The sequence below is a fragment of the Symmachiella macrocystis genome (genome assembly GCF_007860075.1).
GTDB lineage: Bacteria > Planctomycetota > Planctomycetia > Planctomycetales > Planctomycetaceae > Symmachiella > Symmachiella macrocystis.
Genome location: NZ_SJPP01000001.1, coordinates 1,839,980 through 2,070,665, shown reverse-complemented (window position 1 = coordinate 2,070,665; position 230,686 = coordinate 1,839,980). Strand labels below are relative to the sequence as shown.

The following is a 230,686-nucleotide window of genomic DNA, read 5'->3' as shown; positions in this document are numbered from 1 at the left end:
GTTTTCCGTTCACTGGATCAATTGCATGCAATTCGTTGAGCCGATGAATAACCAATAAGCTATTGTCAGGAGACAACCAGCCGCCTCCGTAGTCGCTCAGCACACGCAGCGGTTCCCGTAATCGTAAGTCGTTCCGCTGAAATCGCTTCCGACCCCGTAACCATAGTGAAACGTTGTATTCCCCATGCGGGGCGAAGTACCGCTCCAAGATCCGCCCGGCCCGTTGTAATTCCACGAGTGAGTTCCACTGGAATGATTTCTCCACGATGTTTGCGGCCCCCCGTAACGATAGCTGTACCGAAAAGGTTCGCCTGCTTGGACATCCATGCCGCTCAGCGTAAACAACGTAGCCGCCGACAGAAGAGTCTTCATCTCCGGTCTCCTTTCAAGAAATAATGCGCGACTTTGACAGGTTCCCGGGACCACGCAAGATGTGTCCACGAATGCCAGAACGACAAACACCCTGAATTTTCGGCAGCGATTCACACATACCAAGGGACATCGCTAACGGTCGAAAATCCATCTTACGGCTGACGTGGGACGGATCATGTCCAACCTGAAAAGAGTTTTTACGAGATTTACGGTTTTCGAGTCCCAATTCACGAAGCTGGCCATCGCTGAATGCAAGAATTTGCATCATCGCAGTCAGGACACACGTAGAGAGTCTCCACTAGAAATCCGCGTGAGTTTCGGGCACCTCTGGCGTGCATCAGAACACGGAAGGTGGCTTGAGACAACTCCACGTACCACTCCCAGTTGAGAATCACAATTCGGTCGTTTTAAGGCGTGTGTCATGCGCGATAATTTCTTGACACACGCTGACTTTCCACAATGTCGGGTTCTGCTCGACAAAACCCGGAAGTGCACGGTCGGCCGACAATACAGCGGTGGGCTGGTTCTGCAACGCACTATGTGGTCGGTGATCGTTGTAATCAAGTCGCGAACAGCTGCTGGCGGTATTGTTCTTCGTTAGTAAACCGCGATGCCAGCCGCCAAAGGACCGTTCGGCGTATCTGTGATCAGCAGATCAACCATCATGTAGAGATCGATCTCGCCATTCGTATAGAGCTTGGAGTCACCAAATTCACAGCGGATTTCACCGAGATAGCTCTTGGCGGTGACGGATTCGGGATCGAACAGATTGTTTCCGTCCTCCCACGATCGCTGCCAGCGCGGCAGCGTGGTTTCGGCTAGTTCTCCGTCTCGCCAGACTTTATTGACTCCCGGAATCTCTGGCAACTCGTCTTCTTCTTGAGCGTCCTCGCGCGCTTGTTGAAATGTTGTAGTGGCATATTTGGCAACACGATCTCGCAGCGAAGGAACAAAGTGTTTCTCAACAAGATCAAATTGCTGATTCAAAATCGCATGTGGAAGTCCACCAAAATGCTGGGCAAGGTCAGATTTATCGGAAAATCGTTCTTCATGCGCTTTTCGATCGGCTGCTTCGATTTCGGCCAATTCTTTGCCTGAAATCTTCTCTGGCCCTTTGATTCCAACCGGCTTGATTCCCAATGGACACTTGCGAGGGACCCGCAATTCGGTTGCCAGGAAGATCTCGTCTTCGAGCTTAGATTCCCTCTGCCGAGGTCCAACTGGTTGAAGTTGAATCACAAACGCAACCATTTCTTGATCTTCGTCATATTCTTTTTCGTCCTGGCTCAGTTCCTCGCCATCGATGTCTGCAAATTCTGCCAACCAGTCCGGCATTCGTTTGGTCGCCGATCGAGTTTCGCGGTAATAGGGAATGAATCCGTTCCATTCCGGAAGGCGCGTGATCCGCAAACCGTTGATGAACGGCAGATGATGATACACGGTGACGAGATACTCACCCTTGGGAACGTCAATGATTTCATAGAACTCGTCATCAAGTTGTTCACTGATGTAGGAACTCCCCCCTGCGACGACCAGTCGTTTATCGGACAGATCAAGCCTCCTCGAGCCTCGGCCAATCCACTCCGCTTTTTCCTTCGAGGATAAATCCCCTAAAACAACGCGAGCGACGAATCCGTCATCCTGATCGAGTTCCACGGCAATCAACTCGCGGTCGGATACTGCTTGCTGAAGCCCCTCACGATTATCAACGAAATGATCACGCAATTTCGCGTTCGAAACGAACAGCGCGCAGGACTCGTTGTAAATGTCGACATCTATTCGGGGTGTTTTCTTCGATAGTTTTGCCATCTCTCTCGCTCCGCCTAGTGCCGTATTTTGCCAGATAACGGTGAACTTCAGTCGCCGCAGTCCACGCCTTCCCGTCCACAATTTACAGCGACATTCATGCATAGACAAGAGGCGCGCCGTTGCGTGTCGCGCTGATGAACGAAACAGTTTCGCGATAGTAGAGCGACTGTGGGCGTGAATTTCACGAAATCGATTGGGTGCGCCCGCTACCAGCGCGTCAGCGTCGCCCGTTCCAATGTGAGCACGACTTTGCCGTCTTGGAATAAAGTGACCGTTCCCGTTGACTGGCTGACGGTCACTGCAACTGCATCCGTTTCCGCCGTGATCGCAGCTGCTGCTTGGTGGCGAGCGCCTAGCCCCCCGGGGAGATCGAGAACGCGGGACGTTGGGTTTAAATACGTGCCAACACTCCAAATCGTTCCGTCGGCCTGCACGATAAACGCTCCATCGAGCGTAGCAAATTCCTTGACAGTTTCCGCCAGGCTGGGGTCCAAGATATTTCGTAACCGGCGGGCAAATCCATGAAACGGATTGAGCACCAACTGTTGTGTATGCTTGAGGACACGCCGTGAGTCGCCAATCACAAACATGGCGCCGAGCGGATGGGCTTCGCGACCTTCCGCTGCCAGTTCAATGGCCAAGGACAGGACGCGCAAAATGACCGAGGCAGAAATACTGGTCGTAGCACGCTGTTCTTTCATAGAGAAGACAGCACTGAAGTGAATCGCGGGCCGCGTTACGGTGATGCTGTCCAAGGTCTGTCCGCGTGGTCCCGTAATGCAGACAACATCGCTTTCATGGTCCAACACTCCGTGGGCGGCCGCCAACAACAATCCCAGATTCGCCCGGTCCATCCGAGAAAGGCTGTTATGTGGACTGTCAAAGAGGTGTGTGTTGTCCCTTTTGATGACGACGTCATTGCTGCTCTTGGAAGTGATAATGAGCAGGCGTCCTTTCCAGCACGCCAATGGCTCCCACGGGATGCTGTCGTAACGATCTAGTGCGAGAAGGAGTGCCTGAGCTGACAAGGACTCTGCCAATCCGACCGCGTGCTGCACGATGGCGACGCTCATCAGCGGCAGTTCAGCCTTCGGCAATAGTGCTGGCCGACTTTGCCTGCATCTTTCTGCAAGTAGTCCCCTTATGTCATCAGCGGCTTTCGCACAGATCAAGGACCGTCGAAACCCCTCATCGTTCAACAACTCGGCCACCACAGCGAGCACTTCCAAGTGACGTACGTGATCGCCCTGTCCCACCAACACCAGCACAATCAAATGGAGCTTATCACCTGTTGCTCGGTAAGCGACTCCCTCTCGGCTTCGCCCGAACACGACACAATGATCCCCTTCCCAATCGATGATCGCATGCGGCATGGCCAAATCACCGGAGATAATGGTTTGTGCAGTCGCCTCTCGTTCTTCGATGGCATTCATCACAACATCTGGCAAAAATGAATGTTCTTGCCAATTGATAGAGTCGACCAATTCACGGATCGCCTCCAACCTGCTCGGTGCGGCCAATTCGACGACGGAGATTGAGTTGACGAGTTCTTCGATTTCCATTCCATTGTCCCCAGCTATACCAGTCCATTCTGTTAGCGCGGTTCACATCCTGGCCCACGCCAAAGCATCTCTATTCTCACTTTGAGTCACGTTATCAATTTATCGGAAACGTCTCGCCATCATCAATGGTTGGCAGAGTTGCAGTAATCACGAGGGGCTGCGGTAACTAAATACGAGGCGTTTGATTGCGAATGGGGTGGTTGGTTATCAAAATAGGCACTTGAGCACTGTCGCCCTGTGGTACTTCTCCAGGATGCCATTTCATGATCGAAATTCGTCCCGCCACAACTACAGACGCGTCGGCGATTGCCCACGTGCACATTGAAAGCTGGCGGACGACTTACCGCGGCATTATCGCAGATGAGTATCTGGACGCGATGGCAGCGGAGACTCGGGTTGACAGCTGGCTAGAGCTTCTCAAACACGCTGATCAAACAACTTTCGTCGCACTCGATGCACACAAGAATGTTGTCGGTTTCGCCAACGCCGGTCCCGAACGCATGGGCCGCACCGATTTCTGCGGGGAGCTGTATGCAATCTATTTGCTACCAGATGCACGTGGTCGTCAGACAGGAAGGCGTTTGGTCGCGGAGACAGTTAATTGGCTGCGAGATCGCAACCTCGACTCACTCATCGTGTGGGTGTTACGAGACAATCCGTATCGCGCATTTTATGAAACCCTAAGTGGAAAGCAGGTCGACGAAAAGGAGATTCATATCGCCGGTCAAGGCCTCATCGAGGTTGCCTACGGCTGGGAAGACAGCAAAGCCCTTACCGGCATAAGCTCGTAATTCTGCGTCTAGGCTAGCGGGACTTATGTAAGGGGTTCCAACGAAAAAGAGCTGGGGGTCCGGTTTCGTATTTGGCGGCCCGAAAAAGACCCACCCCCCTCCGTTTTTTTGCCACCTCTCCGCACCGGCGACACCGATCAGTCGGAGTCGACAACTCACGGACGGCACACTCCAATTGACCATCGATCCGCTGACACCCCATCCTGGACTGGATCCGACCATGACTCGGATCGCCACGATTCGGCCCCCAAAATGGCCATCGACTTCGGTGAACGGGTTGGTTCATTCTTGCCGAAATCGTGTCACTTCCGTTGCCAGGCCTGCATTCGATTGCTGTAAGATATCACTATTCGTTGATAGTGACCCAATGTCGGCATCCGAGGTCCGAAATGCCCAAAGCTACCCGCAAGCGAAAAACAACTACCTACATGCACGCCACCAAGAGCAAAAAACTCCCACTGGAGGTCCTGTCAGCCGACGAAGTCCGCGCTTTGATCCAGTCCTGTTCCAACCGAGCACCCACTGGCATCCGCAACCGGGCCATTATGGCCAGCAGTAGTCGCCACACGGAACTACCACGGAAGTCGTCGGTTGCAGTACCCACCTTAACGGCTTGGTAGATGATCCTCTGTGTACCCGGCGCAGCATCCAATGCCATTTGCAGCTCAATTGCTCCGCTCTTGCTGATGGATTCCAGCAAATTCAAAATACGAGGACTACCAACGCTCAGAGGAAGCTTCAAGCAATCACCATTCGTGCGAAGCCACTCTGCGATATGCTGTTCGTAAAGGCGACTGTTGGTGAGAGTGCCGTACTTACCAAGGAAAATCTCCTATCCGTCGATGCAAATGCGGGCTTGGCCAGTAGGCTTGTGAAGTGAGTACTTGGGAGTGGTTCTTTTCGGCATGCTGCTGCTCTATTGTGGTAGTGAAAGTGGTAGTAACCAGTTTCACGCCTAACGGACCACAATTCAGTGGCAATGTAACATGCTGGCTGATAAGGACTTAGGGAAGTGCCCCCACAAGGACTTGAACCTTGAACCTACTGATTAAGAGTTAAGGCAAGGGGCGTCACGCACAAGCAAGCGTAACCACACACAATAAAACACTGCGATATGAGCCGTTCCGCAAGGGCGGCTTTCTTAGTGCGCATAGCCAAACATAAAGCTACGTTCTATTGCTACTTGCGTAGCTACTTTTTGATTTTAGCTACCGCCGCAGAAAAAACCAAAAATTGTCCAAAATTGTTTCATGCAGGTTTCGCATAGGTTTCGATTTGGTTTCGATTTGGTTTCATCCTGGTTTCGCGCAACTCGTGTTATTTGCGGTTCCCTAACGCTGGAGAACGCGCTTGAAACTCTCGAAATTTGGGTTTTAATGCCTTCCGTTGCCAGTCATCTACACAATTAAACAAATGGAACCACGAGGCATGGCCACAACCACGGAAAACAAATTGACGGGCGCCGACAAAGAGTGGGGCTATCGGTTTGGTGTCAATGGATTGATGTCGGTTGACGAGGCTTGTGCGTTTCTTGGTGGCATACATGGCGAGACGCTGAAGAGAAAATCAAACGATGGCTTGGTGCGTCGCGGACGCCATCCGAATGGGCGCACTTTGGCCTACTGTCGGCGAAGTGTCATTGAGTACATCGCACAGATGGAAGTCTAAGCCAGGGCGAAACTCGCCCCGCTAAACAAAAAATCGAGTTTTTTCCGCGTGGAAAATGCGCGCATAGGGTGTCGACGTGAAAACGAAAAATGAAATTTAGGCAGCCGGTCAAGGTGGGTTTTTGGTTGAGTTTTGTTCTGTTGTTGCCTGTCGTGGGATACCCGCGGCGATCTGGCACGGTTTGGGTTTGACGCGGAGTTCATCCCGGCCAAAACGCTACGCGTTTCGGCCTCCTTTCCTCCGCGCCAAAACCAAACCTAACGGAGTAGGAAACCGCGGCCGCGGATGGGCGTGAGGGACCATTGGTGAAGCGTTGCGGCCGCGGTGAACTACTCAGAATCAAAAAGGGGAAACAATGAGCGGAATGGCACAGGTGATCAATCCGGCGGCGGCGTCGATATTGGCTGAGGCGGAGTTGCTGACGGCGAAGAATCGGCAAGAGGCTTACGGCGACTATCGGGAGCAATCGCGGGACGTTGCGGCGGTCTGGTCGGTCCTGACGGGTGTTGCAATTACTCCGCGGATGGTGCCGTTGATGATGGCGGCGTTAAAGCTGGTGCGGGAATCTGGAAAGCCTAAACGAGACAACCGGGTTGATGCGTGCGGCTATCTGCATCTCCTGGACCAACTGCCGGAGGACTGAACAACGGGCGGCGTGTGGCCGTCTGTAACGGAGTGCGGATTTCATGGAGGAAAAACGATGCTGATACTTGCACGGAAAATCGGGGAAGTGATCGAGATAGGCGGCGGTGCTGAGGATGTCGTGATTCGGGCTGGCGATCCGTTGCGGCTAGTCGTTGTGGCGCAAATGGGTTCCGTGGTCAAGCTTGGTTTTGACGGCACCAGCGAAATGCCAATCTACCGCGGCGAGATTGCAAGGAAGGCGCGGGCCGCGAAGGATGCGGCGCATGGAGGCGAGATCAAGGACGGGGCCGCATGACGCGGCGGCGCAGGGATGCGCCTTTTTCGTTTGATGTGCGGATTTATTTAACTGGGCGAAAGGATTTGAGGTATGGCGAGAGTTACGTATGCGCAGAAACGAGCGCTCGAAACCAGGATGGTCAACGACCGTGCGCAGTTGCTCGAAAACTGCTGGACGCTGAAGAAAACGGCGGAGCACTATTCCGCGGAGATGGAAGTCGAATTTGCGACATCGACAATTCGCGACGTGTTGGAATCGCTCGGAATGTGGGAAGTGAAACGGAAATTGCCTGCGGCGAATCCGACTGATGTCCTGGATGTGCAGGCGGAACTTGTGGAGCTTTCTAATCGCATTGAAAACATTGCTATCTGCGAAGCCGTTGACGCGAGGTCCGTGGCGGAGATTGAAAGCACGCTGCATTCCCTGGGCGGCCAGGTGTCGGCGGCCGTTTCGCGGGTTGGCGGGTTTGAAAGACGTCTTGCTGGCGTGGTGGCTGATGTGGTGCGGCTGGAGCGGCGGGTTGACGTAATAGAGGAAGGATGTGGAGATGGCGGACGAAAAACGGACGGAGTTAGAGCCGAAGTCGGCGGAGGAAGCGGAGCAAAGTTTGAGGAACTTCCGGCCTGAAGCGGATCCGGATCGGTGTGGCGGTTGTCGGTGCATCATCAGGGCCGGACATGCGATGTGTCCGGGCTGCATGTTGGCCATAGAAATGGATTTGGAGCGATAGAAAGCATGGGCGAAGAAAAGGAAACGGCGGCTGTCGTGCCGGTTGATGAACAAGGGCGGCCGAAGCCGGGGATATATTCGGACGTGGATTTTCCCGAATACCGATCATGGGATTGCGTTAATAACTCGACGCTTGGCGAGTGCCGGCGGTCGGCAATGCACTACAAAGCGGCGTTGTCGAAAGTGCGGAAGGAAACGGATGCGTTGCGATTCGGTACGTTGGCGCATCACGGGCGACTTGAACCGATGGTCGTGGCCGAAAAGTATATTGTGATGCCTGACCTGACCGGCGGAATCACGAAGGCGGACGGCAAGACTCCGCCCGATAAGCCGAAGTCGACCAAAGCATACAAGGAGCGCGTTGCGGAATTCGAGCGGGTTAACGAAGGCAAAATTATCGTCCCGCAAGACGAGTTTGACAAAATGCTTTCGCTCGTTACCGCGTTGACGCATGACGAGCTAGCCGCGAAGTGGCTGCAGGCGGAAGGGCCAGCGGAATTGTCGATCGTCTGGGATGATCCATTGACGGGGCTGAGGTGCAAGGGTCGCGTTGACAAGATTCCGAAATTGAAAATAGTCCTGGACGGCGTGGAGTTCCACATGTTCGTCGATTTGAAGTCGACTCGGGACGCCAGCTATCACGGGTTTCGGAAATCCATTCTTAACTTCGGCTACGCGCGGGCGGGTGCGTTCTATGCCGATGGCCTGCAAGCCCTGACCGGCGTTCCGTGGGTTGAGGGCATCGTTGCTGTTGAGTCTGAATCTCCGTTTGGGGTGGCCTCTGCGCCGCTGGGCTTGCGGTCGATGGAGGCAGGCCGCCGGGAATATCAACAGGCGCTGCAGTTAATTGCGGCGGGTCGGGAACATGGACACTGGCCGGGCTATGAAAATCCGGAAGTGTGGGAAATGCCCGATTTCGCATTGGGCGACGATAAAGCGGACGCGGTGGAGCTGTCCGTTGGTGGTCAACTGGTTTCTATCTGAGGAGCGGTCTGTTGCATATCGACACGATGTTTCCGGCGCCATACCTGCGGGCGGCGGAGTTACAAGGGCAGGAACCGGGGTTGACCATAAGCGGCGTGGCAATCGAGAAAGTCGCACAGAATGAGGAAAAGCCGGTCCTGCATTTCCAAGAAGGCTGCAAGGGCCTTGTTTTAAACAAGACGAACGCCAAAACGCTGGCCGCTGCCTACGGGCCTGATACTGCGGGATGGGGCGAGAGGCCTATCGTTCTGTTTGTTACGCAAACGCAACGGCCAAGCGGGGAACCGTGCGAAGGGATTCGGTTGCGTGTTCCTGTGGCTGCGCCTCCCGCTGCTGCGTTGCCGGCTGGAGCTGGCGTGATGCTGGGCGGGCAATTGCCTGGGCAGGCCGCAGCGTTGCCCAGGGGCGTTCCTGTTGCTCCTGCTGGGCCTCCTGCGGGCGCCGTGCCTGCGTTCCCTGATGGAATCCCGTTTTAGCGCGTTCGCAAAGTGTCCGCGGGGTGTCCGCGATGTGTCCGGGGTAATGCTAGGGAGGGCGGAAAAATGGCGGGCGATTGGGTCAAAATGCGGGGCAGCCTGCTGACCGATCTTAAAGTTGCGGCGATGGCGCGGCATCTTGAGTTTGATCGATCGTTTCAGGATTGGTTTGTTGCGGACAACAGGATTGCGTGTGACGAGACAGTAACGGAGGTCTGTAACACGCGCGTTACGGTGAGCGTTACGGTCAGCGCGCTGTTGGTGGTCTGGTCGAGCGTCAACGTGGTTGTAAAGGACGACAACTTCGTTCCCGGCGTAAGCATATTAGACCTGGACACGATTAGCGGCGTCCCAGGATTTGGCTCTGCCATGTCGTCTGTAGGGTGGGTGATTGAGAGTCAAGATCCCGGCGGCCTAATTTTCCCTAACTTCAATGAGTACAACGTTCCTGTGAAAGAGCGGGCGCTAACAAATGCTGAGAGACAAGCGGTATATCGGGAGCGAAAAAAGGGGCAAGAGGAGCAAAGCGGCGGCGGGACTGGTAACGGAAAACGTAACGAAACTGTTACGAAAAGTGACGAAAATCACGTAACGAAAAGTAACGAAAGTAACGACATAAGAGAAGATAAGATAAGAGAAGATATACAACTACCTAACGGTAGTTGTTTGTCGGAGCAAAACTCCGACATGCCAGCGGAGATGGCGGACCTTGGAGCCTTTGCCGTCAAGGCTGGTGGCGTGGGGTGGTTTCTCGGCCAGTCGCAGGTTGATGAGTGGGCGAATCTGTTTCCGTCTGTGGACGTTGAGGCGGAGTGTCGCAAGGCCCGTGCGTGGCTGGAGGTAAACCCCAAACGTCGCAAGACGTCCAGGGGCATGCCGGCGTTCTTGCTGAGTTGGATCAAGAGGTCCGACGCGGATCTGAAGGCGAGTCGAGGCAGTGGCCTGCTGGATGGCGTGCGTGCGTTCGCGGAGGGTGTCCAATGACGCGGGGCGACTTCGCGCGAGTTTACGCGCATCTCGTGGCCGCTGTTGGGCGGCCGGCATCGAAAGAGCAGGCGGAAGCGTGGTTCTTTGCGATGGAGGATCTGACAGCGGGTCAATTCGCGGCCGGTGTGCGTCGCTGGATGCAAGAGATTGATTCCGGCTTTCCGTCGATCGCAGCCGTGCGTTCAATGGCTATCGAATCAACTGAAGGCGTGCTGCCGGACGCGGCCGCGGCGTGGCAATCGGTTCTGACCGCGATGTCACGTTATGGCTATTACAAAATCGCAGAGGGCGTGGCGTCGTTGGATCAATTGACGCTCTGTGCCCTCGGTGGGTCTGGCGGTTTTCGCCGGCTGTGTGATTGCCAAAGCGATCAGTTGCCTGTGATCGCGGCACAGTTTCGGCGGGCTTATGAATCGCGGGCCGTTGTGGCGGAGAGGCAGCGGAAGTTATCGGCCGACGTTCGGCCAGTGTCGGCCATAGAGGTCCGGCAACGTCGTATTGAATCGCCAGCCGCGGCGTTGGCGAAGCGTTTAACCTGTGCGGAGGACATGGAAAATGACAGTCGTCGGTGAAGTGGTTGCGGTCGATGATTTGATGACCGATGAGGAGCGTGAGCAAATGCAGGCCGCGGCGGAGCGGTTGGAAAACGGTGACGAGCCGCCAACGGGGCTTTATGCGGATGATGAGGCGGTGGCGGTGGCCTCGGCCGAATACGCGGACGCGGATCGGGCGGAGCATCTGCGGGCAATCATGGAGGCGGAGGAGCGCGTAGACAATGCCGAATCGGATTGGCTGGACTGCAAGGAAGAAACCAAAGCGGCCAAGTCGGAAATGGATGCGGCGGTGGCGAAGCTGCGGGCGGTGATACGGGGGGCGGGTGCGCCTCAACTGCCATTCCCTGCCGGTGATGAGCCGGCGGAAGCGGTAGCGGAGGATGAGGTGGAGGCGTTCGCGGACGATGCAAAGCCGCTTCACGATGAGGGCGCCGAATTTAAGCTCGAATGGCTCGAAACGGCGCATCTACGCAAGCTGACCGGCAACAAGAAAATTCTGGGAATGACGATGCGGCTGATGGCTACGGTGTCGCAGCTCTGCGGCGGGCAGATGGTGGGAACTTTGGAGCAATGGATTGCCGAGACGGAAAATTGGGAGGACGTGTTAGCAAGTCGCAAGGGCTTTAGTGCGGACTGGGTGGCGCGGTTGGTGGATTCACTGGCGGCGTTTCGCTCGATTCGGCCGGTGCCGGTGGCTGGCGATGCGCCGACTGTGTTCGACGTAGGGGGGTGATAATTGGGCGTCTGTTTTCGCGTGCCGTGGCCACCAACGGTCAATCACTATTGGGGGAATCGTGTGATTGTCCGGGCGGGCCGCAAGCCGTTTGTGTCAACGTTTATCAAGGCTGAGGGCGTTGCATACCGGAAGGCGGTAGCGGCCGCGATCCGTGAGCGATTCGGTGAACGTTTGCGGCCAACTGCGGCGCGGGTTTCCGTGAGTGTTGAGGCCGTTGCGCCGGATCGGCGGGAGCGGGATTTATCAAACCTGTTGAAAGCGTTTGAGGACGCGCTGACGCATTGCGGCGTTTGGTTGGATGATTTCCAAGTGGATTGGGTGAGCGTGGAGCGCGGGGCTGTGGTGGCGCCGGGTTGGTTGGATGTGGAGTTGCGGCGGATTGTTCCACGGGAGGTATGAGCGAATGCGTTTTGTGTGTGAAGTGTTGCGGGTGGTCGTGCTGGTGTTGTTCGTGCCGGCGGCGTTGTGGGTGGCCGGCTGTATGTGGCTGTCGGCCGGTTTGGACTGGCTAGAGGGGAGGCGTTGATGGCGGTACGGGTACGGCGGGCGTGGCGGAAGAATGCGCCGTGGGAAGGGAGTGCGGCGGAATGGTCGGCGCATCTGGAGGCGATCGCCGATCGTGATCCGTTGGAATGGACGGCCGCGGATGATGCGTCGCTAAGGCGTGCGCTGGCGTTCGTTAGTTCGCGTGAGTCGGGCAGGGTATCGGACGCGGAGGGGTTTCGGTTGCTGCATGCGGCGGACGTGGCGGCCGATGTGTTGGCGACGTTTTGCGGTTTGGCTGAGCGGGACTTGGCGGCCACCGGTGGCCGGCAGATACGGGAAGTCTGGGCCGTGGTGCGGGAGGTGCGGCGGAACGTGCGGGAGCTGGTGGTAACTGAATAAAACATCGAAATGAAAAAACCGCCGACGCATAACGCCGACGGTTGGAAGTTCTCTGACAATTTGTTTCACGCAGCTTGTTGCCGTTTGCGTCGCCAGCCGTAGGCGAGCAGTGAGACGCAAGTGATACCGAGGAGTCCGGCGTAAGTGGAGGGTTCGGGGACGGGGGCAAATCCGCCGGTTGGAGAAACGGCGAGATCTCCTTGACCGAGGATTGTGGTTCTATTGGCGACCAACGTGGTTGTACTCGTATTGGGATCAAACCGATAGATCCCACTGTTGGGATGCTCTCCTGAATTAGAGAGTAATAAGTAGAGATCGCCATTGCTGTCGAATGCCAAATCATCGATGCCGGCGTTGAAATTGTTAAATGCGTGACCCGCAAATGTTGTATTACCATCGGCATCAAACGATTGAAGAAAGGCGCTGCTATCTAATGTCGTCGGGCTTACAGCAAATCCGCCGGTTGGAGAAACGGCGAGATCTCCTTGACCGAGGATTGTGGTTCTATTGGCGACCAACGTGGTTGTACTCGTATTGGGATCAAACCGATAGATCCCACTGTTGGGATGCTCTCCTGAATTAGAGAGTAATAAGTAGAGATCGCCATTGCTGTCGAATGCCAAATCATCGATGCCGGCGTTGAAATTGTTAAATGCGTGACCCGCAAATGTTGTATTACCATCGGCATCAAACGATTGAAGAAAGGCGTTGCCATCTAATGTCGTCGGGCTTACAGCAAATTCCCCATTGGCCACTGATGTAAATAAAAACATGAGACTGAATACTGCAAATCTCCCACACGCCGCGGATACGAACTCGCCACCGACTGCGATTTGACTTATGCGTTTCATTTCTTGTCTCCAGTTTTCCCTGTTGAATCTGCTAACGATTGTTGGGTCAGGCGACGGCAGTTGCGTTACGGGCCGAGCCCCCATAACAATGCGAAAAAAACGGCTGTGCTAGGTCACGAATTCGCGGATTTTTCCGATTTTTCCGAAAATAACTTCCACCAAACTACCGTCCCGAAACCGCAATTCAAGTAAATCCTGCGAGAAAAACGCAATCTAGGCTAATCCCCCAGTCAACCAGGGAAAAAGGTGGCCATTCTTATCAGTGGCTGTTTATTTGTGATGCAATACCCCCGAAGACGCCGCGGGACTTGGCGGCCTCCGTCGGCTGGAAAATCCGGGAGGTGTGGGCCGTGGTGCGGGAGGTGCGGCGAAATGTGGCGGCGCCGGAGCTGGTGGGGGTGCAAAAGGTACTCCGGCGGGCGTCTTGATTCCTCTGGGCAGAGGGAACAGTCGTAAATGCCAATTAAGTTTGTTTGTTTGCTCGGAAATATTCGGCCGCGGTCCGGCAATCGGGACGTTCCCGACGGTGTTTGCCGCGGCGACGCATGCGACGAATTTAGGGCAATCCGCGAAGTGGGCGGCGCGGTGAGGATCTGCATTTTTCGAACATGGGGCAATGGTCGCTTATTGTGTGCCGTCTGGGGTTTACGTGGCTGTTGCATCTCGTAGTATCGGCGTGGGCGGGCATTGCAATTCAGGACGGACTGCGGATTGACTCCGGCCTCAATGGGCAAGGTTGAGCGGGCGGAGAATGCGGGCGGTGATGGCACGGAGCCGGTAGCGGAGGTCGAGCCGGAGAAATCGGTTGACGATCGACGGGCGCGAATTGGTTGACGGACTTTCGCCGGCGGAGCTGGCGGAGTTGGTGCAAAACGCGGAGCCGGGGGAACTGGCGAAAATTGAGGCGGCGTTGGTTGAGGGCGAAAACAAGCCTCAACCGGCGGCGTCTGTTTCTGCGCGCCGCAAGGGCAAGGGCTGGACGGGATACGATCGCACCAAAGCAGACGCGGCAAAGCGTTCCGCGGACAACAGCCGGGCCGGTCGCGATATCGGAGAGCTGCCGGCTGTGGTTGATCCCCAGCGGCGGGCGGCCGCGGCGCGTTCGTTTCGTGTCTACCTGGAGGTTTACTTTCCGGATCTGTTTTACATGGGCTGGAGCGCGGACCATCTGCGCGTGATCTCCAAAATTGAGCGGGCGGTTTTGGAGGGCGGGCTGTTCGCAATGGCGATGCCGCGGGGCAGCGGTAAAACGTCGCTGGCTGAGTGTGCTTGCCTGTGGGCGATGTCCTACGGCTGGCGGGAGTTCGTGGCGCTGATCGGTGCCGACGAAAAGCATGCGGCCGATATGCTCGCCTCAATCAAGGTGGAACTTGAAACCAACGAAAACCTTCTGGCCGATTTTCCGGAGGTCTGCTATCCAATTCGCATGCTGGAGGGCATCGCGCATCGGTGCCGTGGTCAATTGCATCTTGGCCGGCGGACGCAAATGCAATGGACGGCGCGGGAGATTGTCTTGCCGACGATCGCGGATTCGGCGGCCTCCGGCGCGGTGGTCAAGGTGGCCGGCCTGACGGGTGGAATCCGCGGCATGAAATTTAAGCGGGCCGACGGTCGCGCTGTCCGTCCTTCGCTGGTGGTGTTGGACGATCCGCAAACGGACGAATCCGCAAAGTCTCCCAGCCAATGCCGGACGCGGGAGGAAATCGTTGCAGGTGCCGTTTTGGGGCTGGCGGGGCCGGGTAATAAAATCTCGGGCGTGATGCCGTGCACGGTGATCCGAGAGGGCGACTTGGCCGATGCAATGCTCGATACTCAAAAGCGGCCGGAGTGGCAAGGGGAGCGCACCAAACTTGTCTACGCGTTCCCTGAAAACGAAAAGCTTTGGGAGCAATACGAGAAAATCCGAGCCGATGGTTTGCGTGCTGGCGACGGCGGCGCCGCGGGGACGGAGTTCTACCGGGCGAATCGTGAAGCGATGGACGCGGGGTCAAAAGTCGCTTGGGAAGAACGGTTTTTGCCAGGTGAGCTGTCGGCGATTCAATCGGCGATGAATCTCAAAATAGATAACGAGGCGGCATTCTTTGCGGAGTATCAAAACGAGCCTCTGCCGACTGACGACGTTGACGACGAACTTTTGAGCGAAGATGAAATCTGCCGGCGGATCAACCGGGGTAAACGTGGCGCTGTGCCGGCGTGGGCGTCGCGGCTGTCGGTATTCGTCGATGTCCACAAAAAACTTTTGTATTGGATGGTCTGCGCGTGGGGCAACGATTTCACCGGGGCGGTGATTGACTACGGCGCCTATCCGGACCAAAAGCGGGCGCGGTTCACTCTGCGGGAATCAAAGGTTGCAATGAGCCACAAGGCGCCGGGCGCCGGGATGGAAGGCGCGATCTATGCCGGGCTAGAGGTTACGGTTGATGATCTGCTGGGCCGGGAATGGGCCGGTGCCGATGGGGCAGCGTTGCGGCCGGACATCTGCCTCATAGATGCGAACTGGGGGCAATCCACCGACGTTATCAAGATGTTCTGCCGGCAATCCCATTATGCCGGGCAGTTGTGGCCGTCGCATGGTAAGGGCGTGACGGCGAGCATGAAACCGCTAGGCGAATGGCGTAACGAGCCGGGGGATTTAGCGGGCCTGAACTGGCGAGCGCCGACGATCCGCGGCAAGCGGGGGGCGGTGCGGCATGTGATGTTTGATGCCAACTTTTGGAAATCATTCCTCAATGCGCGGTTGTCGACGTCGATGGGTGATCCGGGTGCGCTTACGCTGTTCGGCAATAAGCCGGAGCGGCATGCGTTATTGGCGGATCATCTTACCGCGGAGTATCGGATACGGACGGAGGGCCGCGGCCGGCGGGTGGACGAATGGAAGGTCAAGCCGGGTCGGGCTGATAACCATTGGCTCGATTGCGGGGTTGGATGCGCGGTGGGTGCGTCCATGTTGGGCGTGGAGTTGATGAAACAAGTCGGCAGCGGAGCCGGCAAGGCGGAGCCGCGCAAACGCAAGCGGCGGCGGGTTTCTTATCTTTAGAGCGGGAGGCGGAAAAGTGGCACGGAAAAAAGGGTCAAAGCATCGGGAATACGCGCGGGCCTCAGGTGAGCTGACGCGCTGTCCGCGGTGCAAGTCGACGGAGCGCGGACAGTATGCAAAGCGAGTGGAAAAGCAATTCAGGGGAAAAGATCCCTCCGGCAATGCGTGTACGCATATTGTTTGGCGGCGGGTTCAATGCAAAGCGTGTGGGCAGTGGCGGATTGACAAGCATTATGAAAACCGATCCTCCGCGGATGCGGCGGCGGGCTCAGTTTAGGAAAACGGCCGGGATTCGGATAGTTAATCGCAAAACGGCATTGCGTGCTGCGGGTTTGTGTTGTCGTTGCTGATATAAGGGCGTCGGTTTTGCGGGGATACCTGCTCAACCTCTTTCGCGGAAGCCGTGCGGGGCCGCACCCCTGCACGGCTTTTTTCTTTGGTGGGCACTATGGCGGATAACTCGGCGGCAATCGCGGAGATATTGGGCATTCTCCGGAGTGGTCAAAAGAAAATCACGGTTGACGGGATGACGGTAGAGCACGATTTCGCGGAACTGCGGCGGCAATTGCGGGCCTTGATGGCGGCGGACGATTTCCAAGGCGGCCGCCGGCCAGCTGCGGTTCGTATCAAAATACCGGGGGTATGATGGCGGGCGAAAATCGGAAAATGTTGCAGCGTGCCGGCCGTTTCTTGTTTGGATACGACGCGGCCGCGGATCGTGGGCGGCGTGCGACTCCTGCCGGCGCTTTGCGTTCGGAGGATGCCGTTTTGAAAGCCGGCGACCGTCGCAAAGTCCAAAGCGTATCGCGCGAAGTGCAGCGCAATTTTACCATTGCATCGTGGGCGGTGCGTCGTCATCTGGACTACGTATCAACGTTCAGCTTTCAGCCGCGGACGGGCAACGATGCCGTTGACGCGCGGCTGGCGGAGTTGGTGGACTGGTGGGGGCGTCCTGACAATTTCGAAGTCGGCGGCCGGCATGGGCTGCAACGTTGGACGCGGCTATTGGAGGCGCGGCGGACGGTAGACGGTGACGTCTTTGCGATGCAATTGTCAGACGGTCGACTGCAAGCGATTGAAGGTGATCGGGTACGTGATCCGGGCGACAAGCACAAGCGCAACGGGTCATCCGTCGTCCAAGGCGTGGAAGTCGACAAGGCCGGACGGTCGCGGGCGTTTTATGTGCATAGTCGCGGGCAAGGCGGCAACGGTTTTGAATTTGATCGGCGCGTATTGGCTTCGCGCATGGTTCAGCATGGGTTTTTCGATAGGTTCGATCAGGTTCGCGGCATCTCACCTGTAACGGCCTCCCTCAATACGTATCGGGACGTTTACGAGGGTTTCGATTACGCACTGGCAAAAGCGAAAATAGCGCAGATGTTCGGGCTGGTGTTGTATCGCGACGCGTTGGATTCTCCGGCGCCGGTGACATCGACGGCGGAGACCGATGCGGACGGAGACGGGGAGGCGGAAACGTCCAGCGGTTATGAAATCGATTTCGGCCGCGGGCCGGTCATGCTCGATCTTGATCCGGGGGATAAGGCGGAGTTTCTGGAGAATAAAACCCCAGCTCCGGAGTTTGTTGCGTTTACGCAAGTGATGATTGCGGTCGCGATTAAATCCCTGGATTTGCCTTATTCGTTTTTCGATGAGTCGCACAGCAATTACAGCGGGTCGCGGCAAGCGCTCCTCCAATACGAGATGAGCGCGGCAATCAAGCGCGGCGATTTACAGATGATTCTTGACCGACTGTTGGCTTGGCGGGTGCGTCTGTGGATTGCCGACGGTGTTTTAGAACTGCCGGCCGGGTGGCTGGCAAGCGATCTGCGGTGGGAGTGGATGGCGGCCGGGTTGCCGTGGGTTGATCCCCTCAAGGAAGCAAACGCGGACATTGCCGCGGTCAATGCGGGGCTGAAAACGCGGACGGAGGTATTGCGGCGGCGGGGCCGGGACTTCCGCGCGACGGTCGATGAGTTGGCCGCGGAAAACAAGTATCTAAAAACGGCCGGCGTGGGGCTGGCGCCGGTGTCGGTCGCTGTGGATCTGGGGAGCAAAGACGATGACGAAGAATAAAAACAACGTTGTGCCGGCCGCTGCAATGCGATTTGGCGGTCCTTGTGATTTGGTCATCGGCGAGCAAGTTGACGGCGGCAAGACAACTCCGGTTGAGTTGCTGGCGCGCACCTCTGAGCCTGTCGACCATTACTACTGGGGCCGGGTGGTGCATGATTTCGCCGGCATGAAATTGAGCAAGCCTCAACTGCTGTTGGACTGGTGCCACTATTCCGATGAGGTGCTGGGGTTTCTCGATCGGTTTGAAGTGCGGCCGGAGGGCCTGTATTGCTCCGGCGAGATTGTGCCGTACCTGGACCGCGACAAGGCAACGGAAATCGTCTTCAAGTCGGCGGCCGGCGTTCCTTATGAGTCGTCTATCAATTTCAACGGGTCGGGCATCAAAGTTGAGGAAATAGGGCCGGGTGAGTCGGTGCAAGTCAATGGGCGGGAGTTTGTGGGGCCGGGTGCGGTAATCCGTGAATGGCCTTTGCGTGGCGTGGCAATTTGTCCGTATGGAGCCGATCAAAATACGGCGGCGGAGTTCGCCGACGGTGGCGCGGACGTGTTGATTGAATATCTCGAAAATGATGGGGGGCCGATTGTGGCAAAAGAGAATGAGACGGCGGGCGCGGTTGAGGATGAAACGGTAACGGAGCCGGAGACGGATGCTTCGTCTGGCGGCGACGTTAAGGAGGTTACGGGCGAATTTGCCGGCGGTGACGTGGGTGATGTTACGGGCGAAGTTGCTCCGGCTGTTGTGCCGGCCGCGGCCGGTGAACTGTCGACGGAGGGCGGGCGATTCCTGGAAGCGTTCGGCGATCGTGGCGGCGTGTGGTTCGCTCAGGGCCTTAGTTTTGATGCAGCGCAGGCGAAGTATTTCGGAGAGATGCGGGCTGAAAATGAAAAGCTGACGAAACGCTTGGCGGCTTTGGATCGTGGCGAGTCGACTCCGGCGGAGTTTGCGGCCCCGGCATCGGATGCGGCCGGCGACGAAACGGAAAAACCGGGCTTGGTGCGGCTGCGGAAATAGGGCGGGCGGACGGCGGCGGGCGAATGGGGGCGGGCGGTTTCCCTGCATGTTGAATTTCAAAACAACGCGCAGGGGTGATAAGCGATGGCTGATGATTTGATGACATTGGCGGAGATGATCGTTATTAACGATCAGAATCTAGCCGATATTAACGTTTCGGATTTGCTCAACCGGGCGCCGCTGTTGGCGCGGTTGCATTCGGTGTTGGCTTCCAATGGGACGGTCCACAAGTACGTTAAGGAAACCGGGGCGCCGGTTGTTGGTTTCCGTTCGGTCAATGACGGTCGGGAGCATGACGTTTCCGAAGATACGCTTGTGACGGCAACTCTTGAGATCCTTGACGCTACGTTTAAGGTTGATAAGTCGCTGGCTGACATTTACCAAAAGGGCGCTGAGGCGTTTCTTAACCGTGAGGCGTTGCGCCATCTCCGGGCGGCGTTCTTCGCGTATGAGAAACAGTTGCTCAACGGTACGGTCGGCGGAGACTCCGGCGGTTTTGTTGGCTTCGCCAATGCGGCAACGATGCTTCACAAAGATTCGGCAATGGTCGTGGATGCAACGGGCACTACCGCGAACAAAGGGTCAAGCCTGTGGGCGATTCGATCGACTGCGGATGAGTCGGATGTCTGCGCCGTCATGGGTGAGGATGGCAATATTCGAATTGCCGATACCGAAGTTGTCGAAGTTGCCGGCAGTACGGGAACCTATCCGGCCTATTACACTCCCATTTCGGGGTGGGCTGGTTTGCAAATTGGCAGCGCGTACAGCGTGGGCCGTATCGTCAACCTGACGGCGCAAGCCGACAAGGGATTGACTGACGAATTGATCTATGAATTGCTGAGCAAGTTTCCCTCAGACCGTCAGCCGAATTTGCTGGTTACTTCGCGGCAGTCCGTGTTCCAACTGCGGGACAGTCGGACTGCAACGAATGCGACTGGGGCGCCTGCACCAATCCCAACGGAGGTTGAGGGCATCCCGTTGTTTTCTTCGGAGTCCGTGGGCATCACTGATGCGATTGTAGCCGCGGCGTAGGCGGTTTCTCTTTTAGAGGGTGGGGGGTGATCTGTTGTCTACGCTGGAACGTGCCGCGCGCATACTTGCCAAAGCGATCAACCGAAGTTCGGGCGAGCGCGTGGAGTATGTGCGCGACGCGTCCAGTGTGTTGGTATCGGCTGTACCGGGTTCGACCGGTTACGAGCATAATCAAACCAACGGTATCACGTTACGCGTCAAGGTTCGGGATTTTCTGATAACGGCGGCCGATTTGGTGATCGGCGAAACGTTGATTCTGCCGGAGCGTGGCGATGTGGTGCGGCATACGGTCTGCGATGAGGTGTTGATATTTGAGGTGTTGGATATGGGGGGCGGTTCACATTACGTGCCGTCTGATCCGTGGGGAACAATCTTGCGGGTTCATTGCAAGCAAACGGGGACGGAGGCAGTGGAGTGAGCGCGGTTTATGTCGACGCGGCGGAAAGCTTTAAGGATGTGATCAACGGTCTAACGCTGTCGATGACGTTTGCGGCTACGCGTGAATACGTGCCGACGCGCGACGTGTGCGATGTGAAGGGCTTGACGGTAATTGTCGTGCCGGCAACGGCGGAGGGCGGAGCCGCGGCGCGTGCTCGGGCGGAATGGGATGTTGCCGTTGATGTGGGCATACAGAAAAAAGTCAGTGAGGATTCAGGCGCGGAGGTGGATGCGCTGGCGGCCTTCTCGCAAGAAATAGCGGACGCAATGGCAATCAATCCGTTGCCGATCGGGGCATCGTTCCAGGGAGTCAAGTGGCTGGCAATTTACGTGCCGGAGCATCTCCGCGAGTCGCGGGTTTTTACGAGCGTGATGCGATTTGAATACAAGCTGTGGAAGGCGCGCGGGTGATCGGTTTCAAGTTACGCGGCCGGCCGGTGCAAATGTTCAATCCGCGGGCGGTTGTGTCTCCCAAAGAGCGGGCGACGCGTCACGTATTGTCGCGGTTCGGTTCGTTTGTGCGGCGGACGGCGCGGAGTTCAATCCGCAAGCGTAAGCGGGTGAGCGGTTCGGGTGATCCGCCGTCAAGCCATGAGGGCGGGTTGCGGCGGCTGTTGTTATTCGCATTCGACATGGCAGCGCAATCGGTGGTGGTGGGGCCGTTGTTGTATCGGTCGGGTGTGGCGGAGTTGTTGGAGGAAGGCGGGCAGGCGGTGCGGCGCGGCAAGCGGGTGTCATACGAGCCGCGGCCGTTCATGGGGCCGGCTTATCAGGAAAATTTGCCAAAGGTTCCAAGCCTGTGGCGTGATTCAATCAAATAGGGGGCGGAGATTTGAGTTATACGGTAATCGGCCTTGACTGCAAGTTGTACTACAACTCGGCAACGTGGGCCTCCCCAACGTGGGTTGAGATTGATATCGCAATGGATGTCAAAATAGCGCTGGCGGATAGCGAGGGAGAAGTTTTGACGCGTGAATCGATCTGGAAATTGTTCCTCAAGGGCGGGCGAGAATTGGCCTTGGAATGGGACATGCTGGCCGACCATGAGCATGGCGCCTATACGGCGCTGCGCGATGCATTCTTGGATCGAACCACGATTGAACTCCTCGCGCTCGATGGTGCAAGCGGCGTGGCTGACAATGAGGGTCCGCGGGCAGATTTCCATATCTTCACGTTTGAGCGCACGGAGTCGCGGGAGGATGCGGCGACGTTGGCGATGTCTGCCAAGCCGACGCGAACGGCAAACACTCCGGTCTGGTACACGACTACGGCCTAGTGGCCGTGTAGGGCGGCGGCCGGCGGTGGGCCGGCTGGGTGCGGTTTCCTTTTGGTTTAATGGAGGTTTGAGCGGATGGCACGGAAAAAGGCGGAGCAAGTGAAGGCGGATCTACTCAAAGGTATTTCGCGCGTGGGCAATGCAAAATTTGTGGCGGTGTTGCGCGACGATGTGGAGCTGATCGCGCCGGGTTCGGTCAAGGAGCTGGAAGAATCCGGCCGCGGATCGGGCAAGAAATATCTTGATGTTGAGGTTGAGTTGTGGCGTGAGGTGCTGCAAGGCAAAAAGGCGCTGCTGGCTAAGTAGCGGCGGCGGTTGTGTGGTTCTCTGGGCGGTGCGGTGCTTGGGCTTGTATGGAATTAAGCCGGAGCGGAAACGGTGTCAAAGTTTACGGATAACGCGGGGCGTGAGTGGGTCTTTACGATTACGGTCGATGACGTGCGGCGCGTGCGGAAAAAGCTGGAGGTGGACTTGCTGGATGTGGACGTATTTCCGCAACTGGCGAGCGATCCGATTTTGCTGGCGGATGTGCTGTTTGTGTTGTGTCTGCCTCAGGCGGACGCGGACGGTATCACGGACGAGGATTTCGGCCGGGGCCTGGGCGGAGACGCTATCGATGAGGCTACGGAGGCTGTGCTTGATGCGCTGGTAAATTTTTCCCGGTCAGCGAAGCGGGCGACGCTTCGGAAAGTGATCGACAAGCAAAAGGCGCTGGAGGCGCGGGGGCTGGAAGCGGCGGAGACGTATCTAGCGAGCGGGCAGGCGGAAAAGGAAATGGACGCGGCAATCAAAAAAGCTGGTCTGTAGTTTACGAGCTGGCTGGCGTTGTCGGTGTCAATCCGGGGCCGTATTCGTTGCGTGAGCTGGCATGGATGGCGGAGGGCCGGCAGCGTGCGACGTGGGACGCGGTGGCCTCGGTGTTGTGCCTGCTGGTGAATATCAACCGTGATCCGAAGTCTAAGCCGCACAAAGTTACGGAATTTCATCCATACGCGCAGGCGAAGAAAAAGCCGGCTGCGGTAATTGAGAAAATGTCGCTAAAGGATTGCAAGGGTGCATTCCAGGCGGCCGGATTCAAATAGGGGGCATGATGGGGAATTTTCGGTTGATCGGCGGTGATATTCGATTGCCGGCTGAAAGCGTGGTCAATGAAACGGTCGCGGCGGCAACGAAAATCGACGCGGACAAATTGCAACACTTGTACAAGGCGGGGACGTCGTTTGGGCTGGCTATCGGCGCGACGCCAGCCGCGGTGGAGCGCATAGTATTTGTGGCTTCCGGCGCGGCGACGATCCGCGGGTTTCACGCGCTCTTAAATGATACGGGCACGAATACGGACGTTGATTTTGATTTGAAAGTCAATGGCGCCTCGGTGTTGTCGTCTGTTGTGACTCTCACCGATGCCGACGGGGACCGATCCGTCAGCGATGGCGCGTTGTCCTCTGCCGCGCTGGTGGCTGGCGATGTGGTTTCCATTGAGTTGGCAGTGACGACGACAACCGGCGCACAGGGTCCGTTTGCGTGGGTGGAAATCGAAGAAAACGCGGCATAATCCGCGGGGGTGATACGTGGCAGGCTCAAGGGGCATTCGTGCTGGTCGTGCGTTCTTGGAATTGTTCGCGGACGATACAAAGCTGGCTAAGGGTTTGAAGCGTGCGCAGCAGCGGTTGACGGCGTTCGGTGCCGGCGTGTCGAAGATTGGCGCGGGGATTACTGCACTGGGCGCGGGGTTGGCTGCGCCGTTGTTGGGTGCTGCTAAGTTGTTCGCGTCGACTGGCGACCAGCTCGACAAAATGCGGCAACGTACCGGACTCAGTGCGAAGACAATCAGCCAACTAGGTTTCGCCGCGGAGCAAAGCGGCGCGAGCATCGACCAAATGGATAGGTCATTAGCGGCGATGGCGCGTTTCTCAGTGATGGTCGAGCGTGATTTGAGTACGGCAACGGATGTTCTGGATATGCTGGGCGTCTCCGTGGCTGACTTTAAGGCGTTGAATCCAGAGGGCAAGTTTAAGTTGCTGGCTGAGGGTATTTCCAACGTCGAAGATCCGACGGTACGCGCGGGGCTGGCGCTCAATGTTTTCGGCCGGAGTGGTCGGGAGTTGCTACCGATGCTCAACGGCGGGGCGGCTGGTATCGAAAAATTGCAGAAAGAGGCGGAGGCGCTGGGCATTACGATGTCCGAAGATGATGCGACCAGTGCGGCGGAGCTGACGGATGCAATGAATCGACTGCGGCGGCAGTTCGGGGCGATCGTGACGCAAGTAGGTTCTGCGCTGGCTCCGGCCTTGGTTGCTATGCAATCAAAAATTGCGCCGATCGTCACGAAGGTTATTAACTGGGTCAAGGAAAATAAAAACCTAATTGTCGGCGTGTTCAAGCTGGCGGTGGCGGCCGTGGCAATAGGAACGGCGATTGCGGGTATTGGCGGAGCGTTCGCGTTAGCCGGTGCGGCTGTCGGCGGCGTGGTTACTGTCATGTCGGCGATCGGTTCCGTGCTGGGCGTGCTGTTGTCTCCGATTGGCCTTGTGGCGGCCGCGGTGATTGGCCTGGGGGTCTATTGGGTCAAGATGTCCGAAAGCGGCGGGCAGGCGCTAGCGTGGCTGATGGGCAAGTTCGGCGAACTCAAGGCGCGAGCTCTCGGCGCGTTTGAAGGAATCCGGGACGCGATCGCCGGCGGTGATATGAAATTGGCCGCGAAAGTGATGTGGCTGTATTTGAAATCGGAATTCGTCGCGGGCCTGAATGTGATCAAAGAAAAGTGGGCCGAGTTCAAGTCATTTTTTGTGGAGACGTGGGAGGCGGCTGTTTTCGCTATGTCGTCCATGATGCTTGACGCGTGGTCCGTGCTGGAATCGGGATGGGTGCATACGGTCGATTTCCTCTATGACGCGTGGGCCGTGATGGCAAACGGCGTATTGAAGGCGTGGAACAACTCCGCCGGCTATATTGAAAAGTCTTGGATTCGGCTCAAAGGTCTTTTTGACGAGGGTATCAATGTTGATGCTCAGATTGCGGCGATTGACGCGGTAACGGCCGGAGATAACGCGGCGATTGATAACGCGCAGAATGAGGCGGTTTTCAAGCGCGATCAAGACCGACAAGCGAAGTTGGCGCAGATTGAAGCGGACCGGGCCGGGGCACAAGCGGAGCTAAAAAGCGAAGCGGAGCGACAAGCGGCGGAGCGGGCCGCGGGGTTTGCGGCGGAGATGGAAGCGAACGAAAAGGCGCTGGCGGATGCTCGTGCGGAGTTTGAGGCGGCTAAGGGCGAGGCGAAGAAAAAGGCGGATGCTGCTGGCATAACGATTAAAGACATTCCGGGACTAGACGAAGCGGTGTCGGCGGGCAGTGGTCTTAAGGATGGCAAGGTGTCGACGAAAGGAACGTTTAGCGCGTTCGCGGCGGCTGGCCTGGGCGGATCGTCAACAGCGGATCGGACGGCCAAAGCGACCGAAGAAACGGCAAAACATACCAAAGCAATGGCGAAGCGTGCGGCCGCCGGGTTGAAATTCGGATAAGGGCGGGCGTTCAAAATGGCTGAGTTGGTTCCGCGGTGGGAAGGGATCGACATAATCGACGGGGAAAGCGCCTCGGCGGTTGTGCCGTATTACGTGTTCGGTGCTGATAGCGATGTGGACGCATACAACGCGCTCTTTAATTATGCGCCGTTAATCTTCGTCAACTTGATTGTGAAAACGAGGCATCTCGGCGAGCGGATCGACTCGACGACGTGGGAGGGTGAGGTTACGTACGGCGTGCCGGAGGCGTCGGAGGGCGACGGCGTGGACTACACGTTCGATACCGGCGGCGGTACTGCGCATCTCACACAATCCCTGGAAACGCTGGGCAGCTATGCGGCGCCGGGCTATTCGGCTCCGGATTTCGGCGGGGCGATTGGCGTTACTCCGGATGGCGTTAACGGTGTTGACGTTGCCGTGCCTGTGTACCATTTCAGCGAAACGCATCGGTTTCCGCCGTCTGCCGTTACGGAGGATTACAAAAATACGCTGGCCGATCTGACGGGTTGCCAAAATTCCACAACATTTCGCGGACGCGAGCGAGGGGAGGTGCATTTTGAAGGCGCGGCGGGATCACAACGCGGGCAGGAAGATTACGAAATAGCTTTCAAGTTCGCAGTGAGTCCCAACGCGACGAATTTGACGGTGGGTCCAGTGACGGGCATTGATAAAGGCGGCTGGGATTATCTATGGGTTCGCTATATCGACAAAGAGGATGCGTCCTCAAAGTCGCTGATTAAATATCCAGCCGCGGTGTATGTCGAACGGGTCAAAGAGTTCGCCGAGTTTGCCGGCCTGGGGATTGGTTGATGGGCGATAAATTTAAGAAAGCGCAGGCCGGGGCGAATCTGAATATTCCAGCAGCGGCGTACAACGAATTCGTGGACGCGTCGCAGTGGGTCCGGCAGCGTCGGCAGGATTTGAACGTCAACCGACAGCCTGGGTTTGCGCAGGCTGGAATAATCAAAATCAAGAATTCAAGCGGCGCGGCGCGTGAGCGGTTTGACATCTTGGGTATTGATGGGCCGTTGTTCACGGAGACGGAAAACGCGGAATCGTTCTATGGGCCGATGTTGCTTGATGGTTCATCACCAACGGACGCGGATCATACCGGGAATTTTGTCGTACTGCTTGAACCGTTGGACGTGGGCGAAATCGGCCGCGCGGTGATTTCCGGCGTGGTGCCGGTGCGGCTGTTCGTTGCGGAGGGATCTGACGAGAGTGGCAAACAGTATGCGGACGTGAACAACAGCGATGCAACGCGGCTGGAGTTGCTGGAGACGGGCGGCGCGTTCGTGCTGTGGCGTGACACCGTGGACGATGACGGGGAAGGGGAGGTGTCGGCGTATGTCCGAATATCCAACCAGGGCGGCGCGGCCTCGTGCGATCCGAAGAATGCAAAAATTGACGTTTACGTATTGGGTTCGCCTACGGGCGGAACGTTTGACGTTGATTTTACGGTAAACGACGAAACGGAAACGATGACGTTTGACTATGACGCAACGGCGGCCGAAGTTGAAACGGAGTTGGAGACGCACAGCGAAATAAGTTCCGGCGATGTCGATGTGACGGGCGGGGATTTTCCGGATGCCACAATACGCATTGAGTTTGAGGGTGACTTGGCTGGCACTGACATAGCGGTGCCGTTGCCGGATTGGTCATCCCTAACCGGCGGCGCCGGCGTGGGGGTGATCTGCGCGTTAGCGCAGAAGGGGATTGCATGAGCTGCTGTTGTGATTGGATTTGGCAAATGGTCTATAGCGGCGAAAGCCGCGACGAGGGCATTACGAATCCGACCGGCTGCCTAGCGGCTCTCGCTACGGCGGCCGGCCGTACTGACCCATTCCCGACGGTTCTTTATCTTGAGGATAACTATGGCCACGTCATGGAATTCACTTGGGACGGGTCCAAATGGGTTTACCCGGGGGGCGTAACCACCATAGAGGGTCCGGTCAGAGCGTGTACGGCGAATTCTTCAGAGATTTATATCAGTTGTTATTCGGCTACTAATATCAATGGCCTTCAGCCGGTGGACGTTCCGGCGCCCGAATACTTTTTTATCGGCGGTGTCGGCACGACTCTCCGTGTGGCAAACGGATATTCGTACGATCCGATTGACATTACGTTTGACGCAATCGTTCGGAAGATCGTGGCGGCCGCTGTAGCGTGCAATCCTAGTAATGTTGCCCCTAATGGGTTTACGCCTGTTGAGTTGCGGCTTTACGAATAGGCCGGAAACGCAAAAACAATTCTCAAAGCGGATAGTCATTTGCAAAACGCGCGTTGATAAGCTGGCTGGCAACGCTGGCCGTGGTATCTAAGCCCCAGAAAGGGGCGCGGATATGAAACGTGCGGATATGGTTGCGATAGAGCGGCAATTAGCGGTGGGGTACTGCGGGCCAAAATGGCGGCCTGTGATTGAAAGCCTGTTGGCGGAGGTCGTGCGGTTGCGGCCGGAGCTGCGGGGCCGTGTCTCGATGGATGAGGCGGAGTCGACGCTATGGGCTGCGTACTGGGACGATCCAACGGAGGAAAAGCGGAATCGATTGGTTGAGTTGTACGTTCCGCGCGTTCCGGTCCTCGTGCGAAGTCTCATAGGTCGCGGGTTGCTGTTTGAATCCTCCGCGGTGGGTGCCGGCGATTATGAGGGGACGGCATACGAAAAGCTCATTGAGTGCGTGGAGCTGTGGGCCGGTGGCGGAGAATTTTGGCGGTATGCTGCGCAGCGTTTGCGCTGGCGGCTGGTCAATCTGTCCGTTAAGTCGAAGCCGGCCGGCGGTTACTTGGCCGATGCCTGGGACGTGGCGACCAGCGAAGCGGCAAGCGGCCTTGATGAGCTGGATACGTGGCGCGAATTCTGCCGCGGTTTCAATAAGCGGAAAACGCTGTTTTTCGCGTTGATGTCGATGGGCGGAAAGGTCCGTGAGTCTGGGCGGGAGCTGGGCGTTTCAACGTATCAGGCCGAAAGGTGGTATCGCGCGGAGCGTGACGCGCGGTCTGTCATCAAAAACTAGTGCGTTTCCGGATTGTTTCCGGGAATCTTCGCGCGTTGTTTGGCGGGTGCGTGGGGGGCGTGTGGTATAGCTGCGGCCTGGCTGTGTCTGTTGTTGGTTCCTTTGATGTGGTGGGGGTTTGAGATGTCGCAAAACGAATTGATCGCAATTTTCAAGCGGGCCGGTTATGCCGGCATCGTGGCGGTGCTGGCTTACTTGGTGAATGCGTTCGGCCTGCCGGTTGATCCGGAGTCTTTGAACGTTGTCGGGTCTGTCTCTGACGACGTGGTTACGTCTGTTGCCGATAAGGCAACGGCGAAAACGGCAATCTCTTTGCCGGTGCTGTTGTTCGTGCTGGATATAGGCGTGCAGTTTTTCAAAAACTGGCTAGCAAAGCGGAAGTAAAACGCGGCGGCGGTTGTGTTGGCGGTGGTGTTTGTGTGGTCAATGAACGGGGGCGGATATGAGGGCGGGAATCTGGGGCGCTGTGTTGTCCTTGTCGGTCGTTTTGTTCGGCTGGGTGATGATGCGGGCTGAGTCTGTGAGTGCTGTGATTGTGGGGCCGACGGAGGGCAGTGCCGGGGATATCTTGATATTGGATGCGTCCGGCTCAGTGGGTGATTGTTTCGCGTGGCAAGTTTCTCCGGAGCTGCCGGGGGAAATGCCGACGATTGAAATTGTAGACGGCGGCCGGCGGTGCGTGGTCTGTTCTGTGACCGGGCGCTATACGGTGTTCTTGGCGGTCAGTAACGCGGCCGGTGTTTCCCTGGCTCGGTGGACTGTCGACGTGTTGGACGATACGGGGCCGCCGGTTCCACCCGGGCCGTCCCCTCCGGTGCCTGTTCCGCCGTCTCCTCCAGGTCCGGCGCCGGATCGGTTCGGGATTGCGCGGGTGGCCTACGATGCTGCTCAGTTGGTGCAATCGCCAAACCGGGCGGCGGAGTCTGCGGCGATTGCTTCCGGGTTGGAAGGCGTGGCGGCCGCGATTGCGGCGGGGACGTTGCGCGGTGATCAAGAAATCCTTGATGCTGTTCTGTCCTCAAACAACCAGGCGCTAGGTGCATCGGTTCCGTTGTGGGTCGGCTGGGGGCAGACCATCGGCGAGCGTCTGCGGACAATTTATATGTCGGGCATGCTCAAGGGGCCTGGTGATTGGGCTGCGCTGGCCTTGGAAGTTGCCGGCGGAATGAAGGCGGTGAAATAGTGGACGATTGCAAAAAACGGCGGCGGTTTACCTGGCCTTGGCGGGTGGCGATTGTTGCCGCGGTTGTGATGTCCGGTTTTGGCCTGGCCTTTTCGTTGCAAGGGCCGGGCGTGACTCCGGAGGCGGAGCGTTACGGTTGGGCCGGTCCGGAGGCGGTGGCGGAGGCGGCCGGCATCGTCAAAGGTATGCCGGAGTTTATGATTGCCGGGGCCGATGGCGATAACGAAACGTCTGACGTGCGGCTGTGGAAGTTTTCAAAAGCGGTCAACGGTGGCGAGCATTTTCCCAACGTGCCGCAACAGGTCGGTGATTGCGTGAGCTGGGGCGCTGCAAACGCTGTGAACTATTTGCAGGCTGTCCAATTGGCGCGCGGTCCGCCGGCGGAGTTCCACCCGGCATACCCTCCATATATCTACGGCGTTTCGCGCGTCCTGGTCGGGAATGGTCGGCTAGGGAATAGTGATGGTTCCGTTGGTGCGTGGGCCGCGGAGGGCTTGCGGAAATACGGGGTTTTGCGTTCTGATTTTGAAGGCGTACCGGGCTATTCTGGCAGCGTGGCGCGCAAGTGGGGGCGTAGGCCGGGGCCGCCGGACGAATTTGTCCGGGAGGGGCAGCGGTTCCCGGTGGAGACGGTGGCGGCCGTGCATTCGGCCGATGACGTGCGCGACTCGGTTTGCAACGGCTATCCGGTGACGATTGCCTCAAACTGGGGCGGACGGCATGACCGGGGCTTGAGCAATAAACACGGGCGCATCGTGTTTAAGCGGTCCGGGTCGTGGAATCATCAAATGTGCATTGTTGGGTATGACGGCAGCGGATCGGAGCCGTTGTTTTATGTCCTCAATAGCTGGGGGCCTTCGATTCATCCGGCGCCGATTGATGGGGAGCCGCCGGGCGGGTTTTGGATCCGCGCGGGTGATGTCGACTATATCACGAGGCAGGGAGACTCCTTTGCGTTTTCTGGATTCCGCGGGTTTCCGGCAAGGGAGTTAGACTTTCATATTGTGGGGGCTGATCGATGAGGCGGGGTTTTCTCGGTGTGGTTTTGGCGTTGTGTCTGTGTGTGTTTTATGTCTGCGGTTCTGCGCTGGCAGGTGAGCTGTGTTTTCAGATGGTCGGCCGGCCTCCGGTCGTTTCTTCGCATGCGTTGCGGTTCGATGTCGTGGGGCCGAAAACGGGCGTTCCTGATAGAGCGGAGCAATCAAGGGCTGTTACTCAGTCGCGGCGGTTGCTGGCCTTTACGGCGTCCTGGTGCGGTCCGTGCAAGGCGTGGGTGTCGACGCAAGGCGAGCGCATGAAAAGGGCAGAATGGCGTATTGCCTATAACGATCCGGGCGCGCATGTGGAATTGATCGACGTAGATAAGCGGCCGGATATTGTGAGGCGTTACGGTGTCCAGGCGTTGCCTTGTTTTATCGCGGTCGATTCTTCCGGTAATGAACTGGGCCGCCTCAACGGCGCTGCATCTGCGGAGCAACTGGCGGAACTGCAAAGGGCTAAGCCGGCGGCCGGCGTAATGGCGGACGTTCGCAGGTAGAGGCAAGGGGCTGTTGTGGCTGAAATTGCGATCAAGGTTGACGATTTCGACGGATACCTAGACGGGGATACCTTACAAGGTTTTTCCCGCCTGGGTATCCGTCGCGTTCATGCAGAAAACATTTGCGGCGTCGGCAAGATGCGGCGGACGCGTGAGGGCCTTTTGCCGACTAACTGTCTTCTTAGGAAATATATGCAGCGGGTCCGGCAGTATCGTTTTGAGCGGGTTTCCGCGGGTGTGGTTCTGCGGAAGGATCTGCGAAGCCGCGGCCGTGACAATGCCGAAGAAATGCCTATGGATGTACGGCAGTATTTGCGGCGGCGCCTCCGCAAAGCTGACAATCTGATTTTCGGTCTCACTGGGCGCGAGTTCTGGTACGGCGGAAGTTGGGATTTTAGCCATAGTGCTTTTGATGGCGTGTGGGGTGATATCGAAACCGATAGCAATGAGCGCGAGGCGGATCATACGGAGTGGCCGTTTACTCCGGCCGATAAGCGGGAGCATTTGGTTGTAACGGTCGACGATATGTCGGAGCCGGAGCGGGTGGAGCTGCAGGCGCCTCAGTTGGGCGCAAAGGGCCAAGTGATATCCAAGCGATGCAATTTCGTCCGTATAGCTGACGATCTCGGCTTGACTGGTCAAGAGGTTGACGACGTGCGGAATAAAACGCGCGAGGTCGACATAAGACGGCAACGGCAATTCACGCGCGCAACGTTCCTGAGGGTTCGTCAATAATGGCTGACGTTATCAAGAGCATCGGAACGGACGGGCGCGACTACTCAACCGTTACGCTGTGGAATGCGGCCGGCGGAGCGGCAACGGCGGCCGATCATGCAATCGGCGAGTTATACAATGACTCGGCTTTCGATGAGGTTGCGGTCATTGATAGCGGCGTTCCGGCCACAATAACGATACGGGCGGCCGATGGTCACGAGCATGACGGGACGGCCGGAACTGGCGTGCGTTTTATGCGGTCTGCGGATGATTCCGCGCGGATCATGCTGGACCGGGAAAATTGCCATTGCATCGGCATTGAGTTTGACGGCAACGGTTACAAGACGACGACCAATTACTCACCGATGCAAATAGGGCGGCATACAAATACACTCTACGCTCAATCCTTCCAGCGCTGCATCGCGCATCATCACGATTCGAGCCTAAACGGCGCGGTGTTTAGTGGTCCGTCAGACCGGCAATCAACGTTCATTCGTTGCATGGCATGGCGTTTTACATACGCGGTCAGTACCGGTGCAGCGTGCGCCATGTTCTCAAGCGGTGATGATAAAGTTGGCGTCTTTGCCTGCACAGCGTACCACATGACCCGCTCAGGCGGGCACGGTGACGCGATTCTATACAATATCCATCCAACGTTAGGGAGCTGTCAAAATAGTATCGGGCTGGGCTGTTATACGGGCGGTTCGCATTCCGGGTCTGTGTATGAGTTCACGCCAACCGCAACGGATGATCCGGACCGTGATTATAACATGGATTCGGACGGGACGGCGCCGGGGACCAATAGCGTTACGGGCGTTACGATTGCGGATCAATTCGTTTCGATCGTGGACGGCAGCGAAGATTTACATTTAGTTTCTGACGCGGATGCGGTGGGGGCTGGTGCGGATCTCTTAACAACTCCGCCGGGCGTGCAGTACGATATCGACGGCTATGATGTCGATGATGCCGGTGATACTTGGGACATTGGCGCGGATCAATACGTTTCGGCCGGCGGGGCGGATGTTGTAGTTGAGCCGGACGCGGTGGGCGCTGCGTTCGGCGCGGGCGCTCCCTCATTGGGGATCGTTTCGAAGCCGGCCGGCGTGGGCGCTGTGATCGGCGCGGGCGTTCCTTCCGCGGGCGTCGCGATTAAGCCGGCGGCGGCCGGCGCGGTGATCGGTGCCGGTGTTCCTTCCGCGGGCGTCGCGGTCAAGCCGGCGGCGGTTGGTGCTGCGTTCGGTGTCGGTGCTGCATCGGCGGTGATTGTGGCAAAGCCGGCCTCAACTGGGGCGGAGTGGGCCGCGGGTGATCCTGACTTGTCCGGAGCTGGTTTCGTATCGGCCGTTGGCGCGGAGTTCGGCGCTGGTGATCCGTCGTTGTCGATTAAGGCAAAGCTGTCGGCGGCCGGTGTTGCGTTCGGCGTGGGTGATCCGACGGCGACGATTGAAGCAAAGCCAGCGGCGGTGGGTGCAGTCTGGGGCGTGGGTGCCGTTGGTCAGGGTGGTGGCGTAACTGCTCCAGCTGCAGGCGCGGAGTGGGGCGTTGGTGATCCGGTGTTGTCCGGTCCGTCAGCGGTGCGGCTGACGATACCGCGGCGCGTGCGTGGCGGCCGGCGTGGTGCTGTTGAGATGCGCGGGGCTGGGGTGGTGCCGCGAAAAGTATACGGGACGCGGGCGGCCGCTGTGGCGCTCCGCGGTGTTCATTAATATAGATGGGGGCGGCTGATGGCGAGCGTGGTATATCTGGAGTTCAAGCGGGCAATGGCGGAGGCGGAGATTGATTTTCCGAACGATACATTTCACCTAGTTGCGGTGATGACCGACACGACGGTTGACACTGAAAATAACGGCATGGATTTTGTCGGAGATTTTACCGATCTCGATGAGTTCGACGGGGCGAATTACGAACGGAAAACGTTGTCCGGCGTGGCGGTCGCAAAGGATGCGGCCAACGGTCGGCTAGAAATCGATTGGGCCGATGTGACATACACGGCGCTCGGTGTCGGCACGCGGGGTATTGCCGGGTTCCTGTTGATGAAATTTGTCACGAATGATGCGGCCTCGATTCCGGTTGCGTTTATCGAAAAGCCGGGGACACCGGACGGAAACGATTTCCTAGTCCAGTGGCATGCAACGGACAAGGTGCTTTACTTCTAATCCGCGGCGGGCGGTTGTTCGAATCGGGGGGCGGAACTGTGGCGGGTGAGTACGCTAACGTTGAGGAAATCTTGCACCATGTTCACGTGGGGGATACTCGCGCGCCGTTGTTGGTGCGCTTGTATCCCGAAAAGGGCGGCACGCCAATTGACCTATCGGGCCTAACTGTGGAATTCTATATGGTGAATTCCGCCGGCGTGGCTGTCGTGGAACAATCCGATACGGGCGTGACGGTGACGGATGCTGAGAACGGGTTGGTTTCCAAGGAGTTTATCGCGGCGGATGTGGATACGGCCGGGCGATTCTTTGGATACTTTGTCGCGATAGACGGGGAGGGTAAAGAGGAGACATTTCCGGTCGATGGACGGCGGTTGGTCGTGAAAGTTTACGCAGATTGACGTGGGGCGGTAGAAATACAACGCAGCCAGCGGTTCGCAACGGCAGTTTTTTGGGAAAGTTTTAGAATTCGTCCCGCAGAAATGTCGTTTCCGCGCGCAAAACCTGATTTACCAGTGGGCGGGGTGTGCCTGCTAATGGCTTCGCTCGCGAGCGGCTCGGATTGGGGCAGATCCGGGCCGCTTTTGTTGCTTTACGGACGCCGGCAATGCTACGCTGGAGCAATGAAAACCCGCACCATCATCATCGCAACGGTGGCCGCGTTCGTGGGTTATTTGGCTGCGGATGGTTTTCTGGGCAACAATTATGTCTACGAACCCGGCCGGTGAGAGAACCATTTCAAATTAGGGCACGACCTGATTTTGATTCTAATTGAATGGTTCGCCATTTTATGGGAAACTTGGCGCTACTAGTTTGCAGCTCGCCCCAATACCGTGGAGATTTCGATGCAAAAAGGAAAGTTCATATCTGGACTTGGATTCGTCAATGCTGCTGTCTTTGTGATGTTGTTTATTTTTCTGCCCCGGAACAATGAAATCGTTTATCTCTCCTGGGACTGGGCCTCCTTCTACATCAACACAGTCAATTGGAATCTCTTGTTTGGTATTCTCATCGCAAGTCTTTTGGTTTCTGTCGGCGCTTATTTTCTCGTGGATAGCCTTCAGGCCAAACCTCAGGAAGACACCTAAGCTTCACATTGTGGTCCTTCTTTTTTGCTCCCTCTCGCACAAATCACCAAGCGAGATCTGGCATAAACTAGTGGTGTCCTGGCTTGAAATTAGCGCAATGAAGACCCGAACCATCATCATCGTCGCGGTGGCCGTGTTTGTGCTGTACCTCGCAGGGTACGGGCCTGCGTATCGAGCTTGGGCATTCGGCAACACACCAGAACCAATCCACAGGATAATTAAAATCACTTACACGCCGCTGTGGTGGCTGTGCGATCGCTCGGAAACGGTTCGCGAGTGCGTGGATGGGTATGCGGCTTGGTGGTGTGAGGTGCGGTGAGAGGATTCCCCATTCTGCCCCAGAGGTGACCCATGACGACCGACAAGCCGAAATGGTGGTAGAGTTGGATTCTGTGCGCGCTCGTCGCGTTGCTGCTGATGGTCGGGCCGTATGTGGGCGAGGACCGCAAGTGATCGCTGCCCAATCTCCGGGGGCTAGGTTACGCTCTTCACCAGGAGGAGCAACCGCGTCCTTGAAGATTCAGACGACTTTCTAGGATTGTCAATCTCTTGTTTTCAGGCAAGCGAAACATGGTGGAAAGTCTGCAACGGTCGTTCGACCGTCTCTGGACAATGGCACTTTGCTATAGTTCTTTTCTAGCAGCTCGTTTTTCTGGCGGCGTTGTTCTTGCGTAGCCTTGATTTTGGCCAATAGTCGCTCTGAGAATTCGTAACCTGCTTGCTGGTCGTCGTTGCGCAAATGCACGAGCTGGTCAATTGATCTCCAATTGCGCCCGGTGTAAATGCCAACAGCGAAGATCGCGGCCGCCGCGAGGATTAAGGTGGTACGGGCAGTTATGGTGAGATAGTTTTGACGTACATTCATCTGGGATCACTCCTGAAAAATGAGCACTGGGAGTGTTGTTCTAGAATTGGAATTTGTTGCCGGTATTATGTTCAACAGCTTTGGGTTCCAATTAGCATGATCCCGCCTGCTTGCGGTTTTGTCTAAATAGAGCACAATATTTTTTCTGCCAAGTCTTGTCAGGCCAGTTCTTTTCCTTGGTTTTCTTTCCGCCTTGAGGTAGCACGCGTACAAATCACCCACCAACATCCGAACTCGGATCGTTTAAGCAATCGACGCTAACGTAACCACGCCGTGCCTCTGATGTTTCGTCTGTCGATCTCCAGGATTTGATCTCTGCGAAAACTACTTCAGGAAGCGTCCTTTCTCCAACGTGCAGAACTTTTTAGGCCACGTGCGCCATCGATTCGTCACCTACTTGCTTCATAAAAGCATTTCAAACTGGGACACTGCCGAGAGTGCCAGGGTCATATTTTGACCACGAACTGCAGCCGCGATATGATGTCGGGATGAAAACACGGACCACCATCATCCTCGCTGTTGCCGTGCTCGTGCTGTACCTCACAGCCTACGGGCCTGCGTATCAAGCCTGGGCATTCAGCAGCACACCGGAATCAATCCGCACGACGATCGAAGTTACTTACGCGCCGCTGTGGTGGGCTTGTGACCGGTCGAAAACGGTTCGAGAGTCTGTAGACGGTTACGCTGCCTGGTGGTGCGAGGTGCGGTGATGGCTATGCTTAGCACACAAGGGTAGGATGATAATTGAGCCTGACGATTTGCATCAAACTTAAAGAATATAAGAAATGCCCATCCCGTATCACCGAAGTTTGAAGAAACGTATTTTTACATCATCTTTAACTTATGACATTCCAATTACTGTCGGTGCAACCGTCGCCGCTATTGCAGGAGCGTCCAAGCTTTGGAAGGATGAACGCATTTCTGCATATTGGTTGATAGCAGCTGCAGTCGTTGTCTTTGTTTCAACGATATCTAAACATATCGCGAAACACGTAACGGAAGAGGAGAAACACTCGATTCACCCCCTTGAAGGCTGCCTTGAAACCCTGCGAGCAGTATTGTTAGGAGACGATGTTGACGAGAATATTGAATTGAGATTGTGTATCCACCGGATTGAAAAAAAGGAGTTGGTTCAACTTACCGAATACTGTGGCACCAATTGCTCGAATAAGGTTGGTAGGAGGATCTCAGTCCGTGCTGGAATCACGGGGAAAGCGATACGCACCGGACAATTCCAAGTGTCGAACAGGAAAGAAGTCGATCAGAGGGCTCACCTGGACGACATGGTCAAGAATTTTGGTTTTTCTCGATCAGAGGCAGAACGGATGAAACCGGACCGAGAATCCTGGGCAGCCATGCCAATAGGAGACCCTGTTGAGGCGGTGTTATTTCTCGATACACGTAGTAGGGGGTTTTTCGGGAATAGCAACTCAAATCGAAGAAAAGCCATCATGAGTGCGAGCATGGGCATTGCCGAGTTCACAAGACGCCGCTATCGTTAATGAAGGCGGGATTTGACATCCAAGGTGATTAAAAAAACCAAACGGGAGAATTCAAATGTCAAACGAACAAGAAAAACAGACCAGCCAAAACAATCAACCATCGATACATTCAATTGTTGCCACAGTCACAGAGACGGCGACTACGGTCACTGAATCCTGTGAAATCCCTTCTCAGATAAAGGCCGCGATCCAGCGAAGCCTCGAAGGCAAAAAAGGCAAGTAGTAGGTCGAATTGTTGACAAAATTCTAGCCGTTGGCGTAATGCGCCGACGGTTTTTTATGCGCATGAAAAACCTACCGGGGTAGGCGGGTAAGGCTTCACCATTACGGCAACGTGTTGAATTTCAGTGCAGGAGCGGTTAGGTTGGGGGGGTTGCCCGCGAAATCCCGAAGTAGGTGGTTTCGGCAAAGAATGGCGGTCGGGGAATGTGCGATGGGCAGCCAGGGCTAAGTTGGAGCGGGAAGGAAATCGAGATGGGTAAACAGCAGTTGTCGGGTATCGATGAAATTGCTGTGCTTTGGCAGCAGATCACCGAGAAACTCGACACGGACATTGTGTTGTACTCGGGACCAGTCTTACCTTCCGAATCCATACAGCTTAATGAGGTTGTCCGAGGAAACGAATGTCGCACAAATGTCATACTGGTGTTAAGCACCTTTGGCGGAGTGGCGGACTGCGCTTTCAGGATAGCTCGATGCCTACAGGAATGCTACAAGGCCGGACACGTGACGGTCTTTGTGCCGAGTTTTTGTAAGTCGGCAGGCACGCTCGTGGCTATTGGAGCGGACGAGATCATTATGTCTGACGATGCAGAATTTGGGCCTCTTGACGCCCAGATCTTGCATCGAGACGTTGTGGAACGGACTTCCGGCCTAACGCATTCGCAATCACTGGAAACTCTTTGCAATGAGGCATCCCGCTCATTTGAAAAAATCTTCTTGCACTTGCGTCAACAAACAGGAATTGCCAGTGACACGGCCGCAACCGTGTCTGGTGGGCTTGTTGCGGGGCTGTACCAGCCTATCTTTGGCAAACTGGACCCCATGGTCCTCGGTGAACACGAGAGGGCAATGAGGGTCGCCAAGGAGTACGGGGAACGCCTCTCGAAAGGCAAGAGCCTGATTCGGTCGCGAGGAGTAAAACGACTTATCTCCGAATATCCCTCTCACAACTTCGTGATCGATCGCACTGAAGCAAAAGACATATTCCGGAATTTGCGATCCCCAAATACAATAGAATCTCGATTTGTCAAGCTTTTATCTCCTGTGCTAATCGAGGGTCTATTCGACGATGAATCGGATTCTGTAATAGAGTTGCTTGATTTATCCGATGTTTTGAGTAGTATTCCAATCGAAACACAAACCCAATATTGGAGTGAGCATCACAATGGAGACCCGCAAAACAGTGGCGGCGAACCAGGAACAACAGAACGAGATGAGCACGGAAGTCGAACACAAGAAGGCGAAGCAGAGAGAGCAACTCAAGCGCCTGAAACGACTTCTGGGTCCGAGGGGTCTACGCAGGAATAAGTTCCGGTCGCTACGAAGTTACTTTTAATAGATCCCAAATCTCAAATATATTTATTACCGCCTGCAATTCACTTTGCGGGCGGTTTTTTCGTTGGTGCGATGTGAGTTTAACCAGGTATCCACCGGAAAAACCCTGATAAACTTTTCCGATTTTGCGCTTGAAACATATGTGTACTTGTGTTCAGATATGCACAGTCTCGTCAACCACTGATCCGGCAGGCCCGGCCGCTTTGCGATCCGCTGTAGGTGATCGCGATTTGCTCTCAAAGCGAAGTCGATTCTTTTCCTCAATGTCCCGTTTCCGCGCAACCGCTGCGCCTACCTACAGGAGACCAACCATGTCCAAACGCATCATCAGATTCATTCGCCGATTCCACAACATCCACGGAGTTCCGCCAACGGTTGGCGAGATTTCACAGGCGTGTGTCATGCAGCCGAAAAGCGTCTGGGATGAACTGTGGCGACTCCAGAACCGTGGTCGCGTACGATTTGACCCGAATGTGCCGCGGTCCGTGCGCGTGCTTCCTGTGCGGCCTGTGCTGGAGTACCTTGGTACCGTTCGTTAGATCGTCACCGCAAAAACGGAAAACAACTCATGGATTGGATCGCCGGCTTCCTGACACTGATTAGCATGGAAATGATCGCGCGCCACAAGTGGCAGGGCTGGGCCGTTGGTCTCGTGAACCAAGTGACTTGGCTCGTGCTGATCTTTAACCGCGAATTGTGGGGATTGCTGCCGCTGAACGTTGTGCTGACGTGGCGGTTTAGCGTGGCGTTGATGAAGTGGCGGGAAGCTGCGAAGGAAGGCTGAAGTTGAATTTATCCGGCAATCGCCGGGGCTACCTCTGGGCCAAGTCAGAGGCCGTGTTCGACGCACGTAAGTCGCCGGCGACTTGCAGCAAGCCAATTTGCTGTCTCGGCTGAGTAGCTCCATCCTTGAGACACTTTCCGTTTTGGCCATTCTCTTCCATTTGCCCGCGCGCAACCGCTGAGCACATTCGAGGAGAATTTTCCACAATTCTCATAAATATCTCGAATTCCGTGTCGTTTTTGCGCCCCAATCCTGATTCCCATTATGGGAGTAGTCTGCGCCCATTTTCTGCCAGCTGCTCAAGCTCAAGAAATTTGATCTGGGCGAGCATGAACACAAGTGTGTTATGCCTGCTTTGCTCGCCAGGCGCGCGGGCGGTAACCTATATGGGTTGCCGCCCGCCTCGTATTCTCCCCCTGCGCTTCTTGTCTTTCTCCAAGACTTATGTCTCTCTGTGCGCAACCCATCCGTTAAAGGTGAAGGGCAGTGCAACAGCACAACGGCCCGCGCGTGAGATTCCCCGCGGAAGGAACACAGGGTATGAAGCTGCTAGACATCGAACTCATCAAGACACCGCGGTATCAAGAGTGGCTCGAAAAGGTGAAGACCGAAGACCCGGGGGTTTGGCGCGAGCACGTCGAAGCGAACGAGCGGAGCATTGCGGAGGCGGAGGTACTCACGAAGCAACGAGCGCGGAACGAGCACCTCGATTGAGCCGAACGCAGTTGACAGTTGATATCAACGCTGGGTATCGTGAGCCATTCAAAAAAAGCGGGACGCCGTGGTGCGCTAACACCGACGACGTCCCTAACCAGTCCCCTTGCGTTAACAAGGTTGTGGCTATGAGCGTTCATCGGCGTTACAGCTTGCGCCGTTCGTTGTATCTTTCCTCCGCTTCGCAACCGCGACAATCCGCGTCACCGGACCGCGAGTGCGATGTCCCCCGCTGCCAAAATCCCCGGCCCCCGCCTTAGGCTCTCTGCGCTTTGGGTTCATTCGTGTAGCGCACGAAAAAAGCCGTTGCTGAAAGTTTGGCGACCAAAGCAACGGCTTGATTCAGAAACCCGGCATGAGCGAGGTTGTTTGTATGCGCCCAACCTAAACGATGAGGTTGCGCCATGTCAAGCAAAAACTCCGTGCCGGGAAGTTTGTGTTACCACGGCAACGGGGTTTAGTTTGAGACCTGGACACCCGCTGCCCTTCACCAGCACGGAGGGCGTTATGGATTTTATGCAATGGGAGTCGAATTGCGACAGGCTGTTTCGACCAGACAACAAAAAATTGCCCGATTCGGGAACTTATTGCGAGGATTACTGGGCCGACAAATTTGAGGTGTCCGTGACCTGCCTCAATGAATGGCTCGACGAATGCGACGTGCCGTACATGCGGGCGCCTGGGCGGAAGAAGTGGGTTGACGCGCAGACGCTTTACAAACACCTTGGCATGGTCACTATTGCAGACAAGAAAAATGAAAAGCGAACGGCCAAAAAGGCAACAAAGAAAAAAGCAACGCGGAAACGGTGAGGGTTCGGTTTTCAAGGATGGTACGAAGTGGAGGGCGATGATCACCGTCTATGACGCTAACGGCGAACTGCGGCGGCGGTCCAAGGTGGCAAAATCGAAAGCCGATGCAAACGTGTTTCTTCGCGAGTTGCAACACGATTTGGCAGCGGGAGTTGGTTTGCCGGCGGATTCGATGAACGTGGCCCAATACATGAGATTGTGGCTGTCCGACGTTATCCAGGGTGAGAGGGCGGAGAACACTTACGAAAGCTATCGTTTGTCGATCAAGAATCACATTATCCCCCGCATCGGCCGATTGAAGCTGTCCGCCCTGACCTCTCGAAATGTGCTCTCGATGCTGGCAGCGATGAAACGCGACGAGGTGGGCGGCAAAACACGGCAGTACGCCCACACTGTTTTGAAAACGGCACTTGGTCGGGCTGTTGCGATGGGGGAGATCGGCAAGAATCCTGTGGATGGCGTGCCACGTCCACAGTACCAGCCGGAAGAGATCCACCCGTTCACGCAACAACAGATGCGAGCGATTATCAAAGAATCCGAAGGGTGTAGGCTGGGGTCTGCAGTACTTCTGGCATTTGCGACCGGGATGCGACAAGGGGAGATTTTCGGTTTGCCTTGGAGTTCCATCGACTTCAAAATGAGCCGATTGGACGTGAAGCAGCAGTTAATCGAACCCCGTGGAATGCGTAAGCTAACCGAACGCCTAAAAACGCCAACCAGCCGCCGCACTATCGAGTTACCAGCCTCAATCATTGCTAGAATGAATCAGCATCGAGCGGCCTCTCTCAAGGAGGGATTGCAAGAATTGGTATTTGTGGACACTGCGGGGGGGCTGATCCGCAAAAGCAATTTTCGGCGCTACGTATGGGTGAGGCTGCTAAAGGACTGTGGCATTGAATACCGCGGCTTTCACCACATCCGCCACACCTACGCCACGTTGCAACTGACGGCGGGGGTTCCCGCTCATATCGTTGCTGACGTAATGGGCCACAAGGACGCGAGCACGCTGCTGAAAGTCTATGCCCACGTCCTGGAAGGCGTGCAGTCGATGGCTTCAGATTCGATTGCCAAACTGCTGGGATAATTGTTTACCGCAACGCTATAGCTACTTTTGGTCGCCTGCCAACGAAAACCGCCGCTCTCGAATAGCGGCGGAAGCCCTATGAATTAAGTGGTTTTTGTGAAGTGCCCCCACAAGGACTTGAACCTTGAACCTACTGATTAAGAGTCAGTTGCTCTGCCAATTGAGCTATAGGGGCTTGTGTTGTAACGTTTTGATTTGATTGGGCTTATGGTGCGGTTTGTTCCGGGGGGATGTTGCCGGACATCGCCCAAGCTGCCGTCATCGAAATCTGGCTGAAGCAAGTTCGGAGTTTAACCGAAATCGTCACCAAATTGCCAGTGACAAATTGCTCGTGAGCAGACCACCAACAACTCGGGGCTTCTCTCCCTTCGAGGTTAAGATCAGGCGTACGGTTCAAATTAGACTGTTGTTCCAGCCGAGAGGTTCACGGTTTCTTTTCCAATCGTCCGGTATACCGCTGGGACCAACCCTCAATGCGATAATTCCGCCGATGATGGCACATGTTGTATCCATATCGCCGCCGACTCGGGCTGCCGTCCACATTGCCTCGCAGTAGTCATCTAATGATGCCGCTGCCATCCAAATACAAAACGGCACCGTGTCCTGAGTACTGATTTCATGCCCGCAGCCAACTTGCGAGGCAATCGTGAAGGCCCACGTATCGAGAGGATAGGATGCTGTCCATTCCAGGCGGCGACGAACTTCGCTTTGATCAATCTTGGAGATGACCCAAGGAATCAAGGCTTCCGCTGGCTCGGATTGGCAGCGCCACGCCCAGCCTGCCGCCAAGGCGATGGCAATCGCACCGACCTGAGCCTCCGGGTTCGCATGAGTCACTTCCGCCGAGAGTGCAGCTTGCTCAATGGTCATTTCAATATTATCTGCGAACCAGGCCCCAAGCGGCGACACTCGCATCGCCGCACCGTTTCCATAAGAGCCGCTTCCCCCAAACATCTGTTGGCTCAGCGTCTTCCAGCTTTCGCCTTGCGCAACATTCTCCAGCAAATGTCGAGCACCGGCTCCGTATCCACGATTTGGTTCCGATTGAAATCGTTCAGCGAATCGCTGCGCAAGAAAATCTTGATCAACGCATTTGCACTCACGGAGTGTTTCCATCAGGGCAAGTGCCATTTCCGTGTCGTCCGTGTAGTTCCACGGTGGTGCTGGTGGGTTGTGGCGATTCGCCTCGGCGGCAACATGTGGCGAGAAGAATTGCTGGCCAAATGCGTCCCCAATCGAAAGTCCGTCCAGTGACAAGCACGCTCTGTCCCATCGATCGTTTGACATTTTCAAAACCTCAAGTCAGGAGTCGGTATGCATCACCTATGGTATACAACAAAACCGCACTGAGTACCTGTCCCGTGAGTGCTAGGATCAATTTAGTTCCTAAAAGGAGTGGTGCCGGTTTACGCCGTCAAAAGCAGCCTTTCTTGTTGTTTTGGGAATAGTTCGAGGGACACCGGTTCGCAGGAAAAGTTCGCCATGCTCGTCTTGGGGACGATTGAAGAACGAACCGTTGGGGCAGATTTGGTGTCAGGGGCATGGTAACCTGATGTCTCGGTAGTCGTGATTCCGCTGAGAACTGCCGGCCAGAGAACGATTCGCATTCCTGCAAGTTCGATAAAGTGACCACGTGCTCTTATCAATCACCACGACTCGACATCCTGCGGCTGATCTGGGTGATTTATCGATACGAGAACACCGTGCGATTTTTGCCGGTGGGGCTTGGGGATGATATGGTGGGATCTCCGACGCAGATGGGGGGAGAACGTGGCTAAACGGCGTGCAATGGATGACGAGACGATCAACTGGGGACGTGCGGCTGCAATTTTCGGCGTCCATCAGCCGGTGCAGCGTTGAATGATTTGTTGGTGCAGGTGCGGTTCAAGCATAGGGCGTGACAGAAATGTTCGAACGGATTTCGATTGAACTCACGAACAAATGCTCCAAAGGCTGTTCGTTCTGCTACAACGACAGCGGCCCAGGCGGAGCTACGCTCTGGCAAGCGGACGAGGTCGTCGCTTTTGTCAAAGACTGCGCCGGTCACGGTGTGAAAGCCGTGTCGTTTGGTGGTGGCGAACCCCTTGAGTTCGATGGTATCTTCGAAATCCTGAAACGTCTGGATGGCGTGCTCTTTCGGTCGATCACGACCAATGGCCTGCTTCTCGATCAGGGGCAGTTGCGCCCCTTGGTGAACGCCAGCCCAGATAAGGTACACGTCTCCTTACATTTTCCCCAAAATCGGGCAGAGGTCGCACGCGTCGTGCGGCACGTGCAGTTGTTGAAAGAAAATGGAATCAGAACCGGGGCCAATCTGCTGGTTGCAAAATCCCAGCTCGACGCTGCGAAGCGGGCAGCGGAATCGCTTACAGCAGTCGGGCTGGCGGACGAGGAAATTGTTTATCTTCCCATGCGCGGTTTTGACACACCGACGCCGGAGGAGATAGCCAGCGTTGCTGCAAGCCCGCAGTTTCAATCAATGACGTGCTTGCCGGAATGTGGCGCAAGCCAGCGATTTTGTTCCGTGCGTTGGGACAAAACGGTCGCTTGGTGTTCTTACACGGAATCCCGCAGCATTTTAAATGAATTGACGTATGACGGACTTTGTCAGGCAATGCACGGTATCGGTTTGAAACCCTGTGACAAGTCCCTGGTGGAGCTATCGTTTGACGACGAATGCCGCCCAGACATTGAACCGTCGTCACACTTCACGTTTTACGCCTCACTGTCCAAGCCGGTGGATTATCCTGCCGCCCACAGCATGGACACGGAGTGGTTTGCCACGGACAAGAACGGCCATGTCGCATTTCTGAATTCCAGACAACCAGGAGCCGTTCCCAAGGTTTTTATCGAAGCGTTTGGTTCTCAGTATTCGTTCTATGACTTTGAGGAGCACTTGTTGGACCCGGCAACGGGTAATCAGGTGCAGTTTAATCTGGTGGACTTTTTCGAGGCGGGGCCGGGATATTTTTTCTGTATCGACAGGTTCAATGATCCACCTAATATGACACTTGAAGAGAGCGGATTTGCCTTATCATCTCTCAGTAAAGAAGGGCATGAAGAACTTCCGCATGGAAAGCGAAGAATGGTCACTGGCCTCTTTAACTGGAACGAAGAATACTTTCACAACACTTCGGCTTCCAGCAATTATGGATATCACCAATCACGCATAGATGCGATTTGCTGGCTCAAGGACGTGTCCGTGATGGAGCGACTCCCGAGCGATTCCATGCTGCTTCCCGTCGCAGGGCATACGGTTGCGTGGGTCTATGAAACACCCCGTGAATCAATGCGCGCATTATACGAAGAAGGACTAGTGCTCTCGCTGTTACGTGAAGATTTTTACCCCAGCCCGCACCGATTTGGTTTCTATACGTATGCCAACGATGACTATTCTGGCGGCCCGTACGATCAAAGAAAACTCCCTCAAAACCCAGTCCACATCGATCAATTGGCTGGCAAAACACGGGAAGTGTGCAGCCACGTGCATTTTGCATCCGTGGATTTCAGTCAAATGCCAAGATTCCAGCCAGCAGAATATTTCCCATGCGCCGTCACCTATGGTAAATGGGTCGATCTGGAAGGGAATGCTCACTCGTATGACTGATCAAATACCCATGCATCATGCCACACGGCTAGGAAGCTCGCGATGACATTTTGGCCATTTCGAAAAAAGCAGGTTGAAACGCTTTCGCTGGACGAATTGCGCGCTCGGCTCATTACTGTGGCATCCGAATCGAAACGAAGGCGACAAAAATGGTGTCAATTGTACAAGGATCAAGTCGTTGCCAACGTAGACGCACTCTGCAAGATCCCCGAAGAGCTGGCAAGTGACCCTGCTTCGATTAACAACTACGTACAAGCAATAAGTGAGGTGGCCCAATGCCTTGCGACACATTGCCAGACACCTGAGTTATGGGAGAAGCTGTGTGGTACCTCTGAGGACAATCCGATTCTCCAGTGGAATCAGTGGCTGGATCAGCTTCCTGAACGAATGGAGCGGTTAGAATATGACGAATTGATAACCGAAGCGAAATCAAATCTTGAACGTGCAGAAAGCTTAGGTGGACCTGCCGCCCGTCAATATGAAACCTTCATGTTGGGGCGTTTGGGGGAACTCCTGTTTCACTCCGGCAAAGTGCTGGAGGCTGTTGAGCCTTTCGAGGCTGCCCTCGCGCGTTGCAAAAATTCCGATGATATTGAAGGTGAATTGAGCTACCTCAATTATTTGTTGGAAGCTCATCGATATTTGGGAGATTCAAAACAAGCAGTCTCAACCGCCGAAAAACTGCTCAAACTCCAATCACAGTTGGGACATGACACCAACGAGATCGAGAAACGAATCCAATTGCTTCAAGAGGGTGAACCGTTGTGCCGCATCGTTTGCGTGCATGATGGCAACACCTATGAAATGGATGAAATCACCAGCATTAAAGAAGGTCGGTTTGGTTTTCAGTTTGTGCGAAACCGAATGGCATTACAAATGGCTTCCACAATCGTGCAACAGGGAAATGAACTTGCAACAAATGGGCAACTTGCTGATGCATTGGAGAAATACCAACAAGCTTCCGAGGTCGATCCGTATAACCCTGATCCGTTGTATCAAAGTGGGATGTGTTTGTTGGAATTATGGGCGTTTGCGCAAGCCAAGAATACATTCGAGGAAGTCGAACAACTGGCACCGGGTTGGTTTCGCTGTCGAAGTGACATCTGGCTTGCGGAAGCGCTTGATCAAGGAACCGTCACAGTCGAGGAATTCCAATTGTTGCGTGCTTTGGATGATGGCGGATTAAATCCAAAGGAGGCTTTGGCCATCGCCAAGAAAGCAATAGACACCTATCCCGAGTTTGCTGCATTTCACTTGATTCGCGGCGATCTTCTCAGCCGAAGTGGCAATACGAACAACGCCATCGATTGTTACCGGGCAGGTCTAAAGCTTACATCCGAGCCTGATTTAGAAAGCCGATTATTGTGTTCTCTTGCTAGTGCATTGCCAAAAGGTGCACCCGAGAGATCGGCATTGATCGAGCGGGCACTTGGTCTCAAGGGTAACCTTACCGCCCAAGCGACAGCACGACTGATTGGCTTGCAGTAAGCGATAGTGAACCCCTTTTCGCAATTGCAATCCGTAACCCAAACTCTCCCTTGCCGTTCTTATCGGCCATAGCGGTGCGGGCAAGACCACCTTCGCACACAAACGCATTCTGCCGACTGAGTTCTGATCGACATCGCTGCTAGCTGTTGGCAATCGCATCGTGAGCTAAGGCGTGATTCCCTCACTCCGGCAATCGCGCAATAAAACCATCCAGTTCGCGGCGAAACTCCGCAGGTAACGCATCGTTGTGGTTTCCGCCGGGGATTGAGACGAATTGTTTGGGGTGGTTGGCTGCCTCGAACAGGTTGCACCCAATCTCGTAGGGAACCACCCGGTCGGCGTCGCCGTGACATTGCAGCAACGGGCCTTCGTAATTCCCGATTTTTGACTGCGAATCTAAGCGATTGCGCATCAGGGATCGCACCGGCAGCACGGGAAACGAGCGGGCACCGACGTCGGGCAGCGAGGTGAACGTGCTGACCAGAATCAGCCCCCGCGCTCCATCCTCAGCAGCCAGGTCGACGGCGACGCCGCCTCCCAGTGATCGACCCATCAACACGATCTCTTCAGGCGCGATTCCTTCGCGCTGGGCGAGTAAGTCCCGGGCGGCGCGAGCGTCTTGTAGAATTCCCGCTTCGTTGGGAACTCCTTCGCTACGACCGTAGCCGCGATAGTCGAAAATCATCACCGACAGATCGTGCGCATCATGCAATTCACGAATCGTCGCAGCGCGGTGGCTGAGGTTGCCAGCGTTGCCATGCGCATACAACACCACAGCCCGCGGCTCGGGATGCGGCAGGTACCAGCCATGCAAACTCGTTCCGTCGGCCGATTCAAACCATACATCTTCGACGCCTAGTCCTTCGGGTGTCCAATCCCCATCAGGATACGGAATCGGAGCGAAGACCAGCGAATTCTCAAGTGCTGCCAAGGGGGACTGCAATCCGCGGCCGGGCGAGTAGCAGCCGCTGAGAATTGAGATGGCCGAAAGTACGGACAATCGGTAGGCCAACCAAACCACATTCATGCGCGGCCTCCTGCCGAGTCATGTGACGGTGACGAAATACTGAAGGGGGGTATGAGAGAGAGTGAACGCACGTGTGTATCGCAACCGCCGAAATCTGTCAACGGCGCTTAGGTTTTAAGAAAGACCGTCTGACTGCAATGATCGCGACTGCGCCCGACTATGGTGGGGTTTTTGCGGAAATGATTTTTCCATCCTGGGTGAAAATTGCCACGGCAAGAGCGACGGATGCAGGTGCATGTTTAACACGTTAATTGAAAACAGGCTGACGATTTCAGCGGGCGGACGTTCACGTTTCCTTCACCCACATTCAGCCCACAATTGAAACCCGTCTGGCCAACCGGTAAAGTCAATACTAGGTCCAGCGCGCGGCCTCCCCATTTTTTATTGATCTCCAACCTCCAACCCTCACGCCTGTCCCCTCAAGCCTCGAGCCTACTCCCCAGCTAAGGATCCTCCCAGAATGAAATCTCTCGTTACCAGCAGCGCCGCATTGTTAATTTTGGGCTTGGCAGCGCTCTATTCGGCGACCGGTGCCACGCAACCGGCGCAGGAGTCCGCAGAACCCGAATTGCAAATCGCCGTCGAGGCCAAGAACCCGTGGACCGATCTGCAATTGAACAACGACCCCAAGAACTTTCAATTTGCGATCGTCACAGACCGGACCGGCGGGCATCGTCCGGGAGTCTTTAGAGGGGCAATCGACAAGTTGAATCTGCTGCAGCCTGAATTTGTGGTTTCCGTCGGTGACTTGATCGAGGGAGGTACAGAGGATCCCGGACGGTGGGCACTGGAGTGGTCGGAATTTCAAAGCAATGTGGAGCGGTTAGACATGCCGTTCTTTTACTTGCCCGGCAACCACGACATCAGCAACATGCCGATGTTCGAGGAATGGAATCGCAAATTCGGCCGGTCCTATTATAGTTTTCGCTACCACGACGTACTGTTTCTCTGCCTCAATAGCGAAGACCCGCCGCGCAAGGGATCATTTCACTTCAGCCAGGACCAACAAGAGTGGGCTCAAGCGGTGCTTGCTGAAAACAAAGATGCCCGCTGGACCATCGTGCTGTTGCATAAGCCGACATGGACCTACGTCAATGCCGATTTAGAGGCCAGCGGTTGGGCGCCGATCGAAGACGCATTGGGCGATCGACCCTATACGGTGTTTTCCGGACACAAACACAATTATGCGAAATCGGTTCGTCGAGGACGTGATTATTACATGTTGGCCACCACTGGTGGCGGTTCGAATCTCAGCGGCAAGGACCAAGGCCGCTTCGATCATGTGGTGTGGGTCACGATGAAAGACGATGGCCCGGTGATCTCAAACTTGATGCTGGATGGCATCGATCACAAAAATATCCGCACTGTTCCCGACGTCCGTAAAGGAAAATAACCGACGGCTCACGTCCGCCTCGTGTTTTTGTTCCATGTTTTACCTTCCCCACAGCCATGGTTTGGGCGTGGGGTCACGATAACGAAAATAAACTTTAATGCCCGATCCTTCCCCCAAACTGCTCCACGGACAAACTGCGTTAATCACCGGTGGCGGACGTGGCTTAGGCCGTGCGTTCGCCGAGCAACTCGCCTCTCTGGGTTGTGCTGTCGGTATTCACGGCATGCGCGAACATGGTCCGGCGGAATATGGCGAGGGGACCACGCTGACCGATACCGCAGCCGCCGTCGGGGAGACACATGGCGTGCGGTCGCTGTCCGTGTTGGGCGATTTGACCCAAGAAGCCGATGTCGCTCGTGTCGTCGAAACCGTATCGCAACAGCTGGGGACGATTGATATTCTCGTGCACAACGCCGGCGGGGATATCGCTGCTGCCGGCGGCAAACCCAATCCCAATGACGCCGTTGAAATCAAAAGCATCGATGTCCGTTCGGTCATCGATCGCAATTTGTTGTCCACGATTTTGATCAACCAACAGGTTTCGAAGCTCATGATCCCCCGCAAAAGTGGGCGGATAGTGAATATCAGTTCCATCGCCGCCTTTCGCGGATCCGACAGCGGCGCGATTTATGCGACTGCCAAAGCGGCCCAAGTTGAATATACCCGCTGTCTGGCGGTTCAATTGCGTCCGCACAACATCACCGTCAACAGCATTGCCCCGGGCGACACGCGGACGGGACGGTTTTTAGGCACCCGCGAGGTCGACGAAAACCGCTTGGTCACCGAGGGAACATTAGAGCGAATCGCGCTGGTCGATGAAGTCGCCCGCGTGGTCGAGTTTTTCGCCGGACCGTTGGGAGACTTCGTCTCCGGTCAGGTACTCCGCGTCGACGGCGGTACCCAATGCTGGCCCGCTTAACACGCGTGTTGTGCACGGGGGCAGGATCAACTTCCAAGCGTAGGAAAAAGAAGCCTCACGCAAAGGCGCTAAGGGCGCTAAGAAGGTACCGGGGCCGACCGATTCAAGAATGATGCCTGCGTGGTCGGGAAATCATTTTTGAAAGAGAATGGTTTCGGCCGATTCGACGCGATCCAATGCCCAGCAAATTGACGCCGCATAATTCTTTGCAAGCTTTGCGGCTTTGCGTGAGGCTTTTTCCTCCAACGGCCCTGCCAATCGCAGAAGCCGCGGCCAGCAAAAGTCTTTGCAGCGAATGGTGCACCACAACGCACCCAGCACTCTCTGGCCACTCGCCACTCTTTCCCTACGTCGTTGCCTTACGCTTTTCCGACCATTTCATTAGGAACAACAAGACCGGACTGGCGACGAATATCGAGCTATAGGTACCCACGATCACGCCGACAACCAAACAGAAGGCGAAGCCGTGAATCCCTTCGCCACCGACGGCATACAGAATGATGACCACGATCAACGTTGTTAGCGAGGTGAGTAAAGTCCGCGCGAGCGTTTGATTCAAACTGGTATTCACCATCGTTTCGTCGAGTGACGGGTTTTTGCCGCGGACTTCACGGATACGGTCGAAGACCACGATCGTGTCGTTGAGTGAATAGCCTACGATCGTCAACAACGCGGCGATCATTGGCAGATTGATTTTAAAGTCTTCAAAGCCCAATATCCCTGGGACGATGCTGTTGATGTACGATGCCAAGGCGACCAGGCCGACTACGCACAACACGTCGTGCACCAACGCTGCCACAGCGGCGAACCCGAAGGTGATGCGTTGGAAGCGAATCCAAATATAGGCGATGACCGCGATCAGGCTGGCACCGATGGCGTATAGTGCGTTGAACTTGGCGTCGGAAGCAACGCGGCCTTCAAAGCGTTGCACGCCTGAAAACGCGGGGTTTTCCGCCATATCCGACTGTACTTTTTTCAATGCATCGTCCAGGTCGGCCTGTGATAATGCGCTATCGGCGATCAATTTGATCTTTTCAAAGCGTTGTACTTCATTCTCGGACCCTATCGGCTCAAATCCCTTCACCACGTCGTAGGCAAACAACGAGGCTTCGTCAGTGAACTTAGGATTGCCCTCTTCATCGACCAGTTGTTCGCTCAATTTGCGGGTAATGGTATCAAAGGTCAAGCCATTAAATGATTCGTTGTCGCTGCTGAATGATAACACCACCGCGTGACGCTCCGGTTGATTCGCGTTTTCTTCAGCAGGCGTTTCTTCAGTCTCTGTCTCAACAACTTCAGCTACTACCGGTTCGATCGTTCCAAAATCCATTTTGTCGCGCGTTAACTGACCAGGGAATGCTTCATTGATCGCCTGTTCCACCTCTTTTTCACCGACATTCGGCAGGTTCGTTGCTGTGGAACGTACTTTGAAGGCAAGGCCTTCGTCCTCACCGTCCGCGCCCGGCAATGACTCCAATGTGATGCCGCTCTCGTTGAACTTGGCTAAGAACATCTCCCCCAACTGGTTCTTCGTGTCCTGGTAGTTGTGTTTCTCCGTAAAGCGGAAACTGACCATCGTTCCGCCGCGGAAATCGATGTCGTAATTCTCTTCGCCCCGACTCCAAAAGGCCACCATACCGATGGCGATCAATACCAGTGAAACCACCGCGGCAATATACCGCTTGTTAATGAAATTCCAATGGGTCGCGCCGATGACTCGCCGCATTTTCAATTCCGTCATCCAGCGTTTGCGTTCCAGGATGTCGAAGAACAACCGGCCAATATACAGGGCGGCGAACATGCTCATCACGATCCCGATAAACAGCGTGACAGCGAAGCCCTTCACCTGATCGGTACCGATGAAATATAGAATCACAGCTGTGATCAATGTCGTGACGTTGGCGTCGACGATCGTGGTAAACGCACGCGAAAAACCATTGTGAATCGCCATCCGCAAACTGGAGCCGCGCCCCAATTCCTCACGAATCCGCTCAAAGATCAAAACGTTGGCATCGACCGCCATACCGATGGTTAATACCAAACCGGCCAAACCGGGCAAGGTGAACGACGCCTTGATGAAGGCCATCGTGCCGACGATCAGCACCATATTGATCAGTAAGGCCAAATCGGCAATCACGCCCGCATAGCGACCGTAAAACCCTAACATGAAAATCAACACAGCAAACGATGCCAACATTAAGGCGGTCTTGCCTTGTTGAATCGTCGCTTCTCCCAGCAACGCACCGATCGTGTATTCTTGGATCGGAGCTTTTTCCAGCGGAACGGGCAATGCCCCCGCGTTGAGCACGTTGACCAGGTTTTGCACTTCTTCTTGCGTGAAATTCCCCGTAATAGTACCCCGCGCGCCGATTTCGGTAATAATCGCCGGCGCGGATTGCACTAAATCATCCAGGAGAATCGACAACTGATACTGGAATCCATCCTCTAACGGTTTGTATTCCCGCGTCAACCGCCGAAAGAGTCGAGCTCCGTCGCTGTTGAACAAAAAGCCCACCGCCGGACTGCCGTCTTCACCCAATTCCGGCGAAGCACTGCGGAGATATTGGCCCGTGACGTGCTTGGATTCGTCTTCATCGACGACGACCAACAGTTCCTCAAAGCCATCCGGTTTCCCTACGATTTGCCGAGTCACGGCACTGGAATAACTTGGGTCGGGTTCGCCGTTCGGAAGCGGTTTGATCGGATGCCAGCGTGCAATCACCTTGCCTTCGCGGTTTCGCACGATGGCCGAAGGCGAACTTTGCGCTTTGTTAATGATCGTCTGATGCTTTGGATTGCGGGGTGTGGCCACAATCGCGAATTCCAAACTTCCCAGTTTGGTCATCTTGTACTTGTAGTCTTCAACCGTTTGCTTGTCGGCGCCGGGGATGATGACCTCCACCCGGTCAGCTCCGACTTGACGTACAACTACGTCTTTGGTGCCATCGGGATTGATCCGCTTGATTATCGCGCCAACCATCTTACTCATCAAATCCCCAGAGACATCGACCTTGCTCTTCTTTGCAGCTTCGACGTCCAGGGCATACACCAAGTTGGAGCCGCCCGCTAAGTCGATACCCGGTTTGAGCGCAGACCACGGGCTGTTTCCCGCGTAGATCTGATACAAAAATGGGCTGCAAGCGAGCGTGATCGCACACAGAATCCAGCCGATCTTACTGGCCAGATCCCGCAGTTTCAGCGCACTGGCAATCAGGTGTCCCAGAATAAACGGGAGGCCGAAGCACAGAAACAAAACCAACACGATCTTCGCGAACTGCATCATCGCGCTGTCGCCGGTTGTGGCGCCGGTGGTGACTTCTTCGGCGGCAAAAAGTAGATACATGAATTAACGTCCCGGAGCTTGATCCGTGATTCAAACAGTGTCATCAAACAGACGCCGGTGCAAACAATTTCAACCGGTCGCCGCGTTTCAGCCGCTCAACTTTTCTCTGCTTCGGTTTCCGCCGTGACCACCTGTTGGATGCTCGAACGGCGAAACCGCATGCGTGTATTTTCGTCGACCTTAACGGTCACTTCGTCACTGTCGGGCGAAATTGCGGCAATCGTGCCGATGATCCCGCCAATCGTGACCACTTTATCGTTCTTCTTCAGCGAATCGAGCAGCGATTGCCGCTTCGACTGTTCCCGCTTTTGCGGGCGAATCATCATGAAATAAAACAGCACGCCAATCGCGACCAACGGCAACCACCAGTACGGGTTTTGCTGTTCAGCATCCGCAGCTGGTGCGTCTTCCGCCTTCTGGGCAAAAAACGCCGCTGTTGTCATCCAATAAATCATCGTTATTCACTTCCGCCGAGGCCTGCAAAACATCCTGGTGTCAAAGACTGCCCGTCCGCGTCTCGCATCGGGGCGATCATAGCGCGCGTCATGCGATGCGCCCAAACCGGTCTCCGCAAGTGCGAAGTGACGGTTCCAACATGTGGTCACGTGAACAGTTCGCCACACACTTGCCGCGGCGATTTACGCAACTTCTACCCGCTATAACGGATAGAACGCCCGGTTTTAGAGTCTTTTCGCGGGAAAAGCAACGCTGTGGCACGGACGCCCCACGGCAATTGCCCAAAACTCGCGATTCCGGAGCGGCACCGCCAATTTGGGCGGCATCTTAGAATCATTGGCCCCAGGCGGCAAGATGAACATGACGAAACTCTTTGGCCCGGTTTTCAGCGATCGCCACACGCAGATCCCGCAGCAACCGTTGGTAAAAGGCGATGTTGTGCCAAGATAACAAGATCGGCCCCAACATCTCCCGCGCGATGAACAAATGCCGCAAATATGCGCGGCTGTAGCGCGTGCAGACCGGACAGTCACAGGCCGGGTCGAGCGGTCCAGGATCACGCTGATGCTTCAAATTCCGCATTTTCACAGGCCCGGCACTCGTAAACGCCATCGCATTGCGGCCGTTGCGGGTCGGCATCACGCAGTCAAATAGATCAACGCCGCGCAACACCGCTTCGAGCAGATCTCTGGGCGTCCCCACTCCCATCAGGTACCGCGGGCGGTCCGTCGGCAGCAACGGAACCGTGCCATCGAGCGTTTGGTACATTTCCCGCGGCGACTCCCCCACACTCAGCCCCCCCACCGCATATCCGGGAAAATCCAGCGGCAACAGCCCCGCAGCCGATTCCTCGCGCAGCCCCAGGTCGGTCCCTCCTTGCACGATTCCAAACAACGCTTGGTCATCGCGGGTTTGAGCCTCACGACACCGCGCCGCCCACCGCGTGGTTCGCGTCACGGCCTCTAACATTCGCTCGCGGGGCACATCGTGCGGCGGGCATTCGTCGAGGCACATAATACAGTCGGCCCCCAGCTTTTCTTGGATGTCAATCGCCCGTTGCGGCGTCAATTCCAACAAACTGCCGTCAATATGCGACCGGAAAGCGACCCCATCATCGTCGAGTTTGGCCAATTTTGCCAAACTGAAGACCTGAAACCCGCCGCTATCGGTAAGGATCGGCCCGTCCCACTGCATGAAACCATGCAGGCCCCCCATCTCGGCCACCACATCTGCCCCTGGCCGCAGCGCGAGATGATAGGTATTCGACAACACCATCTGCGCCCCGGCCTCACGCAGTTGATCGACCGTCAGCCCCTTTACAGTCGCCAACGTCCCCACCGGCATAAACGCGGGCGTGTTGACGACGCCATGCGGCGTACTCCACCGCCCGGCACGCGCGGAGGTCGATTCGTCGGTATGGTCCAAGTGAAATTGAAAATGCTGCGACATGTATCCGCTTTATAAAAGACGACAAAAAGCGACCACGTCGCAACCAATCAAGACGTACCTCGCCTTGCCATATTAGCCCTGAGCTCCGCAAGTTGGGGAGCACACAGCGATATTAAATGCCCTCAGCTAATTCATTGAGCATCCCTGTGTACCACAAAACGATGCGCAGGATCAGAAAAATAATCAATGCCGCCACCGACATCCAGACTGCGATGCCGGCCGTCGCGGCCATTTTCTTCATTGCTCGCCTCGCTTGATCCTCAAGTTCCGGACTGAGTCGATGTAATTCCTCTGGTACGGTTCCGGATGCCTCAGCCACCTGGACGATATGAATGTATTCGTCGGTAAAGAGTTCGGTATTCTCGAGCGCGCGGCCCAGATCATCTCCCGCCATCACATCACCAATCACCGCCGGTGCGGCGCTAGCGAATGCCTGATTGCCTGTGGCTTTGAAGCTCGCCTCCAACGAGGGGCCGATGGGCATACCGGCATCTTGCGTGAGATAAAATCCCCAAGAAAACCGGGCGGTGGCAAATGATTGCAGGCACTTTCCGAGGACGGGAATCCTCAAAAATAATCGATGCAGCCCTCGCTGTTGTCCCAAGCCACGTGTCAGTAACTGGTAGAGAAAGACAAGCGCAAACATGGATCCAAATGCATATCCCAACCACGTCAAGGCTCCGCTTGCACCGGAGAGGCCAAAACCAAGAGGGTCGAGGGGCTTGCCGGAAACGGGATCGGGACTCCCAATCATTCCCAGCACCAAGATCAACAACGCCACTACAAAAATTGCCGCGAACAACTGGAACAACGGCCAGGCCACCCAGCCCATAAACTCGCGGCGCAGGCGGAGGTTTTTTTCGTAGTGATCCGCCAGCTCCTTGAGCACTTCCGGCATATTGCCGGTACTCTCGGCGACATGAATCATATCCACAAACAACACCGGGAAATATCCCCCCTGTTGTTTGAGAGCCCCGGTCAGATCGTCGCCGCTACGCAAATCGTCAGCGACCTCGCCCAACCGGCGGCGGCACGCGGCGTTGCCGCTTTTTTTGGCGACGATATCCACCGCGCGAATCAGATCGACCCCCGACCGCAACATCGTACTGAGGGAGCGACTGATATTGGACAGCGTCTTTTTAGGAATGCGCGGACTGAACACGATGCGGCCCTCTCGGTGGCGATGGTAACGGAACGCACGCGTCTGCCGTCCAGTGGCCATCACAGCCGGACGGCAAGTCCGCTAGTGCCGCTGCGTGAGAGCGGCCCGAGCACCACTATTATTGTGCGAGCAATTCCTCGACCAGTTGATTGACTTGTTCGTAGGTAAACGCCTCATCCGATTTAGTGATGCTGTCATTGTCAAAACGTTTTTTCAATTCGCCGTCGCGGCCATACACAAAGACCGCCGGAATCGCGCCCAATTCAACAGAGTCGAACCATTCGGTCGCTTCTTGATTGAGTTGATAGTTTTGCAACGTCGAATTCATCTTCGTCAAAAATTTGAGCACCCGTTCACGATAATATTCCGGCGGCTTACCCGGAATCCCGTCGTAATCCACGCTCATGGAAAGGCAAACCACGTCCCCATCGGCGTAATTATTGTGCAGGGCGACCAGATTCGGAAACTCTTTCATGCACGGTCCGCACGAGGTCGACCACGCATCCAGGACGACAACCTTGCCTTTGTTCTCCGCAATGATCGCCTGAATCTGCTCCCAGCTTACCGCTGTCAGCTCAATATCGCCCGCCGGCGCGGCCGCTTTGTCTTCTGCAGCCGGTTCGTCCGTTTTTCCCTCGACCGGCACATCGACCGGGTCGGTAGGCGGATTGACCGTGACATCGTTGTTCTCGTCACCCGGCTTGCCGCATCCGGCGAATACGACGCAAAAACAACAGACTCCGACGAACAGCAAGCATCCCTTGGCCATTATCTCAAATCTCCCGATTTCCCTGTTTCAATACCCACGTCACGCGTCTTGAAGCGACTTGTCGTCTTGTTTTCGCAGGCATCATTCCTGGCAGAGGGGCCTACGATCGAATTTTCCAATTCTCATTGTAACAAACAAGCACCGCTTGGGGAGTAGGACGGACTGCAGGAGGTCAAAATCGGATCCGCTTTCTCTCCCAGTTGTTCAAACCCACCGGCGCGTCTTTCTGGGACTGCTCTGCAAGTTTCCAGAACAAGCCTCACTAGGTTTAGGAACGGGTTCTACATATCTCCTATTGGCGATCAACGCCCGATCGATTAAGACACTCCGTTTTTTTATCAATCTGATGATATCTCCCGAGGCTTCCCAAGACCACCGGAGATGCGGCGAAATCCCCAAAGCAGGATTGGGAACGACACGATGAAAATTCGAAATCCGTATTTAATGAGGCTCGGCGCCTGGGTGTCGGCACTGATCATTAAAGCGCTCTTCCGCACGGTGACGGTGCGGTGCCACAACGATCTTCCTGAAACCGACCCGCGGAATGCGGAGTGTGACCGCTTTTATTTGCATTGCTTGTGGCATGAGTCGATCGCCATGCCGGTCGGGATTTGCACGATCAAGAACATGGCCGGACTTGTCAGCCGGCATCAGGATGGCGGCATCTTGGCCCTGACCATGAAACGCTTCCACATCCGTGCCATCCGAGGATCGAGCAGCAAGGGAGGCACGCGCGCACTCAAAGAGTTGTTAACAGCGACCGAAAGTTGGCACATCACAATCACTCCCGACGGTCCCCGCGGACCGCGGCGCGCGGTGAAAGAAGGCATCATCTATTTAGCCTCGCAATCGGGAAACCCCATCGTCTGTTGGGCGTTCTCCAGCAAAAATGCGTGGGTCGTCCGCGGAAGTTGGACGGATCTCGTCGTCCCCAAACCATTCAGCACGGTCGAGGCCTTCGTTGCCCCCCCGGTGGTCGTTCCGCCCGGATTGGACCGCGACGGTATCGAAACCTACCGCCAACGCGTGCAACAGGTCATGGAACAATTGGACGAAAAAGTCGCCCGCGCCACAAACGCCGCTCCCGTCGCACCTCAACTGCGACGCGCTGCGTGATGCTTCGGCGCCCCGCTTTTTCCCGGAAAATTTGCGGATGAGGGGGCGGAGGGCTCCAGATTGCGGTATCGTGGAGCATGTGATTCCGCACGAATCACATGGATCGTCCCGCACAACAACCGACGGGACGTGTGATTTCCCCGCCTGAGGTCCACTCCCATGATTCGCTTCGCTGACTCCAAATATTGTTTCTTGCTCTGCGCCGGCTTGGCCGTTTCCGCAATCGCTTCGACCGCTGTGGCAGAGGAACACTTTCCGCAGTTTAAGCAGTCGCTTGGCGAACGCGACCGGACCGTCAAGGTTGTTTGTTTCGGCGACAGTGTAACGGGGATCTATTACCACACCGGTGGTCGGCGGGCGTATACGAAGTTTGTGCAGCTCGCTCTCGAAAAAACTAAACCTCGCGCGACCGTCCAAGCCATCAACGCCGGTATCAGCGGACACACCACGCGCGATGCGTTGGCCCGCATCGAAACCGACGTCCTCGCCCACAAACCCGATCTGGTAACGGTGATGTTCGGGCTCAACGACATGACCCGCGTGCCGCTCAATGAATACCGCGACAACCTCACCAAGATCATCGAAATGTGCCGCGCCGCCGGCGCCGAGGTCTTGTTGTGCACGCCGAATTCGGTCTACGACACCAAGTCCCGCCCGGAAGCAAAGTTGGAAAAATACGTCGCCGCCGTCCACCAGGTCGCGCAGGCCCAGCAAGTCGAAGTCGCCGATTGTTATGCAGCGTATCAGTCACTCCGCTCGCGCGACGAATTCGCGTGGGCGACTTTAATGAGCGACGAAATTCACCCCAACTTGGACGGACACAAACTGATCGCCGAAGAAATCGTGCAAGCCATCCTCGGCCGCCGCATTCTGCTCAAGGATATTCCCGTTTCGACGCCTCCCATTCCCTGGACACGTGGCAAGCTGCAGAAAAAACAGCCGATCCATATCCTGGCTATGCCCCCTTTCGATGCGCAAATCAAAGTCGCCATCCGCCGCATTTATCCCAACGCGGACATCAAAGTCACTACATGGGAAACCGCCGGAAAGTCACTCAGCGATATCGAGGAACAAGCCAAAACCGTCCGCAAAATGGCGCCCGACTTGGTCGTGATCGCCGTTCCGATCGAAACCACCTCATCGTCGCGGGAACAATACGTCCGTACCTACAGTTGGATCTTGAATTACGCACTCAGTTTCGGCCTGCGTACCTGGGATGTGATTGCCATCGATCCGGCGCTCGCCAGTGAGCCCAGCAGTCCGGAACAACGCACCCGTGCCCGGTTGGTGCAACAACTCATCCGCGCCCAGGACTTGCCGTTCGTGAAACGCCCAGCGGACAATTCCACTCCGGCCGGCGATGTCCTCAAACAATGGATCGCCGAACAACTCGGCAAGCCCAACACGCGGTAGGGCCTTTCCCGTAAGCTGCCAAGTGCGCTCCGGCGAATCACGGACTTGATTCTAATGGCGGCTCATCGCGGCAGACTTCGGCGGAGAAATTGCCCGGGCGATAAACGTCGGTCACGGTGAAGCGGTAACCGCGCCAATGGCAACTGTCGCCCGTTTCGGGGACCCGTTCCAATTCATCGTTCAACAGTCCCGCGACAGTATGCGTTCCCTCGTCCGACGGCTCAAAATCCAAATCGAGCCGCGCGCAGAGATACCGCAACGTTGTAATCCCATCGACGCGGTATCGTCCCGGTTCGATCTCCACAACCGGTTCCCGGCGTAACAACCGTTTAGCGCGGCTGGGTTGTGCGCGGAGCATGGTGTCGAGAATGTCCTCGTAGGTCACGATGCCGATCGTCGCTCCGTACTCGTTGGTCACCTCTGCCACATTGCAATACTGCGAGCGCAGCAATTGCAGCGTCACCGCCAATGACGCGCACCACGGAACGACCACCACCTCTTCGGCGCTTTGTTCCAGGTTCTTTTTGGGCAGCGCCGAAAAATTCAAAATCGGAACCGCGCCCTCTATCGATTCGCCTCCCGGCTCGATCAACAGCACATAACCACTCGGCGGGATTTTTCCACCCAAATCGGACAAAGCGACCGGCGGTTCAAATGTCAAATAACTGCCACGGGGACGCATCACTTCTTCGGTGGGGATCTCCGACAAGTCCAGCAGATTGTGCAACAGTTGCCGTTCCTGCCGAATGAGATCTTCACTCATCTCGGTCGTCTCCACGGCTCGCTCTAAGTCGTCGGTATCTAAATAGGGCTCTGCTGTGAATTTGGGCCACAGCGTCCGACGGACTAAGATCGTGACCGACCTCAACAGGGGGGCGACCGGATCAAGTACCCGCACCGCCGCAGCCAATGGAAAACTGACCCAGGACGACAACGACTTGCGAATCGCGATCGCCAAACTTTTCGGTAGGACCTCACCGAAGACAATGATGGCGACGAGGCTGCCAAAACCAAACAGCCCGCCCGCAGCGGTGTGCCCCTCGGTTTCCAATTTGCGCGTGACCAGAATACTGACAGTGAAGTACGTCAGATTGGTCACGAGATTCCAGAACAGAATGGCCGTCAACAGTCGGTCCGGGTTCCGCAGCAGTGCGGCAGCCATCCGCTCGCGGGGCTTGCCGACGTGAAACGCGCGCAGTTCATCACGCGAGAGATAAAACAGTGCGGTCTCGCTGGCCGAGAAAAAACCGGATGCGACCGTCAGCGCCGCCATGGCGAGCGTGCCGGGAAGCCAAATTTCAGTAGCATCCAGAAAGCTGCTCATTGTCGTTTCGGTGTTGAGGCCTTCGTTTCGTATCGCACAGCGACAGCGCGTCGTTGCCGCCGATTGTTTATACACGAATACTCAACAAAACCTTAGTGCGCCGGCACCTTTTTCATAGTGCGCTGCTCCAACTAACTATCCGTAGACGATCGCCCTAATGCGACGTCGAATTCGCTGACCGCCGGGACGAGCATGGCCATCGTTGTGAATCCATACGTCACCGCCACAGCGATCAACACGCCCAAGGTGTTGTCCAGTAAGAACCCGGTGATGGCATAGAACGTTAAAAATGGCAACGAAAGCGCCGCCATAGTGAGCGCCGGTGAGGGGTTTTTGTACGTCAGTGAACCCCACAACCCGAGGCTGCCCCCTAAGATGAACACCAGGAAACTGGGCAACTGCAGCAGGAAGGAGGAGCGTGATTCGATGATCAACATCAGGCAAATGAAGATGCCCAAAAACAGAAAGAACATCGTCCCCAAACTATTGGCAATCGCCGTCCGCGAACTGTCGTACGTGATCCCCGCATGCAAACCCAGCATAGCCGAAAATGCCGCCAAGCAGAGGAATCCCAGGATCAGATACGTAACGTTCTCTATCGAAAGCACGCCGGTCGCGGCAAAGTACACAGCCATGATCAACGGGGGCAGGATGATTTCCTTGGTGTTGTAAAAAATCCCGCCCAGTTTTCCGTAGATGAATTCCTTCGCCGTAATGTTGGTGACCAACAGCAACTCCAGCGTTTTCAAATCCCGCTCGGTCGTCAGCGATGTCACGGCTTGCGCGTTGATCAATAATAAGCCGAGTAATCCAATCACCACGAATGCAAAGCCGCTCATGGAAATCATGCCCAGCACCAACGTTCCGTCAGAAACTGGATTGGCGACAATAAACGCCATCGCCGCCGCAAAGATCGCCAGATAGGCTGCTTTGATCGCAAAGATTTTGCGGCCGTAGGCCTTCGTCCTCATCTCGCGCCAGATCACCGGATTCGTCCAGACTGTGCGGACTTTGCCCTTACCGGTTGATGTATCAATGTCATCTTCCTTGGGAGCCACAAACAAATTCCGCGAGGGGTTCCAGACCCGCAAACGCAGAATCGCGACCCCATTCAACACGATCGCCAATCCCAGCAGCGCCAAAATATTGGCCACGGGAAACACCTCGCCCGAGGGTCCCAATGGATTGAGAACCTGCATCATCGCCCGAAACGGATTGAGCAGGCCGATCCAGTAACCGGCCACCGGTCCGGCGAAGAGCGCGCCGGCTTCGACGGCACCGATAAACAGCACCGTGCCTAGGACGCTGACCGCTAATGTTTGAAATGTTTTCTCGCGCCACAGGGCGACCAACGCCCCCCAACTCCCCGAAGCCAATGCTGTGACCGTGCAAATCGCGAGAGACGCCCCGATTTGTGCTAGTGAGACCCCGCCAAACGCATACGTCAGCGCAAACACAGGCACCGACACAGCCAGCAGCACGCCCACCAGCAGCAAGCTGGAGAACAATTTGCCCAACACCAACTCACGGTTCTTCAGATCGGTCATCAACAGCAGAATCAGCGTTTGGCGGTCTTTTTCCTGCGCCACGTTTCCGGCAGAAAACAGCAGGGCAAAAAACAAAACCAGCACTAGTTGCACCAGCGAGAAAATCTGAAACAACAATCCGCCAAATCGAGCCACTTCGCCAACGGTCTGCGCCGACTGCCAACCAAATGTGGCTTGGCTGGTGGTATACATCAGTACAAACATACCAGCCACATAGCCTGCACGCATGACGTAATGCTTCAGCTGTCGCGGCGACGTGATCGCCTCGCGATTAAAAATTGGGCCAGCTAACAAGGTGAACTCCAGCGGGGCAGGGTGGATAGGTCGTTTTGACGTGTGACAATTCGGTGGACAAACGCGCACTGCCGGCTACTACGCCAGCCGAACAAAACATGATGGCGCCCGTTGTCGATTTCCCGTGACGATCCACGGATTTCGTCGTCCGCAGCTAAGAAAACTGATCGATTTGCGAATGACACCTCGGATCAGTCAGTTTTTTGTCCATCAGGTGGCATTCGTATCATCCAGTATAAAGAAGACGCTTTGCCGCCGCCAACCGCCTCCTCGTGACGAAGAGCGGAATTCTCCAAATGTGTACCGGTTAACAGGATCACACTGCGAACTGGCGAAAACCATGGCGATGTCTGCGGCAACAGCACCTGAGAGGAAGAAACCCCATGGCAACCAACGACTGGGAAAACCGAGATTCCGGACCTGTCGAATTTTTGACCGTGACCGACGACGACAAGCTGTGGGCTTTGCTAGCGCATCTCAGCGGATTATTGGTCCTGGTCGCCGCACCGGCCAACGTGATCGCGCCATTGATCCTATTTGTGCTCTACAAGGACAAGAACCGCTATGTGGCCTTTCACGCCCTGCAATCGCTGTACTTTCAACTCGCGCTAATTGTCATCGGGGTGCTGGCCGGAATTCTTGCATTCATTACGTTGGGTATTGGATTGATCGTCGCCATTCCGGTGATCCTAGGATTGGCGGTTGCCGGGATCGTTTATCCTATCATCGTCGGCTTGCACGCCCACCGGGGCGAGATGTATGAGTACGTCTTTGTGGGCGAGTTGGCCCGAAAACACATGGACTTGTACTAGGCCCGCGCACAACTCACCTGACCGATTGCCGTTACCAACTACGCTGCGTGGCGAATTCGGTGATCTCTTCCAATAACCGTTTGGAAACCGAATCAGGCAGTTCCGCCAATTGTTGACGCGCGGTCTGCGCGAACTCATTGGCCTGGGCGAACGCGTATTCGATGGCGTCGCTGCCGGCGACGAACTTTTGCAGCTTGTCACGGTTGGCCTCAGTCGGATCGGCCAACAACCGGCGGATTTCCGTGGCATCTTCGGGTGTCGATTGGTCCAGCAGGCGGATCAACGGCAGCGTGAGCTTTTGCTTTTTCAAATCCGAACCGAGCGACTTCCCGGTTTCACCCTCGTTGCCCAACACGTCCAAGAGGTCATCGGCGATTTGAAAGGCGATGCCCAGGCAGCGGCCGTATTCCCGCATCGCCGCCGTGGTGGCTTCTCCCGCATCGGCGAAATGGGCACCTAATTGGCAACAGACAGCGCACAACTCAGCCGTCTTACCTTCGATGATCTCCAGGTATTGGGCTTCGGTCAGATCCTGGTTTCCCCGCTCATGAATCTGTGCCAATTCCCCTTCGCAGACCAGATTCGTGGAGTGGCCAATCAACCGGCAGGCGAGGGTGCTTTCCAACCCACTGGCCAAATGAAAGGCGTGGGTGAACAAATAGTCCCCCAGCAGCACGCTAGTTTCGTTGTTCCAGCGGGAATTGATCGTCGCAACGTGCCGACGGATTTCCGCATCGTCCAGCACATCGTCATGCACCAACGTCGCCGTATGAATCATTTCCACCACAGCGGAGAGCACCAAATGGTCGTGCGTCACCGTTCCGCAAGCCTTAGCGGAAAGCAGCAGCAAGATCGGCCGCAACCGCTTGCCGCGGAAGCGGGTCATGTGCCCGAGCACGTCGTTGACAAACGGGTGCCAACTCTTGAGCTCTTCGGCAAAGATCTGTTCGACACGTACCAAATCGTCGCCGAACAGCTCATCGATTTGCCCCAGCAAACCGGACGCTCCCGTTGATCCTGCGACTACGTCTTTCATGTCACTCCGCCTCGTCTTGAGTGTTTCTGTTCCATGCGTGTCTAAAGGCGTGGGCCAATCGGCGAGCCGGGAGACATTTTTAGCATGTGAATTCATTCTCGCAGGTAATGCCCGCTTTTTCCGCCCGCTTTTTCGAGCAATTCAATCTCGCCGATCGTCATTCCCCGATCGACTGCTTTACACATATCATAAATCGTCAGCGCCGCCACACTGACCGCCGTCATCGCTTCCATCTCCACACCGGTTCGGCCTTGAACGCGTGCGACCGCGATAATTCGCACCAAATCGTCGCCGGGAGTTTCGAATTCCACTTCCACCGCATCCAATCCGAGTGGATGGCAGAGCGGAATCAAATCGGCCGTCTTTTTGGCCGCCATAATTCCCGCCAATCGGGCGACCTCTAATACGTCTCCTTTGGACAACTTGCGATCGACAATCAGTTGCCGTGTCGCAGACTGCATCCGTACCGTTCCCGCCGCGCGGGCCATCCGTGCCGTGACCGGTTTTTCGCTGACGTCCACCATGCGACTGGCGCCGTCCTCGTTAAAATGCGTCAATTCGGCCATCACCACACCCGTTTGCCGGAGCCAATCACCGTAACCGTCCACTGCCGATTCTGCGCTGCTAGTTTACGAATGTATCGAAAATAGCGGTGTGGGAATCGACTTGCAACCCGGTGATGCCCCAGCTATCCCGTGGCGCCACATCACTTGGTTTTTCCCGCCTGCTCCCGAAATAACCGTACGCAACCTTATGCATTAACGCCGTCTGACAAAGAAAATGGCGAGAAATGACTCTAGAGCACCTCTGCAACCTGCAGGCAAGCATCGGAAGCTTGTATACCCTCCGGTTTTGATGGTTATGTGCATTGTCGGGTCGCAACACCGAATCGCCCGCCACGATGCCGGGGAAACCCGATCAACTATTTACTGACCCAGTTACGGATTCAATTCTTGCATCGGGTAATCCGGGGGTTTAAGATAGATAAAAGAAGTTGTTTGCCCCCCGGTGGGGATGGCGCATCATAGAATTGTCACTCGACCGGACCCCAATAGTCCCACACGCACTCCCCGGTCTGATTAACAGCCCAGGTGGATTTGGAAGATAGGTATAGCCGTGAACAAAATGACCTTAGTGGGAGTCTCGCTCGTTGCCGCAATTCCGGCCTTCGTCGTGGCAGCTCTGATGGTGATTGCCTTCCTCAATTACACCGGACAAGCCAGCGGGATGATGATGACCGTCGTAGGTTTGACATTGCTCGCTTCGTCAGCCTTGGCGTTAATGCCGGTGGGCATCTTTGTCTTTCACGGACGTCAGCGTGGTGTTGCTAAGCCCGCCAAAGTGGCGCCGATCAGCGAAGATATTCCCGTCACCGCAATGACGGGTGAATTTGATGTCTCCGGCGAAGTGGACGAAGCCAGCAGCGAATTCGAAATGAGCACCGGCGAATTTGAAGCCGACGAATTTGACGACTCGGAATTCATCGAAATCGACGATGATGACGAAGACGAAAAATTCTAAAAAACGCTCGCTGCGATACGTCCCGCGCCGTAGCTGTTCCTGAGGCAGCCAGTTCAACTGCTGGCGCTGCGATAGCTCATTAATGCGCGGTGAAACACCGCCCGCGAGACGAACAGCCCCACTATCGTGGATAATACCATCACGGCTGTCAGCCAGGACGGGTTGAGTGTTTTGTCCAGAATCACGTGCGCGGGAACTGTGACCACCAACAGGATCGGCAGCAGATACGAGAACACGCTCTGCAGCGCCAAGCCGAATCCCGAACTGCCATCGTAAATGCTGCGGGGATACCGCGCGAAGATCGTGACGTAAAACCAAAAGTCATACAGCCCCTGATTGCGGCCAAACCAAATGCTCGTGCTGGCTAGTGTGATCATCAAGCTATAGAAAAACGTCACGCCTAGTCCGATCAACAGCAGATACATGACCACCTGCATCACGGTGATACGCGAAAAGGCGTCCAGTTGTGCCAACGAATAGCCCAACAGCGACAACGCGAATACCAAGTCCGTCAACCGCGCCAAATCGAGCTTTTCAAACGAAATCAAAAACTGCGTATCGATTGGCTTGAGCAGCGCGAAATCCAAATTGCCCGTGCGGATCAGCTCGCTAAAGTTCGCGCAGTTGGGCATGAAGATCGATTCGATCAACTTGTTGATCAGCATTCCGGTCGCCATGAAGGCGAAAAATTCGTAGCGACTCCAACCGTTGATCTCTTTGACATTGCCGTAAATGATGTTGAACAAAATCAATTGAGCGGAAAACCACAGCGCGTTGGAAACCACGGTGATGAGAAAATTGCCGCGAAATTGCATCTCGCGCACGAGCGAATTCCGGGCAAAAATCCGGAGCACTCGATAGTAATGCGGTGTCGCCATGTCGCTGTCTTTCCTCAACCTCAATGCCGCCGTTGAGACGGCCTACTGAATCACGCAGCCACTCAGTTTGTGTAGTCCACACCCGGCTCACCGGCGACGATTTTACCAATCACTTGGCTGTTCATATCTTGCCCGGTCAGCGCCTGCTGGATCGCAGCGACGTTTTCCGGCGGAACAATCACCACATAGCCGATCCCCATGTTGAACACGCGAAACATTTCGTCCCGGTCGATATTTCCCAATTGTTGCAGCCAAGCGAATTCCGGCAGCGGCTGCCAACTGCCCCGGTCAATTTCTGCTCGGCAACCGTCGGGAAGAATGCGGGCCACGTTCTCCTGCAACCCACCGCCGGTATTATGTGCCATGCCATGCACCATGAGCGATTGTTTCAAAACCGCTTGAATCGCCGAGACGTACAGCCGCGTCGGTTTCAGCAACACCTCGCCGACAGTTGCTCCCAATTCGGGGATCGTATCGTCGATCGACAGCCCAGCTCCCTCGAAGACGACCTTGCGGATCAAACTGTAGCCGTTCGAGTGAAACCCACTGGAATCAAGTCCAAGAATCACGTCGCCCGGCTGGATGCTCTGCCCGTCAATCGTGCGGTTTCGTTCCACAACCCCGACCGAAAAGCCCGCCATGTCGAAATCCCCGGCGGCATACAGATCGGGCATAATGGCCGTTTCTCCCCCCAGTAGCGCCGATCCCGTTTCGACACACGCGTCGCTCACCCCGGAGACCAACTCGGCAATCAATTCAGGTTCATCTTTGCCCAGTGCGAGGTAATCCAGGAAAAACAGCGGCTCCGCTCCCAGGCAGAGGCAATCATTCACGCACATCGCCACTAAGTCGATGCCGATCGTGTCGAATTTTTTCGCCTGAATGGCGACTTTGATTTTGGTCCCCACGCCATCCGTCCCGGAGACCAACACCGGGTCTTCGTACGGTTGTCCGGGACGATTCAGCCCAAACAGCCCGGCGAATCCCCCCGGCAAATCCAGCACCCGTGGCGTCCGCGTCCGTTGCATCATTTTTGGCAGACGGGCCATGGCTTGCTGGTACAACTCCAGGTCAACACCGGCATCTTTATAAGTCGCTGCGGCCATTTTTGGCGATCCACGCTAGGGAATTGGCGGACGAAAACAGGGAATGGCCGCATAATAGCAAACAGTCTGGTGCTTGGCACTCCATCGATACCCAGATTGGCCTGACCAACGATGGATTCGATTTGCTACAATGACCGGACCAGAAATTGCGGGAACGGCTCTTGAACTACCGGGGAGGCAAAACAATATGGGAGAATCTTTGCAATTGCCGCACGATCTGCAGGATCTGGTCAATGAAGAATTAGCCACCGGACGTTACGCGTCCTCGGAAGATGTCCTCAAGGCGGCTGTTCAATTGCTCAGAGAACAAGATCGCTGTTTCGAGGAGTTCCGCGTTGAAGTCCAGTCCCGCATGAAAAGCCTGGAGAATGGTAACGCCATCAAGCTTGAAGATGAGTCCGCATTGAGTGGATTTTTCGATGACATCCGCAGCAGAGGACGGCAGCGACGCTCGATGGACAAGGATGGTTAATGGCCACGTTCCGAATTTCGCCGGAAGCCTGTTCGGATCTTGACCAGATCTGGGACTACATCGGCACAGAAAACGATAATCCCAGCGCCGCCGATGCATTGATGGAGAAGTTCGAAAAGCAATTCATCTTGCTTGCCCCACATGTGCACTTGGGAACGGCACGCGACGACCTCGCCTGCAATTTGAGAATGTTTCCTGTGCAAAAATATGTCGTTCTGTATTGCCCAACAGAATCTGGTATTGATGTCGTGCAGGTCGTCCATTCCGCGCGAGACATTCAATCCGTTTTTCGCGACTTTCCGAACGCCCCTTAACGCATTCTTGGCTATTGAAATTATAAGTTCAATTAACCTCACTCGCCAAATCAAAAAAACTCCCGCGCCGGACGTTCGTCCGGGCGGGAGTTTGTGCTGACCGTAATTCGAATTCGTGATCGCTCACGAAGGATGATCAACTGTCGTAGTACAACGCGAATTCGTGCGGGTGAGGACGCAAGCGGAATTCGTCGATTTCGTTCTCCCGCTTGTAGCTGATCCAGGTTTCGATCAGATCTTCTGTGAAGACATCCCCTTTGGTGAGGAATTCGCTGTCCGCTTCCAAGGAGTTCAGGGCCTCTTCAAGCGATGCCGGCGTTTTGTTGGTTTCCGCCAACTCTTCCGGTGTCATTCCATAAATGTCGCGATCGAGCGGATCGCCCGGATCGATCTTGTTTTGGATTCCGTCGATCAGGGCCATCATCATAGCGGTATACATGATGTATCCGTTGGCCGTCGGGTCGGGACAGCGGAATTCCAACCGCTTGGCCTTCGGGTTGGAGGAATACATCGGAATCCGAATGGCTGCCGAGCGGTTCCGCTGCGACATCGCCAACGTCACCGGAGCTTCGAAGCCCGGCACCAACCGCTTGTAAGAGTTGGTCGTCGGAGCGGCAAAGGCCAGGACAGCCCGGCCATGTTTCAGCAGGCCGCCAATCGCGTGCAAGGCCGTTTCGCTCAAGCCGGCGTAACCGTCGCCCGCCATGAGTGATTGGCCATCTTTCCACAACGACATGTGGGTATGCATACCCGAGCCATTGTCATCGAAGACCGGTTTGGGCATGAACGTCACCGTCTTGCCATGGTTTTTGGCAACGTTGCGGATGACATACTTAAACCACATGAACTGGTCCGCCATTTTCAGCAGATCGCAGAATTCCATGTCGATTTCACATTGGCCGCCGGTTCCCACTTCGTGGTGATGGGCTTCCACAACAATGCCCAATTCCCGCATCGCATACACCATCTCGCCACGCAGGTCGTGATAGCTGTCGGTCGGGCTGACCGGGAAATACCCGCCTTTGTAACTCGGCTTGTACCCCAAGTTAGGCTCTTCGATCCGCGAGGTATTCCAAGCACCTTCGACCGAGTCGATTTCATAGAAGCCGTGGTTTTGCGCTTGATCGTAACGGACTTCGTCGAAGATGAAGAATTCAGGTTCCGGACCAACAAAACAGGTGTCGGCGATCCCGGTTTGCTTCAGGTAGTCAATCCCTTTGCGAGCGATGCTCCGCGGATCACGGGCGTATTCTTCTCTGGTGATCGGATCGACAATATTCGCGATGACGCTCACGGTTGGCCGGGCAAAAAACGGGTCCAACTTGGCTGTTGCGGCATCGGGGATGGCCAGCATGTCGGATTGATTAATGGCCTTCCAGCCGCGAATCGATGAGCCGTCAAAGCCCACGCCGTCTTCAAACGTTCCCTCACTCCAGGTGTCGACGGGATAAGAGCAGTGCTGCCAAGTGCCCAGCAGGTCGGTGAATTTCAGGTCCACCATTTCCGCGCCGTGCTCTTTAGCAAATTCAAAGAACTCTTTGGGGGTCATCGCTTTGGTTCTCCTTCAGTGTTTCTTCCAGTATGTTATCCAAAAATATCCAGGGACGCAGATCGCAACTCTTCACGGATCGTAAAAATAGTCACCAGCGCACACAGTAGGCCGCCCTCCGATGGCCGCAATCAATCCACCGTCAGGCCGCGATAATTTCGCCGGTGATTCACGGCGATTTTGAAAATAACCGCGAATTGACAGCGATTAAAAAACCGAAAATGTATCAGTCGGAATACAACAAAGATGCGCGGTAATTGCGCAGGAAATGCATGCCAATTCGGCGGCGCTGCTGGGGTTCCCCAGTTTTACCGCAGATTTTGTAAGCTTTAGCTGCAGCCTCAGCAAGAGTGCAACCAGCGTGCCAATTCTTACTTGCCGCACGAAACGGGGACGTTTCGGGCCGCACGATCACCAGCGCGGGTTTGCCACAACAGAAACTCTCTCGTCAACTCGCCTGTTCCAGCGAAGTCGCCCATCATAACCAGGCAACTGACGGAATGAAACCGAAGGCACCCCACCTCAACCCAATCCCCGCCTCAGGCTTCCCGGCAGCAGCCGGGAAACCCAAAGGTGAGGATGGCGGTTAAATGGCTTCTTCGCCGACTTCGCCTGTGCGAATCCGTACGATTTCGGAGAGGTCGGTGACAAAGATTTTGCCGTCGCCGATTTCTCCTGTGCGTGCATTCTCCAAAATGGATTCCACCGTTTTGGTGCAATCGTCGTCGATGACAACGACTTCTAGTTTGACTTTGGGCAGGAAATCAACGGTGTATTCCGCACCGCGATACATCTCCTTGTGCCCACGTTGCCGTCCAAATCCGCGGACTTCCGTAACGGTCATGCCATGGATTTCGATGGCGCTCAATGCGTTTTTGACGTCTTCTAGTTTGTAATGCCGAATAATGGCTTCGATTTTTTTCATGATTCGCCTGTGGTTTGAATTCTCGTGGGTATGCAGCAATGGAAATGCCAACCGGCTAGCGGTGGAGATGGGGACGCGACGTTGCCATCGCGCCCCATCTCACCGATCCGCGTCCTGCGACACGTCCAATCCATTTCAAGGTCACTATCGGGTACTTGGCTGGCTATGACATTCCAACCGATTTGGTCGTAGAAAAGTGACTTTCCCAAATCGTTCAGCCAAGAATTCCCAACGCTTAGTGGTCGGCGGTATAAGCGGCCATGCCGTGTTCGACCATGTCCAACCCCGCCACCTCTTCATCAGCATCGACACGCAACATGCCGACGGCTTTCAAGCCAAGGAATAACGGCAGCATCGTGAAAAATGCCCAGGCGGGAATCGCGGCCGAACCGATGATTTGTGTCACCAGATTGGTGTCAGCCCCGAAGATGCCGGTGGCGACGCCGCCCCAAACTCCACAAACACCATGTACCGGGAAAGCACCCACGGGGTCATCGATTTTCAACTTGTCGAGTGCGATGATGGCCATCACAACCAGGACGCCGGCAATAGCACCAATAATGATGCTTTCAACGTTGGTGACACGATCACAGTTGGCCGTGATGCCAACCAAACCGGCCAATACACCGTTAAGCGCCATCGATAGGTCCGGCTTCTTGAACATCACCCAACTGAGCATCATGGCGGCGAATCCACCGGCGGCCGCTGCGAGCATGGTGTTGAGAGCAATTAACATCGTGGCCATTGTGTTGTCGGTGCCGGTGAATGCCAATTGGCTACCGGGGTTGAAACCAAACCAGCCCACCCACAGGATGAATACGCCCAATGTTGCGATGGCCAAGTTGTGACCCGGCATCGGGACCGACTTGCCTTCCGCTGTGTAGCGGCCGATCCGCGGCCCCAATACCAACGCTCCGGCCAATCCTGCAAATCCTCCGACCGCATGGACGACGATCGAGCCCGCAAAATCTTGGAAGTCCATGGCTTGTAGCCAACCACCGCCCCATTTCCACATACCACTGACGGGATAAATGAAACCTGTCAAAACGGCACTGTACACGAGATACGCGGAGAACTTCATACGACCAGCAACAGCACCGGAGACGATTGTCGCAGCGGTTGCAGCAAACGCAACTTGGAACAGAAAGTCAACTTGTGGATCCAATGCGCCGGGCGCCGCGGTCACGCGATCACTGCCCTCGGCAACGCCAATTCCCGCAAATCCAAAATAGCCCCCGGCATAACTTTCACCGGGATACATCAATCCATAGCCGACCAAGAAAAATAACAGACAACCGATGCATAGGTCCATTAAGTTCTTAAACAGAATATTGACGGTGTTCTTACTTGCATTGAAACCAGCTTCGACCATCGCGAATCCAGGCTGCATCAGGATGACCAAGACGGCCGACAAAAACAGCACGATATTGTCGACCGCAAACGACAGTTCATCATTGGAAATGACGACGACTTCTTCCGCGGGGGCTTCCTCCCCTTCAGCTGCAGGAGCTTCCTCGCCTTCAGCGGGTGCAGCAGCGGCTGGTTCCGCCGGAGCGGCATCATCCTGAAATGCCATGAGTGGACGAGCAGGGATCGCCACACAGAGAAAGATGGCGGTTGCCAAGGTTATTGCAGTACGCATGTCACAGGTTCCTCTTTCCAAAAAAGCCTAATCGGACGGTACGGATCGGTAGCGCAGAATGAAACTGGGGCGCACTTCCCCCACACAGGAAATCAGCCGCGAGAGTGAGATTGGATCGGCCTGAACTGCCAAGTCGCTCCCTGAGGTGCAATTTTCAGAGCAGCGCCGCTTGTCAGATGAGCCACGTCGTATGGACTCGGTTTACTGGAAACTCAATCGCCATGATGTATGGCCTCAGAAACGACAACGTCGTTCGAATACGAGACTCCCGCAGTGGCCACAACTAGCCGGCTTGAACGAATTGCAACTTCCGTGCCTAACCGAAAGGCTTCCTGTGCGGTTTGCTTGCAATCCTTTGCCAGGAAAGTGATTGCGCTCACTGTTGTTTCTCATAATACATCTGAAAAGGCAGCGGCAATCAAATGCGTGCAAGGAAGCGCGACAGTGAATGCACGCGAGTTGAGCATGTACGCGCATTGAGAGCAGCAGTGGAGTGCTTCTTAGTCTTCGGCTGGCCGCTCTCGCTCTCGTCCGCCAATTCGAACGGCGATATCAAAAACAGCCGCTCGCCGAAAAATCGGCGAGCGGCTGGGGAGACGCTTTCAGGTTGTTGACAAACTTGGGCTAATGCCAACCTGACTTAGAAGGTCAGGATCGCATCGACGCCGAAGATGTCTTGCGTGTACTCACCGTGCGGGAACCAATCGTGGCGGTATTCCGGACGGACGATCAAGTTGGCGATCGGTTTGTAGTTCACACCGAAGGTGGCTTCGTAGTAGGAGTGTTGTCCACCAGCGACTTGGGATTGTCCACCGTGATCGAATCCGGCGTCCGAGCTCCACCATTCCACCCGCGAACCAAGTTTGACTTCGTCGTTGACGGTGTAGAACAGGTATTGGTTGATACCGTATTCATCATTTTGTCCAGCACCGGTGTCAAACGAGACCAAGTCGCTTTGCAGAACGTAGTTCCACTTTTCGGTGATATTCACATCCAACACAATACTGTGCGAATAGCCATCACCACGTTGGCCCATGTTGCCAGCCGTCAAGATGTAGGTCAACGTGGCGTCGTCGGTCAGTCCCAATGCGGCACCACCGAGGAAGCTACTGCCGCCATCGAATTGATCGAAGCCGGTGTCCCATCCCAACGTCCAACCACCGTACAGGGTCACATCGTCGCTGGCTTTGTAGGTAGCCAACGCACCGGTGTGAGTGAACGGTTCACTGTTGTACATGGTGTAGGCATGGCTGAAGAAGAAGTTCCCGGTCGCGGGGACGACTTCATAACCGACCAACGTGAAAAAGTGACCGAATTTCACTGACAAGTCGCCATTGGCGATTTCACCGTAAGCCTGCGGCATCGCCCAACCATAGATACCATGGTCCCAGCCATTCTCGTAATCCCACCGACCGGGATTATTACCGAAGGCTTGGGTGTCGTAGGAATCGGTACCGTACATCAAGTCGGCCCGTGCACCCCAGTCCCAACCGTTGGAACCGTCGGCGACTTTTTCAGCGTAGATCCAGCTTTGGTGGTTGTTGAATCGGTCCGGGATGTCGTTGAACATTCCGGTTGATTCGCTGGTGTAACCCCATTGGGTCCATCCACCAATATCGAACCCACCAACGGGCTCGGAGAAGAGTTTCCAGGGGTCGTTGGATTCTTCGCAACCACAGCCGTTGTCGCAACCATTGTCGCAACTGGGCGCTTCACAAGCACAGCCACCTTGGCCGTAATAGTGGTTGGCGAATTCACCGGCATCGGCGCCTTGGGGGGCGAGGAATCCGATACCGCCAATGAGAAGCGTGGCAGCTAATGCTTTCCCACGCGACATAACTTCGAAGATGTTTTGCAGAATGTCCGGCATCGGATCCTCCGTGCACGCACCACTCCTTATGAGGAGTGACTTGTTAGAAAATTGAGCGGGCTGGTGATTTGCGCTTTGTCCCGGTTGGGACATGTGGTCTATTATCGCGAACGTACTTGCCAGCTGCTCGGTAAGGGTGGTCAATTCGTTCTAAGCGATGCGCGTAGCGCAATTCGCATATCCGAGCTATCGGGATGAATGTCAAAACTGAATCAACGCCCCAACCCCGCCCCGGATTTTCGTTAATACATGAAAAACCGCTGCGCGCATAAAACCCTTCGCAAACTGCCTAGTGTCCTGTGCGCTTTCGATGCAAAAACCATTATTGATGCGAACGAATCGTGCAAACCGCAATTTCGCGTGATGATCACTCTGAGTTCGCCTATTCGATGGGCAGAGTGCGCAATCTGTCAACGAAAAAAAATCTCGAAAATTTCTAATGAGATAGGCATTGTGAGATGAAAAAGTTGCGAGGGCTGCGTGTTGTTGGGCGCAGAGATACGCCTCTCTCGTGTGTTGGCAGCGGCTCGCCTCGCCATGATTAGACCGTGATGAGCGACTTCATTTCGCGGACCGCTTCTTCGAATCCGACCATCAACGCGCGGGCCACAATGCTGTGACCGATGTTGAGTTCGCTCACACCGTCGATTTCGGCAATCGGGCTAACATTGCGATAAGTCAATCCATGCCCCATATGCACGAGCAAGTCGTGATCAATTCCCAAGTTGGTGGCCGTCACGAGTTGCTCGAACTCCCGTTCGCGTGCCAGGGCATTGACCGCATCGGCGTATCGACCGGTATGCAGCTCCACGGCATCGACTTGCAAGGACGTTGCCGTCTCAATCTGCCGTTCATCCGGGTCGATGAACAGACTGACTTCGATACCGGCTGCTTTGAGTTGCTCGGCGCAGGTTTTGATCTTTGCGGCATTGGCAACAACGTCCAATCCCCCCTCGGTGGTGATCTCTTCCCGCTTTTCCGGAACCAGCGTCACCTGATCCGGTTTCACACTGAGGGCGATGACAGTCATTTCCTCTTCGGCCGCCATCTCCAGATTCATTTTGACTTGCACCGTTTGCCGCATCACCTGCAGGTCGCGGTCTTGAATGTGGCGACGGTCTTCCCGTAGATGCAGCGTAATGCCGTCCGCGCCACCCAATTCGGCCAAAACGGCCGCCCACACAGGATCGGGTTCAATGGTGCGGCGGGCTTGGCGGACAGTAGCAACATGGTCGATATTGACACCCAGGGCAGGCATAGCGGGACTCTCGTTCCATTTTCTGTATGGAGAAGAAATACGTGGAGCAGGATTCGCTCCACGGCGATTGCATGATTGACACGCGTATTGTGGCTGAGGTTCTCCTAGAGTTCCAGTGGGGGCGACCACGTCTCCCTGCGCGACCCTAATTGCGGCCGAACGGTCCGCTGGTCAGTCCGGACAGCCAAGAGCAGCAATACATCGGGCGCGGCACGGATGATTCCATGGCGAATTGCCACTGCGCGTCGGGATGGCTGGCTTGCGCCGAACCTAAGAGGATTTCCACTAAGGTCTCTTGGTTGTCATAGGTGATCACTCGCACGTCGTCCGGCTCGCGGTCGATGCGGATCAGCAATTCGTCCAGCGCGGCTTCTTCGTAACCGATTTTATCAATCAGCTTGTTCTTGAGGGCGTCGTCGGCGGTAAAGACTTCGCCAGTTGCCAGTTTTCGGACCGCTTCTAGATTGAGTTCCACGCGGTTATCAGCGATCACATTGATAAAGCGGTCGAACGCCTGGTCAATGATGTTATTCCAAACCGTCTGTTCAGCCGGAGTCAATTCACGAAACGGGCTGAGTGCGTCCTTAAATGGTCCCGTTTTGATCGGTGTCGATTCCACGCCCAATTTCTCCGCCAGGCCGATCATTTGCATGCGAGGAATAATCACCCCGATCGACCCGGTCCAGGTGGTCGGCTCGGCAAAAATCTTGCCCTGTTCTCCGGCCCCCATGGCGACATACAGACCGCCCGAGGCCGCCATGCTCTTCATGTGTGCCACGACCGGTTTGGTTTCACGTAACTCGACGAGACGATGATAAATTTCATGGCTGTCCGCAACGGCGCCTCCCGGACTGTTGATCGACAGAAGTACGGCTTTCACATCCTTGTCGTCCTTGGCCTGCTGGATACGTCTCAAAATCCGTTGCGTGTTGGGGGCCATGATCACCCCTTGCACCTTGATCACAGCAATTTTGTCGGTGGCAACCTTGCTGCCGGAATGAAAGTGTTCGATCGGGTCGTTGCCGTCGGTGAAGTAGGACTTGTAGCGCTCGTAGAAATAAAAATTCAGCGCAATCGATACAAGCAGCGCTACGAAAACGAGCCTGAGCAACCAACGGCGACGTTTGGGGGGGCGGTGAGTTTCAGCGTTGGCCATAAGGGGCATGCTCCGTTAAACCGAATCCAGAGTGTTCAATGTCTCAACCATCACGAGAAAGCAAAATCAGCACGGTAGGACGACGCTGTGTTCAGCATTCGGCGTGATCATACCAAACCGGTGCAGATTGCACCTTAGTCGAACCAACCTTTGCGGTGGAACCACAACAACAAGGTTGCCACGGTCAATCCCATGCCCACCACCACGATCGGATAGCCATATTGAGAATTTAGCGCTGGCATGTTGGGAAAGTTCATTCCATAAAACCCGGCGATAAATCCCAGCGGAATGAAAATCGTGGCAATGATCGTCAAGGTCTTCATGACTTCATTCGTGCGGTTGCTGATCGCCGTCAGGTGAAAGTCACGGAGGTCGGAACAGGTTTCGCGGTAGGTGTCGATGGCATCGCCCAGCTGGATTGTGTGATCATAACAATCGCGCAGGTAGACTCGTGATTCGTCCTTAATCAGCGAATGCCCGTCACGCAGCAGCGCATTGACCGCTTCGCGATGTGGGCGCAGCGCTCGGCGGAGTTCTAGAAGTTCACTTCGCAGCATATGGATCGAATGGATCGACGTACTCCCGTCACTGTTCATCAGCGCATCGTCCATGGCGTCGAGTCGTTCGCCGTAGGACTCGACCACGGGAAAATAGTGGTCGATGATCGTGTCCAGCAGCGCGTAAGCCAAATAGTCGGTGCCGCCATACCGCAGGCGGCCGCTCGTTTTGCGAATGCGGTCGCGGACCGGGTCGAGGCAATCGCTAGGTTCATCCTCCTGAAAGGTGAGCACGAACTTGGGGCCGACGAATATACTGATCTGCTTGGTTTTCAGCTTTTCCGCTAGGTGGACCATGCGGGCCACGATGAACAGATGGTCGTCGTAATCCTCGACTTTGGCGCGCTGATGTACATTGACGACGTCTTCTAAGGCGAGTTTGTGCAAACCGAACATTTCGCCTATCCGATTGATCACCTCGACATTCGCGAGTCCATCGACATTGATCCATGTAACGGTATAGGTTTCCGATAGTTCCTTCAGCCCATCCAATGAATCAACCGTTTCATCGACGAGGTCGCCGTTGGCAAAGGCCATCACGCTAACGGATTGTGTGGTGCAGGGTGTTTGTGTAATGACTGTCCCCGGTGCCGCACCGGGCAACGACCCGCGGTTGAACCGTTTTGCCTTAGGTTTTTTATGATGTCGATGTTTCATCGGCGGCTGACCTTCCTAATGCTGTGTTCTGCGGGGATTGGTCGCCCAATCGGCCGGGCACCGAGTGGTTGATGGGACGCAGTTGCCAGTCGTGATGCGCACGGGTCATTCTTTGAATGGTTGCTGGTGGGAAAACCGTGTGGCTCAATCGGTCTGCCATCATGGATGACCGTCAGTCGGTTTTTCAAATCTGGGGAGCATGTGTGGTGCACGATTCGGTGGTCCGATTTTCTCATGCCATGATTCGATGGCTAATTCGGGCTAAACCGAATACCATAAGAGACTAAACAAGCCAAGGCTAGTTAAAATACAGCAGAGAGAAACTTGCGACGAATGAACTGGAAATGGCCACATTTCGGTTTCCCTCGGCGATGGTTGTGCTGTTCAAATATGTCTGCATGGACCGTTGCCTGCCCCGCATTCTTTCTGTTCTGGTCCGCTGAGGACATCGTCAAATATTAGTAACGAGGGCACCGGTGGCATTGTCTCTGTTTTGGCAACCGCCGAATCGATTTGAAGCTGCACGGACAATGCGAGTAGCACCCAATTCCAATACGAACTTCTGATCAACGAACTTGTGATCAACGAATTAGGCATTTCCCCCCCCTTCTACCGTTTCCTCTACAAGCGGGGACGATCAAAACCAATACCTGGATTTTGGCAAGGTAGTCAGTATGGCGAAACAGTCAAAACCCGAACTTCGCGTCATTGGTTGGCGCGAATGGGTCGGGCTACCGGATTTGGGCATCAAAAAGATCAAGGCCAAAGTCGACACAGGCGCGCGGTCGTCTTCTTTGCATGCGTTTGATTTGCACGAATTTGAAAAAGAGGGTGTGAAATGGGTCCGTTTCAAAATTCACCCTCTGCAGCGCACTGCTAAGCGGACTATAGAAGCAACCGCGGAGATTCTCGAATATCGCACAGTGCGGAGCTCCAGCGGGGCAGCCCAACTACGGCCGATGATTGTCACACAGGTGGAATTACTGGGCATCCGTTGGCCGGTGGAATTGACGCTCGCTAATCGCGATGAAATGGGGTTCCGCATGTTGTTAGGGCGTGAAGCATTTCGGCGACGCTTTCTGGTGGATGCGGGCAACTCCTACTTCGGCGGTCAGCCCAAGCGAAAAAAGAAACTGAAATCGAAGTCGAAATTGAAACAGCAGTCGGCTGTGAACCACACGACATCGGAGAAAAAATGAAACTCGGGATCCTCTCCTGTAATTTGAAATGCTACAGCACGCGCCGTTTACGCGAGGCGGCTGAGCAACGCGGACATAAAGTCAAAGTTCTTAACACCACGAAATTTGCCATCGACTTGGCCGAAGGGGATCCCGATCTCTTTTTTCGGCAAAAACAGCTTTCGCATTACGATGCGGTCTTACCACGGATCGGCGCATCGATTACATATTTCGGCACGGCGGTCGTCCGGCAATTCGAACAGATGGACATCTTTAGCGCGAATTCGTCGGCCGGGATTTCCAACTCTCGCGACAAATTGCGCAGCATGCAAATCCTGAGTCGGCATCATATCGGCATGCCGCAAACGACGTTTGTGCGCGATAAGAAGGACGTGCTGCCGGCCATTGAACGAATCGGCGGCGCGCCGGTGGTCATCAAACTGTTGGAGGGAACACAGGGGATCGGCGTGCTGCTGGCTGAAACCGTCAAGTCGGCCGAAGCGATTATCGAACTGCTGCAAAGCCAACGACAAAATGTGTTGGTGCAAAAGTTCGTCGCCGAAAGCAAAGGCCGCGACATTCGCGCGTTTGTCGTGGGCGACCGGGTTGTCGCAGCGATGCGCCGCGTCGCGCAAGGGCAGGAATTTCGCAGCAACGTCCATCGTGGTGGGGTCACCGAGTCGGTGCAACTCGATGAGACCTATTGCGAAACCGCCGTGCGGGCCGCTCAGATCTTGGGACTCCGCGTCGCCGGTGTCGATATGCTGGAAGGCAAGAATGGACCGCAGATCATGGAGGTCAATTCGTCCCCCGGTTTAGAAGGCATCGAACGCTGTACGCAGCTGGATATCGCCGGAGCCATCATTGATTACATCGCCGCCCAAGTAGATTTTCCCGAGATCGATCTACGACAGCGACTGACGGTCAGTCGCGGGTATGGCGTGACTGAAATTCACGTTCCCGAAGGGTCGGATTACATTGGAAAAACGGTAAGCGAATCGGGACTGCGCGATAAGGATATCAATGTACTCACGCTTCATCGGGGCACGACTGTCATCCCCAACCCGCGCTCCGATCGCTGTTTAGAAGCGGGTGACCGGTTGTTGTGCTTTGGCAAGTTGGAGTTGATGCGCGACCTCATTCCGCGCAAGACAAACCGCAAACGTCGGCAGAAGGTGCGCGTGTTACCAGAACTTCCGGTTGCCGAAGAAGTACAGGGCGCAGCGGATGGAGTCGAAACCACATCCACGAAGGCAGAAAAAGATTAATGCCGATATGAAGAAACCCCGTGTTCGAAAGCCAATTGACGATTGGAACGGCGAGTCCATTCCCTTCGGCGCCTCCCGCGACGTCAAGCTGACTGTTAGCGAAAGCTACAGCAGCATGTCCGTCCGGATTCCAATTCACATTCGCCGCGCCAAACAAGACGGTCCGGTGGTGTTTGTCACAGCGGCGCTGCATGGCGATGAAATCAACGGCACAGGGGCCGTTCGGCAATTGATCCAAGATCCCGATTTCGAACTGCTTCGCGGCTCTATAATTTTCGTGCCGGTCTTGAACTTGCTCGCCTTCGACCGGCATTCCCGGTATCTTCCCGACCGTCGTGACTTGAATCGTTCCTTTCCCGGCAGCGAATCGGGCAGCCTTGCCGGGCGCATGGCCCGCACGATTTTCGAGGAAATCGTCTCCCGTTGCGATTACGGAATCGACCTGCATACTGCGTCCGTCCGCCGCACCAACTATCCCAACGTGCGGGGCGATTTGTCCGATCCTGAAGTGCGGCGGCTGGCTGTGGCATTCGGTTCGGAAATCATTATGAATGGCGTTGGACCACCAGGGGCATTTCGCCGCGAAGCCTGCCTGGCTGGTTGCCCCTCGATCATCATGGAAGGTGGGGAGGTCTGGAAGGTCGAACCGGGAATCGTTGAGTCTGCAGTTCGGGGCATCAAAAACGTGTTGCACAATTTGGAAATGATCGACGGCGAACCCGTCAGTCCCGATTACCAAGTAATTGTAGAGAAATCCAAATGGATCCGGGCTGAACGCGGCGGCTTTTTACAATTCCACGTGAAACCGGGCGACATCATCGCCGAAGGCCAACCGTTGGCAACGAATACGACACTGTTGGGCCGCGAGCGGAGCATGCTCCATGCGCCGTTCGACTCCGTGGTCATCGGAATGACCACCTTACCCGCCACAAGTCCCGGTGAGCCGGTCTGCAATCTCGGCAAGCTCCCCAAAGGGACGAAACCTTCGAAAATGCGCCGCATGCGCCGCGAGGAAGATGGCCTGGAAGAACAAGTCGTCGAAGAACTTTCCTCCAATGTGCTCGTTGTTGAGCCGGGAAAACCGAACAAAAAAGGCTGACCGGGCGCACCAGACGGGAAAATCACAAAAAACGACACGCAACTGAGCGGTTTCGTTGATTGTTCGCGTACAATGATCGTGTCCTGACCGGTCAGAGCGGCATTGGATTGACCTTGCTTGCCGTTGGGCGAAAGGGACTCTACATTTGATAAATGCGCCGCCGTTACCCATTTTACCAGGAGCCGTTGGTACTCATGAATTGTGCTCATTGGAATTGCCGAGCAACCAGGATTGTAGCCGTTATTATTGCGGCGATCCTGGTCGGGACATTCTGCGCTCCAGTCCGAGCGGCAGAGGGGGCGCATCCGGATGCCAAACGGGCCTTTGGGTATCTCGCGCAAATCTGCCGCATCGGTCCACGGATCAGCGGCTCGCGGGGCATGATGCGGCAACAGCAGTTGATTGGCAAACACTTTGCCGCATTCGATTGCGAGGTGAAGTATCAGCCGTTTGATGTCCGGCATCCGCTGACCGGCAATCCCGTGCGGATGAATAACATCATCATCTCCTGGAATCCGCAGGTCAAAGAACGCGTGCTCTTGGGGTGTCATTACGATACCCGCCCGCTGCCGGATCGTGATCGTGATGCCAATCAACGTCAGCAAGGAGTGTTTTTGGGTGCAAACGATGGCGCCAGTGGAGTGGCGTTGTTCATGGAATTAGCACATCACATGAAAAATCTCCCCGCGACATGCGGTGTCGATTTCGTGATTTTCGACGGCGAGGAATTGGTCTACGGAAATCGCGGTGAATACTTTCTGGGATCGACGTACTTCGCCGAAAACTATCGCGACCATCCCGTCGAAGAGCGTTATACCGCAGGAGTTTTGGTCGACATGGTGGCCGATCGGAATCTGCGTATTTATGTCGAGAAGAATAGCCTCAAATATGCCCCAAACGTGACAAAAAGCATCTGGAAGTCAGCGGAGCAGGTGGGAGTCGACGAATTTGTGCCCCGTGCCAAACACGAGGTTCGCGACGATCATCTCCCGCTGAACGAAATCGCCAAAATCCCGACGTGCGACATCATCGACTTCGATTACCCATATTGGCATACCACGCGGGACGTTCCCAACTCCTGCTCCGGTAAGAGCCTGGCGAAGGTTGCCAAAGTCTTGTTACATTGGCTACGGACCTATCCGGTTGCCCAACCGCCGGCCAAATAACGCTCATAATACAAATGCGGGTCCCGCAGGCACTATCGCGATCATTCGGCGTCGCATCCAAATTCTCAAACGTAACGACCAATAACAACGATGCCCCCGAACGACCAGATTTTTATGGGAACGGCGATCGTGTTGAGTTGCGCTGCCGGCTTATATCACCACCGCTGGTTCTTGGAGCAGACTCCCAAAGGGCAACGCTTGATCCGTCGTTTTGGCGAGACAGGGGGAGCCTGGGTGTTGCGGGGACTGTTGATTTTTGGCATCGTCCTGGGAGGATTGTTGGCGGTGGGAGTGATTCATCCTGTCCAGTGGGATTAGAAACACCTGGAATTCGTCGATTGGGACGTGATTCGCAACAGTTTTCATGATATGCGGTTGCGGCGATTCCCGGCGTGCCGGTTGGGTTGGGCTGACGGTATTCTGCTGACTCAACTCAGGTAGGGGCTAGCCTTGAGACGTATGGACCATTACAGTTAAACATATACACGTGGCTCGGAATCAACGACTGGAATCGACGCAGAGCCGAGTTACTCATGGCCGCGAACTTTAAAGAGTTCGTTCGAGGAGAAATATTCGTATGAAGGTTGTTCCCTTGGGAGACAAGGTGGTTGTCAAACGGTTGGATGCCGAAGCAATCACCAGCGGTGGTATCGTTTTGCCGGACAGTGCGCAACAGAAACCGGCGGAGGGCCGCATTCTCAGTGTGGGAGACGGAGTTCTATTGAAAAATGGGAGCCGCGCCGACCCGCAGGTCAGCGAAGGAGACCGTGTGATGTTTTCCAGCTATGCCGGTACGGAGGTTTCCGTCGACGGGCAAGAGCTATTGATCATGAATGAATCAGACATCCTGGCCGTGATTTCCTAATCGCGTTCAAGGGGATGTGATTTTCGCTATCAAGTCGCTCAGTCAAGAAAATGAGGCCGATTGTGAAGCTCAACACATACGTTTCAGCCGTTTTGGTCGCCTGCGCTGTTTTGTTGGTACCATTTGTCACGATGGCAACCGCCGTCGCCGCCGAGGAGGGTCCTGCTGCCAAAATGGTCGGCCCCCAACTCGACGCACTGAAAAAATCACGCGCACAGGCCGCGGAATTCCTCCGCGCCAGTCAGGCAAATGATGGCAGTTGGACCTCGCCGATGGCAACAGGCATTACTGCAATGGTCACAACGTCGCTATTACGCAGCGACGTGCCGGCCGATGATCCGATGGTCGCCAAAGCACTGAAAAATTTGGAAGGTTTCATTCAAAAGGATGGCGGAATCTATTTCGATCAGTCGAACCACCGCAATTATGAAACCAGCATCTGCGTATTAGCATTTGATGCAGCCAATGCCGATGGACGCTATGACAAGACGTTGGCCGGAGCCGCAAAATTCCTCCGCGGTCTGCAATGGGACGAAGACGAAGGCTTAACGAAATCGGACGATGGCTTTGGTGGCGCCGGTTACGGCAGCCACGAACGGCCGGACCTATCGAACACGCAGTTTTTTATGGAAGCATTAAAAACCACTGGCGCCGGCGAAGATGATCCCAACATCCAAAAAGCGTTGCTGTTTGTTTCGCGGTGCCAGAATCTGGAGTCGCAATACAACACAACGAAGTTTGCATCGAAGGTCAATGACGGCGGTTTTTATTACACAATTGCCGCCGGTGGCAGTTCGCAAGCGGGCGTCGATCCCAACGGGGGACTGCGTTCTTACGGCAGCATGACCTACGCCGGGCTCAAGAGCATGGTGTACGCCGGGTTGGATGCGGAAGACAAACGCGTCAAAGCCGCGCTGCAATGGATTACAGACCACTATACGGTCTCCGAAAACCCCGGCATGAAACAAATGGGCGTGTACTATTACTACCACACGTTCGCCAAGACGCTTGACGTTCTAGATCTGCAGATGCTGGAAGACAAAGATGGCGGCAAGCATGATTGGCGTAAGGAGTTGGCCGAGATATTGATGCAACGGCAACTCGAAAACGGGAGTTGGTTGAATTCCACGCCGCGGTGGTACGAAGGGGACCCGAATCTGGCGACCGCTTATTCGCTGTTGGCTTTAAGCTATTGCCAGCCTCAGCCGGTCAAGTAGGCGGTTGCAGAGCACGGGACCGATTTTCGTCATGCGCATTGTTGAATTGATCGCCCGTCACGTTCGCATTCCGCTGAAAAAGAAGATCGAACACGCCTCGCACGTTCGTAGCGAAAACGACACGCTCGTCGTCAGCTGCCGTCTCGATGACGGCAGTATCGGTTGGGGCGAAGGACTACCGCGCCCCTATGTCACCGGCGAAACGATCGAAACAGCCCTGAGCCAATTCTCGGAGACGGACTGGCGGTCGCAACTCGCGGATGATTTCGACAGCCTCGCCGACGTGGTTCCACTCTGCGAGCGGATGAAATTGGCCGGCAGCTCCGCCAGCGGGCAACGCGATTGCTTCGGGCATTCGGTCCGCTGCGCGGTCGAGTTGAGCATCCTCGACGCAGTCGGCCGCGCGACGGAGACTCCATTGTCGAAAGTTACTGCGCTGGTTCCCGAAGCGATGCCGATCCGCGAAGCGCGCGACGAGGTCCGCTATAGCGGCGTGATCACCGCGATGGGGGGGATTAAAAAAACAATTCGGGCGGCCGCCATGCGCCTGTACGGTTTTCCCGACATCAAATTGAAAGTCGGCATGGACGGAGCCAACGACCCGGCTGCCGTCGCCTTGATGCGGCGCGTGTTTGGACCGGACCGCGATCTACGAATCGATGCCAACGAAGCCTGGACCTGTGAAAATCTAGAGGACAAACTACGACCGTTGTTGCCGTATGGTATTAGCAGTGTCGAGCAACCCGTCCCACACGCCGCCGTCGACGGTCTGGCTGAGATCCGCCCACGAATCGATGTGCCGATCATGTTGGACGAATCGCTGTGCGGTTTAGACGACGGACACCGCGCTATCGAACGGGGCACCTGCGATCTGTTCAACCTGCGCCTCTCCAAGTGTGGCGGTTATATCAACTCCATAAAATTGGCGGCGTTGGCCCACAACGCGGGGCTGGGGTATCAATTGGGATGCCAAGTGGGAGAAACCGGAATCCTCTCCGCTGCCGGAAGGCATTTTGCGGCTTCAATTGGCGGTATTCGTTGGGTCGAAGGGAGTTACGACCGCCACCTCGTCAAGGAACGGCTGACTGTCGAAGACCTGACTTTCAAAAGCGGGGGCCGCGCCCCGGCGCTCATCGGGGCAGGATTGGGCGTGAATATTGACCACGCGGCCGTAGAGCGCGTGACATTGCGCGAGGAACATCGTCCAATAGGGTGAATAGGAAATGACCCTGCCGACAAGTTCCAAAATCAGGCAGGCGATTCCTACGTTTTCCCATCACAACCCGGCATCGCTGGGTGGGAAAATATCGATTGCACAGTCCCTTCCCCCCCTAAACGAATCGTCTCATGCCACAAACACGCAAAACGGCCGCTGAGTGGGTGGCGATTCAGGCAAATCCCAAAGCGGGGTCCGGCGCCCAGCGCGAACAGGTCGGTCTGCTTGTTGACTCATTGCGCGAACAGGGGCTGCGGCCACTGCTGTTTAAAAACCGCGACCGCCTTAGCCGTGTTTTGACAAACCCGAAGCTAAAAAGCCGTTTGCGGTGCATCGTCGCGGCTGGCGGGGATGGGACGGTGGGCGACGTTCTGCATCGATATCCCGGGTGTCCGATCTCGATTTTACCGCTGGGCACCGAGAATTTGCTGGCCCGCTACCTGGGAATCCCTCGCTGCGGACGCTCCGTCGGGGAGATTATCGCCGCCGGTCATGTGCGCATTGTGGACTTGGCCAGCGTGGGCGAGCGGCGTTTTTCCTTGATGGCCAGCATCGGTTTCGACGCGGATGTGGTGCATCGGCTGGACGCAATTCGTACGGGGCACGTTCGGCGGGCAAGTTATCTCAAACCAATTTGGGATTCTTTACGTAGTTACCAATATCCCGATTTGCGAATCCGACTCGACGACGATCCGCAAACGTATACGGCGAAACTGGTAATGGTTGTTAACATCAATGCGTATGCCTTAGGAATCCAACCGGCTCAGTCGGCTCGTGACGACGATGGAAAGCTGGAGGTGCTATTTTTTGAGCGTGGCTCGACGTTCCAAATGTTGCGGTACTTTTATAAGGTAATGCGAGGTACACATGAGTCGTTGGCGGACATACGCACAGTGCGGGCAACGCGGATTCATGTGGAATCCGACGTCGCAGTTCCGGTACAAATCGACGGTGATCCAGCCGGAATGACCCCGGTGGATATTCGCGTCTTGCCTGCGGCAGCTCAATTCATGGCTCCCTCCGAGCATGACGAAAGTCACGACTAAAAATCATTGCTACGAAACAGGAACGACCCATGCCGGAGAATCCGGTTACTATCGGCAACTACACTTGCGGCGGAGACAATCCGTTGGTGTTCATCGCCGGTCCTTGCGTGATTGAGTCGGAAGAGTCAACCTTGGCGATCGCTGTCCGTTTAGCGGAAATCGCCGCGGAACTGAATATTCCGCTGATCTTCAAAGCGAGCTTTGACAAAGCCAACCGCACCAGTCTCGAAAGTTTTCGCGGGCCCGGTTTGGAGGAAGGCTTGGCGATCTTGTCCCGCATCGCCGCCACGACCGGACTGCCCGTCACGACCGACATTCATACGGCCCAACAAGCGGAGCCGGCTGCCGAAGTATGCGCGATTCTACAAATCCCCGCATTTTTGGCGCGCCAAACCGACTTAGTCGTCGCCGCGGCACAAGCCACTGCTCGCCACGGCGGCGTTGTGAATATCAAGAAACCCCAATTCGTAGCCCCCGAGGACATGCTCCACGCTGTTAAGAAATGTGAGGCGGCCGGCAATGGTCGTATTATGCTGACCGAGCGGGGAACGACGTTTGGCTATGGCCGGTTGGTGAACGACATGCGGTCGGTTCCGATTATGCAATCACTGGGAACGCCGGTGATTTATGATGCGACGCACAGCGTGCAATTACCGGGAGGAAGTACGACGGGTGGACAGCGGGAAATGGTTCCACCCCTGGCCCGCGCTGCTGTGGCCGCTGGCTGTGACGGTCTCTTTTTCGAAACACATCCCGATCCTGATCGAGCGCTCAGCGACGGACCGAACATGGTTCCTCTGAGCGAAGTCTCCCAATTTCTCGGCCCGCTATTGCGCATTCGTGAGGTCGTCACGGCCAATCCGCCGCTCAAATCTTAACCCCTCGATGTGGTGCGGGTTGTTCTTCATTGATCGTTGTCTCTTTATCTGTCATTCTCAATGTATGGTCACTTCAATGGTTGATTACGACGTCGTTTCCGGAGAAAAAACGGTGCACACTACCCGCCGCCCATTTCATGTTGTCGCACTGCTACTGGCCGGATTGTGTGTGCTTGGCTGCGGTGGTGGCAAGCAGGCTACGCCGGGATCGAATACGTCGGCAGCGACCGGTGACGGCGAAAACGAAGTCACCAATGAATTGTTGTTTAGCGCCGTTTCGCAATTAGACGTCGAGAGTTTAGGAATCAGCACCGATCCCGAGTCGGCCATCTCGTTGATCAATCAAGCCTTTGTGCTTTCCACGGAAGAAATGGGTGAAATCACTGAGGCCGCGAGCAATTCTTGGAGCGGATTGCTCACCGAAGCAGAACGAAACTTCGCCGCCGGTCAGGAATTCACCACGCGCGATGGCCTCCACATGTGGGATGCTTTGTTGTCGCGGGATCTGGCTTATGTTGCCTCCGGCAGTGGCGAGACGGAACTTGAGCAAGCGAATGCTCTGTTCAAATTTGTGGTCCGCAATTTGACGTTGGCGGATCGCCACCCCAGTGACTTGCCACTCACGCTACAAGAAATCTGGATGTCTGGTCATGCGACCGCCGCCGATCGCGCCTGGGCATTTGGTTCGTTGTTGAGGCAACTTGATATCGATAGCGTGGTGCTGACAACGGCGGATGGGGACGATGCGGCGACGCAACCGTTTCTCGTGGGCGTGTTGTTGGATGGCAAGGTGTATTTGTACGATCCGCGACTGGGACTGGCGATTCCAGCTGCCGATGGAAACGGTACCGCCACATTGAGGGAAGTGCTCGCCGAGCCTGAGTTGTTGTCCGCACTCTCTGTCAGCGAAGATCGTCCCTATCCCCTCACAGCGGAACAGCTCAAAACGGCACGCGTGATGTTGATCGGTGATTCCGCCTATTGGGCGTTACGGATGCGAGCATTAGAAAAGGCATTCATCGGTAACGATCGCGTCCGGTTGTACGACGGACTGCAGGATGATGCCGATCAGCCGGGGCTCATCAATCGTGTTGTTCAAGCCGGTGGGGATGTGTGGGATCGAGAGTCGGTCTCCGTGTGGGATTATCCCGAAAGCCAATTGGCCGGCCACGCATCGATGTCACTTTCTCAGCAGGACGCTCTACGGACTGTCAAAGATTCATGGAAAGCGGGTTGGCAGGAGGAAGGTGATGATTTCTCTCGCCAAGATGGGTTCACGTCCTCCAGTCAATTCGCTGCTCGGTTGCTGCAGCTGACGGGGGATTATGAGGCGGCGATCAAATTGTACGTCCAAATCGGCAAGACCAATCGCGACTTTCAAAAACTGCAAAGTGGTCAAGTGGTCCCCCAGCTGTTTCCGCAAGAATCCGCAGGAGTTGGTTTTGACGAAGGAGACCAGGCGGAAAAGATACGGAAATTGGAAAATACCAAAAGGTTCGCAGATTTCGAGAATCGGCCTGCGGCTGTAAAAGAGGCAACATTAAAGGGATTGGAGCAATACCACGCAACTAAAATTCGCCAATATCGGAGTGCCGCGAACGACGCTTCCTATTGGGTGGGGCTTTGCCAGTTCGAGTTGGATAAAATCCCCGCTTCGAAGAATACGTTTGAGCTGTATTTGAAGAGCTATCCTGCGGGGAGTTGGACCACCGCAAGCCGATACGGGATTGCCCTCGGACAGGCCGCCCAAGGAGACTACGCCGCCGCCGCCGAAACCCTGGCTGCCACACCGGAATCCGATCCGGCGTATGATGGCCATCAAGTCCAAAGCCGACTTTGGAAACAACGCGCAGAGGCCGCTATTGATTCCGAGAAATAGCCGTTAGGACCGTCGATAAGCACGCCAATTAAACCGCCAAGTTCATTTCACCAAACTGCCGCGCCGTTGGGCACGAGGACTCTGCTATGCTCCGTCGTTTATTTGTATTGGCCATCGCAATTGTCCCCTTGCTCTCCACAATCAGCATTGCAGCGGAGTCGTTGCCGAAGAAGCCGAACATTGTCTTCATCATGGCGGACGATCTTGGTTATGGCGAATTGAGTTGTTATGGGCAGCAAATTCTGCGGACGCCGAACATCGACCGTTTGGCCGCCGAAGGGTTGAAATTTACTGATGTCTATGCCGGCAGCACTGTCTGTGCTCCTTCACGCTGTGTGTTGATGACCGGCCTACATACGGGGCATTGCCGCGTCCGCGGAAATCAACGCGTGCCGTTGCTCCCCGACGATGTCACCGTCGCCGAAGTGCTCCGCGATGCGGGATACGTCACCGGCATGTTTGGCAAATGGGGTTTGGGCGAACCGGGAACCACAGGCCTGCCCACTCGTCAAGGATTTGAGCATTGGTTCGGCTATCTGAACCAAGGCAACGCACATAACTATTATCCCGAATACTTGTGGGACAACGAACAACAATTTCCTTTGGTCGGAAATGTCGCCGAGAAAGGTGTCGCCAGCAAAAAGGCGATTTATTCGCACGACATCGTCACGGATCGCGCACTGGGGTTCCTTGAAGGCGTCGGGGACAAACCGTTTTTTCTGTATGTCCCGTTCACATTGCCGCACGTGAACAACGAGTTACGGCGCGCGACCGGTGATGGCATGGAGGTCCCCAACTACGGTCCGTATGCGAATGAAGACTGGCCCAACCCTGAAAAAGGGCGGGCGATGATGATCCATATGCTGGATCGCGACGTGGGACGCATCATGGATAAAATTCGCAAACTCGGTCTCGATGAGAACACGCTCGTGTTTTTCACCAGCGACAACGGTGCACAACAGGAAGGTGGCTCGAAGCTCGAATTCTTCAATAGTTCCGGTCCGCTCCGCGGCTTCAAACGGGATCTTTACGAGGGCGGAATTCGCGTACCAATGATCGCCCGCTGGCCGGGAGTGATCGAAGCCGGGACTGTGAGTGATTTGCCCTGGGCGTTTTGGGATTTTCTGCCGACAGCCGCCGAACTAGCCGGCGCCGCTGCACCACAAGGGCTCGACGGCCTTTCCGTAGTGCCCACACTGGTCGGCGAAGATCGTGCCGGACATCCACAACAGCAGCACGGCGAGATGTATTGGGAGTTCCACGAACGGGGCAGCAAACAAGCGGTCCGCCGCGGCAAATACAAAGCCGTGCGACTATCACCCGAATTGCCGCTCGAATTGTATAACCTCGAAACGGATCTGGGCGAAACCAACAACATCGCCGACGCACATCCCGAATTGGTGGCAGAGCTCGAAGATTACCTCACCAGCGCACGCAGCGAATCGGAACACTGGCCACTCAGAAAACGCCAACGCCGCCGAAAATAGAATGAGTCGCAACGCACCCTAACTATCAAACTCCCTCTCCCTCTGGGAGAGGGCCGGGGTGAGGGGTTTAACATAACGAGCGATTCTCCGTACCACCCCAACGGCCATATCCCTTGTAGCACCGACGGTTCATCGGGGAAGGGCAACGGAATGGCAGATCCGTTTTCCCGATTTGTAAAACGGCCAGTCTGCAACGAAAGCTGCGTCGCGATGCTCACTGACACCCCTGGTGTGCTATGCAGCGGCGGGACGGATGGCGGGGATGGTGTCGGGGGCATTCAGAGCGTCGGGGTTCGCCTTTAGGTAGTCGATCAACTCCAGCGACGAGACGACTTGCGTGCCGGGCGTTTCGCTGACGACTTCCAACATGCCTTGGAAATTTGCGATCGCCTCTTCGTCCACACCCACCGCTTCGGTAGCCTCGAGCCACGTGGCGTCGAATTTCAGGAAGGACCAGGAATGCAGGAAGATCGTTGTGCACAACACACCCGCCGCCATCGCTTCCTGTAGGTGCCAACGAAACGTTTCCGGTGTTCGCCAATTGACGTCTAACTTTCGCGGCGTTCCTTTGACGTCGTGATACACCGAGACTGGAACCTCGTAGACGCCGTCATATTTGCGGACCGCATTGTTGCAGTACGATGCATCGATCATGCACTGCTTGTGCCCCAGCAGCGATGAAAAATCGGCTTCGATCCCGATGTCCCGCATCGCACGAAACGACGCCGGCGAAACGCGATAACCGCCGGCGCGATAGGCGCGTGTCGGCTGGCCGGTGAACTCCGCCAAGTAGTCCGACGCCTCTCCCAACCAACTCCGCACCCCTTCGTCCGTCCAATAATAATCGAAGCGGTCTTGATAGTCGGGAATGTGCAACTCCGGATGCGAGTGCAGCGCGCAGTCGTGACCACGGCGCAAGACTTCCTGACAAACTTCCCGAATCGGCTCCTTGCCATAGGACCGTACTGTCAAAGTGTCCGTGAAAAAGATAGCGGGAAAACCAAACGCATCCGCCATGTCCATGATCATCGGAATGCCATATTCGCGGCCTTGATAACGCCCCCAAAACAACCGATCCACCGGCGCTTCGGGACTCCGTTCGCGACGCGCTTCGTTGTCGATAGTGATTACAACAAAGTGCGGGTGCTGCTTCTGCGTTCGATTGCCCGTCAGCAACGACGTAGCGGATTTCAGACGATTCAACAGTGGAGAAAACACGGCGTCACCGACCCTTTGTTTAGAAAAATAAAGTCTTAGCCACGGATTAACACGGATGGGACACGGATGACAACAAAAAGGAAAATAGGTGCTTGAATGGCATGAAACACAGCACTGTTCGCCAATAGATAGAATTTGGTTTTTGCCACAGGCTGCGGAGGACACGGTCTTTTTATTTCCGTGTTTCATCCGTGTGAATCCGTGGCTAAAAAACCTACCAATCGTTATCCGTCGCATAGCCCAGTTCGATCAACAAATCGCCTGCTTTGTCTTTGAAAATTTGTTTGTCTTCGTCGGTCATGTCGCGCTGCCAGCGGGCCAGGGCTTTGTGGGAGATTGGTTCGACGGCGTCGGCGGAGACTGGCATGGCTGTGAAATCGCGGGTCGTGCTTTCCAGCTCGTGATAGCGCAATACGCGGTCGTCCCATTCTTCGCCGAGGAACTCCACGACCTTGCGCATGGTTTGTTCGGGCTGTTGCACTAGGTCTTCGTAGTGCACTTCGTAGTAACCTGCTTGGCCGCGGGCAGCGAGGCCTTTGCGGGTGTAGTTGACCCAAGAAGTAATGCAGTTTTCGATCGGTTTCCAGGTGTCGAGTTCGATCGTGCGGCCGTTTTCGTATTTGAATTTCGGGTGCGTCCGCAAGGAGCAAACCACGTCGCGACCGTCGCGGATAATGTGGATGAATCGCGCGTTGGGGAAGTGCTCGAAGATGTAGGGGATGTAATAAATGTTCGGCGGCGCTTTATCACCCCAAATCGGTTTGTCCTCTCGCTGCGCCAATCCGCGCATGAACCGTTCGATGAAGTGCGCTTGATCCTGCGAGGTCGCCAACAATTCGTCGACGTACTCCCGCGTGACGCCAAAGTTATTGACCAGCCGCTGCGGATCAGGCGTCTCTACAAAAATTCGCGAACCTTGGCCGACGGCAAATTTCGGATGGCTGTCGAGCATTACGCGAAACAGCGACGAGCCACTGCGGGAACAACAGCCAATCACAATTCCGGCATCCTGTGAGATATAGCTGCCGTATTGGTCGGTTTTGGGATCCAAACGGGTGGCCGGCGGCACGGCGGAGGTGGCGGGCATCGGTCACGCATCCTTGCGTTAGGAAGGGCATTATTCAATGAGATACCGGCGTATCTCAATTGGACTGGCGTTGTACGTCGGTCGGTGAATTGTGTCAAGATGAGGTCTTAGGAGGCGTGAGGCTTGAGGGGACAGGCGTGAGAAAAAAGGGAGTGGCCGGTGGCTAGTGGCCAGAACGAAGACCGCATGCCGACGGAATTGCCGGGCACAGCTGTGTCGTCCTCAAGCCTGTCCCCTCATTTCAAGTATCACCCATTCTACCGAGAATACCCCGGCAATCCCTATAGGCCCTCTTATGCGAATGCCGATAACCATGAACGTCACGGATTCGATTTTTGTACCAGCGTTCGGTTGCCGTCAGGGGAGAGCCGCCATGACAGGGAAGTTGCAAGCCGCAGTTGCGGCAGTGTTTATGATCACTTTGGGAGGCTGCCAAGCCGTTCCCAAAGCGGGTGATGTTGAAGACAAAGTGATCCGTGGCCAGGAGGAATCCTACTACGGTGAAACTCACGGTACGTATTATCAAGATAACTATAGCAACGTCGGTTCCGCCTGCGATGGCGACGGGTCCGATGTCAATTGTGGACTCTTGGGCGTCGCTAAAGGCTTTTGTTGTGAGTCTTGGGCGCTGTTCAACGTCATGTTTGCCTATCGTTGGGAAGGGGAATACCCCGACGGCCCGCTACATGGTTGGCGCGGTTCGTGGTGCGGCCCGTTCGGCGAAGGCAGTGCCGACACGACGCAATCCCCTTGCATCCCGCCAGGGGCCGGGGCCTATTAAACGATTGCCAACGTTGCGACATGATTATTGAAGCCAAAGATGGCTGGGGACGGTTTATTCCGCCCCAGCCATTTTTGGCATATCGGGCGGGTAATCACGGGGCCTTCTGTTGTACAGAGGCTGACGCGGCCTACGCGGAGTGACCCCCGAATGATTCTGCTTTCGGGGTGGGTAGCCGTCAGAGCGTATCACTCTGTTCCGCGATAATACCTAAAGACTTCTTGCCAACGTAATCGGTCGCGCGATTTTTCTTGGTGCTGCGCGAAAGCGAGCATTTATTCGCGTTTAGGACGACGAAGTCCACGCGGTTCATCGAGGAGCGGCATTTCCTCAAGCCAGTTCCCTCCAGCCACTCCCATCCGGTTTGCCCCACTGTTCCCCCAGGGGGCAATCGTCTAAAATGCCAACCTAAACCTCATGACACACACCGTCCCGCTGACCGGGCTATTTGCAGGAACTCGGAACCGATATGTATCGAATCACCCAACAAATCGATTTTTGTTATGGCCACCGTCTGCTGAATTATGCCGGCAAATGCCGTAACCTCCATGGCCATAATGGACGGGTGCAGATTTCCCTGGAGGCAGCCGAACTGGACAATCGAGGGATGTTGATCGACTTCACGGACATCAAAAAGTCCATCGCCACCTGGATCGATTCGGAGCTGGACCACCGCATGATACTGCATGAGGATGACCCGGCACTCTCCATGCTCCTGGAATTGAACGAACCGGTCTACGTGATTTCCTACAATCCGACAGCAGAGAATATCGCGCGGCTGATCTACGAATTCGCGAATTCCGAAAAACTACCGGTCCGAGAAGTCACCTTGTGGGAGACTCCCAAATCGTCAGCCACCTACGGCGAATGGTCGAGTCCTAGTCATTGAGCGAGGGGAGGCCTCTGGGATCCCTCGCACAAGCGATTGTCGCCAGGGGCGGATTGCGCGCACGGTGAGATTCCATCAGCGCATAAAGAAAGCCCCTGGAAAGCGGAAAGACAAAGGGCTTGGTTGAGTATTCTCAGGCGGTAGGCTAAATCGCGGTGTGGGTCGGTTGCGACTTAGGGGACCCTATTGCATACCAAGTTTTGTCTCTAATCCACGCTTTCACAAGGGGCTAGGCTGGGTATCGTGAGCAGAGGGCTTCTTGATTGGTTTGGTACAAGAGGCCATGCTGAAATATCTTGTTTAAACTTCCGTAACTGTGATTTCTAATATGCAACGTGCGTGCCAAACACCCGTTCGTCACCAGCATGACGTTTTGTTTTTGGCGAAATTGTTCAAAACCTCGCTGGAATTGCGATCTGGGCGCTGAAAACTCAAAGCCGGTTCATAGTTTGTATCTGCTTGTTTTCAATGGAGTTAGATCTCTTCGGTTCCATGTGTACGACTCCAGATTCAAGATACGTTTGAATTTGCCCCACCATTCGGGTAATAATAGTGTCATTGGTTCGGCGCTCGCTTCGGCGCCGATGTCCACGGGTGTTCGACACCTTTTTTCGGCGCTATTCGGCGCTCTGGATAGGTAAAATGGCGAGATATGACGGGCTGAAACCGGCGCGACGATGGCCTCTGGTCCTTGCCGGGATCGCCGTACTGGTCTACTCGATTATCGTCCTTGGTTTTGTCAGCCAAAGTCGCGATCTCGGGCTGCGCTGTCTGATGCCCAACGAAGAGGACTTGGTCGCAGCTGGTGTTCACCCCGAGAATGAGGTCGGTGTCCGCATCGACCGCGTCTTCGACGTGACCACCGATGGAGACCGTCCGCAAGAGGGGAGCCGATTATTGAGTATTGGTGGGCAACCCGTGCGGACCTTTACTGAGTTCACACAAGCAATCGCCAATTTACGTTCGACGCCAACCCCAGTGGGGTCGTTCGTGCCCCAGACCAGTGACTCCGAAGAGCACGCCGGGCCGATCGTCGAGAAACTACCCTCGCATGAACGCTGGATTGAAGTCGAGTTCTTCAAAGAGGATGGCGACCCCAGTGACCCGTATTCTCCATTTCTCCAAGAAAAACGATTGCCGCTTGGGGCGTTGAGTTTATCGCTGGTGTGGTTCACGTTGCACTTGGGAATCTTCGTTGTGGGGGCGATGGCGTATTGGAAACGTCCGTTCGATGCAGCGGCTCGAATGTTCTTTGCGATGTGCATCGTCACCGTCGTCGCATTTGTCGGTGGATATCACTGGTGGGTGATCGCCGCGCGGTTGTGGTTGAACATTCCCTTTGCCATCTGCGCCATGCTGGTGCCGGTGGTCACTCTGCACTTTTTCCTGGTCTTTCCGCACCGCAAACCCTGGTTTGCCCGCCATCCGCGGACAATTCTTGCATCGATCTACGCGCTGCCTCTCGCTGCGACGACCGGCATGGTGGCGCTGTTGTGTTATTCGGCTTGGCAACACGCCCATACCGACGCATACTCGTTAGGGGACTTGCTATACACGCTTTCCTACGTCCAAAAATCGATCTACGGATACTTGGCCGTCGCCACTGTCTTTTTTGTCGCCACGTTATACGCGCTGTACGACAGCTACCAAACGACTAAGAACACCGCCGAACACGATCAGGTGAAGTGGATCTTGTGGGCAGCAGCCGCATCGACGTTGCCCGTTGGCTATACGCTGCTGTTAGCCCTTAATGACCGGGTCGAATTCGCTGTGGGCCATGCGCGATTCCCGATGTTCATTGCCAGTTTGCTATTCATGATGGCCTATGCCGTGGGGATCATCCGCTACAAACTGATGCTGGTCGACCAGGTGTTCAGCCGCGGCACGTTGTACTTCGTGCTCAGCTTCGGTGTGTTGATTGTCTATAGTTTGGCAATCACCCTCAGCAGTCTGCTGGGCATGATGCAGGACATGCAGTTCTTGCATCAGGTGATTTCGGTCACACCGGTTGTGTTGGTGGCGGTCATTCTGCTGGGGTGGATTCGTGATCGTGTGCAGCAGACATTGGATCGCAGCTTTTATCGCGAAAAGTACCAACTCGACAAGGTCATGCAGGGGATGAATCAGGCAGTCGCCCACCTGGGGGATCATCTCGGCGACCCGGCGACACTGGGTCAGCAGATGTTGACCTCCTGCCAAGAGGTGCTGCACATCAACCAAGCCGCCATCTATTTGCGGTCGGGGCCGAACGAAGACTTCAACTTAATTGCCGTCCAAGGCGACATGTCGCCTCCCGCGCGGTTGGCAAACGATCCAGAACTCGCAATCCCGCTTTTAGAAAACGCGAGTTTGCAGCGAACATCGCTCGGCGGACGCGGCCCCCGGTCTAAGGTACAGACGATCCTGCGCGAATTGGATGTCGACCTGATTCATCGGCTGGAGATGGAAGGGGAATTGGCGGGGTTCGTGTTGCTGGGGCGGAAACGAGACGACAGCTCCTACACGGCTGAGGATCTGACCTTCCTCACCGCGTTGGGGCAGATCATGACTTTGCACAGCTCTAAGGTGCACGATGAAATAACGCGGTTGAACCAGGAACTCTCACTAAAAACGGAGCGGGTTGCCGAACAACAGCGGCAAATTTCGATTCTACAATCGGAAATTATGGGAAGCCGCGATCCGCAGAAGCTCACCATTCAAGGTGGCTTCCGCAACGAATTGATCCGCGGCAACAGCAAGGCCATCCGCGAATTGTTAGACACGGTTCAAAAGGTCTCGCACAGCGAATCGTCCGTACTCATTCGAGGTGAGAGCGGAACGGGCAAGGAGTTACTGGCCCAAACATTGCACATGAACAGCCCGCGGCACGAAGGGCCGATGGTGCGCGTGCATTGTGCGGCGCTCTCCCCCAGCCTGCTGGAAAGCGAACTGTTCGGCCACACCAAAGGGGCTTTTACCGGCGCACACCGGGACAAAGAAGGCCGCTTTGAAATGGCCAATGGCGGCACGTTGTTTCTGGATGAAATCGGCGACATCTCCTTGGAAACACAGGTCAAATTGTTGCGCGTGCTGCAGGAACGCTCCTTCGAGCCGGTGGGTGGGACGCGGACAATTCAGGTCGATGTACGGCTGGTGACGGCGACGCACCAGGACCTTGAAAGCCTGATCCTGCAAGGCCGTTTTCGCGAGGACCTGTATTATCGGTTGAACGTCATCAGCATGACGTTGCCGCCATTGCGTGATCGTGTCGACGACATTTTTGAATTGGCCCGACATTTCTTGGGCCGCGCTGCACAACGCATCGGTAAACCGATTTCGCACTTGGATGACGAAACGGTCGACATCCTCAAGCAGTATCCCTGGCCGGGGAATATCCGTGAGCTGGAAAATGTGATCGAACGTGCGGTTGTGCTGGCCGATGACGAGGTGATCACACCCGGCGATCTGCCGCGGGAAATCTTGTTCCCCAATCCATCACAATTGCAACTAGGCAGCCAAAGGCGGCACACCACCGGCGGACAAGAGCCGGTCGCGGGTGGGGAAACGGAGAAAGTCCCCGTCGCGGTGCCTGCCGCAGTGGGAGACAACGGCGCAAACGAAGAACAACAACTCCGCGATGCTTTGTCGCGTTGTGGAGGAAACAAAGCCCGCGCTGCACGACTGTTGGGGATGCCCCGCAGCACGTACTACAGCCGGCTAAAGAAGTACCGCATTACGTAACGCGAACGCTCAGTCTCCACAACCAGGTGGACGAACTGCCGCAGGCATCGGGTTCACCTCGGAGCAGGTTCGCATCGCCGACTTAATCGCGTTGCCGTGAAATGCTGGCGCGTGAGGGGCTGATGTGCGGCTTCAGCGAGACTGGGCTTGCTGCCGGTGGCGCTGGTTCGGCGCGAACGATTGTTGGCATCGACTTGCGCACTTGACGTTCGATGAACGTACCTAGCGGCCCGGCCAACAATGCGGGAAGCAATATCACATCGGCGACCAGCGCCATGCCGATCAGCGACGCCATTAGCCAGCCGAAGCGACTGATCAACAACAACTCCGCTGGGTACAACACAATCAGTCCCAAACTGGTGACAATGCTGGTTTGAAACATCGCCGGTCCACAATGCTCCAATGCTTGTGCGATGGATTGCTTGCGGGTGAGATTTTCAAAAATACCGGTGCGGAACCACGTCAGCAGGTGCACGGTTCCATCGACTGCGATCCCCAGTGCCACCGAAGCGGTGATCATGGTGCCAATGTCCACCGGAATGCGAAACCACGAAATCATGCCGAAGACCATACCGATGGGCAGCACATTCGGCAGCATGGCGAAAAATCCCGCCAGCGGATGCCGCAGCACGACCATCAACACGCAACCGATCATTGCAAACGCTAGCCCGAAACTGGTGATCAGGCTGTTTAGAACTTCTTGTTGGGTTTCTAAAAACAGCGGCACCATGCCGGTGACGACATGTCCCGCGGTTGGCTCCAGCCGTAATGCTTCGGCGCTGATCTGGTCCATCTGGGCCATCAAATCGCCGTAATCCACATCAGTGAGCACGGCGACCTGCGCCGTGATTTTCCACAGCTCATCCCCTGGTTCGCTAAAGTCGGTTTTCTCTTCAGCGACGACCAGTAAGGCTTGCGCTTGGTGGTTTTTGTCCTCTTTGACACGCGTCTCCATGGCCCGCGCGGCGGTTTGTTCCCGCAGGCGTGCTAATCGGGAGGCGTCCTCGGGTAATGGTTCGGGTGTTGGCAAAAAGTCCGCCAACGACATGGTTCCGCTGACATCCGACAATTGCGAGATTTTCGCCTGTAAGTCACGCACCAGTTTGGCGCGCTCAGCGAAGTTTGGTCCGCCCCGTTTCACGTCAGCAAATTTGGCAACGATTTGGACCGGCACCACCCCAGAGAGGTTATTTTCTAAAAACGCATAGTCCTGATAAACCCGCGATGTCTCCGGGAAATACTTGATCACCTTGGTTTCGGTGCGGAAGTAAGCCAAGCCAGAAGTTGTCGCCACGCATGCCACAAGAAAAACACAGGTCACGATTGTGCTATGTTCTGTGATCCAATTTGCCAAATTTCGCCAGTAAAGATGCTCGGTTTCTTCGACCTTGGGCTGTTTGGGCGGCCACAATTGCAGTAGCGAGGGTAGGGCATATAAAACCATGACCAGTGAAATGATCATGCCGGCCGCTGAGTACAAACCAAAATCACGCACGGGCGTAAGATGGCTGGTCGCCAGTGACAACAGCCCGATGACCGTTGTGAAGCTAGCGAGCATGCATGGCTTGCGGGCCATTTCGACGGCTTCCACGACAGCCGTTCGCATATCGCGCGCCGCCGCATGTTTCCAATAATTGCCGACATGAATGCTGCCCGAAATCGTCAGCATCAACAGTAAAGATGGCATCACAATCAACACCATATTCATGCTCCCCCCTGTTACGGGGACCAAGGCTACGGTGACGAGGGGCGTCAAATACGAAACGGCCAGGACCATCAGTCCCAAACGAAAGCTGCGCATCATATAAAACGTGAGCAACAGCCCAACTAAACCCGAGAGCAGCATCACCGAGCGATGGTGTAACATCCACATCGGAAAATTCGTGTTCCACGACGACTTGATCACCGCCTGGTTGAGTGCCGAAGCTGCCACGGCGCCGCCGGAAAGATGCAATGTGTCCGGGGCAATCCCGACCTCCTCAGCGGCGGCACGAATGCTACGGATGGCCTCTCCTTTGTCGGCCATCCCGGCTTCATTGATATAAATGACGACCGCCACCGGCGCGCCCGGGTAAAAGAACGCATCCTCTACGATCGGTTCTGTGGGTTGATCCCCGTCAGTATCCTCGAATCGAAGGTCGAGGATCGCATCCTGAAAGGCGATTGTTGCTGGTATACCGGGTTTCATGCCGGGCCAACTCACCCGTAGATCGTGCTCCGAAGCGAGCACTTCGTCCAGTTTTTCTTCGTCGGTGGCGTCTTCGTTGTCGGTGAGCAGCTTGTCCTGAATTTTGTCCAGGACTTCGACTTCTAAACCAAGCTTTGATTTCGACCACTCGGCGATTTTCGCGCGCGCCGCCTTTTCGCGGTGCTTGCCGGTTTCAGACAGGACCAGCCGCAGTTTGCCGGCGCTGATTAACACGCCCGAAAGTCGTTCCAGCGACTCATCGCGCGTCACATCGTTTTGTTCCATCCGGTCCAGCAATTCCAGTGGTGTGCGGACCTTTGAAATGAACGGCAGCCCGCCTCGTCGGCGTCCGTTGGAGTCGGCCTTACCTTGCAGTTTCTCGGCGAATTCTTCCAGCCGGGGATCGCCAATCTGGCTGTCATCCCAGGACGCCAAGACCGCGTCTTCGTGCGGGAACTGCTTCTCCAGCCAGCGGAACTTGCGGGCCTGCAGATTGTTTGGCTCCAGCCAATCACCGACGTTGTTTTCCAGTTCGACGTCGCGGAGACCCAGTACAGCGATGGGAGCAATAAATGCCATGCCCACCACGACCCACAGGGCCAGCCCTAACCCGCCGGGACCACGCCTCTCGAAAAAATGCCTCATACGGTAACTTTCGCGGCGGGGAAATCGACGGCCCGCCGAGGGAATTCTTAGGGGTTATTCTTCAAAGTTCGAGGGGTTTGCACCTCTCGAACGCACATGAACGATCGGTCTCAATGCGAATGTTGCGCCACGCATTAGGTGGAGAAATGAGTACCAAAGCGACCGACGATTGCCACAATGATCGGACATTCTAGCACTTTCTGCAATTTTCGGGAAAGGCCGGGTTGCTAATACTACGGCAAGTTCTGCAGCAACGCCCACTCGAACTGACGAAAAGGAGGTTCGGGGAAAATGGGAGGATTACGTGCTGCGCCGCCCCTGTCTGATCCAGCATCAACCGCCAATATCTCGCGGTAACGATTGAGGTTTCCCAGCGGGCGCGGTAAGAAATATCTCAAAACCGAAACACAATTAGCGACTCTTGTAAAGTTTCCGGCGCACATGGCCGGACATTCCTCGGAAAGGACGGCTCCCTGATGCCCATCGGCTTTGGACTCGTAGGGTGCGGCATGATTGCCTCGTTTCATGCCCGTGCAATTGAAGATTTACGTGGCGCCAAAATAGTGGCGCTGTTCGATTCGTTCCCAGCTTCGGCGGAGCGGTTGGCCAAATCGATTCCCGGCGTCGCCGTGTACAGCGATTATGGCGAATTCCTGAAGCATCCCGGTTTAGACATCGTCAACGTTTGCACCCCCAGTGGGGCCCACATGGAGGTTGCCGTCAAAGCGGCCAACGCCAAAAAGCACGTTGTCGTCGAAAAACCGCTGGAAATCACGCTCAAACGCTGTGACAAAATCATCGAGGCCTGCAAGAAAAACAAGGTCAAACTGGCCACGATCCTGCCCTCACGATTTAGTGGGGCGAATATGGCGCTCAAAAAAGCGATCGATAGCGGTCGGTTTGGCAAATTGACGTTGGGAGACACCTACGTCAAATGGTGGCGTAGCCAAGAGTACTACGACAGTGGCGGATGGCGGGGGACTTGGGCACTCGATGGCGGGGGGGCCTATATGAATCAGGCGATTCACAATGTGGATTTGCTGTACTGGCTCATGGGAGACGTCGCGGAGGTCTCGGGAATCACCGACCGGTTGGCGCACGAGCGGATCGAAGTCGAGGATACGGGTGTCGCGACGGTCCGCTTCAAAAACGGCGCATTGGGTGTTTTGGAAGCGACGACGAGCGCCTATCCCGGTTTGCTGAAAAAGACGGAAATCCACGGCACGACCGGCACGGCGATCGTAGAGCAAGATGACATTTTGCTCTGGGATTTCGCGAAATCGACCAAGAAAGACGACACGATTCGCGAAACATTCGCCAAGAAAGCAGGCAGTACCGGGGGCGCCAGCGACCCGTCGGCGATTTCCTATGCCGGCCATTTGGCGCAATTGAAAGACTTCATCAAGGCGATCAAAACCAACAGCACCCCCGTGATTGATGGTCGCGAAGGCCGTAAAAGCGTGGAAATTATTCTGGCGATCTACAAATCCTCGCACACCGGTCGCCGCGTGCAATTGCCGCTGAAAAGCGACCCCCGCCTCCCGCGCTGATGTTACAGAAAGTGCGTCATTGATCGTTGGTGCCCCCCGGCAAAGCCGGGGGCTGAGAGAAAAATTTTCACATGCAACCATCCATCAGCCCCCGGCTTTGCCGGGGGGTAACGCACATATTGTTTTCACCCTACCACCGCCACATGCATCGATCAACATCCGGCCGGGGTTGACGCAAATTGCCGCAACGGCGACACTTCCGCTGCATACGACAGCAGTAGTCAAGGAGTGACGCACGATGCAGCGGCGATGGCGATACGTGGCGGAGTACGCGGTTTTTCGCACCTTTGTGGGCATGGTCGATGCCATGCCCGCGCGGGCCGCGGCGCGCGTGGCGGAAATGGCCAGCAATGCCTTCTTCCGCTTTTTGCCGCGCAAGCTGACCCGCTATCAGGTGGCGCGGGAGAATCTTCAAAATGCCTTCGGCGAGGAGATTAACGACGCGCAGGCCGACGACATCATCCGCCGAATGTGGGCGCATCTGTTTCGCATGGTTGTGGAGATGATTCAACTCCGCCGCAAGCTCCGCGTGGAGAACTGCAAACAGGTGCTGCGGTTTCATCAAAAAGAAGAGGTCGTGCAAGCGCTCTACAGCGACCGTCCGGTACTATTCTTGAGCGGGCATTTTGGCAACTGGGAAATCGGCATCAGTTGTTTTGGTGTGTTCGGTTTTGAAATGAACATCGTCGCCCGCGATCTGGATAACCCATATCTCGACAAATGGTTTCGCAAGTTCCGCGAACAGACCGGCCATCACACGATCTCCAAAAAAGGGGGATTCGATAAGATGGCCGTCGAACTGGCCGCCGGCGGCACGATTGCGCTGTTGGGTGATCAGGATGCGGGACGTCGCGGCGTCTTTGTCGATTTCTTCGGCCGCCCCGCCTCGACCCACCGCGCAATTGCTCTGATGGCGCTACAATACGATGCGCTGATTTGTGTGGGCTATTCGCGCCGCTTGGAAGACCGCTTCGGCGACGGATTGCCGTTGCACTATGAAGTGGGCTGCGAAGAGGTGATCGACCCGCGCACCATCGACGCTGAGGATGAGGTGGCTGAAATCACCCGCCGCTACAGCGCCGCCTTGGAACGGGCAATTCGTAAATCGCCTGAACAATACTTCTGGGTCCATCGTCGCTGGAAAAGCATTCCCGGGCAGAAACGAAAACGCAAACAACAACCGCTGAAAAAAGCGGGTTGATTCAGGGTGCCGCTGCCGCCGGTTGTGCCGCTTGCTGCTCGATCTGTTCATACAACCGAGCCAATTCCAACAGTCGCTCTTCGAGCAGTCCGTCGTATTCTTCTGCCGCGAGCGTTGGTTTTTTATCACGCAGTTCATGCAATTGTAGTTCCAGGTCGTTTCTTTGGTGGCGAAGTTCATCGGGGATGCTTCGTTCCAACTCACTGCGGATCAGGTGGAATTGATGCGCGCGCCGTCCGTCGACCGCTTGGGCGGACTCGGCTTTTTGTGCGGCCCGGACTCCTTGGAACCATTCCGCTGCAGCGCCTAGCCCGTCGCCGTTATCGTCCAACAGCGCATGTTCGGTCGCCAAGCGGCCTTGTTGTTTGTACTCCGCCTCGGTGTTGTGGGAAGCCGCCAAAAACGCTTCCAGCAACGAGGTCTGTCCATCTTTGTCGATGTCGGCTTGCGGATCGGTGATCGCCTGTGAAAAGAAACCGCCAAAGCGGCAGTAGTTCTGTTCGCTCCCCGATTTTGTGGCGGTCACCACCATTCGTCCGGGAGCCGAGAGCGCATTGATGAACGGCCCGCTGCACGATGCGCAATTGATAATCGCAGTCGGTCGTTGCACCGCTTCGAGCCAATTTTTTAATTCCGTCGCCGAGACGTCCGGTCCCTGTAGGTTGAATTTCGCTGCGCGGCCGTCGAACGTGCCGTGCCCGATCAATACGATCCACAGATCGCCTTGCGTCTGCTCTGCTTCTTTCACGATGATTTCTTGGAGGGCGTCACGATCATCGCCGTTGCTATGCTCGTCGTTGCCAATCAACGTGAATCGCGCATCGGCTTGCTGGGCCGCGGTCTGCCAACGTTCGCTCCAAGTTGCAAATTCGCCGGCATATTCGCTCGTCCCGGGGGCGCCGATAACGACCACGACCGCGGTTTGATCGAGAGCGACCGGGTCTTGGCCGACGATCATCAATAACATCAATGGCAACAAATTCACGGCAGTCCTCGAAAACGTCTCAGGCCCCATTCGCCGATAAAGCAGCACAGCGCGAATAAAAACACGCTGGACTGATGCCACAGAGGATAGGTGTAGCGTTCGGTCACCGGCGCCGATTTTTTGGGTAAATCGCGGACAAACTGGTCGAGCTCATCCGGCTCAACAACTTGGCCGCCGGTCGCTGTGGCTATACGCTCTAATTCCGGCCGGTTCCACGTCAGTTTGTGAAATTCTTCGACGGCCGGTTGATAAACCCACCCCGTCGCAGCCCGGCCCGTTTCGCTGCCCGCCGCGTTGGTGACTTGCACATTCACGCGGTAAGTGCCCGGATCGCGGGGGGCATAGTCGATGGTGAACAAGCCCGCCTCGGTGAGTGACGGTTCGGCATCGAGCGTGATCGCCTCGCCTTGGTTCGGCTGGACCGCGACTTTGACGGTGGCATTATCCAACGGTTGAAAATCCTTATTCCTTGCGCGGACGGCAATGCGGACCGCACGTTGGTCATCTGATTCGATGCTCGCCTCGACCGGTGCCGGAACATCGGCCACCATCCACCGGACCATTTGTCGCATCGCTCGTGCTTGGTCGTTCTTGGCGGGGTCGTCCCGCCGTAATGCCCACCGCCACAGGTCGCCGACAGCCAGTGCGGCGGTTTTTCCGCGACCAAATTGTTGGGCAACCAGCGCCGGAAACTGAGTGCCGCGCGCATCGGTTGCATGCGCTAACACCGTGGCCCCCGGTTTGATGCCGGTTAGTGGATTGAGGGTCTGAAAGTCCGGCATGTCTCGTAGGCGGATTTTTTCGTCCTGTTCGTTTCCGCGCAACCGAATCCAGGGTTGCAACCAACCATCGCGTGACAGCGACAATCGCAACCGCCCGGCGGGTAACATGGGCGGTTCACGGTCGAGATAGACCGGAAGCAATTCCCGTAGCGGTGTTCGCGCGTAACCACCACGACGGAAGGATTCCTGTCCCCCCAGCATCAACAGGCTGCCACCGCGGCGACTGACGAATTCGTTCAAGAGCGCCATTTGATCGCGCGTGAAGAACTCGGCGTCGACGTCATCTAGAATGATCGCGTCATAGACGAACAACTGTGCGGCGATTTTGGGAAACCCCTCTCGTAACTCAGTGGCATCCTCAGTTTCGATCCGCACAAAGACCGGTTGGTCGTATTGCTCTTTTTCCTCTGGGTCTTTCTCGTCAAAACCACGAAACAGTGGATTCGAAGCATCAACGACATTATCGCGCCATTTGAATTTCGCTTCGCGCTTGGCAATGCGAATCAATCCGGTCAGTTTGACAGATGGGTCGTCGTCCAATGCACGGCGAAGAAATTTGAATTCCCAATTTGGGCGGCCGGTGACGTACAGCACGCGTTGCGGGCGACTGCCGCGGTCGATGGTCAATGTTCGTTCGTTGTTGGCTAGGGTCGCTTCGGCGGTGGTCGAGGGATCGTCGAATTGTTCGGCTTCAACGACGCGTAAGCGATAGAACTCCACCCCGCGATGCGGAGCGGCGAATTGTAGGCGAAAGGCCAACGTGGCCGCAGTATCGTCCACAGCCAACGTCTGTTCCGCTACGCGTTTTCCGGAGGGATCGAGGATCTCGGCCGTTACGGTTTCGCCGACGTCGCCCAGAGTGTTGATTTCGGCTTTGACGGAAATAGGTGCATCTTCAAACGGCGAACGGCTGACGGCGACGGTTCGAATGGCGATGTCGCGCACGCCGGCGGTTTCTGGCCAAACCACCGGGTAAATCGGGGGCACTTTTTTCAGGTTCGGAAACTTCGCAGTGATATCGGTCGCGTTGCCGTCGCTGAATAGCAAGATCCCCGCGAGCGGCCGGTCTTGGAATCGCTCCGTGATTGTTGTGATCGCATTTCCCAGTTGGGACACATCTCTGTCGAAGGGAATCTCTTGATAGTCCGGTACGGTTTGTAGTGAGGCGGCGAATTGGTAGCGACGCAATTCAAAATCTTGTGCAAGTCGCGTCTGCCAGTCGGACTCGGCCAGCACTTGTTGTAGTTGTCTGTCCCGGCCACCGATGGTGAGACTTTGGCTATTATCGACAGCGATGGCAAACAGATTCGCACCGGGGCGGGCCCGCACGCCGCTATAAAGCGGCTCGATGAGGCAAGCGGCCAAGGCCAACAATCCACATGCCTTCAGTGTGGCGGCGCACAGGTTTACCCAACGAGCTCTCTTGTCGCGGCGATAGGAATAGACCACGACGAAGAGCGCAGCGGCAGCCAGTACGGCGGCGGGGATGATCCACCGTTGGTTGCCGATCAACAGATTGGCAAACAGAGTCATTGGCCGCTCCCCAGGCGTTCGTAATAACGGCGGACGATTTCGCGGTATTGCGGGGGAACGGGATCGCGATCGATGGGGACTAATGCGTCGGGTGATTCCCGTTTGGCGATTTCTTCTCTGAGTCGGTCTTGCAGTTCCAACAGCGGTTGGGCGACCATCGATTCGACGAGTGACCAGTTCGGTTCCTTGGAGTGGCGGCGGAATTCGGCGCGCATACTCCGCGCCCGGTCACGGACGGTGGCGACCTGTTCACGCAGGGCAGGGTCTTCGACCATTTCTTCGACATCGCGCAAACGGTCCGACCACTGGAGAAAATCATCGCCGGTAATCGGTCCGCCCGGTCCGCCGCCGGTGGAGGATTGGCTGCTCTGTTGTGGGCTTCCCGGCGTAGGTTGCGAGACGGATTGTTGTGGTGCGCGATCGCGCAAACTGCGACGCTGGTTTTGACCGCGACCACCGCCAGCGGGCGATTGACTGGACGGCGAATCGGAATTCTCTCCCGGTTGTGCGCCACCGGGTTGTTGTCCGCTCGGCTGTTGTCCTTGCGCTGGTTGTTGCCCTTGGCCCGGTTGTTTTCCCGGTCGGTTGCCCGGTTGTTGGCCCCCTTGTTGCTGACCTGGGGGCAATTGCTCGGATTTTTGTTGCTGTTGTGCTCCCTGGGGACTTTGTCCTTGTTGTGGATCGGCTTGGGCGATTTCGTTGTTGAGTTGCTCCGTCAATTCAGCCAGTTCCTGCTTAGCTCGCTTAAGGGCTTCGGTTTCGTTGCCCAGTACGCTTTCCGCTGCATGTTCGACACTCGATTTGAGTTCGTCGATGGAATCTCGGGCGATGCGTTCCGCTTGGGCGGCCCGTTCCGCGGAACCGCGCTCGAGTAGCTGCCGCGTGGCATCCAGTGCGCGGCCTGGTTGTTTTTGCTGGGTTTTGCGGAGTGTGTCATAGAGTTGTTTGGACAATAACGGTTCGCTGTCTTCGGCTGCTTGTGAGACATCGCGCACTTGTCGCAATACGTTGTCGAGTTGCTGTTGTTGCTGCTTGAGTTTCTCGGCCAGTTGATCCTTTTGTCGTACATCACGGAGCGATTTTGTCTTGTCTTCCTGCAACGCTTTTAGCTCGTCGGCGACTTGTTGTTGTTCCTCAGCCAACTCGCGGGCCGCGTCGCGCATGTTTTGCATGTCGTCGGCGAAGGCGCCGGCTGATTTTTTGCGGAAGTCGTCTCGTAACTGCTGCAATTGCCGCTGGGCACGGGTGCCGGCATTGAGTGCTTGGGATAGCTGTCCCTGCTCCAGCGCTTCGGAGGAACGGTGCATGTTTTCGCGGGTTTGGTTGACCTGTTCCTGTGCCTGTTGTGCTTCGGCTTGTTGTGGTTGCGGGGATTGCTGCATGCGGTCCCGCAATTCGTCGGCGTCGCGGAGGATTTCACGTTGATCCTCGCGAAGCCGTTTGAGCCGCCGCTCCAATTCGCGGCGCTCCGCTTCATCCTTGGCCGCTTGCAGCGCGCTTTGCAGTTCCTGAATTCGCTCGTTGAGATCATTTTGCCGCTGTGCCAATTCTCGCAATCGATTGACCAATTGATTAGTTTCGCGCTTTGCATCGGTGGTTTGTGATTGAGCGGTGCTTTGATTTTGGTAGCGGTTTTCGTTGTCGGCCAGTTCGAGTTGTTGCAACTGTTGTTGTGATCGCCCGCCGCCGCCACCGCCTTGTTGGCCTTTGGTGACTTCGTGCTCTCGTGCCCGTAATTTCAACAGCGCCTGATAAGCAGCGCGCTCCGCTGCGTACGCGGTGAGTAACGATGGCTCGGCGGTATCGGAGGAGACCCCGTTCAACCGGTCGACGGCTGTCGTCATGTGTGTTTGGGCGATCGCGGCTGCTTGCTGTGATTCGTTGTCGGTCAGCTTGGCAATCACTTCCGACAATTTTTCGAGCAGCTGAGCCTGGGACTGTGTGATGATCTGCAACTGTTCGTCAAACAATTTCGCTGCGACAATATCCGCTGCGTTACGACGGATTTTCCAGGTGGCCGTCACAATGTCTTTTTGCAGTTTGATCAGGTCGCCAATTTTTTCTCCCTGTCCACTCGCACCACCAGGGGGGCCGCCGCCTCCGCCGGGGGGAGACTGCCCTTGCCGGAAGATTTCCTCAAAGTGTCGCACCTCGGCGAAATACATATCGCTTTCCGTGCGGCGAATTTGTCCGTCGGGATCAACATCATCGGCCCACAGGTAATAGGACATTAACTGATCGGGCTGCGCGCCCAGTTCCTCGAAACGAAGCTGTTGAGAAATCTGTTGCGTCGCCCCCGCTTGGTTGTCCAGCTTGAGAATCTGCGGCTGTGCATCGCCGATCGTATAAGCCACGCCATGCGCGACCACGCCGAAATCGTCGTTGATCGTGCCGGTGATTAACATCTCTTCCAACGGTGAAACGCGCTGATCACGGCTGGGAAACGTGAGTTGGATATCCGGTCGGCGGTTGGGAAGTACCTTAAGAGAAATCAGCGGCGGCCGTTTGTTTTTCCGTCCCTCGGCATCGGTGAGTTGCAGCGTATAGTTGCGAGATTCTCGCATGGGCAACGTTGCCACGTATCCGTGCGGATCATCAACCGTCATGCTGAGCGGCACGTTCTGTCCGTCGTCGCTGAGTAACACAGCCTGGGCGACCGATTTGTTGAGCGCGAAGGAGAGCGTCACCGTACTCAACTCGACAGCTGTCACTTGTCGCACATCTTCGGCGATTTCTGGTTCCTGATTTGTGTAGCTGGGGAATTCAATCCGCGCATCGGCCTGCAGCAATCGCGGGTATTCGAAGACTGTGACTTGGAATTCCTCAGTCCGCTGTCCGTCATACTCGACTGTATAGGTCAGATCGCTCTCCACAATTCCTATGCGCGCCCCGAATAGTGGGTCGTCCAAGCTTTTCTGCATTGGCAGTGTTTGCGCAGCGTCGGTTTCGGTTTTTGTTGTGGCGCTTGTGGCGAGCAAATTGACATCCACCGGCATCCGCGCGCCGAAGCGTGCGGTGATTACCAATCCGGTCCCTCGCTCGACTTCGACACTGCCGGGATCGACTTGGATTTCGAAGTCGGCCAGCGACGAATTCGTCGTTGCGACCTCGTCGAAAATCACCGCTTGGGCAGTGCGAGGATTGACGCTCCACAGCCAAATTGTGACCCCCAGCATCATGATCAACGACGCGACATGCGCATACTGCGCGCGATGGATTTTGGTGTCCGGCACGACGTCGCGCCAGTCGTGCAGCCGCGCGTGGTCTAAGGCTTGTTGAATCACCGTTTGCTGCAAGTACCCCATCCTGCCAGGTTGTGAATCGCGTTGTTCAACAGCCGTGAGCAATAAGGAATTCAGATCGGGATGTTGTGCTTCAATGCGCCGGGCCAACCATTGTGCGTCGTGTAGGCGACTTCGCGATACCAAGTACGTCAGAAACCCGACCGACAGCGCAGCTAAGAGGTACAGCGGCATCGTGTACGAAGTAGAATATCCGGCAACGGCGGAGATGCCCCACACAACGAATGCTACCACAGAAACGGCCAGCCAGTAGAGAGCCAATAGCCGCCACGTGTTGTGACGGCGATAGCGGTCTCCGACATTCTGCAATAAATAATCGAGATGCAATTCAGTCATGACTCGGCTCAAAAATGCGAGAAGGTGACATCATCAAGCAACAGGCGCAGCGGCCCGTGCCGTACGACCTGCCCACCAGGTTTCGAGGATCAACACAACCAGGGCTGCCAAAACCAACCAATGCCACAGTTTTTGACGGCTTTCCAATTCACGGTTTTTCAGTTGCCGTTGTTGTTGTTCTTGTTGGGCCAGTTCCGCGGCGGTTGGCGTGCTTTGTAACACCAGCCCCAACTGTTCTAATTGTTCAACCGGCAACGCAGCGGTTTTGCTTTCTTGCGGAGGTAGATTGACCGCGAACGCCTGCGACCGGTCGCCGCGTTGAAACCGATAGATCCCCGGCGTATCGGTCGCGTCGGTGCTGCGGCCGTTGAATGCCAGTTGCGTCTGCACCGCATCGGGCGCTGTCAGCACAATCTCGCCTTCGCCGCCGCCCCCTTCATCCAATGTGCAGACGACCGCGTCGCCGACATAATACGATGGCAATTCCGCGGAGATTCCCGCACTGCGTTCCAAAATCGCATTGAGCAGCGGCGCGAACTTTGAGGAGAGCGCTAATTGGCTATCCTCGGGATGCCAACCGGAGGTGAACAACAACAACCGGCCTTTCCCGACGGGTACCTCGACCAGCGCCACTGCGCCATCATCGAAACGGGCCAAGATCTCTGCGCCGGGGAGTGCCGCTTCATCGATCCGGCGATGTTTCCAAAAACGAATCTTGGTGAAGTCGCTAAAGCGCGATTCGGAAAACGAGGCGAATAGCGAATGGTCGAACTGGATGTCCTCCAGCATCGCATAAGTGCTGGTGTCGGCTTCGGTCGCGGCAATCGTTTGTCCGCCGATCAACTGCGATAACGCTTCGGCCGCCGCTGCTGATGGCAGACTATACAGTACCGTGCCGCCGTTGCTAAGAAGATGTTGCAAAGTCGCGATCTGCTCCGCCGTCGGTTGGGCGGTCACGACGGCCAAGGCAATGTCGCCGGGCGCAGCTACGAATTCCGTTTCGTCAGGCGCAATGATTTCTACATGCCGCGCGGGTGTCTCGGCCAAAGCCCGTTCTAGAAAGTAACGTGGTTTTTGCGGGTCCTCACCCGTGTCGTCACCTAAGTACCAGATCTTCATCTCGGCCAGTTTTGCAGCAACGTGATAGGCGACGTTGTCGAATTCCTGGTCGTCCCCGGTCAGTTTTAGCGAGGCGGCTTCGACCTCTGCGGGGCGCGGCGGTGCTTGCACGATACGGCTTTGCCCGGCGGGAACATACACGTCGATGCGTGCGTTGTCTGATGTGGGTTTTTCGTCCGATTCTGCAGCGGTCTCGACCCAGCCGATTTGGAATCGATCGCGCTGGGAGTCAGCGGCATTGTCGATGCGGACGCGGACGGTGCCGGCATCGCGGGTATGCCGATCTTCCGGTCCCGGCGCGACAATTTGTAAACCGGCATTGGTGGTTGCTGCCGGTGTGAATGACGCGATGGAGACCTGGATTTCCACCGGCCAGCGATGGGCTCGCAGTCCAGTCAAACGGCTTCCCTGTTGTAAATCGGAAATCACGATTATTCGTTTGGTTGCGGCGGTGGGATCAGACTCCGCGGCGGCATCGCGCGATAGTAAGTCCGATGCGGCCGTCAGCGCCGCATCAAGATGAGTCGCCCGCCAACTCGGTTTGAGGTCGTCCAATGTGCTGCGAATCATTTGCCGGCGACTGCCGTTGGATGTGTTGTCCCATTCCGAAAACGTGATGAGCGGGCGAATGTGTGAGTCAAAGGCGACCAATGCGACTTGATCGTTTGCGGCGCACTGATCGACTTCCGTCAGTACCCGCTGAACGGCTTGATCCCAAAGCCCATCGCGGCGCATGCTGGCACTGGAATCGACCAGCAGTACGACCCGTTGGCCAGTCTGTTGCGCAACCGGCGCGTGACTGGTATTTCGGAAAAATGGCCGAGCGAAGGCCAGCGCCAACAAGCAAATCGCTAGTCCACGCAGAAACAACAACCACAGATTTTCCAACCGACTCCGCCGCGTGACCCGTAGCGGAGAAGGGGAGAGAAACATCAACGAGCTGAACACCACGCGCTCGCGCGGAGTACGCCGCACGAGGTGAAATAAAATCGGGAGCGAGACGGCCAAGATGCCCGCGGCATAGAGGGGAGCCAGGAAACTCATACGCCCCTCCTGGAAACTCGCCGCCCGCGACGCCTTCGCGCCTGCAAGAAATCATGCAGTGCTCCGTCCAGCGGTTGGTCTGTTGTCAGCGGAAAGTATTCGATTCCCAACTTGTCACATGTTGCCCGCACGGATTGATTGTGCGCTTCCAGTTTTTCGAGATACCCGGCGCGGACCTGTTGGGGATCAACATATAAGTCGCGTCCTGTTTCCAAGTCCTCAAACAGCAGCGATTCCTCGAAGTCGAAACTCGTCTCGGCTGGATCGAGAATTTGAAACAGAATCACATCCTGCCCTCGTGACCTGAGCGTCCCCAACGCGGTCTCTAAACCGTCCAGCTCTGCCAAACAATCGGACAGGATCACCACGACTCCCCGACGGCTGACGTACTCCGCGAACTGCCGCAGCGGCTCGGCAACGTCTGTCCCGCGACCGGCCGAGGGGCGCTCGAGCGCCAACATCAGCCGCCGCAATTGTCCGGGGCGATAATGCGGCGGTAAGATATCGTCGAGGCGTTCATCAAAACGGACCAGTCCGACCGCGTCGTGTTGCAGTGACAAGAAATAGGCCAACGTTCCAGCCAAGGTGGCCGCATAGTCCGCTTTGGTATATCCCAAGCTGCCGTAACTCATTGACCGGCTGCTATCGACCGCCAGGTGGCAGCGGAGGTTGGTTTCATCTTCGAAGCGTTTGATGTAGTGCCGGTCGCTGCGGGCGTAGAGTTTCCAGTCGAGATATCGCGGGTCGTCGCCCGGACTGTATTGGCGATATTCGGAGAACTCGACGGAAAAACCGTGATAGGGACTACGGTGCAACCCATGCATGAAACCTTGCACGACGATCTTGGCTCGCAGTTCCAACGCCTTGATCCGCATCAACGATCCGGGATCGAGAATATCGTCGCTGCGGCGCGCGGCCGGCGTCAAGTTGGCGGCGGGCTGAGTCATCGCGCAGCAGGCCTTTCCACGGTTTCCAATAACTGCTCAATGACCGATTCCACAGTCACCCCTTCGGCTTCCGCACGGTAGTTGACCAAAATTCGGTGCCGCATCGTTGGGTGCACGAGGGCGCGAATATCGTCTTCACTCACATGAGCGCGCTCGCTCAATAAGGCCCGCGCCTTGGCGCCGAGCACGAGGTTTTGTGCCGCTCGTAGCCCTGCACCCCAGCTGACCCATTCGTTGACAAACCCCGGCGCCTCGGTCGTATTGGGGCGAGATGCGGCCGCTAAGCGCACAGCGTAACGAACGACATCCTCGGCCACGGGGACTTGACGTACGATCGCGTGAAATTGCTGCACATCCTGGCCCGTGTAGAGTGCTTGAATTTTTTCCGCAGCCACCGACGTTGTACGGGTGACGACGGCCACCTCGTCATCTTCGGGAAGGTAATCGATCACGATGTTGAACATGAAGCGGTCCAACTGCGCTTCGGGAAGCGGATAGGTCCCTTCCATTTCGATTGGATTTTGCGTCGCCAACACAAAAAACGGTTCTTCCAAGCGGTATTTCACCCCGGCAGCAGTGACTTGATGCTCTTGCATCGCCTCCAACAGCGCGGCCTGTGTTTTGGGCGGGGTGCGGTTGATTTCATCGGCCAGAAGCACATTGGCAAAAATCGGTCCTTTGACAAATTGCAACGTGCGGTGCCCATGCGCATCCTCTTCTAGAATCTCGGTTCCGGTGATATCCGCCGGCATCAAGTCGGGCGTGAATTGAATGCGCTGGAATTTTAAATCAAACACCTGCGCGATCGAATTGACCAGCAATGTCTTGGCCAGTCCCGGCGCGCCGGTGATCAGACAATGTCCACCGGCGAACAGCCCGTACAAGAGTTGGTCGATGACCTCCTGCTGCCCGATGATGGTTTTGGACAACTCATTCTGGATCAAGCCCCGCGCCGCATGGACCCGTTCCACGATTTGTTGCTGCGTTTCAAAATTCTCAGCCGCCGTCGCCAATTCCACAATCGCTCCCCTTTAGTTTGTCCTCGAGCCGGTCACCTCAAGCCTCATCGCTTCAATGCGTCATCGCATAAAACACGATGTTGATTCCCAGCGGATAGGCTTTCTTTTCAGAAAATTCGTGGAAGTACCATTCGTTTTCCCCTTCGCGTTCCCAACCGTCGCCCAGATCGGTGTTGTGGCAAATGAATGCCATCATGCGGCCATTGTCATCGAGGATTGCCTTGTAGTGCACTTGCCGCGAGTCCTCGCCGCGCTCCCAGGTGATCCCCCGATCACGACCCCATTCGGCGGCATGAATGCTCGGGACCTGCGGGCGTTCTTTGAGGTCGTACACGCAATGAAATATGGGATGCTCTAATGGAACCTCCACAGGTTCGCGATTGGGGAAGACTCGTTTGATTTCACGATAGAAGTTGTCCCATTCGCGATAGCCCCAAAAATCGTCGACCATCAAAAAACCGCCGTTGAGGAGATACCGCCGCAGCGCCACGACCTCGGCTTCCTCGAAAAACAAGTTGCCTGGTTCGATCATGTAGAGGAACGGATAGTCGAATAGTTCCTCATCGGTCAGCTGCAAGATCTTGCCGTTGGGATCGACTTTTAATGAGGTCAACTGCTGTAAGCGGAAGGAGAAGTTTAAGTCGCTGTCGGGGTAGTCGGTCCGCCATTTGCCTCTCCGGCCGTACGATCCGTACCGGACGCGGGCGAAAGTGAACACGTCACTTTGAAATTGCTTGTCGATTTGCCATTCCGGCACACCGCCGCGTCCTCTGGGGTGGCGATCGCGTGAAAAGCGGTGGCGACGTTGAGCATGTGAAATCTGCGCCAAACAAATCGCGATCAGGGCGACTGTGATCAGGATCGGCAAACGTCGTGACATGACCACTCCTCGACGAATAGCGGCTGTGGAACTAGTTGGCTTTCGTCTCTATTGGTTCGACAGATTTTTGCGGTTCGGCGGTTTTCTGTTGGCGGTGGATTTGCAGTAGCAGGCGATGCGCTTCCCGAAAGCGGGGCGCCTCTTCCAGCGTCCGAAACAAATGGTTTTTCGCTGATAGGGGATCGTTTTTGTGCAACAAGCGTGCCAATTGGTAGTGCGCGTCGATGGCCACATGGGGATCAAGCTCCAAAACGGCTTGATAAGCAGCGACCGCCGCTGCGGGTTTCCCAAGTTCACGGCACGCCCTCGCCCAGGCATTATACGCACGGGGCAACAGCGGGTTGACCGAAATAATTCGATTTGCGTTGATTTCAACAGCTTTCCAGTTCTGGCGTTCAACCGCCAGCGTCAACAATCGCAGGTAGACTGGCAGCGCATCGGGACTGCGCGCTGCTAGTTTTTCCAACACCGTCGTCTCTGGATCCGTTTCCCCCAATTGGCGATGGGCGGTTGCCAACAGCACGTATGCGTTTTGACTGGAAATATCTTCGGGAAGCAATTCCAACAGCTTCTGCAAAGGCTGTTTCGCGGACTCCCATTGCTCAGCCGCTAACAGTGCTTTCGCATGTTCGGTGAGTACCGCAATGTTTTTGGAATTCAACGGGTCGTCGGCGTCCGCCTCGATGATGCCGGTCTCATCGCGGCGCGGTTCCGTCCAGTCGACATCCGGGCCCAGCGCCAGCGCGCGTTGTTGGGCGAACTTGGCGAAATCCTTTTCTAATTTTGCCAAGCCATCGGTGCGACGTTCCAATGCCACATTGACCGGCACTCCCGCTCCCAAGTCGTGCAGGATCAGTTTCAACGTGTTCAGCCCATGTTTCTCAATCAGGTGCTCGACAACCAAGGACGATTGAAAATAGGCAAACTGCAAGTGCATGCCGCTGGGCGGGGACATAAAGGCACTGCTCAATTGACTGACCGGCGTCAACTTATCGGCCAAGATCCATTTTCGATATTGAGGCGTCATCGATTGCCCCCAGCGACCGTCCGCTTGACGTTCTTCGTAGACCGAAATGCCTTCACTGAGCCAACGGGGCATTTTGTTATTGGTGAGATTTAACGTCACCGTGTGACAGAATTCGTGCCACAAGACCGATTCCCAATTCGTGGGGTTTCCCGCCTGGGAAGCGGGGCTGTTGGCCGTAATCACATTGCCAAAGCAGACCCCCAGATACCCCGCGCCTCCCGGCATGCCGAACGTGCGGACGGCGAAGTCCGACTGGTCGGGAAAGATTTCCACAACCACCGGAGCGGACAATTGCAGATCATATTTTTCACACAACGTTTGTTTCGCACGCTGCAACAACTGAAGCACCCGCGGCCCATAGACGGCCGCTTCGCGGGCATCCATCCTCACGATGAAATCGTCATCTTCCAAAGTGCGGAACTTGGCCAGGTTTTCCTGCAGCGTGATGAGATTGAAACTGACCACGTCGTAGCCGTCGCGTTTGAAACCGGCCTGAGCCAATTGCCAACCCTCTTCTTCTTTGCCCAGACGCAGCAGATCTTGCGCGAGTTGAATCGTGGCGGGTGCGAAGTCGGCATCCTGTTCCAGTGCGCGGCGTTGATACGCAGCGCCTTCGCGAAAGCGGTAGTTCCGCGACAATTTTTTGCCTATCAAATAATCCACACTTGGCTCGTTGACGGCGCGACCGCGTGCGGCGGCGCGAAATGCTTGCTCGCCTTTGGGGTCGGCGGCATAATGCGCCAACACCGCGCGGTAGGCCCACGCCTGACTTTGGCGGGGATTGATTTTCAACACAGAGCGAATGGCCGCTTCCGCGTCGTCGTAGCGTTCCGCATCGATCAAACGGTCGATTGTAAACAGCAAACTCGGTACGTGCCGTGGATTGATTTCTAATGCGCGATCCAGCGCCTGTTGCGCGGCTTGGGAATCACTGGAAGCCAGTGCCCGCGCCAAACCGAATTGGACGTCGGGGTCGTCGGGGAACTGTTTGACCGCTGCGCGAAATTCTTCGGCAGCGAGCGCATCGTCATGTTTCTCCAGCGCCAGCTTGCCGATCGCCACATAGGCGTCGGGCCGGTTGGGATTTTCTTTTTTGGCGCGGTCGTAAAAATTGAGCAGGACATCGCGCGGCTCCGCTTCCAGTTGCAACAAGGCATCGCCGCAAGCCACCAGATTGGCCGTGTCCGTGTATCGCCAAGGAAAGCGGAGGATCAGTCGCCGAATTTCGGCAAGTTCCGCTTGCGCTTGCTCCTCCTGCCCCGCTTTGTGAAACATCTGCCGCGACATGAGCCGTAGGCGGATGCTCCAGGGATAACGTTTTAGCGAGGCCGTGGTGGCGGCGCGTGCCTCCTCATGACGGCCGAGCATCAGTTGCGATTTGACATGCAGGACCGGCCAATCTTCACCGTAACGACGCGCGTCGAGTGCCTGTTGTGTGACCGTGATACACTGTTGGTACCGCCCGGTTTGAAACAGCTCGCGGGTATCGTCCAATTCGGTTGCGCCGGCAACAGAACCAGTATAGACGATGATTGCAGTGACCAAACCGGTGAACCGCAGCCAGTCGCATCGGGGACGTGTACAGGGATGGGTCAATTGCGGGGAACACGGCATGGGGCCCCTTCCTCGGTGACAGCGCTGTTCGCCGAACCCGGACATGAGTTTCAAAAACCCGCTGCTGCTTGTCGTCGCCTTCGACGCTTAAGGCACACAGCCAGGCAATGGCAGATTTTCAATCCCACCGAACGGCATCCGCGCAAGCGGCCAACCGTGTCCTGCGGCAGGGCCTTTTCACTGACAGCAAGTCCCTCAATGTTGCATTCGCAACCGTAGCTGAATTTTGAGATAGACGCAAGAACAATAACCGCAACCACATCCGCCCGCTGGTGCCCCAAGATCACGAAACGGGGCGACGATTTGCACGCGCCGCACGGCGTCGGCTACAATCAAGACCAGCTACCGGCAACATGTTGTTGCCAAAGAGGCAGCAATTCGTGGAACGGGACCTTCCCCCTCGCCAACAGCAAAACAGATTTCTATGTCATTTGACGATTTCGGAGTAGAACGCCGCTTTCACGAAGCGTGGGATGCCATACGCATCGCCCGCCCGGTCAGCTTTTCGCTGTTCACATTTGGCGAAACCGAATTGCCGTATTATTTGGTCTGTCATCCCCAGTCCGAAGGAGCGACCGTCAAAATCACCGAAGGGGAGATCAAAGTCACGCGGCCGATGTTGATCACACCGGATAACATGGATGCGGAGTTTCGGAATTTTTTCGAGAGTCAAGAAGAACACGAAATGGTTCAATTCTTGATGAAGCGAACCGTGATCCCGCAGTTAAAATTCGACAACACCAGCCACAGCAGCGATATTCGTAGTGACAGCGTCGAAGAGGCAGTCGCCCTGCTTAATCGCAAGCTCGATGCCGAAGAGCAAGAACGGGTCGCCGTGCTGACCGCCCCCCCAGAGTTAGCCGGCATCGCCTTGCTGCGGTATGCCCTAGAACGGGTGATCGAAAGCCAACCGCACAACGTCCAAGAACTCCGCGAACGCGGCTTCCTGCCGTAGTCGGTCAGTGCACCTAATACTTCGTTGTGCGGCCTTCTTCGGTCCACAGTGAGAGTTCGTCCATCAACGAGCGCATTTCGGGATGTTGACGGATGGCGCCGATGACGGCGTATTTCTGTAAGCTACGGCGACGGATCTCTCGTTCCAGCATGGGGCGGATTTCCTGGCGGAACATATTTTGGTGACGATAGCGAATCCAGCAATAGCCCCCCATCAAGGCCATCATCACCAGTCCGATGTCAAAAAAAGCTCCCGCCCAGCCAATGCCGGTGATCACGTGCAGGGCGACGCAGCCCCAGAAGCAACTGATCAGGCAGACCCAGAGCGGCAGCGTGCTTTGCATGCTCAGACGTTCGCTGGCTTGGATCAATCGCCCATAGAATTCCGGATCAGTGATGCCTTCTCGGCCCGTCTCCTGGGCAAAAGGTTCGCAGACCAATTCGCCGTCGCGGCGCGAGACTAACATCGCCTCCCCTTCGTCGGGAAGATAATCGGCCAAATATTCAAGATCTTCAAAGGGCGTATTCATCGCGACCCTCGTATCAGAATCAATAATGATGGCAACCGCGTTTCGCAACGTTTACTCTACTAGAAACGGGAAACGACTTCCATGATTTTTTCTAAATCGTTTTCTACGGCAACGGGCGAATTGGCGTGGACCGCCTCATTCACGCCGCTGGGGCGTAACAGCCGATCAAAATCGTCCGATTTTCCGCTGTGATACGCCACCGTGACGTTGGGATCCTTCAATTGGTGTCCGGTCAAAATACACACCACGCGATCGCTCGCCGCAATCACTCCTTCTTCGCGGAGTTGCTTCACCCCGGCCACACTGGCTCCGCTGGCCGGTTCACAACCAAAGCCGCCGGCGCCGACTTGGGCTTTGCCGTCTAAAATTTCTTGGTCGCCCACCTCGCGAACGACACCGTCACACGCATCTAGCGCCCGCAGGGCTTTGTTCAAATTGACCGGCCGATTGATTTCGATGGCCGAGGCCAATGTCGCAGCGCGGCGCCCGCCCGCCTCCATCGCCACAAAATAATCCTCACGCACGGTGGCGTCGGGGCGTCCATGGTTCCACCGCAAACCGTCGCGTTCGTACAATTCGTGCAACGTATTCGCCCCCGCCGCATTGATCACCGCTAGTCGCGGCAAGCGGTTGATCAGTCCCAATTCCTTCAGCTCCAGCAAGGCTTTGCCGAAGGCGCTGGTGTTGCCCAGATTTCCCCCGGGCACCACGATCCAATCGGGCGGCTCCCAAGCGAGCGATTCGAGAATGCGAAAGATGATCGCCTTTTGACCTTCCAGCCGAAACGGGTTGAGGCTGTTGCACAGATAGATCCCTGCTTGCGAACACACCTCGCGGACCCGCTGCATCGCATCGTCGAAATCCCCTTCGAGTTGAATCGTCTTGGCATTGTAATCCAGCGCCTGCGACAATTTTCCATAGGCGATTTTGCCGCTGCCGATAAACACCAACACCCGCAACAGCCCGGTGCAACTCCCAAAGATGGCCAACGACGCGCTCGTGTTGCCGGTCGAAGCACAGGCGGCCTGCGTCGCTCCCACCATGTGGGCATGCGTTACCGCGGCCGTCATGCCGTTGTCCTTAAAGCTGCCCGAGGGATTCAAACCTTCGTATTGCAAAAACAGACTGCTGTCATTCATGCCGCAATAACGGGCGACGGAATTCGACTGCTGCAGGATCGTTTGCCCTTCGCCGATAGTGACGATTTTGTCCTCCGGAGCAAACGGCAGCAACTCCCGAAACCGCCAGACGCCGCTGAAATCGAGCGGATTGCGTCGCGTACTCCATCGCCCTTCAAACTCCCGCAACGACCCCGGCACCGCCACACGGTCCCAGTCATACCGCACATCCAACAGGCTCCCACACGTCGGGCAGCCGGTATGCACTTCGTCCACAGAAAACGTCGCCCCACAGTCGGGCGCAATGCAACATTGGTAGGCAATCTCAGTCGAATGGGCGGAAATCGGTCTGTCTCCGGGCAAGGGTCAAACGGTCAAAAACGGCAGTTCTACCTGTATTGTCGACGGCGGAGCAGGAATTGACAACTCAAAAACCGGAAAGGTTCGGCGGCGGGGCAATGGCGGAGCTTTCCTGCAATCATTAAATGAAAAATCGCGCGCAGAGACGCCATGCCGCAGAGAAAAGAGAAGAGAAGCCACGAAAGGAGTTTCTCAACTTGGCTTTGCGGCTTGGCGTCTCTGCGCGCGGTTTCTTTTTTTCGTCATTTCGGCATTGCTCCCCATCGCTTTGCAATGCTTTTCGGAACACGCTAGGCTGAGATGTCATTGCGTTTTTTTGCCAAATCCGTCCTATCAAATTGACGAGCAACTCACCGTGCATACCTCCCTGACCTGTGCTGCGTGCGGCTTGGATCATGCGGTTGATCAACTTCAGAATCTGTGTACCGCTTGCGGCAAACCGTTGTTGGCTGGGTATGATCTGGCGGCGCTGCGCGAGTCGTTTACGCCTGACGCCGTTCGCCGCCGTGCGACGCGGTCGATGTGGCGGTTTGCTGATGTGTTGCCGGTTGATGATGTCAGCGACGCTGTTTCATTGGGCGAGGGGCAGACGCCGCTGTTGCGACTGGAACGCCGCGGCGCGTTTGCGGAGTTTGAGAATCTGTTCGTCAAGGACGAAGCATTTAACCCCACCGGCAGCTTCAAAGCCCGTGGCATGGCGGCGGCGGTGACGCGGGCCGTCGCGCTGGGGGCCAAGGTGGTTGCGCTTCCCTCTGCCGGAAACGCTGCTGGGGCGGCGACGTATTATGCGAATCGCGCCGGGATTGAATGCTATCTGTTCATGCCCGAAGACACGCCGCCGGCGAACATTATCGAAAGTGTTGTGGGCGGAGCGAATGTGTTTTTGGTGAATGGGTTGATCAGCGATTGTGGCAAGTTGGTCAAACAAGGCTGCGAGCAATTCGGGTGGTTCGATCTTTCGACACTCAAAGAGCCGTTTCGTATCGAAGGCAAAAAGACGATGGGTTACGAACTTGCCTTCGACATGGCCGATGCCGCTCAAGCCACACAACTGCAATTGCCGGACGTGATTTTTTATCCCACCGGCGGCGGCACGGGTTTGATTGGGATGTGGAAGGCGTTTGACGAAATGCAACAACTGGGTTGGATCGGTCCGGAGCGACCGCGGATGGTGGTGGTCCAAGCAGAGAACTGCGCCCCGGTCGTCCGCGCGTTTGAGCAGGGAGCCGACCATGCGGAGATGTTCGCCAATGCGTCAACAGTCGCCTCGGGCTTACGGGTCCCGGCAGCGGTCGGCGATTTCATCATGCTCCGCGTCCTCCGCGAATCAAACGGCACAGCCCTGACCATCAGCGACGCCGACCTGCTCGACGGCGTAAGAGAATTCGCCACCCAACAAGGAATCTACGCCTGCCCCGAAGGGGGAGCGGTCTGGAAAGCAGCGCAACACCTCTTAAAAACCGGCTGGCTAAAACCGGACGAAAAAATCGTGCTCTTCAACACCGGCAGCGGGTTAAAATACAACCACCTCTTCCCGGTCGGAGATTTACCGGTGTTGGATCATACCGATCCGAATTGTTTGGATTGTGTTGGGGGGTGATTTGGGGTGTCGCGGCGGGGCTGTTCGCCAACAATGGTCGATATGCCCATCGCTGGAGGGTGAACCGAAATACCCGGGCTCGGCATCAATCAGAATCGCCTTGGTATGCGCCCGCCGAGTAAGTAAGTTCGTAGCCGTGAGAATAGATTTCGATCAGGTTACCAAAGGGGTCTTCGCAGTAAACCATCCGGTAGGGCTTTTCACCGGGATAATACTCGCGGACGGGCATTCTCTGCTTGCCTCCATTCTCGACGATTCTCTTTGCGAGCCCCTCCACATCGGGGTCTTGGACACAAAAGTGGAACACCCCTGTTTTCCAGTATTCAAAATTATTCTCAGGCTTTTGTGCATTCTCAAACTCGAATAACTCAATGCCGATTCTATCACCGGTGGCTAAGTGCGCAATTCGAAATCGGCCCCAACCTTCGCCGAACACATCATCGCACATCACACCAATAGCGGAATCATCTGACACAACTTCAGTGGCGGGCATGATGACGTACCACCCTAACGTATTGGTATAGAAATCGATGGCCTGGTCTAAATCCGTCACAGAAATACCGATGTGCGAAAATGTTCGAGGAAATGTCATGTCGGTTCTTTCAGCTCAGGCTTGGAACAGTAATATCATCGCAGGTTTTACCTGGAGACCTCAGTAAGCCACCGTCGACTCTCCCTCATTTTACTGGTAAGTTTCCCAGCCATACAACCAAGCAGGCAGTTGCGTTATCGTGCGGCGTTAGATGCACGAACCACTTCAACGCGATTCGCTTCTTGCCCCGGGTGGCATCGACTTGGACTGTTTGGGTCGATTTGAAGTCGCGAAATTGAAACGACTATTGTGTTGAACCGACCAAGTGATATCTTCGAGAAACCGTTCCTTTCCCAACGCAACTTGTTGCCGGTCATTACCTACTCGAGTCCCACGTAATCGCATTCCGAAGAGCACCGCGCCTTAGCCCAAAGGCGGTTTTTCCGTGAAAGCGGCGACTGAGGAGATGCCCATTTTCGGCAAAGTTGTCCCCGCGGCCCAGGAACTGGCGGGATGAGTTTTTGATTCTTGAAAGCCTCGGCAATCAACTGTTGTCCGAGGTAAGCCCGTCCCAGAAGGACGGCTCGTTCCCGTTCCGCGAAACCGCGCCTTCCTATGAAAGGTGAGGCGCACGTGGCAAACTATCAATGGACCTCTGGATAGGTCGTCCAAGCAGCGACTTTGGGCCAGTCTGGGGTCGGTTAAAGTGTCCTATTTTGGCACATGAGGCGGAGTGCCCATAATTCCTCAACGTTCATCGTGAAGATGGGCGGTATGTGAATTGAGTTCAGCTCCATTTATGGAGTTACCAAAATGTTGGCTGATGTCTCGCTAGCGCGGATTTTGTTTGCTTTGCTCGATCATCTGCTTAGCCCGCAAAAACGTGTCTATGGGAATTGCGGGATCGGATGCGTTATGGAGGTGGGGTTGTTCGCCGGAGTCGACGTAAAAAAAGACTTCGGTATCAGGTCGACTACAGACTGGGCAGATTGAGACGCGGACGACCTGCATCTCACTGTCCAAATAGACGGCATCCGCATGAGAACCACTGTGCTGCTTCATATTGTTGCGAACGTGCGTCCGCCGGGCGGCAGCGCGTGCGCGATTTATTGCTGGAGAGACGCCAACAAGAATTGCCACAACCAAAACGGCAGTGAGCCAGGTCTCAATCGCCGTGAGCTGCCATAGTGCGGAGTGCCGAATCGGTACACGAGCGAGAATGGCCAATCCATAAATGAGCACGGAAATAACAGCGCCGACAAAAGCGCAGAAGGGGGTCGGAACCACCATGGCTTGGAAAAGACCGATGGGGATCAGGATGGCAGATAGAATCCCACCGATGAATGTGCCGATCACAACGCGTCGAAGAATCATGGAATTGTATTAGCTTTTTCAGCTGACCCAAGATTGTCTGGATGAAAAGTTGTTGCGAAGGAAGGATCACGCCCTTCATTTGGGACAAAAGACCTGCTCTGATTATCTGTTTTCGGTTCTGCGCATGCAAGAAGATTCTGCTGCGAGCCGATAGTCTGGCGCATTTAAAGCCAAGAGAGCCGGCGTACTTTGCAGCAGGGGCATCTTGCGGTGTAGCGAAACATTGTGATAATTGAAGGCACGCGGTATTTATTGTCACGGGTTCTTTCCAGCGATCGGAAGTGCCGAATGTCGGTTATTGCCAATTTGACGGCGGACGACTCAGCGGAGAAATCGCAACGACCGTGGCGCGTCTGCACCACCATTGTTGCTTTTGGTTTAACAATTTGGTTTCTCATCGCTATGAACGTCGGTGGGAGTAATATTGCGATCAGCTCGACGAGCTATGGATTTCCGCTGACATTTGTTCGAGTCTATCAGCTAGGTCCAGTCATTCCGCTCAACATGGTGCTTGCGCATGAGTCGATTCTGTCCCAGTTCTTTATGCGTGCCCTCGTTTTCAACGTCGTTCTTGCGATCGTCACGGTCGCAGCTGTTACGTTCTCCCTGCATCGGTTGTCTGCGACATGGACTGCGGGAGAACACGTTGCCTTCTATGCGCTCAGCGTAGCGATCTGCTTTCCTTTGCTCGTCGATGTCCCCAGCTCGATTGCATGGCTGTTTCTGCTTGCCTATCTATTAGCGATTCCGTTCGCGTTTTTCTGCTTTACGGCATACGCGGTTCATTGTGGGGCAATGCGTTTGTTGGGGAATCGTCTCAGTTGGCTGGGTTTTCTTTGTGTGGCGTGCTCATTCGTGGGGTTTTACTATTGGACGGACCGCAATGACATGTACATCGACCCCGATTCGGAGGACGCTGCAGCCTTAATTGAACATTTTTCCAGTGACGATCCTCGTTTACGGCTACTCGCGATTCGAGCAATCAAACGTCTCCCTGCAGGTGACGACTCCATCGTCGAGCCGGTATTGGATTTGATTTCGGATGAGGACTATCTTGTTCGATCAGAGGCGGTTTCCGTTGTCACCCAACTCGGGACAGATTCTGTCCAGTCTGTCCCGGCACTTGTGGAGGTACTACATGACGACGACGTTGGCTCATTAGCAGCCCATGCGTTGGGAGAATTTGGACCCGCCGCCAACGCCGCGGTTCCCGCTCTTCGCAATGAACTCCAAACAGCGAAGGGATATGAAACACTCAGTATTTGCAAAGCCCTTTGGTTGATCGATGGAAAAGCGTCCGTTGTAATACCTCCGCTGATTGAACTACTTGAAGATGATTTCGGTCCCATCCGACGAGACGCTGCCGAAATTCTTGGCCAGATTGGCCCTGCTGCGAAGGCAGCAGTACCAACCCTGGTTGGAATGGTGCAGTATTCGCCACCACCCCAAGAGGATCCTCCACTAGTTCCATCAGCAGATGTTTCCGGCGGCGAGCCGATTGCTGTGGCAATGACCGATCAAGAGTTTTATCCCCAAATACGTGCAGCTGCGGCCGAAGCTCTCAAGAAGATTGACGCTCAAGCCGCAACACGTGCGGGTGTGGAGTAGGAGAATACCGCTGCTCAAATGCCTCCCTTCGGAGCATACAAAAGGTCTCGCAAGTGCCAAAACATTCAGCAGTGACTTTGCGCGAGGTTTTTTCTGTTTGCGAGTTACTCACCCTCACTAAAACGGTCCGTCTCAACACTCCCCCCGACGCTTCGCTTCACCCTCCGAACCGCCCTCACCGAACAGGGATTGCTCGAAAATCGGGTTTGTCTCATAATACCGGCGCGCAGCTGCGCTCAGGTTGCGCGGCTGCACCGATTCACGCCTACTCCCCCCTCATCTGCAACAGGAGACTGCGATGCCAATTTTTAAGGACAATGCCGAATCGATCGGGCGGACGCCGCTCGTTAAAATCAATCGGCTGACTGAAGGACTCGATGCGACGATTCTGGCCAAGATCGAAGGCCGCAATCCCGCTTATAGCGTCAAATGCCGGATCGGGGCGGCTATGATCTGGGACGCCGAAAAATCGGGCAAACTCAAACCGGGGATGAAAGTCGTCGAACCGACCAGCGGCAATACCGGGATCGCACTGGCGTATGTCTGCGCCGCCAAGGGCTATCCGCTCACCTTGACGATGCCCGAAACGATGTCGATCGAACGTCGCATGATGCTCAAGTCGTTCGGTGCGGAGTTGATCCTCACGCCCGGTCCTGAAGGGATGAACGGTGCGATTAACAAAGCGACGGAAATCGCCGAGAGTCCTGAATACTACATGCCGCAGCAATTCAAAAACCCGGCCAACCCCGAAATCCACTTTAAGACCACCGGCCCGGAAATCTGGGATGATACCGAAGGCAACATTGACATCTTCGTCGCCGGCGTGGGAACGGGGGGCACGATCACCGGCGTGACGCGCTACCTCAAAAATGAGAAAAAGCATCCGGTCAAATCGATCGCCGTGGAACCCACCCACAGCCCGATCCTCTCTGGCGGCAAGCCGGGGCCGCACAAGATCCAAGGCATCGGTGCCGGATTTGTTCCCGATATTTTGGATGTGTCACTGATCGACGAAGTCGTGCAGGTCACCAACGAAGAGTCGTTTGAAACCGCGCGGCGAATTGCCCGTGAAGAGGGAATCACCTGTGGCATCAGCTGTGGAGCCGCCATGGCCGCCGCACTGAAAGTCGCCGCTCAGCCCGAAAGCGCCGGAAAAACGATCGTCGTTGTGTTGCCTGACTCGGGTGAACGGTATTTGTCGACGCCGCTGTTTACCGAATCGTAACTCGGCACCTCACTCCACAACTGCTACGGCCTCGCGAGAAAAGTCGCGGGGCCGTTTTTTTGTCGGTCGGTTTTCGGTGGGGTACGTGTAGGCGGAAATTGTTTCTGTTATACTCGGAGGCACTTTTCCGGCTTTCACCCCTTAGAAACACTGAACCATCCGATGAAATTTGAAACGCGTTGCGTCCATACGGGCGTCTATAAAGACGAAGCTTACAACAGCGCCACCACGCCGATTTATCCCACCTCCACGTTCGTCTGGGACGCCATCGACAAGAACCGCGGCTATGACTACACGCGTAGCGGAAATCCCACGCGGCGGGCCTTGGAAGAGAATATCACCTCGCTGGAAGGGGGCATCGATTGCCGCTGTGTGGCGACCGGCATGGCGGCCATTACTACGGCGCTACAACTCTTCAAGCCGGGCGATCATATTATTTCCGGCGATGATATTTATGGCGGCACGTTTCGATTGTTTCACAATGTGCTGTCTGAGCGGGGGCTGGAATTTACGTTCGTGAAGATGACCGACCTCGATGCGGTACGCGCGGCCGTGCGACCGGAAACCAAATGCATTTGGATCGAAACTCCCAGCAATCCTCTGATGAACATCATCGACATGGCGGCCGTGGCGGAGATCGCCAAGCAGGCCGGCGCAATTTCCATTGCCGACAACACGTTCATGTCTCCCTACTTTCAGCGGCCGTTTGAATTCGGTGTCGATATCATCGTGCACTCGATGACCAAGTATCTCAACGGTCATTCCGATGTCGTCGGCGGTTGTGTCGTGACGCGCGATGAGCAACAGGCGGAGCGGGTCAACTATCTACAAAACGCGATGGGCATGGGCTGTTCGCCGTTTGATGCTTGGCTGGTGTTGCGGGGGATTAAAACCCTCGCGCCGCGGATGCAGGCGCATCAGCGCGGCGCTACCGCATTGGCGGAAATGCTGCATGAGCATCCGGCGATCGAGCGGGTCTATTACCCCGGCTTGCCGTCGCATCCCGGTCACGAATTGGCCAAAAAACAAATGACCGGCTTCGGCGGCATGCTCAGCGTCGACGTCAAAGGAGGCCGCACGGTCGCCGAACGGTTGGTGACGAAGACCGAATTGTTCTTGTTGGCCGAATCATTGGGCGGAACGGAATCGTTGATCGAATATCCAGCGGAAATGAGCCACGCCTCCATGACGCCCGCAGCTCGACTGGCCGCCGGAATTAGCGAAAACACGGTACGGATTTCCGTAGGGATCGAACACCCGGATGATCTCATTGCGGATATGCGACAAGCGTTGGACGGTTAGTTCGCGTTTCAATTGTAGGCTTCGAAAGGGGGTGCCTTCATGACCTCGCGAAGTTTCAAATTTTACTGGATAGATGATGAAGGCACTCCAAGCCTGATTCCCAGCAAGGGCTGGATCGACCTTCATACAATTACCCTGGCTACGGACATTCAAATTCCGATTCCCTGGATCCTCCGTACCAGGGCATCTAAGACTGTACTCTCGATTTGTACAGTGAACGAAGAAGCAAAACCGGTTTGGCTGACGATCAAGACATCTGGTGCCCTTCACTTAAACGCAGCACTTGGTCGCTTGCGTAGTGCAGTTTGGGCTGAAGAGCATTTGAAACGGCTTGAGGAACGAGGGTTAGGTGACTTGTTTCACCATGTCACCTGCCCCAATTGCCAATCCATCATTGATCTGACCGGCAAGCCAGAGACTCCGCAGGTTAGCTGCCAGTTTTGCAATACGATCTCTACCATAACCACGCATTCCGATAACGGCGACGAATTTGAACCGCAAGTTGATCGCAATTATTGCTTGTGCGACAAGTGCGGCAAATACAGCAATCCCAAGGAGTTGGGCCTCTTCAATTTTTATTTTTTGGTAGTGGTCATCGGGTACCGGTACCGCAAGATTTGGATGTGTCCGTGCTGTGCTCGAGAAGACGCTTTGTTCAATTTTTTGGCCAACCTACCTTTTCTCTTGGGAATTCCTCCGTCCCTGAGGGAATTGTGCCGGTGTTATTTCCCGCATGAAGACATCAAATTGTTTAAAGGTCTGGATCGCGCGAACCGTCGGGCTTGGAAAGGCGACTTGGACGGGGCCATCGCCGGATACCAAAAAATATTATTCCGTAGGCCAATTTCCGCGGGAATACGTTACAACATCGGTTTGGCGTTACGGACGCAAGAGCGAATCGCCGACGCCGTACAAATGTATGAGTCGGTATTAGAGGATTGTTCCAACTTCCGCCCCGCTGCCGTGGCGTTGATGACGTGTTATCATGAACTCAATGAATCCAAAAAACTGGCAGCATTGAAGGCCCAATGGAGCGGTGGGGATGACGGACCAGCGATCGATTCAGAAGTCAACTGAGATCCGAGAATTCCACGATTGTTAAAGAATGGCCTATCGCCCGTGGGGATCGAACATCTGGATGATCTCATTGCGGATCTGCGACAAGCATTAACAGACTGATTGGGCAAACCACATCCAACGTCCCTGGGGAGAGCTCGCATGACACCGCTGAAATTCAGTTTTCACTGGATCGACGAAAACGGAAATGCAAAGGGCTTTTTGGCGAAGAAGGGTGTTCTCGATGCTGAAATGCTGAAGTTGGATGATACAGATATCCCGATCATCGTGATTCTCGAAGCGGAGGTGCGGAGCAATTTGTTGATTCTGTCGGTCCTGACCGATGAGGATCAATCTGCTCATTTAGGGATTCAGACGTCCAAGGCTAAACAATTAAAAACGGAATTGGGGCGACTACGTAGCTCGGCCTGGGCGAAGGCGCATCGCGAAAGTCTGGAAGACAAAGGGCTGGGACATACGTTTCATCACGCAACGTGTCCGAATTGCGCAGCCGTCGTGAATTTGACGGACATGGCGACGACACCGCAAATCAGTTGCCAATTTTGCGATACGCTATCAACGATCGCCCCCCCACCGAACGACGAGGGAGAAGTCCAACCCAGTTGTGACCGCGACTATCGGCTGTGCGACGAGTGCGGCATGTATAGTAAGCCGCGGCAGTTCACGATTTTCTACTTCTACTTTTTGCTCGTGGTTTATGGATTTCAGTCGAGCAAGACGTGGCGCTGTCCCGGATGTATGCGCGGTGAAGCGTGGAAGATGTTGTTTGGAAACCTGATTTTTATCTTGGGTATTCCGGTTGCGCTTGTGCAGTTGTTCCGTTCGTATGGCGGAACCGATGTGGGAGGGCCGTTCCCGGGACTGGACCGCGCCAACTTGCGTGCCCGCAAAGGGGATTTGGAAGGAGCTGTCACCGCCTACCGCGAAATCCTCAATCGCCATCCGATTTCAGCCGGTGTGAAATACAACATCGGCTTGGCGCTATTGGCGCAAGATCGCCAGGGCGATGCGGTGAAGCTATTCGAATCTTCGCTAGCAGACTGTGCTAACTATCAACCAGCCGCTGTGATGCTGGCTCACTGCTATGAACAACTGGGTGAATCGGATAAGCTGGCGGCGTTGAAGTCGCAATGGGAAGCCTCTGAGGAAAACGATGACGACAACGCAGTCGTCGAAGCGACCGCAAAGAATGATCAGCCGGCGGCATTGGAATGATCGGCGACCAGACACCGGGATGTACCGCATGAAAATCGCAAAAATCGAAACCTACCCCGTCCAGATTCCTCTCAAACCCCAGCGGCGCATGAAGTCGTCACTCGGGCAGCACATTGTGTCGCCCTACTTGATCGTTAAGGTCGTGACGGACACCGGTCTCGAAGGGGTTGGCGAAGCGACTGTTATGCCGCGGTGGAGTGGAGAAACGGTGTGGAGCGCCGAAGCGCTCGTCAAACATATTCTGGCGCCGCAAGTGATTGGCCGCGACCCGGAGGATATTCCCGGACTGGCGCAAGCAATGGATCGCGCGGCGCAACACAACTGGTTTACAAAATCCGCGATTGAAATGGCCTGTTGGGACATCAACGGCAAAGCGGCCGGCAAGCCGGTCTATGAATTGCTTGGGGGAGCGGTGCGGCCGTTGACGTTTCGCTGTCGGTTTTCGTTGGGGGCGTATGAACCGGATCGTGCGCGACGGCGGGCGGAGGAACTTATTGCTGAAGGCTTTGAGACCATTAAAGTCAAAGTCGGCGGAGATCCGGCGGCCGATATCGAACGGGTGCGAATTGTCCGCGAAGTCGCCGGTCCGCAGCGCGATATTGTGATCGACGCCAACTGCGGTTGGGATGCTGAGACGGCAATCTCGGCCTGCCACGAGATGCGGGACCTGAATATCGATGTGTTTGAGCAACCCACTCCCGATGGCGACTACGCCGCCTTGGCCCGTGTCCGCCGTAAAATCGAACCCGAAGTGATGGCCGACGACATTTGCTTCAACATGATTCACGCCCAAGAGTTGGTCCGCAACGATTGTTGCGATGTGATCAGCCTGTATCCCGGCAAGCAGGGGGGCATTCAAAAGTGCGTCGATATTATTGAATTCGCCGAAGAAAACGGCGTCGCCTGCAGCATCGGTTCCAACTTAGAATGGGACATTGCCACCGCCGCCATGGGGCATGTGATTGTCGCCTGCCAAAACATGCAGGTCGAGAAATACCCCGGCGACGTACTGGGGCCCGACTATCACCAAGTCCGCATCGCCAAGAACCCCATCCAAATCGAAGGCCCGCTGGTCACCATCACCGATGCACCCGGCTTGGGTATCGATGTCGATTGGGATATTGTCGAACAACACCGCATGTAACGATCGCTCGCGCGGCGCTCGTCATTCTGCCCCTATGGAACGCACTACTTCGGGGTTATTGCCCTCCCAACGGAGCGCGGGGTTCGAGGTATCTCAACCGTTTTTGAATGCCGATGTTCACGCTCTGATAGCGAGTCGACAATTTGCCGGAATTGAACAATTCCGCTCGAATATTTTCGATGTCGTCCATCCCGATTGCATCGGTAAAGATCGGCAGCAAATATTGTTTACCCAACTTCGAGAGTTGGAACCGCTTTGCGTCGTAAAATGCCGGGTGCACTTGTCGGGCGTGGATGAGTTGCCATTTGTCGCGCAGGATATTGGCTTCGATCGAATCCAACTGAAAGCCGTGTTCGCTGGACCATTGCAAAGTCGCCACGCAGTTGTTGCGTCCCTCTGCCAACAGTTCGATCGCTTTGCCTCCCAGTTGTGAACCGTAAAACCGGTCAAACGAGATCGGCCGACCGCCCCGCTGGGTATGACCGAGTTTCCGAGTAAAGATCGCCGACGCAGCCGTTTCATGCCGCTGTCGGGCGGTGAAGAATTCGTTCCCCATCGATTCGTCGAGCATATCTTTCAGGTGTTCGGCCGCTCCACTGAACAGCACATTGCCCGCGGGGTCAAATGTCTTCTTCTTAGCTCCCAGTGGTTGGCCGTCCGCATCGCGGACTCCTTCCCCAATGACAATCACTACATGTTTCTGCAGGTCGTATAATTCGCGGACTCGTTGCGTCAATCGTTCAAACTCGATCGGAAACTCCGGCATCAATACGATGTCCGGTTGTCCATAAGCCGAACCGAGTGCGATGAAGCCCGAGTCGCGGCCCATGACTTCGACAATCGCAATCCGGCGATGTCCTTCGGCCGTGGTGCGGATCCGTTCAATCCCTCCGGCGGCGACATACACGGCTGTGGCATACCCCGGGGTGACGTAGTTAATCATCTCGTCGAGATTGAGGTCAGGATGGCCTTGTTTTTTTTCGTAGCGGAATTTTCCGGGAGTCTCGGTCTCAACGCGCGTCCATTCATTCGGCTCGTCAAGATAGTTCAGCCCCAAATCGTTATCGATGGTTTTCGGGGCCAGCACGCAAGGAAACCGCTCTGACAGTGGTTGCATGCCATTGAGCGTGCCGTCGCCACCAATACAGATTAAGCCGTCAACTCCCAGTCGCTGCAAACGACTTGCGACGAGGTCGACCGACTCCTTGTCAGCGGGATCGACATAAGCTCGCGAAGCCCCCAAAATTGTCCCTCCTAAGCACGGGTCCAACTCCGGAATGGTGCTTAACAGCGGATTCAGCACCAAATGTGGAACGTGGGTACTGAGCACGCCGTAAAAACCGCGGATAATTCCTACGACTTCGATTTTCAGTGCGTTAGCCCGCTCCACCGCTCCATAGATCGTGGCGTTCAGCGCCGGAGTATCTCCCCCGGCCGTTAGGATGGCGATGCGTTTCATTGGCACTTCTCCCCGTTGTCAATTCGTCGTTATTGCAGAAATCGAAAGGCCTTGAGTCTAGACGCAAGACGAGATATACCACGCGGAGCGAAATGAGGGCAGGGTAAAACCTTGCAAATTTTTCGGATGGATTTTTGATTGAGGAAACGAATCATGAAACAGATGACAACGTGCCTGCTTTCCGCAGTCGTAGGAGGACTCTTGGCTGTCTAATTGTTGCGAGCACCGATGGCTCCTGCCTGAAAGCGCCAGTTTGCGCGGGCTGCATGCGAACTTTCCGCCAAGACTCAAATAGAAAGCAGGGTCCGGTGGGGAGTGGTCCGGTGGCGAGAAACCGGTGGGGAATGGTCGGTGGCCAGAAGACAAACGGCGTTCGGTTACCAAACCTTCAAGCCTGTCCCCTCACGCCTCACTCCCCCGCGGCCATTGACAGCGGGCGTACGGGATGTGAAAGTGTGCAAAGTCTGCCGGTTGGGTAAAACTGGTGGTTGTCTCGTTCGTCCGTCGCCGGAAAGTCAACTCGTGAAGTATCGCCCTTATCTGCTCCGCTCACTGTGGGTCGGCGCTGTTTTGTTGCTGTTGTTTCTTGTTGTGCTGTTCGTCTGGCTGGCACTGAGCAGCTTGGGCGATACCGGCGGTGCGCAAGCTGCCAAAGCGATTACGTTGTCGCTGGCGATCTGTCTGGGGTTTGATCTCATTGGCCTGATCGTCCTGCTCACTCTCGCGGAACTGGAGCGGACCAAGCCCAACGAACCCGCCGACGAGGGGGATTAGTCGCCCTGCGGTTCAGCTGGAGTTGCATCACCATCGACCCAAGAATGGGCGGCGAAGATCAACACCGCCACGGCGACTCCCCAACCGACCGCCATCCCGATTCCACCGGGTGTGCCTTTGAGGAACAGCGCTGGATAGACATCAGCCGCCACGTGAACCAATACAGCAGCGACCAAGCTTCCTGTCAACTCGCGGGAAAAACCCAGGATCAATCCGGCGTTGGTTGTAAAAAACAGTGCCGGCCAATCCAGCGCGAAACGATCGCGCAGTGGGTTAAAGGGATTCAACCAATGCGCAATCCCAAAGAGCAGGGCGGTTGCTAAGAGTCCAAAGCCGAAACGGACCCGGCCGATGTGGAATCGCCGCGCAAAAACGCGATTCCATTCCGCCTGGAAAAAACCACGAAACAATAGTTCTTCACCAAAACCAACAAACAGGACTTGAAACACGATCGTGCTTATCCAATAACCCGCAATCCGGCTTTGAAGTGCCAATTGACCGAAGACCCCTTCCAGCAACAATGGGAGCAGAGCCAAAGTCGCTCCACTGCACAACCCAATGAGCACGCCCCGCTTCCAGCCGTGACCTGTCAGACCGTATTCGGCCCAACGGCGTTTCAAAGTGAGCGACGCCCCGATGGCGACGGCGATCATGAGGACGTGCGCCGCGTAATTCCAATACAGCAACTCTGTTTGCCAACGTGCAAAGGATGACACGTCGATCCATTTCACACACACTACAATCGCTGCAAATACGACCAATAGCGCAACAGCATGCGCGATGCGTCGCGGGGCGGATGCGAGCGCGGGGTTATCGGGCGTGCGCTGCATGATGGCCCTTTACAATGTGCTTGGAAGGGAACTTCCTCAACGTCAATCCCATGCCAACGGTTGTTGCCAACTCGCTTTCAGGTCCCGCCACGGCGTGTCAATCGCGCCATAACCTCGGATGCCGCGGAACATGACATTGGGACCATTGTTGACAATGCCGATTTCTGTCAACGGTAGACCCTCGAAAATCGACTCCAATTGCTTCTGGCTATCGGGCGGGACTTCAATCACGAACCGCGTATTGCTTTCAGAAAACAACAGCACGATGTCGTCGTCGCAGCGTCCCGCTTCGCCCAATGCGGCCAACCAAATTTCCGCTCCCAATTCGCCGGCGAAACTCATCTCCGCAACCGCCGCCGCTAAGCCCCCTTCGCTGAGGTCGTGACAACTGCGGATCAGCCCCGTATGAATGGCCTGATGCAGGGCTTGGAAAATTTTGGGAGCCATGTCCGTATCCACCTGCGGAACTGCCCCACCGGTGATGTCGTTGACGAGGCAATAGTGGCTGCCCCCCAGTTCGTTTTTCGTCGCGCCGACTTGGTACAACACGTTGTCCGCTTGTTTGAGGTCCATGCTGACCGACTTACGGACGTCGTCGGTTTGCCCCAACGCGCTGATCAGCAGCGTGCTGGGAATCGCCACCGTTTGTTTGTCGCCTGCTTCGTCAACGAAGGAGAATTCGTTGTACAAGCTATCTTTGCCGCTGATAAACGGCGTGCCGTAAGCAACGGCCACGTCGTAACAAGCCAGTGCTGCTCGGACCAAGCTGCCCAGGGTTTCTGGCTTGTCAGTATTGCCCCAACAGAAATTATCCAGCACGGCGATCTTAGTCGGATCAGCACCGACGGCGACACAATTCCGCACCGCTTCGTCAATCGCCGACGCCGCCATCCAGTAAGGATCAATGTCGCCGTAATGCGGATTCAACCCACAGGAAATCACCAAGCCTCGCTGGGATTGCAGGTCGGGGCGCACCACAGCTGCGTCCGACGGTCCATCGTTTTGCACGCCAACGAGCGGTTTGATCACGCTGCCTGCTTGCACTTCGTGGTCGTACTGTCGAATCACCCATTCTTTGCTGCAAACATTCAGCGAGCCGAGAATCTGTTTCAGGTCGCTGTTGTAGTCGACCTTAATGGGCAAGTCCTTGGTGCTGGAACTTGCCGGGACAAAAGTCGCTTCACGGATCACCGGCGGGCGGCCGTTGTGGAGGAAGTCCATCGACAAATCCGCCACCTGCTCGCCATCGTATTTGAGCACCAAGCGACCGGTGTCTTGGAATTCGCCGATGGCTGTCGCTTCGACTCCTTCAGCGGCGCACAGGTCATGGAACTTTTGCCAATTCTCCGGCGGCACAGACAGCACCATCCGCTCTTGCGCTTCGGAAATCCAAATCTCGGTGTAAGACAGACCCGTGTATTTCAGCGGGGCTTTGTCCAACCAAACCTCAGCTCCCAACTCCTCACCCATTTCACCAACCGCGCTACTAAAGCCGCCGGCGCCACAATCTGTGATGGCCGTATATAGGCCTTGATCGCGCGCATCAAGAATCACATCGGCCACCATTTTCTCGGTGATGGGATTCCCAATCTGCACGGCTCCACCGGACAGCGTTTCGCTATGTTCGGTCAATTCCGCGGAAGAAAATGTCGCGCCATGAATTCCGTCGCGACCTGTGCGTCCCCCAACAGAGACAATCAAATCTCCCGGATAGACCTGTTTGTCCTCTTTGCCGACCGGAATCATCGCTACGTTGCCGCAATAGACGAGCGGATTGCCGAGGTAACGTTCGTCGAAATAAACGGCGCCGTTGACCGTCGGAATACCCATGCGGTTGCCATAATCTCGCACCCCGGCGACCACTCCCTGCGCGACTGCCTTGGGATGCAACACACCCGGCGGGAGATCGTCATAGGATACATCCGGCGGTGCGAAACAAAACACGTCGGTGTTGCAGATCGGTTTGGCACCCAGTCCCGTTCCCAACGGATCGCGAATCACGCCGCCGATCCCAGTATTGGCACCGCCGTACGGTTCCAGCGCCGAGGGATGGTTGTGTGTTTCAACTTTGAAGCAGACATGTTGCTCGTCGTCGAAGGTAATGATACCGGCGTTGTCCTTAAACACGCTGATGCACCAATCATCATCTCCCAAGTCTTCGCGGATTTTTACCGTCGCCGCGAAGATTGTCTCCTTGAGCATATTCTCGAACAACCGCTCCGTCTTGCCGTCGTTGTAACGGACGCGGCCGCCGAGCGTCTTGTGCGAACAATGTTCGCTCCACGTTTGGGCGACGGTTTCCAACTCGACGTCGGTCGCGTCACGGTCCAATTCACGGAAGTGTGCTTGGATTGTCTGCATTTCCGTCAGATTCAGATACAACTGGCCTTCGCGGCTCAACCGTTCAAGGTCGTCATCCGACATGGTGCGGATTGGGACAGTGATCAAATCGAATTGATACTCGCTGCCGATCCCCAAATTTTCCATCCGCAGCGCGCCGGCGATGACTTGTTCGATGGCGTCGTTGGCCAGAATTTTTTCTGAGACGCGCGTCACTTCTGCATCGTCTGCGTTCTCGTTCAGCCAATACTTGCGGCAGGTCCGGACGGCCTCCGTATCAAACCCCAGTCCCGACATCGCTTTTTGGGCGCTGTTGGCGATATTGTCGGTCACGCCCGGCTTGTAGAGCACGTTGAGCAACTTCGCGCCGCCGCACATCGTCCCGTCAGCCCCATCCAGCCGATGCACGCGGAAAGTTTCCACGACCGTATCGGCCAACAACGACTCGGCAACGCGGTTCACATTGTCGGCGTCGAGTTCACCTTGAATCAAAAACGAGCGTGCGGTGCGCACGTCGCTGACCGAGGCGGCTCCGAGCACGCGGCATTCTTGCAGGACCCGGTTGCCTTCACGATCCACCTGGCCGTCGGCCGGTTCAATTTCTACTTCCCAAAGCATCGTCATTTTGCCGTCGATTCCTAATTGGTTCACATCCCTGTCGCACGTCGCGATATTCGATCCCACGCCCGATTCAGCCCCTAACATAGTGGCCGCCGCAACCGGTGGGAAGCAATCCCCCCTCACCCGGCTCAATTTTGTAGCCAATGCCGAATCGCCGTTTCCCCAACCCCTGTTATTCCAGCGATTCCCGTTTCTCGCGGGCAGCGCGGAGGGATTCGACCAATGTTTCGGGATCGTCCCGCTCAATGGCGCCGCGCAATTCTCGCAGTTGCGTCTCGAACTGGTCCAATCCGGCCAACATGGCTGTTTTGTTGCCTTGGAAGATAGCAGCCCACAACTGTTCATCGCCGGCGGCAATTCGGGTTGTGTCGCGAAACCCGCTGGAGGTAAACGGACGGGTTTCGTCGCGGAGCGTTGCCGCCAAGGCCGCTGCGACGAAGTGGGGCACGTGGCTCGTTTCGGCAAGAATGTTGTCATGCTCCTCCGGCGACATTTCGATCACCGTCATTCCAACCTGCCGCCAGAACTCGCTCACTTGGGCGACCGCAACCGGATCGCTGTCGTCGTGCGGCGTGACGACGCAGATGCGGTCTTGATAAAGGTCGGCATTGGCGTGTTCGAAACCTTGTTTCTCAGAGCCTGCCAATGGATGCGCACCGACAAAATGCACATCGGCTGGCATTGCCCCGGTGACAGCGGCGCAGATCGCCCCTTTCGTGCTCCCACCATCGGTCATCAACGTGCCGGGACGGCAATGCGCCGCAGCTTCGCGCACTCCGGTGACGATCTTGTCCACGGGGGTACAAAACACAATCAAGTCCGACTCGGCAGCGGCCGCGGATAGATCAACAACACTGTCGTCGATCAATCCAGCCTGTTGCGCCGATTGTAGTCGCGGCAAGTTGCGGCCGACGCCGATGATCCGAGCGGCCAACTGTCGTTGCTGAACGGCAGCCGCTAGAGACCCGCCGATGAGGCCAACGCCCACGATGCAAATCGTATCGAAGCGGCCAGTTGATTTGAGGGAGGATTGGGGCATAACGGATGCATTCTAGATGTCGCGGCTACGGAATTCCACTGCCGATTCATTCCCAGTTGGCACAGGCCAACCAAGTCGCTCGGTTGTTTTCCGGGGTTTATGATGGCGAAACGGCCCGAAATTCAATAAGATCGAGCGTTCATCTCAAGGCGGCGCCGATCCGAAAGCCGGCGGTGCCGCTGAAGCATTCGGTCGCCTGACGTTTGGAGGGCATCGCGATTTGCCTTCTGCGTGGGGCGTCCATTTTTTGGAAGCCACGTCCCCGGAGAAGCAGAGAGCATCTATGTCCAATCATCAAGTCGCAGATCTTCGCAATGTTGCACTCGTGGGCCACGGAGCTGTCGGGAAAACGACACTGGCCGATCTGATGTTGTTCAAAGCCGGCGTCGGGAAGCGGGCCGGCTCCGTCGACGACGGTTCGAGCGTATTGGACATCGACGAAGAAGAAAAGCATTGCAAGCACTCGGTCTCCTCAGGCATGGTCCATTTTGATCACGCTGGTAAACGGATTAACGTGTTTGACACGCCGGGATACCCCGACTTCATTGGTCAGGCAATCGGCGTACTGCAAGCTGTCGAAACCGCTCTCATTGTGGTCAGCGCCGGCTCCGGCGTGCAGGTCAATACGCGGCGGATGTTCAACGAAGCGGGTAAAGCCGGTCTGGCGCGCGCGGTTGTGATTAATAAAATGGATTCCGAAAATATCCAATTCGAGGAACTCCTCGACGGCATTCAGCAGATGTTCGGTGCGCAATGCGTCCCGCTGAACCTGCCGGTCGGATTAGGCCATGATTTTAGCGGCGTGGTCAGTACGCTGTCTGTGCCGAGTGAAGTCCCGGCCGGGACCGTGATGGATCCAGCGGAAATCAATCAGCAAGTGATGGACGCCATTGTCGAAGCCGACGAGGCGTTGATGGAACGGTTTCTGGAAGGCGAGAAACTCGCCCCCGAGGAAATCGGCGCCGGCCTGACCAAAGCCATTGCCGCTGGCACGTTGATTCCCGTCTATTGCGTCAGTGCCAAAAGCGACATCGGTGTGAGTGAATTGATGGACGGTCTCGCCGCCTCGGCGCTGCCCCCCACAGCCATCACCCGCACGGCGCGCAATGCCGACGGCGAGGAAGTCCCGCTGACCGTTTCTGCGGACGGCCCTTTTGTCGCGCGGGTCTTTAAAACACGCATCGACCCGTTTATCTCCAAGATGAGCTATCTCAAGATCTACTCCGGGTCGCTGCACAAGGATACGTCGGTGCATAGCAACAGCTTGGACAAGACGCTCAAAATCGGCCATCTGTTAGATGTCCAAGGAGGCCAACAAGAGGCCGTCGACTCTGCTGCGGCCGGCGATATCGTTGTTGTTTCTAAAATGGACGACCTGCACGTCGGCGATACGCTCAATGACGGCAAATCCGGGTTGTCGATGCCTCCCATCAAATTCCCCACGCCAATGATCGAATTGGCGGCGGAGCCCAAAAGCCGTTCCGACCAACAGAAGATTTCCGGCGCTCTGCAAAAGGTCGACGAAGAGGACCAAACGTTCCTGCTCCGCCGCGATTCCCAAACCAAGGAGTTGGTGATCCAAGGCATGAGCGAACTGCATTTGCAGATCGTGTTGGAACGGTTGCTCGTACGCGACAAAGTGGAAGTCGTGACGCACCAACCGAAAATCCCTTATCGTGAAACCGTCAACGGCGAGGCCGAAGGCCACTATCGGCACAAAAAACAATCGGGCGGTTCCGGCCAATTCGGCGAAGTGCACTGCCGTGTCTCCCCCTGTCCGCACGATATCGACCCCGAAGAATACTTCAATAAAACGCGGTTCGTCCACATGCGGGAATATCATTACGATCCCGATTTGAACTTTGCGTTCGTCGACCGCATCACCGGCGGTTCCATTCCCAACCAATTCATCCCCGCCGTCGAAAAGGGAGTCCGGGAACGGATGGAGCGGGGCGTGCTGGCCGGATATCAAGTACAGGATGTCGTCGTGGAGTTGTTCTTCGGCAAAGACCATCCCGTGGACAGCAACGAAACGGCCTTCAAAATGGCCGGCAGCCTTTGCTTTCGCAACCTGTTCCAAGAGGCCAAACCCTCGCTATTGGAACCGATTGTGCATGTCGAAATCACCATTCCCGACGAAAATCTGGGCGATATCACTAGCGACCTCAATGGCCGCCGCGGCCGCGTCGAAGGCATGGACACCGCCCCGGGCGGGTACCAAGTGATCATCGCCCATGCCCCGCTGTCAGAAATGATGACCTACGCCCGCACGCTCTCCAGCATGACCAGCGGGCAAGGCTCCTTCACCATGGAACTAAGCCACTACGACATGGTCCCCCCCAACGAACAAGCCAAAATCATCGCCGCCGCGAAGAAGGGAGATGACGAGGACGAGTGATGCGCGGAGTTCCACCGACAAACACGGTTGGACAAGCGAGCAGTAATTCGTGGGCGAAATACTCGCCGATTCGAACGACGTCCGCACACGACGTTTGCTGAGAAGCCCCACACATTCTCTCTAGTTGTTCACGCGCACCCATCGTCATACCCCGAGGCCCCAAATGTTAAACAAGCTACGCGTTGGTGTCATTGTTTCTATTATTTTTACAACGCTCATTTTCTTATATCCATTAGATTTTCCGACAGAGTTACCCAAAACTAAGATGCCCACCGTTCAACAAGCGATTTCTGTCGCCATTGTTGTTATTTTGGTTTTGTCGCTTCTATTTGTATTTATCCATTCGATTGAAATCTTCAAATGGAACCCCAATTGGAGAGATGATCTAAACTACGAGATTCGAAACAATAAAATTGTCGAACTGCGAATCCCTATAATTCGAATGTTGATACTTAAAAAACTGGCCAAGTCGAGAGATTTCGGATCAGCAATCTATGCACTCGAACGAATTGGAACGAGATCCGCAAAAAAAACAATTGCTAGGTGTTTTAAAAACAAAATAAATAGCAGCGAAGCGAGTCGCGCGTTGTGTCACTTCAAAGACCCTTCCTTGATTGTCCCACTTGTTTTAGATCAATCATGTCTCGCGGACAAAGAACTAATGGAAAGCGCCGCCGAAATCTTGGGAGAGTGCGAAGGCGAACAAGCGATGCATGCATTGGTTCGACTATCGAAGGAATATTCCAAAAATGAAATAATAGTCAAGGCGTTATGCAGCTACGACGACCCTAAAGCGCTCAGAGCAGTAGCAGTGTCCGTATCATCCGAGTTTGATAATGACACATTCGAAGCAATTCTGGATATGTTTATCAGAAACAACTATGGTTCACATTTCGACAAATTAGCAAGTGAGTGTCTGAAAAAATCCAATCAGGTATGTATCACAAGCACAAATGAAAAGTTGGTCAAGCTTGGAAAAGAAAACGCCGTCGCCCTAATATTCGAACAATTTGTGTTAAGGGCCTTAAAGGGGGAATGTAAAACCACCAAGTTTACAGAGTGGCCCTACCCACTAAAAGAACACAATTTAAAGGATGTCGCACCCAATGGTGTTTATCCGTATCCGTTCCTCGTGGATTGTCTTAAGGAATTTTCGACGACACTTGACGATAGCACTTTGGCAGAAATGGCACAAATGGCTGACATCAATGTCACGATCACGGATGTTTGCAAAGAGTATCACCCCACTTCAGACATGCCTTGGGTGATAGGCGAACATAAGTATGAACACAAATGTACATTTCACTGTACAGAGATGCGCGAACTGGCAAAGAAAGAACTGGATCTTCGCACTAAAGGTAATGCTGGGGTATTAAGACTGACATCCGTTATTAAAGACCAATGGATATCGGACAATGCGGAAAAGAATTGGGAAGTAAGCAAGCAGGCGGAAGCCAAAGAAGTAAATAATGAAACACACGCTACGGCGGAAGATGTTCCGGTTATTGGTGACGATGAAATCGCCACGATTGTTGCAGCGATCGGAGGAATATGGCTTGAAGGATTGCGATCGATTAGTTTCGGGCTATCACAAACCACGGATGTTGAATTGGAAAGCATTAAAGGATTTGCTGGTTTGCAACAACTCAACCTCTTTGGCACCCAGATTACAGACGTAGGACTGGAGCACCTCAAAGGGATGACTAGCTTACAAAAACTTGAGCTGGGTTACACCAAGATATCCGATGCAGGTCTGGAACACTTAAAAGAAATTTCCAAGCTGAGTATGTTGGATCTTCGGGGCACTCAGATTACTGGCACAGGTCTAGAACATCTCAAAGGACTTACCTGCTTACACGAACTTGATCTCAGTAAAACCAAGATATCTGATGGAAGACTTAAGAACATTAAGGCACTTTCGAATCTTCAAGTCCTTTCCCTCAAAGAAACACAAATCGGGAATGTCGGCTTGGAATGTATTAAACGCTGCACCAATTTAAAACGGCTCACACTTGACAAGACGCAAGTAAATAATTTTGGAATGATTAATCTCCGTGGCCTCGTCAACCTGGAATTGCTTTCGCTGAATGGCACGGATATCAGTGATTTGAGTCTGCCTTTCATCACAGCAATGCCAAACCTTCGCGAACTGGGTATAGGCGGTACGCGATTCACAAATGCCGGTATATCTGAACTGCGGGAAGCACTACCTAGGTGTAGTGTAGTGTGAGTATATTTAATTCAAATAATTACCACCAATTGGTGGAATTTAGTGAGCACTTCTCGGAGCGATGATATGTCAGACAACCCCGTCGAGCCGGATCCCGTCTCCGTCCCCGATCAGCCGCAACCGCAAAGCGTTTCGGCGACGCGCGCCTCTTACAATTTGTTTTCCGACACTGTGATCGGTGTGAACACGCGGAAGAGTGACAACAAATTCCAGGCCATCTTTATTGGCATTTCGATTCTGGTGTTGGCAGCGGTCGGCAGCTTGATTGCAGTGTGGAACACAGAGTGGGAAATGCCCTGGTATGCTGGCGCGTTGCTCGGCGCATTCGCCGGGTTAGTGTTCGGAACATTTGCCAGCGGCATCTTCTTGATGTTCTATCGAGCCTGGCGGCACATCCAAGGGAAACACGATTAGCCGGCACCCGCACGCAACGCTCAATCGTCGTCCGCATCAGCCAGCTTGGTATCCCAGCCGACCACTTGTTCCGAGAATTCCAGCATGCTGATTGTGATCTTTGGCAGCGTGACGGGTGTGACCGGAGCGTCGAGGTCGAAGTGGTCTGGCTGTTCCATCTTGGCGACCTCGTTCTCCAAACTGTACAACCAGGGCGGAATGTCCATTGCCGAACCGGTTGTGCTTTCCAAGTAGTCGTCGACCTTTTCGCTCAGCGTTTCAAACGACGCCGAGGGCGTTTGCAGCCGCGCTGCTTCGATCGCTTCGGGCACCAGCGCCAAAATTCGGTCCAACGTGAGCGGCTTGATGAACCGTTCGTTCAACCGGTCTCGCAAACTCGGCAGTTTGATGCTGCACGCGCGCTCCAGCCGCGCCAGGTTCCGCAAAAATGTCTCCGAAAGCGTTTCGGTTTTAATGCGGAACACGTCCTGCCAAATCTCCGCCGCTTCGATCGCGCCCTCACGGGCCAGCGCTTCGTGCACAATCGCCACCGGCGTCAGATCCCACGCCTTGCGGTCGTAATCGGCCTCCAACCGCAGGAACGCCAACAACTGGTAAATGTTTTCGCCGTAGTCCGATTGCGTGGTCGTGCTGTTGTATTCGATAAAGCGTTCGTATTTGTCCTGCAAACAGCGGAGGATGATTTCCAAGCAATCGGCTGCGTCTTCTCGATCCAATTCGCCGCTGGAAAGATCCTCCACCAATCGCATTGGATTCAACGGATCGTCGTCCTCTTCCAGCATGTCCAGGTACGATTCAACCCCTTGACGCAAGATCGCCCGAATGCCCCCCAAGGTCAGATTGCCGCCGTAAAACAGATCCTGACCATATCGGCGGATGAACCATTTGACTTCGGACCAAGCCACGCGGTCGTTCAGCGCTTCGACGGTGGAAATCCGCATCGTGCTGCTGTGGTCCAGCCACAGTTCCAGATAGTATTCGCCGATTTCACCAACCGATTGAATCAACTGTTCGTCGGTGAATTTTCCGTTTTCCCAATCTTCGGAACTCCGGATCACACAACTCAGCGAATTCCGCAAGGCGGTTGAAAACAATCCGGCGAATTCCGTGACCGTCACACCGGCGCGGTTGCTGCGGCGTTCCATCAATTGCGCTGTCTTTAGCGTATGCCACGTCTCGCGCAACAAACCCAGTCGCGGCAACTGCTCCAACAGAAATTGAATCGCTGATTGCAATGTCCGCACGCGGGCGATCGCCAGCGGATCTCCTCCCTCGTGCAGCGGCACGTACAACAACGGTCGCCGCGAGATCGCTTTGAGGAATGGCGGCAACAACGCTTGCGTCTGCGCGACGTCGGAACGAAAAATGGCGCGGTACAACGGAACGGCCGATTGCTCCCAACCTTTCAAGACTGCTGCCGACGGTTTGTCCGGCAAACAGCTCAACAACGTCCGCGAGGAGTCGCCGCATTTGCTGAAGACAATGATCAACATCCGCAACAACTCGATCTTCATCTGCGACTGGCGGTCGAATTCGATCAACGATTCCTGATCGCCCATCGGCAGGTCCGATTCCATGTCGGAAACCGATTCGATGAGCACTTTCAGGCCCTTGAGTAGCGCCGTGTCATGTTGCCGCCAATGCAGGATCGTCTCGCCCAACGTCGCAGCAAAATCAGCCGCATCGTCGGCGGTGGGTGACATGGCGGACGACATGTTCGCCGCTGCAATTTGCCGCAGATGCGACAGATTGGCCAGAAAGACCAACCGGTCACGCAGTCCCGAACTGAGCGAATCGAATTCGCTGTCCCGCGAGAAAAGATCGTCGTCGACCGTGTCGCCGCTGCGGCCGTCGCGGGCGCTTTCTTTGAACGTCACGTCCTCATAAGCCGCCTCGAAGAGGTTCGCTTCGTCGTCGTCCTCGTCGTCACCTTCGATGTCCTCAAGTTCCTCGTCGTCGAGCAGCATGTCCTGTTCGCCGGCCATTGCTTCGTTAAACGAGGGGACGGACCAATATGCGCCAGCGTTGGCTTCGAGGTAATCGAAGAACTTTTGAATCTTTGGCCAAGCGCGGCGGCTGGTCGCGGCGGGGTCTTCGTCTTCGAGGGGCGTGAGCACCATTTCCAACCACCGTCCCGCCAAAATGTGAAACGAGTAGTTCCCCGATTCGAGCGAAACGGTTTCCCCTTCGCTGAGCCACTGAATCAGCAGCCCCATCGATGCGACAATATCCCCTTTGTCCAATAAGGCCGAGACGACCAGCGCGTATGACTTGGGGGAATGAAAGCGTTCGACCTGCTGCCGCCAAAATGCAATGTCTCCCGCCGATTCGCCAGCGGTCCGCCATTCGGCCAGCATCTCCGCCACGTGCGACGCCGACTGCCAACTTTCTTGTCCCGAGACGGGTGGCAAGTCGGCCACGGCTGTCGTGGCGTAGCGATCCCATTCGTCGGCCAAGTTGTGAAACTCCGTCGAGATCTTATCCAACGTCTCCCGGTCCCCGGCAGCGGCCGCCTCGCTCATCAAACGTGCGAACAAGCTGAAGACGCGGTCTACCAGATCGATCAACACATCGACCCGCGGATCAACAATGCTATCTTCCCGCGCGGTGAATAACGGAAACAAACCTTGAAAGCCCAGAATATTCCACGGATCGACCAGCGCGCCGCAGCCGATTCCTCGATGAATCAAATCCGGAATTTCCGCCGCCCGCTGAGCGGCCGCAGTGATCTCGTTGTGATCCAAATCAATATTGGCAGCCGTAATCGCGCACTGAATCTCGCATTCAATCCGCGCCGCCGACGAAGGAATCGTATTCGCGTGCCGCATCGATTCTTCGGGATACCCCATCCTCGCATACAGCAGCGACGTATGCACATGTTGCAGTTGCCGCGCTCCGTAATCGGCGAGAAACAAATTCAAATGCTGCCGGACGCGTCCGAACGGTTGCCGGTGCACCCGTGCTTCGGCAATGATTTTCTCAGCCACCAGCCCGGAGAGGGATTCCATCAACCGCGTATAAAACGCGTCCCGTTGTCGCGCGACTTTGGGCAACAAGGTCGTAAGGCTGATGTCCGACGTATGCGTATCGGGGCCGGCGCCGCTGATCGACGATGCCATCAACATCGTCCCGCACAACGCAGCCGCTGCTTGATACAGCGCCTCTTCTTCGGTCATATCCTCGGCTTGCTCGATCCAATCGACCAAGGCATCGACGACAATTTGCCGCACGATGAAACGATGGTACAACCCTTTGTTATCGATGCAGTGCGGATCCCATTCGCCGAATGTGTAGTTTGTCCGTTTGTATACCGGATGGCTTTGATCGTACGCCCGCACATCGATGGCGACTTCTTGCAGTTGATCCAAATCGAAATAGGCGTCTCGCAACAACGCCGGTGGCGAAGCCCGTAAGATGTTCAGCGTGGTCTCAATTAGCTTCTGGTATTTGCCAACGGCGACGCCTGCTTGCTGAATATAAATGGGGACCGGGCGAAACCGCTCATGCGGATACGGCTGCATCCTACGGCCCGATTCCAGGACCGCAATCGGACGATGCCCGATGAAGTCGTTCAGTTGCTTCAACGCGCCTGCGACAATCCGTTCGGTTTCATCCCACGGCGGACCTTGCGCTAACGTGGCTTCGAACAACCTCGCCAGAAAAAAGGGCTGCTGTAGGGTGCCGTCGGGCAAATGGAACAATAAATCTCGATGGAATCGGAGATATTCCGGAGCGACTTCGTCGAACACCAGCTTCAAAACCGATTCGACCTGCCCGGTATCGGCAAATGCCGCCGACTGTCCTTCGGCCTTGCGCAAATATTCGCCGAGCAAAACCCGCAGACGATTCCACGGAAACTCCGTATCGATCCAGCCGTGCAGCCGATTCAGTGCGCTGTGAAAACCGGGGTCTGGATTTCCAGCGGAAAAATTTAGATATCCCAGCAGAACTTGTAAGTCTGCTGCGACCTCTTGAGGAATCGCGGTCGAGGATCGGGCAGCTTTTCGAGCCATCGGAAGTTTTGAATTCTCATCATACAGTGAAAGCAGTTGGTCTATTGCGCATTATCTCTCTGCGCCTTAGTAGAGCAACCGCGTCGGCATTTGAAAACCCCGGCGTTCGGTCTGCGGGTGTGCATAGCGACGATGCGGTTTTCAGCATGTCACACCGACGTCTCCGGAGCAATGCAGCCGCACAAATCCCTAAACCGTGCGAGGTTTTGCAATTCATGCCACTCTGTTTTGGGCAAATGATCGAAAATCGTTGGGATCAGCCGGTCGCTGTAAATCGTTCCGGTTTTCCCTTTTCGGTAGCCTCATGGTTGGGTTTCCCAGTGTGATCCGATTAGAATCAAGATTGCCAGTTATTGCCAAACACGCCGGAGGAGACAGGTTTCGCGGATCAATCATCCGCACTCGTCTTCGCCGGTTCACTATTTTCCGAGGGCGAGTCAACATGATTAACCTCAAACGTATTCTCGTGGCGACTGACTTTAGCGAACACTCAAATGTCGCCGTCAAGTACGCCACCGCATTAGCGCAGGCTTTTGATAGCGAAGTGATTCTGTGCCACGTCGTCGAAGCGCCCGATTTGATTTCGCAAATCCCGCCAACCGGCGAAGGCTATTTTCCGCCAAACTTCCAAGAACAACAACGGGAAGCGGCAGAGAAAGAATGCGCCAAAATCATTGCTGACTCTGGCATCAAAAACGGCCGGTCGCTGATTGTGGAAGGGAGCGCCTTTTTTGAGGTGATCCGAGCTGCCAAAGCCGAAGACGTGGATTTGGTCATTGTCGGGACGCACGGTCGCGGCGCGATCGCGCACGTGCTACTTGGTTCGGTGGCGGAAAAAATCGTCCGCAAAGCCCCTTGCCCGGTCTTGACCGTCCGCGAGGGAGAACACGAGTTCGTCATGCCCTGATGACGCGACCTGAGCCCTCGGAGGACCCGAGGGCTGGAGACAAGTTCGCCGCTTGAACTCCTCAACCCCCGATTTGACTGGGGGCCCGTTTATGGAACTTGAATGACTCAACCGCCACAAGCGAGCTGAATATGTCCGAGACGCCGCAATTCTCCGCCGATGACGTGACTGAACTCGATACCGGTAAAAGAAAAGTTCCCAAAGACCAAATGCCGGGCGTCGCCAACATGCCGGCCTGGAATGTGGGGGAATTGATCGACGCCCCCAAATTTGGTTGGAGGCAGTGGACGTTGTTGCTCGGACCGGGCTTACTGATGGGTGGGTCGGCGATCGGCGGCGGCGAGTGGCTGATGGGGCCTTTGGTAACCGCGAAATATGGCGGCAGCCTGTTGTGGTTAGCGACGCTCAGTATCCTGGGGCAAGTGATCTACAACTTGGAGATCAGCCGTTACACGCTCTATACCGGCGAGCCGATCTTCACCGGCAAATTCCGCATGGTCCCCGGCCCCACATTTTGGGTCTTCATCTATCTGCTGCTCGATTTTGGATCTGTGTTTCCCTATCTGGCGGCCAACGCAGCGACACCTTTAGCGGCCGTCATTCTGGGGCATATTCCCGATCCCGAAAACGTGGTCTATGAACGGCATCTGCTCAAGTACTTGGGTTATGGGATTTTTCTGGCTGCCATGATTCCGTTGATCTTTGGCGGAAAGATCTACAACTCGCTCAAAGCGCTTATGACGTTCAAGATTATTACCGTCTTGGGCTTTTTGGTTGTCTTGGGCATGTTCTATTCCCACACCGCCACCTGGGTCGACATCTTTGGCGGCTTTGTCAAATTCGGCAACGTCCCCATCCGTCGCGGTGAGGATCTCAACCACAATGGAAAACTGGACCCCGGCGAGGACTGGGACCACGACGGGCGACTCGACGTCAAGGAACCGATGCTCAAACCGTTGTTGGATTCCGATGGTGATGGAAAACCGGATGCGACGGATATCTACGAAACCGGCCAACCCGACAATATGGTGACCATCCAACAAGGGGACGAAACGGTCTATTGGCCCGACTTGGACAAGGATGGCCAACCGGATAAGACGGTGTTGCTCGACACCAACAACGACGACGTGCCGGACACAGAATTTCCGCTCGATGCGGATCAAGACGGACAATTGGACAAATTTGTTGATATCGACGGTCCCAACAAAGATGGCCACGTGACCCGCGACGGCGACAATGTCGCCAACATTTTCACCACGCTGTATCGCGGCGAACCAATGCCCGATATCGACTGGTCGATGATCGCGTTTCTGTCGGCGTTGGTGGCGATATCCGGCTCGGGAGGACTGTCCAACACTCCGGTCAGCAATTACACCCGCGACCAAGGTTGGGGCATGGGGCACCTTGTCGGAGCCATTCCCAGCGTTGTCGGCGGCCAGGATCTGGAACTCTCGCACGAGGGAACCGTCTTTGTCGTCAACGAGGAAAGCCTGCCCCGCTGGAAGCGTTGGTACAAACACATTCTCCGCGACCAACTCGTCGTCTGGATGCCGGCTTGCTTCTTTGGGTTGGCGCTGCCCAGTATGCTCTCGGTACAATTTTTACCGCGAGGCGCCGTCATCGACGACCAATGGACGGCCGCCGGTATGACCGCCGGAGCTGTGCAGGATGCGGTGGGCGGCACGCTGGGGCAATTGGCTTGGTTCATGACGCTGTTCTGCGGATTTCTCGTGTTAGCACCCAGTATGGCCACCTCGGCGGATGGCGTGATTCGCCGCTGGGTCGATGTCTTCTGGACATCCAGTCCGCGACTTCACAAAGTCGAGCCCAAACATATCCGTTACGTCTATTTTGCCGTACTTGCGGTGTATGCGACGTTCGGAATGACCATGTTATCGCTCGGCAAACCGGTCACGCTCTTGTTGATCGCGACGACGATTTTCAACTTCGCTTTGGGATTCAGTTGTTGGCACACCTTGTGGCTGAACTTGGTGCTGTTGCCGCAACAAATCCGCCCCGGTTGGTTCGCCCGCATCACGTTGTTCTTGTCGGGCTGTTTCTTCTGGACGGTCGCCACCATCTCCGCCACGATCACCCTACAAAAGTTTGGCTTGTTGTAGAGGAGGGTGGCTGGGGACGGACACAGTCTGCCCCCAGTACGTGAGGTGTAGGCTTATCAAACGACCTGGGGGCGAGCTAGCACTCGTCCCCAGTCATCCTGACGTCATGCACAGCATGACCTACGCAACTACTCAACATGGCCCCGTGTCGTTTAGGCGGGCAAGACGTCGTTGAGCACGCTTTTGCCTCGCAGCCCCAGCAGCGAATCGTTTTGATGCGCGTGGTCGGCGTATTCGGGATGCTGCAGCAGTGCGGCATGTAACTGCGGGAGATTGTAATACGGCACCGATGGGAACAAATGGTGGTCCAGGTGGTAGCCCACATTGTGCGGCGCAAACAACAATCGCTCCACCGGTCCCGCAGCGAAGTTGCGTGACATGTTCAAATCGTGTTCGCCTTCCAATCCAAAATGCTCCGCGATACTTCGCAAACGCAAAATCACGGGCAGAATCGTAAACGCCGGCAGGTACCACAACAACAACACGGGCACCCACATGCCGGTTAAGGTCACCGCTGTGGCCAGCAATGCGTAATAACATAACTTGCCCCAGGGACGCGGCTTGGCCTCGTCCGCCTTGGGCTTTTGGTTGGAGAGATCACCAATCGCTTTGAGCATGTCCAAAAAACCGCCGCCACACAGGTCGCGCGCCAGCAATTTGGCCAATGCCCAGCGGGTCTTGGGGAACTCCCATTCCGGTTTGCCTTCTTTGCGGGTCCAATCCGGGTCCTCATCGGTGTTCAGATGACTGTGATGCGCCAGGTGGTTTTGCCGATATCCTTCGGTCGAAACCAACACCGGCCAAGCCAGCAACCAATTGCTCAATCGGTCATTCCAACGGCGACTGGAAACAATACGAAAATGCGATGCATCGTGCATGATGATCAACAACGCATGCTGACGCGCTGCAATCAGAATCGCGCAGCAAACCCACACCAATGGATGCGGAAACATGATTGCTGCTGTAAAGCAGGCGACGATCATTGCCCAGTCGCAAGCGATAGCCGTTAGACCTCGTCCCGGGGTAAGTTTTGACAATTCGCGAAGTCGCTGACGAAACTCATCCGTGACCCGGATTTCTCCCGGCGGGACGGCGTCTGTCTCGGCGCGATGTTGCGTTTGACCAGAGAGGATTTCATCCATCTCAGTCGCGGCAAGTTCGTGCGTTTCTGCCAGTTGCGTTGCTTGATCGTCGTTCGTGGTTGTGGACATTGTCGTGACTCCCGTTAATCCAGTAGGCCCATTTTGCGAAACTGACGTTTCGCGAGCCACAGCTTGAGCCGTTGTTTAGGATGGCGATTGCCGCCGCGAAGCTTGCCATGCCGGAACTTCTGCAGCAATGCATCGAATTGGAAATAGTAGGGAGCCGCCTTGACCCGTCCCACACCGATCAAAATTTTGGTCACTTCCGTCGCCGCCACGCCCGCGCACATTTGACAGGCTAGTCCTAGCGAGGGAATCGATTTGTCCGTAAATTGTTCTTTGGTGACGTCCATGTATTTCAGGTACAGCGTATCGGGCGTGAGCCCGCCGATGAAATTCAACATCTGTTCAAACGGTGTTTGCCCGTCATGCATGTCAAAATAGTCGTCAAAGCCAATTCCGCCCGGTTCGAACACCATCCAACCGATGCTGAATCCAAACGGACCGGCGGTGACCACATGTGTTCCTTGTTCAGCCGCGACTTTGAACACCGTCCGCCGGACGTCAGTTTTCAATAGGTCCATGCCGTCGAGCAGTACATCCACGCCGTCCAGGAATTCGTGGCAATTGTCCAAGGCAAGCGGGCGATGCCAGGCATCGATTTCGATTTCAGGATTGATGTCGCGAGCGATTTTCGACATCACCTCAACCTTCGGTTCTCCTACAGTCGACGACTTGGCGCCATATTGCCGGTTGGTGTTGGCGACATCGTAATGATCGGGGTCGGCGATGCGAAATCGAGTGATCCCCAACCGCGCCAAGGTCGCGAGATGACTCCCTCCCACGCCTCCCATACCGGCAATTGCCACACAACTGTGGCGGAGCTTTTGTTGCTGTTCGGGCGAGATCAATCCACTATGCCGCGAAAACGCTTCGTCATAAGACCAAGGTTGCGTCGCATCGTTAATCGGGATCGCTTGAGTAGCTGCGGACATGGGAGTGTTTTCATTCTCTGACTGAGGGTTGTCGACGAAGCGGCACGAATGTTCTGCGGATTAAGCCGCTGTTTTTTTCACCGTCAAATACAACGTATTGCCCCGGACCTCATCGCCAATGATTTCGAATCCGTGTTCTGTGAATAATGTACGGGCTTGATCAGCATCAAAGGGACTGATCAGAATTCCCTTCCGCATCGCCCAACCATTGATCCGATTGGCAAACCAACGCAGCGGCGCCAATCCACGGGGATTTAATAGAACATTCGCCGTCGCCACACCCCCGGGCGCCAGCACGCGTGAAATTTCATCCAACGCCAATCCCGGATCGGGGAAACAGTGAAAACCGTTGGCAATATTGACCGTCTGAAATTGCCCGTCGCTGAAATCGAGTTTTCCCACATCGCCGTATTGCACTGTGACGTTCTCCGTCTTGCGGAACGCCTTGGTCGCTGATTCGATCATCGCAGACGAAACGTCGATGGCAATTACGCCGGGAGTCGGCCGTTTTCGCAACCGGCGGTACTTCAGGCACATATCAAGCACGCTGCCGTTGCCAATCGGAACCTCCAGATGACTCTCTGATAAGTTGCCCTCGAAAAACGAGACCTGTTTCCAGATCGTCGAATTGTAGGCGAACGTCACCAGAAACATGCCGCGGATGTCATACCACCACGACGGCGTGTTGAATGCCCGCGCTACCCGACGGACTGACGGTGAAGCGGAGGACGCGGCTAATGAGGCTGTGTTGGAGTCGACTTCGTACATGATTTCCAACTTATTCAATCGAATACTGTAGAACGAGCAAAATCCCACTCGGTCTGTTTTTTAAGTTTGGGTGGTATTAGGTATCTATCCCACTATGTATCTAGCCCATGGATCGACGACGGCGAACCAAGAGCGTGTTACAGGGCATCGAATCCGAATCCCGTCATCGTTGTATAAGGGTTGTGAGGAATCTGTTCCCGCTTCTTTTCCGGCGCGGGCAACGGACCGTCGTCCGTAGGCAATCGGACCGTCCGTGACGTATCACACGCCAATCGAACCGCATCTTCGGCCAATTCCTCAAGATCGCGATAATCCTTTGTCGCGGCCGGCGGGGCGGCCGATTTCTTCTGGATTTCACTCCCCGACAGGTCGAGAAAGTTCCGAGACTGTTCATAGCCCATCGCGTACAATTCCGCCCGCTCTTGGACCGAAAGATCAAAGTTAACCGACGAATGTGCACCGGTACGGATCAACAATGTCCGCCGCCATTGATCGCCGGAGATGCTCGGTTCATCGGCGGCGTCTAGCAACATTCCCGCTACACGTTGCACATACGTCTTGAGTCCAAATTGCTTGGAGCGTGCGAGTCGGGCCACCTGATTTCGCACCAGCCGAATGGTCACGGTCTCGTGCGGACTGTCAGGGAACAACAGCTCATCGTCGATTGCCGCCAAAGACCCATCAATCAAAATCGCGCCTTGCATGCGGCGCACGGCAAAGATGCCTGGAATTCCGATCGAACATCGCACACTCGTAGCCAGTTTGATATCGGGTGTCGTTTGATTCGAGAAAATGAACGGTTCGCCCGTTTGAATGTCAGTGCAAACCACAGACAATGGGTGCTGCAAATCACAAAAACGCCGCCCCTCCAAGAAGCTATCCAGCCATTGTTCGAAGCGGCGCCCGGCGCACAATCCATAACCGCGGACAATGCCCAACGGCCGAAAGTCTAAAAATTGGCGATAGTCGGTATCCCGCATGAGATCGACCGCCTCATCATGCGAAAATCCGGAGGCCAGGACGGAGGCAACCAAGCTACCCGCAGACGCACCGGCCCAGCCGCGAATGCGGCCGCCATGCTCGTCGATCCCTTTCAAACTGCCAAGATGGGCCGCCAATCGCGTGCCTCCACCTAACATGCAAACATTTAATTCCATGAACCGACTCCCCCCGAAGTCACAAGTATTGTGTGAATCGTTGTTGATTCCGCTATTAATTTCGTTGTTGTTGTTTCTTCGCGTCATCGGTGGTGACGACTTCCGGAGCATCGGTTTTGCTTTCCGAAGCTTCCGGTTCCTGGTCTGCACCCGTTTCGATAAACACATCAACAGGCAAGCCGACGACGAGGGTGTTCTGCTCGTCCAGCACGATGACAACTTCACGCACCTTCACGTCGATACGCTCGCCCGGTTCGTTGCTCATGTATTTCTTGGGAACCATCAACGGCGAACAGGAAACCACCTTGCCGTGAAATTTTGTCTCAGGATCACCATCGGCCGTCACGTAGGCGTGCTGGCCTGGTTTGACAGCCAACGCATCCAATTCTTCCACATAAGCCCGCGTCCGCATTTGCGAGGCATCGACCATGACCAGCAACGGCTGCAAGTCCTGAGGACCGACCATCTGTCCCGGTTCGCGACCCACGCGGAGAATCACCCCATCTGTGGGAGCGACTAACTCCGCCTTTTTCAATTCGGATTGAGCGACACCCAACTCTGCTTCGGCCTGAGCGATCTTGGCATCGGCAATAATCAAATCGTCCTCCCGAGCGGGAGCTTCGATTTCCTTAATCCGCGAATTTTCTAATTGCTGTTCCGCGAGGGCCGCCTGATAGGCCGATCGGCGTTCTTCGAAAGCCTCAGCCGTAATGGCGTTTTTCTTTTGCAGTTCCAAACCGCGTTGATAGCCTTGCTTGGCGGTTTCCAACTGCACGCGAATTTTGACGAGAGCGTTTTTAGCGACCTCAATCGTCTCGGGCCGTTCGCCGTTGGACAATCGCGTCCGCTCGCTTTTAGCGAGAGCCAATTTGGCCTGCGCAAATTCCAATTGTTTTTTTAACGTTTCCGTACCCAGGCCGGCCAGCACCTCTCCCTGTTTGACTTGTTGGCCTTCGTTGACATTGACCTTCGCCAAACGTCCGACGATCTCGAACCGCAAGGGAACATCACGCTGAGCTCCTTCGATGATACCGCTGGCAAAGATCAGCGGCCGTTTGTTGACCGCAATGGACGGTGTTTCCTTGGCTTCCGGCGCAGGCGCTGCGCCCGCTGACCAATTGTGCAGCCACGGCATTTTCTCAGGCGAGGTCATCGCCACGAAAGCGCCGATGCCCATCGGGAGAACAATTAATAATAACCACCGCATTGCTATGCCCTCGAGTCGCGATTACGACCGCGTGTTGTGTCTGATAAAACGTTGTTTGGTTTTCTGTAAGCCGTCAGGTTTGTGCCGACTCCGCAATCAATAAATTACCGAATATCATTCGCCGACACTGTTTGCCCGGCGAAGTTCGTGGTACGTGCTCGTTGTTCGGTTGTGGATTCATTAATCCGGCCGTCGACCAGATGCAAAATCCGGTCAGCCATCGAAAAAATCCGTGAGTCGTGCGTGACCACGACGACAGTTTTTCCCAATGACTTGGCCAGTGTGTTCAATGTCTTCATCGCACTTGCGCCCGATTCGGCATCCAGCGAAGCGGTCGGTTCGTCCGCCAAGATCAAATCGGGATCGCCGGCCAAAGCCCGCGCCAATGCAACTCGCTGCCGTTGTCCCATGCTCAATTGTGTCGAGCGATGATCCGCCCGATCTGACAGTCCGACCAAATCCAACAGCCGCCGCGATTCGGATTGCGCCAATCGGGACGGGTATCCCAACAGGTCCAACGCCACCTTCACGTTTTCCCAGGCCCGTAGACCGTCAAACAGATGAAACCGTTGAAACACAAACCCAATGTTTTCGCGACGAAACCTCGCCTGCTGTTTCGCATTCAGACGACTGACATCCCGATCCAAGATCTGTAACGAGCCGCTGTCAGGAGATAAAATACATCCCAGGATCGACAACAGTGTGGTTTTACCACTTCCCGAGGGACCGACCAAAAACACACATTCTCCGCGCATAACCTCCAAGTCGATCCCGTGCAGGACGGTCGTCTTGATCGCCCCGGACCGATAGGTCTTTTCAATGCCGCTGGAGAGAATGACGTGTTCAGTCACAGAACTAAATTTATCCTTGAAGTACAATGGCCGGATCAATCCGACGTAAACGTTGGAAGGGCAATACCGAAGCCACCAAACAAATTGTCGCCACCAGTCCTATCCCAGCCACGCGCAGCAGCATTGGAATTTCAATCGGTGCCAGCGGCGTGGAGCAATACGTCTCCGCCACCCACACGATGCCCATGCCGATCAACGTGCCCACTACGGCAATCGTACAGGACTGGACCAACACCACTTGTAAAATCTGACCGTTCTCCGCGCCGATCGCTTTGAGCGTCGCGAAATCGTTGACGTGATCCAATGCGAGCGCATACAAACTTTGGGCCACCATCAACAGGCCCACCAATAATCCCAGGACCGTTGCCATACCAAAACTAATACCAATTCCGGTGCGGTGCATCCAATAATCTTGAGAAATCTTGCGGAATTGGGCTGCCGTATAAACGTTTGCACTCGGCACGAGGTGCCGGATCTCGTCGCTCAGCTCATTGAGATTCACACCGTCAGCCGCTTGAATCAAAAAGTACGAGCAATATCCCTCGCGAATTTGGGCGTACTGTCGTGCGGAATCGATGTTGGTGAATACGTAGGGCGTGGTCATGAAACCAATCACGCCGTCGGTAAATCCTGTGATCTTTGCCCGATGCCCGCTAATTTCAACAATGTCGCCTATTTGTGCATACCCCAATTTGCGTGCATCGAGTCGGTCGATTGTGATCGAATCGGGACGGTACACATACGTCTCGCCTCCTTCGTCAACATTCCACGCAGCTCCTATCTTAGAAAGCGGGTCGATGCCGATAATCATCAGCGTTTCGAAACCGCCATCGGGCAGCGTCGCAATACTCGGCTGGACAATATAGGGGTCCGCTAGTGCAACACCCTGAAGTCCGCGGATGCGATTGAGCCATTCGACCGGAATGTCGTTGGCCAAGTCGACGTTTTCGACCAAGTGCTTTCCAACCCAGATGTCGGCGTCGGTGTGATCGACCAACAAACTGGCTTTGTGGATTAGCCCGAGATACAACCCGCCCTGAACATTAACCAAGACTAACGAGAAGATGACTCCCGTTAATGCTGTGATTAGTTTTCCGCGATTCGAAAGCAGAATTTTTAGGGCAAAAGAAATCATCGCGCGACCACCAGCAGGGGCTAGGTCGGCGTCCGTGTGTAAGTGATTAACACATCAGACTGGGGATAGTTAAGCCGCCTTCCAGTGCGGCATCAGCAAATTCTTCAACCTCAAGGGTGTTCATCGGAGTTGACAGCAGATCTTCCCTGGGAATGGCTGTCCCAAAGAACTGGCTATAACAGGCAGGCCGTTCCACATCAATACGAGGGAAATTCAAGGCACACGCCACAGCCGGATTATTTCTCACCGATGGGAAGGATTTTTGGCTGCCGATTTGCTCAAATCCCATAAACCGCATGTAAAACTGTGCATGACGGGGGTGGACGGCAATCAGAAACTGATCCATACCATTTTGGCGGGAATGTTGAGCCATCAACCGCGTCATTTGCACAAACAACGGCAATGTCTGCTTCACTTGTTGACGACGGTGCGCCAGACAAGAAACTTCGCCTAGAGAATATCCGCGGTCCCTCAGGCCGTTGACCTCCCGATCATAAATGCAATCCATCGGTAGACCAAGTTCACCGTCGCCGATCAAACTGACCGTACCGATGACTTCTTCCTGGTAAACCGCTATGAAAACATTGGTCGTCGGCAACAAATGGTACGGCGTCACGCGCATTTCGAACTCATTGGGCTCAATCAAACCAGTTTCGACATACGCTTCGTAAACCAGATTGAAGGCCGCCTTGCGCTCGTATTGCGTACTTGCGATGCGGTACGAGATCTCCTTCAGGGGCGCAACAGGAACATCGACCGCAATGTTCATGGTTGTTTCCGCCGGGGCTACCATGACTGCTCCAGTTGAAAATCTAGTCCATCGTGGGAAACCACGAAGTTTGGGTAACGTCTTTTCAACCATAGCTTACAGATTCCTGTCTAACGTCCTCGAACCCCGCGAAAGGGGTTTCCGGGTGCAATTTAATACTCAGTCGCCGACACCATCGATTTGGGTTTTCAACTGCAACTGAATCCAGACACGGAAGTTATGTCACAAGACATGTCTGGCGCATTCGCAAATGTCACTGTCAGCGTCGTCCTTCAAGGAATCAAACGAATTGCCATAACCTAACTCATCCGTAGAAATCACACGATTCCCCAAAGCGGTCACACGAATTGTGCCGATTGTTACGATAAAGCCTGGATCTGTCGGATATTGGCTTCGCTCAATCCAAGTTTCTGAATCCTTCAATTGTTCGGGACGCAAGCCGCGCCCTGAGTTGGTGGCATTGAAATCGGTCGTAAGCACACGACCAACAATCTCATCGACTCGTCGATGCCGTCACTACGGGGCGTATCACGTCTATTGTTCACATTTTGCCGGGAGAACCGGTGATCGGGGTCATAGTTTTCCTCACACGTCTGACCCGTACATCGATAATCCGGCGACCAGTAGTTTGTTTGGTCGTGTCAACGCTTTGAGGCCGTAGCCTCCCAAAACAAAAAGCTATGATTGAATGAATTCCCGTTTCTCTTAAGCATTCAGGTGCGCATTGCTCCGCATGCAAATGAGATACGTTTATGATTAAAATGTGGATAAGACGACCGAAACGGTCAGAGGAGAGAGGGCGCACAGGGGTGGTTTGAATCGTCGCGAACTTACCAGAGCGCGGAGCGCGTTATAGCAGCGCGTCGACGAAGGAAGAACAGGGATTCCCCTGAATTCTACAAAACCACTTAATCCTAAAAGACTGCTTCCTTGCGAGAGTTGGCCCGAAACTCCTATTTTACTCGCTTTCGTAAATAGCAATGTCCTTTAATGTACTGGCGTTGCCGTCAATTCCATTTGACATCGCGCAAGTGATAGAGTAGAGAGGTTACGTAAAGTTTCCCGGAAGGACAAGGCAACGAAGCAACTCGACGGGCAGTTTTTTGGCTCAATGTAGCCAATCGGAAAATCAGCATGGCCATGAACGACGAAGAATTGCTTGAAATCAAAGACCGCCTGCAAACCGGATATTGTAATCCGCATTGGCGCAAGCACGTCGAAGAACTCGTCTCAGAGGTCGAACGACTGCAAACGTTGCTTGATGCAATCACGCGGCTCTCTGCCGTTGACCCGGCGGATTTCGACCATGATCCCGGTTCGGATACCGTGATTCTTTGACTAGTCTGCGACCCGCTCCGCTAGCTCGGGCAACACTCGCTCCAGGTGCGGCCGCTCGATCGACAGCAGTTGCTTCAACGTGCGATATTCCCCAATCAGCGCCGTTCGCCGGGCTTCATTCACAGGCTGCTTGACCGCTCGCAGTAACACGTTTTTCGCCGTGTGCTCCATATCGATAAACTCGACGACCGATGTGGCATAGTCACAAATCCCTAGTGCCGTCGCCCGCAACGCATCGGTGGCAACCGCCGCAAACCGCTCCTTGAGAATCCCATGCGCGGTCAATGCCCGCAGCTCCTGGTTCTGGATCGAGCTCGCGAACTCGTGCTGACAACATGGGACTGCCAGGATGACCTCGGCTTTCCAACGCACCGACTGAGCAATGGCGTCGTCGGTCGCGGTATCGCAGGCGTGCAGTGAAACGGAGAGGTCGACTTTCTGTTCGTCTGCAAAGCGGTCGATATTGCCCGTCTCAAATCTCAGCCCCTGGCAATGCAGCTTCTCGGCAACTCGCTGGCAGGTCGCAATCACACTCGGTTCGCGATCCAAGCCTGTGATCTCCACATCAAAGTCGTGGATCACGGTCAAGAGATGGTGCAGGGCGAAGGTCAAATAGCTTTTTCCACACCCAAAATCAATCACCCGCAAACGACGGTCGCGGGGCAGATGCTCCACGATATCGTTGACGATCTCCAAGTAACGATTGATTTGCCGAAACTTTTTGCGTTTGGCGGCGCGCACGGCTCCGTCGGCGGTCATGACTCCGATCTCGACCAGAAACGGACAAGCGGTTCCCTCAGGGATCAAATACTGCTTCTCGCGATCATGTAATCGCACAGACGGCTGTTTGGTTGGTGCATGGCGTTTGACTTTGAACGAGCCATCCGACCGTGCTCGTAAAACGTAGTCGCAATTGGCGGTGAATAGATGCCCATGTTCGAATTCGGTTTGTAACAGCTCCCCCAATCGCGCTGCCGCTTCCGGTTCCGAAAGGTTCTCGTGCGTCTCTTTTTTCTGAAAGTGATACGTCAATTGAACAGCCGTCTGATCCTTGATCGCCACCAGCCGCGCTGTGACCTTGCGATATTCGGCAGACGAAGCGGAGCGGCGTTTGCTCAACGTACACTGCACGAAAACCCCGTCGTCCAGAGCTTGGGAAAACAGTTCCGTGGGAAGAGCAGGGGACAGATTCACGTCCGGAGAGGAATGGGTCATGTCACCACGTGTTTCCAGGGCGGCGTTGCAATCAGATTGAACATGTTGTGGTCAAACGCCTCTCGAGGTGAAGCCGGTACGAGTTTCAATTTTGTGCTGTGACCACGATGAATGATCCATGCACCAAAGCGGCGGGAGATGGATTGTATCATCGCACTGGGAACAAAAAACGCACCGGGGTTCTCCATCAATGACCGCGGCATCGCATCCGCTTGTTCGGGCTCCAGGCGTTGTGGGTGAAATGCGGATGTGTGGGACAGTTCGTCAGGACCCCAATTCATAAAGACTGCATACAGTGACAATGGAGCCCACAAAGCCGAAGCGAGCGACCACATGACCATGCTATCCGTACGACTTCGCTCCGGTTCAGCGACTTCATCGATGAGGTGCGGTAAAAAATACAAGCCGTTGGTCGTGGCGTACAGCAAGCCCCGGGCGGGCATCGCGCGGCGGCGGACCGTTACTTCTCCCAACGGCGCACGGACCTCTCCCAAGATTGTCTGCAATCGGGAGAGTGGTGGATCGGCTTCGTTGATGTCGACCGCTGCCATGCAATCGGGGCAATGCCCGCCGCGAGGCTCGACCCAGCTATAGCATTCGTGGCACAACAGCATCGACATACAAAATTCCAAAGTCAGCCCGTTTCCCTACAGTTCGGCCGGCAGTTGCCGCTTCTTTACTGTAGTTGCCGCAGCCCCGCGCGGCAAGGTGAGCCGTACGGCAGACGCTTCCGCAGCGGGTTGCGAAAATGAGGAATCACCACCAGTTACCGGTCATCACATCCGGTCACTTTTTGACCGGCGTCTCTTGGTAGAACACCGAACGCCACTCGCCGTCCCGCAAGGCCCATGTCGACGTCGCGAATACAGTGGTGAGGGGAATCTTCTTATCGCCGTGATTTCCCTTCCAACGGAATTTGTAGGTCAAAATACCCACGTCCGGACTGACCTGGACCAGCTTCACGTCGGTCACTGTGTAAGATGTAATCGTCACATGTTCCAGGCTACGTAAGATTTCCTGGCCGGTTTGGCGGCCGCCGTCGTACGTGACGGCGAACGTCTCTTCGGACAACAGCATTTTTAATGTCGCTTGATCCTGCTGTTTGATGGCTTCGATGAGTTTTGACTCTTGTGTCAGCAGAGTTTTTTGAAGTGGGTTCGGCGGCGCATCGGCACCGGACAACAACACCGCAAACAGAATGATGGCGAATCGAATTTTCATGGTGACTTTCACTCCCAACCGATGGCAGAAAAACCGAAGTCCTAAACGATCAGCTGATTTTATGAGCCGATGCACTCCCCAACAACCGCGCAACATCCGTGGCAGTTGCAATTGGCGTGGTTCTGGGGCCTTGGAATTTGCATGTTGGAAGGCGTGACCATAAAATCGGCGGTCATCCTTCACCATTTGCAGAAACCTGTTCGCATTGAGGTCGCCCTGTCATGAACATTGGCCAAACGATGATACCTGAGTTTGATATGGAAATGGCGAATACGCGAAAAGTGTTGGAGCTGGTTCCTGATGACAAATGGAACTGGAAAATCCACGACAAATCCAACACCGTCGGCTGGGTCGCCAATCATCTGGCCGACATCCCCGCCTGGGTCGAGATGACCCTTTGTCACGATACACTCGACGTCGAACCGGTCGAAGGACAGCCTTATCAATCCCCCGTAGAAACATCGACAGCTGCGGTTTTGGCATTGTTCGATAAAAACGTCGCCACTGCCCGAAAATTGCTGGAAACCGTCGAGGACGCAAAGCTGTTTGAGCCCTGGTCACTATTACGGCAAGGGCTAGAACTCATGACCATGCCTCGCTTGGCTGTCTTGCGAACCTGGGTTCTCAATCATACGATCCACCATCGCGCGCATTTGTGCGTCTACTTGCGGGTCAATGATGTTCCGGTGCCCGGTCTCTATGGCCCCTCGGCCGACGATGCCGGACCGGCCTAACAAGTCGACGACGGAAACAAATGTTGCGACCTGCCTGGTCGGAGACTTCGCCAACCCACCCGTCGGCAAGAGCACTCCTGGAATAACGTTACTTCTCGTAAAACGATCGTCCCGCAATGTTGATACTGCTCTCTCCGGCAAAAACACTTGATCTGTCGCCGCAACGGCAAACACAGACATTTACCGAGCCACAATTTCCCGACGATGCCCAGCGGTTGATTAAAAAGTTGCGCGGGTTGTCGATGAAGGCCTTGGGAGAGTTGATGGGGATCAGCAGCGACTTAGCGCGGCTGAATCGCGATCGGTATGCGGAATGGTCACTTCCTTTTACGACAGAAAATGCAAAACAGGCTGTGCTGACGTTTGACGGCGAGGTCTATACAGGACTCGAGGCGAGTTCGTTTCGCGCGGCTGACCTCAAATTTGCGCAAAGTCATTTGCGCATACTGTCGGGTCTGTACGGCGTGTTGCGTCCACTCGATTTGATGCAGGCCTACCGGTTGGAGATGGGGACGCGACTCGCCACTCGGCGGGGCAAGGATTTGTATGAGTTTTGGGGTGATCGGATTTCACAATCGATCAATGCCGATTTGGCGCAACAAAAACATCGCGTGTTAGTCAATTTGGCATCGCAGGAATACTTCAAGGCGGTACGACCTCAGCAGGTCGAAGGCCGGACCGTAGCGGTGGTGTTTCGGGAGATCAAAACCGGCAAGTCGCGGACAATTGCGACGTTTGCAAAACAGGCGCGGGGACGGATGGCGGCTTGGATCATTCGCAACCGCATCGTCGACCCGGCCGACTTGAATCAGTTCGCCGAGGCGGATTATCAATACGTCGCCTCAGAATCGACAGCGGACGAAATCGTCTTCTCCCGCCCGCAACCGCCACCACCGGGCAAAGCCAAACGGCCGGCATAATTGCCATCTCCCGAGTGACCGGTAATGCCGACAGAGACGCCCGAATCTTCTCTGAACTCCCTGTCGAAGGTTGCTAAAAAGCATCATCGCGCATGGCAGGTGCTAGAGTCTAATGCGGACGCGGATTTCTCGGAATCCGTGAAGTTTCGCGATTTGATGGACCGTGCAAGCGACTTGGATCGGTTCAGCGACTTCATTCTGCAACGTCCATTCTGAAATGTCATGACCGTCAAAGTTGCGTGATTACGAAACCAGCAGGTTTTGTGCGTAACCAACAGTGGGCACATGACAAACCAGATTGGGGACACTACTACCATCCTTAACTCCAATAGCCGAATTTTCGTCGCCGACTCGCGATGGAATGGCATCGGTTGGGGGGCAATTGACGTGCGAATTTCTCTTTTTATCACAACCGTCTTGGCCATTTCAGCCCAAACGGGCATGTCGGATGAGACACCATCCGCTGATGCACCGGTGCAACCGCAAGGGCCCCGGTTTTCCGTCGCAGAGAATAGTCCCGTCGGAACCACGGTGGGAACGGTCACCTCGAAAAAAGGGACCAACCCATCGCTGCGGACGTATTCCATTACGAGTGGCAACGAACAGCAGACGTTCGTGATCCACGCCAAGACCGGCCGGATCGCTGTGCGAAATTCGACTCGATTGGACTACGAAACCAACCCCGAATACGTGCTGCAAGTCACGGTCGAAGGGACGGAAGATTTCGAAGACAGTTTCGACAGCGGGTTCGCTGCGGAATTGCGAAAATCGGGCATTAACGTCAACGACGACAAACAACTGATCGAAACGCTCTCTGTGACGATCGAAGTCAAAAACGTCAATGAGTTTCCCGCACTCGAAAAACATACGCTGTCGATCGCAGAAAATAGCGCCGCCAGTGTGGTGGTCGGCCGCGTCTTGGTCTCCGATCCTGATGCTGGTGACACGCTTTTGTTTTTCTTTAACAACGACAACGCGACGTCGCCGTTTCGTATTGATCCCCGCACCGGTGAGATCACAGTCATTGATCCCACGGCACTCGACTATGAAATACAAACCGACTATGAAATGAACGTCGTCGTCATCGACGCCGGCGGAGCGGCCCTCTCGGAAACGCTGCGCATCGAAGTGACGAACATCAACGAACCACCGCATCTTGCGGCCGAAACGTTTACGCTGCCCGAAGCCAGCAATCCCGGCACGGTTGTCGGTCGTATCCCCGGGGTCGATCCCGATGGCGAAGCTGCACTGACTTATGCCATTGTCCGTGGAAATGACGACAACGCTTTCGTCATCAACGAACTGACGGGCGAAATTAGCGTTGCACAAGGCGCTGCTTTGGACTTCGAACAGACACCACAACGACAGATTGGCATCGAAGCTCGCGATGCCCAAGGCGACATCGGAACGACCGAAGTACAAATTGAACTCACCGATGTAAATGAACCGCCTGTTGCCGGAAACCAAGAGTTTGCGTTACCCGACCACATCGAATCCGGAGCGGTGATCGGAACAATCTCGGCAAATGACCCGGACCAGGGGGAACTGTTGACATTCGGGATTACCGACGGAAACGATGACGGTGCCTTTGCGATTGATCCGCGAACCGGTGAACTGACAGTCGTCTCTCCAGAAAAACTAAATGCCCGGTCCGCACGTCAAGCAGCCTTGTCGATCAGCATCGCCGACCGTACGGAAGCATCGGCTACAGCGACCGCGACGATTGATTTGGGAATCGCCCAGGCAGATTCATCACTGGCCGCCGCCATTCGGGCCATGTCGTCAGAAGACGAAGATGATCACGGCACGGCGAATCCCGTGGACAGCCAAACAGCAGCGGTCACACCCAAGCCGACCCCTAAAGCAAAACCGGTTCCGCCAGTTACACCCCAGGTTGCAACCCAAGCCACTACGCCGGCCGCGGTGACAACGGCAACACCCACAAACGTGGTTCCTGCATCCAACAAACGGGCGGCAGCGAGCTGGTTGCTGCTTTGTATCGGAGGGGCTGCGGTCGTTTGGGGGGGAGTGTTGGTGCTAACGTCGTTGCATCAGCGTCGAATGTCGGCGACTCTCAGAAAATCAATTGCCGCCGCCCATCACGATGAAGAATTGCTACATGAGCGGATGCTGAGTTTGGACGCGTTTTCAAACGAATTGCGTGCCGAACGCGACGAATTGATGGCCACGCGGCGGCTGCTCACCGGAGAATTTGAAAAACTCAAATCGCTGTTGGGTCGGCAAACCGAAGAGCTCCGCTCGACCGACACTGTGCTGCAACACGGAGATGAAATACTACAAAAACAAATGGCGACTGCCGCCGCACCCACAGCTGCATCGGGCGCCGCCGATGAAAGTTTGGATTCGGTGCGCCGTGAATTCGCCGAGCAACACCAACGCTTGGGGACATTGCAGGAAACGATGGAGCAACGCGATCGCGAGCTGATCGATACCTGTTCTAAAATGGATACACGGCTGGAAGAGGTTCTGCAGAAAGTGTCGCTGATCGACGCTTTCGACGAATTGCAGCAGGGATGCGGAGATGACTTACCTCCTTCTGACGAGGATGACGTTGCCGGAGCCCATGCGATGGCTGCTTGGGACAAACGGCAAACACAGATTTACGAACTGGAACAACAATTTGACGGCGACCCCGGCGAACCTTCATCAAGCGGAATTGCGACGAAAGCGGCTTTGCCGAACGAGACCTCGATGTCGAAAACGGCGATTGAAATGGATTATTCTAGTGAGCCTCCTACCGGTGAGCATTCACCAGATGAGCATATCACCGAAGAAATGCAACAAAAGTGGGCTGCCCGTACGGAACTGAATACACTTCGCTCAGTGGCCAATGAATCCACGCGAACGACCCTTGCCAAATATTCCCGTAAGAAGTTTTTCAGAAGCAAACTGCTGTTGGGTTCGCTGGGACTATTCGGAGTCAGTTTCGCATCACTTCTGTGGCTGGGCGGATTGGGAGCCAAAGCCTCACAAACATCGCTGGGCTGGGGCGCCTTGGGGGCAAGCGGCGTTGCGATGGTTTTGCTGGTGTCCTCTTGGTTGAAACACCGTAGTAAGTCCTAAGCGGCTGGTATCGAAAACAGAAACAAGACGAAAGCTCCACGACAGCTGACGTTGCCCACTTGATTGCAAGGGCGGAATGATGGTCATTGCCAACTCACAAGACCAGAAAATTGAACTTCAAAACTACTTGCAACGTTTAACGGACGCGACGGATCCGCAGCCGGCCAATATCGTCGAACTGCGCATCGAAGAACGTCTCAGTCGAACGCTGCCCACACTCGTCGCTCCCTGGGGCGAAAATGGTCCGGCGATCGACCAAGCGATGTTCGTCGTCACCAAAAACCTGTCCGCTACCGGAGTCTCATTGATTTCACAAACGGGCATCGAAACCGAAAACCTGTTGATGGTTTTGTTGAATCAGTCGGAGTTCCGCTTTCTCAAAGGCTTGGTACGATACCGTCGTCCCATTGATGGCGGGTTTGTGCAAGTGGGCGTGGAATTGGAACGTATTGTTGATCCTTGCGAATTCCCCAAATTACTGCAATTGGCCAAACTCATCGCACGATTGAATCGCTCCTAAAGACACACAGCGACTAGACGTAAAAAAACGGGGCGAAGGGACACAAGCGTCACCTCCGTCCCGTTTGTTCTGTATACAACTGGTTGCCTGACGAACCAGCCATTGCTTTACGGGTCGATGAGCAGCAAGGCGCGTGTGGCAGCGTTGCGGACGCCCGGGTTGTCGTCATTCATTGCTTCGAGCAATTCCGGAACGACAGTCTTCGACGGTGAACCGACAGCCCCCAAAGCGAAGGCTGAAACTTCCCGTACGCGGGCATTCTCATCGCTCAACCGGCCTGCCAAAGCTTTGACCACGACATTGCTGTTGGGCGCGATTTCTGCCAAGGCATAAGCGGAGACCCAACGGACGTCAGCGTCAGCATCGTCCAAGGCGCTGGTCAATACGGCAATGGAGTTCGCATTCTTGCCGGCCACCTTCCACAAGGCTTCAGCCGCTTGCAAATTGCCCGGCGTCACTTCGCATTCTGAAGCAGAGACGAGCATCGGTACTGCTTTTTCGGCCGGTGGGCCAATCTCGCCCAAGGCGACTGCTGCCAGTGACTGCACCGAATTGGTGCCGTCACTCAGTCCATTGGAAAGTGTGGGAACCGCAAACTCGGTTTTATGCGTGATCCGCCACAAGGCCAACGCAGAATGCATACGCACCTTGGCGTCGGCATCGTGCAGCAAGACCGTTAATGCGGGAACCGCGGGTGCAGCTTCCTTTTTCATCATTCCCAATCGATAGACAAGTTTGTCTCGATTGGGTGAGCTTGGATCACGCAGTGCATGCAACAAATCAGCAACGTCGCCTTCTGCTTCCAGGGGAATCGGCAGGGCCGGGGCCGTCGTCGGAAAAGTGGATGTCGGGCGACGGTCATCAATTGCAATGTCAGAAGCAGCCGGAGTTTCGATAGTCTCTAATCGAACCAACGGTTCGCGGCGTTGCATTTGCCGCGGTTTTCGCGTCACTTGAGTCGCACGCTGTTCAGACGCAGTCGTCGTCGGCTCAGTCGTGTTCACTTGCCGTCGCGTACGCGGCGGAAGAAACAGATCGCTGGATGCTTCCTCATCGTTGGCCGGGACCGGTTCCGACTCAATGGGAGGAACTTCCGGAGGCAAGTCCAACGCGGGAGCATCTTCGGAAATATCCGGCACCGGATTGATATCGGTGGGGACGTCGTCGGCCGGTTCTTCGTAAGGTAGGGCCGGCGGTACGGGCGGAGGTCCATCCTCAGCCGGTACGTCACCAGTGTCGACCGGCAGGTCACCGTCATCGGCCGGTTCGGGGGCCGGGACGTCAACCGGCATCTCGGAGTCACCCGGGTATTGCGGCTGCATCATCATGGGCGAACTGGGGCAGTATCCCCCCGGCGGGCAGTTTTGGAAGTCTTGAGGAAAGACCCGCCAACACGTGGGGAAGTAACCGTAATACTGTTGGCAATGTGGACTGATCTTGACCGGATCGTATTCGGTTCGATTTTCTTTGTGAAATAGTCCTTTGAACCACCCCGCCGATACGGTCGTTGGCCAGAAGATGGGAATGACTGCGAGGGCAGTCACGACAGACAGAAGCCGACTAGCCGACCACGATTTCTTTAACACGATGATCTGCCTCCCTGCGGGGCGTTTTCAGTAACAAGACCTCGATCCCCTGCGCGCTCAGACAACGCAAATTCGAATACCGCTTCCGCTTATTTGGGGAAGAGTTTCGAGGCTGGGTCGGATCCAGGTAGGTTATTTGGTCGTTGAGGTCCCCCCTGCGCAAAACCGATTCTTGCGCGATAGGACCACGGGTACGGTTTACATCGGTTGGTGCACCCGGTCCATTTGAAGGAATTGCGCCGGTTATGCCCGACTTGACGTCTCTTACCTAGATTGACATGCAGCGGGCGTCTCATCGCAATACCGCCCTGTCCCTTGCGAGGCGGAATCGGGCCGCTACCTCGAATTGAGATTGCCAAACGGATCTGATACGCTCGCCACAGGACCACGCGAAGCCGACTCCAGAGCGGGTGGGCGTTGTTGAGAAACCAACCGGCTCATAATGGGCGCTGCCGTATGCCCCTCTAGGAAAGCTCGCGATGAGTGACGAAAAAACGATCTTCAAAAAAATCATCGACAAAGAAATTCCAGCAGACATCGTTTTCGAAGATGACCTCTGCTTGGCTTTTCGCGACGCCAATCCACAAGCACCTACGCACGTGCTGGTGATCCCCAAGCAGGAAATTCCTTCAGTCGCGGATTTAGCCGATAGCGACGCCGCTTTGGCGGGTCACTTGCTGTTGGTAGCCCGCGACGTGGCAAAACAGTTAGAATTGGATGGTGGATTTCGCCTGGTGGTCAACAACGGTCCCGAAGCGGGCCAAACAGTGGACCATCTGCACATCCATATTCTCGGAGGCCGTAGTTTGGTTTGGCCGCCCGGATAATCCCGCACGGTGAAATTGCCCGCTGAGGATATAAAACCGTAATTCGTTTCACCGTTAGATCTCACCCCTTTGATATCCGCCTTTGCAAAGACATCGCTCACGAAATTTAAGGAACACCGCATGCGATCGCCCAAACCTCTGATTGCCTTTGTTGTCATGGCCGCCATGGGAACGTTGTTGTGGGCCGGCGCCGAGGGGAACGTTCCTTCGGGAGAGCGGATGATTGTCGCCGCCGCCAAATTTGAAAATTCGCTCAATGCCAAACAACGCAGCAAGGCGGAATTTCAATTCGACGACGAGGAACGCTTGAACTGGCATTTCATTCCCCGTGAGCGAAAAGGACTTCCGCTGAAAGACCTGGAAGGGGAGGCACTCAAGGCAGCCCACAACCTGATTCAATCAGGACTGTCCGATGCCGGTTATACGCAGGCGTTGGATGTGATGAGCCTCGAAGAGGTGGTCTACCTGCTTGAACAAGGCGACCGGCAAGAACGCCGCGAACGCCGCGACCCGGACAAGTATTATCTAAGCCTATTCGGTAAACCCAGCCCGCAAGGGAAATGGGGCTGGCGATTGGAAGGGCATCACCTGTCGTTGAATTTCGTCGTCCAAGATGGCCAAGTTGTCTCCAGTACACCAGAATTCTTCGGTGCCAATCCCGGCTATATCAGTGCCGGACCGGGACGGGAAATTCGTGTGTTGGCGGCCGAAGAAGATTTCGCTCGGCAAATCGTCAACATCAGCACCCCGCAACAGCTAAAAACAATCTGGATCAGCGAAAAGGCGGATAGAGACATCCGCGGCGCCGGCGAATCGCAACCGGTGGTCACCGATCCGATTGGCTTAGCCTATCGCGACATGAGTGACGAACAACAAAAACTGTTGTCCGCACTGCTCAGCGAATACCTGCGGAACATGCCGCAAGATATTTCGCAGCAGCGGCACGCGGAATTGAAGGCGGCCGGTTTAGACGACATTACTCTCGCCTGGTGGGGCGGTCGCGAACGAAACGAACCGCACGCCTACCGGTTGCAGGGACCGACCTTTATTGTCGAATACAATAACACCCAAAACTCCGCCAATCACATCCATTCCATCTGGCGCAGCCTCAGCGGCGATTTCGATGTCGCCCGCAATCAATAACGGATTGCGGGCATCAGCCGCGCTTGCAGGAACGTCTGTGAATACAATTGAGGTCGACCGATGAGTCAAGTCGTCAGCAGTGCGTTGGAACAAGAGTACCGCGATACGTTTCCGGAATCGGCAAACCATTTTCAACAAGGCCGGGAAACGTTTCCCAGCGGCGTGACGCATGATGCGCGGTATTTAGAACCGTTTCCGGTCTATGTCCACTCGGCCACAGGATCGCGCAAGCAAACTGTCGAAGGCCGCGAATTGATCGACTATTGGATGGGGCACGGATCGATGTTGTTGGGGCATAGCCACCCGGCCGTCGTCGCTGCCGTCCAGAAACAAGCCGCCCTGGGCACGCACTACGGTGCCTGTCACGAATCGGAAATGCGCTGGGCAGAATGGGTGATCAATCTCGTCCCTTCGGCCGAACGGGTGCGATTCGTCAACAGCGGCACCGAGGCCACGTTGATGGCACTTCGCGTTTCTCGCATTGTCAGCGGCAAAACGAAGGTGATCAAATTCGCCGGTCATTTTCACGGTTGGCATGACGGTTTAATCCCCGGCGCAGATGCTCCGCATGACACCGGTAGCTACGCGATGCCGGGCGTGACCGATAGCGTGATGGGCGATCTGGTGATTGTGCCGCCCAACAATTTGGCCGCCTTGGAACAGGCCATCGACGAACACGACCCGGCTTGCGTGTTTGTCGAAGCCACCGGCGGGCATTTCGGGGCTGTTCCCGTACGGGGCGAGTTTCTCCTTGGCTTGCGCGAATTGACGGAGCGCAAGGGCGTGATTCTGGTGTGCGACGAAGTGATCACCGGTTTTCGCGTGCATCCCGGCGGAGCTCAGGGGTATTACGAATTTGTGCCCGACCTGACAACGATGGCCAAAATCCTCGCGGGCGGACTCCCCGGTGGCGCGCTGGCCGGCCGCGCTGATTTAATGGCGGCGCTCGAATTCGACAATCCGCACGGCAAGAAAATGAAGCACCCCGGCACGTTCAACGGCAATCCACTTTCCGCCGCCGCTGGGATTGCTGCTCTAGAAATCGTTTCCACCGGCGAACCCTGTTCGCACGCCAGCGAGGTCGCACGACGGCTCCGCACAGAGATCAATGAGGTCTTCGCTCGTAAGAATACGCCGTGGGTGGCCTACGGCGAATTTTCGGCCGTCAATATCTTGCCAAACTACACTGGTCCCCGCCCGGAGAGCGACGATTTTATTCCGCACGATAACCAGTTGGAAATGCTGGACATCAACTTCGATCGCAAACTCACCAGCGCGTTTCGCATGGCGCTGTTACTCAACGGAGTCGACTTTTTCGGCTGGAAAGCGATGACTTCAGCGGCGCATTCCGAGGAAGACATCCAACAAACCGTCGCCGCCTTCGACCGTATGATCGACCGCCTCCGCGACGAAGGCCTGTCGGAATAGCTTCAACGATCTCATAAGGCCAATCGTAGGGCAGGCTCCCGCCTGCCGGATGATACGTTGGACGTGGCTTGGTAAATGCGGCGGCAGGCGGGAGCCTGCCCTACTTACTCGCCTCACTCACTGGGAAGGCATTCCTTGAGGCTCGTGCGCAATCGCTTCCACATCGCATCTGCCTGGGGTGAAGCGGGACCGTATTATGTTTATATTAGGGACATACTAAAGTTTGCGTGAACGCTATCGGGAACCATGAGGCTGTGATGTTTATTGAGGGACGCCGTTACGATACCGGAGAGCCGGTCCGCATTTCGATTGACCAGGGGCGGATTGCCACAATCGAACCCGCGCGACCAACCGGCCCCATTGAAGAGTGGCCGTATGTCGCACCCGGGATGTTTGATTTACAGATCAACGGCCATGGCGGCATCTGGTATTCGCAACCGGGACTGACCGCCGAAGATATCATCGGCACGCTGGTGCCGCATTTCGCGCACGGTGTCACGCGGATGTTTCCGACGTTGGTGACCAACTCATTTGAGAATCTGGCTTCCGGATTCACGGCGATTCGCCAAGCCTGTGATCAAGAAGCGTGGGTTGCGGAAATGGCCCCCGGTTGCCATTTGGAGGGACCGTACATTTCGCGCGAAGACGGACCGCGCGGGGCGCATGGATTGGAGTATGTCCGCGACGCCGACTGGGACGAGTTTTCCCGCCTGCAAGAAATCTCCGGTAATCGTATTAAACTCTTAACCTTGGCGCCGGAGGTGCCCGGCGCGATTGAGTTGATTCGCCGTGCGGTCAAGTCGGGTGTCACCGTCTCCATCGGGCATACAGCAGCCACCCCCGAGGACATTCGCGCTGCCGCCGATGCCGGCGCCACGCTGAGCACGCATTTGGGCAATGGAGCCCACGGCATGCTGCGGCGGCATCCCAACTACATCTGGGAACAACTGGCCGAAGACCGCCTGCACACCAGCATCATCTGCGACGGACATCACCTGCCCGCCAGTGTGGTCAAAACAATTCTCCGCGTGAAATCGCCGCAGCAGACGATTCTGACCTGCGACGCGGCCGGATTAGCGGGATGCCCGCCGGGGGAATATCGCAATGCGGGCGTCGACGTCGAAGTCTTGGCCGATGGACGGATTGTGATTGCCGGGCAGGATCAACTGCTCGCCGGCTCCACGCTTTGTACCGATGCCTGTGTTGCCAACGCTATGCGTCTCGGCGGCGTATCACTGAAAGAGGCGATCGACATGGCTGGACGAGTCCCCGCGCGGTTGGTGGGGCTGGAGACCATCGAACTTCTCCCCGGTTCCCGAGCGGACTTGATCACGTTCCATGTTCCGCCTGAGTCAAATTGCCTGGACATCCGTGCAACATTGTTTGGTGGGGAATTCCGACATGGCGGCTGATACCAGCCGGTGGAGCGATAAAAACTCATTCCGGCACGGACGTTGCTGGTTTTCCCTACGGTGCGCAAGGATACACTTGAACATCGTCTGGGAGATGATATCATCAAATTAGGGGAATTTCGTAGCCTCGTGCTGCCTCTTCCCGTACCATGGAAAAGTGTACGCAGCCCGAAATCCGACTGTGGGGACAGTACTCAGGAGAGACAGGCTGTTTACTTTTGGGAGAATTGTCGTAGCGTGAATTGATGAACAGCTTAAGGAATCGTGGGAGGGGCAACCGAAGACCGCTACGTTTCATATGAAATCCCTGCGGTGCCCTCATCCGTCGCCCCCGTGGACAGACAGCAGCCTGAACTCGTAACAATCTCATGCGTTTAACCTCCGTCGATAACCTTGGCCATCAATTGGTTCGCTTGGAGTTCGTCACTCAGTCCGAACTCGCGGCCTGCATGGCTCAATTGCGCGGCAACGGCAGCACGCCGGAGGATCTGTTACGGCTATTGGAACGCAAACAGCACGTGACGTCGTATCAAGTGGGCAAAATATTGCGGGGCGAGATCGATTTTCTCGTGCAAGGGCGGTACACGCTGATGTACCGCAATGGGGCGGGAAGTTTCGCACGCGTGTTTCGCGCCAAAGCCCGCGACACGGGTGAAATGGTCGGCATCAAATTGCTCAGGCAGCGATACGTACAAGACCCAGGGAGCGTCGCCGAATTTCACCGCGAAGCGGAATTGGGCAAGACGATGAAGCATCCCAACATCGTGCCGATTTACGATGTGGGGCGAAACGGCAACCACCATTATTTTTCGATGGAATTCATTGAAGGTGGAAACCTGCGCGAGTTGATGCGGATTCGCAAAAAACTTTCAGTAGCCGACGCTACGCGCTCGACGCTGGATATGGCCAGTGGTTTGGAATACGCCTTGGGCCGGGGCTTCACGCACCGCGATCTGAAGATGACCAACGTCCTGCTGAGCAGCAAAGGGGTTGCTAAGTTAGTCGACTTCGGATTGGCCGGCGGCGATTTGCATTTGCACCACGAGCCGGGCGAAAGTTCAGCGCGGGCCTTGGAGTATGCCACTCTAGAAAAATCGACGGGTGTTCCGCCCAACGATCCCCGCAGCGACCTATTTTTTCTGGGCGCGATTTATTACGAGTTGCTCACCGGAGTTCCCGCTTTTGGCCGCGCGCGCGAGCGGTCCGACCGGGCTCAAGTCAGCCGCTATCGCGACGTCCGTCCGATCACCGCAATCGATTCGACGTTACCCGGCGTCGTTGTCGATATTGTCAACAAGATGTTGCAGTACAATCCCAAGTCACGCTACCAAACTCCCACGTCATTAATCAGCGATCTACGCAGTGCCCAGCGCGAATTGGGAGACACCAGCAGTCCAGACGTGCCTTCGCAGCCGTCCAAGCCGTCCAAGCGGCGCCAACGACGGCGTGATAGCGACATGCGCACGGTGATGTGCATCGAGGATCGCTCGAAACAGCAAAATGACTTACGGAGCTATTTCTCGAAACATGGATTTCGCGTGCTGATGCTCAACGACCTGCAACGCGGGTTGAATCGATTGGCGACGGCACCTCCCGACTGCATGGTGATTATGGGTGAGTCGGTCGGCAATGGTGCCCTGGAGGGATTCCAAGAAGCAGCCCGGTTGCGAAACGGTTCACCGATGGTCACCGTACTCGTGCTGCCGGAAAACCAAGCCGATCAAAAAGCGGAAGTCGACATCACGCCGACCGAACAGGTCCTGGTCCAGCCGGTCACCCTCCGCGAGCTACGCACCTGCATCAAAACCGGTTTAGACGCCGCAGGCGCCAACGGTAAGCCCCGCCCGGAACGCAACTGAGCCATCCGGCGTTCCGGTAACCATTCGATGCACGAGAATTCGCTGGACAGAGGTTTCATACTTGTTGACGCCAAGTATCGAGTGCAACCTCTGAAACTGCTTTAACGATAGCGGCTGTGTCGCATGCGTACAGGTCAGCGCAATTGAACACGCCGATTTCCAACAACCGATACGCACCTTGGTCCGTTCTGCAAATATCAGCCACCCAGACACGCTCTGGTTGATACGCTGATAAGGCGATGATTTCTGCTAACTCCAAGGCTTTCGGGTCTTTCGCCGCTTTGGGAGCAAACTTTTCAGAATCAATATATTCTGAACTCGCAACGATGGCTTGGTCTGCAATGACGAAACGCCACTCAGCGACGATTGATTTTGGCGAGCTGACGACAACGACGGCATTGGCAGGAACATCATAAAAGCCCATCAACTCCAAGTCGGCATCGAAGGTACTTGTTGAGGCAATTTGGCCAGTGAACAGCTTTAACGGGGAATCAGGACGAATGAAAATCTTATCGTCGCATCCCAGTGTGTCGAACAAGAATTCACGGCACCGCCGGAGTTCACCGAATGGCAGCATTATGTAGTCATTGTTGAGGAGGTGTTCCCCAAAATGGCAATAGTATGAGGAGCATGCAAAGTTTTCGAAGTTTGCGAACACCCCTGGCTTCCAACGTCGTTCGCGTGAAATTCGTGACACGATTTCAATGTCACCGTGGACAACGGCGCATGCATTTTTAGGAAAGACCTCACGATACGAACAGCCTTCGTCATCCCAGCTGTAACCAGCCTTTGGATCATTAATCAGCTGTACTTCGTGACCTTGTGCGCGAATATCGGCAATCAATTGGTCACGATAATGATCAAAGAGCCCTGCATCGATAACCCAACCGACGTTCATCTGTCGTTTTGACTCCGGAGGAACGCATACAACCACAAACCGGCGCGCCGGACTTTAAGGGCCCGCCGACTCAGCGGCGAGCCCTATGTTTGCGATGTTACCGACTAGCGCGCTGCTCGCTAATGGAGGTCCATATCGCACGACAAACCGCCGCTTGCGCCGATGTAGGTTTGCAGCACGTAGTCCATCACCATGCGGTCGGCGTTGAATCGCCAGCCTAAGGTTCGCACGGCGCGCTTCATGCGCTTGATCCACTCTTGCGGCAAATCGTCGACGTCGCGGCGGTAATACAGCGGCACGACCTCTTCGGTCAGTACCTTCATCAGGCTGTCGGCATCGCGTTGATCCTGAATCTCTTGATTCACGTGCGTACGTCCTGTGCCGATGGCGAAGCCGTTGCTGCCATCGTAGGCCTCAGCCCACCAACCGTCCAAGATCGAGCAGTTCAACCCGCCGTTGAGGACCACTTTTTGGCCGCTGGTTCCCGAGGCTTCCAACGGACGCCGCGGGTTGTTGAGCCAGACGTCGACCCCTTGCACCAAGTGCCGGCCGAGATTGATGTCATAGTTTTCCAGCAGCACCACCCGCCCGCGGAAACGCTCATCCTGGGACAACTGGTGAATCCGCTGTACGATGGCTTTACCGTTGTCGTCAGCTGGGTGAGCCTTGCCGGCAAAGATGAATTGAATGGGCCGCTCTTCGTCGCCGATCAGATCGGCCAATAGGTCCAAGTCCCGCATAAACAAATCGGATCGTTTATACGGTGCGAACCGCCGCGCGAATCCAATCGTGAGGATCTGTGGATCCAACGAGGTTCGCATTTTCTCGATTTGCTCCGGCGACTCTTTGCGCCGCTCCGCTTGGGCGATCAGCTTTCGCCGCGAATAATCGATCAAGCGGGTTTTCAGCAATTGGTGGGTTTCCCACAATTCGCCCGGCGAAACCGACTCAAAATCGGCCCAGACCTCCGGTTGCCCGGAGTTCAAATACCAATGATCCGGCAACACGCGGTCGTAAAGCAACCGCATTTGTCCCGCCAGCCATGTCGGCACATGCACGCCATTGGTGATATGTCCGATCGGAATTTCTTCTTCACTCCGCCAAGGCCACAAATTCGCCCACATGCGCCGACTGACAACGCCGTGCAAACTGGAAACCGCGTTGGCCTGCCGGCTGAGTTTGAATGCCAAGACGGTCATGCAGAACGACTCGTGCATGTTTTGCGGTTCGACGCGACCCAAGCCCAACAGAGCATCGTGGCTGAGTCCCAATTCGTCACGCAACGGGCCGAGGTGTTCTTCGACCAAGTCCGCGTCGAAGCGATCATGGCCGGCAGGAACCGGAGTGTGCGTAGTGAAGACGCACATGGCAGCCGTCTCCCGCAGCGCCTCGTCAAAACCGAGTTCGTCTTCGGTGATCCGTCGACGAATGACTTCCAAGCCCGCGAACGCCGAGTGTCCTTCGTTCATGTGGAACATGCCCGGCTGAATGCCGATCGCTTCCAGAGCGCGCACGCCGCCGATGCCCAACATGATTTCCTGACGAATCCGCGTGCGTTGGTCGCCGCCGTACAAACGGGCGGTCAATTGGCGATCTTCGTCTTTGTTTTGTTCGATGTCAGCATCGAGCAAAAACAGTTTGACGCGGCCGACATCCACGCGCCAGACACGGGCATGGATATCTCCACCGCGGGTGGCGACGGAAATCACCACCGGTTTTCCTTCGGGATCAAGTGCCGGTCGGACCGGTAGATCGTCAACGTTGAGTTCGGTATACGATTCCTGTTGCCAGCCGTTATCGTCGATGTATTGGTTGAAATAACCTTCGTCGTAGAACAGCCCCACGCCGACCAGCGGCACACCCAAGTCGGAGGCGCTTTTCAGGTGATCGCCTGAAAGCACACCAAGTCCGCCGGAATAAATCGGCAGCGATTCATGCAGGCCGAACTCGGCCGAGAAATAGGCGGCCGGCCGTTGTCCCAACACGCCGGCGTGCCGTGCACCCCAGGCATCGGTTGATTCCATATAACGTACCCAACGCCGGTACGCCCAGTTAATCCTGGTGTTCAGGCCCATTTCCATCGCGCGGCGTTCCAGCTTTTCGGGCGGAAACTCCTGCAACAAGATGACAGGATTGTGTGCCAGTTTTGACCAACGGATCGGGTCGATGCTGCGAAAGATTTCGCCCACTTCGGGTTGCCAGGACCACCACAAATTGCTGGTCAGTTCGGTCAATTTTTCGTGGAGGGTTTTTTGTTTAGCCATGAATTTCGCCGTCTCGTCTTCGTTTTATGATGCCGACGCGCATCAAACTGCGCGCCGCGCGGAACGACCAATGTACGGAAAATAGCCGCGTGGATGTGGTTTAATGAATCACGCCGCGACAAGCAACACGAACCGATCAGACTGAGGGCAGTCCCCAACATCTCTCGCGGTCGCGCTTCTATCCAAAATGGCGGAATCGCCTGCAGATCGATAATCCACATCCGCCGCAAAGTATAGCGAATAGATGCGCCCGCTCGAAGCCTAGACAAGGCGCAGTCCGTCAAACACGGCGAATGCTGCCGCGCAGCTTGGCCAGATTGCCGGGTTTGACTGCGACTTAGAAATTATTGCCAAGAAAGTGCGCGACAGCAGGTGCGACTCAGCGGTCGATCTCACCCATCACGACGTCCAACGAACCCACAATCGATGGGATGTCGGCTAGCAGGCAGCCGCGGCAGAGGTCGGCGGTCACGGACAGATTGCAGAAGCAAGAGCTTTTGGCCCGTGCGCGAAGTGGTGCCGCTTTGCCGTCGCCGACGAGATGAAATCCCATCTGGCCGCGGGGGCATTCGGTTTCCAAGTAGCATTCGGCCGAGGGGAGTTTGGTGTTCAACTTAAACGGCACGCGGTACTCACCGGCAGCTGTGGGGTATTTAGCGATTGCTTGGCGAACCAGGCCGATCGATTGCACGACTTCCATCATCCGCACGTAAAAACGGCACCAGTTGTCGCCCAGGACCGCTTCGGGCGGCGCCTTTGCAAAGGGGGCAACCGGGATCTCGTACTCGTAACCTTCGTACATGCGGGTGTAGATGCTTTCGCCGTCGCGACGCAGATCGTGATCAACACCACTACCCCGCAGTACCGGACCGGTACAGCCGTAGCTGATGGCGTCTTCACGCGACAGTTCGCCGATGGAAGCGGTCCGTTTGATGAAGATGGAGTTTTCAGTCAGCAGCGTGTGGTACTCGAGGATCCGCGGCTCCAACCAATCCAGGAACATTTCGGTCGCCTCCATCCAGGAGACATGTTCGTGCGGATCACGGCCGGTCAACGAAGCCAGTCCGGGCGGAATGTTGATCGATGCCGGCAGGTCATGCGTGGCGCCGCCGACGGTGATGTAGCTATAGGTCAGCCGCGCACCGCAGACTTCTTCGAACAAATCGAGAATGATCTCGCGTTCGCGGAACGCGTAAAGAAACGGGCTGAAACTTCCCAGGTCTAAGCCGTAGGCGCCCATGCCGACCAGGTGGCTGGCGATGCGCCCCAATTCAGCAATCATCACCCGCAGGGTCATCGCTTTTTCAGGAACTTCCATGCCGATGAGTTTTTCGGTCGCCAGCGCAAATCCCAGGTTCATATTCATGCCGGCCAGATAGTCCATCCGGTCGGTGTAGGGAATCCATTGCGGGGGAGACAGGTTCTCGCCGATTTTCTCCGCGCAGCGATGCAGGTAGCCGATGTGCGGCGTGACTTCGTGCACGACTTCACCGTCGGTCCGCAATAACAATCGCAACACGCCGTGGGTACTGGGGTGTTGCGGCCCCATATTGACCAACATCTCGTCAGTACGGACGTCAAACTCAATGACCCGGGGATCTTCTACTTGAATGCTCATCGCGGTCTCGCGGTGCTGTGTTGTCGTTTGAATTTAAACCGTGCCGCCGGCAGTTGCTCACGGAGTTCGTATGTGGTCTTGGTAAGAGCGAGGCTCCCGCCCAGCCGCTGGCGAGGATTAGTTGCGAACGCCGTGGTACTCGAGCGGAAAGTCGTAATCTTTGCGTAACGCATGACCGACCCAATCTTCCGGGCAGAGAATTCGCCGCAAGTTCGGGTGTCCACTGAAGTGGATACCCATCAGGTCGTAGGTTTCTCGTTCGTGCCAATCGGCGATGCCCCACACGCCGGTCACCGAGGGCACTTCCGGCAATTGTCCTTGCTGGTCGTTTTGCCAACGGGGGAGTTTGACTTTGACCGTCAAAAAATGCTTGTGCGTGTAACTGTATAGATGGTAGACGACTTCTAGGTGCGGCTCGTGTTCGAACTTCGCTGCCTTCTTTTCGTCCGGTTCAAAGTAGTCCACGCCACTCAGATTGTTCAGCCCGTCGAATCGCAGTTCGCTTGCGTCTCGTAAATATGTGCTGACTTCCACAATCGCGTCGGGGGCGACTTCAATCCAGGGGTCGAGAGCGTCGGCGTCGACGGCGATGATTTTGTCGCCGAATTTCTCAACAAGTTGCTTATGAATTTCTGTGGCATTCATCGTGGCGGGTTGCCTGATCAGGAAGGGAATTCGCAAAGACAAACGAGACGCGCGGGACTACGCAACAGGAGCGGGTTCACGTTGCTCGATGGGGAGTGGCGCGGGAACCGGCGGACCGTCCTGCTTGGCCTTTTCTTGGATTTCTTGTGCCACGGCCCGGACCCAATCCAAGTCGCCCCGTTTCCAGACGTAGGCAAAACCGACGAGCAACACGGAGAAGAACACGAGAATGTCTCCAACGCCCAGCAAGCCGATGTCCATGGCGGTTTGCCGCGAAATTTCGTGCGTCGCGGCAGTTGCGGGTTGGTTGAGCAGTTTGGCGCTCAGTTCGGCGCGGTGATCGAGTTGTGCATCGGCCAACTGCATGGAGCCGCCGAAGATCATGGCCCAAGGAAAGAAGAAGGCGACTTCGACGTCGAAGATAATAAACAGCAATGCGACCACGTAAAATCGTAGGTCGAACTGAATATAACTGGTGCCGATGGTCGGTTCGCCGCACTCGTAGACGGAGATTTTTTCATCTGTCGGCTTATTGGGGCGAACCAAAAGGCCGATGAGCAACGGAGCTAGAAGAAAAATCACGCCGACCAGCGTGAACATCAAAAAGTGTCCGACCAAATCCGTCATTGTCTTGCGATTGCCTTATTAGGTATCCAGGGAGTCGGTGCACCGTTACCGAATCGTTATTTCTTATAGCTTGATAAACTCGAGCGAATGCCTCATTCACTCGCGTCCTGTGTATCCAGCGGCTTCTCGCTCGTCAGCGAGTCTTCCAGAAGTGAGTGACGCCCCGAGAATCCGGCGTCCACTTCGTGCCAGTACGCGAGTTCCTCTTCGCCCAGATGCCAGCACAGGTAAACCACCCGGCCGTCCATCGCGTGCGGGAAATCGACTAGACCGCGTTCAAAATCTTTGAATTCAACGCCGAGTTCCAGCAGTTCGTCGACGTACTCCTGCAACTTTTCTTCATCGCGGCGCAGTTCTTGTTCGATCTGCTCGACTTCCTCACGATAAGGATTGTCGGCGTCGCTCTCTTGCGACCGTTTGACCTGCGAATGATGCAGACGCTTCAAACGCTCTTGGCGCTCTCGAACATCCTTCGCCTGGCGTACGATGTCACCGACGATCGCGCGAACTAACGGCAAGGTCTTGCGGGCCTCTTCCACCGTGAAGAGCTTCCCATCGAATGTTGTGGAATCCATGGTGAGGCCAATTGTATGAAATAGGCTGCTGTGACCGACATGCGGGTCGTCCTACGACCAACATGCTGGTTACAGGCAGCGGTTTTAGAGATGAGCTTCAAAACCTGAAAGCCATCGTTATTTTTGTGTCGCGATTCCGTCGAGTGGGTTTTGAAAGAAAGTTAGTACGCGTATCCCGCAAATGACTATGATTCCGCCGGTTCAAACGGACTCGGTTCGCCTTTGACCCAGACCGGTTCGGAGAGCACTTTGGATTCCGCCACGGCCGTGGGATTCAGCGTAGTTTGTCCCCACGCCACTTCCAATGGCAACTTGGCATAATCCACAACGCAACCGTCGCGGCCGTAACTGCTCAAGTCGTGGTTAGACCCCATGAAGATACAATCGACCGGGCAAGGTTCGACACACAATGCACAAAACATGCATTTCGTGTAGTCGATCGTATAACCGTCGATCCGAAAACCTTTGCCGACGGGGCTTTTGACTTTATCAATGTAAATGCAATCCACCGGACAAGCAGCGGCGCATTTGTCGCAGCCGATGCAGGTTGTCAGGTCGAAGCGGTGAAATCCGCGGTATCGCGCTTTGACGGGAACCGGGACTTCGGGGTATTCGTAAACTTGCGTAAAGGCTCGACGGCCGTAGGTTTTACGCATGGTGCGCATCGTAACCCACATCCCGCTGACTACGGTTGAAACCGCCACCCAGATATTCCGAAACCATTCACGCATCACAAACTCCGATTTATCATCACTTCCCCGCAAGTTTGGCTCGTGGGGAAGCCGCCAACTGTCAAATCTGAAAACCGTCTCGCTGTTTCCGACTCACAACTAAGGAAAAAGTCGTTCACCTTGAATTATATGACGTGAAGGTCCCGCTGCAAGTCACATGCGCCGCTTCTCATTTCCGGGAATACCCGTGTTCGTTGCCGATCGGCTTGGCTGGTGGCACTGTTCGCCCTATTCCTGGCTTGATGCTCGCTCTGTACCTGGAATTATAGAATTCCCGCCACGAGACTCAACTTTTGGACGTCAATTCGCATTGGTCATGGCGACCAGTTTCGCCAAAACCAACTCCGCAGCGCGGGAGTCAATCGCCTCTGCTGCTGTTGTGGCGGCTTCCATGGGATCCTCGGTTCTGCCGACGGCCAACAATGCCGCGGCGGCGTTGGCAACCACCACATCGCGGTGCGGCCCAGGTTCTGCGGAGAAAATCTCCTGAATGACCTGAGCACTCTCCTCGGCCGATTCCACACGTAGGTCGGCCGCTGAACATTCGTCTACACCAAACGATGCGGCTGACCATTCATGCTGCGAAATCTCTGTACCGCGCACTTCCCAGGCCAAGGTGGTGCCCCACAGGCTGACTTCGTCCAATTCGTCATTGCCACAAACCACCAAGGCCCGCGAGCGCTTTAGTTCGGCAACAGCTGCCGCCAGGATCTCAGCGGTCGCGTTGCGACTGGCCCCCAGCAGTTGAAATTCAGCACGGGCCGGATTGGTCAGCGGTCCCAGCAGATTGAAAATCGTCGGAAACCCCAAGGTTCGGCGGATTGGTGCGGCATGTTTCATGGCTCCGTGCATCAATGGTGCGAAGCAAAACCCGATGCCGATTTCATCCAGGCATTCTGTGACGGTCGCCACGGGAACGTCGACTTTAACGCCCAAGGCCTCTAACACGTCCGCCGATCCGCTCGAACTGGACACACTGCGATTGCCGTGCTTGGCAACCGGGATCCCCAGTGCCGCAGAGACGATCGCCGTCGCCGTGCTGATATTGAAGGTGTGTAATTTGTCGCCCCCGGTCCCGCACGTGTCCAGCAATCCCGTCTTGTCGCTGGGAACCGATACGGCGCGTTCCTGCATCGCTTGAGCCGCGCCGACGATTTCACCCACAGCTTCGCCCTTCATCCGCAAGGCTGTCAGCAGTGCGGCGATCTCGGCGGCCGTCCATTGGCCGTCCATAATGCCGCCCACACAGTCCCGCATTTCCTGGGCCGAAAGGTCTTGGCGCTGCAAGAGTTTTAAAATCGCGTCGGTGAAATTGCTCATGGAAGATGGCTCATCGAAAAATCCAAACCCCTAACAAATCGATCGGCCATCGCGCGAAGTTGCGCCAGTGATGGGCGGCATTTGATTCCTCAATACACCATAACAAAAATCGCGACTCAGGCCGAGTTGCTGCTGCGGTGATATCGTTTTGCGCGGTACGCGCATTCGCAATTGACCAAATTCCGGGCGAGGCATAGAATGCGCAACGTTCTGCCACAAAAAGTGTTACGAGCGAGCGCAACCCAGGAGTCCACTCTTGCCTCGAAAGTTGATCATAGACGTCGACCCAGGAATTGGCGATGCCCTAGCTGTCATTGCGGCTTTGTGCGACCCCGAACTTGATGTCGTCGCCCTCACCGCTACAGCGGGTTGCGTCCCGGCCGACGTTGCCACCCGCAATCTGCAAACCATTGTGGAACAAATCGACCCCGACAAGCGGCCCCGTATGGGAACCGCCGCCGAAAGCGGGGCCAAACCGACCGCCGACAAGTCACAAGCGATTAGCGAAATCGCCAAACTGCATGGCCCGTCCGGCCTGGGTGACCGCCAAATTGAAGTCGCCGACCTGCACCATCGGCATGAATCGGCCAAATTGATGACTGATCTCGTGCGGGCTAGTCCCAATGAGTGCACACTGCTGACATTAGGTCCGCTGACCAATATCGAAGTCGCCTGCGAACGTTGCCCCGACTTTTTGAGTTTGTTGGGCGACCTCGTCTGTCTCGGCGGATCAGTGGCCGTCGGTGGTGACGCGAACGCGGCTGCCGAGTTCAACATGTTCTACGACCCCACCGCTGCGCGAAACGTTCTCAACAGCCCCGCCACCAAAACCATCGTCCCGCTGGACGTCAGTAACCAAGTCGTGATGACGTTTGAGGAATTCAACCGGTTGGGCCTGGAATCGGAATCTGCGGAGCAAGCGTTTTTACACGAAACGCTCTCCTACTACCTGCGGTCGCACCATGAGCACTTGGGCTTGGAGGGGATTCAACTCCGCGAATTGGCCGCTCTAGCATTCATCACGCACCCGCGGTTTTTCGAGACGCAGCGCATGGTCATCGATGTCGAGACTCGCGGTGAATTGACCCGCGGCATGACCGTCTTCGACCGCCGCGCGACCGAGCAATGGCAGACAAACATCGACGTCGTGATGGAGGTCGATGCCCGCGGCGTGTTGGATTATTTGACCGACATGTTGAAAAGCGTCTGACAGCCTGCCGGCCAGCTCCCCTTCTTAAAGACTAGCGATACCGTTGCTATACGGCCTCGGTTGGGATAGTTTGCAGTGGCACGTAACTCCCATTGCCATTCACCCCATCGAGCAACCTCACTTCTATAGGTTGTATTCGCATTTCATCGGAAGGGGCGGTCATGTTCTGCATGCGGTCTATTCTTACGTTGATTTCTGTTGTCCTGCTGACCACCATTTCTGCCGGCCACGCGCTCGCGGCGGATTGGATTGATCTCTCGAAAGCAGAGATCGTCACGCCTGACGACGGCACTGTCATTAATACGGCGCGGCGCGTGCTCACCGAAGAAGTCGCCAAGCGGACCGGAATTGAACTGGCTCATGGCATGTCACTTGGCAAAAGCAAGACGCCGGTCATCTTGCTTTGTCGCGCCGACAAAGCTCCCGTGGAATTGCGAGAGTTCGTTGCCTCAATGAAAGTTCCCCAGCAGGCGGAAGGTTTTGCCATTGCCGTCGACAAACAAGGCACGAGTCCCATCGTGGTACTGGCCGGGTATGACGAACCAGGCGTGCTGTTTGCTGTGGGGCGGTTTATGTTGCAGTTGAAGTTAAAGCCCGCAACCATAGAGTTCCCCGCCGACTACCGGATCGCGACCGCACCGCGCTACCCTCATCGCGGACACCAAATCGGATTTCGCGCCCTTGCCCATTGTTATGACGCTTGGACGGCTGAGACTTATGAACAATACATGCGAGAATTGGCGGTGTTTGGCGCCAATGCGTTCGAAACGACATCATTTTCGCTCAAGGGGCTTGACGGTCCGCATGCCAAATTGACCGGCACGGAGATGGCCGTGGCGTGGTCGCGGATTTGCCAGGATTACGGTTTCGATTTCTGGCTGTTTGGGTCGGCGATCGGCGGCGAGGGGAAAACTGAAGCCGAAGAGTTGGCTGCGATTGAATCGCAATTGGAGCGACTCCGTGTGATTCCGCACTTGGACCATATCTATCTCACCGGCGGCGACGGCGGGAGTTCTCACCGGCGTCCCGACTTGATGTTCCAGTGGACGGGTCGGTTTGCCGAGCAGGCACGCAAAATCCATCCCGGACTTGGTGTGTGGGTTTCCAATCAAGGGTTCGGACCCGAATTGAATAATTGGTTTTTCGATTACCTACAACAACAGCAACCGGAGTGGGTGACGGGGGTGGTCTACGGCGCGTGGTCGCGGATTCTGCTTGACGAACAACGCGCACGGGTGCCGTCGCGTTACCCGATCCGCCGCTATGCGGACATTGGTCATTGCCTGCGTGCGCAATACCCGGTGCCGGGCTGGGACCGCGCCCTGGCACAGACGCTCGGTCGCGAGCCATTTGCCCCCCGGCCAAAGGGGCATGCCCGTATTCACAACCTGTTTGATGAATACGCCGACGGTTTTGTGACCTATTCCGACGGTGTTGGCGATGACATCAACAAATTCACCTGGACGGCTTTGGGCTGGAACCCGGATCGCGACGTGAATGATATTATGCTTGAGTATGCCCGCTTCTTTTTCGGTTGGGATATCGCCGAACAGGTGCGGGATGGTCTGTTCATGTTGGAAGAGAATTTTTCCGGTTCGCTGGCTGAGAATGCCGGCGTTGAAAAAACCTTCGCCCTTTGGAAATCCCTGGAAGATAATGCGGACGACGCATTGCTGGGCAACTGGCGTTTTCAGGAGTGCCTATTGCGGGCCTACTATGACCAATACACGCGACTGCGGCTGATCAAGGCGAACGAGAGCGAGGCGCGGGCCCTTGCCGCATTGCAAAAGGCTCCGCAGATCGGCGTTGAGCAGGCGATCAAAAATGCACGCGTGGTCTTGGCCGAGCCGGACCAAGATGCGACGACCGACGCGCTCAGAACACGGATTGTCGAACTGGGCAAACAACTTTTTGACAGTATCGGCGCGCAATTAGACGTCAAAACTTACCAGGCAATGAGCGCGGAACGGGGGGCGGTGCTGGACTTTCTCGATACGCCCCTCAACGACAAACTGTGGATCGAGGACGAACTCGATGCGATTCTCGCGGGCCGGTTCACAGCGACCATGCCTGAGGAACCGGGACAGGGGGATGTTCGCCTCGCACGTCTCGCACGCATCACCGATTGGGAAGATGCCGGTCCGGGCGGATTCTACGACGACCTGGGTTGCACGTGGAAACAGCCGCATCTTTTAAAACCTAAATCCTTGTGGGACGATCCAGGAGGCGTGACGACTCCCCGCGAAGCGCATGCTATGTACAACGCCGAACATCACAGGCTCTCCTGGCTAGACGTCGAGGAAGCTCTGTTCGCCGCCCCTTTGACAATGCATTACGAAAAGCTCGATCCGACTGCCAACTATCGCATTCGCGTGACCTATCTCGGACGCTACAGCGCGACCATCCGCCTCGTCGCCGACGACAAATATGAAATCCACGGTCCCTACGGTCACACGTTGAAGGGAGGCCGTTTCACTGCCGGTTACAGCGACAGTGCCGCCGTGGCTACGGCGACGGATGACGGCAAGCTCCCGGAGGTTACCCCACTGGAATTTGTGATTCCCCGCGAAGCAACGCAGGATGGGGTACTTGATCTGACCTGGCAACGTATCACAGGTCGCGGAGCGCAAGTCGCCGAGATCTGGTTGATTAAAGAGTGATAAGGTGAGTTGAGAAAATTAAACGGTCTCACTTCTGTGGGCGCTGTTGCGTTTGCTCTTCCAACCAATACACCCCTCCGCGCAGAGCGCCGAACACATTGCCCCGCCAGCCGTGGCCGCCGGGGTAGGTCTCCAGCTTGACGTCGGCCCCATTCTCTCGGAGTTGTTCTTCTGCGTCGCGGGCCATGCGATAGGGGCAAACCCGATCGTCGGGCGAGTGCCACAAATAAAAGTCGCGGCCTTTGGCGAGATCCAGCGGGGGGAGAAATCGAGGTTTGAAAACACTCATCGCCACGAAAGCGCCGGTGAGCGGCGTTTTCTTATCCAGTGCCGCGGCATAGACGGCAGGGCCGCCCGATGACCATCCCAAGGCATACACGTGCCGCTTATCGACTTTCACCCGCTCAGCCACCTCATCCAGGGCAGCAGCAAGAAATTCCTCGGTGGAGAGTTTCATGCCGGGCACGCTGTTTTTTTGGGTGGGCCAAATGATTTTTTGATTGCGCTTCCAAGGATGGGCGACCAACTGAACCACCAGATACTCATCACTCAACGCGTGCTGGTAGATTCTTTTCACAAACGGCAGGAAGTCAGCACTGCCATCTCCACCCGGCAGGACGATGAGTACTTTATACCCCTTCGCGGGAGAGGTTTCGCCCCCGCCGCCAATCACGTGGTACTCCAGCGCAGAGTCTTTCAACTGGTATTTTTCTGAGGGAACATCGGCGATGTCGTCTTGGCCGCGTGTCGGGCTAATGAGTAGCGGCACCAGACATGCAGTTGCTACCAAGGTGCGTACGGCAATACGGGCTGTGGATTTTGCATTCATCGGTATGGTCTCCGTGAAATAAAACCAACGGGAGGTCATCAGTGTGTTTGCCTTACCGCGGTTGGAGCACCGCGCGGTAGATGCGGTCTTGTTGTTCGTAGACGATAGTCCACTTACCATTGCTGACGAATGGATTGGAGACTGTATCGACTTTTTTGCCGGTGAACTCAGCAGCGCCGGACTTCTTCCAGGTCAGTAGGTCGTTAGATTGCCAATAAGGTCGGCCGGCTGCTTGGGACAGGCCGAGGTAATGTCCTCCCAGATCGGCCACCGCGAGTGAACCGGTTTCCTCTATCGTGGGGATCACTGGTTCATTTTGTATGCGTTTCCAATGCACCATGTCCGTCGAGACGGCGACGTTTAATCCTTGCTGACGAGTCTTTTGATTCATGCCGCGAAACAACAGGTAGTAGTGGCCGTCGCGTTCAAAGATCGGTGAGGGATGGGTACTCAACAGCGTATCCCATTCGCCGGGGCGGCTCTGCAAGACGGGGTTTTCGGGATGCTTCGTCCATGTTTTTAGGTCGGTTGATGTCGCTATACCAATCTGTTTGGTCTTTCCGTCACGGCCGGAGTAAAAGAGATAATAGCGATCCTTGTGTTTTGTGACCGTCGGTAATTTGGCGACCACATGGTCCCACGCTCCGGGCGGACCGATGTCGAGAATTGGGTTTTGCGCCCACTTTTTCCAAGTGATCCCGTCGGCAGAGGTTGCCAAGCCCATCCGCTCATGTCCCCCTTGGTTGAACGGTTTGTCCTGCGCCTCGAAGAAACAGTAATACGTTCCGTCTTCGACCAATACGAAGGGATTGTCGACCGCATAATGATCCCAGGCGCCGGCCGGTCCCCGATCGATCACGGGGCGATTGGGCGGCATCTCGACCCAAACTTGGGTCGTGTCGAACGGCGGGAGTTCCTCAGCCGACAAGGAGTGCGGCAGTACGAGAAGCAAACCGCACAACACCCAGCTTTGAACACGGGGCAGTCTCTGTTGGTAGGGCAGTATCATTCTGACTCCTAGGATGGGGATCGCAGTTTTCGCGTCGCGCTGCGCGGCTTCCAAAATCTCTGAGGGGACGCACCCGCATGAATTCTCCGCGTGGTCGGGCCAATCGCTTTGGGCAATCACCCTGCTCTTGAAGTGGAAACACCCCGCCTGCTCAAAGTCGCAGACGGGGTGTGCGTTGATTGTCAATCTACTGCCAAATTGGCGTCGTGCGACTTAGTGTTCAAAATCCGGCTCTTTGCCTTCATAGGCCCGATAGAAATCGTAGATCGCCTTTTCCAGCGACTTAGCGACTTTCGGGTCGACGGTTTGTTTGCATTTCATCGCAGTCACGATGATGTTGTGGGCGGCCTTCAGTTGCTTGACGTAGTTCTCGTTGTCGGACTTGATCCGCTGCGCAAAAAAGTACTCAGCCATGACCTTCTGTGTTTTGGAAGCGTGTTCTTCCTTGGTGTTGATCCAACGCACCAGTTGGTTTTTGGACTGGGCGTCACTCTTTTCGGAGAGTTCATTGATCTGCGTCATGGCTTTCGAAATCGTGCGAAAGTCTTCCAGCATCTGTTCAAAGCGAGTCTGATCGCCGTAGATACCGCAGGGAACTTGGCAATGCGCATCGGCATCGCGGACACTGACTAAACTGACGGCGGCAAGAGCGAGTGTGAGCGTTACGTAGCGAGACATGGTGTCATTCCTTTTCGCTAAAAGTGTGGACGAGCGCCGTAGGTACATCGACGCCCTAATTTTCAAAAACATTGGGGGCGTATATTACCATGTCAGCAGTGCTCTGGTCAAAAGGTCGAAACAGGCACCAATGTGACGGGAAATTATGAATTCTTGATAAGTGACGCCTGCCCAAAGCAGCATCAATTGGGCCATTATTCTGAATTCATTGCATGCATGTTGGGGACCTCGCTCTGCACCCCCCAGGGCGTGACGGCCGCCTTTTTCGGCGGCATTGAGGTCAAAATTCCCCGTCACATTTCTCCATTCCAAAGCGAACGTTGGCGTCGCAGTTGCCGAACTGACGGCGGCCTCTACAATAGAGGGCACAACAAGCATGCTGGATTCAAGTTCAATGCAGAAGAGGATAGCACGATGAGTGATGACGTACGGAAAAAAATTATCGAAGAATTGAAAGTCGCCTATTGGATGGAAATCGAGACGGTGATGAACTACATCGCAAACTCGATCAACCTCGACGGCGTACGAGCGGAAGAAATCAAAAAGGCGTTGGCCGCCGATGTGCAAGAAGAATTAGGGCACGCACAAGTGTTGGCTCGGCGAATCAAAACGATCGGTGGCGAGGTACCCGGCAGCCAAGCATTTGTCGCTTCGCAGGATACTCTGCAACCTACATCCGACCACACCGATGTGATGTCGGTCATCAAAGGCGTAATTGCCGCTGAAGATGGCGCCATCAAGCAGTACAACAAATTGATCCAGCTCTGCGACGGCGAAGATTACGTCACACAGGATCTGTGCATCACCTCATTGGCCGACGAAGAAGAACATCGCCGCGACTTCCTGGGGTATCTGACGGAGTACGAACAGCGCAGTTAACGGAACCTTTCCTCAAATGCCGCGGGCGAAGGGTGTGTCGCGACGCACCTTTGATGTTGGGCAACAGGTCGATAACGCGGTTCAACGGATCGGCACTAAATTTGCCCGGCCGGGTGAACTGACGTTGCACAACGGTGGATGACGGCTTAGGTGGTATGGATAATCGTTTGTTGTGCCGAAACCCTCACCCCGGCACTCTCCCCGAGGGAGAGGGAGAAATTGTTGTTAGTCACTTCCGGGGTGTTGTTAGGCGATCACGGTTAGTCTTAGTTCAAGCAGCGCTATAGCAGAGTCGAAGGGTTTAAGAGTCATGTCCGGTGCATTGTTAAAAATCGACGGTGAAGTCTCGCAACCGTTGGAGTTCTCATTTGCCGATTTCGAAGCCTTTCCGGAAGCTGCGCAGGTTGTTGATGTGAGTCGGTTTCACCCCACGCGGCAGGGGGATGGTGTGACATTGCAATCGATTTTGGACCGCGTCCAGCCAACCGGCTCGGCGACCTATCTCACGCTACACGCCACGCACGACGACTTTGCCGCCAGCATTCCCTTGGCTGCCGTCGCTGCGGAGGGGATCGTTGTCTACAAAAATGCCGGCGCGCCATTGCCGGTGGAGAAGGGAGGGCCGGTTCGTTTTCTGATTCGCGATCCCGCCGCCTGTCACACGGCTGAGCTAGACGATTGCGCGAATGTCAAATTCGTCGACCGTATCGAACTAACCGCCGGCCGCGGCCGCGACACGCGTCCGGAAGACGACGAAGAGCACGAGCAATTGCACGCCAATGAGTCATAGGTTTGTGGACAATACGAAACTCAAAAATTCCAATGTCTAGGCAGGCTGGCACCGCACAAATCGCAGGTGAACCAGCCGTCTTTCACTATATTTCTCTCGCGACAGACGGGGCACAGACGAAACACAATCGATGTCGTGAAACCGCCGGGGTGAGGTAGTGGTACAGATTCTAGCGCTGCGGCGACGTGCGGCCAAGATTCCGGTTCGGGGCAAAATCCGGTCGACTGATTCGAGACTTCCGTGACGTCTCCATCGGCTGAGAACGTCATCTCTCCAGCGGATAGGACAGGACCACCCGCAGCGCAAGCAACGTGTTCGGATCGACGTGGCGCAACACGCAAGCATCCGTTACGGTCAATTACAAATGTGCCTACGATGGTTCCATCGATTCCCGTGTCGTCAGAATGTTGTGCCAACCATTCGACTATGTCCGGTTTACTGCAAATCAATACACCGGAAGGTGAAGACGTGGCTGCGTCACCAATTTCTGAGGGACCAACGTAGTCATAGAGGCGAGTTTGCATTGGATGTCGATAGCAAACGCAAAGAAGATCGAAGCGTGGTCCTGGTGTCAACCGCGCGTAGTCGACAGGCGATTTACGTTCGAATCCGCCAGAATCTGTGTTGGATCCGTGTTCAATCTGTGGCTAAAAAACCTGCAATATTACTTATGTCGCGGCCGTGTCGTTATTCCGCCCAGAAATGCGAGACGCGTTGTGCGAAGATCATCCCCACGACGATCAGGCCGCCCAGGATGGTCATCATGACCGCAGCCGTTGAGATGCCCAGTGCCTTAGCCGCTTGGGGTGCGATTCCGCCATCTTCAGGGTCGACCACAATGGCGCGGAGCGCTTGATTGAACATTTCCGCCGCCAAGACAATCGTCATCGACAGGACCACGGCGACCCATTGCATCAGGCTGAGAGCCAAGACGTAACCTGTCGCCAATACGATGCTGCAGCCGAAGAAATGGACAAAGAAGGCGCTGCCGCCGCGGATCCCCCCGACAACACCCCGTTCGGTCAGCACCAAATGCTGTCGCCAGGCGGGGCGTTTCTGTCTACGGAGGGAATGACTGGCGTCTGTTCGATGGTAAGTTTCGCGCGATTGCATAGTACGTTCCAGATGGTGCGTCCGGTTCGAAGGTTTGACTTTGAGCTTCACAAATGAACTCACTTGGGGAGCGACGGCATTCCAGCCGACCGGGATTATCGCGTACCGCCACTGCCGCTGAAGGAATCGCCGCTGAATGTATTCGATCTCAAGTTAATGAATCGCGGTTCGACGGAAATACCGAAGCTGCTGGTGTTTTTACTGGGGTTGTAGGCGGCACCGACACGGAGGTTAAAGTCCTTGCCCTGCCGGGTCACGGTGACTGATTGCCCACGATCCTGGTTTTCTCCAATATCGTACGCCGTGCCGACCGTGGATCGCCATTTGGGGCTCATTTCGTAATTGACGCGTAACGTGACGATTTGGCTGTCCAGCCCCGAGGAGTTTTTGATTTGGCTAATTCCGGCAAAGAAGCTGCCGCGATCGGTTCGCTTAGAGAGTATGCCGGCGTCCCACAATTGCTGGCCTCCTTCGAACGTGTCCCAACCGGCGCCGGCGTACAAGCTGGTCCGCGCGCCGACGTTCCATTGATACCGCGCGCCGAACAAGCCAAAGTCTTCGCCAAAGTTATCGCGATTCGGATCAGGGAAGTACGATGTTTCGAAATCCAAGATCATCCAGTCCTTAATCCGCGGACGATCAAGCGGGCCAACTTTCGTTTGCCAGCGGTTTCGCCATGCCAGCCGCGCCACTTGTTGATCAGCGACCAATTCGTGATAGGGAGCGGTCACGGATCGTCCGGCTCCCGTTCGTACCGCATAAAACCGCGGGTCAACCGTCGCCGGCAACATGCCGTCGTAGGTCGTGGTGATCATATGCCGGGTGAATTCTTCTTGCGAGTTGTCGTTGAACTCGTTGTAAATCGGCACATCGTTCAAATCGACGTTCGATTCTGAATACGAATAGTCCGCCGTGAACAACATCTTGTGAGCGAGTCCATTGAGGTTAAAGATGTCGCTTTGCACATCGGGCATGTATTTGGAGAACATCAAGCTCCCCCGCACACCAAGGCTGCCGTACAGCCGTGTTGTCTGTTCGGCGTTTGCGTCTTCTTCCCAATAGGTCACTTCGCCCAAGGCGTAGGGGACGATGATCGCGGGCCCCAGATTAAAGGGGGCGTTGATTTCATGTTTGGTCGAGGCGATGTTTCCGCCGACGTCCACATCCCAGGGCAAGGGACTAAACAGCGGATCAATCTCCGGTCCGGGATCCTGCACGGTCCGCAGGTTGGCGTTGGCCAGCCAGGAATGTTGCGTCCAGGTTAACGCGCCGCCAAAGAGCGGTTGGGACAGCGTGTAGAGGTCGGCCCGCGGCAACCATTCGGTTTGCGTATAAAAATCGTTCACCCGTCCGCGGGCAATCACCGACCAGGCCCAGTTGTCCAAATGCTGCTTGGCATAACCATAGGTCTCGTTGTCTTTACCGTTGTCGTATTCATCCTCGAAATACTGTTCCAGGAAGTTGTAGTCGGTGAGGTAGCCGATTTCGCCCCAGAAGGTGATGTCGTAGGGGAAGTTGTGACGATGCCGCATACGGAGCCGCCCGCGGTCTTTGGTTTCCAAATCTAAATCGCGACGACGGCGGCCTAGATTGTCGTGTCCGGAGTCGTGGATGTAAAAACTATCCGAATTCCCGCTGTAGGTTCCGGCGATATTGAATAGATCCTCACCCTTGTAAACCGAATCGGTTCCGATGGAGAAACCTCGCTCGGTGAAATAATTCAGCAGTAGATTCAGCCGCATGTTTTCCGGCTGTTCCCAACCGGCCAACATGAAGACGTCCCAGGCTGTATAAATTTGAGACCCGAAGATGTTGTCGCTTTGATATGTCAGCCTGCGCAATGGAATGTCGGGTTCTTCGGCCGGAAAACTGAGTTTGGGCCAATAGAACAACGGCAGGTCATCGAAACGAAATGTGTTGTTGAGCGTCGTGGCCCACAGTTGCATTTCGGGTTCCATCAGACCGGTTTCCGGGTTGTATTCCGGTTCGCCGCCACCAAAGAACCAACTGGCGGGGCGCGGGTCGAGAAAAATGTCGGACGCTTCGATGCGGTAACCCGGCTTGCCGAATTCACTGGTGGTGATCCAAGCACCTTGTGCGTGAAAGGATTGCTCGGCCAATTGTCTGATCACTCTGGCACGGACGCGCACGTCGTTTTTGATTTTGGGTACTTTTGACCGCAATTCGGCATCCATAATGTACGCTTGATTAGCGCGTGCGTCATAATAGCCCCGCTTGGATTTGATGACAGTCTCCCCTTGGCGGACAACCACATTGCCTTCCAGATAAAACCGGAGCGGCTGGTCGGGGGATTCTTCACCAACGGCGGAGAAGGCTCCGTCTCCTTGTCTCCACATCACCACGCGATCAGCCGAGAGGTCGATCGGGCCGGCGAGTGTGCCATCGGGTGCGCGGACGCCTTCGACTTGCACGTTCACGCCCCCAGTGATGATTGTCACTGTTTCAGGCGGAACCGTGTCGGTTGATTGTTGAGTCACAGCATTGAACGGCACTTGGCTGCGCGAAAAAATCTGAAATCGCCGGATGCCATTCGTGGGTGGATTGAGAGGGATGTCTGCTGTTTCGGGAAACGGTTGCAGGCTGGGGCCGTCGGGGGGAGGATCGTCTGCCGGTCCTGGAGCACGAAACTGTGTCTGACGAATGCGCGGCAAGGTGCCCCGCGTGCGACGTTGCCAAGCACGGCGATACAGGACATCATCGGTGGCCGGCTTTTCTTCGGTCCGTTGTCGCACATGGATCGTCATTCCGCCGCCGGTCACTAGATCGAGCAGCAGCGAACGCTCCGTCAGCGTGCGTCCCGGTTGTTCCACGCGGACGTCGCCGTCCAAAAATGCCGTCACGTGATCACGGCCCGAATCGGCTTGCTTGGTAATCCAGAGCACCATTTCGTTGGCGGCAATATCGGTACCGCCCTGTGTGATGTGACAGCGACCGCGCAATACCGACGTAAAGGTATCGCCGTCGTGCCAGTCCTGGGAATGCTCGGCACTGATATGGATCGCATCCGACTTAGTTGTGGACTCCGCAGGCGCAGTGTCATCGGCCGCCGCCGGTGCGAAATAAATCACCAGCGACGCCAATACGGCAAAGGCCGTACATAGCTTCCAAAGTCGGGAATGGGTTTTGATGCCGGGTCGGCTCACAAATGAGCTTTCAGGTCGTTCTCGGTGAGCTGGATTAGGAGTTGCTCGCACTTGCCCGAGAGATGGGGAAACCATGATCGGACACGGTCGGCAAAAAAATGCCGTCGAGCAAACCGTTAAAAAAACAGACAGGAATACAGGATGTGAGAGAGTAGGATGAAGGGAGTCTGTTGCCCGGAACCGGGCGGTTGCCCGCGCGCCGTCCGTCACGGCGTTTGGGAATGGGGCGGGATTATAAGAGCGGTTCCGCGAAAGTGTCAATAACGGCTCGCACGCCATCTTTACTAGCAATCTCCAGCGCAAGACCTTTGCTGAAATCGCTTTAACCCAGGCCAAACAGGCTAGCGATTTGTTGCTAGACTTTCGTTTTAAGAGACCTACCGCGCCAGTGCCAAATCGCCCAACATCCCTGCGCTACGAACAGCGCAATGACCGGCATCAACGGCGTTCGCATCCGCATGTTGGCCCAATAACACGTGTGGACCAGTGTAAATGAGACCAACAACAACACGGCGGGCATCCAAACGGGCCATTGATTCTTTTTGAGAGAGCAGAGCCCCACAATCATACCGGCGAAGACAATCACATAAAATGCGCAGACGCTCCATTTCAAGATGCGGCCCGAAATCGACGTTGGTTCCTGAAGGGGAACAACGCCCCACAGTCCCCGCGCCAATCTCAAAAAAGAAGCCCGTAAGAAAAATCCTGGCTCGGCGGCAATATTGTCGTGCGCGCGGTCGTTCATCCAGCGGTCCCGCGCGATTTCCGTCGTGATTGGCGGGGCGTGCTTTTCTATCTCCTGTTCCAATCCGTCTTGCCAATTCTTGAGGCTTTCACCCGACCAGACGGCGTTCCAATCTCCACCGACCACTTCGTGGTAGTACACCGGGTTATTCCCCAGTAGTAGCGTATACCCCCCATGTGTCGTGGTCAGAATCGGTCGGCCCAAAACAAGGATGTTTCTGACTACCCACGGCGAGGTGATGAGCAGGATCCCTAAAAAAATCGGCAGGGGATTGACGACATTTCGTCGGCCGACTCGCCGCAATATCCACCAGGCAGCTGCCAGGGCTCCGAATGCCCAAATGGTTGGTCGGCAGAGCGCGTTCAGTCCGAAGACTAATCCCACGCTCAGCAACCGACCGTTTGTCGGCGGAGTGGAATCGGGGTTCGGAGCGATTGTCCAAAACAGGAAGGCCAGCAAAAATGCCGCCAGCGTTTCGGTCATGACCAGCGTGGTGGATTGCAGTAATAAAGGATCAACAGCGGTGATTGCCGCCGCAACTAGGCTAAATCGAGACAAACCGAGGCGGCGGGCCGTGGCATAGCTCAGCAGTATGGTTCCTGCTCCCAAGACCAGATGCAGAGCAGCGATTCCCACATCGTTCAGCCCAGTTTTTAAGATCGCTGCGACGATCAGCGTGTAGGCCGGTGGGCGGTAGGCGGTCGGTTGTTGTGTTTGGGGATGCAGGTAACCTTCACCTGCCGCCACATGCTGGGCAATCGCGCGATAGGCGTCACGGTCCTCGGCCAGATGGTCAAATTGCGCCCATAATACGGCGATTCGCAAGCCGATTCCTGCGGCGAGGATTATGATCAGCCAAGTTGTGTCGGAAATCCGTTGCACGTTGCCGTCCAGGTTGAGTGAGTCAAAGGCCGCCGCATGCTATACTACTCGCGCGTGCTGGGTTTGGAAATACGTGGATCGGTGGGGATGAACGCGATACGGGATGGGAATTAGGCCATTGGCTTTTGACCATAGGCTGTAGGAGTAGCCGGCAACCCCGGAATCGCCCATCGTTTACCCAATCGATGCCGCCCCCCAGTGACTAACCCTAAAGTCTAAAGCCGACAGTCTAATCTTGCGGGGAGAACATTGTGGCAGCCACGGATGCGCCGAGACCAGAGCCGAATGATTCGCCCAGGCTGTCCCGCTTTGTCGATTTTTTAATTCGCCATCGTATTGCCCTGTTCCTGTACGCCTGTGTGGCGGTTGCCGGTGGGATCGTTCCCGCTTCTCAACTGACGTTTGATCAATCGATCGAGTCGCTCTACGCCAAAGACAACCCGCACCTACTGGATTATCTACACAGCAAGAAACTCTTTGGCGGTGATGAATTTGTCGTCCTCGCCTACTCCGATCCCGATTTGTTGGCCGACCAAGGCTTGGATCGTCAGGAGTTTTTTGTTGAGGAACTCGAAAAAATCCAGGACGTTATCAGCATCCAGGATTTGGCTACGTCGATAAAAGTCGGCAATATTCCGTTGCTCGACGAGAACGAAATCCTAGATTTGTATCGTGGTTTGCTCATCGGTGAGGATGAACAAACGACGGCGATCATTTTACGGCTGCAATCAGAGCACAAAGCGCAACGTTCGCGGGCCGAAACCATTGCCGCGATTCGCGACGTTGCCAAGGATTACCAATTTCCCGTGCATATCGTCGGCGAACCAGTGCAGGTGCACGATATGTTTCGTTACGTCGAGGAGGATGGCGAAACGCTCGGCCTGTGGTCGTCGGTGCTGTTGATTGGCGTGATCTTGGTGTTCTTTCGTTCGCTACGCTGGGTCGCGTTGCCGATTTTGATTGTGCATGCCACGTTGATTTGGACCAAGGCAATTTTAGTTCTCAGCGGCATGCAATTGAGCATGGTCAGTTCGATGCTGACATCGCTGATTACGATCATCGGCGTCGCGACATGTATTCACCTCACCGTCCACTTTCGCGAGCGGCGCAAGCATGTGGCTCGAGTCGAGGCGTTGCGGGAAACATTGATCGACCTGGGACCGGCGATTTTTTGGACCTGTGCCACGACCGCCATCGGTTTCGCGGCTTTGCTCTCCAGCCACATTACACCGGTGCAAAGTTTCGGCATCATGATGGCCTTGGGCGCGATGCTGGTTTTAGTTGCGGCAGCTACGTTGTTACCGGGTGGGATTTTGATCGGCTCATTCAGCCCCGATCCGCATTACGCACCGGCTGAAAAACGACTGGGAGCCGGTTTGGAGCAGGTGACCAACGCCATTGAACGCCGACCGCGGCTACTTGGCTTCGCCGCATTGGCGTTGACGCTCTTTGCCTTGGCGGGCTTTATGCGTTTGCGGGTCGAGACCGATTTTTCGAAAAACTTTCGCGACGACAGCGTCGTGGTGCGCGATTTGAACTTTGTGGAAAACAATCTGGGCGGCTCGGGAACCTGGGAAGTCAATTTCCCCGCTCCCCCTGCGGATGAGGAGCTTGATGAGGAGTTCTTGGACCGCGTGCGCGATGTGGCCGATCAACTCAACGCGCTCAACGAGCCGCAAGGTGAATCTGAAACTGAATCCGAACTCCCCAGGCCGATGTTGACCAAAGTGCTGTCGCTGCCCGACGGATTCGATGTATTGCCGGACAGCGCGTTTTTTGTCTCCGTTTCGTTGGAGCGCAAACGCAAAATCATGCAAAGTTTCCAACCGGAATTCGAAACGACGCTCTACAACCCCGAGCAGGGCCGCATGCGGATCATGCTCCGCGCAAGAGAACGCCAGCAATCCGATGCCAAACTTCAAGCGATTGATCAAGTCACAGAAATCACCGCCGCCGAATTCGGCGAAGCCAATACGACCGGACTATTTGTGCTGTTGACGTTTTTGATTGAAAGTCTGCTGAGCGATCAAATTACCAGTTTCGTACTGGCAGCCATCGGCATCACGACCATGATGACGATTGCTTTTCGCAGTCTCAAAATCGGCCTGATTTGCTTGGTCCCCAACGTGTTTCCGATCATCATCGTCATCGGACTGATGGGGTGGGTCGGCGTGCCAATCAATATCGCAACCGCCATGATCGCCAGCGTTTCTATGGGGCTGACGGTGGATTCCAGCGTGCATTACATCGCCGGCTTTCGCCGTGCTCAGGCCCGGGGGCTGGATGTGAATGCCGCTCTGCGTGCCACGCATCAAGGGGTCGGTAAAGCTTTGGTCTTCGCCAATATCGCCTTGATTCTCGGTTTCAGCGTGCTGACGTTGTCACACTTTATTCCGCTGATCTATTTTGGGGTGCTGGTCAGCGTGGCCATGCTGGGCGGGTTGATCGGCAATTTGGTGTTGTTACCGCTATTATTGCGGTTGGCTGAGGGGCAGTCGATGGAGGACGTCTCCCCTGGCGAAACCCAGAGCTGAGGGGCGGTGAAGCGGACGTATGCGGTTTACGTAAACTTTACCGTCACGTGCGGCGCACCAAGAATCCGGCTGTGTGGGCTTTTTGGGCGGTTGGCTCCAACCTGTGAGATCCACGCGTAGGATCGTTGGCATTTCGTTGACACGCCAATTTTCAGGGTCTAAGATCGGCGTTCCCCCACAGATTGAGAATTTCAGGTCATTGCCAGTGTCTCGTCTCCCACGCTGTGTTTGTAGCTCCAGCCGGGTGGCGGATGTCGTATATTTTGAGTGAGTGAGAGGAATGAAACCCATGACGAACCCATCCAGCGACAGCATCGAAAGCGTCCTTCAAGAAAGTCGCAAGTTTCCCCCTGCAGAGTCGTTTTCCGCTGAAGCACACATTAAAAGCGAAGCCGAATACCAGGCGATGTGGGACCGTGCCAAGGACGATCCCGCTGGTTTTTGGGGTGAAATGGCGGAAAACCTGGATTGGTTTGAAAAGTGGGACAAAGTCCTCGATGGCGATATGCCTGACACCAAATGGTTTACCGGCGGAAAAATCAATGCGGCGTACAATTGCATCGACCGCCATCTGAAGACCTGGCGGAAGAACAAGGCCGCAATCATCTGGGAAGGCGAGCCGGGCGACACTCGCGTACTGACTTATCAGGATTTGCATCGCGAAGTCTGCAAATTCGCCAACGTACTCAAGCAGTTGGGAGTCGGCAAAGGGGATCGGGTGACGTTATATATGCCGATGATTCCCGAATTGGCAATCGCCATGCTGGCCTGCGCCCGCATCGGAGCGACGCATTCGATTATCTTTGGCGGGTTCAGCGCCGACGCTGTCGCCGATCGCAACAATGACGCCCAGGCCAAACTGGTCGTGACGGCCGATGCCGGGTGGCGGCGCGGTAAGCAAGTTCCGCTGAAAGTCGCCGTCGACGAGAGCCTGGAAAAATCGCCGTCGGTCGAAAAAGTCGTGGTTGTGCAGCGCACCGGGGCTGAAGTCACAATGGTCCCCGATCGCGATTACTGGTGGCACGACCTGATGAAAGGCGCCTCCGCCGAATGCGAGGCCACGCCGCTCGACTCCGAACACCCGTTGTTCATTCTGTACACCTCGGGCAGCACCGGGAAGCCGAAAGGAGTGCTGCATACCACCGCGGGATATACGCTGGGAACAATGATGACCAGCAAATGGGTCTTCGACCTCAAGGACGAAGACACCTATTGGTGCACGGCTGATATCGGTTGGGTTACGGGGCACAGCTACATCATTTACGGTCCGTTGGCCAACGGGGCGACGACGATGATGTACGAAGGGGCTCCCAACTGGCCGGATGAAGGCCGGTTTTGGGAGATGGTCGAGAAGCACCGCGTGAATATCTTCTACACCGCGCCGACCGCCATTCGGGCTTTCATCAAATGGGGCGACGATTGGCCCAACAAATACGACCTGTCGAGCTTGCGACTGCTGGGGACGGTCGGTGAGCCGATCAATCCTGAGGCTTGGATGTGGTATCACCGTGTCATCGGGCAAGAGGCCTGTCCGATTGTCGACACGTGGTGGCAGACCGAGACGGGTAGCATCATGATGAGCCCGTTGCCGGGTGTGACCGCAACCACGCCGGGCAGTTGTACCAAGCCGCTGCCAGGGATTGTCCCCGATATTGTCAGTAAAGACGGCACCAGCCAGCCGGATAATTCGGGCGGACTGCTGGTGATGCGTCAGCCCTGGCCGTCGATGCTCCGTACGCTCTACGGCGATCACGACCGTTTTCTGGCGACGTATTTCAACGAGATCCCCGGTTGCTATTTTGCCGGAGACGGCGCGCGGCGCGACGAGGATGGTTACTACTGGATCATGGGCCGTGTGGATGATGTGCTGAACGTCTCCGGTCATCGATTGAGCACGATGGAAGTCGAAAGCGCGCTCGTGTCGCACGAGAAGGTTGCTGAAGCCGCCGTCGTCGGATTTCCGCACGACCTGAAGGGGGAAGGCATCTGCTGCTTCGTGACACTCAAAAACGAAGACGACACGGATGAACTCAAGGATGAGTTGAAAAAACATGTCCGGCATGCCATTGGGGCCATCGCCACGCCGGATACGATCCGCTTTACAGCATCCCTTCCCAAGACTCGTAGCGGCAAAATCATGCGGCGACTTCTTCGTGACATCGCCGCCGGTCGCGAACTGGTGGGCGACACGACCACTCTGGAGGACTTATCGGTACTGGCAAAATTGCGGGAAAGTGAAGAGTAGCGGCTGCGATAGAATCTGTATTGAGTACCACTCTACGCTAATCAGTTTGGTTGATGCCATCTTCATAATGATAATGCTCAAGGCCTGCCGACGAAAATCCAGCGATGAACTTCGGCGAACTTTGATACGGTTTTAATGGCTTAAAGATTCCCTTGCGAATCGCCCAATCGTATACCGGTATATTCAATGGATAAGCTGTGAGCATTCCGGAGAGCTTGGTCTGGGCGATCCAATCCTCAGCTGATTTTCGATTGGAAAACGCCGCACTTGGATTTGGGTTTTTCCCACCCACAAAAATCCAAACAACTTCTTCATTGTCTGCGGTCATCAGCCTTCGATCTGACATTAGGAATTGGTGAGTGCTTCCCGCAGCGCCACAGCACGCTCCGCCGGCGGTGCCGGGGAACGTGGCACCGCTCCACCAGGCACCGGGGCGACTTTGAGGAGTACGAATGTGGGGCCAGTCTCACCCAGTACAGTCGCGATGCTATCGCGCCACGTGTTGAGGTCGCTGAATTTGTAGACCGACGTGAAGCCGCATCCCCGTGCCGTTGCGCAGAAGTCGATCGTGTCTCCGCGATGTCGTGCGTCGGCGCTGGCGGCGGTTTGTTGCATGCCGGTGACTTCGTAGTGGCCGTTGTCGAATACGATCAGCACATAATTCTGCGGTGCTTGAGCGGTGACTGTCACCAGGCTGCCCAGGTTCATCAACATGCAGCCATCGCCATTGCAGACGATGACCTGCCGGTCGGGCTGCGCCAGCGCGAGGCCTAATCCAACGGCAGGAGCTTCGCCCATTGCTGACGGGGCATAGACAAAATCGAGCGGGTCGCTGCCGAGTTGCATCCATTCCCGCGCCGATCCCATCGTGGTGATCACGATTTGGTCCGTCCGTACATTGTGAAGAACTTCCAAAGCTGCCGGGAGGGGCATTTGTGGTGGCGACGTCATGGTTTTCGTAAGAACTGATCGGCTGAAGGGAGGTTTCCGTCTGCGGGATTACCGAGATCCCGCAACAAAGCCGGATCGATCGAGTCATGTAGAAATCGTACCGAGCCGTCCCCAAAAGCGAAATAGGCACCGCCTTCGTGGTAGCTGCCAAACCCGCCGACTGGACCGGTCAGATCTCCCTCTGCAAAGTCTGCGGGCGTGAGATCCTGATTGAAACGGGAGGTGTTTCGCAGCGTGGCTCGGGTTCCCGAAGCCCAACCCAGCAAGCCATGTTGGCCCTGGTCGGCCATTGCGATGTGTACGTCCGGTTCCGGTAAGCGAACCTCACCAATGAAAATCGTGTGGGACGTACCATCAGGAATCATTTCATAGCGCGTGCTGCTATTTAATGTCAGCACGCCCACATTGGTCATGTCGATGGGAGCTTCACTGTCGTTATAGCAACCGGCATAACTCGATTGGGGGTGGCCGAAACGAATTGGGTTCGGCTCACTATTACTGGGACAGGCGAATACGGGGACGACGTTATTGAAAAGTTGAGCATTGCCTTCGGTGTAGACCCCCACGGATCGGTCCCACATACTGCTTAGATTTGTTTGATCCAAAAACGGCAAGAGCTGCACGGTCCAACTGGCATGGTATCCCAACGGTTCTTGCAGAATCGGGCTTTGATCGTCGACGACGCCCGGTGGAAATACGTGGCGCTGTTCGGCGTAGTTGTGCAGTCCCAAGATAATCTGCTTGAGGTTGTTCTGGCACTGCGTACGGCGTGCTGCTTCGCGAGCCTTGAGCATTGCCGGGAGCAGCAGCGCGAGCACGGCAACGATAATCGAAATCACCACGGTCAGCTCGATCACCGTGAAACCACGGCGAGCCGGCATTCTGAGTCGCTGTAGTAGATGAGTCATGCGTATATTCATCGTTGCGTTACGTTTAATACTGGCCTGCATCAGGCATTTCACCGTCAGAGCGATCACCCAGACGGGCAAAAATAGCCGGCGCTGTGTTCTCACTCAAAAATTGTACGCTGCCGTCGCCGAACAGAAAGAAAGCCCCGCCGGCGTGGAAGCTGCTGAAGCCGCTTTCGAGTGGGGAATCGTCTTCTGGATCGAGGGGAGGCTGCGGTTGGCCGGGCGCGACTTGCATCATCGCCGTTCGAAGCGAACCATTGATGTCTGACGTAGCCCGCAAGGTCGCGTTCGTGCCCGATGCCCAGCAAGTGGGAACATCCGGATCGACCGGAACGCCCATGCTGCCTAAGGCGACGAGGCTGTCCTTTTCGCCCACAAAAATCGTATGCGAACTTCCGTCGGTGATTTGTTGATAGCGGATGCTGCTATTGAGATACAGTACGCCGTTATTGGTGACATCGATCGGCGCTGCCTTGCTGTTATGACAGCCAGCATAGGAGATCAGCGGGCCGTTTTGAGGAAACGGCGTCGAGGGGCAGATGTAGGAAGGAATATGTTGTTCCCGCGGCGCCGCATTTTTGTCGTCATAGACGCTGACCGAAAAATCCCAATGGTTATAAATATTGCCCTCTTCCATGAACGGCAAAATCAGCAGTGCCCAACCAACATGGTACCCCTGTCTGAGATTTTGAATCGGGCCGGTTGGGTTCACGGTTCCCGGCGGCAGGCATTCGTGGGCGCCTTCGTAGTTTTGGAGCGCCAGTCCAATTTGCATCAGGTTATTGCGGCACGTCGTTCGCCGCGCCGCTTCGCGCGCCTGTTGGACCGCCGGTAACAGCAGGGCGATCAAAATGGCAATGATTGCGATCACCACCAACAATTCAATCAGCGTAAAGCCGCGGCGCCGCCGGTCACGGTTTGTCAAAAATGGGGGACTCGCTAGTTGGCTCATGTGTGTACTCCTGTTTATTCAGCGTCCTGGGTATCATCCGAGGGGCCGGGGGTCAGAATCATTTCAATCTGTTTCGATTTGCGAATGCGCTCGGTTTGTCCGGCGGGATAATCCGACTGGACAGAGACTTCACGTACTTGAGAGTTTTCCGGAATCGCTGCAACCGTGATCGTCACCGTCCCGTGGTACGGTCCGCCCAAGGTTTCCTCTGTAATGGCCCAAGTCTCACCCGTGTAGTCGGTTTGGGCTGTCAGCATAGCCCGGGCGCGCTCCAATCCCGCTTCGGCCAGCCAGTCGGCTTGCAACGCCTGTTCGCGATGCCGTGCTTGATGCGCGCGGGTCAGGGTGATCTTGACCATCGTGCCCAGCATGATGGTCACTAACAGTGCACAGATCATCGCTACGATCAGTGCGGCGCCGCGGCGGTGGTGGTGCGCGGCCTGCGTCGACTTGCGTGCAATCGATTTCATGGTGTGGCCTCCTGAAAACGATGGTCCTTGCCAATTATCGCTTCGATTTTCAGCGGGTTGAGCGGCGGGCGTGTTGCGCGCTCCGCGCTGGTCATGGAGTCGTCGTCGACAAAATTCCAAGACAAGTCCGCGATCTTGTGTGGGCCGCTGTCATTGATTGCAAAACGGATTCGCACATCCACCGGCAGTCGGAATTGTTCGTGCCGTGGCGGATGTGTCGCTTCGGTTTCCCTGCGGACGAGCAATCGCCCTTGTTGCGAATACAATATCTCCGCAGCGTTGGGGTTGGTGATTTGCAAGACATCGTCTGCGCCCGGTTCACCTTGAATGGACACGGTTGTTGCGGCGTGGATGTCGTCGCGAAACTGCGCGGCCAAGCGGGCATGATTGGTAGCGTGGACCAGCGATTCGGTTGCGACACGTTCACTGCGCATCAACGTATGCAGCATGCCGGCGCCGACCAGCAATATGATCGAGGACGCGCCGATCACCACGATCATTTCGATCAAAGAAATCCCACGGCGGCGATTCATGGCGTACCTCCCGCTGGGGCATAAACCCAGCTGGTGAGACGAGTCGGCGCGACATAGACGTCGCCGGAATCACGCCAACGCAGCGAAAGTGAAATCTGTTTGCCGTCGACCGGTTCACTGACAGGTAGGATGTCGATGTTCAACTCGGCATCATGCAAGTGCGAGGTAGCGGAGTCGCTCAATTCTTTGGACTGTAGTTCCTCCTGGTCGATCGTTTTATAAGGCTGCGCGGTGATGCGTTCCATGATATTGGCCAGTTCTTCGCCCGCCAGTTGCCGGTGGTCGGCATAACGGTGTTGGCGGGATGTGGCGGCCAACAACTGCAGATAGACCGTCATCACCACGGCCAGCACGATGCCCGCGACGATCATCTCGACCAGCATGTATCCGCGGCGGCGGCGCTGCTTGTCGAGAGGAGGATGTCTTTTGTGGCGATACATGGAGGTTGCCTGAATTTAGTAGGGGGACGTCTTAGACAATTGATCCATTAAGGCGACCAACGGCATGAAAAAACAGATGGCATAAGCAGCGACCACCAATCCGAAACCAAATGCGGCCAAAGGTTTGAAAAACTCGGTAACCATGCGAAATCGATAGGCTTGCCGGCGTTCCTGGTTTGTTGCCACATTGCGCAAAGCCCAACTGAGGTTGCCGACATGTTCAGCGGATCGTAAGAGTTGCTCTTCCGATTTGGTGATCAGTCGGTGTTTGCGAAGTTGTTGAAAACAATCTTCCGCATGGCGGAGGGCGACTTCAATATGTGCCAGTTTTGTGCGAATGATCGCGCGGGGATAAAAATAGGCGGCCAAGGAAACCGCATCGACCATCGGTTTGCCTGAATCGATGACCAGCGACAAATTCCGCAACAGTTGCGGTGTCTCCAGCCGCGGGAACAAACGCAACATGAACTGCGGGACTTCCAGAAAACGAACTCCGCCGGACAAGCCCCACATGGTGACGATGATCAGCAGCGGGATGGCAGCGAATAATAGGGGCATGAAGAGATAGAAATAGTTGACGAACACGTTGGACGCTTCAATCATCCCGATGGTCGCTTCGGGAAGTTCCATGTCAAAGTCCTCGAAGATCATGGCAAATTTGGGGACGATCCAATACATCAAAAACCCGGTTAACGACAACAGGACCGACGCCACCATGCCGCAATACAACAGGTACATGATGTTGCTGCCCTGTTCCTCCTGGAATTCGCTGGTGAGGTCGTTGGCAGCGCTGCGCAGGGCCGGCCCCAAACGGTTGGTTTCGCAACCAACCCGCACGGCGAACGTTGCCCCGAACGGCAACAGGCCGGGGATATTCTCAACCGCCTCGGGCAAGGGAATTCCGGCGCGGAGCATGTCGGCCAAATCGCGCAATCGCTTGCGTTGACTGCCGCGTTCGTCATCGGCCAACGCATCGATCTCGTCGACCAACGGCATATTTTTTTCGGCTGCGACCGCCAACATCCACAACAACGACGACTGTCGCGAAGACAGGCCGTTACTGATGCTCGTAATTGAAGACCCTTGTTCCGGCATGTGGCCGATTTCCTAGTCGCACGGCAGGATGTCTCCCGCGCCTTAAAAAAGTTAAGTCAAATCGTTCAATAACTTAATCAGTGGCATGAACATCGCTAACACGATGAAGCCGACGCTCAGTCCAACGAAGATGATGACGAACGGTTCGATGAGCCACCTGAGCAGCGCCGCTTGAACACGCGCCCGTCCCTCAAAGATGTCCCCCGCCGCGTGCAGTGATTCCGGATAGGCATGATGCCGTTCACCCCATTTGACGAATTGGCTGAATACGGCGGGGAATTGCGTCATCGCTGTTGCCGTCCAGGCCAGCGGTTGTCCCGCGGCGACCTCGTTCGCCAGTCGCAGGGACGCGTCCGCCAAGTCAGCATCATGCACCCCACCCCCGGCATATCGCAGTGCTTCGGGCAGGGCCATGCGGCTTTCAATCAACACGGCCAGCAAGTGACAATATTCCATTAAGGCGGAGTTGCGCAACACGCCTCCAAAAATGGGGATACCACAGACAAGCCTGCGGAGACGCGGACGCCCCAGCACGAGGCGCGCCATGATCCAAGCGGTGACCGCGATGACGGTGCCGCCCACCAGCCCCCAGAAACCGAATTTCAACAGGACGCGCGACAGGTTAACCACCATTAAGGTCATCCCCGGCAGCTCCGCGTCGAAATCTTCGAAGATTTTCGAAAACATCGGCACGATGTACATCATGATGAACAACATCAGTATGGTGACGATGGATACCAAAACGATGGGATAGGCCAAGGAGAACTTCACGCGCCGCCTCAAGGTATTGGCCCGCATGGAGTAGGTCAGCGACTGTTGCAAGACGCGGTCTAAGCAGCCTGCCTGTAAGCCGGCTAGGACCAATCCCGATAGGTGTGGCGGAAATCCCGTGATGCGTTGGGAGAAAATCTCTTTCAGCGGGACACCTTGATCGATGCTGTCGGCGACCTGCCTGAGGCCTTTGCGCAAGCGTCGTGAGTGGGCTTCTTGGGACAAGGCCCGCAGCCCGCCGGAGAGTGGTTTGCCGGCGGCGGAGATGTCGGCCAGGTTTTGCGCCACGGCCATGAAATCGGCGTCGCCAAGTTCGAGTGCCGCTTCTTCTTGCCGCGGTTTTGCTGCGTCGGCCGTTGCGCTCATGATCACATCGGTGAATCCGAGCGAGCTCAGCTTGTAGTGCGCCACGGATTCATCGGTCGCATTCACGGTGTCCGAGACCGGATGGCCGGTGGCATCTACAGCGGTGTAACGAAACGTCGGCATGGGGATCTATCAACCGTATTAAGGAGCGGCTAGGTTACGCAGGCTTTCAATCATCGGGGCGAACAGTGCAAACGCATAAATCAATGTGGCGCCGCCACCGATAACGGCGACGGCTATTAAGGGCAGAGCCAGTGAAAGGGTCTCCAGTCGCTCCAGGGCGCGTGAGCGATAGACTCCAGCTGCGCGGGTTAATGATTCCGACAAGGTCCTTTGCTGTTCACCAGTCTGCATCAACCAACGCAAATAAGAGGGATAGGCTTTGGAGGATTCCATCGCCTCGGCGAGTGAGTCGCCGGATTGAAGTTTCAGGGAGATTTCTTCTGAGGATTGAATCATTCTGCGGTCGCCCGTGCTGTCGGCGGCCAAGAGAATTCCCGTATGTAAGGGGACTTCTTGTTCGGTTAATAGTCCCAGCAGGTCGCTGAAGTTGGCCAGTTGCTGATTGCGATGAATGCCGTGTGCCCAAGGGATAAAACGGAACAACGTCAAGGAGTGTCCCGTACGCATCAGTGTTCGCTTTTGAAAAAACAACCAGAAGCCAATGACTCCGATCAACAACACCGGAATCACTGGACCCCAGACCGACATGGTTTCGGAAAGGTAGAGTAAACTCTTCAACCAGATCCCTTGCGGCTCCTGGCCTTGCTCGGCAAATGCCCCGAACCGCGGAATCATCTCGGCCAGCATCACCAGGAACATGGCATAGGCCAACACAAACACAATCAAGGGATAGATACACGCTAATGTCACGCGGCGGTGGACTTCCAACAGCGACTGTGCATAGCGGGTGACCGCCTCTAAGGCAGCCGGCAATCGACCCGCGCGCAGACCTGCTTCGACGACCGATCGATACAGATTGGGTAATCGGCTGCTTTCCGACTCCATCGCCTGCGACAGCGACTCACCTTGGCTCATGTGTGAACCGAGCGCAGCCGCCAGTTGCCCTAAGCTGCCGCGTAGGTCGTGGCTGACTTGCTCCAACCCCAACTCCAGCGGGACACCAGCGCGAACCAGCGCTGCGATCTCGTCGTTCAGGGCAACGAGGTCTTCGAGTTTGATCGCTCGTGGCGATGAATCATTTGTGGATAGGGTATTCAATGGTCTTCTATAAAATCCATCAAACCAGAAGTAGTTATCGACCTTTGATCACAGATGCTTAGAAACCAAACACACGTCGCACTTCTGCTGGGGAGGTGATGCCTTGGTTCACCGCTTCGCAGGCGCGTGACAGGCTGGTCACCATGCCGGCAGTAACCGCAGTTTGCTCAAGTAACCGAGCATCCCGCCGTTCCCGAATCGCGTCACCGATGGCATCGTCCTCGACAGTCAGCATTTCCGCAACGACAAAACGTCCGCGATAACCGGTTCCTTGGCAATCGCTACAACCGACCGGCATGGTTACTTGTTCGACTGCAAGCCCCATGCGATCGTCTCGTTCGGCGCTCGGCTGTGCGCATGCGCACAATCGTCGCAGCAAGCGTTGCGATACAATCCCCAGCAGCCCGCTTTTTAGCAAAAATGGTTCGATTCCCATGTCGGACAAACGATTGACGGCTTCGGCCGCGCTTCCCGCATGAAAAGTGGTCACCACGAGATGTCCCGTCAATGAGGCCTGGAATACGGTCTCTGCGACATCGCGGTCGCGTATTTCTCCAACCATAATGACTTCCGGGTCTTGCCGCATGAGCGACCGAAGCCCCACTGTCAAATCAAATCCCGCTGCCTGATTCACTTGCGATTGGGTGACCCCCGGTACGATGACTTCAATGGGGTCCTCCAGACTCACTAGACTTTTGCCGCTGCCGGAATTGTCTACAATTTCTCGCAGACATGCGTAGTTTGTTGTTGTTTTTCCACAGCCCGCAGGTCCGGTCACCATAAAGACCCCGGTGGTTTGTTGCAACAACCGCCGGATGTCCTTCAAAATGCCCTGGGGCAAGTTCAGTCGGTCCAGTCGATCATAACGGCCCGCGCCGGCAAAGAGCCGGACCACGCATTTTTCACCATACAGCGCAGGAAACGTACTCACGCGGGTTTCAAAGTTACCTGCATCACGAATTCGGCCCTCTTGCGGCATATCGGTTTGGTAGGTGAGCAGGTCCGACAGCACTTTGAGCCGTGCGACAATCCGCGGTGCCAGTCGGGCGGAAAACCTCGCCACCGACTGCAAAACACCGTCGAGACGCCACCGCATTTCCATTGTCTCTGCGCCGGGCAGTAGGTGCACATCCGTCGCCCCTGCCTCGCTGGCCGCCGATAAGATCACATCAACGAGTTCCGTGACGTATTGCGGGTCGTCTTCGCCGCAGCGGGGAAGTTGTTCGCGAAACTGAGTTTCAAGGTTTTGCGGCATTATTCGTCGTTTTACAATGCGGGACCGTCAGCCAGGGGATTTCAGCGACAGTTGACGGCGACCCGCCCGAAAGTCTGTCCCTACTCTCTTAAGATGCTGGATTCTGGCGGATTTGTCTGAAAAATGCACCCAAAACCTGAGGAAACCGACAGGAAAACCACAGCGGGCGATGGTGCTTGTTTCTTAGATTGCAGCGGCTCCTCTTTGTCGATTGACCATCGATTGGGGGTGATTTTGGCTGAAAATAGCGGCCCGCTTTGGTACAGTGAATCTTGCCATTCCTGCGTTCACTGACAGTGGGACGCAGATGAGTCGAAACGAGTGTCGTTCTCCCGCTCGGATGTTCCCTGGAAGTTGTTGTGACCCAATCAAGAAAACTATATTCCTAACTTGCCTGGAAGGGCGATTGAATGCATTCGTATCGCGTGGTTGTTGGCCTGATGGCCGTAGCTGGAATTGCTTTGGGCGGCGTCTTCATCACCGGATGCGCTGAGGCGGACGATAATTCCCCTAAACCCCCTAAGAAAAGTTTCGTACCGCTGTACAACGGGAAAGACCTGGCCGGGTGGGAAGTGCTTGACGGAAACATCGAGGCTTGGAAGGCCGATGGCGAATTGCTGAGTTGCGTTGGCGAGGGCGGGGGTTGGCTCCGCACCGACAAAATGTACAGCGACTACGTCTTGAAGCTCGAGTTTCGCGTACCGCCCAACGGCAATAGCGGAGTCGGCCTGCGGTTTCCCGCTGAGGGAAATCCCGCCTTTGCCGGGATGGAAATCCAAATCCTCGATGACGACGGCGACGAGTACACGGAACTCAAAGATTCGCAGTACAGCGGCAGCATCTACTCCGAAGTTGCCGCCAAACGGGGCGCTCTCAAACCACCCGGTGAATTCAACAGCTACGAGATCACCTGCAAAGGACCCTTTATCAAAGTTGTGCTCAACGGAAAAACGATCAACGAGGCGAACATCGACGAATACGACAAGGCGTCGGGCGACTACAAGCCGCTCCGCGATCGGCCGCGGATCGGTTATATCGGTTTGCAAAGTCACGGTTCGCGGGTCGATTTTCGCAACATCGCCATCAAAGATTTGACGAATTCGATCAAGGATCCCGATACGAATGTGGAAATGGCGTATGTCGACATCGTCGAAGGCGAAGGGGATGCGGTCGGAGATGGAGATGCTCCCGCGATTCATTGCACCGGACGCTTGCTCAACGGCGAAAAGTTTTACAGCAGCCACGATGGTGCCGGCCAACCGTTGGCCTTGCCATTGACGGGTTATATCCCCGGTTGGCAATTGGGCATTCCCGGCATGAAGGCGGGCGGACGGCGCAAGTTGATCATTCCCTATCAATTGGCGTACGGATTGCGAGGATTTCCGCCGTCGATTCCTCCCAAAGCTATGTTGGTCTTCGATGTTGAGGTTGTCAAAGTCAAATAATTTCGAGCGGCCCAACGATTCCGATGGCACTGCCGGCGGCTGAGTCTGTTTTCCTTAAGATGAGAATGTAGTCATGAGTGTTTCCAACGAAGATGACCCGGAAGTCAATGTTGACGTCCCTTGTCCAAACTGCGGAGAAATGTCCCGCAAAGGTTCGGTCCGTTGCCGTGAGTGCGGCGCATTTTTAGACCCGAATACCGAGCGATTGGCCCAAGATGGAATGGGCCAGCAGGCCGTCAATTTGGCCGATTTCGATTTGGCTGATGAGGGGGAGGATGGGGACGACTTTGAAGTCGCTCCGGGTATTACCACCTTCCAAGCGACCGAAAGCACATTCGACCTCCTCAGCGATTCCCCGAGTCACGCCGGTGACGAGGATTATTCTCTCACCGATGACCCGTTGGCCGAAGAAGGAGAGGAAGGGGCTGAGGCTGGGGCAGAAGCTGCTGGAGATGCGGGGGAGACAGCAGAAGGTACCGATGCACCGGCCAAACAACTCCCCGCCGAGGGATCGTCGGGAGATGCTTTGCTGGATGGTGCGATGGTCGAAGAGTTGGAGGCCTTACGCCGCAGCATGGGCCGCGTAGTTAAAGTGACCGAATTGGTTCCGGGGCAGGGGGTTGTCGTGTATTGCCCCAGTGGGCACCGAATTCATGTTGCCGACAAGTTTCGCGGACGAACCGGTCGTTGCCCGCAATGCCGCGCGCCGTTTCTGGTTCCCGGAACCCCTCCCGCCGGTGCACTCGACGACACGGACGATGATGACGGCTTCGAACTCCTAGAGGATTCGGCAGAACGGATCATTTTCGAAAGCGATAAATACGGTCGCTTCACGACATGGATGCCCAACGTCCGTCTGCACCGCATGAACATTTCGAAGTTGCGACTCAAGGCGGGCAGTTTGGCCGACGAATCAGAACTCGTCGACATTGGGTTTTCTGACGACGCAATGCTGTTGGTGACAGTCTTTAAAGGCAAAGGGGGCATGACCAACAAGGCCGCCTTGCGCAAGAAACCGGCGGTCCGCGAAAAGGTCCGTGATACCTTAGTCGAGGGTGCCAAGCGGCCCGACCCGGGCGAACTCCCCGCGCCCTACTCGCAATACATCGCAAAAAGTGACTTCGAAAAAATCTGGATCGCCCAGCCGGCACTTCCGCTGGGGGAATCACTTTTCGCAGACCTGAATCTGTTCGGCGACGGCGTGATCGGCATCCGCCTACCGGGCGTCGAAGGTAGCGACGAACGGCTGTACATCACTCCCACACTTTCGCAGTATCGCCGCTTGGTCTTGATCTTGGCCGAGAAATTCCAAGTTGTGCTTTCGTCCGAACCACACGGAATCCCGTTGATAGACCAATCCGTTGACAAAAATTGCACTGTGAACGGCAAGGATTTGAAGATCCTACAGCACGTCGAGTTTTATAAAACCGACCCCAATCTCGAATTGGAACTGATCGGTCGAGAATGTGTCGCCTGCGGCATCGTGATCAGTGAGTCGGCACGTCGCATGGAGAAACTGGGAGGCAAAACCGGTTCGGGAATTGCCAAGGTCAAATGTCCCGCGTGTGAACAAAAACTGGGCGACAAACCGGTCTACCGCATTAAACCGGCCGACCCGACCGGCCTCGAAGCTGAAGAGCCTGAGTCCTAATCGAGACTGAGACGATTCCTGCAACAAACACTCGCGGTCGCCATTCAGGTAGCCGCGAGTTTTTTTATGCCGTCAAACCCGCGATTGACGCCTCAGACGGAATGTCTTACACTTCGCCTCAGACTGGATGTCTGATGAGCAGTCTGACTCATGGAGGAAACCATCGATGCCTATCCCGCGACGCCATGTCGCCGATGCCGAACTCGCCGTGCTGGAGGTCCTGTGGGACCATAGCCCGCGAACGATTCGACAATTGACCGATATTCTCTATCCCGGCGGAACAACGTCCGAATACGCCACCGTGCAAAAATTGTTGCAGCGGTTGGAGGACAAAGGCTGCGTCAGCCGCGATCGCAGCCAGTCCGCCCACCAATTCTCACCCAGCATCGCCCGCGACGATTTAATCGGTGAACAGCTGGAGCAGGTCGCCCAAAAACTGTGCGACGGATCATTGACGCCGCTGCTACTGCACTTGACCAACAACGTGCGGCTGAAAAAACGCGAACGTGAACTACTCAAAAAAATGATTGACGATGCTAAATAGAGCGATCCGCTAACGCCAAGGATGGATGGAGACAACCCATGCTGCAAACCTTGTTCGAGATCGTGCTTGCCAACGCCGTGTTGGCAACGGTGCTGGCAATCGGCGTCGCCCTGTTTGCGCGGCTGTGCCGTCGTCCGGCGATTGAGCATGGACTGTGGTTGTTGGTGTTTTTGAAATTGATCACCCCGCCGCTCGTGACGGTGCCCCTCGAAATCCTACCGGCTCCCCAGGTCATCAGCACCTCTTCGGCTGTAATCCCTGCGCCGATGGAAACCACCATCAGTGAGCATGTAGCGCCCGCCCCCTTGGCTATCGCCGCAACAAGCGAGGCACCACGACTTGCTGTAGCTCCACAGCCTGAGGGCTTTCGCTGGCGCGATCATCTAGCTGAAGGAATAGTCGCCCTTTGGATCGCCGGGGCATGCGCGTGGTTACTGTTATTGAGCATACGGGCCTGGCGTTTCCATCGGATTGCTCGCCTGACCGCGCTCGCGCCAGCGTCACTGCAGCAACAGGTGCGGCGTTTAGCAATGGTGTTTAGCGTGTCGACGGTGCCGGATGTCCGTGTCATTCACGCGCAGGTCTCGCCGCTGTTGTGGCGGATTGATGGCTGCCCGGTGATTCTTCTGCCGGCAGAACTGCTAAACCAGCTGACGCCTACTCAGATCGACGGAATTTTTGCGCACGAACTGGCTCACTTGCAGCGTCGCGACCATTGGACGCGGCGGTTGGTGCTCTGTGTGACTGCTCTGTATTGGTGGCATCCGGTGGTCTGGTCGGGTCGGCGGGGCTTGGAGCAAGCGGCCGAGCAGTGTTGCGACGCCGCCGTGGTCGACCGCTTCCCCAACCACAGCCGCGACTATGCCGCGGCGCTATTACAAACGATCGACTTTTTATCAGGCGCTCGCCCGCAGTTGCCAGCGTCGGCAACTACATTCGGGCCAGGCCGTTCACTGAAACGGAGATTTGCAATGATTCTGGACAAAGGAGTGTCCCCACAGTTGTCGTGGAAGATGCGCGGTGTGTTGGCGGCCGTCGGTTTGACGGTGCTAGCGGTCTCGCCGTGGGTGGTGGCGGAGGAAAAAGTAGCTGACCCGCAGAAGCCGAGGGTAGTCGACCGTGAGTCACAGCCATACACCGAGACCCAGTTGCTTACGAAAAACGGTAAAGTAGACGATATTAATGAGAAACGCCTTTACAAGGTCGCTTGCCGCATGCTTGCACAGGACGAAAACGGCAAGGAACACGCCGTTTTTTCACCACAGATTGTTCTTCGCGAGAACGAAGAAGGAACAATCACGGTTGGCGCAGAGCAGCCAGTCCCTGTCCGTGACGCCGATCCCGTGATGGGGCGACAAATCTTGAAGGACCGCGCCCTGCGGCAGGTGAAGGTGCGTCAACTCGACGACGAATTCGTTGCGTTCATTGCGCGCATTGACGACTCGCCCGAAATGAACAAGGGGCTCTTTCCTGATGATGACGGAGTGGTCACTCGGGAATTCACCCACATTTATACGAAGTCACTCAACGTTGTGGAGAAGGTCCAGCTCGGAAGGACATTTTCAGTTCCCTTTTACGACAAGGACGACAACAAAAAGGCTAAGCGGCGGATCGAGTTTGTCATCACGCGTCTTGAACCGCCCAAACCCAAATTGCCCGACGAAGCCACGTTGCTCTTTCCCACTGCGGTTAACAATCCCCCGACGGTTGAGGAGGTTCTTACGGAGGTGAGCAAGCAACTCAAGGACCGGGGTGATGTTCCACCGTTCGCAGCGTCGGCGGTGGTCAAAAATTTGCGTGTCGTGATAGAACCATCTGGCCCCTCGGTCGGTCCGGTGAAATTTTATCCTTTGGTTGGCCACGCTCAAATGCACAAGCAAAGGTACAAGTGCACAGCGTACTTCGATTTGCAACGCCAATCCGACTGGCCGATTCGATTTATGAGTCGTAATAAAACTAGCGAAGTCGTATATATTGACCACGACCATCTGGTTCGCGTTACTAAACAGCCAAAATGACGCATCCCTGCGACGGCAAAGCCGTCGGTTTAGGAGTGGTCTCGATCAGCAAAAAATCAACGGTCCGTGCCCTGAATTGGGGTTGCGGGCTGTTTTTTGTGGCTTATGATTTCGGTCGCGCTCTCAGGTCGGCTCGTATGCGAAATTCGCGTTTGAGTCGGCCCCTATCCGGGAAATTGCCGGGGATTTATGTGATCCCCGAGAGAGCTAACGATAGAGAGGCCGATCTCGTTCGGAACGGATCAGGCAGTTCGGGTAAACAGGCTGGATCGACTGGAATTCACCGGTTGGTGAAACAAATCCCGTTGTGCCCGGCTTGTGATTTGGAGAATTTCATCAAGGCTTTGACAGTTAAAGAGTTGCGCCTCCGCCAAACATCGTAACTGGGTCACGATTTTCTTGACGATCGCCATCCAGCAGGTAGACTTCTCTCAGACGGGAGACACGTCTCAACAGCTTCGCGGAGGCGAAAACACGGACGGGCCATCTGCAGCGTCGAATCCTTGGATTTGACACGAAGAATTATCACTGTTTTCATTCGTCCCAGCCGCATAATACGTCGCTACCGCAGGAGTCGTTGGTGCCCCGCCAGTCTTCCGAAGAATTCAAAGAACTGGTCCGTTCCAGAACGGACATCGTCAGCCTGATCGGCGAAGGCGTTTCGCTCGAGTCGCGGCGCGGCGGACATGAGTTCGTGGGGCTGTGTCCTTTTCATGATGATCGTAATCCTTCGCTGCGCGTCTATCCTGAGCGGCAATCGTTTAAGTGTTGGTCCTGTAATACGGGCGGCGATTGCTTTGAATTTGTGATGCAAAGCGAACGGGTCGAATTTCGCGAAGCGATTGAACTGTTGGCCACCCGGGCCAACATCGAAATGCCTCGCACCTATCAACGCGGCAGCCAGAATCAAGACGGAACCAGTAAGAGTCAATTGTTCGAAGTGGTTGCTTGGGCTGAGCAGCAATTTCATGAATGTCTATTGGAAAGCCCGCAGGCGGCTAAGGCGCGGGATTATTTGAATTCGCGCGGTTTCACTGCCGATGTCATCGACGCTTATCACTTGGGTTATCATCCCAACGATTGGGAGTGGTTGATTCAGCGAGCACGGGGCAAGTTTGGCTTAGATGTTTTGACCGCTGCCAAACTGGCTGCCCAGCGGGATGGGGGACGCGGTTATTATGATTATTTCGTAGATCGGGTGATGTTTCCGATTCGCGACATGCAACGCCGCCCTGTTGCATTTGGAGGACGTATTCTTCCGGGAGAGACGCGTGAAAATGCCCCGAAATATTTTAATAGTTTAGAGAGCATCATCTTCACTAAAAGCCGTCTGCTCTACGGTTTCGATCATGCTCGCGACGCAATTAGCAAGACCGACACGGTGGTTGTCGTGGAAGGGTACACGGATTGCATTACCACACATCAGCACGGCCAGATGAACGTTGTCGGCACATTGGGAACTGCCCTCACCGAAACACATGTGACGAACCTGAAGCGTTTTGCCCGTAAGGTAGTCTTGGTCTACGACGGTGACGATGCCGGCCAAAACGCGGCGGAACGTGCCTTGACCAAGTTTTTGGCACAAGAGGTGGATCTAAGAATCATGACATTGCCCGCCGGCATGGATCCGGCGGACTTTTTGGCCACTCATGGAGCGGCCGCTTTTACGAAAGACGTCGAACAAGCCCCGGAGGCTTGGCAGCATAAATTCAGAAGAGCAGTGGCTCGTTATGGCGTAGACTCAATCGACGCCAAAGATCGCGTACTAGACGAAATGCTGGAGGTCCTGGCGACTGTGCCGCACACCGGCGGTGCTGATGCAGGAAAATGGCGGAATCGAGAGGATTTGATTTTAGGGTCGCTGGTCCAACGGTTGGGACTGAAGGAACATGCGGTCAGACAACGTCTGAGCGATATTCGCCGACGGGCCGCTGACCGGCAACGAAACCGTGACGGTGCGGACGCTATACGGCACGACGGACCAGCGCACGATACAGTTTCACTGCCACGGAAATCACTATCGCGCCGTGACGTATACTTGGAACATGAACTATTGCAGATCGTCATGGCCCATCCCTCGGTGGTCGGACGATTGCGGGACGACTTTGATTGCGAGGAATTACAGGACCCGCAATTACGAAAACTTTTGGCCTGTTGTTATGGACTTATGGATGCGGGAGAGGAACTGACCTTTCACCGCGTGATGGCTGAGTTGGAGGACTCCGCCTTGAAAGGAATCGCTGTCTCATTGGATGAGGAAGCCCGCCGAAAAGGAATCGGCGCGGATCTGCTGGAACAAACTTTGGCCTGCCTACGCGAGCGTCACACGACCGACGCGGTGGAGATGTCCGGCCAATTGCGCGAGCAGGTCCAACAGTCGGGTGGCGGACTAAATGATGAAACAGCGGCGATGTTACGCCGGCTTTCTGAATACAACAAGAAACGCGCAGTCAAGAACAAGTTGGCTTGAATATCGCGGAGGACTCTCTGTGCACAGACTCGATGAAAACCTAAAAGTTTTGGTGGAACAAGGGAAGCAGCAAGGTTATTTGACCTTCTCACAGGTCAATGACTACCTTCCCGACGAAGCCGTGAATCCCGAAAAGCTCGACAACTTGTTGATGTCTTTAGAGGAGATCGGGCTGGACATCATCAACGACGAGCAACCGGCGGTCGGCAATCCGAAGAAGAAGCGCGCTCGGGCCACGCGTGGCAAAAAGTCGGATGAAGAACAATCGCGGCGGATCGACGATCCGGTACGGATGTATCTGACGCAAATGGGCGAAATCCCGCTGCTCACGCGACCCGAGGAAATCGCGCTGGCCAAAAAAATTGAGGTCACCCGCCGTCGTTTTCGTCGGCAATTGCTGGAAAGCGATTATGCGCTGAAGACCTCGCTCGATATTTTGACGAAGGTCCACCAAGGGCAGTTGCCCTTTGACCGCACGATTAAAGTCTCGGTCACCGAAGGCTTGGAGAAGACGCAGATCCTCGGTCGCATGCCGTACAATCTCGCCACGCTTGAAGAATTGCGGCGGAAAACCATCGAGGATTTTGCGATTGCCACCGATGAATCGGCGTCGCAGAAAGTTCGCCGTGAGGCGGATGAACGACTGAAGATCCGACGGCGCAAAATGGCGACGCTGATCGAGGAGTTGAGTTTGCGGACGCAGCGGTTGCAACCGTCGCTGAAGCGGCTGGAACAAATCTGCCGGCGGATGATCGACATCGAAAAGCAGATTTACAGCATCCGCAACCTCAAGACGGCCAAAGACGAACGGGCTAACCTGCAGAAAGAGTTGCAGGATCTGATGAACATGACTTTGGAGACGCCGCGGAGTCTGCGGAAGCGGATGCGGAATATTCAAGAGCGGTTCGGCGCGTACGAATTGGCCATGCGGCAATTGTCGGGCGGGAACTTGCGGTTGGTGGTTTCGATCGCCAAGAAATACCGCAACCGCGGCTTGAGCTTCTTGGATTTGATCCAAGAAGGAAATACCGGCTTGATGCGGGCGGTCGATAAATATGAATATCGCCGTGGTTACAAGTTTTCGACGTACGCCACATGGTGGATTCGCCAGGCGATCACCCGCGCCATTGCCGATCAAGCCCGTACGATTCGGATTCCGGTGCATATGATCGAGACGATGTCCAAACTCCGCAAAGTCAGCAAGACGTTATTGCAGGAGAACGGCCGCGAACCGACGATTGAGGAAACGGCTGAAGCAGCTGAAATCAGCCTGGAAGAGACGCGTCGTGTCCTGAAAATCTCGCGGCACCCGATCAGTCTGGATCGACCGGTTGGCGAAAGCGAAGATAGCTATTTCGGCGATTTCATCGAGGACGACGCTGTTGATAATCCGGTCAACGCTGCGACGCAGGAGATGTTGAAGGATAAGATCGACTATGTGCTACGGACGTTGACCTATCGCGAGCGTGAAATCATCAAATTGCGATACGGTTTAGGCGATGGGTACACCTATACGTTGGAAGAGGTAGGCCGAATCTTCAAGGTCACCCGCGAGCGGGTTCGACAAATCGAAGCCAAGGCGGTTCGCAAACTGCAACATCCGGTGCGTAGTAAACAGTTAAAAGGCTTTTTAGACAGCCTGGCGACGGGAGTCGCTGGGGAATAAACGATTCAGGGCCGGTCATTTTTGACCGGCCTTTTTTTGTGACGTGCTGAACAGGACCAGTTCCGTTATTATGTAATAGAAGTCGTTTCCCGGAGAACCCTCGGCTCCTGTGGGGCGAAACTCTTGTGGGGCGAAACTCCACCGGGGCGAAAAACGATCGACCCGTTTTGCAACAAATTGTTGTGCATTAGCCATCCGTGATTTTTAGCTTTTCAAACAAGCATCACCCGTGGTTCAAATTTCAATCCCAGCCGCGACGTTCAACGTCGGAGACCGATTACGATGGCAGCGACTACCCATAGTTTGAGCGAACTACACCAATTGCATTTGAAGTTCGAAAGCGCACAAAGCCAGTTGGAACGGGGTCCCAAACAGATCCAGGCTCGCCAACGGTTCGTTGAGACCAAAAAAGAAGAAGCTGCGGAGGTGCATGCGAAGTTTCAGAAACTGAAAATGGACGCGGACTCCCGCAGTTTGCAACTGAAGACCAATGAAGCTCGCATTGAGAGCTTGCGCGGCAAACTCAACGCGGCGGCTTCCAACAAAGAATTTAACATCATCAAGGAACAAATCGAGGCGGATGAAGTTGCCAACAGCGTGTTGGAAGACGAAATCCTCGAAGCCTTGGAAAAAGTCGATTCTACCTCAATCGAAGTCGGACAAGCCGAACAGGCGGTCAAGGACTCCGAAGCGGAAACCGCCCGGATCAGCCAGCAAATCAACGAATCCAAAGCGGGTTTAGAAGCGGAAAGCGAACGACTTCAAGCCGCCATCAAAGTTGCTGAAACCAGTATTCCCCCCAAAGTGGGAGAACAATACCGCCGCTTGGTGCAAGCTCACGGCGCAAGTGCGATGGCGGCCGTTACCGATTCGGTCTGCAGCAATTGCTTCGTAGGGGTCACGGCGCAAATGTTGGTCCAACTCAATACCCACCAGGTTATCTTTTGTAAAACTTGCGGCCGGATGCTGTACATCGACGATTCGGCATGATTTTTCCAGCATATTCTCGCAGCATCGCCACATGGGGTGGGTTGGGGGGACGGGGGATTGGGGTGACCGCAACGGTGAATATCGCCTTTCGGAGGATCCGCAATCAGCATAGAATGGCTGTTATAGGAGGGATTCGTGTCGTTGACTCCCCCTGTCGTGCTGCTTCTATCTCAATAGGCTGGTTATGCTGATCGAATCCATACGCCGCTGCTCGCATGGAGCGATGATATGCCTTTTGGCTGTCGCTGTTGAAGCGGTCCTCATCGAGAGTACCGCCGTTGCGGAGCGGCCCGATCAGGCTGAGCGTCGTCGGCAAGTCCAGCTGAAAAAATATGAGGCGCTGCAGGAGAAGTTCGCGAAGTCGTTATCTGATGTCGCCGCCCAATGTGACCAAAACGGCTTTCCCAAGCAAGCAGCGGCAATCCGCGAATTGGGTGTTCCGCTGCCGGTGGACGATCTTCGTACACTCGAACTACCGGATAAGATTCAGCCGGACATTGCCAATAATCTCTCACCGGCCGAACGGCGCTGGCGCGTCGAATTGCGACATCTCCAGCAGGAGCAGGCGATCCAGTTGTATCTACTCGCCCAGCGCGTGCTAGAAATAGGTGAAGTACGTTTGGCCTATCAGTTGATCCAGGAGGCGGTGCGGCAGGACCCCGATAATAAATCGGTCCGCAGTTTTTTGGGTTATGAACGTAGCGGCGACGAATGGACCACACCTTTTTTGGCTCGTATGCGGCAGAAACATTATGTCGACACCGAAAAATTTGGTTGGTTACCTCGCGATCACGTCAAGCGTTACGAAAACGGTGAGCGGTATTTCCGGTCCGGGCGCGGCAGCGTCGGACGCTGGGTGAGCGCCGCCCAGGAAGCGGAATTGCGCCGCAGTTTCAAGAACGCCTGGGAGGTGGAGTCTGAACATTACCTGGTGAAGACCAACCACAGCCTGGAGCGGGGCGTTGAGTTGAGTCGTCAGCTTGAGCAGTTCTATCGCGTCTTTTTCCAGACCTTTTCCGGTTTTCTCACCACGCAGGATCAGCGGTCGAGCTTGGCCAAGGGGCGGCGGCGCTCCACGAGAAACCAGTTTGAAATCCATTATTTCAGTAACAAAGAGGATTATGTCGAGGCCCTGCGGCCCCAGGTTCCGGAGATCAGCATCACGACCGGATTGTATTTATCCGGGACCGGCATTGCCTATTTCTACCATCAACCCGAAATGGATGATGATCCCGAAGGCCCCGCCACGCGTACAATTTTTCACGAAGCGACGCATCAACTCTTTGCCGAAACCCGCAAGACACGCCGCAAGTCTTTAATGGTCGGCGAGCATGCCCACTTTTGGATTATCGAGGGGATTGCCTGTTACATGGAGTCCTTCGCCAAAAAGGGCGATCGCTACGAGTTGGGCGATCCGATGTACCAACGCTTCCGCGCTGCTCGGTATCGCTATCTTGAGGATGACTATTACATTCCCTTGGGAAGATTCGCGTCTCAGGGAGCGAATGAAATCCAGCATTCCATCGAGATTCGCAAGCTTTACAGCCAAGCCTCGGGGTTGACGCATTTCTTCATGCACTACAAGGATGGCAAGTATCGTGACGCGCTGATTGAACATCTTTCACAGCTGTATAGCACCAACCTCCGGGTCCGGGAACGACCCGCCACACTACCGCAACTCATCGGCACGGACTACAAAACGTTGGACGAACAGTACGGCGAATACATGCGGGCCGAACAAGAGAAACTCACCGCACGAGCCGAGAAATAATCTGTCCCGCGTACGACTTGATATCATGAACTCCCCCGACTGCCGCGGCATTCTCAACATCAACAAACCGGCCGATATTACGTCCCGTCGTGTCGTCGACGTCGTGCAACGAATCGTCCGTCCCGCGAAGGTAGGACACGGAGGCACGCTCGATCCCCTGGCAACGGGCGTGGTTGTCGTTTGCATTGGGGCTGCGACGCGGCTCATTTCCTACGTTCAACAAGGCCGTAAGGAATACCGGGCGCAGTTTCGCTTGGGGCTGCGCAGCAACACCGACGACATCACCGGTGAGGTCGAGTCGGTGGAATACTCCGAGCAGCCGACCGCAGCAGAGGTTGCCCAAGCTTTGCGGAATTATGTGGGCGAAATCGACCAGGTTCCGCCGCAATTCTCAGCTGTGCATATCGATGGCCGCCGCGCCTATAAAATGGCTCGCGCTGGAAAAACCCTCGACATCCCCGCTCGCCCAGTCCACGTGTATCGCATTGATATTCTCAATTACGCCTTCCCTGAACTGGAAGTCGAGATTGAGTGCGGCTCGGGAACGTATATCCGTTCCATCGGCCGCGACATGGGTGAGGAACTCGGTTGTGGCGCCGTGATGACCCAGTTGGAACGCACGCGCGTTGGCGACTATCGTCTCGACGCAGCTGTCGAACTAGATGCGCTGTCCCGTGAGTCGCTGTCCGCTGCGCTGTTGCCACCTTTGTCCGCAGTGGCGCATTTGCCGCGCTATGCAGGGTCTGAGGCTGATATGGAAAACATCCAGCACGGCCGCGCGATTCAGGTCGTTCAGCCGATGGCCGACGATTCCGCCGCAACAGTGGCGATCACTGCTCCCGACGGCCGTCTGGCTGCAATCGCGACGTGCGAAGACGGGATACTGGCCCCCAAAAACGTTTTCTTGCACTAGTTGCGACAACTCTTTTGACCGCAGTTCACGATTTTGCACGATTGAAAATTGAATTTCTCCGCCATTTCCTCCATCCTGGCAGAGAAGCTTCTTTCCCAATCGACCGGGGCAAATCGGCATGGATCTAACGTTCAGCTTTCTCGGGCTGGCCATATTTCTCGTGGAATTGGTGGGAGTGTACTCGGCGGTACATGCGATTCTTTTCACCAGGACTTCGCAAGGAGCGATTGCCTGGGCTTTTCCCTTGGTGTTATTTCCCTTTGCCGCCGTGCCGTTGTATTGGGTGTTCGGTGGCAAAAAGTTTGAAGGCTACGTCTGTGCTCGTCGCGAAGGCGAGATGCGTCTCAAGCATATCACCGAAGAATTGGCGCAATATAGCGAGGAGTTCACATCGGGGCTTGAGCACCCGGTCGACGACTTGAAGGTGGTCGAACAACTCGCCGCTCTCCCGTTCACGAAGCACAACCACGTGGAATTGCTGGTCGACGGGCCCGCCACGTTTGCGGCGATCTTCGCGGGAATTCAATCCGCTCAAGACTATATCCTCATTCAATTCTTCATCGTGCATGACGATGAACTCGGCCGCGAACTGCAAAAACATCTGCTTGGTAAGCTCAAGGCCGGCGTCCGTGTCTATTTTCTCTACGACGGCATCGGCTGTTACAAACTCCCCAAGGAATACCTGCGTGCCTTAATTGACGCCGGAGCTGAGGTCAGTTCCTTTCGCAACTCCACTGGCTGGCGCACACGTTTCCAGCTCAATTTTCGCAACCACCGCAAGATCGTCCTCGTCGATGGTCAGTCTGCTTATGTCGGCGGACACAATGTCGGCGATGAGTACATGGGGCGCTCCCAGCGGTTCGGGCATTGGCGGGATACGCACGTCAAACTAACCGGCCCCGCGGTTCAATGCGTGCAGTTGTCCTTCATTGAGGATTGGTATTGCGCAACGCACCAAGCCCCCAAGCTGGTTTGGGCACCCCAAGCGGCCGCCGACGGCGACAAGGACACGATCGTTATTGCATCCGGACCGGCCGATGAATTGGAAACCTGCAGCCTGTTCTTCGTGCAGGCGATCCATTCCGCGCGGCGGCGGCTGTGGATCACCAGCCCGTATTTCGTCCCGGACGCGCAGGTGATTGCTGCCCTGCAATTGGCGGCGCTGCGAGGTGTCGACGTCCGCATCCTGCTGCCGGAAAAACCGGATCACCTGTTGGTGTATCTGTCGGGCTTTTCATTCGTCGAAGAAACCGAACCGGCCGGCGTGAAATTCTACCGCTACCAGCCCGGTTTTTTGCATCAAAAGGTGATGCTCGTCGATGACCAGTTCGCCACCGTGGGAACCGCCAACTTGGACAACCGCTCGTTCCGTTTGAACTTCGAAATCACGATTGCCGCA

At 55.5% G+C, this 230,686-nt stretch carries 199 protein-coding genes and 1 tRNA gene (2 of these 200 cut by a window edge); 115 read left to right on the top strand and 85 right to left on the bottom strand.

Going from position 1 to position 230,686, the window contains the following annotated elements:
- From CA54_RS08110 to CA54_RS08100, 3 genes are all read right to left on the bottom strand, one after another.
- On the bottom strand, positions 1-235 hold the beginning of the coding sequence (locus tag CA54_RS08110) for a WD40 repeat domain-containing protein (protein WP_197532289.1). 395 nt of this gene lie to the left of the window's left edge; the window shows 235 of its 630 coding nt (coding positions 1-235); its start codon is at positions 233-235; its stop codon lies off the left edge, out of view.
- A gap of 734 nt (positions 236-969) precedes the next feature.
- Positions 970-2,181: a hypothetical protein gene (locus tag CA54_RS08105; protein WP_146370300.1), complete on the bottom strand. Its 1,212-nt coding sequence runs from the start codon at positions 2,179-2,181 to the stop codon at positions 970-972.
- Between the two features lie 206 nt (positions 2,182-2,387).
- Complete coding sequence (locus CA54_RS08100; protein WP_146370299.1) at positions 2,388-3,743, bottom strand: diadenylate cyclase; 1,356 nt, start codon at positions 3,741-3,743, stop codon at positions 2,388-2,390.
- A gap of 263 nt (positions 3,744-4,006) precedes the next feature.
- Here CA54_RS08100 and CA54_RS08095 point away from each other — a divergent pair, with 263 nt between their 5' ends.
- The 14 genes from CA54_RS08095 (at position 4,007) to CA54_RS08035 (ending at position 12,475) form a co-directional block, all read left to right on the top strand.
- The gene (locus CA54_RS08095; RefSeq protein WP_146370298.1) at positions 4,007-4,534 is read left to right on the top strand and encodes a GNAT family N-acetyltransferase; all 528 of its coding nucleotides are present in this window, start codon (positions 4,007-4,009) and stop codon (positions 4,532-4,534) included.
- A gap of 389 nt (positions 4,535-4,923) precedes the next feature.
- Entirely contained in the window at positions 4,924-5,154 is a 231-nt protein-coding gene (locus tag CA54_RS08090; RefSeq protein ID WP_146370297.1) for a hypothetical protein, read from the top strand.
- An 808-nt stretch (positions 5,155-5,962) separates the two neighbouring features.
- The gene (locus CA54_RS08085; protein ID WP_146370296.1) at positions 5,963-6,202 is read left to right on the top strand and encodes a hypothetical protein; all 240 of its coding nucleotides are present in this window, start codon (positions 5,963-5,965) and stop codon (positions 6,200-6,202) included.
- A gap of 355 nt (positions 6,203-6,557) precedes the next feature.
- Positions 6,558-6,845: a DUF6378 domain-containing protein gene (locus CA54_RS08080; RefSeq protein ID WP_146370295.1), complete on the top strand. Its 288-nt coding sequence runs from the start codon at positions 6,558-6,560 to the stop codon at positions 6,843-6,845.
- Positions 6,846-6,902: 57 nt separating this feature from the next.
- On the top strand, positions 6,903-7,142 hold the full coding sequence (locus CA54_RS08075) for a carbon storage regulator (RefSeq protein ID WP_146370294.1): 240 nt from the start codon (positions 6,903-6,905) through the stop codon (positions 7,140-7,142).
- Between the two features lie 72 nt (positions 7,143-7,214).
- A complete protein-coding gene (locus CA54_RS08070) occupies positions 7,215-7,751 on the top strand; it encodes a hypothetical protein (protein ID WP_146370293.1) in 537 nt (178 codons plus the stop codon).
- Positions 7,752-7,859: 108 nt separating this feature from the next.
- Positions 7,860-8,837 (top strand): PD-(D/E)XK nuclease-like domain-containing protein, encoded by a 978-nt coding sequence (locus tag CA54_RS08065; RefSeq protein ID WP_146370292.1) that lies wholly within the window; start codon positions 7,860-7,862, stop codon positions 8,835-8,837.
- Between the two features lie 11 nt (positions 8,838-8,848).
- A complete protein-coding gene (locus CA54_RS08060; protein WP_146370291.1) occupies positions 8,849-9,313 on the top strand; it encodes a hypothetical protein in 465 nt (154 codons plus the stop codon).
- A gap of 66 nt (positions 9,314-9,379) precedes the next feature.
- On the top strand, positions 9,380-10,297 hold the full coding sequence (locus tag CA54_RS08055) for a hypothetical protein (protein ID WP_146370290.1): 918 nt from the start codon (positions 9,380-9,382) through the stop codon (positions 10,295-10,297).
- Positions 10,294-10,872, top strand: coding sequence for a hypothetical protein (locus CA54_RS08050; RefSeq protein ID WP_146370289.1), 579 nt, complete (start codon positions 10,294-10,296; stop codon positions 10,870-10,872). Before CA54_RS08055 ends, CA54_RS08050 begins: the two co-directional genes overlap by 4 nt.
- The gene (locus CA54_RS08045) at positions 10,856-11,587 is read left to right on the top strand and encodes a hypothetical protein (protein WP_146370288.1); all 732 of its coding nucleotides are present in this window, start codon (positions 10,856-10,858) and stop codon (positions 11,585-11,587) included. The genes CA54_RS08050 and CA54_RS08045 overlap by 17 nt, the downstream gene beginning before the upstream one ends.
- 21 nt (positions 11,588-11,608) lie before the next feature.
- Positions 11,609-11,989, top strand: coding sequence for a RusA family crossover junction endodeoxyribonuclease (locus tag CA54_RS08040; protein ID WP_197532288.1), 381 nt, complete (start codon positions 11,609-11,611; stop codon positions 11,987-11,989).
- A 4-nt stretch (positions 11,990-11,993) separates the two neighbouring features.
- Entirely contained in the window at positions 11,994-12,116 is a 123-nt protein-coding gene (locus tag CA54_RS29990; RefSeq protein WP_261343712.1) for a hypothetical protein, read from the top strand.
- Positions 12,116-12,475, top strand: coding sequence for a hypothetical protein (locus tag CA54_RS08035; protein WP_146370286.1), 360 nt, complete (start codon positions 12,116-12,118; stop codon positions 12,473-12,475). The genes CA54_RS29990 and CA54_RS08035 overlap by 1 nt, the downstream gene beginning before the upstream one ends.
- A gap of 65 nt (positions 12,476-12,540) precedes the next feature.
- Here CA54_RS08035 and CA54_RS08030 read toward each other — a convergent pair whose 3' ends face one another.
- Positions 12,541-13,410, bottom strand: a complete 870-nt coding sequence (locus tag CA54_RS08030) for a PEP-CTERM sorting domain-containing protein (protein WP_146370285.1) — start codon at positions 13,408-13,410, stop codon at positions 12,541-12,543.
- 721 nt (positions 13,411-14,131) lie between these two features.
- Here CA54_RS08030 and CA54_RS08025 point away from each other — a divergent pair.
- The 13 genes from CA54_RS08025 to CA54_RS07965 all read left to right on the top strand — a co-directional run bounded on the left by CA54_RS08025 (position 14,132) and on the right by CA54_RS07965 (position 23,746).
- A complete protein-coding gene (locus CA54_RS08025) occupies positions 14,132-16,363 on the top strand; it encodes a terminase gpA endonuclease subunit (protein WP_146370284.1) in 2,232 nt (743 codons plus the stop codon).
- 448 nt (positions 16,364-16,811) lie between these two features.
- Entirely contained in the window at positions 16,812-17,009 is a 198-nt protein-coding gene (locus tag CA54_RS08020; protein ID WP_146370283.1) for a hypothetical protein, read from the top strand.
- A gap of 20 nt (positions 17,010-17,029) precedes the next feature.
- On the top strand, positions 17,030-18,436 hold the full coding sequence (locus CA54_RS08015; protein WP_197532287.1) for a phage portal protein: 1,407 nt from the start codon (positions 17,030-17,032) through the stop codon (positions 18,434-18,436).
- The gene (locus tag CA54_RS08010; protein ID WP_146370281.1) at positions 18,423-19,448 is read left to right on the top strand and encodes a hypothetical protein; all 1,026 of its coding nucleotides are present in this window, start codon (positions 18,423-18,425) and stop codon (positions 19,446-19,448) included. Before CA54_RS08015 ends, CA54_RS08010 begins: the two co-directional genes overlap by 14 nt.
- A gap of 84 nt (positions 19,449-19,532) precedes the next feature.
- On the top strand, positions 19,533-20,480 hold the full coding sequence (locus tag CA54_RS08005; protein ID WP_146370280.1) for a major capsid protein: 948 nt from the start codon (positions 19,533-19,535) through the stop codon (positions 20,478-20,480).
- A gap of 34 nt (positions 20,481-20,514) precedes the next feature.
- Positions 20,515-20,898 (top strand): hypothetical protein, encoded by a 384-nt coding sequence (locus CA54_RS08000; protein WP_146370279.1) that lies wholly within the window; start codon positions 20,515-20,517, stop codon positions 20,896-20,898.
- Positions 20,895-21,329, top strand: coding sequence for a hypothetical protein (locus CA54_RS07995; RefSeq protein WP_146370278.1), 435 nt, complete (start codon positions 20,895-20,897; stop codon positions 21,327-21,329). The genes CA54_RS08000 and CA54_RS07995 overlap by 4 nt, the downstream gene beginning before the upstream one ends.
- The gene (locus tag CA54_RS07990; protein WP_146370277.1) at positions 21,326-21,739 is read left to right on the top strand and encodes a hypothetical protein; all 414 of its coding nucleotides are present in this window, start codon (positions 21,326-21,328) and stop codon (positions 21,737-21,739) included. The genes CA54_RS07995 and CA54_RS07990 overlap by 4 nt, the downstream gene beginning before the upstream one ends.
- Before the next feature lie 101 nt (positions 21,740-21,840).
- Entirely contained in the window at positions 21,841-22,194 is a 354-nt protein-coding gene (locus CA54_RS07985; RefSeq protein ID WP_146370276.1) for a hypothetical protein, read from the top strand.
- A 75-nt stretch (positions 22,195-22,269) separates the two neighbouring features.
- On the top strand, positions 22,270-22,500 hold the full coding sequence (locus CA54_RS07980; RefSeq protein ID WP_146370275.1) for a hypothetical protein: 231 nt from the start codon (positions 22,270-22,272) through the stop codon (positions 22,498-22,500).
- 72 nt (positions 22,501-22,572) lie between these two features.
- Complete coding sequence (locus tag CA54_RS07975; RefSeq protein ID WP_146370274.1) at positions 22,573-23,001, top strand: hypothetical protein; 429 nt, start codon at positions 22,573-22,575, stop codon at positions 22,999-23,001.
- 47 nt (positions 23,002-23,048) lie between these two features.
- Entirely contained in the window at positions 23,049-23,276 is a 228-nt protein-coding gene (locus tag CA54_RS07970) for a hypothetical protein (RefSeq protein ID WP_146370273.1), read from the top strand.
- A gap of 5 nt (positions 23,277-23,281) precedes the next feature.
- Positions 23,282-23,746 carry a hypothetical protein gene (locus tag CA54_RS07965; protein ID WP_146370272.1) on the top strand — a complete coding sequence of 155 codons (465 nt, stop codon included), beginning with the start codon at positions 23,282-23,284 and terminating at the stop codon, positions 23,744-23,746.
- Between the two features lie 25 nt (positions 23,747-23,771).
- Here the strand turns inward: CA54_RS07965 and CA54_RS07960 are convergent, their stop codons facing one another.
- Positions 23,772-24,029 carry a hypothetical protein gene (locus CA54_RS07960; RefSeq protein WP_146370271.1) on the bottom strand — a complete coding sequence of 86 codons (258 nt, stop codon included), beginning with the start codon at positions 24,027-24,029 and terminating at the stop codon, positions 23,772-23,774.
- 276 nt (positions 24,030-24,305) lie between these two features.
- On the opposite strand from CA54_RS07960, the gene CA54_RS07955 reads away from it, so the two are divergent.
- From CA54_RS07955 to CA54_RS07915, 9 genes are all read left to right on the top strand, one after another.
- Positions 24,306-25,712 carry a hypothetical protein gene (locus CA54_RS07955; protein ID WP_146370270.1) on the top strand — a complete coding sequence of 469 codons (1,407 nt, stop codon included), beginning with the start codon at positions 24,306-24,308 and terminating at the stop codon, positions 25,710-25,712.
- 81 nt (positions 25,713-25,793) lie between these two features.
- Positions 25,794-26,522 carry a hypothetical protein gene (locus CA54_RS07950; protein ID WP_146370269.1) on the top strand — a complete coding sequence of 243 codons (729 nt, stop codon included), beginning with the start codon at positions 25,794-25,796 and terminating at the stop codon, positions 26,520-26,522.
- Positions 26,522-27,436 (top strand): hypothetical protein, encoded by a 915-nt coding sequence (locus CA54_RS07945; protein WP_146370268.1) that lies wholly within the window; start codon positions 26,522-26,524, stop codon positions 27,434-27,436. The genes CA54_RS07950 and CA54_RS07945 overlap by 1 nt, the downstream gene beginning before the upstream one ends.
- Positions 27,433-27,942: a hypothetical protein gene (locus CA54_RS07940; RefSeq protein WP_146370267.1), complete on the top strand. Its 510-nt coding sequence runs from the start codon at positions 27,433-27,435 to the stop codon at positions 27,940-27,942. Before CA54_RS07945 ends, CA54_RS07940 begins: the two co-directional genes overlap by 4 nt.
- A gap of 112 nt (positions 27,943-28,054) precedes the next feature.
- Positions 28,055-28,726 carry a hypothetical protein gene (locus CA54_RS07935; protein ID WP_146370266.1) on the top strand — a complete coding sequence of 224 codons (672 nt, stop codon included), beginning with the start codon at positions 28,055-28,057 and terminating at the stop codon, positions 28,724-28,726.
- A 123-nt stretch (positions 28,727-28,849) separates the two neighbouring features.
- Positions 28,850-29,110, top strand: coding sequence for a hypothetical protein (locus tag CA54_RS07930; RefSeq protein ID WP_146370265.1), 261 nt, complete (start codon positions 28,850-28,852; stop codon positions 29,108-29,110).
- 58 nt (positions 29,111-29,168) lie between these two features.
- Positions 29,169-29,909 (top strand): hypothetical protein, encoded by a 741-nt coding sequence (locus CA54_RS07925; protein ID WP_146370264.1) that lies wholly within the window; start codon positions 29,169-29,171, stop codon positions 29,907-29,909.
- Positions 29,909-30,931 (top strand): hypothetical protein, encoded by a 1,023-nt coding sequence (locus tag CA54_RS07920; RefSeq protein ID WP_146370263.1) that lies wholly within the window; start codon positions 29,909-29,911, stop codon positions 30,929-30,931. The genes CA54_RS07925 and CA54_RS07920 overlap by 1 nt, the downstream gene beginning before the upstream one ends.
- Complete coding sequence (locus tag CA54_RS07915) at positions 30,928-31,446, top strand: thioredoxin family protein (protein WP_146370262.1); 519 nt, start codon at positions 30,928-30,930, stop codon at positions 31,444-31,446. Before CA54_RS07920 ends, CA54_RS07915 begins: the two co-directional genes overlap by 4 nt.
- A gap of 72 nt (positions 31,447-31,518) precedes the next feature.
- Here the strand turns inward: CA54_RS07915 and CA54_RS07910 are convergent, their stop codons facing one another.
- Positions 31,519-32,178, bottom strand: a complete 660-nt coding sequence (locus tag CA54_RS07910; RefSeq protein ID WP_146370261.1) for a hypothetical protein — start codon at positions 32,176-32,178, stop codon at positions 31,519-31,521.
- A gap of 2 nt (positions 32,179-32,180) precedes the next feature.
- On the opposite strand from CA54_RS07910, the gene CA54_RS07905 reads away from it, so the two are divergent.
- From CA54_RS07905 to CA54_RS07885, 5 genes are all read left to right on the top strand, one after another.
- Entirely contained in the window at positions 32,181-33,866 is a 1,686-nt protein-coding gene (locus CA54_RS07905) for a hypothetical protein (RefSeq protein ID WP_146370260.1), read from the top strand.
- An 18-nt stretch (positions 33,867-33,884) separates the two neighbouring features.
- Positions 33,885-34,316, top strand: coding sequence for a hypothetical protein (locus CA54_RS07900; RefSeq protein ID WP_146370259.1), 432 nt, complete (start codon positions 33,885-33,887; stop codon positions 34,314-34,316).
- Complete coding sequence (locus CA54_RS07895; protein WP_197532286.1) at positions 34,283-34,714, top strand: hypothetical protein; 432 nt, start codon at positions 34,283-34,285, stop codon at positions 34,712-34,714. The genes CA54_RS07900 and CA54_RS07895 overlap by 34 nt, the downstream gene beginning before the upstream one ends.
- A gap of 444 nt (positions 34,715-35,158) precedes the next feature.
- Positions 35,159-35,401, top strand: coding sequence for a hypothetical protein (locus CA54_RS07890; RefSeq protein ID WP_146370257.1), 243 nt, complete (start codon positions 35,159-35,161; stop codon positions 35,399-35,401).
- A gap of 97 nt (positions 35,402-35,498) precedes the next feature.
- Complete coding sequence (locus tag CA54_RS07885; protein WP_146370256.1) at positions 35,499-35,720, top strand: hypothetical protein; 222 nt, start codon at positions 35,499-35,501, stop codon at positions 35,718-35,720.
- A gap of 222 nt (positions 35,721-35,942) precedes the next feature.
- Here the strand turns inward: CA54_RS07885 and CA54_RS07880 are convergent, their stop codons facing one another.
- A complete protein-coding gene (locus tag CA54_RS07880) occupies positions 35,943-36,266 on the bottom strand; it encodes a hypothetical protein (protein WP_146370255.1) in 324 nt (107 codons plus the stop codon).
- 488 nt (positions 36,267-36,754) lie between these two features.
- Between CA54_RS07880 and CA54_RS07875 the strand changes: the two genes are divergently transcribed.
- The 7 genes from CA54_RS07875 to CA54_RS07850 all read left to right on the top strand — a co-directional run bounded on the left by CA54_RS07875 (position 36,755) and on the right by CA54_RS07850 (position 42,717).
- Positions 36,755-36,976: a hypothetical protein gene (locus tag CA54_RS07875; RefSeq protein ID WP_146370254.1), complete on the top strand. Its 222-nt coding sequence runs from the start codon at positions 36,755-36,757 to the stop codon at positions 36,974-36,976.
- A gap of 75 nt (positions 36,977-37,051) precedes the next feature.
- Positions 37,052-37,768: a hypothetical protein gene (locus tag CA54_RS07870; protein ID WP_146370253.1), complete on the top strand. Its 717-nt coding sequence runs from the start codon at positions 37,052-37,054 to the stop codon at positions 37,766-37,768.
- 474 nt (positions 37,769-38,242) lie between these two features.
- On the top strand, positions 38,243-39,298 hold the full coding sequence (locus CA54_RS07865) for an SDH family Clp fold serine proteinase (RefSeq protein ID WP_197532285.1): 1,056 nt from the start codon (positions 38,243-38,245) through the stop codon (positions 39,296-39,298).
- A gap of 338 nt (positions 39,299-39,636) precedes the next feature.
- The gene (locus tag CA54_RS29190) at positions 39,637-39,864 is read left to right on the top strand and encodes a LexA family protein (RefSeq protein WP_197532284.1); all 228 of its coding nucleotides are present in this window, start codon (positions 39,637-39,639) and stop codon (positions 39,862-39,864) included.
- Positions 39,865-39,893: 29 nt separating this feature from the next.
- Positions 39,894-40,109 carry a hypothetical protein gene (locus tag CA54_RS07855; RefSeq protein WP_146370250.1) on the top strand — a complete coding sequence of 72 codons (216 nt, stop codon included), beginning with the start codon at positions 39,894-39,896 and terminating at the stop codon, positions 40,107-40,109.
- A gap of 540 nt (positions 40,110-40,649) precedes the next feature.
- Positions 40,650-40,823, top strand: coding sequence for a hypothetical protein (locus CA54_RS29185; protein ID WP_197532283.1), 174 nt, complete (start codon positions 40,650-40,652; stop codon positions 40,821-40,823).
- A gap of 637 nt (positions 40,824-41,460) precedes the next feature.
- Positions 41,461-42,717, top strand: coding sequence for a tyrosine-type recombinase/integrase (locus tag CA54_RS07850; RefSeq protein WP_146370249.1), 1,257 nt, complete (start codon positions 41,461-41,463; stop codon positions 42,715-42,717).
- Between the two features lie 102 nt (positions 42,718-42,819).
- Here CA54_RS07850 and CA54_RS07845 read toward each other — a convergent pair.
- Positions 42,820-42,892: transfer RNA gene (locus tag CA54_RS07845), tRNA-Lys, on the bottom strand.
- Between the two features lie 218 nt (positions 42,893-43,110).
- Positions 43,111-44,004 carry an ADP-ribosylglycohydrolase family protein gene (locus CA54_RS07840; RefSeq protein ID WP_146370248.1) on the bottom strand — a complete coding sequence of 298 codons (894 nt, stop codon included), beginning with the start codon at positions 44,002-44,004 and terminating at the stop codon, positions 43,111-43,113.
- Positions 44,005-44,623: 619 nt separating this feature from the next.
- Between CA54_RS07840 and CA54_RS07835 the strand changes: the two genes are divergently transcribed.
- Together CA54_RS07835 and CA54_RS07830 are read left to right on the top strand one after the other, a co-directional pair.
- On the top strand, positions 44,624-46,324 hold the full coding sequence (locus CA54_RS07835; protein WP_146370247.1) for a radical SAM protein: 1,701 nt from the start codon (positions 44,624-44,626) through the stop codon (positions 46,322-46,324).
- Between the two features lie 42 nt (positions 46,325-46,366).
- Entirely contained in the window at positions 46,367-47,812 is a 1,446-nt protein-coding gene (locus tag CA54_RS07830) for a tetratricopeptide repeat protein (RefSeq protein ID WP_146370246.1), read from the top strand.
- Between the two features lie 181 nt (positions 47,813-47,993).
- Here the strand turns inward: CA54_RS07830 and CA54_RS07825 are convergent, their stop codons facing one another.
- Complete coding sequence (locus tag CA54_RS07825) at positions 47,994-48,839, bottom strand: alpha/beta hydrolase (protein ID WP_146370245.1); 846 nt, start codon at positions 48,837-48,839, stop codon at positions 47,994-47,996.
- A gap of 460 nt (positions 48,840-49,299) precedes the next feature.
- Here CA54_RS07825 and CA54_RS07820 point away from each other — a divergent pair, with 460 nt between their 5' ends.
- Together CA54_RS07820 and CA54_RS07815 are read left to right on the top strand one after the other, a co-directional pair.
- A complete protein-coding gene (locus CA54_RS07820; protein ID WP_146370244.1) occupies positions 49,300-50,232 on the top strand; it encodes a metallophosphoesterase family protein in 933 nt (310 codons plus the stop codon).
- Positions 50,233-50,329: 97 nt separating this feature from the next.
- On the top strand, positions 50,330-51,151 hold the full coding sequence (locus CA54_RS07815; protein WP_146370243.1) for an SDR family NAD(P)-dependent oxidoreductase: 822 nt from the start codon (positions 50,330-50,332) through the stop codon (positions 51,149-51,151).
- Positions 51,152-51,497: 346 nt separating this feature from the next.
- Here the strand turns inward: CA54_RS07815 and secD are convergent, their stop codons facing one another.
- The 5 genes from secD to CA54_RS07790 form a co-directional block, all read right to left on the bottom strand.
- Complete coding sequence (gene secD, locus CA54_RS07810) at positions 51,498-54,494, bottom strand: protein translocase subunit SecD (RefSeq protein ID WP_146370242.1); 2,997 nt, start codon at positions 54,492-54,494, stop codon at positions 51,498-51,500.
- A 95-nt stretch (positions 54,495-54,589) separates the two neighbouring features.
- Positions 54,590-54,949: a preprotein translocase subunit YajC gene (gene yajC / locus CA54_RS07805; protein WP_197532282.1), complete on the bottom strand. Its 360-nt coding sequence runs from the start codon at positions 54,947-54,949 to the stop codon at positions 54,590-54,592.
- A 334-nt stretch (positions 54,950-55,283) separates the two neighbouring features.
- Entirely contained in the window at positions 55,284-56,399 is a 1,116-nt protein-coding gene (tgt, locus tag CA54_RS07800) for a tRNA guanosine(34) transglycosylase Tgt (RefSeq protein ID WP_146370241.1), read from the bottom strand.
- A gap of 112 nt (positions 56,400-56,511) precedes the next feature.
- The gene (locus tag CA54_RS07795) at positions 56,512-57,561 is read right to left on the bottom strand and encodes a type II secretion system F family protein (RefSeq protein ID WP_231962998.1); all 1,050 of its coding nucleotides are present in this window, start codon (positions 57,559-57,561) and stop codon (positions 56,512-56,514) included.
- A gap of 118 nt (positions 57,562-57,679) precedes the next feature.
- The gene (locus CA54_RS07790; protein ID WP_146370239.1) at positions 57,680-58,330 is read right to left on the bottom strand and encodes a TlpA family protein disulfide reductase; all 651 of its coding nucleotides are present in this window, start codon (positions 58,328-58,330) and stop codon (positions 57,680-57,682) included.
- A 420-nt stretch (positions 58,331-58,750) separates the two neighbouring features.
- Between CA54_RS07790 and CA54_RS07785 the strand changes: the two genes are divergently transcribed.
- On the top strand, positions 58,751-59,446 hold the full coding sequence (locus tag CA54_RS07785; RefSeq protein ID WP_197532281.1) for a lysophospholipid acyltransferase family protein: 696 nt from the start codon (positions 58,751-58,753) through the stop codon (positions 59,444-59,446).
- 159 nt (positions 59,447-59,605) lie between these two features.
- Positions 59,606-60,859 (top strand): SGNH/GDSL hydrolase family protein, encoded by a 1,254-nt coding sequence (locus tag CA54_RS07780; RefSeq protein ID WP_146370237.1) that lies wholly within the window; start codon positions 59,606-59,608, stop codon positions 60,857-60,859.
- Between the two features lie 37 nt (positions 60,860-60,896).
- Here the strand turns inward: CA54_RS07780 and CA54_RS07775 are convergent, their stop codons facing one another.
- Complete coding sequence (locus tag CA54_RS07775) at positions 60,897-62,183, bottom strand: CNNM domain-containing protein (RefSeq protein WP_146370236.1); 1,287 nt, start codon at positions 62,181-62,183, stop codon at positions 60,897-60,899.
- 131 nt (positions 62,184-62,314) lie between these two features.
- Complete coding sequence (locus CA54_RS07770; protein WP_146370235.1) at positions 62,315-64,024, bottom strand: ABC transporter permease subunit; 1,710 nt, start codon at positions 64,022-64,024, stop codon at positions 62,315-62,317.
- A 383-nt stretch (positions 64,025-64,407) separates the two neighbouring features.
- Between CA54_RS07770 and CA54_RS07765 the strand changes: the two genes are divergently transcribed.
- Entirely contained in the window at positions 64,408-64,836 is a 429-nt protein-coding gene (locus tag CA54_RS07765) for a DUF4870 domain-containing protein (protein WP_146370234.1), read from the top strand.
- Between the two features lie 31 nt (positions 64,837-64,867).
- Here CA54_RS07765 and CA54_RS07760 read toward each other — a convergent pair whose 3' ends face one another.
- Both CA54_RS07760 and moaC read right to left on the bottom strand, forming a co-directional pair.
- Positions 64,868-65,872, bottom strand: coding sequence for a polyprenyl synthetase family protein (locus CA54_RS07760; protein WP_146370233.1), 1,005 nt, complete (start codon positions 65,870-65,872; stop codon positions 64,868-64,870).
- A gap of 92 nt (positions 65,873-65,964) precedes the next feature.
- A complete protein-coding gene (gene moaC, locus CA54_RS07755; RefSeq protein ID WP_146372316.1) occupies positions 65,965-66,438 on the bottom strand; it encodes a cyclic pyranopterin monophosphate synthase MoaC in 474 nt (157 codons plus the stop codon).
- A 550-nt stretch (positions 66,439-66,988) separates the two neighbouring features.
- On the opposite strand from moaC, the gene CA54_RS07750 reads away from it, so the two are divergent.
- A complete protein-coding gene (locus tag CA54_RS07750; protein WP_146370232.1) occupies positions 66,989-67,393 on the top strand; it encodes a hypothetical protein in 405 nt (134 codons plus the stop codon).
- A 53-nt stretch (positions 67,394-67,446) separates the two neighbouring features.
- On the opposite strand, the gene CA54_RS07745 is transcribed toward CA54_RS07750, so the two are convergent.
- Entirely contained in the window at positions 67,447-68,271 is an 825-nt protein-coding gene (locus CA54_RS07745; RefSeq protein WP_146370231.1) for an ABC transporter permease, read from the bottom strand.
- Between the two features lie 62 nt (positions 68,272-68,333).
- On the bottom strand, positions 68,334-69,377 hold the full coding sequence (gene purM, locus CA54_RS07740) for a phosphoribosylformylglycinamidine cyclo-ligase (RefSeq protein ID WP_146370230.1): 1,044 nt from the start codon (positions 69,375-69,377) through the stop codon (positions 68,334-68,336).
- 187 nt (positions 69,378-69,564) lie between these two features.
- Here purM and CA54_RS07735 point away from each other — a divergent pair, with 187 nt between their 5' ends.
- Together CA54_RS07735 and CA54_RS07730 are read left to right on the top strand one after the other, a co-directional pair.
- Positions 69,565-69,849: a ribbon-helix-helix domain-containing protein gene (locus CA54_RS07735; RefSeq protein WP_197532280.1), complete on the top strand. Its 285-nt coding sequence runs from the start codon at positions 69,565-69,567 to the stop codon at positions 69,847-69,849.
- Positions 69,849-70,163 carry a type II toxin-antitoxin system RelE/ParE family toxin gene (locus CA54_RS07730; protein ID WP_146370228.1) on the top strand — a complete coding sequence of 105 codons (315 nt, stop codon included), beginning with the start codon at positions 69,849-69,851 and terminating at the stop codon, positions 70,161-70,163. Before CA54_RS07735 ends, CA54_RS07730 begins: the two co-directional genes overlap by 1 nt.
- Positions 70,164-70,299: 136 nt before the next feature.
- On the opposite strand, the gene glnA is transcribed toward CA54_RS07730, so the two are convergent.
- The 7 genes from glnA to corA all read right to left on the bottom strand — a co-directional run bounded on the left by glnA (position 70,300) and on the right by corA (position 79,777).
- Positions 70,300-71,712 carry a type I glutamate--ammonia ligase gene (glnA, locus tag CA54_RS07725; RefSeq protein WP_146370227.1) on the bottom strand — a complete coding sequence of 471 codons (1,413 nt, stop codon included), beginning with the start codon at positions 71,710-71,712 and terminating at the stop codon, positions 70,300-70,302.
- A 586-nt stretch (positions 71,713-72,298) separates the two neighbouring features.
- Positions 72,299-72,637 (bottom strand): P-II family nitrogen regulator, encoded by a 339-nt coding sequence (locus CA54_RS07720; protein ID WP_146370226.1) that lies wholly within the window; start codon positions 72,635-72,637, stop codon positions 72,299-72,301.
- Between the two features lie 235 nt (positions 72,638-72,872).
- Positions 72,873-74,213: an ammonium transporter gene (locus tag CA54_RS07715; protein ID WP_146372315.1), complete on the bottom strand. Its 1,341-nt coding sequence runs from the start codon at positions 74,211-74,213 to the stop codon at positions 72,873-72,875.
- Positions 74,214-74,919: 706 nt separating this feature from the next.
- Positions 74,920-76,149, bottom strand: coding sequence for an outer membrane beta-barrel protein (locus CA54_RS07710; RefSeq protein ID WP_197532278.1), 1,230 nt, complete (start codon positions 76,147-76,149; stop codon positions 74,920-74,922).
- A gap of 541 nt (positions 76,150-76,690) precedes the next feature.
- Positions 76,691-77,407, bottom strand: coding sequence for a pyridoxine 5'-phosphate synthase (locus tag CA54_RS07705; protein WP_146370225.1), 717 nt, complete (start codon positions 77,405-77,407; stop codon positions 76,691-76,693).
- A gap of 145 nt (positions 77,408-77,552) precedes the next feature.
- Positions 77,553-78,563 (bottom strand): signal peptide peptidase SppA, encoded by a 1,011-nt coding sequence (sppA, locus tag CA54_RS07700; RefSeq protein WP_197532277.1) that lies wholly within the window; start codon positions 78,561-78,563, stop codon positions 77,553-77,555.
- Between the two features lie 134 nt (positions 78,564-78,697).
- Positions 78,698-79,777, bottom strand: coding sequence for a magnesium/cobalt transporter CorA (corA, locus tag CA54_RS07695; protein ID WP_146370223.1), 1,080 nt, complete (start codon positions 79,775-79,777; stop codon positions 78,698-78,700).
- A 674-nt stretch (positions 79,778-80,451) separates the two neighbouring features.
- Between corA and CA54_RS07690 the strand changes: the two genes are divergently transcribed.
- The 12 genes from CA54_RS07690 to CA54_RS07635 all read left to right on the top strand — a co-directional run bounded on the left by CA54_RS07690 (position 80,452) and on the right by CA54_RS07635 (position 93,076).
- Positions 80,452-80,976: an ATP-dependent zinc protease family protein gene (locus CA54_RS07690; RefSeq protein ID WP_146370222.1), complete on the top strand. Its 525-nt coding sequence runs from the start codon at positions 80,452-80,454 to the stop codon at positions 80,974-80,976.
- Positions 80,973-82,223: a RimK family alpha-L-glutamate ligase gene (locus CA54_RS07685; protein ID WP_146370221.1), complete on the top strand. Its 1,251-nt coding sequence runs from the start codon at positions 80,973-80,975 to the stop codon at positions 82,221-82,223. Before CA54_RS07690 ends, CA54_RS07685 begins: the two co-directional genes overlap by 4 nt.
- A 7-nt stretch (positions 82,224-82,230) precedes the next feature.
- Positions 82,231-83,322: a succinylglutamate desuccinylase/aspartoacylase family protein gene (locus CA54_RS07680; RefSeq protein ID WP_146370220.1), complete on the top strand. Its 1,092-nt coding sequence runs from the start codon at positions 82,231-82,233 to the stop codon at positions 83,320-83,322.
- A 194-nt stretch (positions 83,323-83,516) separates the two neighbouring features.
- Positions 83,517-84,488: a M28 family peptidase gene (locus CA54_RS07675; protein WP_146370219.1), complete on the top strand. Its 972-nt coding sequence runs from the start codon at positions 83,517-83,519 to the stop codon at positions 84,486-84,488.
- 90 nt (positions 84,489-84,578) lie between these two features.
- Entirely contained in the window at positions 84,579-84,806 is a 228-nt protein-coding gene (locus CA54_RS07670; protein ID WP_146370218.1) for a hypothetical protein, read from the top strand.
- Positions 84,807-85,065: 259 nt separating this feature from the next.
- Positions 85,066-85,353, top strand: a complete 288-nt coding sequence (locus CA54_RS07665) for a co-chaperone GroES (RefSeq protein ID WP_146370217.1) — start codon at positions 85,066-85,068, stop codon at positions 85,351-85,353.
- A 62-nt stretch (positions 85,354-85,415) separates the two neighbouring features.
- Positions 85,416-86,570 carry a prenyltransferase/squalene oxidase repeat-containing protein gene (locus tag CA54_RS07660; protein ID WP_231962997.1) on the top strand — a complete coding sequence of 385 codons (1,155 nt, stop codon included), beginning with the start codon at positions 85,416-85,418 and terminating at the stop codon, positions 86,568-86,570.
- Between the two features lie 31 nt (positions 86,571-86,601).
- Positions 86,602-87,786 carry a mandelate racemase/muconate lactonizing enzyme family protein gene (locus tag CA54_RS07655; protein ID WP_146370215.1) on the top strand — a complete coding sequence of 395 codons (1,185 nt, stop codon included), beginning with the start codon at positions 86,602-86,604 and terminating at the stop codon, positions 87,784-87,786.
- Positions 87,787-87,917: 131 nt separating this feature from the next.
- Complete coding sequence (locus CA54_RS07650) at positions 87,918-88,832, top strand: diacylglycerol/lipid kinase family protein (protein ID WP_146370214.1); 915 nt, start codon at positions 87,918-87,920, stop codon at positions 88,830-88,832.
- Between the two features lie 29 nt (positions 88,833-88,861).
- Positions 88,862-89,710: a 3-deoxy-8-phosphooctulonate synthase gene (kdsA, locus tag CA54_RS07645; RefSeq protein ID WP_146370213.1), complete on the top strand. Its 849-nt coding sequence runs from the start codon at positions 88,862-88,864 to the stop codon at positions 89,708-89,710.
- Positions 89,711-89,822: 112 nt separating this feature from the next.
- A complete protein-coding gene (locus CA54_RS07640) occupies positions 89,823-91,589 on the top strand; it encodes a tetratricopeptide repeat protein (RefSeq protein ID WP_146370212.1) in 1,767 nt (588 codons plus the stop codon).
- A gap of 86 nt (positions 91,590-91,675) precedes the next feature.
- Positions 91,676-93,076, top strand: coding sequence for an arylsulfatase (locus CA54_RS07635; protein ID WP_146370211.1), 1,401 nt, complete (start codon positions 91,676-91,678; stop codon positions 93,074-93,076).
- 234 nt (positions 93,077-93,310) lie between these two features.
- On the opposite strand, the gene CA54_RS07630 is transcribed toward CA54_RS07635, so the two are convergent.
- Complete coding sequence (locus tag CA54_RS07630; RefSeq protein ID WP_197532276.1) at positions 93,311-94,294, bottom strand: polysaccharide deacetylase family protein; 984 nt, start codon at positions 94,292-94,294, stop codon at positions 93,311-93,313.
- Between the two features lie 214 nt (positions 94,295-94,508).
- Complete coding sequence (locus tag CA54_RS07625) at positions 94,509-95,381, bottom strand: sulfotransferase family protein (RefSeq protein ID WP_146370209.1); 873 nt, start codon at positions 95,379-95,381, stop codon at positions 94,509-94,511.
- 373 nt (positions 95,382-95,754) lie between these two features.
- On the opposite strand from CA54_RS07625, the gene CA54_RS07620 reads away from it, so the two are divergent.
- The 3 genes from CA54_RS07620 to CA54_RS07610 all read left to right on the top strand — a co-directional run bounded on the left by CA54_RS07620 (position 95,755) and on the right by CA54_RS07610 (position 100,771).
- The gene (locus tag CA54_RS07620; protein WP_146370208.1) at positions 95,755-96,162 is read left to right on the top strand and encodes a hypothetical protein; all 408 of its coding nucleotides are present in this window, start codon (positions 95,755-95,757) and stop codon (positions 96,160-96,162) included.
- A gap of 469 nt (positions 96,163-96,631) precedes the next feature.
- Entirely contained in the window at positions 96,632-97,051 is a 420-nt protein-coding gene (locus CA54_RS07615) for a 6-pyruvoyl trahydropterin synthase family protein (RefSeq protein WP_146370207.1), read from the top strand.
- 642 nt (positions 97,052-97,693) lie between these two features.
- Positions 97,694-100,771: a sigma 54-interacting transcriptional regulator gene (locus CA54_RS07610; protein ID WP_146370206.1), complete on the top strand. Its 3,078-nt coding sequence runs from the start codon at positions 97,694-97,696 to the stop codon at positions 100,769-100,771.
- An 82-nt stretch (positions 100,772-100,853) separates the two neighbouring features.
- Here the strand turns inward: CA54_RS07610 and CA54_RS07605 are convergent, their stop codons facing one another.
- Positions 100,854-103,604: an efflux RND transporter permease subunit gene (locus CA54_RS07605; protein ID WP_146370205.1), complete on the bottom strand. Its 2,751-nt coding sequence runs from the start codon at positions 103,602-103,604 to the stop codon at positions 100,854-100,856.
- Positions 103,605-104,080: 476 nt separating this feature from the next.
- Here CA54_RS07605 and CA54_RS07600 point away from each other — a divergent pair, with 476 nt between their 5' ends.
- Together CA54_RS07600 and CA54_RS07595 are read left to right on the top strand one after the other, a co-directional pair.
- Positions 104,081-105,154, top strand: coding sequence for a Gfo/Idh/MocA family protein (locus CA54_RS07600; RefSeq protein ID WP_197532275.1), 1,074 nt, complete (start codon positions 104,081-104,083; stop codon positions 105,152-105,154).
- Positions 105,155-105,392: 238 nt separating this feature from the next.
- The gene (locus CA54_RS07595) at positions 105,393-106,355 is read left to right on the top strand and encodes a lysophospholipid acyltransferase family protein (protein WP_146370203.1); all 963 of its coding nucleotides are present in this window, start codon (positions 105,393-105,395) and stop codon (positions 106,353-106,355) included.
- Position 106,356: 1 nt separating this feature from the next.
- Here the strand turns inward: CA54_RS07595 and CA54_RS07590 are convergent, their stop codons facing one another.
- The 8 genes from CA54_RS07590 to CA54_RS07555 are packed head-to-tail and all read right to left on the bottom strand — an operon-like array spanning position 106,357 to position 120,943.
- Positions 106,357-107,340: a hypothetical protein gene (locus CA54_RS07590; RefSeq protein WP_231962996.1), complete on the bottom strand. Its 984-nt coding sequence runs from the start codon at positions 107,338-107,340 to the stop codon at positions 106,357-106,359.
- Positions 107,337-109,655: a hypothetical protein gene (locus CA54_RS07585; RefSeq protein WP_146370202.1), complete on the bottom strand. Its 2,319-nt coding sequence runs from the start codon at positions 109,653-109,655 to the stop codon at positions 107,337-107,339. The genes CA54_RS07590 and CA54_RS07585 overlap by 4 nt, the downstream gene beginning before the upstream one ends.
- A complete protein-coding gene (locus CA54_RS07580) occupies positions 109,652-113,293 on the bottom strand; it encodes a hypothetical protein (protein WP_146370201.1) in 3,642 nt (1,213 codons plus the stop codon). Before CA54_RS07580 ends, CA54_RS07585 begins: the two co-directional genes overlap by 4 nt.
- Before the next feature lie 33 nt (positions 113,294-113,326).
- The gene (locus tag CA54_RS07575; RefSeq protein WP_146370200.1) at positions 113,327-115,456 is read right to left on the bottom strand and encodes a BatA domain-containing protein; all 2,130 of its coding nucleotides are present in this window, start codon (positions 115,454-115,456) and stop codon (positions 113,327-113,329) included.
- A complete protein-coding gene (locus tag CA54_RS07570; RefSeq protein WP_197532273.1) occupies positions 115,453-116,403 on the bottom strand; it encodes a DUF58 domain-containing protein in 951 nt (316 codons plus the stop codon). The genes CA54_RS07575 and CA54_RS07570 overlap by 4 nt, the downstream gene beginning before the upstream one ends.
- Complete coding sequence (locus tag CA54_RS07565) at positions 116,400-117,416, bottom strand: AAA family ATPase (protein ID WP_146372311.1); 1,017 nt, start codon at positions 117,414-117,416, stop codon at positions 116,400-116,402. The genes CA54_RS07570 and CA54_RS07565 overlap by 4 nt, the downstream gene beginning before the upstream one ends.
- 58 nt (positions 117,417-117,474) lie before the next feature.
- The gene (locus tag CA54_RS07560; protein WP_146370199.1) at positions 117,475-118,302 is read right to left on the bottom strand and encodes a DUF4159 domain-containing protein; all 828 of its coding nucleotides are present in this window, start codon (positions 118,300-118,302) and stop codon (positions 117,475-117,477) included.
- Between the two features lie 31 nt (positions 118,303-118,333).
- Positions 118,334-120,943 carry a tetratricopeptide repeat protein gene (locus CA54_RS07555; protein WP_197532271.1) on the bottom strand — a complete coding sequence of 870 codons (2,610 nt, stop codon included), beginning with the start codon at positions 120,941-120,943 and terminating at the stop codon, positions 118,334-118,336.
- Positions 120,944-121,367: 424 nt separating this feature from the next.
- Between CA54_RS07555 and CA54_RS07550 the strand changes: the two genes are divergently transcribed.
- Positions 121,368-121,898 carry a hypothetical protein gene (locus tag CA54_RS07550; RefSeq protein ID WP_145373778.1) on the top strand — a complete coding sequence of 177 codons (531 nt, stop codon included), beginning with the start codon at positions 121,368-121,370 and terminating at the stop codon, positions 121,896-121,898.
- A gap of 13 nt (positions 121,899-121,911) precedes the next feature.
- On the opposite strand, the gene CA54_RS07545 is transcribed toward CA54_RS07550, so the two are convergent.
- Positions 121,912-122,427 (bottom strand): hypothetical protein, encoded by a 516-nt coding sequence (locus CA54_RS07545; protein WP_146370197.1) that lies wholly within the window; start codon positions 122,425-122,427, stop codon positions 121,912-121,914.
- Between the two features lie 59 nt (positions 122,428-122,486).
- Positions 122,487-123,821 carry a threonine synthase gene (thrC, locus tag CA54_RS07540; protein ID WP_231962995.1) on the bottom strand — a complete coding sequence of 445 codons (1,335 nt, stop codon included), beginning with the start codon at positions 123,819-123,821 and terminating at the stop codon, positions 122,487-122,489.
- A gap of 439 nt (positions 123,822-124,260) precedes the next feature.
- On the opposite strand from thrC, the gene CA54_RS07535 reads away from it, so the two are divergent.
- Positions 124,261-125,505, top strand: coding sequence for a threonine synthase (locus CA54_RS07535; protein ID WP_146370196.1), 1,245 nt, complete (start codon positions 124,261-124,263; stop codon positions 125,503-125,505).
- An 85-nt stretch (positions 125,506-125,590) separates the two neighbouring features.
- Here the strand turns inward: CA54_RS07535 and CA54_RS07530 are convergent, their stop codons facing one another.
- Complete coding sequence (locus CA54_RS07530; protein ID WP_146370195.1) at positions 125,591-126,097, bottom strand: lactoylglutathione lyase family protein; 507 nt, start codon at positions 126,095-126,097, stop codon at positions 125,591-125,593.
- 771 nt (positions 126,098-126,868) lie between these two features.
- Positions 126,869-127,411 carry a hypothetical protein gene (locus CA54_RS07525; protein ID WP_146370194.1) on the bottom strand — a complete coding sequence of 181 codons (543 nt, stop codon included), beginning with the start codon at positions 127,409-127,411 and terminating at the stop codon, positions 126,869-126,871.
- Positions 127,412-127,699: 288 nt separating this feature from the next.
- On the opposite strand from CA54_RS07525, the gene CA54_RS07520 reads away from it, so the two are divergent.
- From CA54_RS07520 to CA54_RS07495, 6 genes are all read left to right on the top strand, one after another.
- Positions 127,700-129,019, top strand: coding sequence for a HEAT repeat domain-containing protein (locus tag CA54_RS07520; protein ID WP_146370193.1), 1,320 nt, complete (start codon positions 127,700-127,702; stop codon positions 129,017-129,019).
- 298 nt (positions 129,020-129,317) lie between these two features.
- Positions 129,318-130,244 (top strand): cysteine synthase A, encoded by a 927-nt coding sequence (gene cysK, locus CA54_RS07515; RefSeq protein WP_146370192.1) that lies wholly within the window; start codon positions 129,318-129,320, stop codon positions 130,242-130,244.
- A 162-nt stretch (positions 130,245-130,406) separates the two neighbouring features.
- Positions 130,407-131,546: a trans-sulfuration enzyme family protein gene (locus CA54_RS07510; RefSeq protein ID WP_146370191.1), complete on the top strand. Its 1,140-nt coding sequence runs from the start codon at positions 130,407-130,409 to the stop codon at positions 131,544-131,546.
- Between the two features lie 213 nt (positions 131,547-131,759).
- Complete coding sequence (locus CA54_RS07505) at positions 131,760-132,623, top strand: tetratricopeptide repeat protein (protein ID WP_146370190.1); 864 nt, start codon at positions 131,760-131,762, stop codon at positions 132,621-132,623.
- Between the two features lie 141 nt (positions 132,624-132,764).
- A complete protein-coding gene (locus CA54_RS07500; protein WP_146370189.1) occupies positions 132,765-133,838 on the top strand; it encodes a tetratricopeptide repeat protein in 1,074 nt (357 codons plus the stop codon).
- A 28-nt stretch (positions 133,839-133,866) separates the two neighbouring features.
- Positions 133,867-134,982: a mandelate racemase/muconate lactonizing enzyme family protein gene (locus tag CA54_RS07495; RefSeq protein WP_146370188.1), complete on the top strand. Its 1,116-nt coding sequence runs from the start codon at positions 133,867-133,869 to the stop codon at positions 134,980-134,982.
- Between the two features lie 55 nt (positions 134,983-135,037).
- Here CA54_RS07495 and CA54_RS07490 read toward each other — a convergent pair whose 3' ends face one another.
- Positions 135,038-136,441, bottom strand: a complete 1,404-nt coding sequence (locus CA54_RS07490; protein WP_146370187.1) for a 6-phosphofructokinase — start codon at positions 136,439-136,441, stop codon at positions 135,038-135,040.
- Positions 136,442-136,792: 351 nt separating this feature from the next.
- Between CA54_RS07490 and CA54_RS07485 the strand changes: the two genes are divergently transcribed.
- Positions 136,793-137,215 carry a hypothetical protein gene (locus CA54_RS07485; RefSeq protein ID WP_146370186.1) on the top strand — a complete coding sequence of 141 codons (423 nt, stop codon included), beginning with the start codon at positions 136,793-136,795 and terminating at the stop codon, positions 137,213-137,215.
- Here CA54_RS07485 and CA54_RS07480 read toward each other — a convergent pair.
- The 3 genes from CA54_RS07480 to CA54_RS07470 form a co-directional block, all read right to left on the bottom strand.
- Positions 137,212-138,045 (bottom strand): CPBP family intramembrane glutamic endopeptidase, encoded by an 834-nt coding sequence (locus CA54_RS07480; protein WP_146370185.1) that lies wholly within the window; start codon positions 138,043-138,045, stop codon positions 137,212-137,214. The two genes, CA54_RS07485 and CA54_RS07480, sit on opposite strands and share 4 nt — an antisense overlap.
- 42 nt (positions 138,046-138,087) lie before the next feature.
- A complete protein-coding gene (gene purL, locus CA54_RS07475; RefSeq protein ID WP_146372309.1) occupies positions 138,088-141,003 on the bottom strand; it encodes a phosphoribosylformylglycinamidine synthase subunit PurL in 2,916 nt (971 codons plus the stop codon).
- A gap of 175 nt (positions 141,004-141,178) precedes the next feature.
- Positions 141,179-142,045, bottom strand: coding sequence for a prephenate dehydrogenase (locus CA54_RS07470; RefSeq protein ID WP_146370184.1), 867 nt, complete (start codon positions 142,043-142,045; stop codon positions 141,179-141,181).
- A 283-nt stretch (positions 142,046-142,328) separates the two neighbouring features.
- Between CA54_RS07470 and CA54_RS07465 the strand changes: the two genes are divergently transcribed.
- The 3 genes from CA54_RS07465 to CA54_RS07455 all read left to right on the top strand — a co-directional run bounded on the left by CA54_RS07465 (position 142,329) and on the right by CA54_RS07455 (position 147,087).
- Positions 142,329-144,443, top strand: coding sequence for an elongation factor G (locus tag CA54_RS07465; protein ID WP_146370183.1), 2,115 nt, complete (start codon positions 142,329-142,331; stop codon positions 144,441-144,443).
- 163 nt (positions 144,444-144,606) lie between these two features.
- Positions 144,607-146,673, top strand: coding sequence for a hypothetical protein (locus CA54_RS07460; protein WP_146370182.1), 2,067 nt, complete (start codon positions 144,607-144,609; stop codon positions 146,671-146,673).
- Between the two features lie 66 nt (positions 146,674-146,739).
- The gene (locus CA54_RS07455; RefSeq protein WP_146370181.1) at positions 146,740-147,087 is read left to right on the top strand and encodes a hypothetical protein; all 348 of its coding nucleotides are present in this window, start codon (positions 146,740-146,742) and stop codon (positions 147,085-147,087) included.
- Positions 147,088-147,107: 20 nt separating this feature from the next.
- On the opposite strand, the gene CA54_RS07450 is transcribed toward CA54_RS07455, so the two are convergent.
- Positions 147,108-151,100: a hypothetical protein gene (locus tag CA54_RS07450; RefSeq protein WP_146370180.1), complete on the bottom strand. Its 3,993-nt coding sequence runs from the start codon at positions 151,098-151,100 to the stop codon at positions 147,108-147,110.
- 442 nt (positions 151,101-151,542) lie between these two features.
- Here CA54_RS07450 and CA54_RS07445 point away from each other — a divergent pair, with 442 nt between their 5' ends.
- Together CA54_RS07445 and CA54_RS07440 are read left to right on the top strand one after the other, a co-directional pair.
- Positions 151,543-152,007, top strand: a complete 465-nt coding sequence (locus CA54_RS07445) for a universal stress protein (protein ID WP_197532270.1) — start codon at positions 151,543-151,545, stop codon at positions 152,005-152,007.
- 131 nt (positions 152,008-152,138) lie between these two features.
- Positions 152,139-154,127 (top strand): Nramp family divalent metal transporter, encoded by a 1,989-nt coding sequence (locus CA54_RS07440; protein ID WP_146370178.1) that lies wholly within the window; start codon positions 152,139-152,141, stop codon positions 154,125-154,127.
- A 152-nt stretch (positions 154,128-154,279) separates the two neighbouring features.
- On the opposite strand, the gene CA54_RS07435 is transcribed toward CA54_RS07440, so the two are convergent.
- The 8 genes from CA54_RS07435 to CA54_RS07400 form a co-directional block, all read right to left on the bottom strand.
- Positions 154,280-155,338, bottom strand: coding sequence for a fatty acid desaturase family protein (locus CA54_RS07435; protein WP_146370177.1), 1,059 nt, complete (start codon positions 155,336-155,338; stop codon positions 154,280-154,282).
- Between the two features lie 14 nt (positions 155,339-155,352).
- Positions 155,353-156,264, bottom strand: a complete 912-nt coding sequence (locus tag CA54_RS07430) for a ThiF family adenylyltransferase (RefSeq protein WP_146370176.1) — start codon at positions 156,262-156,264, stop codon at positions 155,353-155,355.
- Positions 156,265-156,324: 60 nt separating this feature from the next.
- Positions 156,325-157,032: a class I SAM-dependent methyltransferase gene (locus CA54_RS07425; protein WP_146370175.1), complete on the bottom strand. Its 708-nt coding sequence runs from the start codon at positions 157,030-157,032 to the stop codon at positions 156,325-156,327.
- 137 nt (positions 157,033-157,169) lie between these two features.
- A complete protein-coding gene (locus tag CA54_RS07420; protein ID WP_197532269.1) occupies positions 157,170-158,189 on the bottom strand; it encodes a patatin-like phospholipase family protein in 1,020 nt (339 codons plus the stop codon).
- A 55-nt stretch (positions 158,190-158,244) separates the two neighbouring features.
- Entirely contained in the window at positions 158,245-159,396 is a 1,152-nt protein-coding gene (locus tag CA54_RS07415; protein ID WP_146370173.1) for an HlyD family secretion protein, read from the bottom strand.
- 104 nt (positions 159,397-159,500) lie between these two features.
- Positions 159,501-160,247: an ABC transporter ATP-binding protein gene (locus tag CA54_RS07410; RefSeq protein WP_146370172.1), complete on the bottom strand. Its 747-nt coding sequence runs from the start codon at positions 160,245-160,247 to the stop codon at positions 159,501-159,503.
- Between the two features lie 10 nt (positions 160,248-160,257).
- Positions 160,258-161,382 (bottom strand): ABC transporter permease, encoded by a 1,125-nt coding sequence (locus CA54_RS07405; protein ID WP_146370171.1) that lies wholly within the window; start codon positions 161,380-161,382, stop codon positions 160,258-160,260.
- A 46-nt stretch (positions 161,383-161,428) separates the two neighbouring features.
- Positions 161,429-162,151 carry an N-acyl amino acid synthase FeeM domain-containing protein gene (locus CA54_RS07400; protein WP_146370170.1) on the bottom strand — a complete coding sequence of 241 codons (723 nt, stop codon included), beginning with the start codon at positions 162,149-162,151 and terminating at the stop codon, positions 161,429-161,431.
- Between the two features lie 1,134 nt (positions 162,152-163,285).
- Between CA54_RS07400 and CA54_RS07395 the strand changes: the two genes are divergently transcribed.
- Entirely contained in the window at positions 163,286-163,489 is a 204-nt protein-coding gene (locus tag CA54_RS07395) for a hypothetical protein (RefSeq protein WP_146370169.1), read from the top strand.
- Here CA54_RS07395 and CA54_RS07390 read toward each other — a convergent pair whose 3' ends face one another.
- The 3 genes from CA54_RS07390 to CA54_RS07380 form a co-directional block, all read right to left on the bottom strand.
- Complete coding sequence (locus tag CA54_RS07390; protein ID WP_146370168.1) at positions 163,490-164,704, bottom strand: class I SAM-dependent methyltransferase; 1,215 nt, start codon at positions 164,702-164,704, stop codon at positions 163,490-163,492. It lies immediately after the preceding gene.
- Positions 164,701-165,324, bottom strand: a complete 624-nt coding sequence (locus tag CA54_RS07385) for a hypothetical protein (RefSeq protein ID WP_146370167.1) — start codon at positions 165,322-165,324, stop codon at positions 164,701-164,703. Before CA54_RS07385 ends, CA54_RS07390 begins: the two co-directional genes overlap by 4 nt.
- Positions 165,325-165,490: 166 nt before the next feature.
- Complete coding sequence (locus CA54_RS07380; RefSeq protein WP_197532268.1) at positions 165,491-165,925, bottom strand: nuclear transport factor 2 family protein; 435 nt, start codon at positions 165,923-165,925, stop codon at positions 165,491-165,493.
- A 221-nt stretch (positions 165,926-166,146) separates the two neighbouring features.
- Here CA54_RS07380 and CA54_RS07375 point away from each other — a divergent pair, with 221 nt between their 5' ends.
- The 4 genes from CA54_RS07375 to CA54_RS07360 all read left to right on the top strand — a co-directional run bounded on the left by CA54_RS07375 (position 166,147) and on the right by CA54_RS07360 (position 171,183).
- A complete protein-coding gene (locus tag CA54_RS07375; protein ID WP_146370165.1) occupies positions 166,147-166,659 on the top strand; it encodes a DinB family protein in 513 nt (170 codons plus the stop codon).
- Positions 166,660-166,775: 116 nt separating this feature from the next.
- Positions 166,776-167,579 carry a peroxide stress protein YaaA gene (yaaA, locus tag CA54_RS07370; protein ID WP_146370164.1) on the top strand — a complete coding sequence of 268 codons (804 nt, stop codon included), beginning with the start codon at positions 166,776-166,778 and terminating at the stop codon, positions 167,577-167,579.
- 387 nt (positions 167,580-167,966) lie between these two features.
- Positions 167,967-170,663, top strand: coding sequence for a cadherin repeat domain-containing protein (locus tag CA54_RS07365; RefSeq protein WP_197532267.1), 2,697 nt, complete (start codon positions 167,967-167,969; stop codon positions 170,661-170,663).
- Positions 170,664-170,739: 76 nt separating this feature from the next.
- Positions 170,740-171,183 (top strand): hypothetical protein, encoded by a 444-nt coding sequence (locus CA54_RS07360; protein WP_146370162.1) that lies wholly within the window; start codon positions 170,740-170,742, stop codon positions 171,181-171,183.
- Positions 171,184-171,290: 107 nt separating this feature from the next.
- Here CA54_RS07360 and CA54_RS07355 read toward each other — a convergent pair whose 3' ends face one another.
- Positions 171,291-172,727, bottom strand: coding sequence for a HEAT repeat domain-containing protein (locus tag CA54_RS07355; protein ID WP_146370161.1), 1,437 nt, complete (start codon positions 172,725-172,727; stop codon positions 171,291-171,293).
- 521 nt (positions 172,728-173,248) lie between these two features.
- Between CA54_RS07355 and CA54_RS07350 the strand changes: the two genes are divergently transcribed.
- The 5 genes from CA54_RS07350 to CA54_RS07330 all read left to right on the top strand — a co-directional run bounded on the left by CA54_RS07350 (position 173,249) and on the right by CA54_RS07330 (position 179,438).
- A complete protein-coding gene (locus CA54_RS07350; protein ID WP_146370160.1) occupies positions 173,249-173,596 on the top strand; it encodes a histidine triad nucleotide-binding protein in 348 nt (115 codons plus the stop codon).
- A 120-nt stretch (positions 173,597-173,716) separates the two neighbouring features.
- Positions 173,717-174,739: a DUF3500 domain-containing protein gene (locus CA54_RS07345; protein WP_146370159.1), complete on the top strand. Its 1,023-nt coding sequence runs from the start codon at positions 173,717-173,719 to the stop codon at positions 174,737-174,739.
- A gap of 60 nt (positions 174,740-174,799) precedes the next feature.
- Positions 174,800-176,167, top strand: coding sequence for an aspartate aminotransferase family protein (locus CA54_RS07340; RefSeq protein ID WP_146370158.1), 1,368 nt, complete (start codon positions 174,800-174,802; stop codon positions 176,165-176,167).
- 257 nt (positions 176,168-176,424) lie between these two features.
- Entirely contained in the window at positions 176,425-177,579 is a 1,155-nt protein-coding gene (locus CA54_RS07335) for an N-acetylglucosamine-6-phosphate deacetylase (protein WP_146370157.1), read from the top strand.
- Positions 177,580-177,947: 368 nt separating this feature from the next.
- Complete coding sequence (locus tag CA54_RS07330) at positions 177,948-179,438, top strand: protein kinase domain-containing protein (protein ID WP_146370156.1); 1,491 nt, start codon at positions 177,948-177,950, stop codon at positions 179,436-179,438.
- A 55-nt stretch (positions 179,439-179,493) separates the two neighbouring features.
- On the opposite strand, the gene CA54_RS07325 is transcribed toward CA54_RS07330, so the two are convergent.
- The 8 genes from CA54_RS07325 to trpD form a co-directional block, all read right to left on the bottom strand.
- Positions 179,494-180,336, bottom strand: a complete 843-nt coding sequence (locus tag CA54_RS07325) for an ATP-grasp domain-containing protein (RefSeq protein WP_146370155.1) — start codon at positions 180,334-180,336, stop codon at positions 179,494-179,496.
- Positions 180,337-180,455: 119 nt separating this feature from the next.
- On the bottom strand, positions 180,456-182,600 hold the full coding sequence (gene glgP / locus CA54_RS07320) for an alpha-glucan family phosphorylase (RefSeq protein WP_146370154.1): 2,145 nt from the start codon (positions 182,598-182,600) through the stop codon (positions 180,456-180,458).
- A gap of 379 nt (positions 182,601-182,979) precedes the next feature.
- Complete coding sequence (locus CA54_RS07315) at positions 182,980-184,218, bottom strand: NADH-quinone oxidoreductase subunit D (protein WP_146370153.1); 1,239 nt, start codon at positions 184,216-184,218, stop codon at positions 182,980-182,982.
- 117 nt (positions 184,219-184,335) lie between these two features.
- Positions 184,336-184,863 (bottom strand): NADH-quinone oxidoreductase subunit C, encoded by a 528-nt coding sequence (locus tag CA54_RS07310; RefSeq protein WP_146370152.1) that lies wholly within the window; start codon positions 184,861-184,863, stop codon positions 184,336-184,338.
- A gap of 57 nt (positions 184,864-184,920) precedes the next feature.
- Positions 184,921-185,490, bottom strand: coding sequence for an NADH-quinone oxidoreductase subunit A (locus tag CA54_RS07305; RefSeq protein ID WP_146370151.1), 570 nt, complete (start codon positions 185,488-185,490; stop codon positions 184,921-184,923).
- Positions 185,491-185,582: 92 nt separating this feature from the next.
- Positions 185,583-186,029, bottom strand: a complete 447-nt coding sequence (locus tag CA54_RS07300) for a DUF2203 domain-containing protein (protein WP_231962993.1) — start codon at positions 186,027-186,029, stop codon at positions 185,583-185,585.
- A 221-nt stretch (positions 186,030-186,250) separates the two neighbouring features.
- Positions 186,251-186,796 carry a NuoI/complex I 23 kDa subunit family protein gene (locus CA54_RS07295; RefSeq protein WP_146370149.1) on the bottom strand — a complete coding sequence of 182 codons (546 nt, stop codon included), beginning with the start codon at positions 186,794-186,796 and terminating at the stop codon, positions 186,251-186,253.
- Between the two features lie 300 nt (positions 186,797-187,096).
- On the bottom strand, positions 187,097-188,116 hold the full coding sequence (gene trpD / locus CA54_RS07290) for an anthranilate phosphoribosyltransferase (protein WP_146370148.1): 1,020 nt from the start codon (positions 188,114-188,116) through the stop codon (positions 187,097-187,099).
- A 256-nt stretch (positions 188,117-188,372) separates the two neighbouring features.
- On the opposite strand from trpD, the gene CA54_RS07285 reads away from it, so the two are divergent.
- Both CA54_RS07285 and CA54_RS07280 read left to right on the top strand, forming a co-directional pair.
- Positions 188,373-189,326: a nucleoside hydrolase gene (locus CA54_RS07285; RefSeq protein WP_197532266.1), complete on the top strand. Its 954-nt coding sequence runs from the start codon at positions 188,373-188,375 to the stop codon at positions 189,324-189,326.
- Positions 189,327-189,496: 170 nt separating this feature from the next.
- Complete coding sequence (locus tag CA54_RS07280) at positions 189,497-191,986, top strand: hypothetical protein (protein ID WP_146370146.1); 2,490 nt, start codon at positions 189,497-189,499, stop codon at positions 191,984-191,986.
- A 28-nt stretch (positions 191,987-192,014) separates the two neighbouring features.
- On the opposite strand, the gene CA54_RS07275 is transcribed toward CA54_RS07280, so the two are convergent.
- From CA54_RS07275 to CA54_RS07265, 3 genes are all read right to left on the bottom strand, one after another.
- Positions 192,015-192,815, bottom strand: coding sequence for an alpha/beta hydrolase (locus CA54_RS07275; RefSeq protein ID WP_146370145.1), 801 nt, complete (start codon positions 192,813-192,815; stop codon positions 192,015-192,017).
- A 52-nt stretch (positions 192,816-192,867) separates the two neighbouring features.
- On the bottom strand, positions 192,868-193,824 hold the full coding sequence (locus tag CA54_RS07270; RefSeq protein WP_146370144.1) for a glycoside hydrolase family 130 protein: 957 nt from the start codon (positions 193,822-193,824) through the stop codon (positions 192,868-192,870).
- 213 nt (positions 193,825-194,037) lie between these two features.
- Positions 194,038-194,502, bottom strand: a complete 465-nt coding sequence (locus CA54_RS07265) for a superoxide dismutase [Ni] (protein WP_146370143.1) — start codon at positions 194,500-194,502, stop codon at positions 194,038-194,040.
- Positions 194,503-194,916: 414 nt separating this feature from the next.
- On the opposite strand from CA54_RS07265, the gene CA54_RS07260 reads away from it, so the two are divergent.
- Both CA54_RS07260 and CA54_RS07255 read left to right on the top strand, forming a co-directional pair.
- Positions 194,917-195,381, top strand: a complete 465-nt coding sequence (locus CA54_RS07260; protein WP_146370142.1) for a ferritin-like domain-containing protein — start codon at positions 194,917-194,919, stop codon at positions 195,379-195,381.
- A gap of 310 nt (positions 195,382-195,691) precedes the next feature.
- The gene (locus tag CA54_RS07255; protein WP_146370141.1) at positions 195,692-196,171 is read left to right on the top strand and encodes a molybdopterin-dependent oxidoreductase; all 480 of its coding nucleotides are present in this window, start codon (positions 195,692-195,694) and stop codon (positions 196,169-196,171) included.
- A gap of 687 nt (positions 196,172-196,858) precedes the next feature.
- On the opposite strand, the gene CA54_RS07245 is transcribed toward CA54_RS07255, so the two are convergent.
- The 3 genes from CA54_RS07245 to CA54_RS07235 all read right to left on the bottom strand — a co-directional run bounded on the left by CA54_RS07245 (position 196,859) and on the right by CA54_RS07235 (position 202,075).
- Positions 196,859-197,284 (bottom strand): diacylglycerol kinase, encoded by a 426-nt coding sequence (locus tag CA54_RS07245; RefSeq protein ID WP_146370140.1) that lies wholly within the window; start codon positions 197,282-197,284, stop codon positions 196,859-196,861.
- 95 nt (positions 197,285-197,379) lie between these two features.
- Entirely contained in the window at positions 197,380-200,448 is a 3,069-nt protein-coding gene (locus tag CA54_RS07240) for a hypothetical protein (RefSeq protein WP_146370139.1), read from the bottom strand.
- A gap of 355 nt (positions 200,449-200,803) precedes the next feature.
- Positions 200,804-202,075, bottom strand: coding sequence for an ArnT family glycosyltransferase (locus CA54_RS07235; protein ID WP_197532265.1), 1,272 nt, complete (start codon positions 202,073-202,075; stop codon positions 200,804-200,806).
- A 251-nt stretch (positions 202,076-202,326) separates the two neighbouring features.
- Between CA54_RS07235 and CA54_RS07230 the strand changes: the two genes are divergently transcribed.
- Both CA54_RS07230 and acs read left to right on the top strand, forming a co-directional pair.
- Complete coding sequence (locus tag CA54_RS07230; RefSeq protein ID WP_146370137.1) at positions 202,327-204,609, top strand: efflux RND transporter permease subunit; 2,283 nt, start codon at positions 202,327-202,329, stop codon at positions 204,607-204,609.
- Positions 204,610-204,898: 289 nt separating this feature from the next.
- On the top strand, positions 204,899-206,854 hold the full coding sequence (acs, locus tag CA54_RS07225; RefSeq protein ID WP_146370136.1) for an acetate--CoA ligase: 1,956 nt from the start codon (positions 204,899-204,901) through the stop codon (positions 206,852-206,854).
- Between the two features lie 37 nt (positions 206,855-206,891).
- Here acs and CA54_RS07220 read toward each other — a convergent pair whose 3' ends face one another.
- The 11 genes from CA54_RS07220 to CA54_RS07170 are packed head-to-tail and all read right to left on the bottom strand — an operon-like array spanning position 206,892 to position 215,819.
- Entirely contained in the window at positions 206,892-207,182 is a 291-nt protein-coding gene (locus CA54_RS07220; RefSeq protein ID WP_146370135.1) for a DUF7710 domain-containing protein, read from the bottom strand.
- A gap of 17 nt (positions 207,183-207,199) precedes the next feature.
- Entirely contained in the window at positions 207,200-207,805 is a 606-nt protein-coding gene (locus CA54_RS07215) for a thiamine pyrophosphate-dependent enzyme (RefSeq protein ID WP_146370134.1), read from the bottom strand.
- Positions 207,802-208,713, bottom strand: coding sequence for a DUF1559 domain-containing protein (locus CA54_RS07210; RefSeq protein WP_197532264.1), 912 nt, complete (start codon positions 208,711-208,713; stop codon positions 207,802-207,804). Before CA54_RS07210 ends, CA54_RS07215 begins: the two co-directional genes overlap by 4 nt.
- 25 nt (positions 208,714-208,738) lie before the next feature.
- Positions 208,739-209,668, bottom strand: a complete 930-nt coding sequence (locus CA54_RS07205) for a DUF1559 domain-containing protein (RefSeq protein ID WP_146370133.1) — start codon at positions 209,666-209,668, stop codon at positions 208,739-208,741.
- A 14-nt stretch (positions 209,669-209,682) separates the two neighbouring features.
- Positions 209,683-210,138: a hypothetical protein gene (locus tag CA54_RS07200; RefSeq protein WP_146370132.1), complete on the bottom strand. Its 456-nt coding sequence runs from the start codon at positions 210,136-210,138 to the stop codon at positions 209,683-209,685.
- Positions 210,135-210,671 (bottom strand): pilus assembly FimT family protein, encoded by a 537-nt coding sequence (locus CA54_RS07195; RefSeq protein WP_146370131.1) that lies wholly within the window; start codon positions 210,669-210,671, stop codon positions 210,135-210,137. Before CA54_RS07195 ends, CA54_RS07200 begins: the two co-directional genes overlap by 4 nt.
- On the bottom strand, positions 210,668-211,111 hold the full coding sequence (locus CA54_RS07190; protein ID WP_146370130.1) for a type IV pilus modification PilV family protein: 444 nt from the start codon (positions 211,109-211,111) through the stop codon (positions 210,668-210,670). The genes CA54_RS07195 and CA54_RS07190 overlap by 4 nt, the downstream gene beginning before the upstream one ends.
- Positions 211,112-211,126: 15 nt before the next feature.
- Positions 211,127-212,206 carry a type II secretion system F family protein gene (locus tag CA54_RS07185; RefSeq protein ID WP_146370129.1) on the bottom strand — a complete coding sequence of 360 codons (1,080 nt, stop codon included), beginning with the start codon at positions 212,204-212,206 and terminating at the stop codon, positions 211,127-211,129.
- A 51-nt stretch (positions 212,207-212,257) separates the two neighbouring features.
- Entirely contained in the window at positions 212,258-213,466 is a 1,209-nt protein-coding gene (locus CA54_RS07180) for a type II secretion system F family protein (RefSeq protein WP_146370128.1), read from the bottom strand.
- 18 nt (positions 213,467-213,484) lie between these two features.
- Positions 213,485-214,564 (bottom strand): type II secretion system F family protein, encoded by a 1,080-nt coding sequence (locus tag CA54_RS07175; RefSeq protein WP_146370127.1) that lies wholly within the window; start codon positions 214,562-214,564, stop codon positions 213,485-213,487.
- A 58-nt stretch (positions 214,565-214,622) separates the two neighbouring features.
- Positions 214,623-215,819 carry a GspE/PulE family protein gene (locus tag CA54_RS07170; RefSeq protein WP_146370126.1) on the bottom strand — a complete coding sequence of 399 codons (1,197 nt, stop codon included), beginning with the start codon at positions 215,817-215,819 and terminating at the stop codon, positions 214,623-214,625.
- 410 nt (positions 215,820-216,229) lie between these two features.
- Here CA54_RS07170 and CA54_RS30085 point away from each other — a divergent pair, with 410 nt between their 5' ends.
- The 10 genes from CA54_RS30085 to cls all read left to right on the top strand — a co-directional run.
- Complete coding sequence (locus CA54_RS30085) at positions 216,230-217,264, top strand: family 16 glycoside hydrolase (RefSeq protein WP_146370125.1); 1,035 nt, start codon at positions 216,230-216,232, stop codon at positions 217,262-217,264.
- Between the two features lie 73 nt (positions 217,265-217,337).
- Positions 217,338-218,915 (top strand): hypothetical protein, encoded by a 1,578-nt coding sequence (locus tag CA54_RS07160; RefSeq protein ID WP_146370124.1) that lies wholly within the window; start codon positions 217,338-217,340, stop codon positions 218,913-218,915.
- 166 nt (positions 218,916-219,081) lie between these two features.
- Positions 219,082-219,459 carry a BlaI/MecI/CopY family transcriptional regulator gene (locus CA54_RS07155; RefSeq protein ID WP_146370123.1) on the top strand — a complete coding sequence of 126 codons (378 nt, stop codon included), beginning with the start codon at positions 219,082-219,084 and terminating at the stop codon, positions 219,457-219,459.
- 38 nt (positions 219,460-219,497) lie between these two features.
- Complete coding sequence (locus CA54_RS07150) at positions 219,498-221,477, top strand: M56 family metallopeptidase (protein WP_146370122.1); 1,980 nt, start codon at positions 219,498-219,500, stop codon at positions 221,475-221,477.
- 580 nt (positions 221,478-222,057) lie between these two features.
- Positions 222,058-223,947 carry a DNA primase gene (dnaG, locus tag CA54_RS07145; protein ID WP_197532263.1) on the top strand — a complete coding sequence of 630 codons (1,890 nt, stop codon included), beginning with the start codon at positions 222,058-222,060 and terminating at the stop codon, positions 223,945-223,947.
- A 19-nt stretch (positions 223,948-223,966) separates the two neighbouring features.
- Complete coding sequence (gene rpoD / locus CA54_RS29980) at positions 223,967-225,613, top strand: RNA polymerase sigma factor RpoD (RefSeq protein ID WP_146370120.1); 1,647 nt, start codon at positions 223,967-223,969, stop codon at positions 225,611-225,613.
- Positions 225,614-225,895: 282 nt separating this feature from the next.
- Entirely contained in the window at positions 225,896-226,603 is a 708-nt protein-coding gene (locus tag CA54_RS07135; RefSeq protein ID WP_146370119.1) for a zinc ribbon domain-containing protein, read from the top strand.
- Positions 226,604-226,826: 223 nt separating this feature from the next.
- Positions 226,827-228,374: a hypothetical protein gene (locus tag CA54_RS07130; protein ID WP_146370118.1), complete on the top strand. Its 1,548-nt coding sequence runs from the start codon at positions 226,827-226,829 to the stop codon at positions 228,372-228,374.
- Positions 228,375-228,399: 25 nt separating this feature from the next.
- Complete coding sequence (gene truB, locus CA54_RS07125; protein WP_146370117.1) at positions 228,400-229,287, top strand: tRNA pseudouridine(55) synthase TruB; 888 nt, start codon at positions 228,400-228,402, stop codon at positions 229,285-229,287.
- Positions 229,288-229,405: 118 nt separating this feature from the next.
- On the top strand, positions 229,406-230,686 hold the 5' portion of the coding sequence (cls, locus tag CA54_RS07120; RefSeq protein WP_146370116.1) for a cardiolipin synthase. 150 nt of this gene lie beyond the right edge of the window; only the first 1,281 of its 1,431 coding nucleotides appear in the window; it begins with the start codon at positions 229,406-229,408; its stop codon lies beyond the right edge, outside the window.

Bases quoted from the DNA above. Each gene is read 5' to 3' on its own strand.
- CA54_RS08105 (WP_146370300.1), bottom strand. From the start codon at position 2,181: ATGGCAAAACTATCGAAGAAAACACCCCGAATAGATGTCGACATTTAC.
- CA54_RS08100 (WP_146370299.1), bottom strand. From the start codon at position 3,743: ATGGAAATCGAAGAACTCGTCAACTCAATCTCCGTCGTCGAATTGGCC.
- CA54_RS08095 (WP_146370298.1), top strand. From the start codon at position 4,007: ATGATCGAAATTCGTCCCGCCACAACTACAGACGCGTCGGCGATTGCC.
- CA54_RS08090 (WP_146370297.1), top strand. From the start codon at position 4,924: ATGCCCAAAGCTACCCGCAAGCGAAAAACAACTACCTACATGCACGCC.
- CA54_RS08085 (WP_146370296.1), top strand. From the start codon at position 5,963: ATGGCCACAACCACGGAAAACAAATTGACGGGCGCCGACAAAGAGTGG.
- CA54_RS08080 (WP_146370295.1), top strand. From the start codon at position 6,558: ATGAGCGGAATGGCACAGGTGATCAATCCGGCGGCGGCGTCGATATTG.
- CA54_RS08075 (WP_146370294.1), top strand. From the start codon at position 6,903: ATGCTGATACTTGCACGGAAAATCGGGGAAGTGATCGAGATAGGCGGC.
- CA54_RS08070 (WP_146370293.1), top strand. From the start codon at position 7,215: ATGGCGAGAGTTACGTATGCGCAGAAACGAGCGCTCGAAACCAGGATG.
- CA54_RS08065 (WP_146370292.1), top strand. From the start codon at position 7,860: ATGGGCGAAGAAAAGGAAACGGCGGCTGTCGTGCCGGTTGATGAACAA.
- CA54_RS08055 (WP_146370290.1), top strand. From the start codon at position 9,380: ATGGCGGGCGATTGGGTCAAAATGCGGGGCAGCCTGCTGACCGATCTT.
- CA54_RS08050 (WP_146370289.1), top strand. From the start codon at position 10,294: ATGACGCGGGGCGACTTCGCGCGAGTTTACGCGCATCTCGTGGCCGCT.
- CA54_RS08045 (WP_146370288.1), top strand. From the start codon at position 10,856: ATGACAGTCGTCGGTGAAGTGGTTGCGGTCGATGATTTGATGACCGAT.
- CA54_RS29990 (WP_261343712.1), top strand. From the start codon at position 11,994: ATGCGTTTTGTGTGTGAAGTGTTGCGGGTGGTCGTGCTGGTGTTGTTC.
- CA54_RS08035 (WP_146370286.1), top strand. From the start codon at position 12,116: ATGGCGGTACGGGTACGGCGGGCGTGGCGGAAGAATGCGCCGTGGGAA.
- CA54_RS08030 (WP_146370285.1), bottom strand. From the start codon at position 13,410: ATGGGGGCTCGGCCCGTAACGCAACTGCCGTCGCCTGACCCAACAATC.
- CA54_RS08020 (WP_146370283.1), top strand. From the start codon at position 16,812: ATGGCGGATAACTCGGCGGCAATCGCGGAGATATTGGGCATTCTCCGG.
- CA54_RS08015 (WP_197532287.1), top strand. From the start codon at position 17,030: ATGTTGCAGCGTGCCGGCCGTTTCTTGTTTGGATACGACGCGGCCGCG.
- CA54_RS08010 (WP_146370281.1), top strand. From the start codon at position 18,423: ATGACGAAGAATAAAAACAACGTTGTGCCGGCCGCTGCAATGCGATTT.
- CA54_RS08005 (WP_146370280.1), top strand. From the start codon at position 19,533: ATGGCTGATGATTTGATGACATTGGCGGAGATGATCGTTATTAACGAT.
- CA54_RS07985 (WP_146370276.1), top strand. From the start codon at position 21,841: ATGGATGTCAAAATAGCGCTGGCGGATAGCGAGGGAGAAGTTTTGACG.
- CA54_RS07980 (WP_146370275.1), top strand. From the start codon at position 22,270: ATGGCACGGAAAAAGGCGGAGCAAGTGAAGGCGGATCTACTCAAAGGT.
- CA54_RS07965 (WP_146370272.1), top strand. From the start codon at position 23,282: ATGATGGGGAATTTTCGGTTGATCGGCGGTGATATTCGATTGCCGGCT.
- CA54_RS07955 (WP_146370270.1), top strand. From the start codon at position 24,306: ATGCTCAACGGCGGGGCGGCTGGTATCGAAAAATTGCAGAAAGAGGCG.
- CA54_RS07945 (WP_146370268.1), top strand. From the start codon at position 26,522: ATGGGCGATAAATTTAAGAAAGCGCAGGCCGGGGCGAATCTGAATATT.
- CA54_RS07940 (WP_146370267.1), top strand. From the start codon at position 27,433: ATGAGCTGCTGTTGTGATTGGATTTGGCAAATGGTCTATAGCGGCGAA.
- CA54_RS07935 (WP_146370266.1), top strand. From the start codon at position 28,055: ATGAAACGTGCGGATATGGTTGCGATAGAGCGGCAATTAGCGGTGGGG.
- CA54_RS07930 (WP_146370265.1), top strand. From the start codon at position 28,850: ATGTCGCAAAACGAATTGATCGCAATTTTCAAGCGGGCCGGTTATGCC.
- CA54_RS07925 (WP_146370264.1), top strand. From the start codon at position 29,169: ATGAGGGCGGGAATCTGGGGCGCTGTGTTGTCCTTGTCGGTCGTTTTG.
- CA54_RS07915 (WP_146370262.1), top strand. From the start codon at position 30,928: ATGAGGCGGGGTTTTCTCGGTGTGGTTTTGGCGTTGTGTCTGTGTGTG.
- CA54_RS07905 (WP_146370260.1), top strand. From the start codon at position 32,181: ATGGCTGACGTTATCAAGAGCATCGGAACGGACGGGCGCGACTACTCA.
- CA54_RS07900 (WP_146370259.1), top strand. From the start codon at position 33,885: ATGGCGAGCGTGGTATATCTGGAGTTCAAGCGGGCAATGGCGGAGGCG.
- CA54_RS07890 (WP_146370257.1), top strand. From the start codon at position 35,159: ATGCAAAAAGGAAAGTTCATATCTGGACTTGGATTCGTCAATGCTGCT.
- CA54_RS07885 (WP_146370256.1), top strand. From the start codon at position 35,499: ATGAAGACCCGAACCATCATCATCGTCGCGGTGGCCGTGTTTGTGCTG.
- CA54_RS07880 (WP_146370255.1), bottom strand. From the start codon at position 36,266: ATGAATGTACGTCAAAACTATCTCACCATAACTGCCCGTACCACCTTA.
- CA54_RS07875 (WP_146370254.1), top strand. From the start codon at position 36,755: ATGAAAACACGGACCACCATCATCCTCGCTGTTGCCGTGCTCGTGCTG.
- CA54_RS07870 (WP_146370253.1), top strand. From the start codon at position 37,052: ATGCCCATCCCGTATCACCGAAGTTTGAAGAAACGTATTTTTACATCA.
- CA54_RS07865 (WP_197532285.1), top strand. From the start codon at position 38,243: ATGGGTAAACAGCAGTTGTCGGGTATCGATGAAATTGCTGTGCTTTGG.
- CA54_RS29190 (WP_197532284.1), top strand. From the start codon at position 39,637: ATGTCCAAACGCATCATCAGATTCATTCGCCGATTCCACAACATCCAC.
- CA54_RS07855 (WP_146370250.1), top strand. From the start codon at position 39,894: ATGGATTGGATCGCCGGCTTCCTGACACTGATTAGCATGGAAATGATC.
- CA54_RS29185 (WP_197532283.1), top strand. From the start codon at position 40,650: ATGAAGCTGCTAGACATCGAACTCATCAAGACACCGCGGTATCAAGAG.
- CA54_RS07850 (WP_146370249.1), top strand. From the start codon at position 41,461: ATGAATGGCTCGACGAATGCGACGTGCCGTACATGCGGGCGCCTGGGC.
- CA54_RS07840 (WP_146370248.1), bottom strand. From the start codon at position 44,004: ATGTCAAACGATCGATGGGACAGAGCGTGCTTGTCACTGGACGGACTT.
- CA54_RS07835 (WP_146370247.1), top strand. From the start codon at position 44,624: ATGTTCGAACGGATTTCGATTGAACTCACGAACAAATGCTCCAAAGGC.
- CA54_RS07830 (WP_146370246.1), top strand. From the start codon at position 46,367: ATGACATTTTGGCCATTTCGAAAAAAGCAGGTTGAAACGCTTTCGCTG.
- CA54_RS07825 (WP_146370245.1), bottom strand. From the start codon at position 48,839: ATGAATGTGGTTTGGTTGGCCTACCGATTGTCCGTACTTTCGGCCATC.
- CA54_RS07820 (WP_146370244.1), top strand. From the start codon at position 49,300: ATGAAATCTCTCGTTACCAGCAGCGCCGCATTGTTAATTTTGGGCTTG.
- CA54_RS07815 (WP_146370243.1), top strand. From the start codon at position 50,330: ATGCCCGATCCTTCCCCCAAACTGCTCCACGGACAAACTGCGTTAATC.
- secD (WP_146370242.1), bottom strand. From the start codon at position 54,494: ATGTATCTACTTTTTGCCGCCGAAGAAGTCACCACCGGCGCCACAACC.
- yajC (WP_197532282.1), bottom strand. From the start codon at position 54,949: ATGATTTATTGGATGACAACAGCGGCGTTTTTTGCCCAGAAGGCGGAA.
- tgt (WP_146370241.1), bottom strand. From the start codon at position 56,399: ATGTCGCAGCATTTTCAATTTCACTTGGACCATACCGACGAATCGACC.
- CA54_RS07790 (WP_146370239.1), bottom strand. From the start codon at position 58,330: ATGGCCAAGGGATGCTTGCTGTTCGTCGGAGTCTGTTGTTTTTGCGTC.
- CA54_RS07785 (WP_197532281.1), top strand. From the start codon at position 58,751: ATGAAAATTCGAAATCCGTATTTAATGAGGCTCGGCGCCTGGGTGTCG.
- CA54_RS07780 (WP_146370237.1), top strand. From the start codon at position 59,606: ATGATTCGCTTCGCTGACTCCAAATATTGTTTCTTGCTCTGCGCCGGC.
- CA54_RS07775 (WP_146370236.1), bottom strand. From the start codon at position 62,183: ATGAGCAGCTTTCTGGATGCTACTGAAATTTGGCTTCCCGGCACGCTC.
- CA54_RS07765 (WP_146370234.1), top strand. From the start codon at position 64,408: ATGGCAACCAACGACTGGGAAAACCGAGATTCCGGACCTGTCGAATTT.
- CA54_RS07760 (WP_146370233.1), bottom strand. From the start codon at position 65,872: ATGAAAGACGTAGTCGCAGGATCAACGGGAGCGTCCGGTTTGCTGGGG.
- moaC (WP_146372316.1), bottom strand. From the start codon at position 66,438: ATGGCCGAATTGACGCATTTTAACGAGGACGGCGCCAGTCGCATGGTG.
- CA54_RS07745 (WP_146370231.1), bottom strand. From the start codon at position 68,271: ATGGCGACACCGCATTACTATCGAGTGCTCCGGATTTTTGCCCGGAAT.
- purM (WP_146370230.1), bottom strand. From the start codon at position 69,377: ATGGCCGCAGCGACTTATAAAGATGCCGGTGTTGACCTGGAGTTGTAC.
- CA54_RS07735 (WP_197532280.1), top strand. From the start codon at position 69,565: ATGGGAGAATCTTTGCAATTGCCGCACGATCTGCAGGATCTGGTCAAT.
- CA54_RS07730 (WP_146370228.1), top strand. From the start codon at position 69,849: ATGGCCACGTTCCGAATTTCGCCGGAAGCCTGTTCGGATCTTGACCAG.
- glnA (WP_146370227.1), bottom strand. From the start codon at position 71,712: ATGACCCCCAAAGAGTTCTTTGAATTTGCTAAAGAGCACGGCGCGGAA.
- CA54_RS07720 (WP_146370226.1), bottom strand. From the start codon at position 72,637: ATGAAAAAAATCGAAGCCATTATTCGGCATTACAAACTAGAAGACGTC.
- CA54_RS07715 (WP_146372315.1), bottom strand. From the start codon at position 74,213: ATGGCATTTCAGGATGATGCCGCTCCGGCGGAACCAGCCGCTGCTGCA.
- CA54_RS07710 (WP_197532278.1), bottom strand. From the start codon at position 76,149: ATGCCGGACATTCTGCAAAACATCTTCGAAGTTATGTCGCGTGGGAAA.
- CA54_RS07705 (WP_146370225.1), bottom strand. From the start codon at position 77,407: ATGCCTGCCCTGGGTGTCAATATCGACCATGTTGCTACTGTCCGCCAA.
- sppA (WP_197532277.1), bottom strand. From the start codon at position 78,563: ATGGCCAACGCTGAAACTCACCGCCCCCCCAAACGTCGCCGTTGGTTG.
- corA (WP_146370223.1), bottom strand. From the start codon at position 79,777: ATGAAACATCGACATCATAAAAAACCTAAGGCAAAACGGTTCAACCGC.
- CA54_RS07690 (WP_146370222.1), top strand. From the start codon at position 80,452: ATGGCGAAACAGTCAAAACCCGAACTTCGCGTCATTGGTTGGCGCGAA.
- CA54_RS07685 (WP_146370221.1), top strand. From the start codon at position 80,973: ATGAAACTCGGGATCCTCTCCTGTAATTTGAAATGCTACAGCACGCGC.
- CA54_RS07680 (WP_146370220.1), top strand. From the start codon at position 82,231: ATGAAGAAACCCCGTGTTCGAAAGCCAATTGACGATTGGAACGGCGAG.
- CA54_RS07675 (WP_146370219.1), top strand. From the start codon at position 83,517: ATGAATTGTGCTCATTGGAATTGCCGAGCAACCAGGATTGTAGCCGTT.
- CA54_RS07670 (WP_146370218.1), top strand. From the start codon at position 84,579: ATGCCCCCGAACGACCAGATTTTTATGGGAACGGCGATCGTGTTGAGT.
- CA54_RS07665 (WP_146370217.1), top strand. From the start codon at position 85,066: ATGAAGGTTGTTCCCTTGGGAGACAAGGTGGTTGTCAAACGGTTGGAT.
- CA54_RS07655 (WP_146370215.1), top strand. From the start codon at position 86,602: ATGCGCATTGTTGAATTGATCGCCCGTCACGTTCGCATTCCGCTGAAA.
- CA54_RS07650 (WP_146370214.1), top strand. From the start codon at position 87,918: ATGCCACAAACACGCAAAACGGCCGCTGAGTGGGTGGCGATTCAGGCA.
- kdsA (WP_146370213.1), top strand. From the start codon at position 88,862: ATGCCGGAGAATCCGGTTACTATCGGCAACTACACTTGCGGCGGAGAC.
- CA54_RS07635 (WP_146370211.1), top strand. From the start codon at position 91,676: ATGCTCCGTCGTTTATTTGTATTGGCCATCGCAATTGTCCCCTTGCTC.
- CA54_RS07625 (WP_146370209.1), bottom strand. From the start codon at position 95,381: ATGCCCGCCACCTCCGCCGTGCCGCCGGCCACCCGTTTGGATCCCAAA.
- CA54_RS07620 (WP_146370208.1), top strand. From the start codon at position 95,755: ATGACAGGGAAGTTGCAAGCCGCAGTTGCGGCAGTGTTTATGATCACT.
- CA54_RS07615 (WP_146370207.1), top strand. From the start codon at position 96,632: ATGTATCGAATCACCCAACAAATCGATTTTTGTTATGGCCACCGTCTG.
- CA54_RS07610 (WP_146370206.1), top strand. From the start codon at position 97,694: ATGGCGAGATATGACGGGCTGAAACCGGCGCGACGATGGCCTCTGGTC.
- CA54_RS07605 (WP_146370205.1), bottom strand. From the start codon at position 103,604: ATGAGGCATTTTTTCGAGAGGCGTGGTCCCGGCGGGTTAGGGCTGGCC.
- CA54_RS07600 (WP_197532275.1), top strand. From the start codon at position 104,081: ATGCCCATCGGCTTTGGACTCGTAGGGTGCGGCATGATTGCCTCGTTT.
- CA54_RS07595 (WP_146370203.1), top strand. From the start codon at position 105,393: ATGCAGCGGCGATGGCGATACGTGGCGGAGTACGCGGTTTTTCGCACC.
- CA54_RS07585 (WP_146370202.1), bottom strand. From the start codon at position 109,655: ATGACTCTGTTTGCCAATCTGTTGATCGGCAACCAACGGTGGATCATC.
- CA54_RS07580 (WP_146370201.1), bottom strand. From the start codon at position 113,293: ATGACTGAATTGCATCTCGATTATTTATTGCAGAATGTCGGAGACCGC.
- CA54_RS07575 (WP_146370200.1), bottom strand. From the start codon at position 115,456: ATGAGTTTCCTGGCTCCCCTCTATGCCGCGGGCATCTTGGCCGTCTCG.
- CA54_RS07570 (WP_197532273.1), bottom strand. From the start codon at position 116,403: ATGACTCAGCCCGCCGCCAACTTGACGCCGGCCGCGCGCCGCAGCGAC.
- CA54_RS07560 (WP_146370199.1), bottom strand. From the start codon at position 118,302: ATGTCACGACGTTTGCCGATCCTGATCACAGTCGCCCTGATCGCGATT.
- CA54_RS07555 (WP_197532271.1), bottom strand. From the start codon at position 120,943: ATGCCGTGTTCCCCGCAATTGACCCATCCCTGTACACGTCCCCGATGC.
- CA54_RS07550 (WP_145373778.1), top strand. From the start codon at position 121,368: ATGTCATTTGACGATTTCGGAGTAGAACGCCGCTTTCACGAAGCGTGG.
- CA54_RS07545 (WP_146370197.1), bottom strand. From the start codon at position 122,427: ATGAATACGCCCTTTGAAGATCTTGAATATTTGGCCGATTATCTTCCC.
- CA54_RS07530 (WP_146370195.1), bottom strand. From the start codon at position 126,097: ATGACATTTCCTCGAACATTTTCGCACATCGGTATTTCTGTGACGGAT.
- CA54_RS07525 (WP_146370194.1), bottom strand. From the start codon at position 127,411: ATGATTCTTCGACGCGTTGTGATCGGCACATTCATCGGTGGGATTCTA.
- CA54_RS07520 (WP_146370193.1), top strand. From the start codon at position 127,700: ATGTCGGTTATTGCCAATTTGACGGCGGACGACTCAGCGGAGAAATCG.
- cysK (WP_146370192.1), top strand. From the start codon at position 129,318: ATGCCAATTTTTAAGGACAATGCCGAATCGATCGGGCGGACGCCGCTC.
- CA54_RS07510 (WP_146370191.1), top strand. From the start codon at position 130,407: ATGAAATTTGAAACGCGTTGCGTCCATACGGGCGTCTATAAAGACGAA.
- CA54_RS07500 (WP_146370189.1), top strand. From the start codon at position 132,765: ATGACACCGCTGAAATTCAGTTTTCACTGGATCGACGAAAACGGAAAT.
- CA54_RS07495 (WP_146370188.1), top strand. From the start codon at position 133,867: ATGAAAATCGCAAAAATCGAAACCTACCCCGTCCAGATTCCTCTCAAA.
- CA54_RS07490 (WP_146370187.1), bottom strand. From the start codon at position 136,441: ATGAAACGCATCGCCATCCTAACGGCCGGGGGAGATACTCCGGCGCTG.
- CA54_RS07480 (WP_146370185.1), bottom strand. From the start codon at position 138,045: ATGCAGCGCACGCCCGATAACCCCGCGCTCGCATCCGCCCCGCGACGC.
- purL (WP_146372309.1), bottom strand. From the start codon at position 141,003: ATGCTTTGGGAAGTAGAAATTGAACCGGCCGACGGCCAGGTGGATCGT.
- CA54_RS07470 (WP_146370184.1), bottom strand. From the start codon at position 142,045: ATGCCCCAATCCTCCCTCAAATCAACTGGCCGCTTCGATACGATTTGC.
- CA54_RS07465 (WP_146370183.1), top strand. From the start codon at position 142,329: ATGTCCAATCATCAAGTCGCAGATCTTCGCAATGTTGCACTCGTGGGC.
- CA54_RS07460 (WP_146370182.1), top strand. From the start codon at position 144,607: ATGTTAAACAAGCTACGCGTTGGTGTCATTGTTTCTATTATTTTTACA.
- CA54_RS07455 (WP_146370181.1), top strand. From the start codon at position 146,740: ATGTCAGACAACCCCGTCGAGCCGGATCCCGTCTCCGTCCCCGATCAG.
- CA54_RS07450 (WP_146370180.1), bottom strand. From the start codon at position 151,100: ATGGCTCGAAAAGCTGCCCGATCCTCGACCGCGATTCCTCAAGAGGTC.
- CA54_RS07445 (WP_197532270.1), top strand. From the start codon at position 151,543: ATGATTAACCTCAAACGTATTCTCGTGGCGACTGACTTTAGCGAACAC.
- CA54_RS07440 (WP_146370178.1), top strand. From the start codon at position 152,139: ATGTCCGAGACGCCGCAATTCTCCGCCGATGACGTGACTGAACTCGAT.
- CA54_RS07435 (WP_146370177.1), bottom strand. From the start codon at position 155,338: ATGTCCACAACCACGAACGACGATCAAGCAACGCAACTGGCAGAAACG.
- CA54_RS07430 (WP_146370176.1), bottom strand. From the start codon at position 156,264: ATGTCCGCAGCTACTCAAGCGATCCCGATTAACGATGCGACGCAACCT.
- CA54_RS07425 (WP_146370175.1), bottom strand. From the start codon at position 157,032: ATGTACGAAGTCGACTCCAACACAGCCTCATTAGCCGCGTCCTCCGCT.
- CA54_RS07420 (WP_197532269.1), bottom strand. From the start codon at position 158,189: ATGGAATTAAATGTTTGCATGTTAGGTGGAGGCACGCGATTGGCGGCC.
- CA54_RS07415 (WP_146370173.1), bottom strand. From the start codon at position 159,396: ATGCGGTGGTTATTATTAATTGTTCTCCCGATGGGCATCGGCGCTTTC.
- CA54_RS07405 (WP_146370171.1), bottom strand. From the start codon at position 161,382: ATGATTTCTTTTGCCCTAAAAATTCTGCTTTCGAATCGCGGAAAACTA.
- CA54_RS07400 (WP_146370170.1), bottom strand. From the start codon at position 162,151: ATGAACATTGCGGTCGATGTTCCTGTTGCGCCCCTGAAGGAGATCTCG.
- CA54_RS07395 (WP_146370169.1), top strand. From the start codon at position 163,286: ATGGCCATGAACGACGAAGAATTGCTTGAAATCAAAGACCGCCTGCAA.
- CA54_RS07390 (WP_146370168.1), bottom strand. From the start codon at position 164,704: ATGACCCATTCCTCTCCGGACGTGAATCTGTCCCCTGCTCTTCCCACG.
- CA54_RS07385 (WP_146370167.1), bottom strand. From the start codon at position 165,324: ATGTCGATGCTGTTGTGCCACGAATGCTATAGCTGGGTCGAGCCTCGC.
- CA54_RS07380 (WP_197532268.1), bottom strand. From the start codon at position 165,925: ATGAAAATTCGATTCGCCATCATTCTGTTTGCGGTGTTGTTGTCCGGT.
- CA54_RS07375 (WP_146370165.1), top strand. From the start codon at position 166,147: ATGAACATTGGCCAAACGATGATACCTGAGTTTGATATGGAAATGGCG.
- yaaA (WP_146370164.1), top strand. From the start codon at position 166,776: ATGTTGATACTGCTCTCTCCGGCAAAAACACTTGATCTGTCGCCGCAA.
- CA54_RS07360 (WP_146370162.1), top strand. From the start codon at position 170,740: ATGATGGTCATTGCCAACTCACAAGACCAGAAAATTGAACTTCAAAAC.
- CA54_RS07350 (WP_146370160.1), top strand. From the start codon at position 173,249: ATGAGTGACGAAAAAACGATCTTCAAAAAAATCATCGACAAAGAAATT.
- CA54_RS07345 (WP_146370159.1), top strand. From the start codon at position 173,717: ATGCGATCGCCCAAACCTCTGATTGCCTTTGTTGTCATGGCCGCCATG.
- CA54_RS07340 (WP_146370158.1), top strand. From the start codon at position 174,800: ATGAGTCAAGTCGTCAGCAGTGCGTTGGAACAAGAGTACCGCGATACG.
- CA54_RS07335 (WP_146370157.1), top strand. From the start codon at position 176,425: ATGTTTATTGAGGGACGCCGTTACGATACCGGAGAGCCGGTCCGCATT.
- CA54_RS07330 (WP_146370156.1), top strand. From the start codon at position 177,948: ATGCGTTTAACCTCCGTCGATAACCTTGGCCATCAATTGGTTCGCTTG.
- CA54_RS07325 (WP_146370155.1), bottom strand. From the start codon at position 180,336: ATGAACGTCGGTTGGGTTATCGATGCAGGGCTCTTTGATCATTATCGT.
- glgP (WP_146370154.1), bottom strand. From the start codon at position 182,600: ATGGCTAAACAAAAAACCCTCCACGAAAAATTGACCGAACTGACCAGC.
- CA54_RS07315 (WP_146370153.1), bottom strand. From the start codon at position 184,218: ATGAGCATTCAAGTAGAAGATCCCCGGGTCATTGAGTTTGACGTCCGT.
- CA54_RS07310 (WP_146370152.1), bottom strand. From the start codon at position 184,863: ATGAATGCCACAGAAATTCATAAGCAACTTGTTGAGAAATTCGGCGAC.
- CA54_RS07305 (WP_146370151.1), bottom strand. From the start codon at position 185,490: ATGACGGATTTGGTCGGACACTTTTTGATGTTCACGCTGGTCGGCGTG.
- CA54_RS07295 (WP_146370149.1), bottom strand. From the start codon at position 186,796: ATGCGTGAATGGTTTCGGAATATCTGGGTGGCGGTTTCAACCGTAGTC.
- trpD (WP_146370148.1), bottom strand. From the start codon at position 188,116: ATGAGCAATTTCACCGACGCGATTTTAAAACTCTTGCAGCGCCAAGAC.
- CA54_RS07280 (WP_146370146.1), top strand. From the start codon at position 189,497: ATGCGGTCTATTCTTACGTTGATTTCTGTTGTCCTGCTGACCACCATT.
- CA54_RS07275 (WP_146370145.1), bottom strand. From the start codon at position 192,815: ATGAATGCAAAATCCACAGCCCGTATTGCCGTACGCACCTTGGTAGCA.
- CA54_RS07270 (WP_146370144.1), bottom strand. From the start codon at position 193,824: ATGATACTGCCCTACCAACAGAGACTGCCCCGTGTTCAAAGCTGGGTG.
- CA54_RS07265 (WP_146370143.1), bottom strand. From the start codon at position 194,502: ATGTCTCGCTACGTAACGCTCACACTCGCTCTTGCCGCCGTCAGTTTA.
- CA54_RS07260 (WP_146370142.1), top strand. From the start codon at position 194,917: ATGAGTGATGACGTACGGAAAAAAATTATCGAAGAATTGAAAGTCGCC.
- CA54_RS07255 (WP_146370141.1), top strand. From the start codon at position 195,692: ATGTCCGGTGCATTGTTAAAAATCGACGGTGAAGTCTCGCAACCGTTG.
- CA54_RS07245 (WP_146370140.1), bottom strand. From the start codon at position 197,284: ATGCAATCGCGCGAAACTTACCATCGAACAGACGCCAGTCATTCCCTC.
- acs (WP_146370136.1), top strand. From the start codon at position 204,899: ATGACGAACCCATCCAGCGACAGCATCGAAAGCGTCCTTCAAGAAAGT.
- CA54_RS07220 (WP_146370135.1), bottom strand. From the start codon at position 207,182: ATGACCGCAGACAATGAAGAAGTTGTTTGGATTTTTGTGGGTGGGAAA.
- CA54_RS07215 (WP_146370134.1), bottom strand. From the start codon at position 207,805: ATGACGTCGCCACCACAAATGCCCCTCCCGGCAGCTTTGGAAGTTCTT.
- CA54_RS07210 (WP_197532264.1), bottom strand. From the start codon at position 208,713: ATGACTCATCTACTACAGCGACTCAGAATGCCGGCTCGCCGTGGTTTC.
- CA54_RS07205 (WP_146370133.1), bottom strand. From the start codon at position 209,668: ATGAGCCAACTAGCGAGTCCCCCATTTTTGACAAACCGTGACCGGCGG.
- CA54_RS07200 (WP_146370132.1), bottom strand. From the start codon at position 210,138: ATGAAATCGATTGCACGCAAGTCGACGCAGGCCGCGCACCACCACCGC.
- CA54_RS07195 (WP_146370131.1), bottom strand. From the start codon at position 210,671: ATGAATCGCCGCCGTGGGATTTCTTTGATCGAAATGATCGTGGTGATC.
- CA54_RS07190 (WP_146370130.1), bottom strand. From the start codon at position 211,111: ATGTATCGCCACAAAAGACATCCTCCTCTCGACAAGCAGCGCCGCCGC.
- CA54_RS07185 (WP_146370129.1), bottom strand. From the start codon at position 212,206: ATGCCGGAACAAGGGTCTTCAATTACGAGCATCAGTAACGGCCTGTCT.
- CA54_RS07180 (WP_146370128.1), bottom strand. From the start codon at position 213,466: ATGCCGACGTTTCGTTACACCGCTGTAGATGCCACCGGCCATCCGGTC.
- CA54_RS07170 (WP_146370126.1), bottom strand. From the start codon at position 215,819: ATGCCGCAAAACCTTGAAACTCAGTTTCGCGAACAACTTCCCCGCTGC.
- CA54_RS30085 (WP_146370125.1), top strand. From the start codon at position 216,230: ATGCATTCGTATCGCGTGGTTGTTGGCCTGATGGCCGTAGCTGGAATT.
- CA54_RS07160 (WP_146370124.1), top strand. From the start codon at position 217,338: ATGAGTGTTTCCAACGAAGATGACCCGGAAGTCAATGTTGACGTCCCT.
- CA54_RS07155 (WP_146370123.1), top strand. From the start codon at position 219,082: ATGCCTATCCCGCGACGCCATGTCGCCGATGCCGAACTCGCCGTGCTG.
- CA54_RS07150 (WP_146370122.1), top strand. From the start codon at position 219,498: ATGCTGCAAACCTTGTTCGAGATCGTGCTTGCCAACGCCGTGTTGGCA.
- CA54_RS07135 (WP_146370119.1), top strand. From the start codon at position 225,896: ATGGCAGCGACTACCCATAGTTTGAGCGAACTACACCAATTGCATTTG.
- CA54_RS07130 (WP_146370118.1), top strand. From the start codon at position 226,827: ATGATATGCCTTTTGGCTGTCGCTGTTGAAGCGGTCCTCATCGAGAGT.
- truB (WP_146370117.1), top strand. From the start codon at position 228,400: ATGAACTCCCCCGACTGCCGCGGCATTCTCAACATCAACAAACCGGCC.